At 64.4% G+C, this 230,686-nt stretch carries 203 protein-coding genes, 1 tRNA gene, 2 pseudogenes and 1 riboswitch (2 of these 207 cut by a window edge); of the genes and pseudogenes, 113 read left to right on the forward strand and 93 right to left on the reverse strand.

Annotated elements, in window-relative coordinates; translation table 11 throughout:
- The 3 genes in view from IVB41_RS03095 to IVB41_RS03105 are tightly spaced (at most 16 nt apart) and all read right to left on the reverse strand, a layout consistent with a single transcriptional unit that may run on beyond the window.
- Positions 1-1,326, reverse strand: the 5' portion of a protein-coding gene (locus IVB41_RS03095) for an MDR family MFS transporter (protein ID WP_027566034.1). Its footprint begins 231 nt before the window's first position; 1,326 of the gene's 1,557 nt are visible here — the first part of the coding sequence; the start codon lies at positions 1,324-1,326; its stop codon lies beyond the left edge, outside the window.
- Positions 1,327-1,342: 16 nt separating this feature from the next.
- The gene (locus IVB41_RS03100; RefSeq protein ID WP_247357511.1) at positions 1,343-2,518 is read right to left on the reverse strand and encodes an HlyD family secretion protein; all 1,176 of its coding nucleotides are present in this window, start codon (positions 2,516-2,518) and stop codon (positions 1,343-1,345) included.
- Entirely contained in the window at positions 2,511-2,993 is a 483-nt protein-coding gene (locus tag IVB41_RS03105) for a MarR family winged helix-turn-helix transcriptional regulator (RefSeq protein ID WP_007598134.1), read from the reverse strand. Before IVB41_RS03105 ends, IVB41_RS03100 begins: the two co-directional genes overlap by 8 nt.
- A gap of 157 nt (positions 2,994-3,150) precedes the next feature.
- On the opposite strand from IVB41_RS03105, the gene IVB41_RS03110 reads away from it, so the two are divergent.
- From IVB41_RS03110 to IVB41_RS03140, 7 genes are all read left to right on the forward strand, one after another.
- Positions 3,151-3,645, forward strand: a complete 495-nt coding sequence (locus IVB41_RS03110) for a Fur family transcriptional regulator (protein ID WP_247426550.1) — start codon at positions 3,151-3,153, stop codon at positions 3,643-3,645.
- A gap of 36 nt (positions 3,646-3,681) precedes the next feature.
- Positions 3,682-4,635 carry a DMT family transporter gene (locus IVB41_RS03115; protein ID WP_247426553.1) on the forward strand — a complete coding sequence of 318 codons (954 nt, stop codon included), beginning with the start codon at positions 3,682-3,684 and terminating at the stop codon, positions 4,633-4,635.
- Between the two features lie 12 nt (positions 4,636-4,647).
- Entirely contained in the window at positions 4,648-5,931 is a 1,284-nt protein-coding gene (gene ispG, locus IVB41_RS03120; protein ID WP_247331812.1) for a flavodoxin-dependent (E)-4-hydroxy-3-methylbut-2-enyl-diphosphate synthase, read from the forward strand.
- A gap of 156 nt (positions 5,932-6,087) precedes the next feature.
- The gene (locus tag IVB41_RS03125; protein ID WP_247426559.1) at positions 6,088-6,984 is read left to right on the forward strand and encodes a TauD/TfdA family dioxygenase; all 897 of its coding nucleotides are present in this window, start codon (positions 6,088-6,090) and stop codon (positions 6,982-6,984) included.
- 11 nt (positions 6,985-6,995) lie between these two features.
- On the forward strand, positions 6,996-7,289 hold the full coding sequence (locus tag IVB41_RS03130) for an NTF2 fold immunity protein (protein WP_247285204.1): 294 nt from the start codon (positions 6,996-6,998) through the stop codon (positions 7,287-7,289).
- A gap of 63 nt (positions 7,290-7,352) precedes the next feature.
- Positions 7,353-8,690: a Rieske 2Fe-2S domain-containing protein gene (locus tag IVB41_RS03135; RefSeq protein ID WP_247426562.1), complete on the forward strand. Its 1,338-nt coding sequence runs from the start codon at positions 7,353-7,355 to the stop codon at positions 8,688-8,690.
- Between the two features lie 3 nt (positions 8,691-8,693).
- A complete protein-coding gene (locus IVB41_RS03140; RefSeq protein WP_247426565.1) occupies positions 8,694-9,515 on the forward strand; it encodes an N-acetylmuramoyl-L-alanine amidase in 822 nt (273 codons plus the stop codon).
- A 107-nt stretch (positions 9,516-9,622) separates the two neighbouring features.
- On the opposite strand, the gene IVB41_RS03145 is transcribed toward IVB41_RS03140, so the two are convergent.
- The 3 genes from IVB41_RS03145 to IVB41_RS03155 all read right to left on the reverse strand — a co-directional run bounded on the left by IVB41_RS03145 (position 9,623) and on the right by IVB41_RS03155 (position 12,662).
- Positions 9,623-11,230, reverse strand: a complete 1,608-nt coding sequence (locus IVB41_RS03145; protein WP_247426568.1) for a Na+/H+ antiporter — start codon at positions 11,228-11,230, stop codon at positions 9,623-9,625.
- Positions 11,231-11,278: 48 nt separating this feature from the next.
- Positions 11,279-12,148, reverse strand: coding sequence for a class A beta-lactamase (gene bla, locus IVB41_RS03150; protein ID WP_247426571.1), 870 nt, complete (start codon positions 12,146-12,148; stop codon positions 11,279-11,281).
- A 139-nt stretch (positions 12,149-12,287) separates the two neighbouring features.
- The gene (locus tag IVB41_RS03155) at positions 12,288-12,662 is read right to left on the reverse strand and encodes a nuclear transport factor 2 family protein (protein ID WP_106941496.1); all 375 of its coding nucleotides are present in this window, start codon (positions 12,660-12,662) and stop codon (positions 12,288-12,290) included.
- 92 nt (positions 12,663-12,754) lie between these two features.
- Between IVB41_RS03155 and IVB41_RS03160 the strand changes: the two genes are divergently transcribed.
- Together IVB41_RS03160 and IVB41_RS03165 are read left to right on the forward strand one after the other, a co-directional pair.
- The gene (locus IVB41_RS03160) at positions 12,755-13,183 is read left to right on the forward strand and encodes a GFA family protein (protein ID WP_247285209.1); all 429 of its coding nucleotides are present in this window, start codon (positions 12,755-12,757) and stop codon (positions 13,181-13,183) included.
- Between the two features lie 180 nt (positions 13,184-13,363).
- Positions 13,364-15,190, forward strand: a complete 1,827-nt coding sequence (locus IVB41_RS03165; RefSeq protein ID WP_247426574.1) for a caspase family protein — start codon at positions 13,364-13,366, stop codon at positions 15,188-15,190.
- 16 nt (positions 15,191-15,206) lie between these two features.
- Here the strand turns inward: IVB41_RS03165 and IVB41_RS03170 are convergent, their stop codons facing one another.
- Positions 15,207-15,899, reverse strand: a complete 693-nt coding sequence (locus tag IVB41_RS03170; protein ID WP_027566020.1) for a DUF1345 domain-containing protein — start codon at positions 15,897-15,899, stop codon at positions 15,207-15,209.
- A 7-nt stretch (positions 15,900-15,906) separates the two neighbouring features.
- Positions 15,907-16,830, reverse strand: a complete 924-nt coding sequence (locus IVB41_RS03175) for a polyprenyl synthetase family protein (protein WP_027566019.1) — start codon at positions 16,828-16,830, stop codon at positions 15,907-15,909.
- Between the two features lie 160 nt (positions 16,831-16,990).
- Here IVB41_RS03175 and mtgA point away from each other — a divergent pair, with 160 nt between their 5' ends.
- The 3 genes from mtgA to IVB41_RS03190 all read left to right on the forward strand — a co-directional run bounded on the left by mtgA (position 16,991) and on the right by IVB41_RS03190 (position 18,792).
- Positions 16,991-17,665 (forward strand): monofunctional biosynthetic peptidoglycan transglycosylase, encoded by a 675-nt coding sequence (gene mtgA, locus IVB41_RS03180; RefSeq protein WP_027566018.1) that lies wholly within the window; start codon positions 16,991-16,993, stop codon positions 17,663-17,665.
- Positions 17,666-17,834: 169 nt separating this feature from the next.
- Positions 17,835-18,017, forward strand: a complete 183-nt coding sequence (gene rpmF, locus IVB41_RS03185) for a 50S ribosomal protein L32 (RefSeq protein WP_007598106.1) — start codon at positions 17,835-17,837, stop codon at positions 18,015-18,017.
- A 142-nt stretch (positions 18,018-18,159) separates the two neighbouring features.
- A complete protein-coding gene (locus IVB41_RS03190) occupies positions 18,160-18,792 on the forward strand; it encodes a hypothetical protein (RefSeq protein ID WP_247285213.1) in 633 nt (210 codons plus the stop codon).
- A 1-nt stretch (position 18,793) separates the two neighbouring features.
- On the opposite strand, the gene IVB41_RS03195 is transcribed toward IVB41_RS03190, so the two are convergent.
- A complete protein-coding gene (locus IVB41_RS03195; protein WP_247285467.1) occupies positions 18,794-19,054 on the reverse strand; it encodes a hypothetical protein in 261 nt (86 codons plus the stop codon).
- A 221-nt stretch (positions 19,055-19,275) separates the two neighbouring features.
- Between IVB41_RS03195 and IVB41_RS03200 the strand changes: the two genes are divergently transcribed.
- A complete protein-coding gene (locus IVB41_RS03200) occupies positions 19,276-20,970 on the forward strand; it encodes a bifunctional diguanylate cyclase/phosphodiesterase (protein ID WP_247426578.1) in 1,695 nt (564 codons plus the stop codon).
- A 17-nt stretch (positions 20,971-20,987) separates the two neighbouring features.
- Here IVB41_RS03200 and IVB41_RS03205 read toward each other — a convergent pair whose 3' ends face one another.
- The 7 genes from IVB41_RS03205 to IVB41_RS03235 all read right to left on the reverse strand — a co-directional run bounded on the left by IVB41_RS03205 (position 20,988) and on the right by IVB41_RS03235 (position 30,513).
- Positions 20,988-22,496 (reverse strand): tripartite tricarboxylate transporter permease, encoded by a 1,509-nt coding sequence (locus IVB41_RS03205; RefSeq protein ID WP_247285215.1) that lies wholly within the window; start codon positions 22,494-22,496, stop codon positions 20,988-20,990.
- Between the two features lie 4 nt (positions 22,497-22,500).
- Positions 22,501-22,986, reverse strand: coding sequence for a tripartite tricarboxylate transporter TctB family protein (locus tag IVB41_RS03210; RefSeq protein WP_247426581.1), 486 nt, complete (start codon positions 22,984-22,986; stop codon positions 22,501-22,503).
- 82 nt (positions 22,987-23,068) lie between these two features.
- A complete protein-coding gene (locus IVB41_RS03215; RefSeq protein WP_247426584.1) occupies positions 23,069-24,046 on the reverse strand; it encodes a tripartite tricarboxylate transporter substrate binding protein in 978 nt (325 codons plus the stop codon).
- Positions 24,047-24,239: 193 nt separating this feature from the next.
- The gene (locus IVB41_RS03220) at positions 24,240-27,107 is read right to left on the reverse strand and encodes a PAS-domain containing protein (protein ID WP_247426588.1); all 2,868 of its coding nucleotides are present in this window, start codon (positions 27,105-27,107) and stop codon (positions 24,240-24,242) included.
- A 221-nt stretch (positions 27,108-27,328) separates the two neighbouring features.
- The gene (locus IVB41_RS03225) at positions 27,329-28,204 is read right to left on the reverse strand and encodes an acyl-CoA acyltransferase (RefSeq protein WP_247426591.1); all 876 of its coding nucleotides are present in this window, start codon (positions 28,202-28,204) and stop codon (positions 27,329-27,331) included.
- Positions 28,205-28,240: 36 nt separating this feature from the next.
- Entirely contained in the window at positions 28,241-29,221 is a 981-nt protein-coding gene (locus IVB41_RS03230; protein WP_027566009.1) for an amino acid--[acyl-carrier-protein] ligase, read from the reverse strand.
- Between the two features lie 74 nt (positions 29,222-29,295).
- The gene (locus tag IVB41_RS03235) at positions 29,296-30,513 is read right to left on the reverse strand and encodes an acyl-CoA dehydrogenase family protein (protein ID WP_027566008.1); all 1,218 of its coding nucleotides are present in this window, start codon (positions 30,511-30,513) and stop codon (positions 29,296-29,298) included.
- A gap of 357 nt (positions 30,514-30,870) precedes the next feature.
- On the opposite strand from IVB41_RS03235, the gene IVB41_RS03240 reads away from it, so the two are divergent.
- The 3 genes from IVB41_RS03240 to mtnA all read left to right on the forward strand — a co-directional run bounded on the left by IVB41_RS03240 (position 30,871) and on the right by mtnA (position 33,271).
- Positions 30,871-31,143 (forward strand): phosphopantetheine-binding protein, encoded by a 273-nt coding sequence (locus IVB41_RS03240; RefSeq protein ID WP_027566007.1) that lies wholly within the window; start codon positions 30,871-30,873, stop codon positions 31,141-31,143.
- A gap of 124 nt (positions 31,144-31,267) precedes the next feature.
- Entirely contained in the window at positions 31,268-32,143 is an 876-nt protein-coding gene (locus IVB41_RS03245) for an S-methyl-5'-thioadenosine phosphorylase (protein ID WP_027566006.1), read from the forward strand.
- A gap of 18 nt (positions 32,144-32,161) precedes the next feature.
- Positions 32,162-33,271 (forward strand): S-methyl-5-thioribose-1-phosphate isomerase, encoded by a 1,110-nt coding sequence (gene mtnA, locus IVB41_RS03250; protein WP_027566005.1) that lies wholly within the window; start codon positions 32,162-32,164, stop codon positions 33,269-33,271.
- 41 nt (positions 33,272-33,312) lie between these two features.
- Here the strand turns inward: mtnA and IVB41_RS03255 are convergent, their stop codons facing one another.
- Positions 33,313-33,948 carry an HAD-IA family hydrolase gene (locus IVB41_RS03255; protein WP_247426595.1) on the reverse strand — a complete coding sequence of 212 codons (636 nt, stop codon included), beginning with the start codon at positions 33,946-33,948 and terminating at the stop codon, positions 33,313-33,315.
- A 105-nt stretch (positions 33,949-34,053) separates the two neighbouring features.
- On the opposite strand from IVB41_RS03255, the gene IVB41_RS03260 reads away from it, so the two are divergent.
- Together IVB41_RS03260 and IVB41_RS03265 are read left to right on the forward strand one after the other, a co-directional pair.
- A complete protein-coding gene (locus IVB41_RS03260; protein WP_247426598.1) occupies positions 34,054-34,812 on the forward strand; it encodes a trypsin-like serine protease in 759 nt (252 codons plus the stop codon).
- Positions 34,813-34,937: 125 nt separating this feature from the next.
- Entirely contained in the window at positions 34,938-36,440 is a 1,503-nt protein-coding gene (locus IVB41_RS03265; protein WP_247426603.1) for an NAD(P)/FAD-dependent oxidoreductase, read from the forward strand.
- 119 nt (positions 36,441-36,559) lie between these two features.
- Here IVB41_RS03265 and IVB41_RS03270 read toward each other — a convergent pair whose 3' ends face one another.
- Both IVB41_RS03270 and IVB41_RS03275 read right to left on the reverse strand, forming a co-directional pair.
- Positions 36,560-37,489: a response regulator transcription factor gene (locus IVB41_RS03270; protein ID WP_247426606.1), complete on the reverse strand. Its 930-nt coding sequence runs from the start codon at positions 37,487-37,489 to the stop codon at positions 36,560-36,562.
- Complete coding sequence (locus IVB41_RS03275; RefSeq protein WP_247426609.1) at positions 37,473-40,844, reverse strand: ATP-binding protein; 3,372 nt, start codon at positions 40,842-40,844, stop codon at positions 37,473-37,475. The genes IVB41_RS03270 and IVB41_RS03275 overlap by 17 nt, the downstream gene beginning before the upstream one ends.
- Positions 40,845-41,017: 173 nt before the next feature.
- Here IVB41_RS03275 and urtA point away from each other — a divergent pair, with 173 nt between their 5' ends.
- From urtA to IVB41_RS03320, 9 genes are all read left to right on the forward strand, one after another.
- On the forward strand, positions 41,018-42,277 hold the full coding sequence (gene urtA / locus IVB41_RS03280) for an urea ABC transporter substrate-binding protein (RefSeq protein ID WP_018455941.1): 1,260 nt from the start codon (positions 41,018-41,020) through the stop codon (positions 42,275-42,277).
- A gap of 147 nt (positions 42,278-42,424) precedes the next feature.
- On the forward strand, positions 42,425-43,351 hold the full coding sequence (gene urtB / locus IVB41_RS03285) for an urea ABC transporter permease subunit UrtB (protein ID WP_018455942.1): 927 nt from the start codon (positions 42,425-42,427) through the stop codon (positions 43,349-43,351).
- 17 nt (positions 43,352-43,368) lie between these two features.
- A complete protein-coding gene (gene urtC / locus IVB41_RS03290; RefSeq protein ID WP_027565999.1) occupies positions 43,369-44,508 on the forward strand; it encodes an urea ABC transporter permease subunit UrtC in 1,140 nt (379 codons plus the stop codon).
- A gap of 172 nt (positions 44,509-44,680) precedes the next feature.
- On the forward strand, positions 44,681-45,436 hold the full coding sequence (gene urtD / locus IVB41_RS03295; RefSeq protein WP_247426626.1) for an urea ABC transporter ATP-binding protein UrtD: 756 nt from the start codon (positions 44,681-44,683) through the stop codon (positions 45,434-45,436).
- An 11-nt stretch (positions 45,437-45,447) separates the two neighbouring features.
- On the forward strand, positions 45,448-46,137 hold the full coding sequence (gene urtE, locus IVB41_RS03300; RefSeq protein ID WP_247426629.1) for an urea ABC transporter ATP-binding subunit UrtE: 690 nt from the start codon (positions 45,448-45,450) through the stop codon (positions 46,135-46,137).
- A gap of 27 nt (positions 46,138-46,164) precedes the next feature.
- Positions 46,165-47,394: a formamidase gene (gene fmdA, locus IVB41_RS03305; protein WP_007598072.1), complete on the forward strand. Its 1,230-nt coding sequence runs from the start codon at positions 46,165-46,167 to the stop codon at positions 47,392-47,394.
- 90 nt (positions 47,395-47,484) lie between these two features.
- Positions 47,485-47,862 (forward strand): zinc ribbon domain-containing protein, encoded by a 378-nt coding sequence (locus tag IVB41_RS03310; protein WP_247426632.1) that lies wholly within the window; start codon positions 47,485-47,487, stop codon positions 47,860-47,862.
- A 39-nt stretch (positions 47,863-47,901) separates the two neighbouring features.
- Positions 47,902-48,942, forward strand: coding sequence for an aliphatic amidase (locus IVB41_RS03315; protein WP_247426635.1), 1,041 nt, complete (start codon positions 47,902-47,904; stop codon positions 48,940-48,942).
- Between the two features lie 301 nt (positions 48,943-49,243).
- Positions 49,244-52,375 (forward strand): autotransporter domain-containing protein, encoded by a 3,132-nt coding sequence (locus IVB41_RS03320; protein ID WP_247426639.1) that lies wholly within the window; start codon positions 49,244-49,246, stop codon positions 52,373-52,375.
- A gap of 3 nt (positions 52,376-52,378) precedes the next feature.
- On the opposite strand, the gene IVB41_RS03325 is transcribed toward IVB41_RS03320, so the two are convergent.
- The 5 genes from IVB41_RS03325 to IVB41_RS03345 form a co-directional block, all read right to left on the reverse strand.
- Positions 52,379-53,209: an MlaD family protein gene (locus IVB41_RS03325; RefSeq protein ID WP_027565993.1), complete on the reverse strand. Its 831-nt coding sequence runs from the start codon at positions 53,207-53,209 to the stop codon at positions 52,379-52,381.
- A 151-nt stretch (positions 53,210-53,360) separates the two neighbouring features.
- Complete coding sequence (locus IVB41_RS03330) at positions 53,361-55,580, reverse strand: acetate--CoA ligase family protein (protein WP_247426642.1); 2,220 nt, start codon at positions 55,578-55,580, stop codon at positions 53,361-53,363.
- Between the two features lie 159 nt (positions 55,581-55,739).
- Entirely contained in the window at positions 55,740-56,720 is a 981-nt protein-coding gene (locus tag IVB41_RS03335; RefSeq protein ID WP_027565991.1) for a glycosyltransferase family 2 protein, read from the reverse strand.
- 124 nt (positions 56,721-56,844) lie between these two features.
- The gene (locus tag IVB41_RS03340; RefSeq protein WP_247426645.1) at positions 56,845-57,414 is read right to left on the reverse strand and encodes a class GN sortase; all 570 of its coding nucleotides are present in this window, start codon (positions 57,412-57,414) and stop codon (positions 56,845-56,847) included.
- A 198-nt stretch (positions 57,415-57,612) separates the two neighbouring features.
- A complete protein-coding gene (locus IVB41_RS03345; protein WP_247426648.1) occupies positions 57,613-59,874 on the reverse strand; it encodes a marine proteobacterial sortase target protein in 2,262 nt (753 codons plus the stop codon).
- 182 nt (positions 59,875-60,056) lie between these two features.
- On the opposite strand from IVB41_RS03345, the gene IVB41_RS03350 reads away from it, so the two are divergent.
- Both IVB41_RS03350 and IVB41_RS03355 read left to right on the forward strand, forming a co-directional pair.
- A complete protein-coding gene (locus IVB41_RS03350; RefSeq protein WP_247426651.1) occupies positions 60,057-60,827 on the forward strand; it encodes a helix-turn-helix transcriptional regulator in 771 nt (256 codons plus the stop codon).
- A gap of 48 nt (positions 60,828-60,875) precedes the next feature.
- Positions 60,876-62,381 (forward strand): glycosyltransferase family 2 protein, encoded by a 1,506-nt coding sequence (locus tag IVB41_RS03355; RefSeq protein WP_247426654.1) that lies wholly within the window; start codon positions 60,876-60,878, stop codon positions 62,379-62,381.
- A gap of 45 nt (positions 62,382-62,426) precedes the next feature.
- On the opposite strand, the gene IVB41_RS03360 is transcribed toward IVB41_RS03355, so the two are convergent.
- Both IVB41_RS03360 and IVB41_RS03365 read right to left on the reverse strand, forming a co-directional pair.
- Positions 62,427-63,647, reverse strand: coding sequence for an ABC transporter substrate-binding protein (locus tag IVB41_RS03360; protein ID WP_247426658.1), 1,221 nt, complete (start codon positions 63,645-63,647; stop codon positions 62,427-62,429).
- A gap of 83 nt (positions 63,648-63,730) precedes the next feature.
- Positions 63,731-65,281, reverse strand: coding sequence for a long-chain fatty acid--CoA ligase (locus IVB41_RS03365; RefSeq protein ID WP_247426661.1), 1,551 nt, complete (start codon positions 65,279-65,281; stop codon positions 63,731-63,733).
- A 264-nt stretch (positions 65,282-65,545) separates the two neighbouring features.
- On the opposite strand from IVB41_RS03365, the gene IVB41_RS03370 reads away from it, so the two are divergent.
- From IVB41_RS03370 to IVB41_RS03400, 7 genes are all read left to right on the forward strand, one after another.
- Positions 65,546-66,682, forward strand: a complete 1,137-nt coding sequence (locus IVB41_RS03370; protein ID WP_247426664.1) for an acyl-CoA dehydrogenase family protein — start codon at positions 65,546-65,548, stop codon at positions 66,680-66,682.
- A gap of 15 nt (positions 66,683-66,697) precedes the next feature.
- A complete protein-coding gene (locus tag IVB41_RS03375; RefSeq protein WP_247426667.1) occupies positions 66,698-67,861 on the forward strand; it encodes an acyl-CoA dehydrogenase family protein in 1,164 nt (387 codons plus the stop codon).
- Positions 67,861-68,517, forward strand: a complete 657-nt coding sequence (locus IVB41_RS03380; RefSeq protein ID WP_247426670.1) for a glutathione S-transferase family protein — start codon at positions 67,861-67,863, stop codon at positions 68,515-68,517. The genes IVB41_RS03375 and IVB41_RS03380 overlap by 1 nt, the downstream gene beginning before the upstream one ends.
- Before the next feature lie 182 nt (positions 68,518-68,699).
- Complete coding sequence (locus IVB41_RS03385; RefSeq protein ID WP_247426673.1) at positions 68,700-69,500, forward strand: AraC family transcriptional regulator; 801 nt, start codon at positions 68,700-68,702, stop codon at positions 69,498-69,500.
- Positions 69,501-69,693: 193 nt separating this feature from the next.
- Positions 69,694-70,560 (forward strand): 3-keto-5-aminohexanoate cleavage protein, encoded by an 867-nt coding sequence (locus IVB41_RS03390; protein WP_247426676.1) that lies wholly within the window; start codon positions 69,694-69,696, stop codon positions 70,558-70,560.
- A 113-nt stretch (positions 70,561-70,673) separates the two neighbouring features.
- Positions 70,674-72,290, forward strand: a complete 1,617-nt coding sequence (locus IVB41_RS03395) for an acyl-CoA carboxylase subunit beta (protein WP_247426679.1) — start codon at positions 70,674-70,676, stop codon at positions 72,288-72,290.
- Positions 72,287-74,263, forward strand: coding sequence for an acetyl-CoA carboxylase biotin carboxylase subunit (locus tag IVB41_RS03400; protein ID WP_247426682.1), 1,977 nt, complete (start codon positions 72,287-72,289; stop codon positions 74,261-74,263). Before IVB41_RS03395 ends, IVB41_RS03400 begins: the two co-directional genes overlap by 4 nt.
- A gap of 144 nt (positions 74,264-74,407) precedes the next feature.
- On the opposite strand, the gene IVB41_RS03405 is transcribed toward IVB41_RS03400, so the two are convergent.
- From IVB41_RS03405 to IVB41_RS03435, 7 genes are all read right to left on the reverse strand, one after another.
- Positions 74,408-75,394, reverse strand: a complete 987-nt coding sequence (locus IVB41_RS03405) for an ABC transporter ATP-binding protein (protein ID WP_247426685.1) — start codon at positions 75,392-75,394, stop codon at positions 74,408-74,410.
- A complete protein-coding gene (locus IVB41_RS03410) occupies positions 75,391-76,398 on the reverse strand; it encodes an ABC transporter ATP-binding protein (RefSeq protein WP_247426688.1) in 1,008 nt (335 codons plus the stop codon). Before IVB41_RS03410 ends, IVB41_RS03405 begins: the two co-directional genes overlap by 4 nt.
- Positions 76,398-77,291: an ABC transporter permease gene (locus IVB41_RS03415; RefSeq protein WP_018455966.1), complete on the reverse strand. Its 894-nt coding sequence runs from the start codon at positions 77,289-77,291 to the stop codon at positions 76,398-76,400. Before IVB41_RS03415 ends, IVB41_RS03410 begins: the two co-directional genes overlap by 1 nt.
- A gap of 9 nt (positions 77,292-77,300) precedes the next feature.
- A complete protein-coding gene (locus IVB41_RS03420) occupies positions 77,301-78,248 on the reverse strand; it encodes an ABC transporter permease (protein WP_027565975.1) in 948 nt (315 codons plus the stop codon).
- A gap of 35 nt (positions 78,249-78,283) precedes the next feature.
- Entirely contained in the window at positions 78,284-79,882 is a 1,599-nt protein-coding gene (locus IVB41_RS03425) for an ABC transporter substrate-binding protein (protein ID WP_247426691.1), read from the reverse strand.
- A gap of 261 nt (positions 79,883-80,143) precedes the next feature.
- Entirely contained in the window at positions 80,144-81,694 is a 1,551-nt protein-coding gene (locus tag IVB41_RS03430; RefSeq protein WP_247426695.1) for an AMP-binding protein, read from the reverse strand.
- Positions 81,695-81,712: 18 nt separating this feature from the next.
- Entirely contained in the window at positions 81,713-82,867 is a 1,155-nt protein-coding gene (locus tag IVB41_RS03435; protein WP_247426698.1) for an iron-containing alcohol dehydrogenase, read from the reverse strand.
- A gap of 444 nt (positions 82,868-83,311) precedes the next feature.
- On the opposite strand from IVB41_RS03435, the gene IVB41_RS03440 reads away from it, so the two are divergent.
- From IVB41_RS03440 to IVB41_RS03450, 3 genes are all read left to right on the forward strand, one after another.
- Positions 83,312-84,529, forward strand: coding sequence for an efflux RND transporter periplasmic adaptor subunit (locus IVB41_RS03440; protein ID WP_247426702.1), 1,218 nt, complete (start codon positions 83,312-83,314; stop codon positions 84,527-84,529).
- Entirely contained in the window at positions 84,526-87,693 is a 3,168-nt protein-coding gene (locus IVB41_RS03445) for an efflux RND transporter permease subunit (protein ID WP_247426706.1), read from the forward strand. Before IVB41_RS03440 ends, IVB41_RS03445 begins: the two co-directional genes overlap by 4 nt.
- 285 nt (positions 87,694-87,978) lie before the next feature.
- A complete protein-coding gene (locus IVB41_RS03450; protein ID WP_247426709.1) occupies positions 87,979-89,172 on the forward strand; it encodes an ABC transporter substrate-binding protein in 1,194 nt (397 codons plus the stop codon).
- 176 nt (positions 89,173-89,348) lie between these two features.
- On the opposite strand, the gene IVB41_RS03455 is transcribed toward IVB41_RS03450, so the two are convergent.
- The 4 genes from IVB41_RS03455 to IVB41_RS03470 form a co-directional block, all read right to left on the reverse strand.
- Positions 89,349-89,735: an MAPEG family protein gene (locus IVB41_RS03455; protein ID WP_247426712.1), complete on the reverse strand. Its 387-nt coding sequence runs from the start codon at positions 89,733-89,735 to the stop codon at positions 89,349-89,351.
- 95 nt (positions 89,736-89,830) lie between these two features.
- Entirely contained in the window at positions 89,831-90,913 is a 1,083-nt protein-coding gene (locus tag IVB41_RS03460; RefSeq protein ID WP_247426716.1) for a lipocalin-like domain-containing protein, read from the reverse strand.
- Entirely contained in the window at positions 90,903-93,365 is a 2,463-nt protein-coding gene (locus IVB41_RS03465) for an FtsX-like permease family protein (RefSeq protein WP_247426718.1), read from the reverse strand. The genes IVB41_RS03460 and IVB41_RS03465 overlap by 11 nt, the downstream gene beginning before the upstream one ends.
- A complete protein-coding gene (locus IVB41_RS03470; protein WP_247426723.1) occupies positions 93,362-94,015 on the reverse strand; it encodes an ABC transporter ATP-binding protein in 654 nt (217 codons plus the stop codon). Before IVB41_RS03470 ends, IVB41_RS03465 begins: the two co-directional genes overlap by 4 nt.
- Positions 94,016-94,160: 145 nt before the next feature.
- Between IVB41_RS03470 and IVB41_RS03475 the strand changes: the two genes are divergently transcribed.
- Positions 94,161-95,507, forward strand: coding sequence for an MFS transporter (locus tag IVB41_RS03475; RefSeq protein ID WP_247426726.1), 1,347 nt, complete (start codon positions 94,161-94,163; stop codon positions 95,505-95,507).
- Positions 95,508-95,583: 76 nt separating this feature from the next.
- Here the strand turns inward: IVB41_RS03475 and IVB41_RS03480 are convergent, their stop codons facing one another.
- The 10 genes from IVB41_RS03480 to soxX form a co-directional block, all read right to left on the reverse strand.
- Positions 95,584-96,792, reverse strand: coding sequence for an MFS transporter (locus tag IVB41_RS03480; protein WP_247285261.1), 1,209 nt, complete (start codon positions 96,790-96,792; stop codon positions 95,584-95,586).
- Between the two features lie 298 nt (positions 96,793-97,090).
- Entirely contained in the window at positions 97,091-97,264 is a 174-nt protein-coding gene (locus IVB41_RS03485; RefSeq protein WP_197031101.1) for a hypothetical protein, read from the reverse strand.
- 86 nt (positions 97,265-97,350) lie between these two features.
- A complete protein-coding gene (locus tag IVB41_RS03490; RefSeq protein ID WP_027565962.1) occupies positions 97,351-98,388 on the reverse strand; it encodes an MBL fold metallo-hydrolase in 1,038 nt (345 codons plus the stop codon).
- 272 nt (positions 98,389-98,660) lie between these two features.
- The gene (locus IVB41_RS03495; RefSeq protein ID WP_247426729.1) at positions 98,661-99,116 is read right to left on the reverse strand and encodes a hypothetical protein; all 456 of its coding nucleotides are present in this window, start codon (positions 99,114-99,116) and stop codon (positions 98,661-98,663) included.
- Positions 99,113-100,864 carry a thiosulfohydrolase SoxB gene (gene soxB / locus IVB41_RS03500; RefSeq protein ID WP_247426732.1) on the reverse strand — a complete coding sequence of 584 codons (1,752 nt, stop codon included), beginning with the start codon at positions 100,862-100,864 and terminating at the stop codon, positions 99,113-99,115. Before soxB ends, IVB41_RS03495 begins: the two co-directional genes overlap by 4 nt.
- Positions 100,865-100,919: 55 nt before the next feature.
- On the reverse strand, positions 100,920-101,225 hold the full coding sequence (locus IVB41_RS03505) for a hypothetical protein (protein WP_247426736.1): 306 nt from the start codon (positions 101,223-101,225) through the stop codon (positions 100,920-100,922).
- Positions 101,222-102,085, reverse strand: a complete 864-nt coding sequence (soxA, locus tag IVB41_RS03510; RefSeq protein ID WP_247426739.1) for a sulfur oxidation c-type cytochrome SoxA — start codon at positions 102,083-102,085, stop codon at positions 101,222-101,224. Before soxA ends, IVB41_RS03505 begins: the two co-directional genes overlap by 4 nt.
- Entirely contained in the window at positions 102,085-102,396 is a 312-nt protein-coding gene (soxZ, locus tag IVB41_RS03515; protein ID WP_204513134.1) for a thiosulfate oxidation carrier complex protein SoxZ, read from the reverse strand. Before soxZ ends, soxA begins: the two co-directional genes overlap by 1 nt.
- A gap of 15 nt (positions 102,397-102,411) precedes the next feature.
- Positions 102,412-102,903, reverse strand: coding sequence for a thiosulfate oxidation carrier protein SoxY (gene soxY, locus IVB41_RS03520; RefSeq protein ID WP_247426742.1), 492 nt, complete (start codon positions 102,901-102,903; stop codon positions 102,412-102,414).
- 37 nt (positions 102,904-102,940) lie between these two features.
- Complete coding sequence (soxX, locus tag IVB41_RS03525) at positions 102,941-103,294, reverse strand: sulfur oxidation c-type cytochrome SoxX (protein ID WP_247426746.1); 354 nt, start codon at positions 103,292-103,294, stop codon at positions 102,941-102,943.
- Positions 103,295-103,553: 259 nt separating this feature from the next.
- Here soxX and IVB41_RS03530 point away from each other — a divergent pair, with 259 nt between their 5' ends.
- Positions 103,554-104,225, forward strand: coding sequence for a DUF938 domain-containing protein (locus IVB41_RS03530; RefSeq protein ID WP_247426764.1), 672 nt, complete (start codon positions 103,554-103,556; stop codon positions 104,223-104,225).
- A gap of 114 nt (positions 104,226-104,339) precedes the next feature.
- On the opposite strand, the gene IVB41_RS03535 is transcribed toward IVB41_RS03530, so the two are convergent.
- On the reverse strand, positions 104,340-106,409 hold the full coding sequence (locus tag IVB41_RS03535) for a prolyl oligopeptidase family protein (protein ID WP_247426767.1): 2,070 nt from the start codon (positions 106,407-106,409) through the stop codon (positions 104,340-104,342).
- 218 nt (positions 106,410-106,627) lie between these two features.
- On the opposite strand from IVB41_RS03535, the gene IVB41_RS03540 reads away from it, so the two are divergent.
- Both IVB41_RS03540 and IVB41_RS03545 read left to right on the forward strand, forming a co-directional pair.
- Positions 106,628-107,875, forward strand: coding sequence for an MFS transporter (locus IVB41_RS03540; protein WP_247426769.1), 1,248 nt, complete (start codon positions 106,628-106,630; stop codon positions 107,873-107,875).
- A gap of 141 nt (positions 107,876-108,016) precedes the next feature.
- Complete coding sequence (locus IVB41_RS03545) at positions 108,017-109,249, forward strand: MFS transporter (RefSeq protein WP_247426773.1); 1,233 nt, start codon at positions 108,017-108,019, stop codon at positions 109,247-109,249.
- Positions 109,250-109,375: 126 nt separating this feature from the next.
- On the opposite strand, the gene IVB41_RS03550 is transcribed toward IVB41_RS03545, so the two are convergent.
- Positions 109,376-109,870 carry a VOC family protein gene (locus IVB41_RS03550; RefSeq protein ID WP_027565950.1) on the reverse strand — a complete coding sequence of 165 codons (495 nt, stop codon included), beginning with the start codon at positions 109,868-109,870 and terminating at the stop codon, positions 109,376-109,378.
- Between the two features lie 91 nt (positions 109,871-109,961).
- The gene (locus IVB41_RS03555) at positions 109,962-110,507 is read right to left on the reverse strand and encodes a carboxymuconolactone decarboxylase family protein (RefSeq protein ID WP_027565949.1); all 546 of its coding nucleotides are present in this window, start codon (positions 110,505-110,507) and stop codon (positions 109,962-109,964) included.
- Positions 110,508-110,644: 137 nt separating this feature from the next.
- Here IVB41_RS03555 and IVB41_RS03560 point away from each other — a divergent pair, with 137 nt between their 5' ends.
- Together IVB41_RS03560 and IVB41_RS03565 are read left to right on the forward strand one after the other, a co-directional pair.
- Positions 110,645-111,859: an acyl-CoA dehydrogenase family protein gene (locus IVB41_RS03560; RefSeq protein ID WP_247426776.1), complete on the forward strand. Its 1,215-nt coding sequence runs from the start codon at positions 110,645-110,647 to the stop codon at positions 111,857-111,859.
- Between the two features lie 143 nt (positions 111,860-112,002).
- Positions 112,003-113,142 carry an acyl-CoA dehydrogenase family protein gene (locus IVB41_RS03565; protein WP_247426778.1) on the forward strand — a complete coding sequence of 380 codons (1,140 nt, stop codon included), beginning with the start codon at positions 112,003-112,005 and terminating at the stop codon, positions 113,140-113,142.
- Between the two features lie 258 nt (positions 113,143-113,400).
- On the opposite strand, the gene IVB41_RS03570 is transcribed toward IVB41_RS03565, so the two are convergent.
- From IVB41_RS03570 to IVB41_RS03615, 10 genes are all read right to left on the reverse strand, one after another.
- Positions 113,401-114,438 (reverse strand): amino acid ABC transporter substrate-binding protein, encoded by a 1,038-nt coding sequence (locus IVB41_RS03570; RefSeq protein ID WP_247428979.1) that lies wholly within the window; start codon positions 114,436-114,438, stop codon positions 113,401-113,403.
- A 54-nt stretch (positions 114,439-114,492) separates the two neighbouring features.
- Entirely contained in the window at positions 114,493-115,086 is a 594-nt protein-coding gene (locus tag IVB41_RS03575; RefSeq protein ID WP_247426781.1) for a L,D-transpeptidase, read from the reverse strand.
- Positions 115,087-115,408: 322 nt separating this feature from the next.
- Positions 115,409-116,383 carry a hypothetical protein gene (locus tag IVB41_RS03580; protein WP_247426784.1) on the reverse strand — a complete coding sequence of 325 codons (975 nt, stop codon included), beginning with the start codon at positions 116,381-116,383 and terminating at the stop codon, positions 115,409-115,411.
- An 86-nt stretch (positions 116,384-116,469) separates the two neighbouring features.
- Entirely contained in the window at positions 116,470-117,033 is a 564-nt protein-coding gene (locus IVB41_RS03585; protein ID WP_247426786.1) for a thioredoxin family protein, read from the reverse strand.
- A gap of 31 nt (positions 117,034-117,064) precedes the next feature.
- Positions 117,065-117,763, reverse strand: a complete 699-nt coding sequence (locus tag IVB41_RS03590; protein ID WP_247426790.1) for a cytochrome c biogenesis CcdA family protein — start codon at positions 117,761-117,763, stop codon at positions 117,065-117,067.
- A 337-nt stretch (positions 117,764-118,100) separates the two neighbouring features.
- A complete protein-coding gene (locus IVB41_RS03595; protein WP_018456005.1) occupies positions 118,101-118,712 on the reverse strand; it encodes a sigma-70 family RNA polymerase sigma factor in 612 nt (203 codons plus the stop codon).
- Between the two features lie 409 nt (positions 118,713-119,121).
- Positions 119,122-119,856, reverse strand: coding sequence for a response regulator (locus IVB41_RS03600; protein WP_007597984.1), 735 nt, complete (start codon positions 119,854-119,856; stop codon positions 119,122-119,124).
- A gap of 10 nt (positions 119,857-119,866) precedes the next feature.
- Positions 119,867-121,612: a DUF3369 domain-containing protein gene (locus tag IVB41_RS03605; protein ID WP_247426793.1), complete on the reverse strand. Its 1,746-nt coding sequence runs from the start codon at positions 121,610-121,612 to the stop codon at positions 119,867-119,869.
- Positions 121,582-123,612: an ATP-binding protein gene (locus IVB41_RS03610; protein ID WP_027514477.1), complete on the reverse strand. Its 2,031-nt coding sequence runs from the start codon at positions 123,610-123,612 to the stop codon at positions 121,582-121,584. Before IVB41_RS03610 ends, IVB41_RS03605 begins: the two co-directional genes overlap by 31 nt.
- Before the next feature lie 54 nt (positions 123,613-123,666).
- Positions 123,667-124,662 (reverse strand): TRAP transporter substrate-binding protein, encoded by a 996-nt coding sequence (locus IVB41_RS03615; protein WP_247426796.1) that lies wholly within the window; start codon positions 124,660-124,662, stop codon positions 123,667-123,669.
- Between the two features lie 143 nt (positions 124,663-124,805).
- Here IVB41_RS03615 and ugpB point away from each other — a divergent pair, with 143 nt between their 5' ends.
- The 10 genes from ugpB (at position 124,806) to IVB41_RS03665 (ending at position 136,030) form a co-directional block, all read left to right on the forward strand.
- Positions 124,806-126,188: a sn-glycerol-3-phosphate ABC transporter substrate-binding protein UgpB gene (gene ugpB, locus IVB41_RS03620; protein WP_051462636.1), complete on the forward strand. Its 1,383-nt coding sequence runs from the start codon at positions 124,806-124,808 to the stop codon at positions 126,186-126,188.
- A gap of 222 nt (positions 126,189-126,410) precedes the next feature.
- Complete coding sequence (locus tag IVB41_RS03625; RefSeq protein ID WP_247426801.1) at positions 126,411-127,370, forward strand: phosphotransferase; 960 nt, start codon at positions 126,411-126,413, stop codon at positions 127,368-127,370.
- A 259-nt stretch (positions 127,371-127,629) separates the two neighbouring features.
- A complete protein-coding gene (locus IVB41_RS03630) occupies positions 127,630-129,252 on the forward strand; it encodes an ABC transporter substrate-binding protein (RefSeq protein ID WP_247426803.1) in 1,623 nt (540 codons plus the stop codon).
- 297 nt (positions 129,253-129,549) lie between these two features.
- Positions 129,550-130,563, forward strand: coding sequence for an ABC transporter permease (locus tag IVB41_RS03635; RefSeq protein ID WP_018456013.1), 1,014 nt, complete (start codon positions 129,550-129,552; stop codon positions 130,561-130,563).
- A gap of 8 nt (positions 130,564-130,571) precedes the next feature.
- The gene (locus IVB41_RS03640; RefSeq protein ID WP_247357577.1) at positions 130,572-131,471 is read left to right on the forward strand and encodes an ABC transporter permease; all 900 of its coding nucleotides are present in this window, start codon (positions 130,572-130,574) and stop codon (positions 131,469-131,471) included.
- Between the two features lie 103 nt (positions 131,472-131,574).
- Positions 131,575-133,314, forward strand: coding sequence for an ABC transporter ATP-binding protein (locus tag IVB41_RS03645; RefSeq protein ID WP_247426805.1), 1,740 nt, complete (start codon positions 131,575-131,577; stop codon positions 133,312-133,314).
- Positions 133,315-133,333: 19 nt separating this feature from the next.
- On the forward strand, positions 133,334-133,513 hold the full coding sequence (locus IVB41_RS03650; RefSeq protein ID WP_007615797.1) for a DUF4089 domain-containing protein: 180 nt from the start codon (positions 133,334-133,336) through the stop codon (positions 133,511-133,513).
- Between the two features lie 7 nt (positions 133,514-133,520).
- Positions 133,521-134,918 (forward strand): AtzE family amidohydrolase, encoded by a 1,398-nt coding sequence (locus IVB41_RS03655; RefSeq protein WP_247357579.1) that lies wholly within the window; start codon positions 133,521-133,523, stop codon positions 134,916-134,918.
- Between the two features lies 1 nt (position 134,919).
- Complete coding sequence (gene hpxZ, locus IVB41_RS03660) at positions 134,920-135,312, forward strand: oxalurate catabolism protein HpxZ (RefSeq protein ID WP_007615793.1); 393 nt, start codon at positions 134,920-134,922, stop codon at positions 135,310-135,312.
- A 4-nt stretch (positions 135,313-135,316) separates the two neighbouring features.
- Entirely contained in the window at positions 135,317-136,030 is a 714-nt protein-coding gene (locus IVB41_RS03665) for a GntR family transcriptional regulator (RefSeq protein WP_247426808.1), read from the forward strand.
- 111 nt (positions 136,031-136,141) lie between these two features.
- Here the strand turns inward: IVB41_RS03665 and atzF are convergent, their stop codons facing one another.
- Positions 136,142-137,959, reverse strand: coding sequence for an allophanate hydrolase (gene atzF / locus IVB41_RS03670; protein ID WP_247426826.1), 1,818 nt, complete (start codon positions 137,957-137,959; stop codon positions 136,142-136,144).
- A gap of 296 nt (positions 137,960-138,255) precedes the next feature.
- Between atzF and IVB41_RS03675 the strand changes: the two genes are divergently transcribed.
- Positions 138,256-140,106: a feruloyl-CoA synthase gene (locus tag IVB41_RS03675; protein ID WP_247426828.1), complete on the forward strand. Its 1,851-nt coding sequence runs from the start codon at positions 138,256-138,258 to the stop codon at positions 140,104-140,106.
- A 289-nt stretch (positions 140,107-140,395) separates the two neighbouring features.
- On the opposite strand, the gene IVB41_RS03680 is transcribed toward IVB41_RS03675, so the two are convergent.
- A complete protein-coding gene (locus IVB41_RS03680) occupies positions 140,396-140,902 on the reverse strand; it encodes a MarR family winged helix-turn-helix transcriptional regulator (RefSeq protein WP_247426831.1) in 507 nt (168 codons plus the stop codon).
- 83 nt (positions 140,903-140,985) lie between these two features.
- Between IVB41_RS03680 and IVB41_RS03685 the strand changes: the two genes are divergently transcribed.
- Together IVB41_RS03685 and IVB41_RS03690 are read left to right on the forward strand one after the other, a co-directional pair.
- The gene (locus tag IVB41_RS03685; protein WP_247426834.1) at positions 140,986-142,206 is read left to right on the forward strand and encodes a cytochrome P450; all 1,221 of its coding nucleotides are present in this window, start codon (positions 140,986-140,988) and stop codon (positions 142,204-142,206) included.
- Positions 142,207-142,249: 43 nt separating this feature from the next.
- On the forward strand, positions 142,250-143,461 hold the full coding sequence (locus IVB41_RS03690; protein ID WP_247426837.1) for an ABC transporter substrate-binding protein: 1,212 nt from the start codon (positions 142,250-142,252) through the stop codon (positions 143,459-143,461).
- A gap of 61 nt (positions 143,462-143,522) precedes the next feature.
- Here the strand turns inward: IVB41_RS03690 and IVB41_RS03695 are convergent, their stop codons facing one another.
- Entirely contained in the window at positions 143,523-144,785 is a 1,263-nt protein-coding gene (locus IVB41_RS03695) for an NAD(P)/FAD-dependent oxidoreductase (protein ID WP_247426840.1), read from the reverse strand.
- 297 nt (positions 144,786-145,082) lie between these two features.
- Here IVB41_RS03695 and IVB41_RS03700 point away from each other — a divergent pair, with 297 nt between their 5' ends.
- Positions 145,083-146,255, forward strand: coding sequence for an ABC transporter substrate-binding protein (locus tag IVB41_RS03700; RefSeq protein WP_027514457.1), 1,173 nt, complete (start codon positions 145,083-145,085; stop codon positions 146,253-146,255).
- A 207-nt stretch (positions 146,256-146,462) separates the two neighbouring features.
- Here the strand turns inward: IVB41_RS03700 and IVB41_RS03705 are convergent, their stop codons facing one another.
- From IVB41_RS03705 to IVB41_RS03745, 9 genes are all read right to left on the reverse strand, one after another.
- Complete coding sequence (locus IVB41_RS03705; RefSeq protein ID WP_247426843.1) at positions 146,463-148,334, reverse strand: bifunctional sugar phosphate isomerase/epimerase/4-hydroxyphenylpyruvate dioxygenase family protein; 1,872 nt, start codon at positions 148,332-148,334, stop codon at positions 146,463-146,465.
- Positions 148,331-149,068 carry an ABC transporter ATP-binding protein gene (locus tag IVB41_RS03710; RefSeq protein WP_247426848.1) on the reverse strand — a complete coding sequence of 246 codons (738 nt, stop codon included), beginning with the start codon at positions 149,066-149,068 and terminating at the stop codon, positions 148,331-148,333. The genes IVB41_RS03705 and IVB41_RS03710 overlap by 4 nt, the downstream gene beginning before the upstream one ends.
- Before the next feature lie 10 nt (positions 149,069-149,078).
- Positions 149,079-149,822 carry an ABC transporter ATP-binding protein gene (locus tag IVB41_RS03715; protein ID WP_247426851.1) on the reverse strand — a complete coding sequence of 248 codons (744 nt, stop codon included), beginning with the start codon at positions 149,820-149,822 and terminating at the stop codon, positions 149,079-149,081.
- The gene (locus IVB41_RS03720) at positions 149,819-150,817 is read right to left on the reverse strand and encodes a branched-chain amino acid ABC transporter permease (protein ID WP_247426854.1); all 999 of its coding nucleotides are present in this window, start codon (positions 150,815-150,817) and stop codon (positions 149,819-149,821) included. The genes IVB41_RS03715 and IVB41_RS03720 overlap by 4 nt, the downstream gene beginning before the upstream one ends.
- The gene (locus tag IVB41_RS03725; RefSeq protein ID WP_027565921.1) at positions 150,814-151,689 is read right to left on the reverse strand and encodes a branched-chain amino acid ABC transporter permease; all 876 of its coding nucleotides are present in this window, start codon (positions 151,687-151,689) and stop codon (positions 150,814-150,816) included. The genes IVB41_RS03720 and IVB41_RS03725 overlap by 4 nt, the downstream gene beginning before the upstream one ends.
- 124 nt (positions 151,690-151,813) lie before the next feature.
- The gene (locus IVB41_RS03730) at positions 151,814-152,944 is read right to left on the reverse strand and encodes an ABC transporter substrate-binding protein (protein WP_247426857.1); all 1,131 of its coding nucleotides are present in this window, start codon (positions 152,942-152,944) and stop codon (positions 151,814-151,816) included.
- A 57-nt stretch (positions 152,945-153,001) separates the two neighbouring features.
- Complete coding sequence (locus IVB41_RS03735) at positions 153,002-153,880, reverse strand: shikimate dehydrogenase (RefSeq protein WP_247426861.1); 879 nt, start codon at positions 153,878-153,880, stop codon at positions 153,002-153,004.
- Positions 153,881-154,023: 143 nt separating this feature from the next.
- Positions 154,024-154,959 carry a LysR family transcriptional regulator gene (locus IVB41_RS03740; RefSeq protein ID WP_247426864.1) on the reverse strand — a complete coding sequence of 312 codons (936 nt, stop codon included), beginning with the start codon at positions 154,957-154,959 and terminating at the stop codon, positions 154,024-154,026.
- A gap of 333 nt (positions 154,960-155,292) precedes the next feature.
- Positions 155,293-155,469 carry a hypothetical protein gene (locus tag IVB41_RS03745; RefSeq protein ID WP_007597932.1) on the reverse strand — a complete coding sequence of 59 codons (177 nt, stop codon included), beginning with the start codon at positions 155,467-155,469 and terminating at the stop codon, positions 155,293-155,295.
- 165 nt (positions 155,470-155,634) lie between these two features.
- Here IVB41_RS03745 and IVB41_RS03750 point away from each other — a divergent pair, with 165 nt between their 5' ends.
- From IVB41_RS03750 to IVB41_RS03780, 7 genes are all read left to right on the forward strand, one after another.
- On the forward strand, positions 155,635-156,363 hold the full coding sequence (locus tag IVB41_RS03750; RefSeq protein ID WP_247404527.1) for a LuxR family transcriptional regulator: 729 nt from the start codon (positions 155,635-155,637) through the stop codon (positions 156,361-156,363).
- 86 nt (positions 156,364-156,449) lie between these two features.
- A complete protein-coding gene (locus IVB41_RS03755) occupies positions 156,450-157,109 on the forward strand; it encodes an acyl-homoserine-lactone synthase (RefSeq protein ID WP_247426869.1) in 660 nt (219 codons plus the stop codon).
- A gap of 1 nt (position 157,110) precedes the next feature.
- On the forward strand, positions 157,111-157,329 hold the full coding sequence (locus IVB41_RS03760; protein WP_027514447.1) for a hypothetical protein: 219 nt from the start codon (positions 157,111-157,113) through the stop codon (positions 157,327-157,329).
- 310 nt (positions 157,330-157,639) lie between these two features.
- Complete coding sequence (locus IVB41_RS03765) at positions 157,640-158,557, forward strand: branched-chain amino acid ABC transporter permease (protein WP_007615745.1); 918 nt, start codon at positions 157,640-157,642, stop codon at positions 158,555-158,557.
- Positions 158,554-159,498 carry a branched-chain amino acid ABC transporter permease gene (locus IVB41_RS03770; protein ID WP_247426872.1) on the forward strand — a complete coding sequence of 315 codons (945 nt, stop codon included), beginning with the start codon at positions 158,554-158,556 and terminating at the stop codon, positions 159,496-159,498. The genes IVB41_RS03765 and IVB41_RS03770 overlap by 4 nt, the downstream gene beginning before the upstream one ends.
- Complete coding sequence (locus tag IVB41_RS03775; protein WP_247357595.1) at positions 159,491-160,258, forward strand: ABC transporter ATP-binding protein; 768 nt, start codon at positions 159,491-159,493, stop codon at positions 160,256-160,258. The genes IVB41_RS03770 and IVB41_RS03775 overlap by 8 nt, the downstream gene beginning before the upstream one ends.
- Entirely contained in the window at positions 160,251-160,979 is a 729-nt protein-coding gene (locus IVB41_RS03780) for an ABC transporter ATP-binding protein (protein WP_035961051.1), read from the forward strand. The genes IVB41_RS03775 and IVB41_RS03780 overlap by 8 nt, the downstream gene beginning before the upstream one ends.
- A 116-nt stretch (positions 160,980-161,095) precedes the next feature.
- On the opposite strand, the gene IVB41_RS03785 is transcribed toward IVB41_RS03780, so the two are convergent.
- Both IVB41_RS03785 and IVB41_RS03790 read right to left on the reverse strand, forming a co-directional pair.
- Positions 161,096-162,532: a glutamine synthetase family protein gene (locus tag IVB41_RS03785; protein ID WP_247426875.1), complete on the reverse strand. Its 1,437-nt coding sequence runs from the start codon at positions 162,530-162,532 to the stop codon at positions 161,096-161,098.
- Between the two features lie 149 nt (positions 162,533-162,681).
- A complete protein-coding gene (locus IVB41_RS03790; RefSeq protein ID WP_247426877.1) occupies positions 162,682-164,040 on the reverse strand; it encodes an aromatic ring-hydroxylating dioxygenase subunit alpha in 1,359 nt (452 codons plus the stop codon).
- Between the two features lie 112 nt (positions 164,041-164,152).
- On the opposite strand from IVB41_RS03790, the gene IVB41_RS03795 reads away from it, so the two are divergent.
- Positions 164,153-164,938: an IclR family transcriptional regulator C-terminal domain-containing protein gene (locus tag IVB41_RS03795; protein WP_247426881.1), complete on the forward strand. Its 786-nt coding sequence runs from the start codon at positions 164,153-164,155 to the stop codon at positions 164,936-164,938.
- Positions 164,939-164,943: 5 nt separating this feature from the next.
- Here the strand turns inward: IVB41_RS03795 and IVB41_RS03800 are convergent, their stop codons facing one another.
- Positions 164,944-165,336, reverse strand: coding sequence for a group II truncated hemoglobin (locus IVB41_RS03800; RefSeq protein ID WP_247426884.1), 393 nt, complete (start codon positions 165,334-165,336; stop codon positions 164,944-164,946).
- A 12-nt stretch (positions 165,337-165,348) separates the two neighbouring features.
- Positions 165,349-166,269: pseudogene (locus IVB41_RS03805) on the reverse strand (helix-turn-helix transcriptional regulator); the annotation flags it as partial.
- A gap of 140 nt (positions 166,270-166,409) precedes the next feature.
- Between IVB41_RS03805 and IVB41_RS03810 the strand changes: the two are divergent.
- The 4 genes from IVB41_RS03810 to boxB all read left to right on the forward strand — a co-directional run bounded on the left by IVB41_RS03810 (position 166,410) and on the right by boxB (position 172,222).
- Positions 166,410-167,951, forward strand: coding sequence for a benzoate-CoA ligase family protein (locus IVB41_RS03810; protein ID WP_247426891.1), 1,542 nt, complete (start codon positions 166,410-166,412; stop codon positions 167,949-167,951).
- A gap of 143 nt (positions 167,952-168,094) precedes the next feature.
- A complete protein-coding gene (locus IVB41_RS03815) occupies positions 168,095-168,913 on the forward strand; it encodes an alpha/beta fold hydrolase (protein ID WP_247426896.1) in 819 nt (272 codons plus the stop codon).
- Between the two features lie 73 nt (positions 168,914-168,986).
- A complete protein-coding gene (gene boxC, locus IVB41_RS03820; RefSeq protein WP_247426899.1) occupies positions 168,987-170,675 on the forward strand; it encodes a 2,3-epoxybenzoyl-CoA dihydrolase in 1,689 nt (562 codons plus the stop codon).
- 110 nt (positions 170,676-170,785) lie between these two features.
- The gene (gene boxB, locus IVB41_RS03825) at positions 170,786-172,222 is read left to right on the forward strand and encodes a benzoyl-CoA 2,3-epoxidase subunit BoxB (RefSeq protein WP_247428982.1); all 1,437 of its coding nucleotides are present in this window, start codon (positions 170,786-170,788) and stop codon (positions 172,220-172,222) included.
- A gap of 54 nt (positions 172,223-172,276) precedes the next feature.
- Here the strand turns inward: boxB and IVB41_RS03830 are convergent, their stop codons facing one another.
- Together IVB41_RS03830 and IVB41_RS03835 are read right to left on the reverse strand one after the other, a co-directional pair.
- A complete protein-coding gene (locus IVB41_RS03830; RefSeq protein WP_247404466.1) occupies positions 172,277-173,077 on the reverse strand; it encodes an SDR family oxidoreductase in 801 nt (266 codons plus the stop codon).
- A gap of 237 nt (positions 173,078-173,314) precedes the next feature.
- Complete coding sequence (locus IVB41_RS03835) at positions 173,315-174,373, reverse strand: polysaccharide deacetylase family protein (protein WP_027565903.1); 1,059 nt, start codon at positions 174,371-174,373, stop codon at positions 173,315-173,317.
- 164 nt (positions 174,374-174,537) lie between these two features.
- Here IVB41_RS03835 and IVB41_RS03840 point away from each other — a divergent pair, with 164 nt between their 5' ends.
- From IVB41_RS03840 to phoB, 11 genes and pseudogenes are all read left to right on the forward strand, one after another.
- Positions 174,538-175,932 carry an OmpA family protein gene (locus IVB41_RS03840; protein WP_247426902.1) on the forward strand — a complete coding sequence of 465 codons (1,395 nt, stop codon included), beginning with the start codon at positions 174,538-174,540 and terminating at the stop codon, positions 175,930-175,932.
- A 2-nt stretch (positions 175,933-175,934) separates the two neighbouring features.
- Positions 175,935-176,231, forward strand: coding sequence for a hypothetical protein (locus tag IVB41_RS03845; protein WP_247357607.1), 297 nt, complete (start codon positions 175,935-175,937; stop codon positions 176,229-176,231).
- 80 nt (positions 176,232-176,311) lie between these two features.
- Positions 176,312-176,596 (forward strand): annotated as a pseudogene (locus tag IVB41_RS03850) (haloalkane dehalogenase); the annotation flags it as partial.
- A 508-nt stretch (positions 176,597-177,104) separates the two neighbouring features.
- Positions 177,105-178,160 carry a lysylphosphatidylglycerol synthase domain-containing protein gene (locus IVB41_RS03855; RefSeq protein WP_247426907.1) on the forward strand — a complete coding sequence of 352 codons (1,056 nt, stop codon included), beginning with the start codon at positions 177,105-177,107 and terminating at the stop codon, positions 178,158-178,160.
- 33 nt (positions 178,161-178,193) lie between these two features.
- The gene (locus IVB41_RS03860; RefSeq protein ID WP_247357609.1) at positions 178,194-179,492 is read left to right on the forward strand and encodes an ATP-binding protein; all 1,299 of its coding nucleotides are present in this window, start codon (positions 178,194-178,196) and stop codon (positions 179,490-179,492) included.
- Between the two features lie 143 nt (positions 179,493-179,635).
- Entirely contained in the window at positions 179,636-180,649 is a 1,014-nt protein-coding gene (pstS, locus tag IVB41_RS03865; protein WP_106941486.1) for a phosphate ABC transporter substrate-binding protein PstS, read from the forward strand.
- A gap of 98 nt (positions 180,650-180,747) precedes the next feature.
- Complete coding sequence (pstC, locus tag IVB41_RS03870) at positions 180,748-181,737, forward strand: phosphate ABC transporter permease subunit PstC (protein ID WP_007615692.1); 990 nt, start codon at positions 180,748-180,750, stop codon at positions 181,735-181,737.
- A gap of 4 nt (positions 181,738-181,741) precedes the next feature.
- Positions 181,742-182,587: a phosphate ABC transporter permease PstA gene (pstA, locus tag IVB41_RS03875; RefSeq protein WP_018456065.1), complete on the forward strand. Its 846-nt coding sequence runs from the start codon at positions 181,742-181,744 to the stop codon at positions 182,585-182,587.
- Positions 182,584-183,405 (forward strand): phosphate ABC transporter ATP-binding protein PstB, encoded by an 822-nt coding sequence (pstB, locus tag IVB41_RS03880; RefSeq protein WP_027565896.1) that lies wholly within the window; start codon positions 182,584-182,586, stop codon positions 183,403-183,405. The genes pstA and pstB overlap by 4 nt, the downstream gene beginning before the upstream one ends.
- Before the next feature lie 10 nt (positions 183,406-183,415).
- Positions 183,416-184,132: a phosphate signaling complex protein PhoU gene (phoU, locus tag IVB41_RS03885; protein ID WP_018456067.1), complete on the forward strand. Its 717-nt coding sequence runs from the start codon at positions 183,416-183,418 to the stop codon at positions 184,130-184,132.
- Positions 184,133-184,155: 23 nt separating this feature from the next.
- A complete protein-coding gene (gene phoB / locus IVB41_RS03890; RefSeq protein ID WP_007597871.1) occupies positions 184,156-184,863 on the forward strand; it encodes a phosphate regulon transcriptional regulator PhoB in 708 nt (235 codons plus the stop codon).
- Positions 184,864-185,101: 238 nt separating this feature from the next.
- Here the strand turns inward: phoB and IVB41_RS03895 are convergent, their stop codons facing one another.
- On the reverse strand, positions 185,102-185,614 hold the full coding sequence (locus tag IVB41_RS03895; RefSeq protein ID WP_007597869.1) for a GcrA family cell cycle regulator: 513 nt from the start codon (positions 185,612-185,614) through the stop codon (positions 185,102-185,104).
- Between the two features lie 455 nt (positions 185,615-186,069).
- On the opposite strand from IVB41_RS03895, the gene IVB41_RS03900 reads away from it, so the two are divergent.
- From IVB41_RS03900 to IVB41_RS03910, 3 genes are all read left to right on the forward strand, one after another.
- A complete protein-coding gene (locus tag IVB41_RS03900) occupies positions 186,070-187,272 on the forward strand; it encodes an aspartate aminotransferase family protein (RefSeq protein WP_247404445.1) in 1,203 nt (400 codons plus the stop codon).
- Complete coding sequence (argF, locus tag IVB41_RS03905; RefSeq protein ID WP_247426910.1) at positions 187,272-188,219, forward strand: ornithine carbamoyltransferase; 948 nt, start codon at positions 187,272-187,274, stop codon at positions 188,217-188,219. Before IVB41_RS03900 ends, argF begins: the two co-directional genes overlap by 1 nt.
- Before the next feature lie 237 nt (positions 188,220-188,456).
- Positions 188,457-189,464, forward strand: coding sequence for an Hsp33 family molecular chaperone (locus tag IVB41_RS03910; protein WP_027514423.1), 1,008 nt, complete (start codon positions 188,457-188,459; stop codon positions 189,462-189,464).
- A 57-nt stretch (positions 189,465-189,521) separates the two neighbouring features.
- Here IVB41_RS03910 and apaG read toward each other — a convergent pair whose 3' ends face one another.
- On the reverse strand, positions 189,522-189,914 hold the full coding sequence (gene apaG, locus IVB41_RS03915) for a Co2+/Mg2+ efflux protein ApaG (protein ID WP_027565893.1): 393 nt from the start codon (positions 189,912-189,914) through the stop codon (positions 189,522-189,524).
- Between the two features lie 192 nt (positions 189,915-190,106).
- Between apaG and IVB41_RS03920 the strand changes: the two genes are divergently transcribed.
- Genes IVB41_RS03920 through IVB41_RS03930 form a run of 3 tightly spaced genes read left to right on the forward strand, consistent with a single transcriptional unit; the run spans position 190,107 to position 193,192 of the window.
- Positions 190,107-191,372 carry an OpgC domain-containing protein gene (locus IVB41_RS03920; protein WP_247285326.1) on the forward strand — a complete coding sequence of 422 codons (1,266 nt, stop codon included), beginning with the start codon at positions 190,107-190,109 and terminating at the stop codon, positions 191,370-191,372.
- Entirely contained in the window at positions 191,372-192,187 is an 816-nt protein-coding gene (locus IVB41_RS03925; protein ID WP_247404441.1) for an SGNH/GDSL hydrolase family protein, read from the forward strand. Before IVB41_RS03920 ends, IVB41_RS03925 begins: the two co-directional genes overlap by 1 nt.
- Positions 192,188-192,199: 12 nt before the next feature.
- Entirely contained in the window at positions 192,200-193,192 is a 993-nt protein-coding gene (locus tag IVB41_RS03930) for an SGNH/GDSL hydrolase family protein (protein ID WP_247404438.1), read from the forward strand.
- Positions 193,193-193,314: 122 nt separating this feature from the next.
- Here IVB41_RS03930 and IVB41_RS03935 read toward each other — a convergent pair whose 3' ends face one another.
- A complete protein-coding gene (locus IVB41_RS03935; protein WP_247357614.1) occupies positions 193,315-194,511 on the reverse strand; it encodes an O-succinylhomoserine sulfhydrylase in 1,197 nt (398 codons plus the stop codon).
- A 70-nt stretch (positions 194,512-194,581) separates the two neighbouring features.
- Positions 194,582-194,661, reverse strand: a riboswitch (SAM riboswitch).
- Positions 194,662-194,741: 80 nt separating this feature from the next.
- Between IVB41_RS03935 and IVB41_RS03940 the strand changes: the two genes are divergently transcribed.
- From IVB41_RS03940 to IVB41_RS03955, 4 genes are all read left to right on the forward strand, one after another.
- Positions 194,742-195,878 carry a 2'-deoxycytidine 5'-triphosphate deaminase gene (locus IVB41_RS03940; protein WP_155809444.1) on the forward strand — a complete coding sequence of 379 codons (1,137 nt, stop codon included), beginning with the start codon at positions 194,742-194,744 and terminating at the stop codon, positions 195,876-195,878.
- A gap of 105 nt (positions 195,879-195,983) precedes the next feature.
- Complete coding sequence (locus tag IVB41_RS03945) at positions 195,984-196,394, forward strand: PAS domain S-box protein (protein ID WP_247426915.1); 411 nt, start codon at positions 195,984-195,986, stop codon at positions 196,392-196,394.
- A 123-nt stretch (positions 196,395-196,517) separates the two neighbouring features.
- Positions 196,518-197,570, forward strand: coding sequence for a hypothetical protein (locus tag IVB41_RS03950; RefSeq protein WP_247404434.1), 1,053 nt, complete (start codon positions 196,518-196,520; stop codon positions 197,568-197,570).
- A gap of 167 nt (positions 197,571-197,737) precedes the next feature.
- A complete protein-coding gene (locus IVB41_RS03955) occupies positions 197,738-199,183 on the forward strand; it encodes an MATE family efflux transporter (RefSeq protein WP_247426918.1) in 1,446 nt (481 codons plus the stop codon).
- Here the strand turns inward: IVB41_RS03955 and IVB41_RS03960 are convergent.
- From IVB41_RS03960 to IVB41_RS03980, 5 genes are all read right to left on the reverse strand, one after another.
- Positions 199,180-199,689: a hypothetical protein gene (locus tag IVB41_RS03960; RefSeq protein WP_247426921.1), complete on the reverse strand. Its 510-nt coding sequence runs from the start codon at positions 199,687-199,689 to the stop codon at positions 199,180-199,182. The genes IVB41_RS03955 and IVB41_RS03960 overlap by 4 nt on opposite strands.
- Before the next feature lie 100 nt (positions 199,690-199,789).
- Positions 199,790-200,191 (reverse strand): SRPBCC family protein, encoded by a 402-nt coding sequence (locus IVB41_RS03965; RefSeq protein ID WP_247426925.1) that lies wholly within the window; start codon positions 200,189-200,191, stop codon positions 199,790-199,792.
- 136 nt (positions 200,192-200,327) lie between these two features.
- Positions 200,328-200,687 (reverse strand): VOC family protein, encoded by a 360-nt coding sequence (locus IVB41_RS03970; RefSeq protein ID WP_247426928.1) that lies wholly within the window; start codon positions 200,685-200,687, stop codon positions 200,328-200,330.
- A gap of 56 nt (positions 200,688-200,743) precedes the next feature.
- Positions 200,744-201,583 carry a helix-turn-helix transcriptional regulator gene (locus tag IVB41_RS03975; protein ID WP_247357620.1) on the reverse strand — a complete coding sequence of 280 codons (840 nt, stop codon included), beginning with the start codon at positions 201,581-201,583 and terminating at the stop codon, positions 200,744-200,746.
- Between the two features lie 9 nt (positions 201,584-201,592).
- Positions 201,593-202,171: a methylated-DNA--[protein]-cysteine S-methyltransferase gene (locus IVB41_RS03980; protein WP_247404420.1), complete on the reverse strand. Its 579-nt coding sequence runs from the start codon at positions 202,169-202,171 to the stop codon at positions 201,593-201,595.
- A gap of 171 nt (positions 202,172-202,342) precedes the next feature.
- Between IVB41_RS03980 and IVB41_RS03985 the strand changes: the two genes are divergently transcribed.
- From IVB41_RS03985 to IVB41_RS03995, 3 genes are all read left to right on the forward strand, one after another.
- Positions 202,343-202,416: transfer RNA gene (locus tag IVB41_RS03985), tRNA-Gly, on the forward strand.
- A gap of 238 nt (positions 202,417-202,654) precedes the next feature.
- A complete protein-coding gene (locus IVB41_RS03990) occupies positions 202,655-203,236 on the forward strand; it encodes a helix-turn-helix domain-containing protein (RefSeq protein ID WP_247426932.1) in 582 nt (193 codons plus the stop codon).
- 9 nt (positions 203,237-203,245) lie between these two features.
- Positions 203,246-203,713, forward strand: a complete 468-nt coding sequence (locus IVB41_RS03995; protein ID WP_247285352.1) for a GNAT family N-acetyltransferase — start codon at positions 203,246-203,248, stop codon at positions 203,711-203,713.
- Position 203,714: 1 nt separating this feature from the next.
- Here IVB41_RS03995 and IVB41_RS04000 read toward each other — a convergent pair whose 3' ends face one another.
- Positions 203,715-204,242: a DUF1003 domain-containing protein gene (locus IVB41_RS04000; RefSeq protein WP_027565878.1), complete on the reverse strand. Its 528-nt coding sequence runs from the start codon at positions 204,240-204,242 to the stop codon at positions 203,715-203,717.
- A gap of 112 nt (positions 204,243-204,354) precedes the next feature.
- Between IVB41_RS04000 and IVB41_RS04005 the strand changes: the two genes are divergently transcribed.
- The 8 genes from IVB41_RS04005 (at position 204,355) to IVB41_RS04040 (ending at position 213,086) form a co-directional block, all read left to right on the forward strand.
- Positions 204,355-205,413 carry a LacI family DNA-binding transcriptional regulator gene (locus IVB41_RS04005; RefSeq protein ID WP_247426935.1) on the forward strand — a complete coding sequence of 353 codons (1,059 nt, stop codon included), beginning with the start codon at positions 204,355-204,357 and terminating at the stop codon, positions 205,411-205,413.
- 82 nt (positions 205,414-205,495) lie between these two features.
- Positions 205,496-206,950 (forward strand): xylulokinase, encoded by a 1,455-nt coding sequence (xylB, locus tag IVB41_RS04010; protein ID WP_247426939.1) that lies wholly within the window; start codon positions 205,496-205,498, stop codon positions 206,948-206,950.
- Positions 206,951-208,273 (forward strand): xylose isomerase, encoded by a 1,323-nt coding sequence (xylA, locus tag IVB41_RS04015; protein WP_027565875.1) that lies wholly within the window; start codon positions 206,951-206,953, stop codon positions 208,271-208,273.
- A 12-nt stretch (positions 208,274-208,285) separates the two neighbouring features.
- Positions 208,286-209,044, forward strand: a complete 759-nt coding sequence (locus tag IVB41_RS04020) for an ATP-binding cassette domain-containing protein (protein ID WP_007597833.1) — start codon at positions 208,286-208,288, stop codon at positions 209,042-209,044.
- The gene (locus tag IVB41_RS04025) at positions 209,044-210,126 is read left to right on the forward strand and encodes an ABC transporter permease (RefSeq protein ID WP_027565874.1); all 1,083 of its coding nucleotides are present in this window, start codon (positions 209,044-209,046) and stop codon (positions 210,124-210,126) included. Before IVB41_RS04020 ends, IVB41_RS04025 begins: the two co-directional genes overlap by 1 nt.
- A 94-nt stretch (positions 210,127-210,220) precedes the next feature.
- The gene (locus IVB41_RS04030) at positions 210,221-211,153 is read left to right on the forward strand and encodes a sugar-binding protein (protein WP_247426944.1); all 933 of its coding nucleotides are present in this window, start codon (positions 210,221-210,223) and stop codon (positions 211,151-211,153) included.
- Between the two features lie 103 nt (positions 211,154-211,256).
- Positions 211,257-212,234 (forward strand): aldo/keto reductase, encoded by a 978-nt coding sequence (locus IVB41_RS04035; protein WP_247426948.1) that lies wholly within the window; start codon positions 211,257-211,259, stop codon positions 212,232-212,234.
- 3 nt (positions 212,235-212,237) lie between these two features.
- A complete protein-coding gene (locus IVB41_RS04040; RefSeq protein ID WP_247426951.1) occupies positions 212,238-213,086 on the forward strand; it encodes an amidohydrolase in 849 nt (282 codons plus the stop codon).
- Between the two features lie 21 nt (positions 213,087-213,107).
- Here the strand turns inward: IVB41_RS04040 and IVB41_RS04045 are convergent, their stop codons facing one another.
- Entirely contained in the window at positions 213,108-213,908 is an 801-nt protein-coding gene (locus IVB41_RS04045) for a RimK family alpha-L-glutamate ligase (protein WP_247426954.1), read from the reverse strand.
- Positions 213,909-214,307: 399 nt separating this feature from the next.
- Between IVB41_RS04045 and IVB41_RS04050 the strand changes: the two genes are divergently transcribed.
- From IVB41_RS04050 to IVB41_RS04060, 3 genes are all read left to right on the forward strand, one after another.
- The gene (locus IVB41_RS04050) at positions 214,308-215,081 is read left to right on the forward strand and encodes a ferredoxin--NADP reductase (RefSeq protein WP_007597827.1); all 774 of its coding nucleotides are present in this window, start codon (positions 214,308-214,310) and stop codon (positions 215,079-215,081) included.
- Between the two features lie 217 nt (positions 215,082-215,298).
- Positions 215,299-217,008, forward strand: a complete 1,710-nt coding sequence (locus IVB41_RS04055) for an FMN-binding glutamate synthase family protein (RefSeq protein WP_247426958.1) — start codon at positions 215,299-215,301, stop codon at positions 217,006-217,008.
- Between the two features lie 85 nt (positions 217,009-217,093).
- Positions 217,094-217,336, forward strand: a complete 243-nt coding sequence (locus IVB41_RS04060; protein WP_247357630.1) for a PilZ domain-containing protein — start codon at positions 217,094-217,096, stop codon at positions 217,334-217,336.
- 51 nt (positions 217,337-217,387) lie between these two features.
- On the opposite strand, the gene IVB41_RS04065 is transcribed toward IVB41_RS04060, so the two are convergent.
- Complete coding sequence (locus tag IVB41_RS04065; protein WP_027565867.1) at positions 217,388-218,683, reverse strand: hemolysin family protein; 1,296 nt, start codon at positions 218,681-218,683, stop codon at positions 217,388-217,390.
- 241 nt (positions 218,684-218,924) lie between these two features.
- Between IVB41_RS04065 and IVB41_RS04070 the strand changes: the two genes are divergently transcribed.
- Together IVB41_RS04070 and IVB41_RS04075 are read left to right on the forward strand one after the other, a co-directional pair.
- Entirely contained in the window at positions 218,925-221,000 is a 2,076-nt protein-coding gene (locus tag IVB41_RS04070; protein ID WP_247426963.1) for a methyl-accepting chemotaxis protein, read from the forward strand.
- Between the two features lie 118 nt (positions 221,001-221,118).
- Positions 221,119-221,850 (forward strand): sulfite exporter TauE/SafE family protein, encoded by a 732-nt coding sequence (locus IVB41_RS04075; protein WP_247426966.1) that lies wholly within the window; start codon positions 221,119-221,121, stop codon positions 221,848-221,850.
- A 7-nt stretch (positions 221,851-221,857) separates the two neighbouring features.
- Here the strand turns inward: IVB41_RS04075 and IVB41_RS04080 are convergent, their stop codons facing one another.
- The 3 genes from IVB41_RS04080 to IVB41_RS04090 form a co-directional block, all read right to left on the reverse strand.
- Positions 221,858-223,822: a carbohydrate porin gene (locus IVB41_RS04080; protein ID WP_247428985.1), complete on the reverse strand. Its 1,965-nt coding sequence runs from the start codon at positions 223,820-223,822 to the stop codon at positions 221,858-221,860.
- Between the two features lie 397 nt (positions 223,823-224,219).
- Positions 224,220-224,483 (reverse strand): hypothetical protein, encoded by a 264-nt coding sequence (locus tag IVB41_RS04085; protein ID WP_247426971.1) that lies wholly within the window; start codon positions 224,481-224,483, stop codon positions 224,220-224,222.
- Between the two features lie 139 nt (positions 224,484-224,622).
- Positions 224,623-225,429 carry a creatininase family protein gene (locus IVB41_RS04090; RefSeq protein WP_247426976.1) on the reverse strand — a complete coding sequence of 269 codons (807 nt, stop codon included), beginning with the start codon at positions 225,427-225,429 and terminating at the stop codon, positions 224,623-224,625.
- A gap of 138 nt (positions 225,430-225,567) precedes the next feature.
- On the opposite strand from IVB41_RS04090, the gene IVB41_RS04095 reads away from it, so the two are divergent.
- From IVB41_RS04095 to IVB41_RS04115, 5 genes are read left to right on the forward strand one after another with little or no spacing between them, the layout of a single operon-like run.
- Positions 225,568-226,590, forward strand: coding sequence for an ABC transporter substrate-binding protein (locus tag IVB41_RS04095; RefSeq protein ID WP_247426980.1), 1,023 nt, complete (start codon positions 225,568-225,570; stop codon positions 226,588-226,590).
- A 10-nt stretch (positions 226,591-226,600) separates the two neighbouring features.
- Positions 226,601-227,446, forward strand: a complete 846-nt coding sequence (locus IVB41_RS04100) for an ABC transporter ATP-binding protein (RefSeq protein ID WP_247400035.1) — start codon at positions 226,601-226,603, stop codon at positions 227,444-227,446.
- Positions 227,443-228,261, forward strand: a complete 819-nt coding sequence (locus IVB41_RS04105) for an ABC transporter permease (RefSeq protein ID WP_247285378.1) — start codon at positions 227,443-227,445, stop codon at positions 228,259-228,261. The genes IVB41_RS04100 and IVB41_RS04105 overlap by 4 nt, the downstream gene beginning before the upstream one ends.
- Positions 228,261-229,250, forward strand: coding sequence for a 2-hydroxyacid dehydrogenase (locus IVB41_RS04110; RefSeq protein WP_247426983.1), 990 nt, complete (start codon positions 228,261-228,263; stop codon positions 229,248-229,250). Before IVB41_RS04105 ends, IVB41_RS04110 begins: the two co-directional genes overlap by 1 nt.
- Positions 229,250-229,942 carry an AprI/Inh family metalloprotease inhibitor gene (locus tag IVB41_RS04115; protein ID WP_247426986.1) on the forward strand — a complete coding sequence of 231 codons (693 nt, stop codon included), beginning with the start codon at positions 229,250-229,252 and terminating at the stop codon, positions 229,940-229,942. Before IVB41_RS04110 ends, IVB41_RS04115 begins: the two co-directional genes overlap by 1 nt.
- A gap of 68 nt (positions 229,943-230,010) precedes the next feature.
- On the opposite strand, the gene IVB41_RS04120 is transcribed toward IVB41_RS04115, so the two are convergent.
- Positions 230,011-230,686 carry the 3' portion of a peptidoglycan-binding protein gene (locus IVB41_RS04120; RefSeq protein WP_247426989.1) on the reverse strand. It continues 713 nt past the right edge of the window, so only the last 676 of its 1,389 coding nucleotides appear in the window; the start codon falls outside the window, past its right edge; the stop codon is at positions 230,011-230,013.

Consider the following 230,686-nt stretch of genomic DNA (forward strand, 5'->3'; position numbering starts at 1 on the left):
GTGGTTGAACGGGTTGATGTGCTCGGACAGGATCGCGTAGGTCCGCCGCGTGCCCTGCGTCAGCTGGGCGATGACGACGGAAATGCCCACCGAGCTCGCGACGTTGCGCATCAGGGTCAGCATCGCGGTGCCGTCGGTGCGCAGTTCGTTCGACAAGGTCAGGAACGCCACCGTCGATAGCGGCACGAAGACGAGGCCGAAGCCGAAGCCCTGGATGACGCTGACGGTCACGATCTCCGGCACCTGGGTCAAATCGGTCCAGCCGGTCATCTGGAACAGCGATCCCGCGGTCAGCGTCAGGCCGGTGATGATCAGCGTGCGGGCCTCGATGTAACGCATCATGCGGCCGACCAGCATCATGGCGAAGAAGGTGCCAAAGCCGCGGCTCGCCAGCAGCAGGCCCGCGGTGATGATGGGATAGCCGATCACGTTCTGCATGTAGGGCGAGGCCAGCGCCATGGTCGAGAACAGCACGAGACCCATCACGACCATGAACATGCAGCCGGTGACGAAGTTGCGATCCCTGAAGAGCGCGAAGCGGATGAACGGCGTCGAGGTCGTGAAGGAGTGCGCGATGAAGAAGTAGAAAGCGACGGCCGAGACGATGAACTCGGCAAGGATCTCACCCGATTCGAGCCAGCCCAATTGCTCGCCGCGGTCGAGCGCGAGCTGAAGCGAGCCGATCGCGACCGCCAGCGCCGCGAAGCCGAACCAGTCGAACCTGAGACTGAGATCCTTCCGGGTCTCGTCCATGAAGATAATCAGCCCGATCACGGTGATGGCGCCGAACGGCAAATTGACGAAGAACACCCAGTGCCAGGAATAAGTCTCGGTCAGCCAGGCGCCGAGCGAGGGACCCATGATCGGCCCCATCATCACGCCCATGCCCCAGATCGACATCGCCTTGGCGCGTTCCTGGAGCGTGTAATAGTCGAGCATCACCGATTGCGACAATGGTACCAGGGCCGCGCCGAACACGCCCTGCAGCAGGCGGAACAGCACCATCTGGTTGATGTCCTGCGCAAGCCCGCACAGCACCGATGCCATGGTGAAGCCGGCCGAGCAGATGATGAAGATGCGCTTGCGGCCGAAGCGGTTGGCGATCCAGCCCACCGGTGCCGTCATGATCGCGGCGGCGACGATGTAGGAGGTCAGCACCCAGTTGATCTGGTCCTGCGAAGCCGACAGCGTGCCCTGCATATAGGGCAGGGCGACGTTGGCGATGGTGGTATCCAGCGCCTGCATGATGGTTGCCGTCATGGCGCAGATCGTCACCATGTTCCGGCGCAGGCCGGGAACCATCAAATGGGCATTGGGGCCGGACATCGGATCAGTCCCTGTCTCAGTCTTTGTCCGAATCTTTGTCTTGGCTCGCGGTCGCCGACAGGCCGAGCAGGCCGGCGAGCGAGCGCCGGTGGCCGGTGTCGATGGTGGCGTAGACGCTCATGCCGGCCTTCAGCTTGCGCACGTATTTGTCGGTCTCGTCGAAATAGATGCGAATCGGCACGCGCTGCACCACCTTGACGAAATTGCCGCTGGCGTTCTGCGGCGGCAGAATCGCGAATTGCGCGCCGGTGCCGGGCGAGAGCGAGCCGATCTTGCCCTTGAAGAGATGGCTCGGAAAGGCATCAACCTCGAGCGTGACCGGCTGTCCTTCGGTGACGTAGGTGAGGTCGCTCTCCTTCGGATTGGCGTCGACCCAGGGATGGGCGACGTCGATGATGGAGAACACCGGCGTGCCGGCGGCGACGTAGCGGCCGAGCTGAATCTGCTCGACTTGTGTAGCCACGCCATCCATCGGCGCGCGCAGCACGGTGTGGTCGAGGTTGCGCTGGGCATCGTCCAGCTTGGCTTTCGCTTGCGCGTAGGCGGGGAATTGCTCAAGCGGCAACTCGGGATTGCCCAGCAACTGGGTCTTGGCATTGGAGAGTTGCTGCTTGATGTATTGCGCCTGCGCGCCGGCGGTCACCAATGCATTCGACGCGTTGTCCAAATCGAGCTGCGAGCCGTAATTGTTCTTCACCAGCGACTGCTTGCGTTCGACGTCGCGCTGCTTCAGGTCCATGCCCTGCTGGGCGAGATTGAGCATGTCGCCGTAGATCTTGATGTTGGCAACGAGATTGTCATAGGTGATGCGGGCTTGGGCGAGTTGCGCTTTGGCTTCTTCCAATGCGTGACGGAACGGAGCGGGGTCGATCTCGAACAGCTCGTCGCCGTGCTTGACGATCTGGCCCTCCTTGACGACGACCTTCTGGATTTTGCCGGAGATATCGGGGGTCACCAGCACTTTCTGCGCGCCGACATAGGCATCGTCGGTGCCGACATAGCGGCCGCCATTGAGATAGAAGGTGAAGCCGGCCACCGCGACGACGATCGGCAGCACGACCAGAAGCAGCACGCGGCGGTAGCGGCGCAGGCCCGCCAGCAGGCGGCGGCGCGGATTGGTGCCGGCTTTCTTGGTGGGCTTGCCGCCGTCGATTTTCTGCTCGGGCTGGAACTTGAGAACCTGATCAGCCATAGCGCTGCTCCTTACGCGCTTGTTCCGCTCCGCTGGTCTGGATCGCGGACCGCACGTTTTCCTTGATTGTTTCGAGTTGGGTGAGGAGGCGGTGGGCGTCCGCCGGAGTGATGCCGTCGAGTGCGTTGGCCGTGAGCTCGGATTTCAGCCCGCTCATCCGCCCGAGCAATTGCCGCCCGGCCTTCTTCAGGTACAGCCGCTTGACGCGGCGATCCGAAGGATCGTTGCGTCGCTCGATCCAGTCGCTGTCGCAGAGCTTGTCGATCAGGCGCGTTAGCGTGATCGGCTGCACCTCGAGAAGCTCGGCGAGTTCCGACTGCTTCATGCCTTCGCTGCGCTCGACCTTGGCCAGCACCGCCCATTGCGCGCGGGTGATGCCGAAGCGCGAGGCTTCCTTGTCGGCATAGACCCGGAGCAGGCGATAGAGCTCGGCGAGCGTAAACAGGAAGTTCTGGTCCACGGGCCCTGGGCTCATGAGCTTGGTCTCCAATAAGCTTGGAATATAATAAGCAAGCTTATGATTATTTAATGGCGGGTTTGCGGGACACTGTCCCGCAGGCCGAGCATGGCTGATGGCCGCATCGCCGGTGCCGCTTTGGGTTCCCCTTTCGAAATGCTAGAACGCCGGTCGCATGACCCTCGCAAAACCGGCATTTCCCGCGCCCGACCACGATCACGGCCGCTGCACCGCGGATGCGCTGGCGCATGCCGAGGCCGTCTGCGGAGAGCGCGCGCAGAAATTCACGCCGATACGCCGCCATGTGCTGGGGGCGCTGCTCTCGAGCCACCGGCCGCTCGGCGCCTATGAGGTGATCGACGAGCTGGCAAAGTCGATGCCGCGGCCGGCGCCGATCACGGTCTATCGTGCTCTCGATTTCTTGATAGCAAACGGCCTCGTGCACCGGATCGAAAGCCGCAACGCCTATCTCGCCTGCGCCGCTCACGACCATGACGCGACCTCGGCGGTGACGTTCCTGATCTGCGAGCGCTGTGGCCTGGTCGGTGAGATTCCGTCGGCTTCCTTCGCCAGGGATCTCAACGCCGCCGCGCGCAGTTCAGGCTTCGCTCCCAAATTGTCCGTGGTGGAAATCACGGGCGTCTGTGCGCATTGTCAGAAAGCTGCATAGAGCAACAACGGCGCAAAGCCGGTTTTTCAGGAAGAAATGTCCTCACCTCAAATCATACCGTCCGCCGGTCGTCCCCTCAGTGCCGGCGCCATCGCCCTGATGCTCATGCTGTGCCTGACCTGGGGATTCAACCAGATCGCGGTGAAACTGGTGCTGCCGGACATCCCGCCGATGCTTCAGGCCACGTTCCGCTCCATGGGCGCGCTGCCGGTGCTGTTCATCATCGGCACCTTGCGCGGCGTTAAATTCTTCGAACGCGACGGCACCTGGAAGCCGGGCGTCATCGCCGGACTGATGTTCGGCATCGAGTTCGTGCTGATCTTTCAGGGCCTGCGTTTCACACCGGCATCGCGGGCGGTCGTGTTCCTCTACACCGCGCCGTTCTTCGTCGCGCTCGGCTCCTACCAGGTGCTCGGCGAGCGACTGGGCGGTACGCAATGGCTGGGGCTGGCCATCAGCTTTGCCGGTGTCGCACTCGCGATCGGTGTGCCGCAGCCCAACGTCGATTCGCATGTTCTGCTCGGCGACCTCATGATCGTCGGCGGCGCCGCGCTGTGGGCGGCGACCACGCTGGTTGCCAAGGGCACCCGGCTGCGCTTCGCGGCGCCCGAGAAGGCACTCGGCTATCAGGTCGCGACCTCGATCCCGATCCTCGGCACGGCCGCCTGGCTGTTCGGGGAGACCATCCCCCACACCCCGTCGATGCTGTCGCTGGGCCTGATGGCCTTCCAGGCGATCTGGGTGGTGGGAACCACGTTCACGCTTTGGTTCGCGCTGGTGAAGACCTATTCGGCCAGCAAATTGTCGGCTTTTACCTTCATCACCCCTTTGTTTGGCGTGGTGGGTAGCTATTTCATCATGCACGACACGCTGAACCTGACATTCGGGGCTGCCGCCGTCCTTGTCATTGCTGGGCTTTTTCTGGTTAACCGTCCCAGTCAATCCGCTGCGGCGCCGCGCGATGCATTGCTGAACGTCACCAAAACCTGATATTTGGACGCCATGAACAAGCTCGAAAACACCATCGATTCCGACATCGCGGGGCCTGCGCCGCGTCATCACACCACCCAGGTCAAGGTCGGCGACGTTGCCGTCGGCGGCGGTGCGCCGATCGTCGTGCAGTCGATGACCAACACCGACACAGCCGATATCGACGGCACCATTGCCCAGGTCGCAGCGCTCGCCCGCGCCGGTTCCGAGCTGGTCCGCATCACCGTCGACCGCGAGGAGGCGGCAGCTGCCGTTCCGCATATCCGCGACGGCCTGCTCAAGCTCGGTCTCACCACGCCCCTGATCGGCGACTTCCACTATATCGGCCACAAGCTGCTCGCGGCCTATCCGGCCTGCGCCGAGGCGCTCGCCAAATATCGCATCAATCCTGGCAATGTCGGCTTCAAGGACAAGCGCGACACCCAGTTCGCCGACATCATCGAGATCGCCAACAAGAACAGCAAGCCGGTCCGCATCGGCGCCAATTGGGGCTCGCTCGACCAGGAGCTGCTGACCAGGCTGATGGATGAGAACACCGCCTCGGCCAATCCGCGCGATGCGCGCGCGGTGATGCGCGAAGCCATGGTGCAGTCGGCGCTGCTCTCGGCGGCACGCGCCGAAGAGCTCGGCATGCCCAAGGACCGCATCATCCTGTCGGCCAAGGTCTCGGCGGTGCAGGATCTGATCGCGGTCTACGAGGTTCTCGCCAGCCGTTCCGATTACGCCATCCATCTCGGCCTCACCGAAGCCGGCATGGGCACCAAGGGCATCGTGGCGTCCTCGGCGGCGCTCGGCATCCTGTTGCAGCAGGGCATCGGCGACACCATCCGGATATCGCTGACGCCGGAGCCCGGCGGCGACCGCACCCGCGAGGTGCAGGTCGGTCAGGAACTCTTGCAGACCATGGGCTTCCGCACCTTCGTGCCCCTCGTTGCGGCGTGCCCCGGCTGCGGCCGCACCACCTCGACCACTTTCCAGGAGCTGGCCCAATCGATCCAGGGTTTCATCCGCGACGAGATGCCGACCTGGAAGACGAAATATCCCGGCGTGGAAGAGCTCAACGTCGCGGTGATGGGCTGCATCGTCAACGGCCCCGGCGAATCCAAGCACGCCAATATCGGCATCTCGCTGCCGGGCACGGGCGAAGCGCCGGCTGCCCCGGTGTTCGTCGACGGCAAGAAGTTCCGCACCCTGCGCGGCCCGACCATCTCCGCCGACTTCAAGGCGCTCGTGATCGACTACATCGAGCAGCGCTACGGCCAAGGCGCCAAGGTGCCGGTGACCGCGGCGGAGTGATTTAGCTCCGCTCGCCGCGCTTTGCGCTGCAATGTAGCCCGGATGGAGCGAAGCGAAATCCGGGGCCCGTCAGATGCTGACAAGCCGTTCCCGGATTGCGCTTCGCTCCATCCGGGCTACCATGCCTCCAATCAATAATGATTGGGAGCAGCGCCCATGAGCTCACTCGCCGGCAAGCAGGGTCCGCGCTATCGCCACGCGGCCGAGGATGGTGCGCCGTATGAAACCATCGCGGTCGAAAAGCTGACCCCCATCATCGGCGCGGAAATCTCCGGCGTCGACATCGGCAAGCTGGTCTCGGACGATACGCGCTCCAACCGCCAGATGGACGAGGTCCATCGCGCGCTCGCCGAAAACCTCGTCATCTTCTTCCGCGACCAGCACATCACGCCACAGCAGCACCTCGCCTTCGGCCGCAAGTTCGGCGAGCTGCATTTCCATCCTGCCGCGCCGCATGAGGATGAAGACCCGGCGCTGATGAAGATCTATGCGGATGCGAATTCGCCGCGCGCCAACGGCGAGGGCTGGCATTCCGATGTCTCCTGCGATCTCGAGCCGCCGATGGGCTCGATCCTCTACATCAAGCAGTGCCCGCCGCGCGGCGGCGACACGCTGTTCGCCAACATGTATGCCGCCTACGAGGCACTATCGGATCGGATGAAGGCCTATCTCGACGGGTTGACCGCGCTACATGACGGCGAGCCGATCTATCGCGGGCTCTACGCCAATTACGGCGTCGCCGACCGTCCGTCCTATCCGAGCGCCGAGCATCCCGTGGTGCGCACGCATCCCGTCACCGGCAAGAAGGCGCTCTACGTCAACCGCGGCTTCACCCGCCACATCAACGGCATCCCGCGCGACGAGAGCGACGCGATGCTCGCCTATCTCTATCAACATGCGGAAAACCCGCTGTTCCAGTGCCGCTTCCGATGGACCGAGAACGCCATCGCGTTCTGGGACAACCGCTGCGCCCAGCACCGCGCGATGTGGGATTACTGGCCGCACACACGCTCGGGGACGCGCGTGACGGTGAAGGGAGAGAGGCCGGTGTGAGAGGCATTTTTGTGGTCGCACTCGTCTTTGTCACGAGCTGCGCGATTGCCGGGGACAAGGTGGCGACCGGCGCTGAAGGCACGGTGGCGACTGCTGATGCGGCCGTCGAGATCGCACGTGCGGCGGCCGTTAACCGCTACGGTGAGGTCGTTATTCGAAGCGAGGAGCCTCTAACCGCTGAGCTCAACCAACGTAACAATTGGATTGTGACAGGCATGTTGCCGCACGGCGCAGTTGGCGGAGTAGTTGAAGTTGAAGTCGCCCGCCGTGACGGCAAAGTTCTTCGGATGGTTCACGGTCAATAACTCAACGTTGACGTCCTCCCGCGCCCGCGCCAATCTCTGCGAAAATAGTCGGGAGAGCCTGCCATGCTCCGCGCCGAGGACAACAAATTCCTGACCGAGGCTGATGCAGGCACCGGCATGGGCGAGCTGCTGCGCCGCTTCTGGATTCCGGTGCTCCTGTCCGAAGAACTCCCTGAGCCCGACGGCGAGCCGAAGAAGATCACTGTGCTCGGCGAGGAGCTGCTCGCCTTCCGCGACACGCGCGGCGTTGTCGGAGTCATCGACCAATACTGCCCGCATCGCGGCGTGAATCTCTGGCTTGGGCGCGTTGAGGAATGCGGTATCCGCTGTGTCTATCACGGTTGGAAGTTCAATACCGACGGCCGGTGCGTCGACATGCCGACCTCCTATCCCGATCTCAACGCCAAGGATCTCATCCGCATCAAATCCTATCCGGCGCGCGAATGGGGCGAGATGATCTGGGCCTATATGGGTCCCGCGGATGCGATGCCCGAGCTGCCCGATCTCGAAATGGCGCTGCTGCCGGCCTCGCACCGCTACGTCAGCAAGAAATGGCAGGACTGCAACTGGGTGCAGGCGCTGGAAGGCTCGATCGACACCGCGCATTTCACCTTCGCCCATCTCTCCTTCGACAAGGAGGAGAACGAGATCCTGGACATCAAGAAGCATTTTGTGAATCCGATCGCGCGGATGTCGAGCGATCACATGCGCTGGATCGCCGAAGACCCGCGTCCCGTGATCAAGATCGCCGCGCACGATGCGGGCCTCACGATCGCTGGCGGGCGGCTCACGGGCCGTGATGACATCTACTGGCGCATCGCGCAGTTCCTGATGCCGTTCCACGCCTATGCCCCGAGCGCGATGCCCGGCGAGAACATCTTTGGCCAGACCTTCGTGCCCGTCACCGACACCGATTGCTGGATCTACACCTATGCCTGGAATCCGGAGCGGCCGCTGACGCAAGCCGAGCGTGACGCCTTTGACCGCGGCAATGGCGTGATCGCGGAGGTCGGCGACAATTACGTGCCGCTGCGCCACAAGGGCAACGACTATCTGATCGACCGCAAGCTGCAGAAGACCAGGAGCTACACCGGCATCAAGGGCGTCTCCGAACAGGACGCGGCCGTGCAGGACAGCCAGGGCCCGATCGCCGACCGCAGCCGCGAGCATCTCGGTCCGACCGATCTCGGTATCATGCATTTCCGGAAAGTCGTGATGGAGCTGGCGCGGGCGCTTCAGCAGGGCGAGCCGCCGCCGCACGCCGTGCATCAGGATCGCTACGCCGTGCGCTCGGGCGCCTGCGTCACCAGCAAGGCCAAGGACCTTTCCGCGGTGATGCTGGAGCGTTTCGGTGACGTCACGGGTTTTGTCGGCCGGCCGCGGACGGCGGCAGCGGAGTAGCGCTTGGGGCAGCCGCGCAGCATCATCGCAAGTCTCGTCTCGACGCTGGTCGCGTCGATCTTGCTATGGTCGCTGGCGCTTGCAGGCACCGGTCATGCTGCTATCGCGCGAAAAATCGTGAAGCCCAAGCAGCCGCATGCGCCGGTCAAATGTGAGATGTCGAAATTCCGGATCGTCGTGGATGTCGGGCACACCCCGGACTCCTACGGCGCGTTGAGCGCACGCAACGACACGGAGTTCGGCTTCAACTTCCGGCTTGCAAGTCTGATCACGGCGAAGCTCAAAGCCGAAGGCTTTGCCGCGGCCCGCCTGCTCGTCACGGCCGGCAAGGCGCGGCCGAGCCTGCTCAAACGCGTCAGCACCGCGAATGACGCCCGGGCCGATCTCTTCCTGTCGATCCATCACGATTCGGTGCCGGACAAGCTGATCGAGACCTGGGAGTTCGACGGCGCGAACAGCTATTTCAGCGACCGCTTTTCGGGCCACTCTCTGTTCGTCTCGCAGCGGAATCCGCACTACGCTGCGAGCCTGATGTTGGCCCGGATGATCGGCCGGCAGCTAAAGGATCAGGACCTGCATTATGCCGGCCAATATGCCCTGCCGGTGATGGGCCGCTACCGGCGCCAATTGCTCGACAAGGATGTCGGCGTCTACCGCTATGACGGGCTCGTCGTGCTGTCGCAGACGCGGAGCGCGGCCGTGTTGCTCGAGGCGGGCTCGATCATCAACCGCGACGAGGAAATGGCGATGAACTCGCCGGAGCGGCAGGGGATCATTGCGGGGGCCGTGGCGGCGGCGATGAGGGAATTTTGCGATAGGCGGTAGTTTGCGCCGCCGCTTCAACAGCCGTCATTGCGAGCGTAGCGAAGCAATCCAGGCTACCGCAGCGGAAAGATTCTGGATTGCTTCGCTACGCTCGCAATGACGAGGAGCTACAGCGGCCCGCCCCGATACTCCCGGTTCGCCAAACTCGCCTCCTCCAGGTCCAGATCCCGCTCGATCCTCCGGCGCGTCTCGTCGGTGATCTGGCCGTCGCGCAGCAGCTCGTGGATGAATTTGCGCTCGGCGGCGATCAGGTCGCGGGTCAAGGCGGTGCCGGCGGCTGAGACGTCGTGGTGGGTGGGATCGAGCGAATCGGGCAGCTGGTTGACCCGGATCTCGTGACGCGCGCGCAGGAGCCGCATCACCTCGTCCGACACGTCCTTCTCCTCGGTCAGCACGTCGAGCGACTTCAGGGCAGCATCGAGGGCTTGGCGCCGTGCCGCGATCTCGGCCTCGTGCTCGGCGACATGCTCGTTGCGACCGGCTTCCGCGACGCCGAGCCAACGCACCACCGGGGGCAGCGTGAGGCCGACGCCGATCAGTGTGATGAAGATGACACCGAAGGCGACGAACAGGATCAGGTCGCGAAACGGAAAGGCCGCGCCGCCCGGAAGCGTGAACGGCAGCGCCAGCGCCGCCGCCAGCGACACCGCGCCGCGCACGCCGGTGAACGCAAGCACGAACGGCCATTGCCATGGTGGTGACGGATCGCGCGCGCGCAGCGACTTGCTGAGCATCCGCGGCAGATAGGTCGCGGGATAGAGCCAGGCGAAGCGTGCGATCACGACGACCGCCAGCACCACGGCCGTCGCGATCATGATGTCGTCGAGCGGGAACGCCTTCGACTTCTCGTAGAGCGCGCGCATCTGGAACCCCGTGAGCAGGAACAGCAAGCCCTCGATCAGATAGATCACGAGGTCCCAGAAGAAGATTCCTTGCAGGCGCGTTGATGCCGAGATCAGCAGCGGGCCGTTCCAGCTGACATAGAGGCCGCAGGCGACGGTGGCGATCACGCCGGAGCCGCCGAGATGCTCGGGCAGCCAGTAGGAGACGTAGGGCGTGATCAGCGAGAGTGTCAGCTCGACCTGCGGGTCCCCCGACCATTTGCGGAACCGCAGGGAGAGCCAGCCGACACCGATGCCGAAGGCGATCTCGCCGGCGACGATGAGCAAGAACTCGCCGCCTGCCAGAGGCAGCGAGAAAAACCCGACCATGATTGCGGCGAGCGCGAAGCGGTAGAGAATCAGCGCGGTGGCGTCATTCGCGAGCCCTTCGCCTTCGAGGATGACCATGAGTCTGCGCGGCAAATGCAGCCGGCGCGCGATCGCGAGCGGCGCTACCACGTCGGGCGGCGCCACGATGGCGCCGAGCAGGAAGCCGATAGTCCAGGGCAGGCCGATCAAATAGTGGGTGGCGGTTGCGACCAGTGCTGTGGTGAAGATCACCGCGCCGACCGCGAGCATCACAATGGGGCGAAGATTCTTTTTGAACTCGCGCCAGCTCATCGCGACGCTTGCCGAGTAGATCAGCGGCGGCAGCACCATCAGCAGCACCAGCTCCGGCGGCAGTTCGACCGGCGGCATGCCCGGCACGAAGGCGAGGCCGACGCCAGAGAGCATCAGCAGAATGGCAGGCGCGATGTTGAAGCGGCGGGCGACAAGCGCGGTGCCCGCCAGCACGGCGAGCAGGATGAGAAAGGTCTGAAATTTCGCTTCCATGATGATCTGTCTTCACCCGGAAGCGGCCGCAACGTCAATGCGTGCGGCTTACGCAAGCCGCTCGGCCACCATGCGGCCGATGCGTGCGAACACGGCTTCGATCTGCGCCGCGCTCGGCGTGCCGCCCTGGGTATAGGCCGCGATCAGGATCGGCGCATCCGGCTTCGTGTCGATTTTGGGCCAGGCCACCGCGATGTCGCCGGAGGCGTCCTTGCCGTTGTTGCCGGTCTTGTCGCCGATCTTCCAGCTTGCGGGGAGCCCGCCACGCAGCCGGTTCGCGCCGGTCTTGCAACCCACCAGCCACTCCGTGAGCTGTGCGCGCGAGGTGGCCGACAGCGCCTCGCCCGTGAGCAGCCGGCGCAGATTGCCTGCCATCGCCGCCGGCGTCGTGGTGTCGTGGGGATCACCGGGCGGTGAGCGGTTGAGCTCGGGCTCATTGTGGTCGAGCCGCGAGGTGGTGTCGCCGAGTGAGCGCCAGAATGCCGTGAGCGCGGCGGGGCCGCCGATCCGTGCCAACAGCAAATTGGCGCAGGTGTTGTCGCTGAGCTCGACGATCGCCTTGCACATCTCGGTGACCGACATTGCGCCGGCGGCAATGTTCTGCCTGGCGACCGGTGCGTACTCCAGCAGGTCGGCCTTGCCGTACGGGATCATGGCCGCAAGCTGATCCTCGCCACCATCGACCCGCGCCAGGACGCAAGCCGCCAGCGAAGCCTTGAATGTCGAGCACATGACGAACCGTTCGTCAGCGCGCCAGGCGAGCTTTGCGCCGGTCGCGAGGTTTTCGGCATAGACCCCGATCCGGCCGCCACTCTCGCGCTCATAGGTTTCGAGCTCAGGCTGCGCGTCCGCGGCGAGCGCAGGGGAGGCGGCCATCCAGCACAGCGAGGCGAGCAGCGAACGGCGGTCGAGAAGCATGGGGAACTCTTGGGCGAGACGGGGCGGGGTGGAGATGCGGCATGCACTCCATCCGCATCGTCATTGCTTCGCTGTGCTCGCAACGACGGAGGATGTGGGACGAGTGCGCCCGATTTCGGGCAGCGGAAGGTCGCGCCCCTCACTCCCGCAGGTCATACCGATAAGACTTCGACACGATCTGCCAGCCGTCGGCGAGCTTCATCGCCACCAGATAGTCGGTGAAAAAACGCGGCGGCAATTGGCACCGGACCTTGATGAAGGCGGTCTTGTCGTCCGAACGGTCGATGGTGACGATGAAATCCTCGCGCGCCTTGCCTTCGGCCTTGCCGGAGGGACGCTTGCGCACGCGGTCGAGCCAGTCCGGCACGGTCAGCACCTGCAGCTCGCCCTTCTCGACCCAGCGCAAATCGGCGGAGGGGTGGAAGATGGCGCCGAGTTTTTCGGCATCGCCCTCGTAAAGTCCGTCGAAGTAAGATTGCACGACGGCTTCGACGCTCGAACGGTTCTGGCTCATGGTCATCCCTTTGAATGATGGCTCAGGGCGAACTTAGTCGTACACGTCAAAATGCGCTATGGTGTCCGTACCATTGGCGCAAGGACGCTGTGATGACCGGATCAGAGAATTCGAACGCTTCCTTCCTGATCGGCGAATGCTACTGCCGCACCGTGCGCTACGAGGTGGCGGACGCGTTCTCCTATGCGATGAACTGCCACTGCTCGGATTGCCGCCGCACCACGGGCGCCGCCTTCAAGCCGTTCGCCGGCATCGAGCAGAGCAAGCTCCGCATCATCAGAGGGGAGGACCAGCGCACCATTTACGGTGACGACACCACCCACGACGCCCACTGCGCCCGCTGCGGCTCGCTGCTTTATTCCCGGGTGCGCGAGGGAAAATGGGTCCATGTCGCCATGGGAACCCTGGTCGATGTCCCCTCCATCCGACCGAGCGCCCACATCTTTGTGGGCTCGAAGGCGCCCTGGCACGAGATTACGGACAATCTGCCTCAATATCGGGGCCACATCGGGGATGCCTGAGGGAACCTGCTGCGCACCTGTTTCGCGGCGAACCGCGGCCGGACTGGCGCGACAAACAAAAGGGGTCTTTCGGCCCGCCGCCGGCGCCACCTTCGTGACCTCCGTCACAAGCGTCCGCGACGGACCCTGCTAAAGCCGTCCCAAAGGGGCTCGAACTGCCCTGAACTCGGAAGCCGTGCCATGCGCCAATTGCTCAGACTTTGCCCACTTCTCCTCGTCGTCGCGCTGCTATTCGGCACCGGGCCCGCTTTCGCCGGGAAGCGCGTCGCGCTGGTGATCGCCAACTCCGCCTATCAGCATGCGCCGTCGCTTACGAACCCCGTCAATGACGGTTCGGTGATGGCCAGGACGCTGAAGGAGGCCGGGTTCGACATCGTCGATTCCCGGCGCGATCTGACGGCGCAGGAAACCCGGCGTGTGCTGCGCGAATTCGCCGACGGGACCCGCGATGCCGATATCGCCGTAGTCTATTATGCCGGCCACGGCATCGAAGTCGAAGGCTCGAACTATCTGATCCCTGTCGACGCCAAGCTGGAGCGTGACACCGACGTCTTTGACGAGGCGCTCTCCCTCGACCGCGTCCTGGTTGCGGTCGAACCGGCCAAGCAGCTTCGCCTGGTGATCCTGGATGCCTGTCGTGACAATCCGTTCGGCAAGACCATGAAGCGCACGGTCGCCTCGCGCGGCATCGGCCGCGGCCTCGCCCAGGTCGAGCCGACCAGCTCCAACACGCTGATCGCCTACTCGGCCAAGGCCGGCTTCACAGCGCAGGATGGCGACGGTGCGAACAGCCCCTTCACCGTGGCGCTGTCGAAGCATCTGACGACGCCCGGCCTCGACGTCCGCCGCGCCTTCGGCTTCGTGCGCGACGACGTGCTCAAGTCGACAGGTAACAAGCAGGAGCCGTTCGTCTATGGCTCGCTCGGCGGCGAAGACGTGCCGCTGGTGCCGGTCAAGGCGACCGCTGCGGCTGCCGCTGCGCCCGCGCCGAACCCTCAGGCCGACATCCGCCGCGATTACGAGCTCGCGCTCCAGGTCGGCAACAGGCCGGCATGGGAGGCGTTCCTTGCCCAGCATTCCGACGGCTTCTATGCGAGCCTTGCCAAGCTTCAGCTCGAAAAAATCGGCGCCGAGCAGGCTCATGCGGCGGCCACCGAGAAGGCGAAACAGGCCGAGGCCGAGCGCGATCGTCTTGCCGCGGTTGGCGCGCAGAAGGATACGCAGGCCAAGGCAGCCGCCGATGCGAAGGCCGCCGAGCAGGTTCAGCTTGCCGCGCAAAAGGCCAAGGAGCAGGCGCAGCAGCAGGCGGCCGCCGCCGAGCAGCAGCGCGTCAATCTCGCCGCCGCGGCGCCAAGTGCAGCACCCGCCAGCGCGGCGAGCCCCGTCGGCACCAACGTCGCGTCGCTGACGCCGGCCATCGCGCCGGCCGATCTCAGCCGCTCGGTGCAGACCGAGCTCGGCCGCGTCGGCTGCTTCTCCGGCGCCGCCGACGGCAACTGGACCCCGTCCGCACAGCGCTCGTTGTCGCAGTTCAACCGTTATGCCGGCACCAAGCTCGACGTGAAGGTGGCGAGCACCGATGCACTCGACACGGTCAAGTCGAAACAGTCGCGCGTCTGTCCGCTGGTTTGCGAGCACGGCTTCAAGGCCGACGGCGACAAGTGCACCAGGATCGTTTGCCGTGATGGCTATGCGCTCAACGACGACAACGAGTGCGAGAAGCAGCGTGCCGCCAGGCCCGCCAAGCCTGCGACTGCAAAGCGTGACGACGGCGACGAGCGTCCCGCACGGCAGCGTCGTCAAGCCGGCGGTGAAGCTGCCGGAGCAGCTGGCGGCTTTGGCGGCGCTGCCGGCATTGCTGCTGCCGCTGGCGCCAGCCGCCCCTCGAGTGGCGGACAGCTATTCTGCAATAGCGGCGGCTGCCGTCCGGTCAACCGCGGCTGCCATCTCGAATATCGCGGCGGCGGCGGCCCCGGCAATGATGCCAATGCCGAGGTCTGTAATTAGGATTGCGGAAGTGAGTTCAAGTTGAGATCGCGCTGGCCGCGATGTTGACGGTCAGCGCCAGCAAGGCCGTGTTGTAGATGAATGAGACGATGCCGTGTGCGGTGGCGGTGCGGCGGATGGTCTTGTCGGAGATGCCGACATCGGAGACCTGCGCGGTCATGCCGATCACGAACGAGAAGTAGACGAAGTCCCAATAATCCGCGTGGTCTTCCTTGTCGCCGCTGGGAAACTGAAGGCCGCCCGGCGTGGCGTGCCGGTAATAATCATGCGCGTAATGCAGGGCGAAGATCGTGTGCACGGCGGCCCATGACAATACGATGGTGGTGATTGCGATGCTCAGCTCTAGGACGCCGCGATGCGGCGTTCCAAGCTCCGAGACGATCGCGGCGATGCTGGCGAAGGCGCCGATCGCCGTCACCAGCAGGATAACGAAGCGACCGTCGTCCTGCATCGCTGCGGCGCGGCGGATGTGCTGGTGGTCGTTGCACAGCATCATCGCGTAGACCAGCACCAGATAAACGGCGATCAACGCATCCCAGCCGAACAGAAGCCGCGTGACCAGCCGGTGCGAACCCGGGATGAGCAGGCAGACGAGAATACCAACGGCAAGCGACATGAACGTCCGCGGACGCGCATAAATCAGCCGCATTGGCCGCGACATCTTGCGAAAGCGGGCGAGGGCGGGGTCTTCCTTGTTGCCGCCCGCCATCGCGCTATCAGCTCTTCCGTTCGGCCACGAACCGCGCAGCCGCTTGCAGCACGGCGGCGCGATCGCCGAAAATCGAGACCGCGCTGTCGGCGCGCGCGAGCAGGTCGCGCACGCGCTGCTTGGCGCCTTCGATGCCGAGCTGGGTGACAAAGGTGGTCTTGCCGAGAGCTGCATCGGCGCCGGCAGGCTTGCCGAGCGCGGCGGCATCGCCTTCGACGTCGAGCAGATCGTCGGCGATCTGGAAGGCTTCACCGAGCGCGCGGCCGTAATCGTCGAGCGCCTGATATTCCTTTTGCGAGGCCTGGCCGAGGATCGCGCCGGCGATGCAGCCGTAGCGCAGCAGCGCGCCGGTCTTCATCTGCTGAATGCGGGCGACGTCGATCGGCTCGTTGCCGCCAAAGCGGCCTTCGCCGGCAAGGTCGAGAATCTGGCCGCCGACCATGCCGCCGATGCCGGCGCAGCGCGCCAGTGCGCGGGTCAGCAAAAGCCTGACATTGGCGTCGCGATGGATCTCGTCGCGGGTGATGATGTCGAAGGCGAGCGTCAGGAGGCCGTCACCGGCGAGGATCGCGGTCGCGTCGTCGGTCTTCTTGTGCAAGGTCGGACGGCCGCGGCGCAGGTCCGAATTGTCCATCGCCGGCAGATCGTCGTGGATCAGCGAGTAGCAGTGGATGCATTCGAGCGCCGCACCGACGAGCAGCGCGGCTTCGCGCGGCACGCCGAACACGGCCGCGCTCTCGACCACCAGGAAGGGCCGCAGGCGCTTGCCGCCGTTGAGGCTCGAATAGCGCATTGCGTCCATCAGTCGCTTGGGCCGGGCGATCTCATCGGGCAGGATGTCGTCCGACAGCAGGCGCCCGAGCAGCGCCTCGGTGTCATCAGCGGTCTTGTCCAGACGTTTGGCGAAATCGGACGGGGACGTGCCGGTCATCAAGAAGGGCTCCAGAACCAAAATTCGGCGGGACAATCCTTTATGCGCCCGCCTCAGTCAATCGTTTGGAAGGCCTAAAAAGTGCTGGAAAAGGCCCGAATTATCACAGACTTAATGCCGGGCCCGTGGCCGCGTTTCGTTCTGCGCCGGAAAGGTTGATTTGCGCGTCGTCAAAATCCTTCTCCTGGTGCTCGCGGTCGCGGTTCTCGCGCCCTATGTCGTCGCGCCGTTCTACCGCGCCGGCCATCCCGTTTCGACGCTGATGATCTGGCGCTCGCTTCGGGGTGCGCCGATGCAGCGGGAATGGATCGATCTGGCGGCGATGTCGCCCTCGCTGCCACGCTCGGTGGTGGCGGCCGAGGACGCCCATTTCTGCAAGCATCACGGTATCGACTGGGGGGCGCTGCGTGAGGCGGTCGACGATGCCCGGGAGGACGGCACCCCGTTCCGGGGCGCGTCCACCATCACCCAGCAGGTGGCGAAAAACCTGTTCCTCTGGCAGGGGCGGGACTTCGTCCGCAAGGCGCTGGAATTCCCGCTGGCGCTGTGGATCGATCTCGTGCTGCCCAAGGCACGGATCCTGGAGATTTACCTCAACATCGCTGAGCTGGGACCACAGGGCCAGTTTGGGGCCGAGGCGGGCAGCGCCTATGCCTTCGGCAAATCGGCGGCGAACCTCTCCCCCCGGGAGGCGGCGCTTCTGGCCTCGATCCTGCCGAATCCGGTCAAACGCAGCGCCAGGACGCCGGGACCGGGTGTCCGGCGGCTGGCCGGGACCTATGTGGCGAGGGCGCAGGCCAGCTCGCTTTCGACCTGCTGGCGGGAGAATCGCTGATTTCCGGTCCTTTTCGGGCGCATTTTCCGGCCCAGAGCCCTAGATTTAAGGCAGGCCTTCCTCTATAAGCCCGGCCTTGACCGGCATTCAGCTCGCCTCGGTTTGCGGGTGCTGAGCCGTCCCCTCGCGGACGATGCCCTGATGACACCAATCCCTAGAGGATACTGAAATGGCCGTTCCGAGAAGAAAAACCTCGCCGTCGCGCCGCGGCATGCGCCGCTCGGCTGACGCCATCAAGAAGCCGACCTATGTGGAAGACAAGGACTCCGGCGAGCTCCGTCGTCCGCATCATCTCGACCTCAAGACCGGCATGTACAAGGGCCGTCAGGTCCTGAAGAAGAAAGAGTCCTGAATTCAGGACCTTTCCCAGGCAGGATGATTTCGCCTGCCTGATTTCGGCCAATCCATGAGATATGACAGTGACGGCGGCGGAGCGAATGCTTCGCCGCCGCATTGTCCTGTCTGGATTTCTTGATCGAGAAGGCATTTCGCCGATGGTCGGTTTCCCGCTGCTCCTGATCCCGCTTGCGGTCTACAACATCATCGCCTTCCTGATGCCCAGCGTGTCCTTTACGGACGTGCTGTTCAGGGTGCCGATGATCACGGGCGAGGCCTGGCCGGTCACGCTTGCCGACGTGATGCTCGCGCTAGGTGTCGTGCTGCTGCTGCTCGAGGTAGTCAAGGGCGCGCGGCCCGGGTCGAAATTCCTGATGGATCATTTGCTGTCGCTGATTGTGTTCGGCGCGGCTGCGGCCGAATTCGTGATGTGGCCCAAATTCGGCAACTCCACCTATTTCCTTCTGGTGCTGCTGGCGATGGCCGATTTCCTCGGCGGCATCGCCCAGCGCACCCGCCGCCGCGTCGCCTATGTCGCCGAAACGACAGTGCCGGCGCCTCGCAAGGCCAGGCGCCAGGCCGAGACGCCGGCGGATGACGGGACGTTCGAGCCCAAGTTCGAGCCGGTCGTTGCGCCGCCCGCATCCGCGCCTTCCGCGCAATCGGTCGCCGAATCCGTACTGATGGATCATCCCGCGCCAAAGCCTGTGAGTACGCCCTCGCCGGAAATTCCCTCGCCGCATTTGCAGCCGGGCAACGGCACCCAGCCGTCTCCCGACGCGCCGCGCTGATTCAAGCCACCTGGCGCGTGCGCGCGGTCACGCTCGGAAGCGGGCGCTTGCTGCCATAGGCGACCTGCGCATCCTCGGAAGAAACGCGGCGAAGTCGGCTCGCCTGGGGCAGGTGCTCGGCATTGGCGATGAGCTGGGCGACGAAGCTCGGATCGGGGCGCGGCAGCGGTGCCTTGTGGACCCACTGCAAAACCGGCATCAGCGGCACCACAGCCGAGCCTGTGCCGTTGTCCGCCACGTCCACTTGATCAGTACTCAACATCGCGATCACCGTTGACCCGGCTTGGATTGTCGCGTTTCGAGACGCTGGCGCCGGTGCGTGTGATGTACTCGCAAGGCCTATGCCGGACGGGCCGGTTTGGTTCCTGCACGAGAACAAACGTGGTTTCCAAATTGTTTATCAACTTTGCCTAGGGTCAATGGCGAATCTGGCTTTATCCTGTGCCGACTCAGGACTCCCCGCTGTCCCGAAACGAGGCGATTTTGACCCCCGCATTGCCGCAAGCCTCCGACATCCTGGCTGCCCTTGGCCAGGCCGTGTTCGCCTGGGACATCGCCAGCGATGCCATCGTCTGGGGTGAGCAGGTCGGCGCCATCTTCCCCGGGATTCCCACCGAACGGCTGGCCACCGGCGCCGAATTCGCAAAGCTGATCGAGCCCGCGCAATCGCTGCGGACCGCCGCGCTGGCGCAGACCTCAGCCGTGCATGGCGCCGACGGCACGCCCTACCGGGTCGAGTACGGCGTGCGCATGAGCGCCGCCGATCCCATGGTCTGGATCGAGGAGACCGGCCGGTGGTTCGCCGGCCCCGACGGCCGCCCCGTGCGTGCGATCGGCTCCGTCCGCATCAACAATGAACGCCATGCCCGCGACGAGGAACTGACGAAGCTCGCCCGGCTTGATCCGCTGACCGGCGAGCTCAATCGCTCGCATCTGATCGCCGCGCTGGCCGAGGCCATCGAGGAGACGACCCGTTTCCGCTCGACCGCGGCCTTCATGCTGGTCGGCATCGATCATCTCGCGCGTGTCAACGAAGCCTTCGGCTTCGACGTTGCCGACGCCGTGATCCTCGACGTCGCCACGCGCATTCGCGCGCGCTTGCGCGGGGGCGACGTGCTCGGCCGCTTCTCCGGCAACAAGTTCGGCCTGATCCTGAAGAACTGCACCGTCGACGACATGAACGTCGCCGCCGAGCGCTTCCTCGCCGGCATCCGCGACGAGGTGGTGCCGACCAAATCCGGCCCGGTGTCGGTCACCGCCTCGATCGGCGCGGTCAGCGTGCCGCGCTATGCCCGCAACACCGATGAAGCCGTCAATCGCGCCCACGAGACCCTGGACACCGCGAAACAACGCCGAGTCGGCTCGTTCGCAGCCTGGCGCCCGGATGCCGCGCGCGACGCCCAGCGCCGCGTCAACATCCGCGTCACCGACGAGATCGTCACCGCATTGAATGAGCGCCGCATCAAGCTCGCCTATGAGCCGGTGGTTGCCGCCCTCTCGCGCGAGTGCGCTTTTCACGAATGCCTGGTGCGGATGGACCAGGGCGACGGCCAGGTGCTGCTCGCGCCCGACATCGTGCCGGTCGCGGAACGGCTCGGCCTGATCCGCCTGGTCGATCACCGCGTGCTCGAGCTCGTGGTCGCCGAGCTCGCCGCCGCGCCCGACATCTGCCTCAGCCTCAACATCTCGCCGGACACGACCATGGATCCGGATTGGTGGGCCGGAATCGAATCGCTCATGCGCGCCCATCCCGGCGTCGCCGAGCGGCTGATCGTCGAGATCACCGAAACCGTCGCGATCCAGGACATCGACGATGTGCGCGGCTTCGTCACCCGGCTGAAGAATTTCGGCAGTCGCATCGCCATCGACGATTTCGGTGCCGGCTACACCTCGTTCCGCAATCTGCGCAAGCTCGGCGTGGACATCGTGAAGATCGACGGCGCGTTCGTACAGAACATCACTCGCTCCGCCGACGACCGCGCCTTCGTGCAGACCTTGATCGACCTCGCCCGCCGCCTCGACATCAAGACGGTGGCCGAATGGGTGCAGGACGAAGAAGCTGCGAACATGCTGCGCGACTGGGGCTGCGACTACATCCAGGGCCGCCTGATCGGGCTCGCCTCAGCCGACCGCCCTTGGGGCGCGCCGCCGGATAGCGTGCTGCCCGCGGCAAGCTGAGACACCCTGCCAAACCCTCACGCGCCCTCATCCAGCGCCACGAGCTCGCGCTTCTTGCGCAACGCGGGCAATAACGGCGCTATCAGCAGCACCAGCGCGAGCGCCAGACACGCTGCCGAGATCGGGCGCTGCACGAAGGTCCAGAGGTCGCCCTGCGACAGGATCAGCGACTTGCGCAGATTGTTCTCCATCATCGGTCCCAGCACGAACGCCAGCACCAGCGGCGCGGGCTCGAAGCCGAGCTTGCGCATGAAATAGCCGATGATCCCGAACGCGATCATCACGTAGACGTCGAACACGTTGTTGCTCGAGCAATAGACGCCCAGGATCGTGAACAGGATGATCAGCGGGAACAGGATGTTGTAGGGCAGCTTGAGCAGCTGCACCCACATGCCGATCAGCGGCAAATTGAGGATCAGCAGCATGACGTTGCCGATATACATGCTGGCGACGATGCCCCAGAACAGGCCGGGGTTTTGCGTGATCAGCAGCGGCCCCGGTTGCAGGCCATGGATGACGAAAGCGCCGAGCAGTAGCGCCATTACCACGTTCGGGGGGATGCCCAAGGTCATCAGCGGAATGAAAGCGCCTCCGGCCGCCGCGTTGTTGGCGGATTCGGGACCCGCTACGCCCTCGATCGCGCCATGGCCGAAACGCTCCGGCGTTTTCGACAGCCGCTTCTCCAGGGCATAGGACGCGAACGAGGCGACCACGGCGCCGCCGCCCGGGAGAATGCCGAGCAGGAAGCCGAGGAACGTGCCGCGAGCCACCGGGCCGGCGCTCGCCTGCCAATCGGCCTTGCTGGGCAGCAACTGCGTGATCCTGGCGTTGACGATATCGCGTTTGATCGCCTGCTCGGTATTGAGCAGCACCTCGGCGACGCCGAACAGGCCCATCACGACGGGCACGAGTCCGATGCCGTCGATCAGCTCCATGCGGCCGAACGTCAGCCGCGGCTGCGCCGTGATGCTGTCGAGGCCGATCAGTCCGAGCACGACGCCGATACATGCCATCAGGAGCGCCTTCGGCATTGATCCCTGAGTGAGGAACGTGAGCACGATGAGGCCGAGCACCATCAGGCTAAAATATTCGGCAGGGCCAAACGCGATGGCGATGTTGGCGAGCCGAGGTGCCACCAGCATCAGCGCAACGAGCGAAAATGTGCCGGCGATGAAGGAGCCGAAGGCGGAGATGCCCAGCGCAGGGCCGGCACGGCCCTGCTTCGCCATCTGGTGGCCGTCAATACAGGTCACGACTGAAGCCGCCTCGCCCGGGATATTGACCAGGATCGAAGTGGTCGAGCCACCATACATCGAGCCGTAATAGATCCCCGCCATCATGATGATGCCGGATTCCGGCGTTCCTGACAGTGTCACCGGAAGCAACAGAGACATCGCCGAGATCGGCCCGATGCCTGGCAGTACACCGACCAGCGTACCGATGAAGACGCCGATGAAACAGTAGAGCAGGTTGATCGGCAGGAGCGCGACGCCAAACCCGTGCGCGACGTTGACGAGCGTATCCATGCGATCAACCGATCCCGAACAGGCCCGAGGGTAGCTGGATCAGCAGCAGCCGCTTGAGTACCCACCACATTCCGAGCGGCACCAGCGCGGCGATCGGGATCGCCAGCGTCCAACGCACGGGATCGATCAAGCGCAGCAAAAGCAACATGAGCGGAATCGATGACAGCAGGAATCCCAGCGGCTCGAGGGCAAAGGAGAACGCAGTGAGGCAGGCGATGACGAGAAGCGGCTTGCTCCAGCTCACATTGTCCCAGCGCGAAGCCAGCGTCGGCCCGCCCTCGGTGATGGCCGAGATGATAATGCTGGCCGCGAACACGCACATCAGAATGCCCGTGTAGAACAGTACGTAGCCGGAGCCGGGATCGTTGATGGTGCCGAGCTTGAGCCTAACGCCCTGCCAGATCACGAAGCCGCCCAGCGCGAGCCCGATCAAGCCGCCCCAGAGTTCGGAGTTGTTGAAACGGAGTTTGACGGTGGTTTGGTCGGTCATCGATACCCTCTCGGTCGTGCCCCGGACGCTACGCAGCGCGACGCGGTGTGCTGCAGATCCGGGACACGAAAGTGGCTCAATCCTACTTCTTCGCAAGCCCGAGCGTGTCGATCACCTTGCGCTCTGACTCCGTGACCTCGACGACGAACTTTTTGTAGTCCTCGGTATTCTTGTAGCTCGGCACCATGTCGTATTTGGCGAGCGTGGCGATCACCGCGGGGTCCTCGACCGCCTTCTTGAAGGCGTCGTGCAGCTTGGCGACGATCTTGGGATCCATGCCTTTGGGGCCTGCGATGCCGAACGGGGAATCATAGACCATGGGATAGCCGAGTTCCTTCAGCGTTGGCACGTCAGGATAATTCGGCGATCGCGCGCCGGTCCACACCATGAGAAGCTTCAGCTTGCCGGCGTCAACCAAGGGCCGCCAACCGGTGGAGTCGGCTTGCAGCATGGTGTGTTGGCCGAGTACCGCGGCGTTGGTCTCTGCCCCGCCCTTGAACGGCACCTGCGTGAGCTTGATGCTGGACATCGCGGCGATTTGCTCCATGCCGATGTGAAGCGAGGTGCCTGTGCCCGGCGTCGCGTAGGTCACCTTGCCCGGATTTGCCTTCGCGAACTCGACCACGTCTTTCCAGGACTTGAACTGCGACTCGGCGCTGGTCGTTACGCCGAAGGTGTAGCCGGTGAGGTGAACGATATAGGTGAAGTCCTTCGCCGGATCCCAGGACACCTCCTGCATCAGGGGCAGGCGGAAGACGGTGATCGGAAGCTGTGAGATGGTGTAGCCGTCCGGCTTCGCAGCCGCGGCCATGGTGGCAGGTCCAACAGTGCCGCCGCCGCCGGCCTTGTTGTCGATCACGATCGGCTGCCCCAGGACCTTAGACGCACTGTCGGCGATCGCGCGCATCGAGATGTCGGTCGATCCGCCGGCGGGCCATGGCACGATCAGCGTCACCGGTTTGGTGGGATAATCCTGCGCACCGGCGGCGGTTGCGAGCAGCGCGCTCACAACGGCATGCATGGCGGCAAAGGCGATTGTCTTCAGCCCGTATCGCGACATCGAAACTCCTCCCTCGCGGTGGCCTGGTTCGGGCCGCCGTTTCTCATTGTTATGACGGGATTGTCCCCGAATTCTTGGGAGAAGAAAAGCGCATTGCGCGGGCGCGATACGGTGATCCCGCCGAAAAGCGCACGTGCGACAATTGGTCGTTTGAAGGCGTGCCGAGATACGGAATTTGCCTTCGGTGGGGCCCTTACGCCACGCGGCGTACTGCGCTCAGCGTCTCGATCACGCGTCCGACCTCCGCGGCCGGGGAGGGCTTGCCGAAATAATATCCCTGCACGGCGGTGCAGCCGCATTCGCGGACGAAGTCGAGTTGTTCAATCGTCTCCACACCCTCCGCCGTGGTCTCGACGCCGAGCACCGAGCCGAGGCTGGCGATGGTGCGGACGATCGCCACACTCTCCGGGCTTTCACTGATCGTGCCGACGAAGGAGCGGTCGATCTTGATACGATCGAACGGAAATCTGCGCAAATAGCTCAGCGAAGAATAGCCGACGCCGAAATCGTCGAGGCTGACGCGCACCCCCAACGCGCGGAGCTGGTGCAGGATCTCGATCGTCGCCTCGCTGTCGTCGAGCAGCGCCGTCTCGGTGAGCTCGAGCTCGAGCCGATGCGGTGGCAGGCCGGCCTCCGCAAGCGTGCTCGTCACCATCGTCACCAGCCCGCGCGAGCGGAATTGCACCGGCGACAGGTTCACGGCGACGGTGAGATCGGGCCATGTCGCGGCGGTCGCGCAGGCCGTGCGCAGCACCCACTCGCCGATCGGAACGATCAGGCCGTTCTCTTCCGCAATCGGAATGAATTCCGCCGGTGAGACGAGGCCGCGCGAGGGATGTTTCCAGCGCAGCAGCGCCTCGAAGCCGGTAAGTTCGGTGGTGTCGAGCCGCACCTGCGGCTGGAATGCCAGGTGGAATTCACGGGCCTCCAGCGCGCCGCGCAGATCGTGCTCGAGCGCGTGCCGGCTGCGAGCCTCTTTCTCCATTTCGGGCTCGAACAGCTGATAGGCGCCGCGCCCCTTGGCCTTGGCCTGGTACAGCGCGAGGTCGGCGCATTTCATCAGCTGGTCGGCGTCGAGCCCATGATCGGGCGCGATTGCGATGCCGACGGAGACGCCAACATGCATCGACTGGTGCTCCAGCGGCGGCGGGTGACCGATGAGCTCGACCAGGCGGCGCGCGAGCCTTTCCGCCGATTGCGGCTGCGGCCCGCGCTGGAGAACCGCGAACTCGTCGCCACCGAGCCGCGCGACGGTGTCGTGCTCGCCGACATTCTCCTTCAGCTGCGCCGCGACCCAGCGCAACAGGCGGTCGCCGGCCGCGTGGCCGAGGCGATCGTTGACGGTCTTGAAATTGTCGAGGTCGAAGCACAGCACGGCCATCGCGCCGCCGGCGATCGCGACCTGGTTCAGTCCCTCGCCCATCTTCTCGCGGAACAGAGTGCGATTGGGCAGGTCGGTGAGTGAATCGTGCCGCGCCATGTGCGCCACGCGGGCCTGGGCCTTGTGGCGTTCGGTGACATCCTCATAGGTGACGACCCAGCCGCCATGCTCCATTCGCTTGTGATTGAGCTTGATGATGCGGCCGTCGCCCAAATAGCGGTGCAGCGTGTGCTCGCCCTCGCGCAGCCTCTCGACATAGTCGGCATAGAGCCGCGCGGCGGTGGTGTTTGGATGGATGCCGAGCTCGCAGCTGTGCTCCATGATCTCGCGCATCGACACACCCGGCTTCACCAATTCGGGTGACAGTCCGTACATCTCGATGTAGCGCCGATTGCAGACGATGACGCGCAAGCTCGAATCGAGCATACACAGGCCCTGGCTCATGTTGTTCAGGGCCGCGTCGAAGCGCCGATACTGCTCGCTCAGCTCCTCGACTGCGTGCTCGCGCTCGGTGATGTCCTCGTAGGTGGCCACAAATCCACCCTCGGCCAAGGCGCAATAGCGCACCGAGATCGTAGTGTCGTTCGACATCCGCCGGCGTATCGGCGAGGAGTTGCGGTCGGCAATCCTTGCGCTGGCGACTTCCAGGAGTTGTTGCGGGCTATACTCGGAAGAGAACGCGCCGTTTGCCATCGAGCGTTCGATCAGTTCGCCGAGATGCGTGCCTGGCTTGGCTTCCTCCGGCGACAGCCGATAGATCTTCCGGTAGGTGATGTTGCAGATGCGCAGGCGCATGTCGCTGTCGTAGAAGGCGAGCCCGTGCGCCATGTTCTCCAGCGCCGCATCGAGCATGAAATTCTGCTGCCTCAGCATTTCCTCGTATTGCAGCCGCTCGGTGACGTCTTCGTGCACCGTCACCCAGCCGCCGTCGGGCAGGAAACGGGAGATCGCCTGCACCATCCGTCCGTCATAGCGCATCACCAGCAGGGTTTTCGCCTTCCTGATGCGGACGTCCTCCAGCCTGGTGTCGTGGAATTCCTCGCCCGGCATCCCCGGCAGGTTGCCGCGCGAAAGCCAGTGATCGATGACCGTGTCGTGCGAGACGCCCGGCTTCACGATGTCCGGGTCGAGATTGTAGAGGCTCAGGAAGCGATCGTTGCAGACGACGACGCGACTGTTGGCATCGTACATGATCAACCCGTGCGACATGTTGGCGAGCGCGTGCTGGCTGCGCTCGGTCTGCACGCGCAGTTCCGCTTCGACCCGGGCGAGGCGGCTGACGTCGTCGCAGATCGTCATCCAGCCGCCGCCGGGAAGCGGTTTTAGCTCGAGCGCCATGACCAGGCCGCTCGCGAGCGTCTGCTGAGTCCGGAACGGCTGGCCGGCTGCGATCCGCGCCATGCGGGCGGCATAGAGTGCGTCGACTTCCCCTGCAGGGATGTTGCCGAGGGCCACGCTGTGGGCGAGCACGTCACGGTAGCTCGTGCCGACCCGCACGATTTCGGCCGACATGTTGAACAGGCTGAGGTAGCGCTGATTGACCAGCACGATCCGGTTGCCGGCATCGTAGACGCAGACGCCTTGCTCCATGTGGTCGAGCGCAAGCTGGCTCAGCCCGACCAGGGCCTTCGGGCCCTGCTCGCGGCGTGCATCAAGCTCGTTGTCGCGGATCGACGTCATGGGCGGCGGGTCTCGGCGGGCAATAGACTTAACGCGATGTAATTCAGCCGCCGAGGCTAGCGAAGAGGCGGGAAAATTCCCTTAAGCGCCGTAGTTTACGGAGGGTGACCGACGATGCAGGATCCTGCCAATGTGAAGGGGGGCAATGTACCGTCGGCCGGTCGACCTGCGCAATTGCGCGTTGGGCCCGGATGACATCGAATGTCCGGCCCAAACGGGGCCTACGGCCCGTACAGCACGAGTTCCGTATCCGTGAGATCGGCGAGCTGCGGCCGGTGTGGGCCCTTGAAATATTTGCGGCCGCGACGCTCGGTGTAGATGCCGACGAGGCCGGGAACCGGGCCGTTGGAATCGACGGCGACCGCGATCTTGCCGAGCCGCAGCAGCAGCCGGCCGATGCGGCCTGCGCATTCGGTGTATTCGGCTGCGTTGCGGCAGTAGATCAGCTTCATCGCGGGCGGCGCAATGATGCCACGGCGGATGCGCACCGGTTGCAGGATGAAGGGGAACGTTCCCTTCGGCGTGCGGCAGACCAGGCTGAGGCAATTGTAGCGCGCATGCCGCGTCAAGAGATCGGTCTCGGCATCGGAAAGCCCGTCGATCGTCTTGGCGTGCTGCGAGATGACCTCGATCTTGCTCCAGCGTGGGACGCGCGCCAGCGCTGGCACCGAGAAGAAGATGCCACGGCAATAGGCGCGAAAGCCCTGCGTCTCGATGATCGGCCAGGTCCACGGCGCCGGGCTGATGTTGAGATAGGTGACGTCCTTGTGGCGCTGCGCGATCTTGGTCAGGAGCGGGGCGTAGTTGCGGTAGGCCGGGTCGACATACCAGCTCGACAAATTGCACTGGATGGCGGTCTCATCGCCGTCCCTCCGCGCCGTGTAGATCAGCAGCAGCACGCCGACCGGCGTGCCGTCATTGTCGAGCATATAGCCGAAGCGCGGATAGCCTTCCGGTACCGGTCGGAAGGCCTGCCGGCGCAGGCCCTGGATCCAGTAGCCGCGCGAGCGGCCGACGAAGCCGCGCGTCAGCAAGTCCGCGACCGTATCGACGTCGGACTCGGTGATCTCGCGGCATCGGACCTTGGTATGGATCACGCTCGTCTTTCCCGTGGAAATGGCCGGCCTCGTCCGTTAGCGCCAGCCTTCGCCGTGGGCATCGGCCGCGATCTGCGGCTGCAGGCCCATGATCTCCCGCACCTTGGCGGGCCAGGCGGAAGGATCGGTGCCGTGGGTGTGGAACATGGCGACAGCCAGGCGGTCCATGCCGAAGGCGACGCAGCCGGTGTGGGCCGGCTCGCCATTGGCGTCCTTGATGTCCCAGGTCGTGCCGAAATGCTCGCGGTGATAATTGAAGCTCATGCAGGCCGTCGGCTGCTCTTCCGAGCGCAGCGGGATCAGCAGTTCGAACTTGAGCTGCTGCTGCTTTTGGCTCACCGCCTTCATCTGACCGACGCGGCCGAAGAACGGATCGCTGGCATAATCGACGCGGAAGGTGAGACCGAGATCGGTCGCAATCGCCTGCGCGCGCACCATCCAGCGCTCGCGGAAATCGGCGACGTCGTCGGGGCTGCCGATGCAGACATATTCCCGCATCCGGAACGATTGCAGCCGGTCGAGATGTTTTGACGGCTCGCGGCGGAAGCAGTCGGCGGCGACGTCGAAGCGCAGGCCGCCCTTCGGCAACTGGCCGCGGCTCGCCGCGATCGGATAGACGGGATAGCAGGCCGCCGGCGACAGCACGAGGTCTGCCGGCGAGAGCGAGCTGGTCCAGTCACCGCCGGCATCGAAGCGGCTGACCGCGGCGTTGATCTCGCGCTCGGTGCCGTGCAGGCCGCAGACGCAACCGAGCAGGTTCGGAAAGCTCTTGAGATAACCGGACTTCTCGAGCTGTGAACGGCTCATCACCGGCGGGAAGCGCATCACCTCGGTGCCGGCCTCACGATGGCTCGTGATCAGCGCGGCGAGCTTTTCGACGATGCCTTCATAAAGCGCGGTGCGGGCGTAGACGCCGTCCGAGCCCATGGGGTGGAACAGCTTGTCGGCGAGATGATCGAGCGGATCCGCGATTTGCGGGGCGGTCTCGGGCGAATTGGGAAGGACGGCAATGTTCATGGTTCGATGTCCTGCTATCTCAAAATTGTTCTTGTTGGTTTGGTCGCCAAGGCGCGTCAGTTAGGAAAAGGACGTCAGTCGTGAAGGCTCAATGGCACGCCGCTCATCAGGGTCGATGTTGCGGCATTGGCCAGAATGCGGTCGTTGTTGATCATGATCGGCGACGACAGCACGTCGCGCAGGTGGCGGCCCATGGTGAACTCACCGTCGTTGCGGTAGCCGGAAAGGCCTGCGGTGCGCATCGCATGCATCACGGTCTCGACCGCGAGCTCCGAGGCCTGCACCTTCAGAAGCGTGATCGAAGACTGGAAGTCGAGCGAGCCGAGCGCGCGTTCGTCGTGTTCGGCGCGAGCAAAGGCGTCGATATTGGCTGATATCAGTGCCCGCAGCTTGGCCAGCGACATCTTGGCGGCGGTGAAATGCGCGGCCGCCGGCGGCATCTGGCCGCCTGAGGTGCGGGCCGCCTTGCGAACGAAGGCCTGCGCACGGGTGACGGCGGCTGCAGCGATACCAGCCCAGGCCGAGGACCAGCACAGATGCGCGAACGGCGTCATGGTCTGGGCGTGGATCTTGTCGTAGGATTCCGGGAAGACGCGGTCGGTCGGGCAGTCGACCTTCAACTCGAAACCGGTCGAGCAGGTGCCGCGCATGCCGAGCGTTTCCCAGCCCAGCGTCCGCTTCAGCGAATAATCGTCCCTGGCGAGCGCCAGAAGAACCTGGTCGGACGCAGAAGCGTCGGTGGCGCGGCGGGCGATGGTCACGAGGCCGTCGGCCTCGGCGCCGTAGGAGATCACGGTGGCATCGCGCAGCAGCGAGACGGTGTCGCCGGCGACGTCGACGGCGGCGGCGCTAGCGCGGATGTTTCCGCCGTTCTGGCCTTCGGTGGTGGAGGAGGCGAGCAGCCACTGGTCGCGCGCGACCCGGCGCATCATGGTTTCCATCCAGGGGATGCCGTGGCCGTGCCTGACGACGCAGGCGACCTTTGTCGTGTGCATGGCGTAGATCATCGCCGTGGAGGCGCAGGCGCGTCCGAGCGTGTAGCAGACGTCGGTGACGTCGTGGATCGAGGCACCGAAGCCGCCGAACTCGGCCGGGATCATGACGCCGAGCAGCTTCTGCTCACGCGCAACCTCGAAAGCCTTGTGAGGGAAGCGGGCATCGCGATCGACCCCGTCGGCGTCGGCTGCCGCCACGGTGGCGGTCCGGGCGGCGCGTTCGACGAGGGAGGGACCATGCTCAAGAAAGCTCGTCTGCGTCTCGTCGACAGTGAGGACTGCTTCACGCACGTTCATACTCGTCCGCCTCCGGTTTGCCGTTCAGGATCGCCGGCATCATTCGCGATGCCGCTTGAGCGATCCTTCGACCATCTTTGCTTATGAGATGAGGCTACGGATTTAATTCAAATTCGTCGATGAAATAGAGGGTAAACAAAGCCCAATTCCGAACGAACAGTTAAGTTCGGGTTGTTTGCATCGTCCGGATTCCCGCGATCGCGTTAGGGATCTGTAAGAAGCCGGAAATCCAGACAATCTGAGTCGTCGTTTACTAAGAAACGCGAAGTAATGGTGGTGTCCATTGCGGGATCGGCCCGCCGTGCCCATCGTAGCCGGCAACCAGTCCGACCTTTGTCGACAGATGGGAATTTACCGATGCAGGCTTTCGATACCGAGTTGCGCAATCGCATCATCAAGCTGGTGAAGGGCATCCTCGCCCAGAATTCGCTCTCCGCCGAGGTCACGCCGCAGGCCAAGCTCGTCGACGTCGGCCTGACCTCGATGGACATGGTCAATCTGATGCTCGGCGTCGAAGCCGAGTTCGACTTCACGATTCCCCAGTCCGAGATCACACCGGAGAACTTCCAGTCGGTCGAGACGCTGGAGCGTATGGTCGCGACCCAGCTGCAGTCGGCGGCCGCGGCATAATCAGGCGCGCTGGCGCGCATCCTCCTGACGGCACTTCCTGACCCCATCACCCGTTCCAAAACCGACGTAAAACTGGCATAGCTTCCCCACGGGATTGCGAAGGCGCGAACGGGGTGGAGCAGGTATGACGCAGGCGGTATTGGGCATCATCGGCGGCTCCGGCATCTACGATCTGCCGGGGCTGGAGGACGCTCGCGAAGAGGTGATCAAAAGCCCCTGGGGTGAGCCGTCGGCGCCCCTGCGGCGCGGCTCAATTGCCGGCTTGCCGATCGTGTTCCTGCCGCGCCACGACAAGGGCCACCGGCTGTCGCCCTCCGACATCAATTATCGCGCCAATATCGACGTCCTCAAGCGCGCCGGGGTCACCGACCTGATCTCGCTGTCGGCCTGTGGCTCGTTCAGGGAGGAACTGCCGCCGGGAACCTTCGTTCTCGTCGATCAGTTCGTCGATCGTACCCACAAACGCGAGAGCTCGTTCTTCGGGAGGGGATGCGTCGCGCATGTGTCGATGGCGCACCCGGTCTCGCCGCGGCTGCGCATCCATCTTGCCATGGCGGCCGAAGCCGAGGGCATCGCGTTTGCGCGCGGCGGCACCTATGTCTGCATGGAGGGACCGCAATTCTCGACCTATGCGGAAAGCACGACCTACAAGACGCTTGGTTATTCCGTGATCGGCATGACCAACATGCCCGAGGCGAAACTCGCGCGTGAGGCCGAGCTTTGCTACGCCACCGTCGCGATGGTGACGGATTTCGATTGCTGGCATCCCGATCACGACGCCGTCACCGTGCAGGACATCATCCGCGTTCTGAACTCGAACGCCGACAAGGCAAAAGCGCTGGTGGCCCGGCTGGCGAAAGACTTCCCGCGCGAGCATGAGCCGTGCCCGATCGGCTCGGACCGCGCGCTCGATACCGCACTGATCACCGCGCCCGAGGCGCGCGATCCCGAGCTCTTGAAGAAGCTCGATGCGGTGGCCGGGCGCATCCTGCAAACTTGATACGAAAGGCAGAATGCCATGAAGGTCGACGGCAAGCATTTCCGTAGCATCTGGCGCGAGCGCGACGGCTGGTCGGTCGGAGCGATCGACCAGCGCCGGCTGCCGCACGAGTTCATCGTTGCGAAGCTGATCTCATGCGAGGACGCGGCCCTCGCCATCCGCGACATGCTGGTGCGCGGTGCGCCGCTGATCGGCGCAACCGCAGCCTACGGCATGGCGCTGGCGATGCGCGAGGACGCCTCCGACGCCGGCCTGAAGCGTGCCTACGACACGCTCGTGGTGGCGCGGCCGACCGCGATCAATCTGAAATGGGCCCTGGACGAGATGCGCGCGAGCCTCGCGCCGATCGATCCGCTAGAGCGGGCCGAAGCTGCCTATGCGCGCGCCGACGAGATCGTCGAGCAGGACGTCGAGATCAACCGCGGCATCGCCGGCAACGGCCTGAAACTCATCGAGGCGATCGTCGCAAGGAAGAAGCCGGGCGAGACGGTCAATTTGCTGACCCATTGCAATGCCGGCTGGCTTGCGACCGTCGATTGGGGCACGGCGACGGCGCCGATCTATCTCGCGCACGAGCGCGGCATCAAGGTCCATGTGTGGGTCGACGAGACGCGTCCGCGCAACCAGGGCGCCTCGCTCACGGCCTGGGAGCTCGGCCATCACGGCGTGGCGCATACGGTCATACCGGACAACACCGGCGGGCATCTGATGCAGCACGGCATGGTCGATCTCGCCATCGTCGGCACCGATCGCGTTGCCGCCAATGGCGACGTCTGCAACAAGATCGGCACATATTTGAAGGCGCTCGCCGCTCACGACAATAACGTGCCGTTCTATGTCGCGCTGCCGTCGCCGACGATCGATTTTGCCGTTGATGACGGCGTCCGCGACATCCCGATCGAGCAGCGCAGCGGCAAGGAGGTCACCGACATGACCGGCCGCACCGCAGACGGAAGGCTTGAGACGATACGCATCGTGCCGGAGGGCTCGCCGGTCGCGAATTATGCCTTCGACGTGACCCCAGCGCGGCTCGTCACCGGCCTCATCACCGAGCGAGGCGTGTTGAAAGCCGATCGCGCGTCACTTGCCGCGGCGTTTCCGGAGCGGATCGCAGCCGCGGCGGAGTAGGTCTGGTTCGGCGATAGCTCGCAATTACGGAGAATGACGCTCTAGCTCAGCTTCAATCCCGTCGCGGCCTCGAGCTCGGCGATCGCCTGGGCGCCGCTGGTCACCTTGACCGTCGTCATGCCCATCTCGCGCGCGGGCTTCAGATTGACGCCGAGATCGTCGAGATAGACGCAATTCTTCGGATCAACCTTCAGTGTCTCGACCATCAGCTGATAAATGCGCGGGTCCGGCTTGCGCAGGCCGATCTTGGCGGACTCGATCACATGGTCGAACAGCACCATCACCTCGGCGACATAGAGTGAGCGGCCGGTCATGCTGCCGATCGCATTGGCCGGCAGATTGTTGGTAATGCAGCCGGTCTTGAATTGGGCCTTGATACGCTTCAGCGCTTCCGCCATCTCGGGGCGCAGATCGCCCTGAAGCAGCGGGAGCACATCGCGGCCGCGCACCTCCGCGCCGAGCGCCAGCGACTCCGTTGCGAACAAATGATCGAACGTGTCGATATCGACCTCGGCGCGCTCGAACTTGGCCCAGGCATTTTCCAGATGATTGGCGGCGTTGGTGCGCCGGATGATGTCGATGGGCAGGCCACGCTCTGTCTCGAACCGCGTGAACGCCTCAAACGGCGAACTCGTCAGCACGCCGCCAAAATCAAAGATCACAGCCTCGATCGTCAAGATCCCGCCCTCGTCAATTCCTTTCCAAGAGCGCTAGCATGCGCTATCGGCAAGAGCCAGTCCGAAGCCATCCCGCCGCCGTCACCGATGCCGAAGCGTGTTCCCATGAAAAAGCTTGCAACGATCATTACAGCGGCGCTGCTGCTGGCCACGCCCGCTTATGCCATCGTTGGCGGCGGCACGCCGCAGGCCGATGGCGTCGCGCGCGCCGTCGTCACCATCGTCGGCTCGCGCGGCAATTTCTGTACCGGCACCCTGGTTGCGCCAAAGCTGGTGCTCACCGTTGCCCACTGCGTGCAGCCCGGCGCGGACTACAAGATCGTCGACCGCGGCACCGACGGGCAGCCGCAACTGCTGAATGTCCGCACCGTCGCGATCCATCCGAGTTTCAACATGCAGGCGATGCAAGGGCATCGCGCTACCGCCGACCTGGCGCTGCTGCAGCTGGAAATTCCATTGAAGGGAAAATCGACGGTACCGGTCGGTGCGCCGAATATTCCGATCCAGGTCGGCAGCCGCTTCGTCATCGCCGGTATCGGCGTCACCGTGCGTGGCGACGGCAAGAGTGGCGGCGCGACGCGTGTTGCCGGCCTCGTTGCGACGGGGCGGCCCGGCACGCTCCAGATCCGGTTGGTCGACCCCGTAACCAACGGTGTTCGCGACGGAATTGGCGCCTGCACCGGTGATTCCGGCGGTCCCGTGTTCGAGGACAAGCCGGCCGGAGCCGTGCTCGTCGGCGTGATCAGCTGGTCCACGGGGCCGAACGGAGCGGCCGGCTGCGGCGGGCTGACCGGAGTCACGCCGCTCACGCTCTATCGCGACTGGATCTTGCAGACCGCGCGGAGCTGGGGTGCGACGCTGTGATTTGACCGCGTCCTGATCTATGTCATCTTGAAGCGGAAGCGCGCTGGGCGACCACGTCCGTCGCGGAGGAAACGCGCCGCCCAATCAAGGGCGGCCACAAAAACAAGCAAGGCATAGAAGCAACAATGAATGTCGCTGTTCGCAGTCACGCCACGGCCAAACAGGCTTCTGAACATTTCGACGTGCTGATCGTCGGCGCCGGTATCTCGGGCATCGGCAGCGCCTATCACATGACCAAGCAGCTTCCCGGTGCGAGCTTCGTCATCCTGGAAACGCAGGCGACGTTCGGCGGCACGTGGACCACGCATCGCTATCCCGGCATCCGCTCCGACAGCGATCTCCACACCTTCGGTTATAGCTTCAAGCCCTGGGTCGGGCCGCCGATCGCGACCGCCGACGAAATCCTCGCCTACATGAACGAGGTGATCGACGAAAACGATATCGCGCGGCATATCCGCTACAAGCACAGGATCAATTCGGCGAGCTGGTCGAGCGAGCAGAACCTCTGGACCATCGAGGCGGTGACGACCGACACCGGCGAGCCAAAAACTTTCACGGCGAACTTCCTCTGGATGTGCCAGGGCTATTACCGCCATTCGGAAGGCTATACGCCGGAATGGAAAGGTACCGATCGCTTCAAGGGCCGCATCGTTCATCCGCAGACCTGGCCTGATGATATCGACCTCGCGAACAAGAAGGTCGTCGTGATCGGCTCCGGCGCGACGGCGGCGACGCTGGTGCCGAACATTGCCGACAAATGCGCGCATGTCACGATGCTGCAGCGTTCGCCGACCTATTTCCGTCTCGGCCGCAACGCCATCGAGATCGCGGAGGAGCTGCGCCGGCTGCAGGTCGACGAGGCCTGGATCCACGAGATTGTCCGGCGAAAGATCCTGTTCGAGCAGGATGCGTTCACCAAGCTTTGCTTGTCAAAACCCGAGCAGGTGAAAAAGGAGCTGATCGGCCAGATCAGCGCGGTGCTCGGTCCGGAGTACGATGTCGACACCCATTTCACGCCGAGCTACCGGCCATGGCGGCAGCGCATCGCCTTCGTGCCGGATGCCGATCTGTTCAAGGGGATCGCCAGCGGCAAGGCGTCCGTCGTCACCGACGACATCGAATGTTTCGTCGAGAACGGTATCCAGCTCAAATCCGGCAAGCTGCTCGAAGCCGACATCATCGTCACCGCAACCGGCTTCAATCTCGCGGCGCTCGGCGACATCGCCTTCGAGGTCGACGGCAAGCCGCTCGCCTTCGGCGACACCGTCACCTATCGCGGCATGATGTTCACGGGCGTGCCGAACATGGTCTGGGTGTTCGGCTATTTCCGCGCCAGCTGGACGCTGCGCGTCGACCTCGTCGCCGACTTCGTCTGCCGTCTGCTCGGTCACATGAAGGCCAAAGGGAAGAAGAAGGTCGAGGTGAGCTTGCGCGCCGAAGACCACAACATGCCGATCCTGCCCTGGATCGATCCGGAAAACTTCAATCCTGGCTACATGATGCGCAACATGGACCTGCTGCCCAAGCGCGGCGACAAGCCGGAATGGCAGCACAGCCAGGACTACTGGACCGAAAAGGACGAGATCCCGAAGACGTATCTGGATGGCGGGGAGTTTGTGTACGGGTGAGGGCCGCTAGGCGCTAACCAAGCATTGCAATGTCGTCCCGGCCCAGTGCGCAATTGCGCACTGGGCCGGGACGACATCTTTTGTTGGGCAAGGAGTGTTTCAACTCACTCGCAGCAAGACTACGAATTCCTTCTTGTCGCATTCGTCGCAATCGCCGCAGCCGCAGTCCGGTTCTCGACGCCGAGCTTGGAGTAGATCTGCTCGAGATGCTTGTCGACCGTGCGCGGGCTCAAGCCCAAAATCTGCGCGATGTCGCGGTTGGTCTTGCCCTTGCTGAGCCAGGCCAGCACCTCGCCTTCGCGGGTGGTGAGGCCAAGCTCACTGGTGAATTCGGGTGGCGGCGCGGTGCCGGATTCCCTGGAGAGTCGCAGCAGGAACTCGTTCGGCGCGGTCTCGCCCATGTAGTACAGGCGGAGCTGAGGATTGTCGGGCAAGGAAGCCGCCTGAGACTTCGAGCTGCCCTTGCCCTTCGCCTGCTCCAGCCATTGCAGCAATGATACCGGCAGGACGAAGTCGTCCTCGGCCTGCGCGCCGTGGTGGTCCGCCAGCAGCTTCTGCGCCTGCGGGGTCGCCCACAACAATTTGCCCTGGCGGTTGACCGCGAACAAGAATCGGCCGGAGACGTCGAGCGCGGCGCGCGCGCTCTGCGTCAGCCGCGCGTTGCCGAGATGAACGCGGATGCGCGCCAGCATCTCCTCGATCACGATCGGCTTGGTCACGTAGTCGACGCCGCCAGCCTCCAGCCCGCGCACGATGTGCTCGGTCTCGGCGAGCCCTGTCATGAAGATCACCGGGACATTGGCAAGGCCCGCATCACGCTTGAGGCGGCGGCAGGTCTCGAACCCGTCCATGCCCGGCATCACCGCGTCGAGCAGCACGATGTCAGGCGTGATCTGGTCGACGATGCGCATCGCGGCCGCGCCGTCGAGCGCCACCATCACCGTCATTCCGGCGCTGTCGAGCGCGTCGGTAAGCAGCCGCAGCGTCTCCGGGGAGTCGTCGACAACGAGCGCGACGTCTCGCTTTTTCGACTCAGTGCTCATACGCATGCAACGTCTTCAATGTGGCCATGTACTGGTCGAGATCGAAGCGGTCGATCAGCGACCGCATTTCCGCGACGAAGTCGGCATGTTCAGGGTGCTCGCTGCCGATCTCGTCCAGCTTCAACTGGATAGCCTTGACGTAGCCGATCTGACCGAGCCCGATCAGCGCCTCGATGTGTTGTACCGGCGGTCGCGAGCCGCTCTCCGGCCGCCACAGCGGCACGGCGATCTCCTCCGAGCCGTATTGCCATTCGACCTTGAGAAGCTGGCGGATGCTTTCCAAAAGCCTGGGAATGTCGATCGGCTTCATCAGATAGCCATCGTGGAAAGGCTGTGCCAGCGGTGTGCCGTGGGCCTCGAGCGCGCTGGCAGACACCATCAGGATGCGCGCCTGATGGTGGCCGTTGGCGCGTAGCGTCTCCGCGACCGTCCAGCCGTCCATGCCCGGCATGGAGATGTCGAGCAGGAACAGATCGGGCCGGCAGTGCTGGGCCAGCGCCAGGCAGCCGGGGCCGTCGGGCGCGCTGAGCAGGATGAAGCCGAGTGGTGTCAACACCTCGCGCAGGAGGTCGCGATGCACGGGATCGTCGTCGGTGATGAGGATGGTCTTGCGCGCGCCGTGATAGCCTGAGATCGGGGCCTCCACCGGCGCAATGCGCTGCGGATTGGTGACTTCCGAGAGCAGCATCTTGACCTTGAACGTGCTGCCGCTGCCGACCGTGCTCGAGACCTTGATGTCGCCGCCCATGACGCCGGCGAGCAGCCGGCTGATGGTCAGGCCCAGCCCGGTGCCGGTCTGCGGCTGCGAGACACCGAGCGCACCGCGTTCAAAGGGTGCGAAGATGCGTTCGAGATCGTCGCCCTGGATGCCGGGGCCGGTGTCGATCACCTCGAATTCCGCGACCGGGCTGCGATAGTGCACCACGAAATGGACGCTGCCGGCCTGGGTGAATTTGATCGCGTTGGACAGCAGATTGATCAGCACCTGGCGCAGCCGCTTCTCGTCGGCATAGACCACGACCGGCAAATGCGCCGGCCGCCTGAACACGAAGTCGATGCTCTTGGCGGCGGCTTGAAGGCGGAACATGCCGACGAGCTGGTCGAGGAACTCGGTCAGGCGCACCTCGTCGCGCGACAGGTACAGCCGCCCCGCCTCGATCTTGGAGATGTCCAGAATGCCGTCGATCAGGCCGGAGAGGTGGTCGGCGCTGCGTCGGACGACGCGGACCTGGTCGCGCGGCTTGGTGTTGAGCGTGGTGTCCTGCTCCAGGAGTTGGGCATAGCCGCTGATCGCATTGAGCGGCGAGCGCAGCTCGTGGCTCAGGCCCACCACGTAGCGGCTCTTGGCGAGGTTGGCGGATTCGGCGATTTCCTTGGCGCGCTGGAGCTCGGCGTCGGTGCGCTTGTGCGCGTCGATCTCCTGGATCAGCAGCGTGGTCTGGCGCCGGGTCTCGGCCTCGGCGGCCCGTCGGCTCTGCTGCGCCAGCACGAACAGCCAGGCGACCACGCCGATGATGATGCTGAGCGAGAAGAACACCTTCCAGAGCACGTTGGAGACGAGCATGTTCTCGCCGGGCACGCTGACCGAGGTCTGGAGGTAGATCAGCCCCAGTACCAGCGCGACGAGGCCCGCGGAGACCACGAACACACCGATGTAATGGCCGAACTGCGAGTTGATCCGCTGATAGATCGCCTGCGGCAAGATCCTGGCGAGCGCGTCGGCGAACTGCACCTGCGCGCGCGCATGCGGTTTGCACAAATCGTGGCAGCGCGCGTCGAGCGAGCAGCATAGCGAGCAGATCGGGCCGGCATAGGCAGGACAGGAGGTCATGTCCTCCGGCTCGAAATGGTGCTCGCAGATACAGCACTGGATCGATTCGATATTGGCCCAGCTCCTCTTCGGCTTGCGCGCGATGTAGTATTTTCCGTCGGTGAGCCAGGCGATGACGGGCGCGGTGACGAAGGCGACCGTCAGTGCGACGAAGGCCGCGAGCGCTTTCATGGTCGAGCCGAACAGGCCGTAGAATGCCGCGATCGAGACGATGGTCGCGATCGTCATCGCGCCGACGCCGACCGGGTTGATATCGTAGAGATGGGCGCGCTTGAACTCCATCTGCGGTGGGCGCAGGCCGAGCGGCTTGTTGACCACGAGATCGGACACCAGCGCGCCAACCCAGGCGATCGCGACATTGGAGTAGAGCGCGAGCGTCTGCTCCAGCGCCTTGTAGACGCCGATCTCCATCAGCAGCAGCGCCACCATCACGTTGAACACCAGCCAGACGACCCGGCCGGGATGGCTATGCGTCAGACGCGAGAAGAAGTTCGACCAGGCGATCGAGCCGGCATACGCGTTGGTGACGTTGATCTTGAGCTGCGACAGGATCACGAACGCGCCGGTGAGTGCCAAGGCCATGTCCGGCTGCGACAGCACGTAGCGAAACGCTTCGAGATACATGTGCGCAGGCTCGGCCGCCAGCTCGCTGGAGAGGCCGTGGCTCAGCGCGAAGAAGGCGAGAAACGAGCCCAGCAGCAGTTTCAGCGCGCCGAAGATGATCCAGCCGGGGCCGGCGATCAGCAGGGCGGCCCACCACGACGTTCGCGACGTGCGGCGGTCGCGCGGCAGGAACCTGAGGAAGTCGACCTGCTCGCCGATCTGGGCCACCAGCGAAAACACCACGGAGGATGCGACACCGAACAGCAGAAGATCGAAATGTCCGCTGGCGTCGCCGTGCTCGCCGGCGAATTTGCGCCACTCCGTGAATGAGTAAGGGTTGGCCCAGGCGATCGCCGCAAAGGGCAGGATGTGCAGGATGATCCAGATCGGCTGCGTCCAGAGCTGGAAGCGGCTGATCAGCGTGATGCCGTAGGTGACAAGCGGGATGATCGCGACCGCGCTGATGAGGTACCCGATCGGGCGCGGAATGCCGAAGCACATCTCGAGCGCGGTCGCCAGGATTACCGCTTCGATGGCGAAGAAGATGAAGGTGAAGGAGGCGTAGATCAGCGAGGTGACGGTCGAGCCGATATAGCCAAAGCCGGCGCCGCGGGTAAGCAGGTCAATGTCGATGCCGCATTTGGCGGCATAATAGGCAATCGGGACGCCGCAGCAGAAGATGATGGTGGAGACGACGAGGATCGCGGCGGTGGCGTTGGTAACGCCGTAGTTCAGGGTGATGGTGCCGCCGATCGCCTCCAGCGCGAGAAAGGAGATGGCGCCCAGTGCAGTGTTGGCGACGCGGGCGGCGGACCACCGGCGCGCGCTCTTGGCGGTGAAGCGCAGCGCGTAGTCTTCCAGCGTCTGGTTGGCGACCCATTGGTTGTACTGGCGCCTGACGCGATCTATTCGCTGCCGCCCTGCCACTTCAGCCCCACTCCTACTCCCGAACGCGCCGGACCCCTCGCAAAACCCGTACCAAAAGCCTACGTCGTCATTTTGCGGTGCAGTATACGCGATCTTGCGTATGCTTGCAGTGCACAAATTCGAGCCATCCTCACGGCACCAATCGCGTGTCCTCGAACAACAGTGGGGTGCTCATGTCAGACGAAGCGAACAAGGGCCTGTTATCGCCGCTCCGGCGCAAATTATTGATGGGAATGGCGGCCGTGCCGGCCATCACCATGCTGCCGCGAGCATCTTTTGCGCAGGCCCCGGCGACCTCGGCGGTCAATACCACGGGCCTCGCGGTTACCGACACCGAGGTGACGGTCGGCATCCTGCATTCGGCGACCGGCACCATGGCGATCTCCGAGACCGGCTCGATCGAGGCCGAAAAGCTCGCCATCGAGCAGATCAATGCCATGGGCGGCGTGCTGGGGCGCAAGATCAAGTTCATCCAGGAAGACGGCGCCAGCGACTGGCCGACCTTTGCCGAAAAGGCCAAGAAATTGCTGGTCAACGACAAGGTCGCGGCGATCATGGGCTGCTGGACCTCGGCGTCCCGCAAGGCCGTGCTGCCCGTCATGGAGCAGTACAACGGCATGCTCTACTACCCGACCTTCTACGAAGGTCTCGAGCAGTCCAAGAACGTGATCTATACCGGCCAGGAAGCCACTCAGCAGATCCTCGCCGGCCTGAACTGGATCGCCAAGGAGAAGGGTGCGAAGTCGTTCTTCTTCATCGGCTCTGACTACATCTGGCCGCGCACCTCGAACAAGATCGCGCGCAAGCACGTCGAGAACGTGCTGAAGGGCAAGGTCGTCGGCGAAGAGTATTATCCGCTCGGCAACACCCAGTTCAATTCGGTCATCAACAAGATCAAGCTGACCAAGCCCGACGTGATCTTCACCGACGTGGTCGGCGGTTCGAACGTCGCGTTCTACAAGCAGCTCAAGGCCGCCGGTATTGATCTCTCCAAGCAGGCGCTGCTGACGATCTCGGTGACGGAAGACGAGATCGACGGCATCGGCGGCGAGAACATCGCGGGTGCCTATGCCTGCATGAAGTACTTCCAGTCGCTCGACAATCCGAACAACAAGACCTTCGTCCCGGCGTTCAAGAAGATGTGGGGCGAGAAGACCGTGATCGGAGACGTCACCCAGGCTGCCTATCTCGGCCCGTGGCTTTGGAAGTTGACGGTGGAGAAGGCGGGCTCCTTCGACATCGACAAGATCGCGGCGGCATCGCCAGGCATCGAGTTCAAGGGCGCTCCGGAAGGCTATGTGCGCATCCACGAAAATCATCACCTCTGGTCGAAGACCAGGGTGGGACGCGCCAAGCTCGATGGCCAGTTCGAACTGATCTACGAGACCGCTGATCTGGTCGAGCCGGATCCGTTCCCCAAGGGCTACCAGTAAGACGAGAGCTATCAGTAAGTCACGGCGTTCGTCGCCGCTTCCCTTTCAGACAAAACCTCTCCTGGCGTGGACCGCAAATCCACGCCCAAGACCCCCGCGTCGCGAACCTGCTCGCGACGCGGGACCCTTTCCCGACGGAGGACATCGATGTTCGGCGACTACTCGCTTGGTGACCTTGGCTCCATCTTCGTCATGCAGGGCTTTGCAGGACTGATCCTGTTCTCCGTCTACGTCTTGATGGCGCTGGGACTTGCGATCATCTTCGGCCAGATGGGCGTCATCAACATGGCCCATGGCGAGTTCATGATCCTCGGGGCCTACGTCACCTGGATGACCTCGAGCTTCTTCCAGTCCTATTTGCCGAGCCTGTTCAGCGGCTACTTCTTCCTCGCGATGATCCTGGCCTTTGTCGCATCCGGTGCGTTGGGGATGCTGGTGGAATGGGTGCTGATACGGCACCTCTACAAGCGCCCGCTCGACACGCTGCTTGCGACCTGGGGCCTCAGCCTGATCCTGCAACAGGCCTATCGCTCCGTGTTCGGCGCGCGCGAGGTCGGCGTCGAGCTGCCGCAATGGATGCTTGGCTCGCTGCACGTGACCGACAGCATCGAAGTGCCGATCAACGGCGTCTTCGTGATGTGCCTCACCGTCCTGATCACCGTGGGCGTCGCCTACGTAATGTACAAATCGCGCTGGGGCCGGCAGGTGCGCGCCGTCGTGCAGAACCGCATCATGGCCGGAGCCGTCGGCATCAACACCGAAAAGGTGGATCGCTACACTTTTGGCCTCGGCTGCGGCATTGCCGGTGTCGCCGGGAGCGCCTTCACGATGATCGGCTCGACCGGGCCGACCTCCGGACAGCTCTACATCGTCGATACGTTCCTCGTGGTCGTGTTCGGCGGCGCGGCAAGCCTGCTCGGCACCATCGCATCGGCCTTCTCGATCTCGCAGACCCAATCCACCCTCGAGTTCTTCCTGTCGGGCTCGATGGCCAAGGTGCTGACGCTGCTTGCCGTTGTCGGAATCCTGATGCTGCGGCCGCAGGGTCTCTTCGCCCTCAAGGTCCGCAAATAACAAGAAGCAGGCAAGTCATGGTCATCAACTCACGCTTCTTCAATCGATCCGAGCTCATGGGCTTCCTCGTGCTCGCCGCTGTGCTGTTCGTGATCCTGCCGCTCTCGCTGGATGTGTTCCGTCTCAACCTCGTCGCGAAATATCTGACCTACGCCTTCGTCGCGCTCGGTCTGGTGCTGTGCTGGGGTTACGGCGGCATTCTCAGTCTGGGGCAGGGCGTGTTCTTCGGCCTCGGCGGCTATTGCATGGCGATGTTCCTCAAGCTGGAGGCCTCCAGCGTCGAGAATACCAAGATCCAGTCGACGCCAGGCATCCCGGACTTCATGGACTGGAATCAGATCACGTCACTGCCGCTGTTCTGGCAGCCGTTTCACAGTCTCGCCTTCACCATCCTCGCCATCATCCTGGTCCCCGGCATCTTCGCGCTGATCATCGGCACTGCGATGTTCAAGCGCCGCGTCGGCGGCACCTACTTTGCCATCATCACCCAGGCGGTGGCGGCCATCCTCACCATCCTGATCGTGGGCCAGCAGGGTTACACCGGCGGGATCAACGGCATGACCGACCTGCGCACCCTCAAGGGATGGGACATCCGGCCCGACCACGCCAAGGTCATCCTGTACTTCGTCGAAGTGGTGCTGCTGTTCGCCTGCATCGGCATCGCGCAGTTCATCCGCCTGACCAAGCTCGGCCGCATCCTGGTGGCTATGCGCGAACAGGAAGACCGCGTCCGCTTCTCCGGCTACAGCGTCGCCAACTTCAAGATCTTTGCGTTCTGTATGGCCGCGGTTTTCGCCGCGATCGGCGGGGCCATGTTCGCGCTCAATGTCGGTTTCATGTCGCCGTCCTTTGTCGGCATCGTGCCGTCGATCGAGATGGTGATCTACACCGCGGTCGGCGGACGGATGTCGATCTTTGGCGCGATATGGGGGGCCATTCTGGTGAACTTCGCCAAGACCAGCCTGTCGGAATCCTTTCCGCAACTCTGGCTGTTTGGTCTCGGCGCGCTGTTCATCGCGGTCGTGCTCGCTTTCCCGAACGGTCTGTCGGGGCTCTGGGCCGACTATGTGCAGCCGCGCATCGACCGCCTGTTCGCCTCGCGCAAGAAGCCGGGCTGGACCGACAATTCGGTTGCCGACGGCGCACCCGCAGAGTGAGGAGACCATCATGCTCGTCGGTCATCACGATGCCAATGCCAAGCTGGCAGTGAGGAGATAGATCATGCTCGTCGGTCATCACGATGCCGATGCCACGCTGGCAGTGAGGAGATAGATCATGCTCGTCGGTCATCACGATGCCGATGCCACGCTGGCAGTGAGGAGCTAGATCATGCTCGTCGGTCATCAGCCGAAGGAATTCCTGCTCGCGGTCTCCGGACTGACGGTTTCCTTCGACGGCTTCAAGGCGGTCAACGATCTCTCGTTTTATATCGAGGAGAACGAGATCCGCGTCATCATCGGCCCCAATGGGGCCGGCAAGACCACGGTGCTCGACCTGATCTGCGGCAAGACCAAGGCGACCGAAGGCTCGATCCAGTTTCGCGGTACCGAGCTGACCAAGCTGAAGGAGAACGAGATCGTCAAGGCCGGCGTCGGCCGCAAGTTCCAGACGCCGTCGGTGTTCGAAGACCTCACCGTGTTCGAGAATCTCGAGATCTCGTTTCCGCGCGGCCGCACCGTCTTCGGCTCACTCACTTTCCAGCGTGACCAGCCGGTGAGGTCACGCGTCGGAGAGGTCGCCGAGATGATTTTCCTCAATGACAAGCTCAACACCTATGCCTCCGAGCTCAGTCATGGCCAGAAGCAATGGCTCGAGATCGGCATGCTGCTGATCCAGGACCCGGACCTGCTGATGCTCGACGAGCCCGTCGCCGGGATGAGCGTGTCCGAACGCGCCAAGACTGCCGAGCTGCTCAACCGCATCATCAAAAACCGCTCGGTGCTCGTCATCGAGCACGACATGAAGTTCGTCGAGGACATCGCGCACAAGGTCACCGTGCTTCACCAGGGCCAGATCCTCTCGGAAGGGACCATGGAGAAGGTGAAGAACGACCCCAAGGTCGTCGAAGTTTATCTCGGTCACTAAGGAGCGCGACGATGCTGGCTATCTCTGATCTTCACGTCGCCTACGGCCAGAGCGAGGTGCTGCACGGTCTCAACGTCAAGGTCGCGCCCAACGAGATCGTGGCGATCATGGGCCGCAACGGCATGGGCAAGACCACGCTGATGAAATCGCTGATGGGCATTTTGCCTACGAAGAGCGGCTCGGTGACCATGGAGGGCGCCGAGCTCGGTGCCTTGCCGAGCTACGCGCGCGTCGCCAAGGGCCTCGCCTACGTGCCGCAGGGCCGCATGATCTTCTCCACCATGACGGTGAAGGAGAACATCGAGACCGGCCTCGTGGTCTCCGGCGGAGCCGAGGTGCCCGGCGACATCTACGAACTTTTTCCGGTGCTGCTAGAAATGAAGGATCGTCGTGGCGGCAATCTCTCCGGCGGCCAGCAGCAACAGCTCGCGATCGCACGCGCGCTGGCGACCAAGCCAAAAGTGCTGCTGCTGGACGAGCCAACCGAAGGCATCCAGCCGTCGATCATCAAGGAGATGGCGCGCACGCTCAAGCGCATCCGCGACGAGAAGGGGCTTTCGATTGTCGTGTCCGAGCAGGTCCTGAGCTTCGCGCTCGATATCGCCGACCGTGTGCTGGTGATCGAGAACGGCGAGATCGTCCGCGACGATCCGCGCGACGCCGTCGATGCTGCGCAGGTTTCGAAATATCTGTCCGTCTAGCCAACCGTGTAAAAGGGGAGCATCTCGATGCCAGAGACACTGATCAAGGTCGATCTCACTAAGTCGGCCTATGAAAATGACATGGTGCATAACCGCTGGCACCCCGACATTCCGATCGTAGCCTGGGTCAATCCCGGCGACGACTTCATCATCGAGACCTACGACTGGACCGGCGGTTTCATCAAGAACAACGATTCCGCCGACGACGTGCGCGACATCGATCTGTCGATTGTGCACTTCCTCTCTGGCCCGATCGGCGTCAAGGGCGCCGAGCCCGGCGACCTGCTCGTCGTCGACCTGCTCGATGTCGGTCCGATGAAGGAGAGCATGTGGGGCTTCAACGGCTTCTTCTCCAAGCAGAATGGCGGCGGCTTCCTCACCGACCATTTCCCGCTGGCGCAGAAGTCGATCTGGGACATCAAGGGCCTCTACACCTCGTCGCGGCATATTCCGGGCGTCAACTTCGCCGGCCTGATCCATCCCGGCCTGATCGGCTGTCTGCCCGATCCGAAGATGCTGGACACCTGGAACAAGCGCGAGGCCGAGCTGATCGCGACCAACCCGACCCGTGTGCCGGGCCTTGCCAATCCGCCGTTCGCGCCGACGGCCCATGGCGGCCGCGCCAAGGGCGAGGTCAAGGACAAGATCGGCGCGGAAGGCGCGCGCACCGTGCCGCCGCGTGAGCATGGCGGCAATTGTGACATCAAGGACCTCTCGCGCGGCTCGAAGATCTACTTCCCGGTCTACGTGCCGGGTGCCGGTCTCTCAATGGGCGATCTGCACTTCAGCCAGGGCGACGGCGAGATCACGTTCTGCGGCGCGATCGAGATGGCCGGCTGGCTGCATCTGAAGGTCGAGGTGATCAAGGACGGCATGGCGAAGTACGGCGTCAAGAATCCGATCTTCAAGCCGTCGCCGATCACACCGAACTACAAGGACTATCTGATCTTCGAGGGCATCTCGGTCGACGAGGCCGGCAAGCAGCACTATCTCGACGTCACCATCGCCTATCGCCAGGCCTGCCTGAATGCGATCGAATATCTGAAGAAGTTCGGCTACTCCGGTGCCCAGGCCTATTCGATCCTTGGCACCGCACCGGTTCAGGGCCACATCTCCGGCGTGGTCGACGTGCCGAATGCCTGCGCCACACTATGGCTGCCGACGGAAATCTTCGACTTCGACGTGATGCCGTCCTCGGCGGGCCCGATCAAGCACATCAAGGGCGATATCCAGATGCCGATCTCGCCGGACAAGTAATCCCTGCGCGACGGCATGCGGGACGGCGTAGCTGCTGCCCCGCATCCGCCGCGGCAGTTCTCTCACAGACAACAGCGTAGGGATGATGCGATGCCGGTCTATGAATATCTCTGTGACGATTGCGGTTCGTTCAAGGATATGCGGCCGATGGCCGAATGCGACGATCCGCAGGTCTGTCCGCAATGTGAAATCATGGCGCCGCGCGTCATTCTGACCGCCCCGAACTTCTTCTGCATGCCGTCGGAAAAACGAAAAGCTCACGCCGTCAACGAGCGCAGCACCCACGCGCCGCAGACGCTGGCGCAATACAAGGCCTCGCACGGTCCCGGTTGCGGCTGCTGCTCCACGGGAAAGAACTCGTCGGGCAGGAGCTCATCGGACAAGAAAAAGCCGGCGCGGCTGGTGACCAAGACCAGGAGCGGTGCGAAGGGCTTTCCGACCGCGCGGCCCTGGATGATCAGTCACTGATTCACGCAACAATCTCAAACACAGTAGAGGAGCAATTCAATGCTTCACGGTGACATCTCCAGCAGCAACGACACCGTCGGCGTCGCGGTGGTCAACTACAAGATGCCCCGCCTGCACACCAAGGCCGAGGTGCTCGATAACGCCCGCAAGATCGCCGACATGGTGGTGGGCATGAAGACCGGCCTTCCCGGCATGGATCTGGTGATTTTCCCGGAATACTCCACCCAGGGCATCATGTACGACTCCAAGGAGATGTACGAGACCGCTTGCGCGGTGCCCGGTGAAGAGACCGCGATTTTTGCGGAGGCCTTCCGCAAGGCCAAGGTGTGGGGCGTGTTCTCGCTGACAGGCGAGCGCCACGAGGAGCATCCGAACAAGGCGCCCTACAACACCCTGATCCTGATGAACGACAAGGGTGAGATCGTACAGAAGTACCGCAAGATCATGCCGTGGGTGCCGATCGAGGGCTGGTATCCCGGCAATTGCACCTATGTCTCCGACGGCCCGAAGGGGATGAAGGTCAGCCTGATCATCTGCGACGACGGCAATTTCCCGGAGATCTGGCGCGACTGCGCCATGAAAGGGGCCGAGTTGATCGTACGCTGCCAGGGCTACATGTATCCGGCCAAGGAGCAGCAGATCCTGATTTCAAAGGCGATGGCGTGGGCCAACAACGTCTACGTCGCGGTCGCCAACGCCGCCGGCTTCGACGGGGTCTATTCCTATTTCGGTCACTCCGCGATCATCGGCTTCGATGGCCGCACCCTTGGGGAGTGCGGCGAGGAGGACTACGGCATCCAATATGCCCAGCTGTCGAAGCATCTGATCCGAGATGCGCGCCGCAACGGCCAGTCGCAGAACCATCTCTACAAGCTGGTCCATCGCGGGTACACCGGCATGATCAATTCCGGCGAGAGCCCGCGCGGCGTCGCCGCCTGCCCCTATGATTTCTACAAGAACTGGATCGCCGATCCCGAAGGCACAAGGGACATGGTCGAGGCGATGACGCGCGCGACGCCCGGGACCGCCGAATGCCCGATCGACGGCATCCCGAATGAAGCGGCGCCCACCAATTACTGAGCCGTTGCCCAAACCAGTGTGTGAAGGCGTGCCGCTCGCTCCCGTTGGGACGCGACGCCGCCCCAGATGATCAGTCATTGATGTGAACGACGGTCAATACTGCGACCGAACCGCACACACACACGTCGTGGATCGACCAGGCTGCGCCGGAAAAGCGTGCCTCTGGTGCAACATGGTCAGCTGAATCAGTCCGGTTTTGCTGCCCCCCAGCGATTCCACCGATTCCGTAGTTCCACGGAGGGGCCCGGCGGCCTAGTTTGCCGGCGGCGCCGCCGGGGAGCGCTGGACTGAGGGCATCAAAGTGGAATTTAGGCCGCCGACGGCTGGTCGGATTGGGCTGCGCCTTGCCGCCGTCGCTTCGTCTGTCGTGGTGGTCGTTCTCAGCCTCGGCCTATCGGCGATACCTGCGCAGGCGGACTGCGCGCCCGACCCTGCGGCAAGCGGGCAAACCGTCACCTGTAACGGCACCGATGCCGACGGCTTTGCGGCAGGCGGCGGCGTCACCAATCTGACCGTAAATGTGCTGACTGGCGCTAGCGTCAACGATAACGGCACGGCGGCGATCAACGTCAATGACACCAACGTCATTACCAACAACGGCACGGTGTCGGCGGGCTCGGGCCTCACCGGCATCAATGGCGGCAACTCGAACACCGTGACCAACAACGGCGCCATCACGGTGCTTGACAACGGCCTAGGTATCTCCGCGTTCGATCACAACATCATTGTCAATGCCGGGACCGTCACCACCGGCGACGGCGGCAGCGCGATCTCGGTAGGAAACAACAATAGCGTTAGCAACAGCGGTGCGCTGTCCATCGGCGCGTCGGGCGCGGGCATCTTCGCGGTCCAGAGCAACACGATCACCAACGCCGCGACGGGCACGATCACCGGCCTTGACGATTCAATCGGGATTTACGCTTCGTTCGGTGGCACGACCGTGACCAATGCAGGCGCGATCAAGGTCGGCGATTCCTCCGGCTTCTCCGGCGGCATCGTTGCGATCATGGATAACAACACCGTCATCAACGCGGCCAGCGGCAGGATCTCGGTCGGGCAGAGTGCCGCTGGCATCTTTATGCAAGGTAATTTTCAAACCGTCAGCAATTTCGGCGCCATCACGGCGAGCGACTTTGGCGTCGGCATCGCCTTGTTCGGTGATGACGCAAAGGTGACCAATAGTGGTTCCATCAAATCGGGCGACGGCACGTCCGCCGGCATTGCGGTGCAGGGCAATCGGGCCGCGATCAACCAAAACGGGACGATCGGCGTGGGTCTGGGCGCTGCGGGCATCGCGTTTACGGGCCTGTCCTCCACGATCAGCAACAATGGACGGATCACAGGGGCCGATTTCGCCGAGGGCATCGTAGCTCTCGGTGATTCCAACACCATCATCAACAGCGGTACGATCACCGTCGGCGATTCCGGCTTAGGCATCGACGTGAGCTCGTTCACAACGACAAACCAGATCGTCAATACCGGCACCATTACCGTCGGTGCTGGCGGTGTCGGCATCAGCGCGAACGGCGGGGCCAACGTCTTCAACTCGGGGACCATCAACGCTGGGGCCGGAATTGCTGCAATCGAGTTTTGTGTCTGCGGCCCCAACACACTGACGCTCGGACCCGGCAGCATCATCAATGGCCTGGTCCTCGGCACTGGCGCCGACACCTTCCAGCTCGGCGGCATCGGCAAGGATACGTTCAACCTCGACCTGATCGGCCCCCTTCTCCAGTATGACGGCTTCTCGACCTTCAACAAGGTCGACAATTCGAACTGGACCGTGACCGGCACGGGCAATCAGGACTGGAATGTGCTGGGCGGCACGCTCACGCTGGTCGGCACCATCAATGGCAATATAAGCGTCGCGACCGGTGGTACATTCGGCGGAGTCGGCAGCGTCAACACCATCAACGTCAATGGGGGCACGCTGTCGCCGGGCAACCCGACCGGAACGCTCAACGTGAACGGCGATCTCACCTTCACGACGGCGTCGACGTACATGGTGCAGGTCTCAGGTACGAGCAACGGCATCGCGGTCGCCACGGGGACCTCCACGCTCAATGGGGCCACGGTCACAGTCGTCCCGACCGGCTCGATCGCGAAGCACTACACGATCCTGACTTCGACGACGCTTCCCGACAAATTCAATCCGGTCGTCGCGGGTCTGTCTTCGAACCTGAAGGCCAGCCTCAGCTACGATCCCAACAACGTCTTTCTGGATCTCTCGCTAAACTACGGTACAGGTCTCAACGTCAATCAGCAGAATGTCGCCAACGCCCTGACGAGCGTCTTCAATCGGACCGGCAGCCTCCCCGTGGCTCTCGCGAATCTCTCGCCGACGGGGCTGACACAGGCCTCCGGCGAGTCGGCGACGGGCACGCAGCAGACGACTTTCAACGCGATGAACCTGTTCCTCGGCCTGCTCACCGACGTGTTTGGCGCGGGGCGCAACGGGACGCCGGGTGCGACGCCCTTCGCCGACGAGACGAGCGCGAATGCGTATGCGGCGACCGGCAAGGGCACACGCGACAGGAACGCGCGCGACGCTCTTGCCTCGATCCATAGCAAGACGCCGCCGACGAGTTTCGAACAACGCTGGGACGTGTGGGCGGCCGGCTATGGTGGCTCGCAGACCACCGACGGCAATGCCGGCCTCGGCTCAAACAACACCAGCAGCAGCGTCTACGGCACCGCCGTCGGCCTCGACTACCGCTTCTCGCCGTCCACGATCGCCGGCTTCGCGCTTGCGGGCGGGGCGACCGGCTTCAACGTCAACGGACTCGGCTGGGGTCGCTCCGACCTGTTCCAGGCCGGCGCCTTCGTGCGTCACAACGCAGGACCGGCCTACATAACGGCCGCGCTGGCCTATGGCTGGCAGGACGTCACGACCAACCGCATCGTCACCGCCGCCGGCGTCGATCAGTTGCGTGCGCAGTTCAGCGCCAACGCGCTCTCGGGCCGTATCGAGGGCGGCTATCGCTATGCCTCGCAGTGGATCGGCCTCACGCCCTATGCGGCGCTCCAGGCCACCGTGTTCAGTCTTCCGAGCTATTCGGAGTTCGCTGTGGTCGGCAGCAACGTCTTCGCGCTGAATTATGCCGCCAAGGACGCGACCAGCACCCGCACCGAGCTCGGCCTGCGCGCGGACAGGTCATTCGCCGCAGCCGGCGGCCTGATGACCCTGCGCGGCCGCGTCGCCTGGGCACATGACTACAATCCGGATCGCACCGTCGGTGCGGTCTTCCAGACGTTGCCGGGATCCGCGTTCGTGGTGAACGGCGCCGCCCAGGCGCACGATTCCGCGCTGACCACAGCGGCAGTGCAGATGAGCTGGATGAACGGCTGGTCTGCGTCGGCGACTTTCGAGGGGGAGTTCTCGAATGTCACCCGCTCTTACGCCGGCAAGGGCGTCGTCCGCTACGCCTGGTAGGCGCTACCGTTTCTGCTGCGCCGGCTTGCGCGGCGGGCGGGGAGCGGCGGCCGGTGTGGGTGTCCCGCTCATCTTGTTGGCGGCCTCGCTGACGTCGAGCAGCGAGCGACGGATGTCTTCGAGGAAGTTCGCCGATTTCTTCCTCATGGTATCGGCGAGCTCGTGCAATCCCTGGATCTTTTCGAACAGTTCATCCGCCTTGCCGTCGGCAAAGCCGGGCACTACGCCTTCGATCTTTGTGACCGCCTTGTCGAAGCCCGCGAAGGCGCTGTCGACCTTGGCCATGACGGAATCGATTTCGCCGCCCTTGCTCCGGAGATCAGCGGTGTAGTTCTCGAACGTGCGCAGGCCCTCCTTGATCGCCGGGGCGTTGCTGACGATGGTGCGGTCGACACTATGTAGGGTGTCGACGATCGATTCGGCGTCGCTGAGATCGGCGGTCAGCACGGGGACGCCGTCCGAGTCCAGCGGCACTGGCGGCGCCGAGGGCGCGCCGCCGATCAGCGAGACCGCGGCGACGCCGGTGAGACCCTGAAACTCGATGCCCGCGACCGTGTCCTTGCGGATCGGCGCGGTATTGTCGAGCATCACCAGCGCCACGACCTTGCGCGGATTGTCCAGCTTGATCGACAGGATCTGGCCTGCGGGGACGCCGTCGAAATTGACCGGCCCGCCGCGACGCAATCCGCTGGCGGAGCCGCCCTCGAATACCACGCGCAACTGGCTGCGGCTTTGGAGGGTGCGCCATTTCTGCACGCCGAGCACGCCGCCGAACGCCACGGCGATCACCGCCAGCGTCGCCGTTCCGATCACCAGATTGCTCGCGCGTGCCATGCCGGGGTGATTTTACGGCCAAAACGGGGAAGTTGGAAGCAGCCCGGAAGAGGCTGTCGGCGGCAATGTTAGGCTTGGCGGGTTAACGACTTATCCGGTGTTGCTCGAAGAGCGAAGGCGGAAGCGCAACGACGATCCGCCCTCAGCGACATCAATGCCCAGCGGCGCGCTTGGCCGCAGCATTGTTCAGCACGATCAGGGCGTCGACGGCGAGGCCTGTTTTGGCATTGATCAGGAAGGGATTGACGTCGATCGAGGCGATCCGGTCACCAGCATCCGCGATCAGGTTGGAGAGGCCGACTAGGGCCTTCACCGCGGAGGCCTCATGCAAGGCCGGCTTGCCCCGATAGCCGCGCATCTTGATACCGGCCTTGGTGCGGCCGATCAGGAGCCGGGCCTCAGTCTCGTCCAGCGGCGCACCGGCGAGCGCGACATCCTTCATCAGCTCGATGTCGATGCCGCCGGTGCCGAACAGCACGACCGGGCCCATCTCGGCATCGAGGGAGGCGCCGACCACGAGTTCCAGATCGGCCTTGACCTGTTGCGCGATCAGGATGCCGTCGAGCTTCGGCTTGCCCTTCAACTTGTTCACCCGCGCGGTGATGTCGGCGAACGCCTTCTTCACCTCGGCCGGGTTGTTGAGATTCAGTACCACGCCACCGATGTCTGATTTGTGCAGGATCTCGGCGCTGACGACCTTGGCCACGACCGGGAAGCCGATCTGCTTGGCGATCTTCACGGCCTCGGCTGCCGTCTCTGCGATCGCCTCCTTCGAGATCGGGATGCCATAGGCCTTCAGCAGCTTCTTGGAGGCGACCTCGTCGAGCGCGGCGCCGGTTGCCGATTTCAGCGCCTTCTCCAGCACGGCACGCGCGGCAGGCTTCGAGCTGGAGACGATGTCTGGCACTTCCTTGCGCAGCTTGGCGTAGTCGAGCAGCGACTTGATCGCAGTCACCGCGCGATCCATGCCCTGCATGACCGCAAGATGCGGCAGCGATTTGCGTAAGCTCTTGGTGAACTCGGTAAAGCCGATCGACATCGCGCTGATATAGATCACCGGCTTGCCGGCCCGGCTCGCCATCTCGTCGACGATGCGCAGATTGCGCTCGCGCAGCTCGTGCGGCGCTTTCGGCAGCTCGGCATCGATGATGACGATGTCGATATCGGGGTCGTCGATCATGAGTCCGATCGTTTTCATGTAGACGGAGGGATCGACCACCGCGGCAAAGCCAGCGTCGAGCGGGTTGCCGACGATCGAGCCCGGCCCGAGCATCTTTGCCAGCTCCGAACCGACGTGCGAGCTGAGTGGTGCAAAATTCAGGCCTTCTGCATCGAAGGCGTCGATCAGCATGCCGCGCTTGCCGCCGGATAGCGTCACTGCGGCGAGCCGGTCGCCCCTGGGCACAGCGGCGTGGACGAAGCATTCGGTGGTCTCGATCAGTTCGTCGAGCCCGCCGACCCTGATGACTCCTTCGCGCGTTGCAACGGCGTCGAATGTCTCGATCGAGCCCGCGAGCGCGCCGGTGTGTGCCATCGCCGCCGCGCGCCCCCCCTCGGACGCTCCGAGCTTGAGCGCGATCACCGGTTTGCTCGCGGCGCGGGCCGCCTTGCAGGCGTCCCGGAATGCCTTGGTGTTGCGCACGCCTTCGAGGTACACCACGATCACCTTGATGCTCGGATCCTCGGCGAAATAGCGCATCAGGTCCGGCGTCTCGAGCCCGGCCTCGTTGCCGGTCGTCACCATGTAGCCGACCCCGACGCCGCGATCTTCCAGGGCCTGGCGGATCGCCATGACAATGGCACCGGATTGTCCGGCAATCGCCACCGCGCCCTGTTCCATGGTGACGATACGGTCGTCGATATTGGTGAAGAGCTTTTCGCCGGCGCTCAAATTGCCGAGGCAGTTCGGGCCGGTGACCGCCAATCCCGTCTCGCGCACGGCCGCTTGCAGTTCGGCGGCGAGCTTCTGGCTTTCCTCGTCCTGCAACTCGCTGAAGCCCGAGGTGACGATGGTGGCCGAGCGCGCGCCGGCCGCGGCGGCATCGCGGATCACCTCCACGGCAAAGCGCGCCGGGACCAGCACCAGCACGTGGTCGGGCTTTTCCGGGAGGCTTGCAAAGTCCTTGTAGCAGGGGACACCCCAGACGGTGTCGCGTTTGGCGTTGACCGGATAGAGCCCGCCTTCGTAGCCGTATTTGACCAGATTGTTCCAAATGCGCTCGGCATAGTTGCCGGGCTTGTCGGTCGCGCCCACCAGCACGATGTTGCGCGGATGCAGCATGGCGTGGATGCCCTTGACGATGTCGCTGGCATCGGGCGGCGGAGACCATGGGCGCGATGAAGCGGAGGCGGCAGATACGCGAGCTTCCATGGTGTGACCTCACCTGTTGTTCTTGTTGGCGGTGCGTCGCTCTGTTCTATGGCGAGTTCTTCGGACTGGCAACCGCGTGGGCGGGTATGCCGTGCGGTGGAATGAGCGCGCGTCAAGCCCTGGAGATCGACATCCTCGGATCACTGCTTGCGCGGTCGTTCAATATCTCAGCATGCCGAGCTTGTAGGCGTAGTGATAGGCCAACTGCTTCGCCAGATAAGGAGCGATGGCGCGCCGGATCTGCATCTGTGTCGGTTCGAAGCCGAGAATGCGTCGCCGCAGGATGCCCATCTCCCTGACGCCGACCGCATAGGTGGATGCCGTCTTTTGTGCGTCATGGATTCGGAAGCAGGCGAGAAATCGCGGCAAGCGTGCGAATTTGAATCCTGCGGCCTGCGCTCGCAGGATGAAGTCCCAGTCCATCGCGTAGTGCAAGCTCTCGTCGATCGGCCCGATCCTGTCCCACACGCGCTTGCGCCAGAACATTGTCTCTTGCGGAATGTAGTCGGCATATCGCAACGCCTTGCCGTCATGGGGCGGCAACACGGCGCGGCCGACCTCGAGTCCCTCGCGATCGATGAAGACGCGATGGCCGTAGACGACGTCGACATGCGGATGTGCGATGAAGTAATTTGCGACATAGGCAAGTGTCCCGGGCAGCAGCACGTCATCGCTGTTAAGATAGGCCATGATCTCGCTCTCGACGCCGGCGAAGCCGAGATTGATCGCGCTGGATTGCCCCTTGTCCGGTTCGCTGCTCCAGCTCAGGCTATCGCCTCGGCTCTTCAGGAGATCGAGCGTGCCGTCGATCGAGGCGCCGTCCTGCACGTGATAATACAGGTCCGGATAGTTCTGGCTGACGATGCTGTCGATCGTGGCGCCGAGATATTGCACATGGTTGTAGCTCGGCGTGACCATCGCGATTCGTGGCGCACCCGAATGGATCGCAGGTGCTGGCAGGAAAGCCGTCAGGTTGAGCAGGCGCGGCGGATATTGCTCGAAGGTCCACATCGGCGGGCGGCGCCAGAGGCTCCGAAGCGAGGAACGTCTTTGCCCGGCGGCAATGAGATCCTGATTCCTCTCCAGGAGCGCGACGCGATTTTCGAGCTGTTCGAGACGATGCCTGAACTCCTCGTCCATCCCCGGTCTTCTCGCAATGCAGCGCAAAATATTCAATCCGCTATTCTTATAGGTCTCTGGCCAACGACGCCAGTTCAGCGGTTCCATCAAGCGTGTGCTCTTGGACAGAACCGATTGCGAACCGCTATTCATCGGCTCTGATCAAGGTGGCATGCAGGATGTAGCGCTCGGGGCCGGACGTGATGGCGTCGAACGGCCAGCAGGTCGCGAGCACGAGTTCGACATCCCGTACCGCAGCATCGATGCCCGACGCATCGAAGCGAACCACAGCGGAGGAATCCGCGCGATAGCGAAAGTGTTTACCGTCACTGCGTGTGACATCGATCACATCACCAATGGCAACATTCCGTAGGAAACGGAAATGAGTGTCGCGATGCGCTGCATATGCGGCAATTCCGCGCTCGCCCGCATCAGCCGTTTGAAGGATATGGCCGGGTCCAAAAGCAAGCGCCTGGCCGCTGGTACCTTCCAGCACGATCGCGCTGGCACCGATCCGCTTCACCTCGATTCGCGCGACCGGCCAGGTATCGGCCCATGACCATGGCCTGACCACTTCGCCGGTTGCAACGCTCCGGTCGAACGCGCGCTCCAGCAGCACCTGCGCGAGCCACGCTTTGGCATGGATGTAGGCGCCGTCGCCGAACAGGATGACGCCGATCAGAGCGAGAACCAGGGGAGAGATGACGCGGGGCATGGCACATCTTCCCGTCATTGCGAGGAGCGAAGCGACGAAGCAATCCAGACTGCCTCCCTGGAGGGATTTCTGGATTGCTTCGCTTCGCTCGCAATGACGAATTCGGTTGAGGCGGCGTGTTCAAAAAAGGCGCGCGCGGCCGTTGGTGTGGGACGGGCAGCCGCGCGCGCTAACAGAGGAGTTCGGGGGACTCCTCTCTCAAGCGGCGCCAGTGAGCAAGGTCTGACGCCGGTTGAACACGAACAGGATCAGGGCGAGCACGATCAGGATCAGGCCTGCGGTCATTTTCAGCTCTGCTGAGGTCGCGGTCTTGGGCAGGCGAATCGCATCCGGTGCAGCGGGCGTCGGCCGCCTCGTGGCCGGCTGGTTGCGTGCATCGGCGTGACGCTCGCGGAGCTGCGCCGGGACTTGCTGTCGTTCGCCAAAGACCTTCGCGAAATCCCAACCGGCCGGCAGGTTGATCGGCAACTCGCTGAGCTTGAGCGGCTCGCCTTCGGGACGGCTCGGCGTCTTGTCGACCGCGACGAGGCTGGTGAGCCGGGTGACGATCTGATGGTCGAGTGCCAGTGCCAGGATCGCCTTGTCGGAGTCTTCGGGCGTCATCTCGCGCAGGGTGCGCGCCACTTCGGCATCATCGATCTTGCGCTTGGCCCAAAGCTTCGACAGGCCTTTGCCTTCGGCCGCATTTTGCAGCGGCAGCGTCACGGACCATGGGCGGTCGCCGACGCGGCCCTTGATCTCGACCGAGCCCGCCAGCGTGTCGAGCTTTGCCGCCAGCACCAGCGGCTCGTCGCGATAGACGTCGGGAATGATCGTCGGTGTGACGTCGGCCTTGGCTTCGGAGAACTTGGCGCTCAGCCCGGTCACGGCCGGGTTCTCAAGCTTGGCAAACAGGCCGCGCATGCGCTCCTCGACTTGCTCGACGGAGCCGATATGGGTGAAGGCACCCCGGCCGAGCTCAGCGGCGCGCGTCATCAGATAGGTGTTGGGCGCCGAGCCGATGCCGACCATGAACACGCGCGAGCGGCCGCGCATCGCCGTGATCGTTTCGAACAATTGCTGCTCGTTGCCGATCGCACCATCGGTCAGGAATACGACCTGGCGAACCATGCTGGCGTCGCCGAGCTTGTCGGTCAGCGCGGCCCGCATCGCCGGCACCATCTCGGTGCCGCCACGCGCCTGCAACGCGCTGACGAACGAGGTGGCTTCACCGACACGCTCGGCATCCGCCGTCACGGAAGCCGGAAACAGCACGTCCATGGTGTCGTCGAAACGGATGACGTTGAAACGGTCGGACGGCTGGAGACGGGAGAGCGCGTAGGTGAGGCTCGCCTTGGCCTGAACGATCGACGTGCCGCCCATCGAGCCGGAATTGTCGATCACGAACACCACCTCGCGCGGCCGTGGCTTCTGCGTCGCCTGCTCGGCGGGGGGCGGGGTGACGAAGGCGAGCAGATAATCGGCGTCGCCGACGCGCTCGCGGAACAAGCCGACCGACGGCGCCTTCACGGCAGCCGGCTTCCAGGTCAGTTCAAAATCGCGGTCGGCAGGCACGGCACCGTCGGCAAGCGTGACAATTCGCGTCGTATTGTCCGGGCTCTCGACCTTGAAATTATGGTGGAGGCTCTTGACCTCGCCGAGCGCAAAGCCGGCGTTCAGGCGCACCGTGATGCTGGTCGGATTGACCGGCGCATTCCGGGCGGGATCCAGCACGGGCGACGAGATGCGGTCGCGGTCCGGCACCGGGTCCGAATTCGTCGCGCCCCAGCCGGAACCGTCGTTGCGGAAATCGACGTTCTGGACGATCGGCGCCGGATTGTAGCGCGGCCCCACTACCAGCGGCAGGCGCAGCGAATATTCGTTGCCGGATTGGTGCACCGGTTCCTGATATTCGATCTGCACCAACACGGTTTCTCCGGGACCGATATTGGCGACCGAGTTGGTGAAGATGTTCGGCCGTTCCTGTTCGGTGAGCGCGGCCTTCTGGCCGGCCCGGCGCGCCTCTTCGTAGATCACGCGCGCCTGCTGCCGCTCCTTGATGTCGCCCACGATGACGCGGTTGCCGACCACCATCTTCAGCGAATCGACGGCACCGCCGGCGGGGAGCGGATAGACATAGGTCGCCTCGACCCAATCCTTGGTCGGATTGCGGAAGATCTGGGTGACGCGGGCGCGCAGCGTCGGGCCTGATACCGTGATGTCGACGTCGATGCCGAGGCGGATTGCTTCCGTGTAGGCGCCGTCCTCCTTGAGGAGAAGAGACCCGGATTTGGCATCGCCGGGCTGGAGCAGGCTGGCCTGCTCCGTCGTAGCCGACCAGCCCGGCTCCAAGCTCACCAGCAGCGCCACGAAGGCGACCAGCATCACCGCGATGCCCTGCGCTAGAAGGAAAAGTCCGACCACGATCAGTCTGCCCAGCCAAGGGTGTTCGTTGCTGTCCATCGTGTCGTAGGTATCCATTTTGCCTGCTCCGAGGATGTTTGCTGGCTATGAGCATCCGCCGGGACGGCCCGATTGCGCGAGCAGAATGATCGGCAATGATCCGTCGCGGCCGGCCCGCACGGGCCGCCGCCGGGGGGCGAAGTGCGGTTTTGTGCTGGTTTGTCCGCCCTGCTAGGATGTCATCCTGGAGCAGGGCCACGATGCAGACGCAGGACAAATTCACCGACAAGCAGCTTTCGGACGAGCAGAGTCGCGAGATTGCGGAGACCATTCGCGAGGAGCTCGCCAGACGCCGGATCTCCCGGCAGGCGCTGGCCGAGCAGGCCAAGCTCAGCCTGTCGACTCTCGAGAAGGTGCTCGGCGGCCGACGGCCGTTCACCTTGGCGACCACGGTGCGGCTGGAGCAGGCGCTGGGCGTCTCCCTGCGCAGAAGCGCCGCCGTGGTGACGCCTCCGGCCGCAAGCGATGTCGCGCCCGACAGCCTCGGCTCCTATGCACATCGCGCGGTGACCTGGCTCGAGGACGTCTACATCACGTTGCGACCGTCGTTCGGCGACAAGGACGCGATCTTCGCCTACCGCACCGAAATCGTCTGGGAGCCGAAAGTCTCTGCACTGGTGTTCCGCGAGGGGGAACGGACCGATGCCGCCTATGAACACACCGGCGAGGTCGCCGTGCCGCATCAGTCCGGCTTCATCTATCTCGTCATCATCAAGCACGGCCAGCATCGCGTGATCACGGTGTCGCGGCCGACGGTCGCCGGCGAAATGTACGGGATCATCTCGACACTCCGCGCCGGCCCCGGCTCGCAGCTGACGCCGATCGCAGCGCCGATCGCCTATGTGCCGCTCCGAAACTTCGCGAAGCCCTCGCTGGGTCGGGTCGCGCCCGGCGATGCCAACCACGAACTGTACCAAAAGCATCTGCGCCGAACGGTGGAAGAATCGTTCGCGCTGTTTCTGTCGGTATAGTCCGCAAGAAATTAGCCGGAATGACGCAGCATGCGTCTATAAGGGGACATGCAGGACGCGCCCGCACTCGACGACGGCGAATCTCCGCTGTTCTCAATCATTATCCCGCTCGAATCTCACCGCGGGCAGTGGGAGCTGTCCTGGCTCGGCTGGACGTCGCAGACTGCCGACAAATCGCTCTACGAGATCATCTTGGTCGTGCCGCCGGATTTCACGGCACGCGAACAGTTGAAGGCGTTGGCCGGCAACAGGGCTCGCCGCGAATTCGCCGATTCCGAACACGACATCGGGCTCTGCGCATTCGGCGCGACGAAGGCGCGCGGCAGCTATCTGTTCTTCACGGAATCGCACTGCCGGCCCGAACCCGACGTGATCGAACTCTGCATTCGCGCGATCGATGCTCATCCCGACTGGGCCGGCTTTTCCTGCCGTTCGATCCCGATCTGCCATAACCGGCTATCCGTGGCAGAGGCAACCATGTACCAGGCCGACATCGAGTTCGGTATGAAGCAGCATCCCTGGCGCAAGATCCTGGATCAGTGTTTCGTGACGCGGCGCGACGTCTACCGGGAATGCGGCGGCCTGCGCGAGGAGTTCGGTCATTTCGCCGAATGGGTGCTTGCCGCCGCCTATCACGCGAGAGGCTATTCCCTCGGCTATCTCGAGGAGGCGCGCTTCCATCACTACTATGTCGGCGAGCTCACCGAGCTGAAGCAATTCACGCTCGACTTCGTGCAAGGCGAGATTCGCTATCTGAGCGAGGCCCGCAACGATCCCGGCAGCGAGCTGCTCGACATTCCGATCGAGTGGAACTCGCGGAGCGAGGCCGGCACGTCGCTCGCCCGCAATGCATTGAACGCGCTCCTGCGCTACAGCCTCGCTGGCGGCGGCTGGAGACGGCCTGGCGAGAAATTGCTCGCGTTGTGGCGTTGGTCCGTGCCGGCGCTGCTCGGCGATCTCGGCGCGCGCGGCTTCGCGCGGCTGGGGGCCTGGCACGCGCGGGCCGTGCTGGTCGTTCTGACGGCCGCCGGATCGAGCGAGGCGATCGCGCGATGGATGCGGCGATACATCGCCGCGCTGATCCGGCATCAGAGACTCGATTGCATTCATCGTCTCGGGCGAGATGCGCGGTCTGCCGGCGGGCTTCTTGGGGAGCAGATTATCGCGCAGACCGGATTCCATGCCGAGGAGTTCTCCGCCGGTCACACGTTCCGCTGGAGCGAACCGGAGGCTGCCGTGCGGATCAAGGGGATGACCGGCCGCACCATCGTCCGCGTTCGAAGCCCGGCGCTTCGCGCGCCGCTGCATACGATCGACGCGCGATTCTATCTCGACGGCAAGCCCGTCGCGCCCGAGGCGGTCGTGACCGGTTATGATGGCTACACGCTGAGCCTCGATCTGCCGCCGTCAGGCATCGTCACCCTCGCCTGGGCATGCCCCGCGTTCAGGGGCGTCGGCGATTCGCGTCGTCTCGGTCTGTCCGTCGCAGGCATCGACGTCGGCCACGACATGATCGAGGTCGAAAGCGCGGGAATAGCGTCGTCGCTCGCTTGAAAAGAATAGCGGCCCTTCGGCCGCTATTCGGTAATTTTCAGTCGACTAGCCGCCGGTTTCGGCGCTGATGATGTCGCCGAACAGCTCCCACTGGCCCTTCTTGAATCGCCACATCTTGAGCTGCTCGATCGGCGCGAAGTCCGTGGCCGAGGTGTTGATCTTGATGCCCGGGATCAGGGTGTCGGGGACGAAGTCCTTGAGGCTCGCTGCCTGCTTCATCACATTCTCGCGGGTCAGATTGTCGCCCGCCTGCTTCAGCACCTGCACCATGGTCTGGGCTGCGGCATAGGCGTAAACCAGATTGGCGTCCGAAATATTTGCGCCGGGTATGTATTTGTCGACGAAGACCATGAACTTCTTCATGCCCTCATCATCCTTCCACTGCGGGTCCGACGCGTCCTTCAGATAACCGGCCGACAGCACGCCTTCGGATGCCTCGAGGCCGGCCGGCTTCATCACCGCGCCGATCGAGACCGAGACATCGGTCATGAGATGCATCGGCTTCCACTCCAGCTCGGCAATCTTCTTGATCGCCTGCGCCGCAAACTTCGGGGTCGCGATGTTGACGAAGACGTCGGCGCCGGTCCCCTTGAGCTTGACGATATGGGCATCGATCGAAGGCTCCGACGTCTCGTAGCTCTCTTCCGCCACGATCATTTTCGATGCCCTGTCGCCGAACACGTCCTTGATACCGGCGAGGTAGTCCTTGCCGAAATCGTCGTTGGCATAGAAAATCGCGACCTTCCCGTCCGGCTTCTCCTTCAAAATATACTTGGCGAAGATCTGTGCCTCGACGCGGTAGCTGGGCTGGAAGCCCATGGTCCAGGGAAAATTCTTCGGGTCGTTCCACTTGCTGGCGCCTGTGGCGAGGAACAGCTGCGGCACCTTCTTGGAATTGTGATACTTCTGCACGGCGGTCTGGGTCGGCGTGCCCAGCGCGTTGAACACCAGGAAGACCTCGTCGCTCTCGATCAGCTTGCGGATCTGCTCAACCGTCTTCGGCGGCGAGTAGCCGTCATCGTAGGAGATCCAGTTGATCTTGCGGCCGTTGATGCCGCCCTGGTCGTTGATCATCTTGAAATAGGCTTCCTCGGTTTTGCCGATGACGCCGTAGGCGGAAGCCGGGCCGGAATAGGCCTCGACATTGCCGATCTTGATCTCGGTGTCGGTGACGCCGGTGTCGTACGCTTTTTGGGCAGACGCGGAGTGGGTCGCAAACAGCGTCATCGCCGTTGCCGCGGCAAACAGGGAGAGTTTCTTGTTCATGTAAATTCCTTGGGGCTTCTTTGGGGTTTCTTCTGACTTTGGCACTTCAAAAAAGAAAAGCGCCCGCGAGAGGGGCGCTTTGATCAGGCGTTGGCGGCTTTCTTGTCGACTTCGGAAGTGATCGAGAATTCCTTGCGCAAGGTCGGCTTGTGGATCTTGCCGGTGGCGTTGCGTGGTAACGCATCGACGAAGCGGACCTGGCGCGGACATTTGAAGCGCGCGAGATTCGCCGCGCAGTGCGAGAAGACATCGGCCTCGGTCAACCGCTGGCCCGGCTTCGCCGCGACGATGGCGAGGCCAACCTCGCCCCATTGCGGATCGGGAATGCCGATCACGGCGGCTTCCGCGATGGCGTTGAGTTGGTGCAGGACGTTCTCGACCTCAGCCGGATAGACGTTCTCGCCGCCGGAGATGTACATGTCCTTCCAGCGGTCGACGATGTAGTAAAAGCCTTCCTCGTCGACGCGTGTCGCGTCGCCAGTGTGCAGCCATCCGTCGGTGAACGACGTCTTGTTCGCCTCCGGCCTGTTCCAGTAGCCGGGCGTGATGTTCGGTCCCTTGACCCAGAGCTCACCCAGCTCGCCGATATCGGCGTCACTGCCATCGGGTCGCACGATCCGCACTTCGGTGTGCAGCACCGGCTTGCCGGCCGAGCCGGCCTTGCGCGCCGCATCCTCGCGGTCGAGCACCAGCACCGCCGGCGAGGTCTCGGTCATGCCGTAGCCCTGCTGGAGCGCGACGCCACGCGCCTCCCACACCTTGAGCAGCGGCACCGGCATTGGTGCGCCGCCGACACCGCCGACGATCAGCCGGCCGAGGTCGGTGGTCGCGAAGGACGGATGCTGGGCCATGAACTGGTAGATCGCGGGCACGCCGAAGAACACGTTGATGCCCTGCGCGGGATCGTTGATCAGGCCAAGCGCCGTGCCGGGATCGAAGGCGCGCATGATCATCACGGTGCCACCGGCGTGCAGCACCGGGTTGGTGTAGCAGTTCAGTCCGCCGGTGTGGAACAGCGGCAGCACGGTGAGCAGCACCGAGGATGGCCCGATGCAGGCGGGGCCGCCGAGATTGACGCAATTCCAGAAGGTCATGCCATGGGTGATGGTGGCGCCCTTGGGATGACCCGTCGTGCCGGAGGTGTACATGATGGTCGAGACATCATCGAGGGTGACCTCCTCGATTTTCCCCAGTGGCTTTGCGGCGGCGATGCCGGCCTCGTAAGTCCCGCCGGGACCAAGCAGCAGGCTCGTCTCAATGCCGCAGAGCTTCGCCACGGCAAGTGCCGTTTCGGCGAGATCGGTGTCGTGGATCATCACCTTCGGGGCGCAATCGCCGGTGATGAACTGGAGTTCGGGAACGGTGAGCCGGGTGTTCAGCGGCACGAAGATCGCACCTAATCGCCCGCAGGCGAATTGCACCTCCAGCGTATCGGTCGTGTTCAGCGCCAGTACCGCGACCCGCTCGCCGCGCGAGACCTTCAGCGTATGACGCAGAAACGAGGCGAGACGAGAGATGCGCGCATCGAGTTGCGCATAGCTGAAGCGGCGCTCGCTCGCGAGGTCGATCACCGCGACCTTGTGCGGCGTGCGGCGGCCATGGTGGGCGATCCAGTCGTAGTAACGAACGGCCAAAAATTCCTCCCTCGGCGGTCTGGTGCCGCCCGCGTCCCTATTGCCATGCACCATGCCCGGCATGGCCCTGGGGCCAGCCGGAGTTTGTGCACCACGCCTTTTTTTGATCCGGAGTTGGCGCGCGAGCGATGAAAATCGTCTTGCGTTGAGTTGCTAGAGCGAGCCTGCTTGGAGGGGAGCCTTGGCCAGCCACTCCGCGCAAGTGAGCTGTCAAAGTTCCGGCCATGGTGCACGAGACGAATCCGCCAGCAGGGCGAGAGTGCGATGATGAGCCCATTCTATACCGCCGAACATGACGCCTTTCGTGACGTGATGCGCCGCTTTGTCGACAAAGAGATTGCGCCCTTCGCCCACGAGTGGGACGAGGGCGGCGAATTCCCCCGCGCCCTCTATCGCAAGGCGGCCGAGATCGGGCTCTTGGGGCTCGGTTTCCCCGAGGAATATGGCGGGATCGCCGCCGACCAGTTCATGAAGATCGTCGCCAGCCAGGAGCTGGCGCGGGCCGGCGCCGGCGGCGTCAGCGCCAGCTTGATGAGCCATACGATCGGTTCGCCGCCGGTCGCGCGGGCCGCGCGCCCCGAGGTCAAGGCGCGCGTGCTGCCTCAGGTGCTCGCGGGTGAGAAAATCTCCGCGCTCGCGATCACCGAGCCGGGCGGCGGTTCTGATGTTGCGAGCCTCCGGACCAAGGCGCGGCGCGATGGCGATCACTACGTCGTGAGCGGCGAGAAGACCTTCATCACCTCGGGTATGCGCGCCGACTATCTGACCGTTGCGGTGCGCACCGGGGGTGAGGGCGCCGGCGGCGTCAGCCTGCTCCTGATCGAGGGGGATACGCCGGGCCTGTCCCGGACAAAGCTGAAGAAGATGGGCTGGTGGGCTTCTGACACCGCGACCCTGCATTTCGACGAGTGCCGCGTACCGGCGGAAAACCTGATCGGCGAGGAAGGCCAGGGCTTCAAGATCATCATGCGGAATTTCAACAGCGAGCGCATGGGCATGGCGGCGGGCTGCACCGCGTTCGCGCGCGTCTGCCTCGACGAAGCCATTGCCTACGCCAAGGAGCGCAAGACCTTCGGCAAGCCGCTCGCGCAGCACCAGGTGATCCGCCACAAGATCGTCGACATGGCGCAGAAGGTCGCCGCGTCGCAAGCGATGCTGGAGATGCTGGCCTGGCGGCTGGAGCAGGGTGAAAGCCCGGTCGCCGAAATCTGCATGATGAAGAACCAGGCGACCCAGACCATGGCATTCTGCGCCTCTGAAGCCGTGCAGATTTTTGGCGGCGCCGGCTTCATGCGCGGCATCAAGGCCGAGCGCATCTACCGCGAGGTCAAGGTCAACGCCATCGGCGGCGGCACCGAGGAGATCATGAAGGATCTGGCGTCGCGGCAGATGGGATTGTGACGACGAGAGGAAGCAATGCTGTTTACCGCCGACCACGACGAGATCCGTCGTTCCTTACAGAAATTCATTGCCAACGAGATCAATCCGCACGTCGATGAATGGGAGCAGGCCGACATCTTCCCGGCGCACGAGCTGTTCAGGAAGATGGGCAGCCTCGGCTTTCTCGGACTGAACAAGCCGGTCGAATTCGGCGGATCCGGCCTCGACTATTCCTACGCGCTGATGATGGCGGAGGAACTCGGCGCCATCAATTGCGGCGGGGTGCCGATGGCGATCGGGGTGCAGACCGACATGGCGACGCCGGCGCTGGCGCGGTTCGGCTCCGACGAGGTGCGGCGCGAATTCCTGGCGCCCTCGATCTCTGGCGACTATGTGGCCTGCATCGGCGTCTCCGAGCCCGGCGCGGGCTCCGACGTCGCCTCGATCAAGACCAATGCGCGCGCGGACGGCGACGACTACGTCATTGATGGCGGCAAGATGTGGATCACCAACGGCACTCAGGCCGACTGGATCTGCCTGCTCGCCAATACCGGCGACGGACCCGTTCACCGCAACAAGTCGCTGATCTGCGTGCCCATGAAGACCAAGGGCGTCACTGTCGCGCGCAAGCTCGACAAGATGGGCATGCGCTCGTCGGATACCGCACAAATCTTCTTCGACAATGTCCGCGTGCCCAAGCGCAGCCGGATCGGCGAGGAGGGCAAGGGCTTTACCTATCAGATGATCCAGTTCCAAGAGGAGCGCCTCTGGGGCGCGGCCGCCTGCCTGAAGGCGCATGAATACATCATCAACGAGACCATCGAATACACCCGCAACCGCGAGGCCTTCGGGAAGTCGATCCTCGACAACCAGGTCGTCCATTTCAAGCTTGCCGAGATGCAGACCGAGGTCGAGCTGTTGCGCGCGCTGATCTACCGTGCCGGCGAGGCGCTGGTGGCGGGCGAGGATGTCACGAAACTGGCGACCATGGCCAAGCTGAAGGCCGGGCGGCTCGGCCGCGAGCTTACCGACGCCTGCTTGCAATATTGGGGCGGAATGGGCTTTACCAACGAGACGCCGGTCAGCCGAGCCTATCGCGACAGCCGCCTGACATCGATTGGCGGCGGCGCCGACGAGGTCATGCTGATGGTCCTGTGCAAGATGATGGGCACGCTGCCCGGCAGCAAAGGAATTTCCTGATGATCACGCTCTATCACTGCTACGGCGCGCGCTCGTTCCGTCCGCTCTGGATGCTGGAGGAAATGGGACTTCCCTACGAATTGAAGATGCTGCCGTTCCCGCCGCGGGTCTTCGCCAAGGAATACCTCGCGCTCAATCCGCTGGGCACCATTCCCTTCATGGTTGATGGCGAGACCAGGATGACGGAATCGTCCGGCATCTGCCACTATCTCGGCGTCAGACATGGACCGACGCCACTGATGGTCGGGCCGGAGGATCCCGCCTATGGCGCGTTCCTGAACTGGATGTATTTCAGCGACGCCACGTTAACCTTCCCGCAGACGCTGGTGCTTCGATACACCCAGCTCGAGCCGGAAGAGCGCCGCAATCCGCAGGTCGCCGGCGACTATGCCAAATGGTTCTTGGGCCGGCTGCGCGCCGTCGAGGCAGCCACCGCAACTACCGAGGCTTTGTGCGCCGGCCGCTTCACGGCCGCCGACATCGTGATCGGCTACGCGCTCCGCCTCGCCGATACTATCGGGCTCGCCAAGGATTTTGGGCCAAATGTCGCAGCCTATTGGGCGCGCTTGCAGCAGCGGGATGGTTTCAAGCGCGCGGTTGCTGCGGAGCAACAGGCCGGCGTCGAGCAGAACGTCGCGCCAAGGGTGAGGGCTTAGCTGTCGTCCTGGCGAAAGCCGGGACGACGATATCGCCAGGAGTTCCAGGTCGTCCGCCATCCGTCCCGGATTGCCGCCGTTTTGCGCTTCATGATAGCGCTATCCCGCCGTGACAGCGCCCAGATTTCCGCTAAGGTGACCTCCGTCCGCAGCGGCCAAAGAGCCGCGCGAGGAGGATCCCAATGGAAGATAACGGTCGCGAATCCGACCATTTGATGCTGATCACGCCGGAGCGGGTATTCTATGCCGGCCTGCTCGGCCGCCCCCGCAAGCGGACCCCCGGCTGCTGTCACGTCTATGTCGCGGTCAAGGGCAGCCTGCATCTGACGATCGATGATGCCTTCGCCACTGGCGAGCTGTTCGTCACCCTGCCGAACCAGCGGCATTCCATTGCCAGCGACTATCGCACCGCGATCAGCGTCACGCTGGAGCCGGAGAGCATGCCTGATGGCGTGATCGAGGTCTTGGCCGAGCGGCTCACCGGACCCGACAAGGCCGTCTATGCCCGCAAGATCCTCGCCGCCTACACGCTGCTGCGCCAGCGTCGCTACGGCGACATCACCACCGCCGAATTCGACGAGATGTGTTTTGGCGAAGCGCTGCCGCGCCGGGTGCTCGACCCCCGCGTGACGCGTGCAGTCGCCCGTATCGGCCGCTTCACGGGTGAGCCCGTGACGGCGGACACATGCGCGGCGGACGCCGGACTTTCCGCTTCGCGTTTCCTGCATCTGTTCAAGGAAGAGACCGGCATCTCGTTCCGCTCCTTCCGCGCCTGGAAGCGCGCGCGGCATCTGCTGCACTTCGCCAACCAGGACCTCAATCTGGCCCATCTCGCGCAGGACATCGGCTATCCCGATTCCACCCATTTCAGCCACTCGATCCGCCGCTTCTACGGCCTGAAGCCGCGCGCGATCTTCGTCGGCTCGCGGGATCTTGCGATCTATCGCAGCACCGAGACGGTGAGGCTTGCGGAGGCGAGTTGATTGCTCTTGTAGGGTGGGCAAAGCGAAGCGTGCCCACCATCTTCGATCCACGCTGAGACATGGTGGGCATGGCGCAAGAGCGCCTTTGCCCACCCTACGACTTCCGTTTTCCAGCTTCTCCGCGCAAGAAGCCGCATGCCGCCCATCACATGATCGCAAGCGTTGAATTATCAACGTGCGAGACATTCAAGGCATGAGCGACAAGGCCGTCATCACGTGCGCGCTGAACGGCGTGCTCACCGACCCGAAGCAGCACAACGTGCCTGTGACGCCCGAGCAGATGGCGCGCGAGGCCAAGACTGCGTTCGATGCCGGCGCGTCCATCATGCACATCCATCTGCGTCAGCAGGCGCCGGACAAGGGGCATCTGCCGTCCTGGGAGGTCAGCGTCAGCAAGGAGATCCAGCAGGCGATCCGCGAAGCCTGCCCCGGCGTGATCATCAACCACACCTCCGGCGTCTCCGGGCCGAACTACAGCGGTGCGCTGGATTGCATCCGTGAGACCAGGCCGGAGATCGCCGCCTGCAATGCCGGCTCGCTGAACTATCTGAAGGTGAAGGCCGACAACAGCTGGGCCTGGCCGCCGATGATGTTCGACAATGCGGTCGAGAAGGTGAAGGACTATCTCGACGTCATGAACGCGGTCGGTACCATCCCCGAATTCGAATGTTTTGACGTCGGCATCGTCCGCTGCGTCGGCATGTACCGCCAGGTCGGCATGTACAAGGGCCCGCTCGAGTATAACTTTGTGATGGGCGTCGCCTCCGGCATGCCGTCGGATCCCGATCTGCTGCCGATCCTGATCAAGCTGAAGCGTCCCGAGGCGCAATTTCAGGTCACCGCGATCGGCCGCGAAGAGATCTGGCCGCTGCACCAGCGCTGTGCGGAGCTCGGCGGTCATCTGCGCACCGGTCTCGAAGATGCCTTCTATCTCGCCGACGGCAAGAAGGTGACGTCGAACGGCCAGCTGATCGAGGCCATCGCCGCCTGCGCCCGCCGTGCGGGCCGCGAGATAGCGAGCCCGGCGGAAGCGCGAAAGATTTTTGGGACGAATAGGTAAATTATCGCCTCAACCGTCATCGCGAGCAAGCGAAGCAATCCAGAATCTCTCGGTGGATGCAGCCTGGATTGCTTCGTCGCTTCGCTCCTCGCAATGACGAGCAGGATTGAGTTATGTCCATTCTCGAAAACGCCATCTCCCCCGGCAGCGCCGCCTACCGCGCCAATCGCGACGGCATGCTTGGCCTGATTGACCGCATGCGCGCGCTGGAAGAGCGCACGCGTGCGGCATCAGCCGCGGCGAAAGGCCGCTTCCACAAGCGCGGCCAGCTGTTGCCGCGTGAACGCGTCGCGCTGGTGCTCGATCCCGGCGCGCCCTTCATCGAGCTGTCCACGCTCGCCGGCTTCATGTTCGACGTATCGGATCCGGACAAAAGCGTGCCCGGCGGCGGCGTCATCGCCGGCATCGGCTTCGTCTCGGGCATCCGTTGCATGGTCAGCGCCAACGATTCCGGCATCGATGCCGGCGCGCTCCAGCCCTACGGCCTCGACAAGACGCTGCGGGTGCAGGAGCTCGCGTTAGAAAACAAGCTGCCCTATGTCCAGCTGGTCGAAAGCGCCGGTGCCAATCTGTTGCGCTATCGCGTCGAGGATTTTGTTCGCGGCGGCAACATCTTCCGCAACCTCGCGCGGCTCTCGGCGGCGGGGCTGCCCGTCGTCACCGTGACGCATGGCTCCTCGACCGCCGGCGGCGCCTATCAGACCGGCCTGTCCGACTACATCGTCATGGTCCGTGGCCGCACCCGCGCCTTCCTCGCCGGCCCGCCGCTGCTGAAGGCCGCCACCGGCGAGATCGCAACCGAGGAGGAGCTTGGCGGGGCCGAGATGCACACGCAGGTGTCGGGACTTGGCGACTACCTCGCCGAGGATGACCGCGACGCCCTGCGCATCGCGCGCGAGATCATGGCGGCGCTGGAATGGGAGCGGCCGGGCAGGGCGAGCGCGGAATATAAGCCGCCGCGCTACGACCAGGACGAGCTGCTCGGCATCATGCCGATGGACCACAAGCGCGCCGTCGACATGAAGCAGGTGATCGCACGTATCGTCGATGATTCCGACTTCACCGAGATGGCGCCGAACTACGGCCCGGCCACCGTCTGCGGCCATGCCCGCATCGAGGGCCAAGCCATCGGCATCATCACCAACAACGGTCCGCTCGATCCGGCCGGTGCCAACAAGGCGACGCATTTCATCCAGGCGTGCTGCCAGACCCGCACGCCGCTGCTCTATCTGAACAACACCACCGGCTACATGGTCGGCAAAGCTTACGAAGAAGCCGGCATGATCAAGCACGGCTCCAAGATGATCCAGGCGGTGACGTCGGCGACGGTACCGCAGATCACCATCTATTGCGGCGCCTCGTTCGGCGCCGGCAATTACGGCATGTGCGGGCGCGGCTTCCATCCGCGCTTCTGCTTCTCCTGGCCCAACGCCAAGACCGCCGTGATGGGCGGTGAGCAGGCCGCCGAGACCATGGCGATCGTCACCGAAGCCGCCGCCGCGCGCCGCGGCAAGCCGGTCGAAAAGGAAAAGCTCGATGCCATGAAGGCGCAGATCGTCGGCGTGTTCGACGGCCAGATGGACGTGTTCTCGACCAGCGCGCGCGTGCTCGACGACGGCGTGATCGATCCGCGCGACACCCGCGCGGTGCTGTCGGAAGTGCTCGCGATTTGCCGCGAGGGCGACGCGCGGACACCGCAGCGGATGCAATTCTCGGTGGCCCGCCCATGAGGAACGGTTCAACGCAGCACCGACCGTTCTTCAGGGTCTTGATTGCCAATCGCGGCGAGATCGCGTTACGGGTGATGCGCAGTGCGTGGAAGCTCGGGCTCGGTGTCGTCGCGGTCTATTCGGATGCGGATCGCGACGCGCTCCATGTGCAACAGGCCGACCAGGCCGTGCGCATCGGCGAGCCGCTGCCGGCGCAGTCCTACCTCAACATTCCCGCGATCGTTGCGGCTGCAAAGGCCAGTGGCGCGGATGCCGTTCATCCCGGCTATGGCTTCCTCGCCGAAAACGAGGAGTTTGCGCAGGCCTGCAAGGATGCCGGCCTCGTCTTCATCGGCCCGTCGCCGCAGGCGATCGAAACAATGGGCAACAAGGCCGGTGCCAAGGAGATCATGAAAAAGGCCGGCGTTCCCGTCGTGCCCGGCTATCAGGGCGCCGATCAGGGCGATGAGGTCATGCTCGCGGAGGCGAGAGAGATCGGCTTTCCCGTGATGATCAAGGCGGTCGCCGGCGGCGGTGGACGCGGCATGCGGCTCGTGACGGACGCGTCGTCGTTTCCTGATGCGCTGCGTAGCGCGCGGTCCGAGGCGAAGGCGGCGTTTGGCGATCCGACCGTGATCCTCGAACGCGCCATCCAGAATCCCCGTCACATCGAAATTCAGGTGTTCGGCGACAGCCATGGCAACGCCATCCATCTCGGCGAACGCGATTGCTCGGTGCAGCGGCGCCACCAGAAGCTGATCGAGGAGGCACCGTCGCCCGCTGTGACGCCGGAACTGCGCGCGAAGATGGGCGACGTCGCGGTCGCCGCGGTGAAGGCGCTGCGCTACGAGGGCGCCGGCACGCTCGAATTTCTGCTCGATGCGAGCGGCGAATTCTACTTCATGGAAATGAACACGCGCCTCCAGGTCGAGCATCCCGTGACCGAGGCGATAACCGGGCTTGATCTCGTCGAATTGCAGCTGCGCGTCGCGCGCGGCGAGCCATTGCCGGTGAAGCAGCAGGACATCCGCTTCGAAGGCCATGCCATCGAGGTGCGGCTGTGCTCCGAGGATGCGGCGCATGATTTCATGCCGCAGTCCGGACGCATGGCGTGCTGGCAGGTGCCGGATGGCATCCGCGTCGAGCATGCGCTGCAATCGGGCTCGGAGATTCCGCCGTTCTACGATTCCATGATCGCCAAGGTGATCGGCCATGGCGCGACTCGCGAGGAGGCAAGGGGGCGGCTGATCGTCGGCCTTGAACAATTGACCGCATTCGGCGTGACCACCAATCAGGCGTTCCTGCTGTCATGCCTGCGTCATCCCGGCTTCGCCAAGGGCGAGGCGACCACGGCCTTCATTGGCGCGCATCGCGACGAGTTGCTGGCGCCGGGCACGGACGCCGCATTCGATGTCGCTTTGGCCGGCCTGCTGCTCTACGTCACGAACCCGCAGGCACCGTCGTGGCGCCGCGGACGGAGCCTCGCGGCAACGTTCCCGCTACCGGCGAAGATCGAGATCGCAGGCCAGGCGTATGAGCTTGAAGTCTGGCGCGAACGCGATGGCAGCTACATTGTCGCCAGCGACGGCCGGCAAGACAAGTTCGAGATCGATCAGCTCGATCTCGACGTGATCCGCTTCCGTCATGACGGCGTGATGGACAGGGCCAAATTCCTACGCGATGGCGACCGGCTCCACCTCCAGCGCCGCGGCATCCCGCTCGCGGCGTCCGATCTCACGCTCGCCGCGCCGAAGGCCGCCGCAAGCAATGGCGGCGACGGCAAGGTTCGTGCCGCCATGAACGGCCGCGTCGTTGCCGTCCTGGTCAAGCCGGGCGACCGCGTCAGTGCCGGTCAGCCGGTGATGACGCTGGAAGCGATGAAGATGGAGCACGTCCACAAGGCCGGCATCGACGGCGTGGTCGCCGCGATCGACGTCGCCGAGGGCGAGCAGGTGACGACGGGCCGGATCGTGGCCGAGATCGGGGCGGGGTAGGGCACCCCGAACTCAACTCGTCGTCCCGGCGAAGGCCGGGACCATACTCCCAGGCAGCGGTTATTGGGCGAGCAGGTAACTCCGAGTCTTCGCCAAACCCGATCCTGTGGTTATGGGTCTCGGCCTTCGCCGGGACGACATGGGCTACTGGCCCCGCCCCGTCCCGTCGTTGAGCAAACACGCGACCTGGTGCTCGTCGCCCGCATCCACCAGCGCCGGCCGCTCCGTCCTGCATCGCTCCATCGCAAACCGGCAGCGGGTGTGAAACGCGCATCCCGGCGGCGGATTGACCGGGCTTGGCACGTCGCCGTCGACCAGTGGCACGAGCTTTTTGGCAAGCGGATTGGCGACCGGTACCGAGGCGAGCAGCGCCTGCGTGTAGGGATGGCGCGGATTTGCAAACAGCTCGTCCTTGTCGGCAATCTCGACGATGCGGCCGAGATACATCACGGCGACGCGGTGACTGATATGAGCGACCACCGCGAGGTCATGCGCGATGAAGAGGTAGGAGAAACCGTGCTCGCGCTGCAGGTCAATCAGGAGATTGATCACCTGCGCCTGGATCGAGACGTCGAGCGCGGAGACCGGCTCGTCGCAGACGATCAGCCGCGGCCCCAGCGCCAGCGCGCGGGCGATGCAGATGCGCTGGCGCTGGCCGCCAGAGAATTGATGCGGGAAATTGTGCATCTGGTCGGGCCGCAAGCCGACCTGCTCGAACAGGTTTGCGGTACGCGCCTCCAGCGCTTTGCCGGTCGCGAGCCCGTGCACGAACAGCGGCTCGCCCACGATGTCTCCGGCAGTCATCCGCGGATTTAGAGAGGCGAAAGGATCCTGGAACACGATCTGCATCGAACGACGATGTGGCCGCAACGCGGACTTGGACAGATGCGTGATGTCTTCGCCTTCGAGGCGGATCTGGCCCGAGGTCGGTTCGACCAGCCGCAGCACGCTGCGCGCCACCGTCGACTTGCCGCAGCCGGATTCGCCGACGAGACCCAGCGTCTCGCCCACCCCAACCGAAAATGAGACGCCGTCGACTGCATGCACTGTGCCGATTTGTCGACGCAACACGCCGGCGCGCACCGGATAGTGCTTCTTGAGATCGGTGACTTCGAGCAGCGCCTCGGTCATGCCACCTCCGCCACTTCGGCCGCCCGCCAGCATGCCGCGAGATGGCCACCGCCCCAGTCGGTGAGCGGCGGATATTCGGCCTCACAGCGCTTGATCGCGAGCTTGCAGCGAGGCGCAAACGCGCAGCCCTTGGGCAGCCGCACCAGCGACGGCACCGTGCCGGGAATTTCGTTCAGCCGTGCTGGCGCGGCGACGCCCGGCGCCGGCACCGCCGGGATCGAGGCCATCAATCCGCGCGTGTAGGGATGTTTCGGCGCGGCGAACAGTGCCTCGACGCTCGCTTCCTCGACCTTCCGTCCCGCATACATCACGATGACCCGCTGCGCGGTCTGCGCGACGACGCCGAGATCATGGGTGATCAGCACGAGCCCAGTGCCGAGCTCTTTCTGAAGGTCCAGGATCAGCGCCAGGATCTGCGCCTGGATGGTGACGTCGAGCGCGGTCGTGGGCTCGTCCGCGATCAGCAGCGCCGGCCGGCACGCCAGCGCCATCGCGATCATGGCGCGCTGGCGCATGCCGCCGGACAGTTGATGCGGATATTCCCGCGCGCGCCGAGCCGGTTCAGGGATGCGCACCAGGCGCAGCATCTCGATCGCGATGTCCCGGGCCTCCTTGCTCGACATGTTCCGGTGCAGCCGCACGGCCTCGACGATCTGGTCGCCGATCCGCATCACCGGATTGAGCGAGGTCATCGGCTCCTGGAAGATCATCGAGATGCGGTTGCCCCTGACGGCGCGCATCTCTGCTTCGTCCAGCGTCAGAAGATCGGTGCCTTCAAGCGTGACGGAGCCGCCGACGATGCGGCCGGGCGGATCCGGCACCAGCCGCATCAGGGATAGTGCAGTGACGCTCTTGCCACAGCCGGATTCGCCGACGATCGCCAGCGTCTCGCCGCGCTTCACCGTGAAGGACACATCATCGACGGCCTTGAACAGACCGGAGTTGGTGAAGAACACCGTCTTCAGGTTCTTCACCTCGAGCACGAGATCGGATTTGTCAGCCATCAGCCGCGCTGCCGTGGATCGAGGATGTCGCGCAAGGCGTCGCCGAACAGATTGGCGCCGAACACCGCGAGGCTGATGGCGATGCCCGGGAAGATCACCAGCCAAGGCGCGGTGCGGACATATTCGGCGGCGGATTCAGAGAGCATGCGGCCCCACGACGGGTACGGCTCGGGTATGCCGAGGCCGAGGAAGGAGAGCGAGGCTTCGGTGAGGATGGTCGAGCCGAGCTGGGCGGTCGCAAGCACGATCAGCGGCGCCAGCGTGTTCGGCAGCACGTGACGGAGCGCGATGCGTACCTCGCTCATGCCGATCGACTTGGCGGCCTCGATGAATGGCAGCTCGCGCAGCGCCAGCGTGTTGGCGCGGATGACGCGCGAGACGGTCGGGATCAGCGGAATGGCGATCGCAATGATGACGTTCGGCAAGGACGGCCCAAGCGCCGCGGTCATGATCAGGGCCAGCACCAGCAGCGGCAGCGCCTGCAGGACATCGGAGACACGCTGAAACACGAGATCGACCCAGCCCGAGAGATAGCCGGAGGTGAGGCCGACGATGACGCCGATCGAGCCACCGAGTGCGGTCGAGCCGATGCCGACCGCGAGCGAGATCCGCGCGCCATGAATGATGCGGCTGAAGACATCGCGGCCGAAGGAATCCGTCCCCATCCAGTGTGCCAGGCTTGGACGCGCCAGTGCCCGGGCGGCATCGATCGTCAGCGGATCGTAACGCGCGATGAAGTCGGCGAAGATCGCGGTGAACACGAACAGGGTCATGATGACGAGCCCGGCCGCACCCAACACATGCCGCTGCGCCAAAAACAGCACGCGCCGCCAGCCGACGGTCGCGTGCGCCCCGGCGCGCCTCAGTTCAACGTCATAGTCGATTGCGGCCAACAGGTTCTCCTAATCCGTGTACCTGATGCGCGGGTCGAACACGGCGTACAGCATGTCGACGATGAAGTTCGCGCTTACCACGACGATGGCAATCAGCATCACCAGGTTCTGCACGATCGGATAATCGCGCCAGCGAATCGCCTCGACCAGGAAACGCGCGACGCCGGGGATGTTGAACACCGTCTCTGTCACGATGAGGCCGCCGATCAGGAACGCCGCCTCGATGCCGATCACGGTGATGACGGGCAGAATCGCATTCTTCAGCGCATGCTGGTAGTTCACGGCGGCATCCGATGCGCCCTTGGCACGCGCGGTGCGGATATAGTCCTGCCGCAGGACCTCCAGCATCGAGGACCGCGTGATGCGCATGGTCAGCGCCGCGCTGCGGAAGCCGACGGCGGCGGCGGGCACGGCATAGGTCGCGAAGGCTTCCAGCCAGGTCGCCGGATTCGGGTTGAAGATCGGCATCTGGTTGAACATCGCGACCGAGGCGGTGAGGATAAGCAGGCCCAGCCAGAACGATGGCAGCGACAATCCGCTGAGGCTCACCACACGTAACGCGTAGTCGAGCCTCGTTCCCTGCTTCACTGCGCTGATCACGCCCAGGGGAATGCCGATGGACGCCGAGAACAGCAGCGCCAGCCCGGCGAGCCGTGCGGTGATCGGAATCCGTGGCAGGATCTCCTGGAGCGCCGGCTTCTCGGAGACGTAGGAGTAGCCGAAATCGCCGCGCAGGAAGCCGCTGATCCAGTGCCAATATTGCACCACCAGCGGCTGGTCGATGCCGAGCTCTTTTTCCAAATTGGCCTTGTCGGCGGGATCGACATAGCCGGCCGCGGCAAACAGGATGTCGACGATGTTGCCGGGGACGATGCGCAGCAGGAAGAAGATGACGATCGAGATCCCGAACAGGGTCACGAGCATCAGCAACAGGCGCCGCACCAGATAGGCAAACATGCATCGCCTCCCGTCGAACCCGTCAGTCGCCCGCGCTACTTGTCCATCCAGACATCCTCGTAACGATAGCCATTGTAGGAGCTGTTGGACATCACCGTCACGCCCTTGACGTAAGGTTGCCAGCAACTGCCGGTCCGTGCGTGGAAGATGATCGGGCGGGCGACGTCCTCCTGCAACTTCTTGTCGATGTCCCACACCAGCTTCTTGCGCTTGTTGATGTCGGTCTCCTGGGACTGCACATCGAACAGCTTTTCGATCTCCTTGTTGCAGTAATTAGTGTAGTTGCGCTCGGAGCCGCAGGAATAATTCTCGTAGAAGGACTGGTCGGGATCGTCGACGGCATTGCCGGTCAAATTGAGCCCGAGCATGTAGTCCTTGCGCGCGATCTTCGGGAACCAGTTTGCGGTCTCGACCACGTCGAGCTCCCCGTCGATATAGATGCTCTTGAGCTGGTCGATCAGGATCACGGCGGGATCGCGATAGACCGGGATGTTGCGGGTCGAGACCTTGACCGCGAGATGCTTATCCGGTCCGTAACCGGCCTTCTGCATCAGCTTCTTGGCCTCTTCGCGGTTGGCGTTGATGTCGGGGCCGTAGCCCGGAATGGTCTCGAGCATCTCCTTCGGCATGCCCCACAGCCCATTCGGCGGCGGCAGCATGGTCCCGCCGACGTCGCCCTGGCCCTCGAACATGATCGAGATGAAGGCCTTGCGGTCGAGCGACAGCGCCATGGCGCGGCGGATGTCGATATTGTCGAACGGCGGCGCAGACGAATTGACGATGATGTTGGTGGCGACATTGTTGGGTTCGACCACGCAGACCGCGTTCGGCGCCTGCGATTTGACGTCCTTGAGAAGCGGGATGCTCACTTCGGTCGGGAAGGCCATGTCGAACTTGCCGGCGACGAAGGCGAGAATGGCGGTCGAGCGGTTCGGGATGATGGTGAACTCGATGCCGTCGAGATAGGGCCGCCCCTTGCGCCAATAATCGGGATTGCGAGTCAGCTTGATCGATTCATTGGCCTTGAACTCGACGAACTTGAACGGGCCAGTGCCGATCGGGTGCGTGCGCATGTCGCCGGGTGAGACGTGGCAGGGATAGACCGGCGTGTAGCCCGAGGCGAGCAGTGCAATTAGCGAAGGCTGCGGCCGCTTCAGGTTGAAGGAGACCTCGAGATCGCCGTTGGTGGAGACATCGTTGACCTGTTCGTACCAGCTCTTGCGCGGGTTCTGCCGGAACTTCTGCTGCGACTTGCCCATCAGCATGTCGAAGGTGCATTTGACGTCCGCCGAGGTGAACGGCTTGCCGTCGTGCCACTTCACGCCCTGGCGCAGCTTGAAGGTCAGTGTCTTGTTGTCGTTGACCCAGGCCCAGCTCTCGGCGAGCTCGGGCACGATGGTGTCCATGCTGTTCTGCGCCACGTCCTGCTTGTAGATGACGAGGTTGTTGAAGACCGGCATGAAGGGAACGTTGAGCGAGTAGGTCGCGCCTTCGTGGATCGAGGCGTTGCCGGGACTGTCGCGGTGGTACATCCGCAAAATGCCGCCCTGCTTGGGCTCGCCGGCGAATGCAATGGTCGAAAACGCCAGCAAAGATAGCGCCGCCGTCGCGGCGAGCGCTCGTACGCTCCGCATCCTCGTCCTCCCTGGACATCTTGTCCTTAGGCCTTTTGCGGCCTGTTTGAGGGGACGATAGCGACGCGCGCGCGGTGAGGCAACCGGCAAGGTCTGCCACTCTCTTGGCAATTCGGATGACGGAAGGCCGCAGGGGTTTTCTCTCACAAAGTGAGGGAGCCCAATCTCTGGCCACTAGCTCCACCGTCGTCCCGGCCTAGTGCGCAATTGCGCACTAGGCCGGGACGACACCAAGTGTGTGGCGCGCGTCGGCCAAGCCCCTCACACGATCCTGGACGCCTTGTTCCCCCAATAGCGGTCCCGCAGCAGCCGCTTGTACAGCTTCCCCGTCGGCAGCCGCGGCAACTCCTTTTCGAAATCGACCGAGCGCGGCACCTTCTGCCGCGACAGCGACGCCCCGCAGAAGGCGATCAGCTCTGCGGCGAGCGCCTCGCCCGGCACGATGCCGGGCATCGGCTGCACCACCGCCTTCACCTCTTCGCCGAGGTCGGGATTGGGCACGCCGAACACCGCGGCGTCCGCAACCTTTGGATGGGTGATCAATAAATTCTCGCACTCCTGCGGATAGATGTTCACTCCGCCGGAGATGATCATGAAGGTCGCGCGGTCTGTTAGATGAAGGAAGCGGTCCTCGTCGACATAGCCGACGTCGCCGACCGTGCTCATGCTGCCGTCCGCCGATCGCGCCTCCTTGGTCTTCTCCGGATCGTTGAAATATTCAAAAGGCGAGGCCGTCTTGAACCAGACCTGTCCTGGCGTGCCGGTGGGGCATGGTTTCATGGTCTCGTCGAGAATATGGAGCTCGCCGAGCAGCACCTTGCCGACGGTGCCGCGATGGGCGAGCCATTCCGCGCTGTCGCAGGCGGTGAAGCCAAGGCCTTCGGTCGCGCCGTAATATTCGTGGATGATCGGTCCCCACCATTTGATCATGTCGTCCTTCACCAGGGCCGGGCAGGGGGCGGCGGCATGGATCGCGATCTCGAGCGACGACAGGTCATAGCGCGTGCGCACCTCCTCCGGCAGCTTGAGCATGCGCGAGAACATCGTCGGCACCAACTGGGTATGAGTAATGCCCCATTGCTGCACGAGCTGGAGGTAACGCTCGGGATCGAACGTTTCCATGATGATGACGGTGCCGCCCATCCGGATCGTGAGGTTCACGGCGGCCTGCGGCGCGGAGTGATAGAGCGGCGCCGGCGACAGGTAGATCATGCCCTCGCGGTATCGCCAAAGCTTGGTCAGGAAATCGAACAACGGCAGATTGTGCTTTGGCGGCTCCTCCGGAAGGGGTCGCAGAATCCCTTTTGGCCGTCCCGTCGTGCCCGATGAATACAGCATGGCGGTGCCGAGCCATTCGTCCGGGATCGGCGTCTTCGGCAGATTGGCGGTCACCTCGGTGAGGTCGACGATGCGCTCGCTCTCGCCCGGGCCGTCGGCGACGATGCACAGTTTGATGTCGGGGCAGACCTTGATCGCCTCGCGCGCGATCTCAAGCTTCGCAACCGACGTGATCAGGATTTTCGACTGGCTGTTGACCAGGAGATAAGCGAGCTCGCCCGGCGTCAGGAACGAGTTGATGCAAGTGTAGTAGAGGCCGGAGCGCTCGCCCGCGCCGCAGGCTTCGAGGTAGCGCGAATTGTTCTCCATGAAGATCGAATAATGGTCGAGCCGCTTCAAGCCGTGCTTGCGGAACAAATGCGCCAGCCGATTGCTGCGCGCATCGAGCTCGCGATAGGTGACGGCCTCGCCAGTCGCCGCCATGATGAAGGCGGGCTGGAGCGGGCGCAGGCGGGCATGCTGACCTGGGTACATCGGTCCTCCGGCTTTAGATCATGCGGCAAGAAGCAGGATTTCGCGCACCTGAGCGGGGCCGTCGATCTTGCGCGGGTTGCGCGGAATCCAGTTCGTGCGCATCGCAGCGTCCGCGATGGCGTCGAAATGCTCCGGCGAGACGCGTACATCGGCGAGGCTGCGCGGCATGCCGAGCGAGCGGATGAAGGCATCCAGCACATCGGCCGCCTTGTGACCCGGAAAGCCCATTGCGGCCGCGACGATCATCTGGCGCTCGGCATTGTCGGGCGCATTCCAGCGCATCACGGCCGGCAGCATGATGCAGGAGGTGTAGCCATGCGGCACGTCGAAGGCTGCACCCAGCACGTAGCCGATGCCGTGGCTCGCCCCCATCGGCACGCCGGCGGCGAGCGCGCCCATCGACAGCCAGGTGCCGATCTGCGCATCCATGCGCGCGTCGAGATCGCCAGGGTCGGCCTTCACCCGCGGCAGCGCGTCGGCGAGCATGGCGAGGCCCTTCACCGACTGCGCGTCGGCATAGGGATGCGTCTCGCGCGAGCAGATCGCCTCGACGCAATGATCGATGGCGCGGATGCCGGTCGAGAGGAACAGCCATTCCGGCGTGTGCACGGTGATGGCCGGATCGAGGATCGTCGCGCGCGGAACGCTGAGCGGATGCCGCAGCATCTGTTTCACATGGGCGGTGCGGTCGGTGACACCAGCAACCGAGCTGAACTCACCGCCGGCGATCGTGGTCGGGACGCTGATCTGACGCACGGTCGGCGCATTCATCTCGGGCGCGACGCCCTTGTGCACGCGGATACGCTCGATGCCGTCGACATCGTCGATGCCGTTGGCGAGGCAGAGCTGCACCGCCTTGGCCCCGTCGGTGATCGAGCCGCCGCCCACGGTGACGATCAGGTCGGCGCCCGCGCCGCGCGCCGCATTGGTGGCGGCGATCACCGCCTCCCGCGGGGTGTGCGCCGGCATGGCATCGAAGACGCCCGCGCAATTTGTGCCCAGGGCCTGTTTGATCTTCGTGATTTCGTCGGTCTGGCGGTTGAGCGTCCCCGAGACCATCAGGAAGGCGCGGCGCGTCCCCAGCCGGTCCATCTGCGCGACCACGGCTTCGGCCGCGGGATGGCCGAACACGACTTCCTCGATCGCGCCGTAAACGACACGTCCCTGGTGCACGCCTGTCCTCCCCGGACGATTCGACTTATTTTTGTGGGGGGTAGTCTAACCGCGCTGGCGGCATTCGTCATGCGCGAAGACGCTGGCCGAGAGGTCGTCATGCCCGGCTTGTCCCGCCTGCGCGGCCGAAGCCGCTTCTGCGAGGCGAAGGCCCGGGCGTCCACGTTCTTTGCGCCACGGGGCAAGACGTGGATGGCCGGGTCAAGCCCGGCCATGACGCTGTGGAAGCGTCAATGCCCCAAGTTTTTCTGTCAGATGCAATAGCTCTCGCCGCAGGCGGGGAGAGGCGAAGAAGAACCTGTCAACCCATCATCCGGCTAGGGCATCTCGCCGAGCCTTGCGCGCGCTTTGGTCTTGAAGAGTTCACCATTGCGACCCATCTTGTGGCGCCCGCGGGTACAGGCGTACCCTGCTATTTCCGCGGTTTTTATGCGAGGACCTGGGATGACTGGACCGGACGGCAGCGAGCAGTTTGTCAAAAGGCACGATTTCGTTTCGCCTCGACCTCGCGTGATCGCGGGGCTTCTCGCCGCGGCATTCGGTCTTGCGGGCTGTGGACAGCCGACCCCGCAAGCGGCCGCCCCGCCGCCCGCGCCGGTGACCGTCGCCCAGCCGGTCAAGCGCACCGTCACCGATTGGGACGAGTTCACCGGCCGCTTCGAGGCCATGGAGGAGGTGCAGGTCCGCCCGCGCGTCGGTGGGTTTGTCAACTCTGTCGAATTCCAGGATGGCGCCATCGTTCGTCAGGGCGATCTGCTCTATGTCATCGACCCACGTCCGTTCGAGGCGGTGGCCACGCAGGCGGAGGGGCAGCTTTCCGATGCGCGTGCCAAGGTGGAGCTTGCAAAGCGGGAGCTCGATCGCGGTTTGAGCCTGGTGCAGACCAGCGCCGTCTCCGAGCAGGTTGTCGATCAGCGCCGGCAGGCCTTGCAGGCCGCGCATGCTGCCGAAACACAGGCCGAGGGTGCGCTCAAAGTCGCCAAGCTCAATATCGAATTCACGCATGTGACGGCGCCGCTGACCGGCCGCGTCAGCCGCCATCTCGTCAGCCCTGGCAATCTCGTGCAGGGCAGCGATACCGGAACGTCGACGCTGCTCACCTCGATCGTGACGCTCGACCCGATCTATATCTATTTCGACATGGATGAGGCGACCTTCATCAAATACAGCAAGCTGTGGTTCGAAGGCCGCCGCCCGAGCTCGCGCGATACGGCGAACCCGGTGCTGGTGACGCTCGCCGGCGAGACGAAACCATCCCGTGAAGGCAGCATCAATTTCCTCGACAACCGTCTCGATGTCTCCACCGGCACGCTGCGCAGCCGCGCCGTGATCAAGAACACCGATCTGTCAATCCTGCCGGGTCAGTTCGGTCGCGTCCGCCTGATCGGCAGCGCGCCATATGAGGCGCTGCTGATTCCCGACGTCGCGGTTGCGACCGACCAGTCGCGCAAGATCGTGTTCGTGGTGAAGCCGGACGACACTGTCGAGGCGCGTCCCGTGACGCTAGGGCCGCTCGATGATGGCTTGCGCGTGATCCGCGAAGGGCTGAAGGCTGACGATCGCGTCATCGTCAACGGCATCCAGCGCGCCCGTGTCGGCGCCAAAGTCGCTCCGCAGACGGCGCCAGCGCCGGCCGGTGGCAAGCCCGGTGACAAGTCATGAATCTTGGCCGTCTCTCCATCAACCAGCCCATCCTGGCGATGGTGCTGTCGATCGTGCTGCTGATCGTCGGCGCGCTCGCGTACACCACGCTGCCGGTCTCCGAATATCCGCAAGTGGTGCCGCCGACCGTCGTCGTCACCACGCAATATCCCGGCGCCTCCGCGCAGACCGTGTCCGACACGGTTGCAGCTCCCATCGAGCAGGAGATCAACGGCGTCGAGGACATGCTGTATCTCTACAGCCAGGCGACCTCGAACGGCCAGCTCACCATCACCGTCACCTTCAAGCTTGGCACCGATCTCGACAAGGCCCAGGTGCTGGTGCAGAACCGCGTCGCAATCGCGCAGCCGCGTTTGCCTGAAGAGGTTCAGCGCAACGGCGTCACCACACGCAAGAACTCGCCCGACATTCTGATGGTCGTGTTCATGCTGTCGCCCGACGACACTTTCGACCAGCTCTACATCTCCAACTACGCGCTGCTCCAGGTCCGCGACCAGCTGCTGCGGATCGACGGCGTCGGCGACATCCAGATCTTCGGCGCACGCGATTATTCGATGCGGCTATGGCTCGATCCGGATAGAATCGCCAATCTCGGCCTGACGTCGGCCGAAGTGCTCGCCGCGATCCGTGCGCAGAACGTGCAGATCGCGGGCGGCCAGATCGCCGAGCCGCCGATCGCGGATCGCGCTTTCCAGCCGAACCTCACCTTTACCGGGCGATTGAAAGACCAGAAGCAGTTCGAGGACATCCTGATCAAGGCCGGCTCCGACGGCCGCACGGTGCGCCTGCGCGACGTCGCCCGCATCGAGCTCGGTGCTCTCGCCTACTCCACCAACAGCTTCCTGCTGCGCAAGTCGGCGGTCGCCATGCTGGTGACGCAGCGGCCGGGATCGAACGCGCTCGCGACCGCGAAGAACATTTCGGACACGATGACGAAGCTGAAGGAGACCTTTCCGAAGGGCCTCGACTTCAATATCGGCTACAACCCGACCGAGTTCATCGCGCAGTCCGTCCATGAGCTGATCAAGACCATCTACGAGGCCATGTTGCTCGTGGTCATCGTGGTTCTGGTGTTCCTGCAAGGGTGGCGACCCGCGATCATTCCGATCATCGCGATCCCGGTTTCGCTGGTCGGCACCTTCGCGGTGATGGCGGCGCTCGGCTTCTCCATCAACAATCTCACGCTGTTCGGGCTCGTTCTCGCCGTCGGCATCGTGGTCGACGACGCCATCGTGGTGGTCGAGAATGTCGAGCGGCATCTCGAGCATGGCATGAGCCGGCGCGACGCCGCGCTGAAGACCATGGAGGAGGTCGGCGGCGCACTGGTGTCGATCGCGCTGGTGCTCTGCGCGGTGTTCGTTCCGACTGCGTTTCTGGGCGGCATATCCGGGCAATTCTTCCAGCAATTCGCCGTCACCATTGCGGTCGCGACCGCAATCTCCTGCTTCTGCTCGTTGACGCTATCGCCGGCGCTGGCCTCGCTTCTCCTCGTCCCGCACGAGGAGAAGCGGCCGCCGGCGCGCTGGAATATCCTTGCACGCGGCTGGAACGCTTTTACGGTCGTCTTTAACCGCGTGTTCGACCGTCTGGCGCATGGCTATGCGGGCCTCGCCAATTTCGTGATTCGGCATTCGGCGGTGATGATCCTGATCTACGTCGTGCTGATCGGCAGCGCCGGCTGGCTGATCGGGACCACGTCGCAAGGCTTCATTCCGGCGCAGGACCGCGGCTACGTCATCATCTCCGTGCAATTGCCGGGCGCCGCTTCGCTGGCACGCACCACCGAGGTCGTGCGCGAGATCGAGCGGATCGCGCTGGATACGCCAGGTATCATCCGCGTCGCCGCTTTCGCCGGCTTCTCCGGCGCGACGCGGACGCAGGCCGGCAACGCGGCGGCGCTCTTCCCGGTGTTCGACGAGCCCGAGGCGCGGATCAAGAAGGGATTGTCTGCGAACGCCATCACGGTCGAGCTGCGCAAACGCCTGGCCGCGATTCAGGGTGCCTTCATCATCGTGATTCCGCCGCCGGCCGTGCCCGGCATCGGCACCGGTGGCGGCTTCACCATCCGCATCCAGGACCGCCAGGGCCGTGGGCCGGAGATGCTCGCCGCAGCTACTGACGAGCTTGTCGCCGCGGCGCGCAAATCGCCCTCGCTGCTCGCTCCCTCCGTGTTCTCTCCGTTCTCGGCCAATACGCCGCAGCTCTTCGTCGACATCGACCGCACCAAGGCGCAGAAGCTCGGCGTTCCCATCGCCGGCATCAACGACACGATCCAGACCTATTTCGGATCGACCTATGTCAACGACTTCAACCTGTTCGGTCGCACCTATCACGTCACCGCACAGGCGGACTTCCCGTTCCGGAAAGAGCCGAGCGACCTGTCGCGCCTGCGCACGCGGAACGCCTCCGGCGACATGGTGATGCTGGGCAGCGTGGTCGAGTTCAGGGACGTCTCGGGCCCCGACCGCGTCGCGCGCTACAATCTCTATGCGGCGTCCGAACTGCAGGGCGAGCCGGCGCCGGGCACCAGCTCGACCACCGCGCTCAACACCATCAAGAAGCTCGCCGACGATACCCTGCCGAGCGGCTTCACCTTCGAATGGACCGACCTGTCGTACCAGCAGATCACGGGCGGCAATGCGGGTCTCTACGTGTTCCCGATCTGCGTGCTGTTCGTCTATCTGGTGCTCGCTGCGCAATATGGCAGCTGGACCCTGCCGTTCGCGGTGATCCTGATCGTGCCGATGTGCCTGTTAGCCGCCACCATCGGCGTGCGCATCATGGGGCAGGACGTCAACATCCTCACCCAGATCGGTTTCGTCGTGCTGGTGGGATTGGCGGCGAAGAACGCGATCCTGATCGTCGAGTTCGCCCGCGACATCGAGAAGGAAGGCAAGCCGCGGCTGGAGGCCGTGATCGACGCCTGCCGCCTGCGCCTGCGGCCGATCCTGATGACGTCCTTCGCCTTCATCCTCGGCGTGCTGCCGCTGGTGATCTCGTCCGGCTCCGGTTCGGAGATGCGGCAAGCCGTCGGTGTCGCCGTGTTCTTCGGCATGATCGGCGTCACTTTGTTCGGGCTGTTGTTCACGCCGATCTTCTACGTGGTGGTGAGGAACCTGGCCGAGGGGAAGAACGAGGGGAAGCCGAAGGCGGTGGCTCCATAAGTATCAGTGGCAGCAACCGACGCTCCGATATTCACGCTGTCGTCCCGGCGAAGGCCGGGACCGATAACCACCGAACGTGGTTTGGCGAAGACACGTCGTTCGGTGCTCCTGCCGAATGCAACCGATGGATTCCGCGGTATGGGTCCCGGCCTTCGCCGGGACGACAGCATTGGGTTGGACGCCGATCTTTCCTACTAACGGCCTAGGCCGAAATGGATGGGCACCGCCGGGGTTCTTCACTAGTATCCGCGCGATTTCAAAACAGAAAACTGCTGGGAGCAACCTATGAAATCAGCACTTTTGGCCGCTGTCGCAATTTCGGCCTTGCTGGCGGCCGCGCCGGCCTATGCGCAAGGCGTCAAGATCGGTATCCTCAACGACCAGTCCGGCGTCTACGCCGATTACGGCGGCAAATGGTCGGTCGAGGCCGCCAGGATGGCGATCGAGGATTTCGGCGGCGAGGTGCTGGGTCAGAAGGTGGAGCTCGTCACCGCCGACCACCAGAACAAGCCGGATCTCGCGACCTCGATCGCGCGCCGCTGGTACGATGTCGAGAACGTCGACATGATCACGGAGCTGACGACCTCATCGGTCGCGCTCGCGATCCACGAGCTCTCCAAGGAAAAGAAGAAGATCGACATCGTGGTTGGCGCTGCGACCTCGCGCCTCACCGGCGATGCCTGCCAGCCCTATGGTTTCCACTGGGCCTATGACACCCGCGCGCTCGGCGTCGGCACCGGCGGCTCGCTGACCAAGGCCGGCGGCGACAGCTGGTTCTTCCTCACTGCGGACTATGCCTTCGGCTACGCGCTGGAGAAGGACACCAGCGAGATCGTCACCGCCAATGGCGGCAAGGTGCTCGGTTCGGTGCGCGTGCCGCTCAACTCCTCGGACTTCTCCTCCTTCCTGCTCCAGGCGCAGAGCTCGAAGGCGAAGATCGTCGGCCTTGCCAATGCCGGCCTCGACACCACCAACTCGATCAAGCAGGCGTCCGAGTTCGGCATCGTCACCGGTGGCCAGAAGCTCGCGGGCCTCTTGATGACGCTCGCCGAAGTGAACGGCCTCGGCTTGCAGGCCGCGCAAGGCCTGGTGCTGACCGAAGGCTATTACTGGGACATCAACGACCGCACCCGCAATCTCGGTGAACGCTTTCTCAAGCGCACCGGCCGGATGCCGAACATGATCCAAGCCGGCACCTATTCGGCGACGCTGAGCTATCTCAAGGCGGTCAAGGCCGCTGGCACCAAGGATCCGGATGCGGTCGCCAACAAGCTGAAGGAGTTGCCGGTCGACGACGACTTCGCGCAAGGCGGCAAGGTGCTCGAGAACGGCCGCATGGTCCACGACATGTATCTGTTCGAGGTCAAGAAGCCCTCCGAATCGAAGAAGCCCTGGGACTATTACAAGCAGCTCGCGGTCGTTCCCGGCGAGAAGGCGTTCTTCACGGCCAAGGAGAGCGGCTGTCCGCTGACGAAGTAGGGCCAGGACCGCGCCAATAACTCCTATGTCGTCCCGGCGAAAGCCGGGACCCATAACCCCAGGGAGAAGTTGTGGGCGCGAACTGGTAACTCCGAGTCATCGTCAAACCACATCCCGTGGTTATGGGTCCCGGCCTTCGCCGGGACGACTCTGAGTGTGTGGCGGTTGCCCGCCCCTCACACCAGCCGCAGCACCACCGCGCCCAACGCCCCCGCCCACAGCGCAATCGCCGCGACGCCCTGGATCATGAAGCCCGGGCCGCGTTTAGCGGCAGCCTTCGAATAGCCGATGAAATAGACAATGCGGCCGATGATCCACACCGCGCCGATGCCGGCCGCGATGGCGTCGCCGATATAGATCGCGAACAGCCACAGCGCCGGCAGGACGATCGGCATCCATTCCAGCGTGTTCATCTGAATGCGAAACGCGCGCTCGAATTCCGGATGGCCTGACGTGGCCGGCACCTTAACACCGGTCTTGGTCCGCGCCCGCGAGACATTGATGCAGGTGAAGAAATAAAATGCGATCGCCAGCAGCGTGACGAGGGCGGTGAGACGATACATCGTTGGTTTCCTTAAAGCGTTTTCGAGCGAAGTCGACACCCGGCCCGCGTAAAGAAAAACGCGTCAAAACGAGGATCTAGACAGGTCGCGCTTCTTCAATACCCGGTCAGCTCGAGATAGCCAACGCCGTCATGCGTGCCGGCAAAGCTGATCGGCCCTTCCCAATAGGAAAAGCCTGTCCCCATCCACGCCTTTGGATTGAGCGGCTTGCACTGGATCGAGAACGACCGCGAGGGGATCGCGATCTGCCATTCCACCGGCAGCTTGTGTCCCGCGACCTCGGCGGTCGCCTTCGGAGTCATCTGGATGTCGTCGCCCGCAATCATGTGCGTATCGCCGGCGGCGGAGATCCAGTTGCCGAACGGATGATTCCGGCCGTCCTTCTGGCGCAGCCGGTACAGCATCAGCTTGTCGCCGGACGCGAGATGCAGCGACAGCCAGTCCCAGCCGGTCTGGTCGGTGTCGAGCGGCTGGCTGCTCCATTCGCGGTCCATCCAGGCCTGGCCGGAAACATCGACCGTCCTGTCGTCGATGGTGAGCGTGCCGCGGGCGCGATAGAACGGCTGGCTGTAATAGTAGGAGGCCTGTCCGCGCTCCGACTTGCGGCTGTAGCCGCGATCGCCTTGCAGCACCACCGGACGATCGGCCTCCAGCGTTAGCGCATAACTGAAGTCGGCGCCCGCGGCCGTCAGCGTCAGCGGCGCCAAAGTGCGATCTTCGGTGCGCTCGGATCCGTTCATCGCCCAATCGTCGATCCAGGCCGAGAACGGTTTCGCGGTGACGCCGGCCTGCCCCACACCGCCGCGGGAAAACAGCTCATTGAAGCGGTGGGTGTCGGCGCGCGTCACCGCGGCATGCGCCATCCACACCTGTTGATTGGCCCAGCCTTCTCCCTGCGGCCCCGGTTGCGTCGCCTGCCGGAACAGCGTCCATTGCAGGCCGCAAGCAGCGCCGCTGCTATCGACGAGATTCGCCGTGAGATACCACCACTCGATGCGAAACTCAGGATGCGGCCCGTGATCGCCCGGAAAGGCGAATGTCTTTCCCGGCGTGACCTTGGCAAAGCCATCGGCCGTCTCGCCGAGCCCGGCATAGCCTTGCGCGCCCGCGCGGCGGACTGCCGCGAGCGCGGCGATGCCGCCGGCGAAGGTGCGCCGCGATATCCCGTTAGCGCTCATTGGCAAACACCTTGACGAGGCTCGCCGGCTGCATCCGGGCCAGTCGGATCATCGGCAGCAGGGCGGCAAGCAACGAGGCGAACAGCGCGACTGCGACCAGCTCGACCAGTTGCAGCGGAAACACATGGAACGGCAGCCGCCAGCCAAAGGCCTTCACGTTGACGATCGCGATCAGGCACCACGCCACCAGCAGGCCGAGCGGCACGGCCAGGAGCGACGTGAACAGCGCGACCGACAGCGTCTTGGTCAGCTCGATCGCGGCGAGGCGTGGCCGCGTGATGCCGATCGCCCAGAGCGGTGCGAGTTGCGGCAGGCGCGAGTTCGCCAGTGTGAGAAGGCTGGTCAGAAGCGCGATCCCGGCGACGCCGAGCGTGAACGCGTTCAGCGCCGACGTCACCGCAAAGGTGCGGTTGAAGATCCGGATCGATTCCGCCTTGACCGTCGCCTGGTCGGCGACGCTGCGGTCGTCGAGCGCAAACTGCTTCTGCAGCGCCGTGATCAGGCCGGGGATATTCTCCTTCGCGACGATGAGACCGATGCGCGTCTGCGGCGTCTGCGGAAATTGCCGGATCAGCGCCGCGACGTTCACGGCAAGCTGGCCCTTGGGATTGCCGTAGTCGGCATAGATGCCGACGATGTCGAGCTCCCAGGTCCCGCCCGGCGCCGGCACCTCGATGACATCGCCGACGCGGACGTTGAGACGGCGGCTCAGCTGCTCGCTGATGAAGGCGGCATTGCCGGGCACGAGCCGGGTCCAGGCACGGGGCGCGGCTTCCAGCAGCGGCCAGCGCTCGCGATAGAGCGCATGATCAGGCAGGCCGAGCAGCTCGACCGGCTGGCCCTGCACCTGCGCCTCGGCGCGTCCGCCCGACAGGATCGCCTGGACATCGCTGCGCTCCTTCAGCCAGTTGCGGATCGCGACGCCTTTGGCGTTGTCGGAGGCGCTGATGTAGACGTCGGCTGCGAGCCGCCCGTTGAGCCAGCCGACGAAGGTGCGGCTGAACGTTTCCACCATGGTGGACACCCCGACATTGACGGCGAGCGCGAGCAGCAGCGCCATCAGCGCCAGCGACAAACCCGAGAGCTGCTGCCGGCTGTCCGCCCAGAACCACAGCGCGAGCGGTTTTCGCGCGGAACGCTGCCCGGTCCGCAGGATGATGTCGAGGAAGGCCGGCAGGATCAGCGCCGCGCCCAGCATCAGCGCTGCCAGCACGCCAAAGCCTGCGATCAGCGATTGCCCGTACTGGAGCAGCAACAGCGCGACCGCGAACACGGCGCAGGCAGCTCCGCTTTGCAGGATCAGCCAACGGCGCTGTCTCTGTTGCCAGGCGCGCGGTTGCGCGGTCGCCAGCACCGGCATCCTGACAGCCTTGATCAGGCTGGTCGCCGCGGCCACCAGCGCACCGGCAATGCTGATGCCGATCCCGGCGAGCCACCATTCAGGTCGCAAGCTGAGCTGCCCCGGGATCTGCGCGCCATAGAGTCCACGCAGGGATGCTGCGACGTCGGGCAAGAGCGCGGCCGCAATGAAATAGCCGCAGGCAAGCCCGATCAGGCCTGCGATCAACGACAGCGCCACGAGCTCGACAACCAGCACGGTGTTGACCAGTCGCGCCGAGGCACCGCAGGCCCGCAGCGTACGCAGCATCGGCAGCCGCTGCTCGAAGGCGAGGCCGACGGCTGAATTGACGATGAAAAGACCGACGAAGAACGACAGCAGGCCGAACGCAGTGAGGTTGAGATGAAAGCTGTCGGTGAGGCGCTCCAGCTCAGTCTCCGCATCCGGCTCAACCCGCTGCAAGCGGTCGCCGACGACGCTCGCTAAGGGCGCGGGCTTGCCCTTCGGCTTGCCGATCAAAAGCCGCGAGATCTGGTCCGGCTTGTTCAGCAGCCGCTGCGCCACGCCGATATCGACCACGAGCACGTCGGGCACGAGCTGCGGCAGCACCCGCAGCGGCGGCAGTTTTGCGCCGTTGCTGATCGCTGGTGCCGCGCCCTCCTGCTCCTGCAAATCGCTCAGCGTTTCCTTCGCCACCAGCGTCTGGCCCGGCGGCGCGACGAAGCTGCTGAGATCGGCGGCGCCGAGCCGAGGTGCATTGCCGACATCGAACGGCAGCGTCACCGGCTCGATGCCGAGCAGCCGGACCGAACGCCCGTTGACCTGGACCCGTCCTTCCAGCATCGGCGAGACCGGCCAGCCGGCGCGGCGGAGCTTGACGAACAATTCCTGCGGAAAGGTCGCGGCATCAGGCGCGACCAGCATCGGCGTGCGCGCGCCGCCGAAGGTTGCCGCGGCGCGGTCATAGGCGTTGCGGGCCTGCTGGTTGATCGCCTGCACGCCGCTCCACAGCGCAGTCGCCGCGATCAGCCCGATCAGGAGCGTCGCGAACTGCATCTTGTGGCGCCGCCAATGACTGAGCAGCACGGCGAGGACCCAGAGCGCGCGCCTCATGCGATCCGCCCGGCATGCAGGTTGACGTGGCGATCGAGTGTCGCGGCCAGATGCAGGCTGTGCGTCACCATCAGAAAGCCGCAGCCGGTGCGCGTGACGAGGTCGCGCGTCAGGGCCAGCACGTCCTCGGCGGTGGCCTCGTCGAGATTGCCGGTCGGCTCGTCCGCCAACAGCAAGGACGGCTTTGTCGCCAGCGCCCGGCCAATCGCGACCCGTTGCTGCTGTCCGCCCGATAATTGTTCTGGATAACGCTTGAGCAGGCCGCCAAGCCCGAGACGTTCGATCAGCTCTTTGTACCAAGCTGCGTCGTACCGGCCGGCGATCCGCGCCTGAAACACCAGATTGTCTCCGACCGACAGACTCGGGATCAAATTGTACTGTTGAAACACCAGGCCGATCCGGTCGCGCCGCAGGCCGGCGCGTCCCGCATCGGACAATTTGGTGACCTCGGTATCTTCCAGTCGGATCGTGCCGCCATCGGCGGCATCGAGCCCTGCAATCAGGTGCAACAGCGTGCTCTTGCCGCTGCCGGACTCGCCGGTCAGCGCGACGCGTTCGCCGGCCTTGAGGTCGAGATCGACGCCACGCAGCACATGGACCGGCTCACCGGCCGAAGAGAACGTCTTGGAGAGGTTTCGGATGCTCAGCACGATGAATGGCGCCGGACGGAATTAGCGGAATTGCTGCGTAGCACACTTGCTGCGGAAATGCCGGGTTGCGTTGGTCTTGAAGCCGTTGTTAGCTCCTAAGAGGACCAAATCAAAAAAGTGCCAAAAAGGGACGACGGGGAGAACGATGAGCGCTCAGGCAATGCAGCCCGCGGCGGGCAAGATGACGGGGATGTCCAAGGAAACGTCCAAGGAAACGCCAAAGGGTGCCTGGACCGTTACATTTCTCCTGTTTCTTTTCATGCTGGTGAACTTCGCCGACAAAATCGTCGTCGGTCTCGCGGGCGTTCCGATCATGACCGAGCTGAAGCTCGAGCCCGAGCAGTTCGGTCTGCTCGGCTCGTCGTTCTTCTTCCTGTTCTCGATCTCGGCGATCGTGGTCGGCTTCATCGTCAACAAGGTACCGACCCGCTGGGTGCTGTTGACGCTCGCGGTGATCTGGGCGCTGACGCAGTTTCCGATGGTCGGCACCGTCTCTTTCACCACGCTCGTGATCTGCCGCATCGTGCTCGGCGCCGGCGAAGGCCCGGCGGCCTCGGTGGCGATGCACGCAGTCTACAAATGGTTCCCCGACGAGAAGCGCACGATGCCGACCGCAATCCTGTCGCAGGGTTCGGCCTTTGGCGTGATCCTGGCGGTCCCGGCGCTGAACTGGATCATCGTCAATCATTCCTGGCACTATGCGTTCGGTGCGCTTGGAATCGTCGGTCTGATCTGGGTCGCCGCCTGGCTCGCACTCGGCAAGGAAGGCCCGCTGGACACCCACGCATCGGCCGTGATCGAACCGAAAATACCCTATCTCCAGCTCCTGACATCGCGCACCTTCATCGGCTGCGTGACCGCAACCTTCGGCGCCTATTGGGCGCTGTCGCTCGGGCTCACCTGGTTCACGCCCTTCATCGTCAAGGGCCTCGGCTTCTCGCAGTCTCAGGCGGGCTTCGTCTCGATCCTGCCTTGGGTGTTCGGTGCGACCATCGTCATTCTCACGGGCTGGATCTCGCAGGTGATGCTGGCACGCGGTTACACGTCGCGGATCTCCCGCGGCGTGCTCGGCTCGGTGCCGCTGATCGTCGGCGGCCTGATCCTCGCGATGATGCCGCACGTCCAAGGCGCCGGCCTTCAGATCGCCCTGCTCGTGGTCGGCTCGGGCCTGTGCGGCGCGATCTACGTCGTCTGCCCGCCCATGCTCGGCGAGTTCACGCCGACGTCGCAGCGCGGCGCGGTTCTCGCGATCTATGGCGCGCTCTATACGCTTTCGGGCATCATCGCGCCGCTGGTGATGGGTAGCGTGATCCAGCGTGCCGGCAGCATGCTCGACGGCTACATGACCGGCTTCACCATCAACGCCGCGATCATGGTCGGCTCCGGCCTGCTCGGGCTGCTCCTGCTCTGGCCCAACACGGAAAAGGCCAGGCTGACCGGTGGAGCTACGCCGCAGGCCGCGCCGCTGAAGAGCGCGGTGTCGCCGACGTAAGGGGCGGGCTCCGCCAAACCCAATTACAATCGTCGTTCTGGCCTGGCGCGCAATTGCGCTCCAGGCCGGGACACGATTAGGTTTGCGGCCGCCGCTTCCGCTCCGTGAACGGCGACAGCACCACCGTCGCGAGCATGAAGATCACGGACGCCCCGAACACCCAATGCGGCGCGCTCTGGTCCATGATCCAGCCGAACAGCAGCGGGCTGACGATGCCGCCGAGATTGAAGCCGGTGGAGACGATGCCGAAGGCGCGGCCGGCCGCGCCGGGAGGTGCTGCATTGCGCACCAGCATGTCGCGCGAGGGCGCGATCACGCCGGAGAGGAATCCCGCGGTCGCCATCGTGGCGATCAGCGCCCAGCCCGGCAGCGTGACCAGCGCGATCAGCAGCACGATCGCCGCGTTCGCAGCAAAGCAGGCGGCGGCGACATAGCCGTGGCGCTCGGTGTGGTCGGCAAGGAAGCCGCCCGCGAGCACGCCGGCGGCGCTTGCACCAAGGAAGGCGGTGAGCGCAACATTGGCCGCGGAATAGGTGACGCCATAGCCACTCATCAGCGCTACCACGCCGAAATTGTTGATGCCGGCGACCGACAGGCTGAGCAGCATGAACAGCGCCGTCAGCGTGATCAGCGCCGGCGTGATCACGGCTTGTTTAGGTGCGTTCTCGGTGCCCGGCTTGGTCTTGTGCGCGCCGGCATCGGGAATGTTCATCGTCACCAGCAACAGCGCGACCAGAACGCCGATCGCGCCCGATGCGATCAGCGCACCGGCGCCGCCGGACACGATGACCATCGCGGCGACGATCGCGGGCGCCACCGCGCCGCCGAAATAGCCGGCAAAAGTATGGATCGAGAAGGCGCGGCCCATCCGCGCTTCATCCATGTGCTCTGCAAGGATGGCGTAATCGGCGGGATGGTAGACGCTGTTGGCGAGCCCGAGCAGCACGGCGCAGGCGATCAGCGAGGTGTAGCTGAGATGCAGGCCGAGCAGGATCAGCGCGAAGCCGCCGAGGGTGAGACCGCCCAGCAGGATCCGTCGCGCGCCAAAGTGGTCGACGAGATAACCGGTCGGCGCCTGCGTCAGCCCCGACACCACGGCCGACACGGTGAGCGCAAAGCCGAGCTCGACATAGCCGACGCCGAGTTGATTCTTGAGGAACGGAAACAGCATCGGCAGGACCAGCAGATGGAAATGGCTGACCCAATGCGCGATCGAGATTCCCGTCAGCGTGCGTAGCGCGCTGTCCGCCTTGCCTTGCTGCGGTGCGGCGAGAACGTCGACCATTGCAGTTCCGTTTTATGTACTTTGGAGACGCGCAAACTATCGGGCAGAGCGGTTATTTGTCCATGAACGCAGGCGCATGGCTGGTAGTGGGGGCGGGGCGAGAGGGGGGTCATGAGAATGGCGAGGACGGTGGCTCCACATTGTCGTCCTGGCGAAAGCCAGGACCCATTACCCCAAGGGGCAGTTTGGCGGAGGATCATCGTCCGGGACTGCGATCCGTCATAATCGAGAGATCACGCGGTATGGGTCCTGGCTTTCGCCAGGATGATAGTTGAGAGCGTGGCAAGAGCCGAGCCCCTCAAAACGGCTCGTCATCCGGCCCGTAGCGGTCGCGCTTCGGGGTCGCCATGTCGCCGTCCTCGTAATCATCGTCGTCGGTGTCGAGCGGAGGCGGAGGCTTCTTCGCCTTGTCTTTTGCTGGCGTGTCGTCCGCAATTTTCGGCGGCGCGCTCGGCTTGCCGATCTTGGCCATGGCTGGTCCCGGATGGTGATGCTGCATCCGTCTAGCCTGAATATATGGGCAGCTGCTGATTTATCTCAAGAACGGCGGCAAGACGGTCAGTGCACCACCGGCCCGCCGGCCTTCTTCCAGGCATCGATGCCGCCGGCGATGTGGGCGGTGTTAGTGAGCCCGGCCTCCTTGGCGGCGGCGACCGCCATCGCAGAGCGTTCGCCGAAGGCGCAGAAGAACACGACGCGGCGGCCGGTGGCGGCCGCGACCTCGCGCAGCATGCCGCCGGGCTTGAGGCTGTCCTCAACGGACGGATAGGGCGTATGCAGCGCGCCTTCAAGCATGCCGTGCTTCATCCGCTCGTTGGTCTCGCGCAAATCGACCAGCAGGATATCGGGACGGCCGAGGCTGCGGATCGCCTCGACGGCGCGGAGCGCGCGGCCCTCTTTCTCCAGCTCCTCCTGATGCAGGCCGACATGCATGTTGGCGGGCACCGCGACGTCCATCATCTTCGGATTGGGCAGCTTCAGATTGGCCATCAGCTCGATATAGTCGTCGACCGAGCGGACCTGGAGCCGCGGATTGTAGCGCTTCTCCTCGCCGATGGTGGAGACGGTGTCGCCCTTGTAGTCATGCGCCGGGAACACCATCGTCTCGTCCGGCAGCTTGAGCAGGCGGTTGAAGATCGAATCGTATTGCGCGCGCGACGAGCCGTTCTGGAAATCGGTGCGGCCGGTGCCGCGGATCAGCAGCGTGTCGCCGGTGAAGACGCGGTCGCCCATCAAATAGGAATAGGAATCGTCAGTGTGGCCGGGCGTGTACATCACGTCGAGCGCCAGGCCTTCGATCGTCACCTTGTCGCCGTCGGCAACCCGCATCGCCACCACGTCGGCCTTGGTCTGGTCGCCCATCACGGTCATGCAATGGGTGCGGTCGCGCAGCTCGCCGAGGCCGGTGACGTGGTCGGCGTGCAGATGGGTGTCGACGGCCTTAACCAGCTTGAGGTCGAGCTCGCGCAGCAGCTGGCAGTAGCGGTCGACCTTCTCCAGTACGGGATCGAGGATCAGCGCCTCGCCGCCGGGGCGGCTCGCCAGGAGATAGCTGTAGGTACCCGAAACACTGTCGAAGAGCTGGCGGAAGATCATGGCGAGGCCCGGCGTGAATTACCCGGAGATTCTACTACATTTCGGGCTCACAAGAGAAGCAATTCACTGTGTAAGCAACAAAATTTGGAAGATTTTTATTCCTGTGACGAGCGAGTGGGCGTCACCTGGCCACCGCTGTCATTCCCCGCGAAGGCGGGGAATCCAGTACGCCGCGCCCTTTCCGTACCCCTCGCCGTCTCGGAGTACTGGATCGCCCGCCTTCGCGGGCGATGACACCGGCTGTGCCGCGACGCCTTGCCCCGACAAAAGGCTCAGGGCCTCACCAGCGTGTACCCGTTCTCGCTGAGAAACAGGATCTGCCCGACCCCGACCTGCACCGGCGTGGCGGCGGGGATGAACTCCGGCCGCTTGCCGGTCTCCCGCTCGATCGTGTCGATGGTGTTGAGGCAGATGTCGAAGCGTACGCCTTGCGCGATCAGGCTTTCGACCTGCTTGCGGCGTTCGCTGCCTGACAACAGGAGATCGATGCCGGGACCGAACGCCACCACCTCGATCGCGACTTTGTCGGGGTCGTAGGCTTTCAGCAAATTGTTGGCGACGCTGAGCACCAGAGCCTGCTTCCTGGCATCGCCATCGGAGAGCTGCAGCACGATCTTGTGCTCGGCGAACGGCTTGTCCTGGAGCGGCACCTGCTGCGCGAAAGCCGGCGGCGCCGCCCAGGCGAACAGCGCCAGCAGCATCGCGGATAGGGTTTGCGACCGCATCATCCCTGTCCTGCAATGCCCGGATTACCCTCGACGCCCTTTAGCGTGACGCCGGAGCCGAGCCGCTCCTGAAACATCCGGCCCGAGCGCAGATATTTTGCCACCACATCCCACACCGGCGCGCCTTGCTGGCTGTTGACCGAGGCCCAGCCCGCGACCTTGTATCGGTGGCTGGCACTGAGCGCCTTGCCGCCATTGAGCTTCAGCTCCGAGATGCGGCTGCCGATCGGCGCTGTCGGCATGCAGGTGTAGCTGAGCCCGCCGGCGCGCACCATGTCGCCGCCCTGCTGGTAATAGGGATCGGTGTTGAAGAGGTTGTCGCAGACGTCTTCCAGCACGTCCTTGATCTGGGCTCCGGTCATCTCCTGCACATAGGTCTCGGGATAGCTGATCGCGGTTTCCGCGAGCAAATCCTCCATCGTCAGCGCCTGGCCGGAGAGCCCGGTGACGCCCCAGCGGAAGCCCGGCGACAGCGCGATCTCGGCGTTGAGCTCGGTGCGCAGCGCGCTGCAGATCAGCTCGTCGACTGGGCCGGCGAAATTGTCGCGGCGATACAGCAGGCGATCGGGCGTCGCGATCTTCTCCAACCAGTCGGTGACGAAGGGCGCCCGCAACCGGCCGATCAGTTCCGCCATTGCGGGATCGGGCTTCAACAGCTCGGAATAGACCGGCAGCAGATGATATTTGACGTCGCCGACCTTGCCCTTGTCGAGCGCGAGATCGAGCACGGCAAGGAATTTTCCGTTGGAGCCGGCATTGGTGACGAGCGTCGTCCCGCTCGCATTTTTCACTGCGATTGGCTGCGGGATCGCATCATGGGTATGGCCGCCGAGGATGACGTCGATGCCGGTGACGCGGCTTGCGAGCTTGAGGTCGACGTCCATGCCGTTGTGCGACAGCAGGATGACCGCATCGACCTTGTCGGCGCCGCGCAAGCCGTCGACATGCTTCTGGAGTTCCTCCTCGCGGATGCCGAAGGTCCAGTCCGGCGTGAACCGTTTGGGATGCGCGATCGGCACGTAAGGGAAGGCCTGGCCGACGATCGCGACGCGATGGCCGCCGAGCTCCTTGATCACGGAGGGCTTGAACACCCGCCCCGTCGCCTTGTCGAAGGCGGCGGCGTCGTTGAATGCCGCTTCCTCGGTCAGGAAAACGTTCTGCGCCAGAAACTCGCCCTTGAAGCGCGCGAGATTGTCGCGCAGCGCCTGCTCGCCGTAGGTGAATTCCCAATGCCCGGTCATCGCCTCGATACCGAGCAGGTTTGCGGCCTCGACCATGTCGCGGCCCTGCATGATGTTGGCCAGTCCCGAGCCCTGCCAGAGGTCGCCGCCGTCGACGAGCACGGAGTGCTTTTCGCCGACATCGCCGCGCAAGCGGTCGATCAGCGTCTTCAGATGGGCGAAGCCGCCGAGCTTGCCGAAGCGGCCTGCGGACTTCTCGAACTCGAAGCAGCTGAAGGCATAGGCGTCCGCGCTGTCGGGCCTGATGGCGAAACGGTCGAGGAAGGCGCGCCCGACCAGATGCGGCGGCCGTCCGGCCATCTCGCCGATCCCAATATTGACGCTGGGCTCGCGAAAATAGACCGGATTGAGTTGCGCATGCGTGTCGGTGAGGTGAAGGATCCGCGCATTGCCGAACCGTTCGAGGTCGTAAATGCTCGCGGCCTCAGCACCGCGCGCAAGCCGTGGCAGGCTGAACGATGCGGCAGCAAGGCCTGCATTCTTCAGGAAATCGCGGCGGCGGATCGCCATCCAGAAATTCTCCGCGCCCTCTCATGGCCGCAAGGCTGTTGCACAAGCGAACAGTCTAGCGGATTTCCATCGCCTTCCAGGCTTCTTTTTCGGAAATCGCCTGGAAGACCGACGCCTTCGCCAGCGCCTCGGCCTCCCTGGCTGCGGCCACGGCGCGGTCGAAATCGCCGCCATCGGCCGCCTTCTTCGCGGCGGCCAGCGTCGAGACGGTCACGGTCCACTGGTTGCGCATGCCGGCCGCCTCCTTGGAGGAGGCCTCGGCGGCGGCATAGGCCGCCTTGTAGTCTGCCTCATTCGCCGCGTGCGCCGCCGGCGCGAAGCGCAGGGCAAGCAGCATGGCGAGAGCAAGTGACCGCTTCATGGCCGCGCTCCCGGTCCCGATATCGGCAGGCCGTTGGCGACGTAGGACAGGAAATATTCGACGTCGCGATATTCATCCACCTGCGGCTCCAGCGGAACCGCGCGGGTCTGGCTGTTGCAGGTAACGAAGCGGCGGCTGGTCGTTCCCATGCCGCTCCATTCGGAACGGTAGATCGGCATCGCGTTCAGAATGCCGAGCGCCGGCGCCAGGATCTCGGCGCGGATGCGCTCGCCCGGGCTCTGCACATGGCAGCTCGCGCAGGAGAAATTCAATTGGCCGCGGCGCGTGTAGAAATAGCGCTTGCCGTTCTCGAATGCCGCGAGCGCGCGAGGATCGTCGGGGATCGTGATGTCCATCGGCTTGCCGCGCGAGGTGAAGGCCATGTAGGCGGTGAGCGAGGCCATCTCGTCCTTGACGTAGGAATAGGGCGCCTCGCCATTGGCCTCGCGGCAGCGGTTGAGCGCCAGCTCCAGCGTGACGACCTTGCCTTCCTTCTCGTCGAAATAAGGATAGTTCTGGCGGATGCCGATGCCGCCGTTCGGGAAACAGTCGGCATAGGTCTTGCCGTTCTTGAACGGGGTGGCGAACATCTCCTTGCCGGCGTCGAGCGCGAACTCGTAGGGCGGGAATTCCTCCTTCTCCTGCCACTGCCGCTTCATGTCCTCGTTCATGGAATAAGGACCGTTGACGAAGTCCTCGTGCTTCACGGTCGGGAACTTCTGGAAGAAGAAGTTCTGGAACGCCTTGGCATCGGCGACGGGATCGACCTTGTCGGCCGCCACCACGCGCGGAGAGGTGAGGGCCAAGGCGACGAGCGCGGCGCTCAACGAACCAAGCAGGATGGAGGTGCGGGCGTTCATCACGAGATCTTCGCGGTGGTGGTGTCCGACGCACCCTTGTTATCGGTCCAGGAGACCTTGAGATCGTCGCCCTTCTTAGCGCCCTTGAAGCTGAACTTGACGTAGGGGTCCTTCGATACCGCGGTGCCCCAATCGGCAACGAAGACGTCCTTGCCGTTACATTCGAATTTCAGCTGCTGGATGTAATGCGCCGGGATCAGCTCGCCCTTGGCGTCCTTGACGAAGCCGGTATCCATCGGGTGCTGGATCAGCGCCTGCACCTCGGTGATATCGCCGTTGGCGGTGGCGCGAACGCGAATGCTGGATGCCATATCGATCTTCCTCGCTTAGCCGCCGCAGCCGCCGACGGTGACCTTGACCTCTTTGGTCGCGCTGTAGAGCTTGCCGTCGGCCTCCACGATCGCGACCACGTTGGTGGTCTTGGCCATCTTCAGCCGGTTGGCGACAGCAGCGATCGTGCCTTCGGGAATCCTGTAGGACGCGGCCAGCGCGCTGGGATTCTCGGCCACGAAGAACGAGATCGATGTGACCTTGTCGAGCGTCGTCGTCACCGAGATCGGCACCACGCCGCCGTTCTCGGCGATCTCGGGGGCGTCCAGCTTGACCTTGTCGGACGGCTCGGCGGTTTTGCCGTAGAGCGCCTTGATGGCGTCCGCCTCGCTCTTCTGCTTGAAGGCCTCTTCCGGATATTTGTCGTTGGCCGCGGCGCGCGCGGGCGCGGCGCCGAACGGCAGATTGCCGAGGCCGAGCAGCGCGACCGAGGCTGCGCCTTGAAGAATCAGCCGGCGCGTCGCGCTTGGGCCGGTGAGTGTGGTCATCTCGGGTCTCCCAACCAATCTCTTGGCGTGCCTGAAGTCACAGGGTCTGCAGGAAATCAACGATCGCGCTGATCTCCTGTTCGGTCAAAATCCGGTTCCGGCCGAACGGCGGCATCATGGTCTGCGGATTGCGCTTGGCCTCGTCGAAGATGATCGCGGCCAGCTCGTTGCGATCAGGGTACTTGGCCTTGAGGTCCTTCAGTTCCGGCCCGATCGTTCCCGGCAGGTCGCCACCCTTGATCACGTGGCAGGTCAGGCAATTGCCCTTGCCGCGGTCGAAAGCGAGTTTCTGGCCGTCGGCCACAACGGACTGCGCCCACGCCGGGCGGGCGAGGCCGGCGGCAATGACCAGCAAGATGAACAGAACGGGCGTCCGGGAAAAGGCGGTCAAGGCGTCATTCCGAAGCGTTATATCGATGGTCTCGATCGCGAAATAGAAGCGTTCCAAAGCACAAAGGGCACCGCCTGACAATCAAGACTATGCACGCGACAAAATGAAGTTAATATCTTCCCCATTGCAACTAATGAGATTATTTGTTCAGCCGATTTGGCCCGAGAGTTAAGGGTCGTGGCGCGGGCCGGCTGTTTCCTGAGCGTTTGGGCGCTCATCCTGTTTTCAACGCGTTCTCGTTTTTTCAAGGGGACCTCACTTGGCTGAATATGTCGTCGAATTCGGCAGGGATGGCGGTCGGGTCGAGTCCGACGGGCGGCTCGACGCGCCGGCATTTCATCGCAATCACGAGCCGCTCTGGGCGGCACTGGAAAAACATCTCGCCGGCTGCACCGGCAACGTGGTCGAGCTCGGCAGCGGAACCGGCCAGCACGTGGTTCACTTCGCCCGTCACACGCCCGGCCTGATCTGGTGGCCCAGCGATCTCAACCAGCGCCACCTCAAGAGCATCGAGGCCTGGCGCGTTCATTCAGGCCTGAAAAACATCCGCTCGCCGCTGCGGATCGATCTCACCGATCCGGACTGGTGCCCGGAGATGAAAAACGGGCAGGCGCCGTCAAGTCTTGCCGCATTGTTCTGCGCCAATGTCATCCACATCGCGCCATGGAGCGTCGCCGAGGGCCTGTTCGCCGGCGCCGGCCGCTATTTGCGGGCCGACGGCAAGCTGTTCCTCTACGGCCCCTTCAAGCGCGGCGGCAAGCACATCGCGCTCAGCAATGCCGTGTTCGACACGTCGTTGCGTGAAGGCAATCCCGACTGGGGCGTGCGTGATATCGCCGACGTCGAGGCGCTCGCCCGCGGCGCAGGTCTTCGCCTCGTCGATACGATCGACATGCCCGCGAACAATCTGACCTTGGTATTCGCGCGATAGAAGCTCGTCATGCCGGGCTTGTCCCGGGCATCCACGTTCTTCGTGCACCAGCCAAGGCGTGGATGGCCGGGTCAAGCTCGGCCATGACGATCCGAAGACGTCAGCGCCGCAACGCTAGCCCTCGCCATCCCTCCAGCCGATCTTGTCCTTCAAGAACCGAAAGCCAATCACCTCGAACCCGGCGCGCTCCTTGTTGTCCTTGCCGTAGCCGTGGCCGCCCGCTTCAGGCTCGTAGAACCAGGCCTCGTAACCCATGGCCTGGAGCTTTGCGGCCATCTTGCGCGCATGCCCGGGATGGACACGGTCGTCGCGCCGCGTGGTGGCGATCAGGATCGGCGGATAGGGCTGGCCGGCTTTGACGTTGTGATAGGCGGAGTAGGTCTTCAGCCAGTCCCACTCCTCCGGCTTGTCGGGATCGCCATATTCCGCGATCCAGCTCGCGCCGGCGAGCAGCTTCGTGTAGCGGCGCATGTCGATCAGCGGGATGGTGCAGAACAGCGCGCCGAAACGTTCGGGGTAGCGCACCAGCATGTTGGTGATGAGGATGCCGCCGTTCGATCCACCCTGCGCGGCGATGCGCTTTGCTTTGGTCACGCCGCGGCGGACGAGATCGGCGGCAACGGCTGCGAAATCGTCGTGCGACAGTTTCTTGCCGGCGAGCCGGCCGGCATCGTGCCAGCGCGTGCCGAATTCGCCGCCGCCGCGCAAATTCGCCTGCACCGTCGTGCCGCCGCGCTCCAGCCACAGCTTGCCGAGCGATGCGTTGTAATACGGCTTCACCGAATGGGCGAAGCCGCCATAGGCGCTCATATAGACCGGTGCATCGCCGGTCTCGCCGCTGGGGCCGGTCTGCACATAAGGGATACGCTCGCCGTCGATCGAGATCGCCTCGTGCTGGGTCACCACGAGGCCGTCGGCGTTGAATGTTTTCGGCGCCTGCTTCAGCACGGTCGGGCTCGCGACGCCGCGCTCCATCAGCAGCAGCGACGGCGGCGTCAGCGGATCCTGCACATTGGCAAGCAGGTCCCCATTGCTCTCGGAGGGATGGCGATCCAGCGGCCAGATGTCGACCACGCCGATCTGCGGCAGGCCGCCGAGTGACTCGCGGCTCCAGCTCGTGGCGGATGGCGTGCAGATCTCGAATTGCGGCTGGAGCTCGTCGAGGATCGACAGCACCAGCCTGCCTCCGGTCCAGAACAGACCTTGCAGGGCTCGGCGAGATTCCGGCTCGAACAGCACCGCGAAATCGCGGCTGCCGGCGAGGAACGCCGAGAGCGACATGCCGAGCACGGTGTCGGCGGCATAGGTTTTCCCCTCGATCGACCAGGCTTCGCGCAGCTTCATCGCGAACCAGTCGCCATGCGCCTGCAACCAGATGCCGGTCGGCAGATCGAGCTTTGTCGTCGTGCCGTCCGCGCCGCGCAGCCAGAGCGCATGATTGAAGAAATCGATCTGGTCGACGATCCAGCTGCGCGGGGCCGCAGCGGTGTCGTCGACGATGCCGGAGATCGCCATATGATCGGCCGTGGTCTCGATGATTATTTGCGCCTGATCGACAGGCTGGCCGCGCCGCCACAGCCGAACCGTCCGCGAATATCCCGAGCTCGTCGCCATGCCTTCGCCATAGGCGCTCGACAGCAGCAGCGTGTCGCCATCGAGCCAATCGGCGCCGCCCTTGGCTTCCGACAGCGCAAATCCGTCCGCGACGAAACTCTTGGTGTCGAGGTCGAATTCCCGCAAGGTCACGGCGTCGCTGCCACCGCGCGACAGGCCCAAAATGGCGCGCGCGCTTCCCTTCTGTGTGGTGATTCCGCTCAGCAGCCAGTCCTCGCCTTCGCTTGCCGCGAGCTGGTCGACATCCAGCATGATCTCCCACGTGGGATGCGGTTTGCGAAACTCCGCGAGCGAAGTCTTCCGCCACAGGCCGCGCGGGTTGGTGGCGTCCTTCCAGAGGTTGTGCAGTTCGTCGCCGCGCCGGCTGACATAGGGAATGTTGTCGGGACGATCGTAGATCGCCGCGAGGATGTCACGGTCGCGCGCGAAGGCCGCTCCGCCGAACGCCTCGAGCGTCAGGCTGTTCTGCCGCGTGACGAAATCGAGCGCCTGCTTGCCTTCGATCTCCTCCAGCCAGAGCCAGGGATCGTCGTCGGGAGTGCTGAGCGTAGGCCTGTCGTCGACGGACATGAACGAAACTCCGGAAGGTCGCGGCGGATAGGATTTGATCGAGCGCAAACCGTCAAGTGCGCGGCCCATTATCATCGGCCCGATTGCGTCAGAGACATGGCCTGCGCCCGTTTGCGCCGGTTGCCCGGCCTCCCGCGCCCCGCCATAGTGCCGGGAATCAAGCGAGCCCTTGAAAGCCTTTAAAAGCCCCTCGAAAGCCCGTTGGGGCGGAAATGCCGATGCTGGATGTGACTGCAGCCAATGAGATCGCCGCCGACACCCGCGTGCGCGCCAATGTGGTGCGCCTGGCCGCCGCGCAGGCGCTGACTGGCGCCAACTCGGCGGTGATCTTCGCCACCGGCGCGATCGTCGGCGCGACGCTCGCGCCCGACGTCTCGTTCGCGACCGTGCCGATCTCGATGTACGTGCTCGGCCTCGCCGCCGGCACGCTGCCGACCGGCGCGATCTCGCGCCGCTTCGGCCGCCGAATGGCTTTCATCGTCGGCACAGGTCTGGGCGCGCTGACCGGTCTGCTCGGCTCGTTCGCGATCCTGCACGCTTCGTTTCCGTTGTTCTGTCTGGCGACTTTTCTCGGCGGCCTCTACGGCGCGGTGGCGCAGTCCTATCGCTTCGCTGCCGCCGACGGCGCCAGCGCTGCCTATCGGCCCAAGGCGGTGTCCTGGGTGATGGCGGGCGGCGTGTTCGCCGGCGTGCTCGGTCCGCAGCTCGTGCAATGGACCATGGATGTCTGGCAGCCTTATCTGTTTGCCTTCAGCTTCCTGGTCCAGGCTGCCGTCGCGCTCATCGCGATGGGCATCGTCGCCGGGGTCGACATGCCGAAGCCGGCACCGGCCGATCTTCACGGCGGGCGGCCGCTGCTCGAGATCGTGACCCAGCCGCGCTTCATCGCGGCGGCGCTGTGCGGCGTCATCTCCTACCCCATGATGAATCTGGTGATGACCTCGGCGCCGCTCGCCATGAAACTGTGCGGCTTGAGCGTTTCCGATTCAAATTTCGGCATTCAATGGCACATCGTCGCCATGTACGGGCCGAGCTTCTTCACGGGCGCGCTGATTGCCCGCTTCGGCGCGCGCAAGGTCGTTGCCGCCGGCCTGCTGCTGGAGGCTGGCGCAGCCTGCATCGGCCTGTCCGGCATCACCGCGATGCATTTCTGGGCCACGCTGGTCGTGCTCGGTGTGGGGTGGAATTTTTCCTTCATCGGCGCCTCCGCGCTGGTGCTGGAGACGCATCGGCCGCAGGAGCGCAACAAGGTGCAGGCCTTCAACGATTTCCTGGTGTTCGGGATGATGGCGATCGGCTCGTTCTCGTCCGGCCAATTGCTCGCCAGTTACGGCTGGTCCGCGGTGAACATGGTGGTGTTCCCGCCGGTGCTGCTCGGCCTCGCCGTGCTCTCGCTGGCGTCCTTTGCCCGCCGTCGCAAAGCGCGGCTGGACGCGGCGATGGGCGAGTTCCCGGATGCGATCTGAATTGGCGGGAGGCTGTCAGCAGCGTTGATAGTTCGATCCAGGTCGAAGTGATTTCCGGGGCTTGGGTTGTTACATGATGCTCGTCATGAACAGGCGAGCGTGAAGCACGGCGCTCGCGGGGGAAACGAAGGACAAGCGCAAATGCTCGACAATCCCCGGCACAACGCATCCATCGACGAATCCTCTCTCCGCTACGAAGGCTGGCGCATCGTTGCGGTCTGCTTCCTGCTCGCGACCTTCGGCTGGGGGCTCGGCTTCTACGGCCAGAGCGTCTATGTCGCCGAGCTCCAGCGTGCGCACGGCTGGTCGGCCTCGCTGATCTCGTCCGGCACGACGTTCTTCTATCTGTTCGGCGCGCTGCTCGTCGTCTTCGTCGGCGAAGCCGTCAACAAATACGGCCCGCGCCTTGGCCTGATCGCGGGCACGCTGGCGATGTCGGCTGCCGCGGTCGCGATCGGCGCGGTGCGCGAGCCGTGGCAGCTTTATCTCGCGAATGCCGTGCTCGCCTTCGGCTGGGCCGGCACCAGCCTCGCCATGATCACCAACACGATCAGCTTGTGGTTCGACCAAAAGCGCGGCATGGCGATCAGCCTCGCGCTGAACGGCGCAAGCTTCGGCGGCATCGTCGGGGTGCCGCTGCTGGTGACCCTGATCGGCCATGTCGGCTTCGCAAGCGCGATGTTTACCGTCGCCGGTGCCATGCTGGCGCTGCTCGTGCCGGTGATCCTGATTGTCGTCGGCCGCCCGCCCGATCTCCATGGCCGGCGCGCAGCGACGAGAGCGAAGCCGCAATCGTCGGCGCAGATCCGCAGCCAGGCCTTGCGCGACGTCGGCTTCCTCACCGTAACCATTGCCTTTGCCTTGGTGCTGTTCGCGCAGGTCGGCTTCATCGTCCACCTGATCTCGTTCCTCGATCCCGTGATCGGGCGCGAGCGCGCGGCCGTCGCGGTTGCGGTGCTGACCGCGATGGCGGTGATCGGCCGGGTGCTGTTCTCGCTGGTGATCGACCGCCTCAACCAGCGGCTTGCCTCGGCCCTGTCGTTCCTGAGCCAGGCCGTGGCGCTTCTCGTCGTCATCAATTTGCACAATGATTACGTGCTGATCGCGGCCTGCGCATTGTTCGGCTTCTCGGTCGGCAATCTCATCACGCTGCCGTCGCTGATCGTGCAGCAGGAATTCGATTCCGCCTCGTTCGGCGTGCTGATCAGCCTCAACACCGCGATCAACCAGGTGACGTATGCGTTCGGCCCCGGCGTGGTCGGCGTTCTGCGCGATTTTTCCGGTGGCTATGAGCTGCCGTTCTATCTGTGTATTGCGCTGGAGCTGGCGGCGGCGGCGTTGATCATGGTGCGGGGGCGAAAATCCCAGTCGTGAGCGACGGCGCTTCAACAAACTCCGTCATTGCGAGGAGCTCTTGCGACGAAGCAATCCAGGCTGCCTCCGCAGAGACAGTCTGGATTGCTTCGCTGCGCTCGCAATGACGAGGGGCGGCAGCGGAGCTCACGCCTCGCGCTGCTTCAGCAGCTCCTCCACATCCAGCCGCTTCGTAAACATCGCGAGCTTCCCGTCCGGCCCGAACGGCCATTGCTCCCGCGGCTTGTCCCAATACAGCTCCACGCCGTTCTGGTCCGGGTCGCGCAAATACAGCGCCTCGCTGACGCCATGGTCGCTCGCGCCGTCGAGCGCAATGCCGGCCGAGAGCACGCGGTGCAGCGCATCCGCCAGCGCCGGCCGCGTCGGATAGAGGATCGCGGTGTGATAGAGCCCGGTCGTGCCCGCCGGCGGCGGCGAGCCGCCCTTGCTCTCCCAGGTGTTGAGCCCGATGTGGTGATGATAGCCGCCGGCCGAGATGAAGGCCGCGCCGGAGCCCATGCGCTGCATCAGCTCGAAACCGAGCACGCCGCAATAGAAGCCGAGTGCGCGATCGAGATCGGCGACCTTGAGGTGAACGTGGCCGATCCTGGTGCCGGCGGCGACGGCTTGGTTCTGCGACATGCGGCTGCTCCGTTGATGAACTCCACATAAGTGCGGGCTTGGGACAGTGCTACCGGCCTATCCAGAAATCCAGCGTTTCCGGATAGGCAACTTACGACAGCTCCCGCACCTCGCCCTCCGGCAGCTCGAACTCAAACGTGTTCAGCGTCATCGACACCAGCGTGTAATAGCCGCAGAGACCAATCACCTCGACCACGCCGCGCTCGCCGAGCAGCTTCACCGCCTCGTCATAGAGGCCCTTCTCGACGCCGTGGCCCTCATGCAGCGACTTTGCGACGTCGTAGATCATCTTGCCCTTGGGATCGTCGAAGACGGGCGTGCGGCGGTCGCGGATGGCATCGATGATGTCAGGGGCCATGCCGCCGGCAAGCGCGAGGCGCTTGTGCGCGTACCATTCGTAATGCGCGGTCCAGTGCCGCGCCGTCACCAGGATCGCGATCTCCGAGAGCTTCGCGGGGAAGATCGTATCGTAGCGCAGGACCTCGCCGAGCCGCGTGGCGTGGCGGGCCATGTCGGGGCTGTTGAGCCAGGCCATCATCGGCGCCGGCGGCTTGCCGCGCTTGCCGGCAATCGACTCGTCATAGGTCTGCCGCTGGCTCTCGTTCATTTCGCCAGGCGAAAGAAGTTTCAGGCGCATTGTTGTTTCCTCTTTGTTTTCAAGCTTCGCCGTCGCGGCGACTATAGCGGATGCGTGACACGGAAGTGGTTGAATTCCGCGGGAGCTTGGCCCAGAGTCGCGGCCAACAAGCCGATTTAGATTGATGGAAACGACCAATGACCGACGCCAGGGCCAGCGAGACTGAGACCGCCGATCTCGAAACATTCCGCAGCGAAACGCGCGCCTGGCTCGAGGCCAATTGTCCGCCGGAGATGCGCAAGCCTGCAACGTCCGATGCCGACGTGTTCTGGGGCGGACGTAATGCAAAATTCTCGTCGGAGCCGCAGCGCATCTGGTTCGAGCGCATGCGCGACAAGGGCTGGACCGTACCCGATTGGCCGAAGGAGTACGGCGGCGGCGGCTTGAGCGCGGCCGAGCACAAGGTGCTGCGCGCGGAGATGGGACGAATCGGCGCGCGTCCGCCGCTGTCGAGCTTCGGGATCTGGATGCTCGGGCCGGCGCTGCTGAAATACGGCAACGATGCCCAGAAGAAGGAGCATCTGCCGAAGATCGCCGCGGGCCTGATCCGCTGGTGCCAGGGCTATTCCGAGCCGAACGCCGGCTCCGATCTCGCCTCGCTGCAGACCCGTGCCGAGAGCGACGGCGATGATTTCGTCATCACGGGGTCGAAGATCTGGACGTCCTACGCCAACTACGCCGACTGGATCTTCTGCCTCGTCCGCACCGATCCCGCCGCGAAGAAGCATGACGGCATCAGCTTCATCCTGTTCGACATGACATCGAAGGGCGTGACGACCAAGCCGATCCTGCTGATCTCCGGCTACTCGCCGTTCTGCGAAACCTTCTTCGACAATGTCCGCGTGCCGAAACCGCACGTGGTCGGCACCGTCAATCGCGGCTGGGACGTCGCAAAATATCTGCTCCAGCATGAGCGCGCGATGATATCGGGCATGGGCGAGCGCGGCGTCGGCCGTCCGCTCGGCCAGATCGCGGCCGATTCCGTCGGCACCGATGCGCTGGGACGGCTCGACGATTCCATGCTGCGCGGCCGGATCGCCAGCTTCGACGTCGATGAAGCCGCCCTTGCAGCCTGCGCCGAGCGCGCGGTCGATCTCGCCAAGGCGGGGCAGGCGCATCCGGCGTTCTCGTCGGCGATGAAATATTACGGCACCGAGCTCAACAAGCGCCGTTACGAGATCCTGATGTCGGCCGGCGGCGTCGATGCACTGGAATGGGAGAGCGAGCGTTCGAAGCAAGGCGCCCGTCCACGCGCCTGGCTGCGGACCAAGGCCAACTCGATCGAGGGCGGCACGACCGAGGTCATGCTCGGCATCGTCGCCAAGCGCATCCTCGATCTGCCGGGGGCGTAGACTTCCCGTCATTCCGGGGCGCGCGAAGCGCGAGCCCGGAATCCATTTCACCGCGTATATGCCCCCTGATGGATTCCGGGCCTGGCCCTTCGGGCCATCCCGGAATGACCAAGACAAAACAGATTTCGAATCGGAACGCACCCATGGCCCTCGTCCTCACCGAAGAACAATCGATGCTCCGCGACAGCGCGCGCGGGTTGATCAGCGACAAGGCGCCGGTGTCGCATTTGCGGCATCTGCGCGACAGCAAAGACCCCGCCGGCTTTTCCAAGGAGTTTTGGCATTCCTTCGCCGAGATGGGCTTTGCCGGCTTGCTGGTGCCGGAAGAGTTCGGCGGCAGCGGCCTCGGCTATGTCGAGGCCGGCGTGGTGATGGAGGAGATCGGCCGCACGCTGATGCCGTCGCCCTTCCTCGCCACCAGCGTTGTCGCGGCCTCGGCGCTGAACCGTGGCGGCAATGCCGCGCAGAAGTCGGAATATCTGCCGAAGATCTCCAACGGCTCCCTGCTGGCGACGCTCGCGATCGACGAGGGCGCAAAACATCGCCCGCTTCAGACCAGCCTCCAGGCCGTGCGCGCCGGCAACGGTTTCAGGCTCTCCGGCGCCAAGGCGCTGGTGGTCGACGGTCACGTCGCCGATCTTCTCATTGTCGCTGCGCGCACCGCCGGCTCGGCCGGCGAACGCGAGGGGCTGACGCTGTTCCTGGTCAACCCAAAGGCCAAGGGCGTTGCGATCGAGCGCACCATCATGGTCGACGCACACAATGCGGCGCGGCTCGAGCTTGCCAATGTCCAGGTCGATGCCGACAGCGTGCTCGGCGAAGTCGACCAGGGTGGTGCGCTGCTCGACGGCGTGCTCGATATCGGGCGCGGCGCGGTGGCCTCAGAAATGGTGGGCCTGAGCGAAGAGGTGTTCAATCGCACCGTCGAGTACCTGAAGAGCCGCAAGCAGTTCGGCAAGCTGATCGGCGAATTCCAGGCGCTGCAGCACCGCGCCGCCGAGCTCTACGTCGACATCGAGATCACCCGCGCCGCCGTGATGAAGGCGCTGCAGGCGCTCGATACGGACGTCGCCAAGGCCGCATCAACCGTCGCAGTGGCAAAGGCCCGCGCCGGCACCACCGCCACGCGCGCGGTGCAGGAAGGCGTGCAGATGCATGGCGGCATGGGCATGACCGACCAGTTCGACATCGGCTTCTTCATGAAGCGCGCGCGCGTGTGCGAGGAACTGTTCGGCGATGCCAATTACCACACCGAGCAGCTGGCGCGTGCGCGGGGGTATTGAGGCGTACCGTCGCGTCGCATTCGGTGTCATCGCCCGCGAAGGCGGGCGATCCAGTATTCCAGAGACGGCAGAGATCTACCGAGAGGCTGCGGCGTACTGGATCGCCCGGTCAAGCCGGGCGATGACAGTTGAGAGTGTGGACAGCGCTTGCCCCAAGCTCGTCATTGCGAGGAGCACTTGCGACGAAGCAATCCAGACTGCCTCTGCGGAAGATCCTGGATTGCTTCGCTTCGCTCGCAATGACGGCGGAAAGACCTCCTACCGCACCGGCGGTGCATACTGCACGCCGCCTGCATTCCACAGCTGGTTCATGCCGCGCGGGATCTTCAGCTTCGACTTCTCGCCGATGTTGCGCTCATACATCTCGCCGTAATTGCCGACGTGGCGGATGATGCGGACCACCCAATCCTTGGTGAGGCCGAGCTGCTCGCCGTAATTGCCCTCGGTGCCGACCAGCCGCATCACTTCCGGCTTCTTCGACTTCAGGGCCTCGTCGATGTTCTCAGAGGAGACGCCGAGCTCCTCGGCGTTGATCATCGCGTAGAGCGTCCACTTCACGATCATCATCCAGTCGTCGTCGCGCTGGCGCACGACGGGGGCGAGCGGCTCCTTGGAGATCATGTCCGGCAGGATCATGTGGTCGCCGGGCTTCGACAGGTTGATCCGCAGTGCGTAGAGTTGGGAGACGTCGGCGGAGAGCGTATCGCATTTGCCGGTGTCGTAGGCTTTCACGACGTCGTCCAGCTTGTCGAACTTCACCTCTTCATACTTCATGTTGTTGGCACGGAAGTAATCCGCGACGTTGAGCGCGGTGGTGGTCCCGGTCTGGACGCAGACTTTGCTCTCGGTCAGGTCCAGCGCGGTTTCCTTGTTGCGCGCGCGCGGCAGCATGAAGCCTGCGCCGTCGTAATAGGCGACCGCGGGGAAATAGAGGTCGTAGTCGAGCTCGCGCGCCATGCTCCAGGTCGAGTTGCGCGAGAGGATGTCCACCTTTCGGCTCTGCAATTCCTTGAAGCGCTCGTTGGCATCCAGCGCGACGAACTTCGCCTTGCTCGGGTCGTTGAAGATCGCGGAGGCCACCGCACGGCAGAAATCGACGTCGAAGCCGGTCCAGTTGCCCTTGTCGTCGGGGATCGAGAAGCCCGGCAGGCCCTTGTTGACGCCGCACAGCACTTCGCCGCGGCGGACGGTGCGCTTCAGCGTGCGGGTGTCGTAGAATTCATAGATGATGGCCAGGACGGCGACCAGCACGGCGACTGCGAGCCCGATCAGCAGGCCGCCACGAAAAGTGCGCATCATGTTGCTCTCTCGAAATAATCGGGAAAAGGAATATTCGCTAAGGCGAGGAGATCAGAGCTCGGGCTTCTGCCGGATGACAACCTTGGTGCCGACCGGGACGCGATCGTAGAGATCGGCGACGTCGCGGTTGACCAGCCGGAAGCAGCCCGAGGAGACCTTGGTGCCGATCGTGTCGGGCCGATTGGTGCCGTGGATGCGGTAGACCGTGGTGCCCAAATACATGGCGCGCGCGCCGAGCGGATTGCCGGGGCCGCCGGCCATGAAGCGCGGCAGATAGGGCTGGCGCTGGATCATCTCCGGCGGCGGCGTCCAGTCCGGCCACTCCTTCTTGTTGGTGATGTTCACCAGCCCCTGCCACTGAAAACCGTCGCGGCCGACGCCGATGCCGTAGCGGATCGCGCGACCGCCAGGCTGCACCAGATAGAGATGCCGTTCGGCGGTCGAGATGATGAGGGTGCCGGGCGCTTCGGTGGTACGGAAGTAGACGACCTGCTTCTGCCACTCCGGATCGAGTTCGAAGGCATCGTCGGCGACCAGGCCCGGCTCGTCGCCGCGGTCGGGCTGCTGGGCGTAGGCATGGGGCGCGGACAGGATCAGGCCGATCGCAGCCACAAACATCCCGGTCAGACGACGAAAATCCGTCATTTCAAGCTCTCCCCCACGGCCAAGGCCAAAACCATCTGGAACCATCAAATCTGAGGGCCCTCTTCATGGCAAGTTCAAGGCACACTTAGCCGATATGTCACGAGAATGCTTTGGTTTTTTGACGAGGCCGGGCAATGCCACAAACAGGGGATGGCGCGAAAAGCAGTAGCCACGGCCTCGCTTGGGGTGGGGCGACCAAATTTGCATTCACAAACGCCGTCATGCCCGGGCTTGTCCCGGGCCTCCACGTTCTTGGCACTATGGGTAAAGACGTGGATGGCCGGGACAAGCCCGGCCATGACGATGTGGAAGCGACGCGATATCAGATCTGGTTATTCTCAGCCGCGATCCCGAGCCGCCGGACGATTTCGGCACCTACGGCCCGGGCCTCAGGCCTCGACCCGATGCGAGGGCTGCGAAACCGCCGTCCCGACTGCAATCGGATCACCACGATACAGTGCTCGTCCTCGGACCGGCCGCGGCGCTCGACCGTGATCGTCTTGACGTCGCGCCCTTCGATGTGGTCGGCGCGCAACGTGCCGTCGCCCCACAGGCGTTCGACGCGGATATCACCTTGCCGGATGATCCAGAAGGCGCCGGTCACAAGATTGGCATAACGGGACACCCCGAAAGCGGCGATCGCGCCGACCGGCAGCAGCATGATGTCGACCGGCCCGGGCGACAGGCCACGCCAGAGCCTGTAGGCGTAGGGAACGGCGCACAATGCGACGACGATCAGTGCGACGATCCTGATGTCTCTCTTCGAGAACGGCTCGAGCGGGTCGCCGAGACGCATCTCGGGATTGCTGGCATCGAGCGGATTGACGGGAGACTCGACGTCGGGAACGTCGAATTGCGCGGCGATCCGCGCCACCGTGGCGTGCACGTGGGTGATATCGGCGATCGGCGGCGATGTCAGGCGCTCACCGGAGGCCAACGTGAAGGCGAGCTGGAAGCGGGCTTTCGCCCTCTTGCTGCCGGGAACCTGCAATCCCCTGATGTCGTCCTTGGCAACGACCCGCGTCCGAAGTTTTCCGAACGGACGCTGCTCCCCGATCAGGATCTCATCCGGCGTGATGATCCACACCACCGCCGGCGCCAGCATGATGATAGCGACGAACGCCGCTCCCACCAGCAGCGCGACCACGGAGATGATGACCTCCAGAGTGTCGTGCGTGAACAGGCCCGGCGTGAAGCATAGCGCAACGGCGGCCGCAAAGCCGGACATGACCAGCCGCTGCGCGATCGAGGCGCCTTCACGAAGGCGAATGTCGGTGCTGCTGGTGACGTCGTCCATCGCGGGCGGCTGATTACGTGGCCCGCGAAACTCCACGGACCGGTCCGTGGAGTCAAGCAACAAGGGCGTGGCGCGCCAATCCGGCGTCAGCTATTGGCGTTCAGCAGCTTTGCCACGGTGCGGTCGATCTCGTCATAGCGGCCTTCGCCCTCGTGCTGGAACACGATCTTTCCGTTCTGGTCGATGATGTATTGCGCCGGCCAATATCGGTTGCGGTACGCGTTCCAGGTCTTGGAATCATTGTCCTGTGCCACCGGATAGGTGATGCCGTGGCGCTTGAGCGCCGCCTGGACGTTGGACGCCGAGCGCTCGAACGGGAATTCCGGTGTGTGCACGCCGACCACGACGAGGCCCTTGTCCTTGTACTTGGCATAGAGGTCGGTGACGTGCGGCAGCGTGTTGACGCAGTTGACGCAGCCATAGGTCCAGAAATCAACCAGCACGACCTTGCCGCGCAGATCGGCAATGTTCAGCGGTTTCGAGTTGAACCAGTTGTTGATGCCGGCGAAGTCGGGCGCGGTGTCCTGGCTGGCGGCCGCTGTCACGACAGGGACGGCGCGCGCGGCCTCGTCGCAGATGCCGGGGATGACGGCGCCGGTTACGGCGATGCCGATCAGTGCGGCGGAGACGGCGAGCAGCTTGAAAGTCATGGACAAGTCCTCCGGTGAAGATGAGGGATGATCACAGGCCGATCTGGCCGGCGGGATAGAAGCCGGTGAGCCACGCCACGATCAGCGTGTCGTATTGGAAATAGGCGGCGACGGCGAAACCGATCACGACGACGCCAAAGCCCTGCTGTAGCCGCGGCGAGATGCGCGCGAGACTGCGCACCCGCGTGGTGGCGGCCTGCCCGCCATAGGCGATCGCCAGCATGGGAATGGCCGCACCGATGGCGTAGGCGATCAGCAGCATGCCGGCCCAGGTCGCGTTCTCAGTGGTCGCGACCAGCGTCAGGATCGAGCCGAGCACCGGGCCGGCGCAGGGCGTCCAGACCAGGCCAAGCGTGGTGCCGAGCACGAGCCCGCCGAGCGCGCCCTCGCGCTGCGTGGCGCCGGAGTTGCCGAGATCGAGCCAGCCGTTGAGCCGGATCGACAGCCATTCGAACGGCGCCGGCCACAGCATCAACAGGCCGAAGCCGAGCAGCAGGATCGATGCCGCCTCGCGCAGCACGTTCGGATCGAAATTAAACAGCCGCGTGATGGCGCCGAGCAACAGCGCGGTCGCGGAGAACGAGATGACGAAGCCGAACGCGATCATCGCGGGGCGCAGCTGCGAGCTGCGGCCGATCGAGGCCCCGAGCAGGATCGGCAGCATCGGCAGCGTGCACGGCGCGGCGATGGTGAGGATGCCGGCGAGGACGGCGAAGGTGAGTTCGAGCATCGGGGCACTCGTGAATGGGGGTCACGAGGGCTGTTCGGGATGAGAGAGGCAGTCGTTACCCCGCGTCACGCCTTCGTGACGGGAGTGCTGCAGCGGGCGTCTCGAACCATAAGTCCGGCACCTGAACCAACCCAAATACAAAACGACCCGGAGGGGGGCATCCCGTCCGGGTCGTTGGAGGTCTTGGGAGGTTTAACGAAACCGTATATGAGCTTTATAGGAGGGAAGTTTTTCCGCCTGATGTTGTGCTTTGTTTCAATTGTTTCGTCGGCGGTAACACTTCCGTGTCCAGGACAGGGTCAAAGCCAACGCCCTATCCCCTTGAAATATCTGAGCTTCAGGCGGCAAAGCGCTCGACGCCGCAGCCCTTAAGCAATTCGGCGAGTTGCTTGCGGGCGTAGAACATCCGGGTCTTCACCGTGCTCTGCGGGATGCCGATGATCTGTCCGACCTCCTCCACCGACTTCTCATGGTAGTAGACGAGCGTGATGATTTCGCGGTGCGCGGGTGACAGCTTCTGAACGCAGGCGCGAAGGATCGCGCTGGTGTCGCTGCGGTCGAGCGAGGTCTCCGGCGTGTCGCAACCGTCGGCGATCTGGCGCACGTCTTCCTGATCGATGTCCTCGAAGCGGCGCTGGCGCATCGCGGTCAGCGCCTTGAAGCGGGCGATCGAGAGCAGCCAGGTCGAAACCTGCGAGCGGCCCTGGAATTGGCCGGCGGTCCGCCACACGTCCAGAAACACCTGGCTGACGAGGTCTTCCGCCGTGGTGGCGTCGCGCACGATCCGCAGGATGAAGCGGTAGACGCGCACATTGTGCCGGCAATAAAGGATGTGCATGGACGTCCGGTTGCCGTCGGCAATGCTTTCGAGAAGCATGTCGTCCGAGGTCGCCTGAGCGGCAATGATGCTCTGGCTGGCTTGGGCGTTGATGGCGATGACGTTCGGCATTGACTTGGCTCCCCGTAGCGCCGCAACCGAGCGGCGTTTCCTTCGACCAAAGTGTTAATGAGCCAACGTTTCGGGACGTCTGCACGAAAAGGGGAAAATGGTTTCGTGCGCCATCAAATTGTTTCGTCGGATTAGCCGCGACGAAACATTCGGGGCAAAAAAGCGTGGAATTTCAATGTACGGAAAATACGGGGGTGGTGAATGGAGGCGGACGGAGGCGCCGGGAACGTATTTCGGGCCTTTGCGTTCGATGTCGCCTCAATCCCAGCTGTCGTCCCGGCGAAGGCCGGGACCCATAACCACGGAGTGGGTTTGGCGAAGACACGAGGGACCAGCCTCGCGCCACAACTTCTCCCTGGCGTAATGGGTTCCGGCCTTCGCCGGGACGACACCGTGGGTGGTGCGTGATCTACGCCTTCTCGCCCGCCGGCGAGAACAGATAGCCGCCGCCGCGGATGGTGCGGATCACGGCGGGTTTTGCCGGATCGGGCTCGATCTTGCGGCGGATGCGCATGATGCGCAGATCGACGGCGCGGTCGAAGGCTTCGGCGTCGCGCGCGTTGGCCAATTCCAGCAGGCGCTCGCGCGACAGCACGCGCTTTGGATTGGCCGCGAACACCTTCAAGAGCCCAAACTCGGATGCGGTCAGCGGGTGCTCGTTGCCCTCGTCGTCGCGCAAGGCCTGGGCTTCGAGATCGAGCCACTTCGTCCCGAACCGTACCAATTGCTCCTTGTCCGATTTCGCAGCCGCCGTTTCCGCCACGGCTTTCGCCGGCGCGCTCCGGCGCAGCACCGAGCGGATGCGCGCCATCAGCTCACGCAGCTCGCACGGCTTGGCCACGTAATCGTCGGCGCCGAGCTCGAGGCCGACGACGCGGTCGATCGGGCTCGCCGTCGCCGTCAGCATGATCACCGGCACGTTGATGCGGCTCTTGAGGTCGCGGATGATCGAGAGCCCGTCTTCCTCCGGCATGTTGAGGTCGAGCACGACGAGGTCGGGCATGCTGCCGTCGATCGCCGTGCGCAACGACTTGCCGCCGTCGCACAGCGTCACGGTGAAGCCGTGCATCTTGAGGTAATCGCCGACCATCTCCCGGGCCGGGGCCTCGTCGTCGACGATCATGATGTGCTGGCTTTGGGTCATGGTGCTGAGATCACGGGATTTCGGTCGCGGGGAGAGTGATGGTGAAGGTCGAGCCCTTGCCGGGGCCCTCGCTCTCGGCGGTCACCTCGCCGCCGTGCATGTCGATAATACGCTTGACGATGGACAACCCAAGCCCGGTCGAGCTCTCGCCGGCGGTCGGCTTTGCCGACAGCCGCTGGAACCGGCCGAACAGGCGGCCGAGATCCTCCGGCGACAGGCCGGCGCCCTCGTCGCTGACGCGGACGATGGTGTCGCCGCCTTCATGGCTCACGATGACGCCGATCTTGCCGCCGATCGGCGAGTATTTGATGGCGTTGCTGATGAGGTTGTCGATCGCCTCGCGGATGCGGTCGGTGTCGCACATGGTGACGATGTTGACGGGTGCGGTGACGCTGATCGTCTGCTGCTTGTTGACGGCGAGCGGCTGGTTGGCCTCGGCGACTTCCTTGACCAGGGCCGCGACGTCAACCGGCTCGCGGCGGATGGTGATGTCGAAGGCATCGGCCATCGCGTCCGAGATCAGATGATCGACCATCGAGGTCAGGCGCTTCGTCGCATCGCGGATGTGATCGACCTGGGCGACCACGCCGCCTGACGACGCGCCGGTCGAGATCAGCTCCTTCAGCATCTCGGTGCGGCCGAGGATGACGCCGAGCGGATTCTTCAGATCGTGGGCAACGGTGCCGAGGATCTCGTTCTTGAAGCCGTTGGCGCGCTGCAGCCGCAGCCATTGCGCTGAGAGGCGGCGGTTGGCCTGCATCAGCGCGCGGGTGCGCTGGGCGACGCGGTCTTCCAGCTGGGTGTTGGCGGCCTGGAGCTGCTGGTAGAGGATGACGTTGTCGAAGGCGATCGAGAGCCGGCTGGAAAAGATCTCGACCAGCGAGCGGTCGGTCTCGGACAGCTCGCGCTCGGCCTGCAGCAGCACCACGACCTCGCGCCCGCTTCCGGTGCGCAAATAGATGACGCTGCGGTGGTCCGCGAATTCGTTCTTGCGGCCCTGGAACGCGGCTTCCACCATCGCGCGCAGATCGGGGTCGAGCGCCTTCGACGAGGTCGTGCCGATGAAGCGGCTGTAGCAGCCGCTGCCGGCGAGCACCGAGAGCTCGGGGTCGAGGCCGCCATTGTCGCGCAAGACCAGTATGCCGGCGCAATCGACGTTGAGCAGCGAGGCGAGCTGGGTCAGCACGCCCTCGGCGAGCCGCTGCATCGACTTGAAGTCGTACAGCGTCGAGGCGGCGTCGATGATGATCTCGAGCCCGCGCCTTGTCTGCAGCATGCGCTCGAGCTGCTGGTAGGAGCGCAGCGCCGCGGTCAGCGAGGTGAACAGCTTGTCGGCGGTGAGCTCGGTCTTGGCCTTGTAGTCGTTGATATCGTACTGGACGATTACGCGCCGCTCGGGCGCCTGGCCGGGCTGTCCGGTGCGCAGGATGATGCGCACGGTCTCGTTCTTGAGCTCGTTGCGGATGTACTCGACCAGCTCGAGGCCGGCGACGTCTGTCTCCATGATGACGTCGAGCAGCACGGCGGCGATGTCGTTGTGCGCCGCCATCAGCTTGCGACCTTCCGCCGCGGAATGGGCGGAGAGGATCTCCAGGCCCTGGCCGTTGAGGGAATAGTCCGAGAGCGCAAAACGCGTGCCGTCATGCACGGCCGGATCGTCGTCGATGACGGCGATCTTCCATTTCCGGGCGTCAACATCCTCCGATGCGGTACCGGTGTCGTCGATCAGGTGGAGGACATCGTCCTGTTCGGCCATTGAGAAGTCCCGTCAGTCTCTGTGCTTTGCCCGCCGCCCCTGGCGACCCGGGGCATGATAATGCGAAATGTAGTGCCTTGTCCCAGCTTGGATTCCAGCATCATGCGACCGCCGAGCTGCTGGGTGACGAGGTTATAGACGATATGGAGGCCGAGTCCCGTGCCACCTTCATTGCGCCTGGTGGTAAAGAATGGGTCAAAGGCTTGGCGCTGCACGTCGGAGGTCATGCCGGCCCCGTCATCGGTGAAGATGATCTCGACGTCGTCGGCCCCGCGGGGCCGCGCCGAGATCGTGATCGTGCCGGCGCGGCCGTCGGCAAAGGCGTGGTTGGCGGCATTCAGGAACAAATTGGTCAGGATCTGGCCGTAGGAGCCGGGATAGCCGTCGAGCAGCAGCCCCTCGGGCATGTCGACATGGAGCGTGATCGGCGACCGCTTCAGCACCGGGCGCAGGCTCGCGATAATCTGGTCGGTGGCTTCGCTCAGTGAGAACTGCCGCCGCTCGGCATGGGAGCGGTCGACCGCGACCTGCTTGAAAGACTGGATCAGTTCGCCGGCGCGCTGGAGATTGGCGACGAGCTGCTGCGAGGCGTCGCGCGAGGACTGCACGAATTCTTCCAACTGCGAGCGGCGTAGGCCGCCGTCGCCCTTGAGCTGGGCCTCGAAGATCTCGGTGCGCCGGGCAAAGCTCGACGCAACGGTGAGGCTGATCCCGATCGGATTGTTGACCTCGTGCGCGACACCGGCGACGAGGCCGCCGAGGGCTGCGAGCCTCTCGGCATCGATCAGATTCTGCTGCGCGGCGTTGAGCTCGAGCAGCGCGCTCTCGGCCTTCTCCTTGGACGCGCGCAGCTCGTCCTCGGTCTGGCGCTTCGCGATTGCGTTTTCGCGGAACACTTCCACCGCGCGCGCCATGGCGCCGACCTCGTCACGTGCACGCGTGCCCTGCACCTCGCGGCCGAGGTCGCCGAGCGTGATCGCGCGCATCGCCGCCATGATCTGCTGCAGCGGCAGCCGGATCGACAGGGCGATCAGCACGCCGGCGGTGAGGATGATGCCGAGGAAGATCACGGCGATGGAAAGAACGCGACGGGAAATGTCCGCCAGCGTGCGGTCGAACGTCTCCTGCGCCTTCTGCTCGCGCTGGCGCATCTTGGTGGAGAGATCGTCGATGGCGCCGATGGCCTCGGCCTGGTTGGCGTCGATGGTATTGCGCAGCAGCTCGGTACGGTTCGTGAGCTGCTCGGAGAGCTTTGCGAAGCCCTCGCGCAGCGCGGCGGTCCGGGCCGCCAGCCGCCGCAGCGCCATGCGCTGGAGGTCGTTGTCGGCGAGATCGATCATCACGGGGATGGTCTTCTCGATGGTTTCGGTATTGCGGCGGGCGTCGTCGGCCGCACCCGATGACAGCGAGAGATAGTAGGAATTGGCCGCGACCAGCATCGCGGTGAAGGCTTCGCGCGACTTGCCCAGCGAAGGCCAGATCAGCGCGTCGCGGTGGCCGGTGGCGCCTTCGATGATGGAGTAAAGCCCGGCCATGTCCCTGGCCGGTCCCTGCACCTGATCCTCATAGGTCTTCGCGATGGTGGCCTGCACGCCGCGCAGCTCGCCGAAGCCGTTGAGGAAGCGGTCGGTGGTGCGCTCCAGCTCCTCGACCGAGCCCGACAGCATCGGGTCCTTGGCGGCGCGATTGGTCAGCGTCCCCAGCACCGCCTCGCGCAGCAGCAGGATCTCGGCGAACAGGTCGGGGCTCGGCTGGTTGATGTAGCGGTGGATCAGATTGTGCAGCCGCCCGGTCTCGCTTTCGAGCAGCGCCAGAATCCGGTCGGATTCGCGCACCTGGCGCACGTCCTCCCAGGCCGAGCCGAGCACCTGCGAGCCGTTCCAGATCAGCCCGACCAGCACGATGACCACGGCAGAGTTCAGCGCCGCGATCGACAGGATGCGCCAGCGGATCGGCACCGCCCGGAGCACGCCGACCAGCCGCGCGCGCAGCCGCCCCATCGGGCCGGGCGACCTGTCTGCATGCTCGCTGTGTCCAAGCCCGGGCAAGAGGCCTCACTCCACCTTGCGAATGCGTTCGATCAGCGCGGCCGCGGCCGGATCTTGCCCGGCCTTGGTGTAGATCGCGACCATCGCGTCCTCGAACGGCTTGCGGTCGATATCCCTGACGATGGTGACGCCCGCTTCTTCCGCCTTGCGCTGCGACTGCTCCTCGAGGTCGCGCCATTTCTCGCGCATGAATCGGCTGGAGCGCTGCGCGGCTTCCCGGAAGATGGTCTGGTCGTCGGCCGACAGGCTTTTCCACGCCTTCAGCGAGATCACCAGCACTTCGGGGCTCATCGTGTGCTCGGTGAGCGCGAGATAGCCGGCATGCTTGTAATGGTCCGTCGTCACGTAGGAGGGCCAGTTGTTCTCGGCGCCGTCGATCAGATGGTTGGCAAGCCCGGCAAGCACCTGTCCATAGGGCATCTCGACCGGCTCCGCGCCGAGCGCGCGGATCATCTGGCTCATCAACTCCGACTGCTGCACCCGGATCCGCAATCCCTTGAGGTCCGCGACGTTTCTGACCGGGCGGGCGCCGTTGTAGATCGACCGCGCGCCGGAATCGTAGAAGGCGAGTCCAACGAAGCCATAGGGCTCGAAGCTGCCGAGGATCTCGCCGCCGATCGGCCCGTCCAGCACCTTCTGCATGTGCTCGATGGACCGGAACAGGAACGGCATCGCCAGCACGTTCATCGCCGGGACGAAGTTGCCGATCAGCGCCACATTGGTCCGGTTGAGATCGATCGCGCCGACCCGGGTCTGCTCGATGGTCTCCTTCTCCTCGCCGAGCTGGCGGGAGTGGAACACCTTGACCTCGTGCCGGCCGCCGCTGCGCTCGGCGATCAGGGCGCCCATGTAGCGCAGCGCCTGCACGGTCGGATAATCCTCGGTCTGGGTGTCGGCGGCGCGGAATTCCCGCGCAGCGGCCCCCGTCGCGCAGATGGCGATCAGAAGCGCGACGAAAACCACCCCGGTCCGCGAGCGTTCGGCACGGTTCAACACTGGCACACTCAACCCCTCAGTGGTGGAGTCTATGGCGGGAGCAAAAGGTTCAATGCAATCTAGCAGATGGTCGGGGGAAGGCCATCCCGCCCGGGGCTTCGGCGTGATTGTGCGGCGCGGCCGACGCTCATTCCCGGTTGAAACCGCAAATGCCGCGCCTTAAGCAGGGACGGTCGCCGTCTTCGCGCGATACGGAAAGAGCCATCGTGATTTCAGCATTGCGCTTCTTGCAGGTCATCGCCGCCCTTGCGGCCCTCTCCTTGGCCGCGCCGGTGCGGGCTGCGACCGACATCGCGTGGTGGCACGCCATGTCCGGCGAACTCGGCCGCCAGCTCGAGAAGCTTGCTTCCGACTTCAACGCCTCGCAGCCGGACTATCGCGTCGTGCCGACTTACAAGGGCAGTTACACCGAGACGGTGACGGCCGCGATCTTCGCCTTCCGCTCGCGCAGCCAGCCCGCGATCGTCCAGGTCAACGAGGTCGCCACCGCCACCATGACCGCGGCCAAGGGCGCGATCTATCCCGTGTTCAGCCTGATGCGGGACATGAACGAGCCGTTCTCGCTCAATGACTATCTTCCCGCGGTCTCCGGCTACTACACCGATGCGGCCGGCAATCTCTTGTCCTTCCCGTTCAATTCGTCGACGCCGATTCTCTATTACAACAAGACCATGTTCCGCGACGCAGGGCTCGATCCGGAGGCGCCGCCGAAGACCTGGCCGGAGCTCGGTGCTGCCGCTAAACGCCTGCGCGATCGCGGCGCGGCGTGCGGCTTCACCACGTCCTGGCCGTCCTGGATCCATGTCGAGAATTTTTCAGCGTTTCACAATCTGCCGCTGGCGACGCGGACCAACGGCTTTGCCGCGCTCGATGCCGAGTTGACCATCAACAATCCGTCTCTCGTGCGTCACGTCGCCGAGCTCAGCGAGTGGCAGAAGACGAAGGTGTTCGACTATAGCGGCCGCGGCCAGTCGGCCGAGCCGCGCTTCCAGAACGGCGAATGCGGCATCTTCATCGGCTCCTCGGCGACGCGCGCCGACATCAAGGCGAACTCGAAGTTCGAGATCGGCTACGGCATGATGCCGTATTGGCCCGACGTGAAGGGCGCGCCGCAGAATTCGATCATCGGCGGCGCCACGCTGTGGGTGCTGCGCGACCGCCCACGCGAGGAATACAAGGGCGTGGCGCGATTCTTCGCCTATCTGTCGCAGCCCGGCGTGCAGGCCGCCTGGCACCAGAACACCGGCTATCTGCCTGTCACCCGCGCCGCGTTCGAGCTGACGCGCGCGCAAGGGTTTTACGAGCGCAATCCGGGCTCGGCGATGTCGTTCGAGGAGATCACGCTGCATCCGCCGACGGAGAATTCGAAGGGCATCCGGCTCGGCTCCTTCGTGCTGATCCGCGGCGCGATCGAGGACGAGCTGGAGCAGGCCTTTGCCGGCCGCAAGAGCGCGCAAGCCGCGCTCGATGCCGCCGTCGAGCGCGGCAACAAGATCCTGCGCCAGTTCGAGCGCGCCAGCCCGGATCGGTAGAGTTCTCAGATTGGACCTCTCTTTAATCGCGAAGGAAGTGCGCTCCCTCTCCCGCTTGCGGGAGAGGGTTGGGGAGAGGGTCTTTCCGCAAAGGGACAATCCCCTAGAGGAGAGAATCCCCACCCGGCGCTTCGCGCCGACCTCCCCCGCAAGCGGGAAAGGTGCACCGTCTGCTTGGCGCGCATCAAATCAACCAAAACCTGCTTGCCCGATCGGGCGCGCATGACCAGCGTTCCATCGCAAATCTTGCCGACTTTCACCGACGCTGCTGCCTTTCGCGCCTTTCGCGCCGATCCTCCGCGATGGCTGCCGATCGCCATCGACATCGCCCGCAGCCACGGTCTCGATATCAGCGCGCCGCGCGTGTTTGCCACCGGCACCAATCTCGTCGTCGGCTTCGGCGATCACCTGATCCTGAAAATCTTCCCGCCGCTGCTCCGCGCGCAATTCGTCTCCGAGCACGGCTCGCTGACCCAGCTTGCCGGCCGCCTCCATTTGCCGATCCCCGAGATCGTCGCAGAAGGCGAGCGCGACGGCTGGCCTTATCTCGCAATCACACGCCTTGCCGGCGCGCTCGGGTCGGAGGTCTGGCCGCACTTGGCGGAAGCGCAGAGGGAGCGCGTGCTGCGCCAGATCGGCGAGACCATCGCCACCGTGCAGCGCGCGCCGCTCGGTCCGCTCGAGCAGATCGAGCCGCGCTGGGCCGACTTCATGCAGGCCCAGATGCAGGGCTGCAAGGCGCGGCACACGCGTCTCGGCCTGGCGCCAAAATTCCTCGCCGGCCTCGACGATCTCCTGCGTGACGCGGCCGCGCTCATTCCCATCGATGCGCCGCCGGTGATCTTGATCGGCGAATACATTCCGGAGAACTTCCTGCTCGCCTGCCATAATGATCAATGGTCGCTCGCCGGCCTGTTCGACTTCGGCGACGTGCTGGCGGGATGGCGCGACTACGATCTGCTCGGCCCCAGCGCCTTCATGGCAGCGGGCCGGCCGGGGAGGGTACGCAGCCTGCTCGAAGGTTTCGGCTATGCGAAGCTCGATTATTCACTCAAGCGCCGCCTGATGGCGCTGATGCTGCTGCATCGCGCCAGCGACCTCAACAACCACATCTGCATCGAGGGTTGGCAGGACGAGGCCGACGATCTGGTCGAGCTCCAGGAGCTGATCTGGCCGGGGTGATTGCCGCGGATCAGTAGCCGAGTGACTTGGGACGAGATGCGCCCACGCAATGAGCGAGCGTTCCAGAAAGCCCATTTTATATGCAAATATGCTTCTTTGTATGCAACGCGCTGGAGATCGGCTTCTGATCGACAGTCGAAGAAGTGGCCATTTTTCGTAGTTGTATCAGTTGCTTATGTTGTTTTAAGCTCTCATAAAGCCTTGGCACGAACCTTGCGAATCCAGTTCCAACCAGAAAACTTTGTGTTGGAGCCATTTCATGAAGCGCCGCGATTTCCTCAAGTCCGTTTCCGGATTGGCCGCTGGCGCGGCGCTTCCGGCCATGCCGTCCGTGATCTCGTCGGCGATGGCCGATGCGCGCTCGGAGACGCTGCTGATCGTCTCGGAAGGCGGCCCCAACAATCTCGACATCCACGGCGTCGGCACCAACGTGCCCGGCTATGAGGTGTCCTGGAATTGCTACGACCGCCTGCTCAGCCACGAGATGAAGACCGGCCCCGGCGGGGTGCCCTATTACGACCGCGACAAATTCAAGGGCGAGCTCGCCGAGGAGTTCAAGATCGACGACATGTCGGTCACCTTCAAGCTGAAGAAGAACGCCAAATTCCACGACGGCGCGCCTGTCACCGCCAAGGACGTGAAGTGGTCGCTCGACCGCGCCGTCAGCGTCGGCGGCTTCCCCACCTTCCAGATGAGCGCCGGCTCGCTCACGAAACCCGAGCAGTTCGTCGTGATCGACGACTACACCGTGCGTGTCGACTTCCTGAAGAAGGACAAACTGACGATCCCCGATCTCGCGGTGATCGTGCCCTGCATCGTCAATTCCGAACTGGTGAAGAAGAATGCCAGCGAGAAGGATCCCTGGGGTCTCGAATTCACCAAGCAGCAGACCGCGGGCTCCGGCGCCTACAAGGTGACGAAGTGGACCGCCGGCACCGAAGTGGTGATGGAGCGCAACGACGATTGGGTCGGCGGCCCGCTGCCGAAGATCAAGCGCGTGATCTGGCGCATGGTGCCGCAGGCCGGCAATCGCCGCGCGCTGCTGGAGCGTGGCGACGCCGACATCTCCTACGAGCTGCCGTTCAAGGATTTCCAGGAGATGAAGGCGAGCGGCAAGCTCAACGTGGTGTCGCTGCCGTTCTCCAACGGCATCCAGTACATCGGCATGAACGTGACCAAGCCGCCGTTCGACAATCCCAAAGTGCGTCAGGCGGTCGCCTACGCGATTCCCTATCAGAAGATCATGGACGCCGTGATGTTCGGGCTGGCGAACCCGATGTTCGGCGCGGCAAAGGACAAGCCGACCGAAGTCGCCTGGCCGCAGCCGCACAAGTTCAACACCGACATGGACAAGGCGAAGGCGCTGCTGGCTGAAGCCGGTTATCCCAACGGCTTCGAGACCACGATCTCGTTCGACCTCAACTTCGCCGGCGTCAACGAGCCGCTCTGCGTGCTGGTGCAGGAGAGCCTGGCCCAGATCGGCATCAAGACCACCATCAACAAGGTGCCCGGCGCCAACTGGCGCACCGAGTTGAACAAGAAGGAGATGCCGCTCTTCACCAACGTGTTCTCGGGCTGGCTCGATTACCCCGAATACTTCTTCTACTGGTGCTATCACGGCAATAATTCCGTCTTCAACACCATGAGCTACAAGTCGGCGGAGATGGACAAGCTGATCGACGGGGCGCGGAATGCTGCCGCGACCGGTGACACCGCGACCTACGACGCCGACGTGAAGGGCTTCGTCGACCTCGCCTACAGCGACATCCCGCGCATCCCGCTGTACCAGCCCTTCGTCAACGTCGCGATGCAGAAGAACATCAGCGGCTACCAATACTGGTTCCACCGCCGCCTGGATTATCGCGCGATGGCGAAGGGGTGAGGGGATGGCGGGCGAGATGGTCGCGTCGTCGACTCTCTTTCTGAGTGAGGCGGCCACCGCTCTCTCATTCCCTCTCCCCTTGTGGGAGAGGGGCAGGGTGAGGGGTAGCCACGAACTCCGACCTCGCTTGGGGCTACCCGTCACCCCAACCCTCTCCCATCGCAAGTCGGGCCTGCCCGACTTGCGCCAATCACCAATGCGCAACCGGGGTAGACCCCGGTTGCGTGGGAGAGGGGGCGCGGCGGAGCAGGTGGCGCGAACCCGCCCACAAACGCAGAGCAGCAGGAGCGCAACCCCATGCTGACCATGATCGGCAAGCGCCTGATGTTCGCGATTCCCTCGCTGATCGGGGTCGTCATCGTCACCTTCCTGCTGACCCGCGCACTACCGGGCGATCCCGCCGCCTATTTCGCAGGGCCCGCCGCAACGAAGGAAGCCGTCGAGCAGATCCGGAAAAAACTCGGCCTCGACAAGCCGCTGATCGAGCAGTTCTTCCGCTACACCAACGATCTCGCCCATGGCGATTTCGGCAATTCGCTCACGACGGGCCAGCCGGTCGCAGCCGAGATCCGCAACCGCCTGCCGGCCTCCGCCGAGTTGACGCTGCTCGGCCTCATCGTCTCGGTCGTCATCGCCATCCCTCTCGGCGTGCTGGCGGCGACGCGGCCGGGATCGTGGGTCGACCATCTCTGTCGCGTGACGACGACGGCCGGCGTCTCGCTGCCAGTGTTCTTCACAGGTCTGGTGCTGGTCTATGTCTTCTATTTCCGGCTCGGCTGGTCGCCTGCGCCGCTCGGTCGACTCGATGTGTTCTACAGCGCGCCGCCGACGGTCACAGGCTTCTATCTGATCGACACCCTCATCGCGCGAGACTTCGAGGCGTTCCGCTCGGCATGCAGCCAGCTGATCCTGCCGGCGACGACGCTTGCGATCTTCTCGCTGGCGCCAATCGCGCGCATGACGCGCGCCTCGATGCTGGCGGTGCTGTCGTCCGAGTTCGTGCGCACCGCGCGCGCCAGCGGCCTGTCCCCGGCAACCGTCATCGTCACCTATGCCTTCCGCAACGCGATGCTTCCGGTCATCACCACGCTGAGCATGGTGTTCTCGTTCCTGCTCGGCGCCAACGTGCTGGTGGAGAAAGTGTTCGCCTGGCCAGGCATCGGCTCCTATGCGGTCGAGGCGCTGATCTCGTCGGACTTCGCGCCGGTGCAGGGTTTCGTGCTGACCATGGCGGTGATGTACGTGCTGCTCAATCTGGTGATCGACATTCTCTATGGCGTGATCGATCCGCGCGTGCGGCTGGAAGGGTAGGGGACACAATGAGCTCCGTTGCGCCTGCTGTTGAACCTGTCGGTCCCGCGCGAACGTCAGGGTTCGTCGCGTTGCTCGACCAGACCCGCTACGTGCTCGGCGAAAACAAGGTCACGGGCTTCGCCTTCGCGCTGCTGATCGTGATCCTCCTTGCCGCGATCTTCGGCCCCTATGTGGTGCCGTATGATCCGCTGGCGTCCGACACCGCGGCGTCGCTGAAGCCGCCCTCGGCCGCGCACTGGTTCGGCACCGACCAATTAGGCCGCGACATCTTCAGCCGGGTCGTGGTGGCGACGCGGCTCGATACGTTCATCGCGGTCGCCTCCGTCGCGCTGGTGTTCCTGATGGGCGGGCTCGCCGGCATCGCGGCCGGCTATTTCGGCGGCTGGACCGATCGCATCGTCGGCCGCATCGCCGACACCATCATGGCATTCCCGCTGTTCGTGCTCGCCATGGGCATCGTCGCCGCGCTCGGCAACACCGTGCAGAACATCATCCTGGCCACCGCCATCGTGAACTTTCCGCTCTATGCCCGCGTCGCGCGCGCCGAAGCCAATGTCCGCCGCAACGCCGGCTTCGTGCAGGCCGCGCGTCTGTCCGGCAACGGCGAATTCCGCATTCTCCTCGTGCATATCCTGCCGAACATCATGCCGATCATGATCGTGCAGATGTCGCTTACCATGGGCTACGCCATCCTCAATGCCGCCGGCCTCTCGTTTATCGGCCTCGGCGTCCGTCCGCCGACGGCGGAATGGGGCATCATGGTCGCCGAAGGCGCCGGCTTCATGGTGTCAGGCGAATGGTGGATCGCGCTATTCCCGGGCCTCGCTCTGATGATCGCCGTGTTCTGCTTCAACCTCCTCGGGGACGGCCTGCGCGACATCGTCGACCCCCAGCGGAGGACGTGATGGCTGGATTCCGTTCAAATTTTCGCTCAAAATTATCCAATGAAATCAATCCCGTTCTACTGTGCATGGGGTTGTTTTCGACGTTTTTGTTTGGGAGGTGCCCATGACCGCCCAGCCGCTGCTCAACGTCCAGGACCTCACCGTCGAATTCACCACCCGCCGCGGCATCGTCAAAGCGGTGCAGCACGTCAACATCTCCGTTGCGAAGGGCGAGACGCTCGCCATCGTCGGCGAGTCCGGATCCGGCAAGTCGGTGACGTCGTACGCGGTGATGCGCATCCTCGACCGTGCCGGGCGGATTGCCGAGGGCTCGGTGATGTTCTCCGGCATCGACGTCAAGGCCGCGACCGAAGACCAGATGCGCGATTTGCGCGGTCGCGAAGTCTCGATGATCTTCCAGAACCCGCGCGCCGCGCTCAACCCGATCCGGAAGGTCGGCGACCAGATCGAGGACGTGCTGCGCACCCATGTCCAGCAGGCCATGGTTTCGGACCGCGGCGAAAAGGCGATCGAGGCGCTGGAGCAGGTCAAGATCGCCCGGCCGCGCGAGCGCTATCACGCCTATCCGTTCGAATTGTCCGGCGGCATGTGCCAGCGCGTCGTCATCGCGCTCGCGCTCGCCTGCAATCCGCAACTGCTGATCGCGGACGAGCCGACGACCGGATTGGACGTCACCACGCAGAAGGCGGTGATGGATCTGATCGTCGAGCTGACCAAGCGCAAGGCAATGTCCACCATCCTGATCACGCATGACCTCGGCCTCGCCGCCGCCTATTGCGACCGCGTGGTGGTGATGGAGAAGGGCCGGGTGGTCGAGACTGCAAAGGCGGCCGACATCTTCGCCAACCCGCAGCACCCCTACACGAAGAAGCTGATGCGCGCGACGCCGCGCCTCGGCGTGAGCCTGCGGGATCTGTTGCCGGAGGAGGAAGGCTCAGCACTCGCCGCCACGAGCGCAGCATCCGCGGAATTGGCTCCGATCGTCCCGGCCGGCAAGACGCCCCTTCTCCTCATCGACAAGCTGGTCAAGGAATATCCCCGTCAGGGCGCCACCGCCACGCTCGGCAAACTGTTCGGCCGCAAGCCGCCGGTGGAGCCGGATATGTTCCGCGCGGTCGACGGCATCAGCTTCTCGGTCGGTCACGGCGAGAGCGTCGGCCTGGTCGGCGAGTCCGGCTGCGGCAAATCGACCACGTCGATGATGGTGATGCGGCTGCTGGACCAGACCTCGGGCCTGATCCAGTTCGACGGCGAGGACATCGGCGCCATCGCGCCCGCCGGCTTCGCCCGTCTGCCGCAGCGCAGCCGCATCCAGATGGTGTTCCAGGATCCGACCGACAGCCTCAATCCGCGCTTCACTGCCGTCCGCGCCATCGCCGATCCCATCATGCAGCTCGGTGACATCAGGGGGCGCGACGCGCTCCGCGCTCGCTGCGAGGAGCTCGCCACCATGGTGGGCCTGCCGCACAATCTGCTGGATCGCTTTCCGCACCAATTGTCGGGCGGCCAGAAGGCCCGCGTCGGCATCGCCCGCGCCATCGCCCTGCACCCGAAACTCGTCATCCTGGACGAGCCGACCGCCGCGCTCGACGTTTCGGTCCAGGCCGTGGTCCTCAATCTGCTCCAGGACCTCAAGGCGCGGCTAGGTATGAGTTATCTGTTCGTCTCGCATGATTTGAACGTAGTGCGCTTGCTGTGCGATCGTGTCATTGTCATGCGGTCGGGTCGAATCGTCGAGGAAGGGTCTTCCGAGAGGGTCTTGAGCGATCCGCAGGACGATTACACCAAGGAGCTGCTGACGGCGATCCCGCATCCGCCGCTGCAGATACAGGGCGCACACTGAGAGCTTGTTTGGGAGCGTGATGGCCGAACCGCTGGACGATTATATCGACGCTGTCACCAAAGCGTTGGCGTTGCCCGTCGAGGAAGCATGGAGGTCGTCCATACGCGCCAATCTTGAGGTCTCGCTGCGGCTCGGCCGCCTCGTCGACGAATTCGCGCTGCCGGACGAGACCGAGCCAGCGCCCGTGTTCACGGTCTGACGCCGCCATGACGACCAAGCCAGAGATGACGGCCTCCGAGATCGCAAGCGCGGTTGCGGGCCGCAAGATGTCCGCGCTCGATGCGACCGAAGCCGCGCTTGCGCGCATCAAGCAGCACGACACCATCCTCAACGCCTTTACCGACATCACCGCCGATCGCGCCCGTGCCAAAGCGCGCGCGATCGATGCCGATATCGCCGCCGGCAAGGCCGTCGGCCCATTGGCCGGCGTGCCCTTCGCGGTCAAGAATTTGTTCGACGTCGCAGGCCTCGCCACGCGCGCAGGCTCGAAGATCAACCGAGACCGCGTGCCCGCCACGCGCGATGCCACGCTGATCGAGCGGATGGAAGCGGCCGGCGCCGTGCTGGTCGGCGCGCTCAACATGGGCGAATACGCCTATGACTTCACCGGGGAGAACGTTCATGACGGTCCCTCGCGCAATCCGCATGACACCACGCGGATGAGCGGCGGCTCCTCCGGCGGCTCGGGCAGCGCCGTGGGCGGCGCGCTGGTGCCGATCGCGCTCGGCTCCGACACCAACGGTTCGATCCGCGTGCCGTCCTCGTTCTGCGGCATCTTCGGCCTGAAGCCGACTTATGGCCGGCTCTCGCGTGCGCGTTCGTTCCCGTTCGTCGCGAGCCTCGATCATCTCGGCCCGTTCGCGCGCTCCGTCACCGATCTCGCGCTGGCCTATGACGCCATGCAGGGGCCGGATGCGGACGACGCCGCCTGCACCACCACACGTGGTCTGGAGCCGACGCTGCCGCTGCTCGCCAATCCGGTTTCGGACCTGCGCATCGCGATCGCCGGCGGCTACTTCCAAACCAATTTGTTTCCGGAAGCCGTCGAAGCCGTCAGCCGCGTCGCCAAGGCGCTGGGCGCCACGCGCGTGGTGGACGTGCCGGAAGCCGCGCGTGCCCGCGCGGCGGCCTATGTCATCACCACCACAGAAGGCGCCTCGCTGCATCTCGATCGGCTGCGCAAGCGACCGAACGATTTCGATCCCGCCGTGCGCGACCGGCTGATCGCGGGCGCCATGGTGCCGGCGCCGCTGGTCGACCGCGCGCAAAAATTCCGCCGCTGGTATCGCACGCAATTCGCGGAGATTTTCAAATCCGTCGATGTGCTGATTGCACCGGCGACGCCATGCACCGCGCCGAAGCTCGGCCAGGTCAATTTCCATCTCGGTGGCGTCGAGCTGCCGGTGCGTGCCAATATCGGCCTCCACACCCAGCCGATCTCATTCATCGGCCTCCCGGTCGTCGCCGTGCCGGTGCCGCTCGAACCGTTGCCGATCGGCGTGCAGATCATCGCCGCGCCCTGGCGCGAGGACATCGCGTTGCGCGTCGCGTACGCGTTGGAGAAGATGGGCGTCGCCGCCGCGCCCAGCCCAAAAGGATTTTGAGATGGAGATCGATCTCCCTGACGTGATCGCGGACGTCAAAGCCGCGTTCGAGCGTTATGAGCAGGCCCTGATCACCAACGACGTCGCGGTGCTCGGCGAGCTCTTCCGCAACGATCCCCGCACGCTGCGCTATGGCATCGGCGAGAACCTCTACGGCTATGAAGCGATCTCCGGCTTTCGCGCCGGGCGCTCGCCGGTCGGCCTCAATCGCCGCACCGCGAAAACCGTGATCACCAGCTATGGCCGCGACACCGCGGTCGCCTCCACCCTGTTCTATCGCGACACGATGCCGGGTAAGGTCGGCCGGCAGATGCAGACCTGGGTAAAATTCCCGGAGGGCTGGCGCGTCGTCGCCGCCCATGTCAGCATCATCGACGAGTCGAAAGAGACCTGACCGTATGACGCTTGACGATCTTCCGCCCGGAGCGCTGCCGGCGGTGCCGCGTGTCGACCGGGCGTCGCCATCAGCGCACAAGGTCACGCGCGCCGAGGAGCTGCGCCTGCAGCTCGCCGACGAGATCGTGCGCGGAGCTTTGCCGCCTGGCGCGCCGCTTGACGAGACCGACATCGCGCGCCGCTTCAGCGTTTCGCGCACGCCGGTGCGGGAAGCACTGCGCCAGCTCGTGGCAAGCGGCCTGGTCGAAGCGCGCGCCCATCGCGGCGCGGTGGTGGCGCAGCCCTCGTTCGAACGGCTGACGGGCATGTTCGAGGCGATGGCGGAGCTGGAAGCGCTGTGCGCGGGCCTTGCCGCCGAACGCATGTCAGCCGCCGAGCGTCACGGTCTGGAAGCCATCCACGAAGAGCTGCGGGTGTTGAGCTACGCCGGCAACCCCGACCGCTTCCACGAAGTCAACGAGCGCTTCCACAATGCGATCTATGCGGGATCGCAGAACGGCTACATCGCCGAGATCACGCTGGCGACGCGCGTGCGCGTGCAGCCGTTCCGCCGCGCCCAGTTCCGCAATCTCGGACGTCTCGCCAAGTCGCAAGCGGAACACGATCGCGTCGTCGTCGCCATCATGCGCGGCGACAAGCAGGGCGCCGCCGCCGCGATGCGTGCGCATATCGAGCTGGTGCGCGGGGAGTACGAGATCTACGCGGTGTCGGTTTAGGGCCGCGCGCACGGTGCCGTAGGGTGGGCAAAGGCGCAAAGCGCCGTGCCCACCATCCACCCAAGCTGACGGTGATGGTGGGCACGCTTCGCTTTGCCCGCCCTACGAGACCTACGCTGTCGCAGCTTCCGCCATATACTTCCGCCAGCCGCCATACGCGGTGATGTCGCGAGCCTCGCCCAGCACCTCGGGCTCGACGAGAAATCCCTTCACGCTGCGGCCATCCGCCAGCCGCACGGTGCCGATCGCCATCGGCGCGGGAATCGCGTTGACGAACTTGCCGAAGGCGGACGACGACAGCGACCAGATCTCCAGCTCGATCGACGCGCCCTTGCCGGCCTCGACGCGCAGCATGCCCGGCTTCGGCGGCGTGGTCTTCAATGCGTAGAGCTTGTAGTCCGCCGCGGTCCTGGTCGCCTCGATCAGCTGGCCGTTCAGCGCTTTCAACTCGCTGTTCAGCACCATGCCGGACAGATGCGCGCCGACTACGGCGATGGGAATCTCGTCGCTGCTATCAGCGGCAAGCGGCGCCAGCGCGGGTTGCGCCACGCCCTTTGCGCCAAGCGTCAGTTTGGTATCGGCATGGAACACGCGCCCGATGCTGGCGAGCAGCGCATCGTGTCCGGTGGGAGCAAGGAGCGTGATGCCGAACGGGATGCCGTCGGCACGCATCGCCGCCGGCAGCGCGAGACCGCAGAGGTCGAGCAGATTGACAAAATTGGTATAGGTGCCGAGCCGGCTGTTGAGCTCGACCGGATTGGCCAGCACCTGCGCGGTCGTATAGGCCGTCGGCGCCGTCGGCAGCACCAGCGCGTCGATATTGGTGAAGGTGCGCTCGGCGATCTTGCGCAGGCCCTGCAGACGATAGAGCGCGGAGAAGGTGTCCGCCGCCGTCAACCGCGCACCGGCCGCGGTGATCTCGCGCGTCACGGGATGGATGGCATCCGGCGCGGACGCCAGCAGGTCGCGGATCACGAGATAGCGCTCCGTGACCCACGGTCCCTCGTAGAGCAGTCGGGCCGTCTCATAGAACGGCTCGAGGTCGAACTCGACGAGCGTTGCCCCAAGCGCGGTCCAGCGCTTCAGCGCCTCGGCGTAAGCCGCTTCCGCCTTCTTGTCGCCGAAGAAGATCAACTGTCCGCTGCGCGGCACGCCCAGGCGCAGGTTTGCCGGAAGCGGGGTGATCGCGCCAAGCGGCCGGTCGCGCGAGAACGGATCGGCCTGATCGGGACCTGCCATCACGGAGAGCGCCAGCGCGGCGTCGTCGACCGTCAAAGCGAACACCGAGATACAGTCCAGCGTCCGGCAGGCCGGCACCAGGCCAGCGGTCGAAATCATGCCGAGGCTCGGCTTGAGACCGACGATGTTGTTGAGCATCGCCGGCACGCGGCCGCTGCCGGCGGTGTCGGTACCTAACGACAGTGGCACCAGCCCGGCGCCGACGGCGGCGGCCGATCCCGAGCTTGATCCGCCGGGAATGAGGTCATCGCGGATCGCGTTCCTGGGGATGCCGTAGGGCGAGCGCACGCCGACAAGGCCGGTCGCGAACTGGTCGAGATTGGTCTTGCCGATGATGATCGCGCCGGCGGCGCGCAGCCGCGCAACCGCGGTCGAATCGTGTGTCGGGATGTACGAGAAGGCCGGGCACGCCGCGGTGGTCGGAAACCCCAGCGCGTCGATATTGTCCTTCACCACCACCGGCACGCCATAGAGCCGCAGGCTGGCGGTCTCCTTGGTGGCGAGCTTCTCGGCCTCGGCGACCGCGTCCTTTTCGTCGCGCAGGCTGATGAATACGGCGGGATCATTGTGGTCGCGGATGCGCTGATAGGTGCGTGCGACCGTCTGCGCCGGCGTGAGCGTGCCCGCGCGATGCGCGGCCACGATCGCGGCGATCGTTTCAGGCTGCTCAGCCCCCATTTCAGCCTTCATGGCGACAAATCTCCGGCTACGTCTCTTCACCCCGATCGAAGCAAGCGATGTGCCATTGTGTACAGAATCCGGGCAGGACAAGTGCTGCGGATATTACCGAGAGATCAGAGGCTTGTGAGATATTTCGAGCGCTGGCGGAGCTTCGTGTCAGCGCCCTGTTACGAGCATTTGCGCAAATAATGGGCAGCTCAACGGGCCTGAGCTTGCGCCCCAACAATTGTCATGGCCAACATGCAGGCCAACGTGGTCCGCGACGAGGCTGCGGCCGATCCCGGCTTCCGGGCCAGGAGGAAACCATGACAACCGCCCCTCGCGGTGATGCTGCGAGCCTGTTCGCGACACCCAGAACCGTTGCCGAGCATCGCGCCGACGGCAGCATCGTGCTGCGCTCGCCCGAGCCGCTGCGCGATGGCGCGCGCTGCATCGGCGACTGGCTGGAGCAATGGGCGCGGCAGAGGCCCGATGCGACTTTCCTCGCCGAGCGCAGCAGTGCCGAATTGCCATGGACCACCGTTACCTACGCGCAGGCGCTGCGCCAGGTGCGCGCGGCAGCGTCGTGGATTCTGGCGCAAGGTCTCAGTCCGGAGCGCCCGCTCGCGATCCTCTCCGACAACAGCATCGATCATGCGCTGCTGGCACTGGCGGTCCAGCATGTCGGCGTGCCCTCGGCGGCGATCTCGCCGGCCTATTCCCTGATGTCGAAGGATTTCGACAAGCTCAAGAGCATGATCACGCTGCTTGAGCCCGCCGCAATCTATGTCTCTGCGACCAAGCCGTTTGCGGCGGCGCTGGCCGCGATCAAGCCTCTGCATAGCGCGCAGATCATCAGCGGCAATGCAGACGATGCCGATGCGCTGGCTTTCCGCACCATCGCGGCAACGCCCGAGAGCGCCGACGTCGCAAAGGCCTTCGCCGCGGTGACGCCCGCGACGATCGCAAAGCTCCTGTTCACTTCGGGCTCGACCGGCACGCCGAAGGCGGTCATCAACACCCAGCGCATGCTGACGTCCAGCCAGCAGGCCAAGGCCCAGACGTGGACCTTTCTCGAACAGGCGCGCGAGGATCTCGTCATTCTCGACTGGCTGCCCTGGAGCCACACGTTCGGCGCCAACCACAATTTCAATCTCGTGCTGCGCAATGGCGGCTCGCTCTATATCGACGGCGGCAAGCCGGCGCCCGGCCTGTTTGCGACGTCCCTTGCCAATCTCAAAAGCGTGATGCCGACGGTCTATTTCAACGTGCCGCGCGGCTTCGACATGTTGATCACGGCGCTGCGTGCAGACGAGGAGCTATGTCGCCGCTTCTTCAGCGAGGTGAAATTCGCGTTCTACGCAGGGGCTGCGCTGCCGCAGAATCTCTGGGACGCGCTGGAAGAACTTTCCGTCAAGACCGTTGGCCGCGCGATGCCGATGGTCTCGGCGTGGGGCTCGACCGAGACGTCGCCGCTGGCGACCGACTGCCATTTCCTCGCGGAGCGCTCGGGCAATATCGGCGTGCCCATCCCCGGCACCGAATTGAAGCTCGTCACCTCCGGCGACAAGCTGGAGGTGCGCGTGCGCGGCCCCAACGTCACGCCGGGCTATTGGAAGGCGCCGGAGCTGACCAGGCAGGCATTTGACGACGAGGGCTTTTATCTCATTGGTGATGCCGTGAAATTCGCCGATGCGAACCGGCCTGAGCGCGGCCTGTTCTTCGATGGCCGCGTTGCCGAGGACTTCAAGCTCAATTCCGGCACTTGGGTCAGCGTCGGCACGCTGCGCCTCGCCGGCATCGCCGCGCTGGCGCCGCTCGCGCAGGACATCGTCGTCACCGGCCATGGCGGCGACGAGGTGCGTTTCCTGGTGTTCCCGAACATCGCCGCGTGCCGCGCGCGTGCCGGCCTGCCCGAGGCCGCAGCCGTGAACGAATTGCTCGCGCATGACAAGGTCAGAGCCGCGATCGCGCAGGGTCTGGCGAAACTCAAGCAACACAGCGCCAACTCCTCCGGCCACGCCACGCGCGCCCTGCTGCTCGTCGAGCCGCCATCGGTGGACGGCGGTGAGATCACCGACAAGGGCTACATCAATCAGCGCGCCGTGCTGACGCGGCGCGCCGATGCGCTGGCGCGGTTGGATGACGATGTCTCGGGTGAGTGGATCGGTCTGTAGCAGTTGAAACGGCAGCTCTTCGCATTAGGTGGGCGGCCGTAGGCCTCCTCTCGCAATAACGGGCTGAAAACAGCTCGCCGTTAGGCCAGCTGCCCTGCCGCATTATCCTGCATGATTCTTTTGTTGCCTAAGCAACTAATTTGTGCGAACCAGTTCCAGGCTGGGATGACGGCGGGAGGAACCGCCGCGTCGGATTCTGGAGGAAGCAATGCTCGGCAGAGAGAGTGCCGCCGGCGAATGCCGGCGCATGCCTGGACATGAGAGAGGTCCGCGTACCGCGCGTGCTCCGTCAGGTCTCAGTGCTGCCGGTCACCGCGCCGAGATTTTCGTGCAGGCGGCGCAACAGCTCGATCAGCACCTCGCGCTCGTCCTTGTCCAGGCAGGACAACAGGCGCCGTTCGCGCTCGAATGCCGCGACGATCACCTTGTCATGGGTGGTGCGGCCCTTCGCCGTCAGCGCGATCGAATGGGTGCGCCCGTCCTTGGGATCGGTGCGGATCGACACCAGCCCGCGCTTTTCCAGGCCGGCCAGCGTCCGGCTCACCGGGCCCTTGTCGAAACCGATGACGTGGCAGATGCGCGAGGCGGGAATGCCGGGCTCGATCGCCAGCAGCGACATGATCCGCCATTCCGTGACGTTGACGCCGAACTCCCGCTGATAGAACGCGGTGGCGCTGTTCGAGAGCTTGTTGGCGATGAAGGTGATGAACGCGGGGACGTAGCGGTCGAGATCGAGCGTCGGTCCCGTCTCGGTGGACGCAGGTTTTTGGCGGGCTCTGGTCGAAGACGGCGGCATGTCGGGATTCTGTCTCGCGGCGTGTCTGGAGACCTAAAGGTAAGCGCGGCCCTTTCACAAGATCAAAATGAGGGAGGACTTCCATGAGCACTTCCAGCTCCCCGGAAATCAACGGTTCGTCGGCCGTCCCGCATCTCGACGTCGATCCCTTCGACATGGATTTTTTCGCCGACCCCTATCCCACGCATGAGCTGCTGCGAGAGGCGGGACCGGTCGTCTATCTCGACAAGTGGAACGTCTATGGCGTGGCGCGCTATGCCGAAGTCCATGCCGTGCTGAACGATCCCGCGACCTTCTGCTCGAGCCGCGGCGTCGGCCTGTCCGACTTCAAGAAGGAGACGCCGTGGCGCCCGCCGAGCCTGATCCTCGAAGCCGATCCACCCGCGCACGCCCGCACCCGCGCCGTGCTCTCGAAGGTGCTGTCGCCGACGGTGATGAAGGGGCTCCGCGACCGCTTTGCCGCGGCAGCGGAAGAGCGTGTGGACGCTTTGCTGGAGAAGCGCAGCTTCGATGCTATCACGGACCTCGCCGAAGCCTATCCGCTGTCGATCTTCCCGGATGCGCTCGGGCTGAAGCCTGAAGGACGCGAGAATCTCATTCCCTATGCGAGCGTGGTGTTCAACGCCTTCGGCCCGCCGAACCAGTTGCGCAACGAGGCGATCGCGCGCTCGGCGCCGCACCAGGCCTATGTTACCGAGCAGTGCCAGCGGGACAACCTCACGCCCGGCGGCATCGGCGCCTGCATCCACGCTCATGTCGACGAGGGTGCCATCACCGCGACCGAAGCGCCGCTGCTGGTGCGTTCGCTGCTGTCGGCGGGCCTCGACACCACCGTCAACGGCATCGGTGCAGCGGTCTACTGTCTCGCGCGCTTCCCGGAGCAGTGGCAGCGCTTGCGCGGCGATTTCACGCTGGCGCGCAACGCTTTCGAGGAGGCCGTCCGTTTTGAAAGTCCGGTGCAGACCTTCTTTCGCACGACAACGCGCGAGGTCGATCTGTCAGGCGCGACCATCGGTGAGGGCGAGAAGGTGTTGATGTTCCTGGCGGCTGCCAATCGCGATCCGCGGCGCTGGGACAAGCCGGACAGCTACGACGTCACCCGCCGCACGTCGGGCCATGTCGGCTATGGCTCAGGTATTCACATGTGCGTCGGTCAGCTGGTCGCGCGGCTCGAAGGCGAGACAATGCTCGCGGCTCTGGCCCGCCGGATCGCGAAGATCGAGATCACGGGCGAGCCACAGCGCCGTTTCAACAACACGCTGCGCGGGCTCGACAGCCTGCCTGTAACCATCACGCCGGGCTGACGCTGCCGGCATCGGAATAATCAATACGACAGGGGAGGGACCAATGAAGAACTTGAAGTGGACGCTTGCGCTGGCCGCGAGCCTGATTGGCGGCGCGGCAAATGCCGAGATCTCCGAAAATGTCGTGCGCGTCGGCGTGCTCAACGACATCTCCGGCATCTTCCAGGATACCAACGGCATGGGCTCGGTCGAGGCCGCGCGGATGGCCGCTGAGGACTTCAACGGCGGCGGCAAAGGCATCAAGGTCGACATCGTCTACGCCGATCACCAGAACAAGGCCGATGTCGGCAACGCCATCGCGCGCAAATGGCTCGATGTCGAGGGCGTCGACGCCATTGTCGACGTGCCGAATTCGGCGGTCGGCCTCTCTATCAACACGCTGCTGCGCGGCAGCCGCATGACGTTTCTCGCATCATCTACCGCGAGCTCCGATCTCACCGGCAAGGCCTGCTCGCCCAACACCATCCAGTGGGTCAACGACGCCTGGGCGACCGGCAACACCACGGCGGCCGCGATGATGTCGCGCGGCGGCAAGGACTGGTATTTCCTCACGGTCGATTACGCGCTCGGCAAGGGCATCGAGGCGGAAGCCCAGAAATACATCGAGGCGCATGGCGGCAAGGTGTTGGGCTCCAGCAAGCATCCGCTCGGCACGTCCGACTTCGCGTCGTTCCTGTTGCAGGCGCAGGGCTCCAAGGCCCAGGTGATCGGGCTCGCCAATGCCGGCGGCGACACCATCAACGCGGTGAAGCAGGCGGCCGAGTTCGGGATCCAGCAGGGCGGACAAAAGCTCGTCGCCTTCCTGCTCTTCATCAACGACGTCCACGGCATGGGCATCAAGGTCGCGCAAGGGCTTCAGCTCATGGAGGCCTTCTACTGGGACATGAACGACGATACCCGCGCCTTCGCCAAGCGGTTCGCGGCGCGGCCCGGCATGAACGGCAAGATGCCGAGCGGCAACCAGGCCGGGGTCTATGCCTCCACGCTCGCTTATCTCAACGCGGTCGCCGCCACCGGCAGCGACAATGCCAAGGATGCCGTGCCTGAGATGAAGAAGTTCAAGGGCAAGGACAAGCTGTTCGGCGACACCACGATTCGCCAGGACGGTCGCGTCGTGCATCCGATGTATTTGTTCGAGGTGAAGAAACCGGAGGAGTCGAAATATCCGTACGATTATTACAATCTGGTTTCGACGATCTCTGCGGAGCAGGCGTTCCGCCCGCTGGCGGAAGGCGGCTGTGAGCTGGTGAAATAGGGGCGGCGAGCGCGCCTCACTTAACCTCTCCCCGTAAGAACGGGGAGAGGGAGAAGAAGCCCTACACCACCTTGCTGCTTCCCTGCGTGATCAGCCGGGCGGCGCGCTGGTCGCGGGCGTAGATCCAGAGCCAGCTCAGGGCGACGCTGAGGCGGTGGCGCAAGCCGATCAGGAAGTAGATGTGGGCAATGCCCCAGATCCACCACGCGATGGTGCCGCGCAGCTTGATGCGGCCGAAGTCGATCACCGCGAGCCGCTTGCCGATCTGCGCGAGGCTGCCGGAGTGCTTGTAGCGGAACGGGCCGGTCGGCTCTTTGCGCAGCCGGGCCTTGATGGTCTCGGCCACGTGACGGCCCTGCTGCTTGGCGGCGGGCGCGATGCCGGGCACGGGCTTGCCGTCCCAGGCGTTGATCAAAACGGTATCGCCGATCGCAAAGATTTCGGGATGACCGGGGATCGTAAGATCGTCTTCGACCTGCACGCGCCCGGCACGATCGGCCGGTGCGCCCAGCCACTCGGCCGCGGGCGAGGCGCGCACGCCGGCGGCCCAGATTCGTGTCTTGGCTTCGAGCAGCTTGCCGCCGAACACCACGCCCTCGCGATTGATCTCGGTGACGGCCTGTCCGAGCACGACCTCGACACCGATTTTCTCCAGCGAGGCCTGCGCGTAGGCCGAAAGGTCATCGGGGAAGCCTGCGAGCACGCGCGGACCCGCCTCGATCAGCACCACGCGGGCCTTATGCGTGTCGATGTTGCGGAAGTCGGCTGGCAAGGTGTGGTGCGCCATCTCGGCGATGGTGCCGGCGAGCTCCACGCCGGTGGGGCCGGCGCCGACGATGACGAAAGTCAGCCGCGCCGCGCGCTTTTCCGGATCGGTCTCGCGCTCGGCGCGCTCGAACGCCACCAGGATGTGACGGCGCAGCGTCGTCGCGTCCTCCAGCGTCTTCAGGCCCGGCGCGAACTGCTCCCATTCGTCGTGGCCGAAATAGGCGTGCCGCGCACCGGTGGCGAGCACCAGCGTGTCGTAAGGCACCTCGCTGCCGTCGTCGATCAGCACGCAGCGCCTGTCGGCATCGACGCCGCTGACGGTCGCAAACAGCGTCGTCACATCACGCCGGTCGCGCATCAGGTGCCGGACCGGCCATGCGATCTCGCTGGTGGCGAGCGAGGCGGTCGCGACCTGGTAGAGCAGCGGTTGAAACAAATGATGGTTGCGGCGGTCGATCAGCGTGATCTCGACCGGGCTGCCGGCGAGCCGGTAGGTCGTCTCCAGCCCGCCGAAGCCGGCTCCGACGATGACGACGCGATGCGGTGTCGTGGTCATGATGCGCCCCTCCGAATCTCGCGGCTCTATCCTCATCTAAACGCTGATCGGGCGCCGCGGTCCAATAGCCGTCATCAATCGCTGGATAGGCCTGACGTATCGATATCCCGCGAAAAAGCGCCGCAGCCCTCGCCGAAGTGAGTAGAACTATATTTCTTGCCATTAACGATCGGGGCGAAATATGGTGCAGGGCGGGCGCTGAGCCATTGGCGGCGCGACAGATTTTGCGTTCAATAGAGATGACCCGGGGCGGCAATCACCCCGCTTCCGGGCATAATAATATGGAGGGGAGTGGTTATGAGGACGGCATTCTGGCTGGCGGGCGCAGCGGCGCTGGTGCTGGCAGGCCCGGCATCCGCCGGCGACACCATCAAGATCGGATTCGTTTCGACCTTCAGCGGCCCGACCGCCGTGATCGGCAACGACATGCGCAACTCGTTCGAGCTCGCGCTGGATCACATCGGCCGCAAGATGGACGGCAAGCCGGTCGAGGTGATTTACGAGGACGACGGACAGAAGCCCGACGTCGGCAAGCAGAAGACCGAGAAACTGGTGCAGTCCGACAAGGTCGACTTCATCGTCGGCTACATCTGGTCGAACGTGCTGCTGGCCTCGCTCAAGACCGCCGTGGATTCGCAGACCATCCTGATCTCGGCCAATGCCGGTCCGTCGCAGCTCGCCGGCGAGCTCTGCTCGCCTTATGTGTTCTCGACCTCCTGGCAGAACGACCAGACGCCGGCCGCCATGGGCCTCTACATGAACCAGAAGGGCGTCAAGAGCGTCTTCTTGATCGGCCCGAACTACGCCGCCGGCAAGGACATGCTCGCGGGCGTGAAGAGCACGTTCAAGGGCGAGGTCAAGGGCGAGGAATACACGGTCTGGCCGAGCCAGCTCGACTTCTCCGCCGAGCTCTCCAAGGCGCGCGCCTCGGGCGCCGAGTCGATCTTCGTGTTCTATCCGGGTGCAGCCGGCGTGCAGTTCCTCAACCAATATGCGCAGGCCGGGCTGAAGAGCACGATGCCGCTCTACACGGCGTTCACCGTCGACGAGCTGTCGCTGCCGCTGCAAAAGGAGAACGCGCTCGGCGTTCCCGGCGCGCAGGAATGGGTGAATGATCTGCCCAACGAGCAGAACAAGCGCTTCGTCGCCGACTATCGCAAGAAGTACCCCGGCCTGCGCCCGACCTATTATGGCGCGCAAGCCTATGACGCGGCCCAGCTCATCAACAGCGCGGTGGTCGCGGTGAAGGGCGACACCAGCAAGAAGGACGCGATGAAAGCCGAGATGGAGAAGGCCAACTTCAAGTCGCTACGCGGCCCCTTCAAGTACGGCAAGAACCACATCCCGGTGCAGAACTTCTATCTCCAGGACGTGGTCAAGGACGGCGAAGGCCAGCTCTCGCTGAAGACGGTCGCGACCATCGTTGAAAACGACCAGGATCGCTTCCACGACAAATGCGCGATGAAGTGAGTCCGGGCGAGCTCTCTCTCCTCCCTCGCCCCGTTCTTACGGGGAGAGGGTTGGGGTGAGGGCTGCCTCTGCGGGCAGCCCTGTCGCCGCACTCTCATGCTCCCTCCACGTCATTGCGAGCGCAGCGAAGCAATCCAGAATCTTTCCGTGGAAAGACTCTGGATTGCTTCGTCGCTTCGCTCCTCGCAATGACGGCCTCGGTAGAGACTACACCCGCGGCATACTCACAGGCCGCACCTCGCGCGCTTGCGCCGCGAGCCTGATCCCGGCATTGGCCGCGCCGAAGCCGTGGTAGTCCCGTCGCTCCACGATCTCGAAGAAGAAACGCTCGTCGAAGATGTGGGTGTAGACCTGAAAGAACTCCCCGTCGCCTTCGCGGTCGTAGAGAATGTGGTTGGCGCGCAGCTGCGCCATCAGCTCGGGCGCGAGGTCGTATTTGGCTTCGATGTCGTCGTAGTAATTATCCGGGATATCCAAAAAATCCGCGCCGCGCTTGCGCATCTCCGCGACCGCCGCGAAAATGTCCCGGCACGTGAACGCGACGTGCTGCACGCCCGAGCCGAAAAACTCCGAGATGAAGCGGGCCGGCAGCGTGCGGTTGGCGGATGAGCCGTTGAGCACGAAGCGCAGGCTCTGGTCGCCGTTGACGACGGCCTGGCTTTGCACGAGGCCCCTGGGATCGGCGATCTCCATCTGCGGCAGCCGCTTGAGGTCGAGGATGCCGGTGTAGAACAGCAGCCATGACAGCATCTCGTCATAGGGCATCGACTGCGCGATGTGATCGACGGCCAGCAGGGCGTCCGCGCGAGCGTCGCTCGGGACTTGTTCGAAATCCGTGTCCCAGTTCTTGCCGGCTTGGTCGAGGAAATACAGCAGGCTGCCGCCGACGCCGTGGATTGCGGGAATCTCGAGCTCGCCCGGTCCGACAGGCTGGTAGAAGGTGCGCGCTTTCAGTGTTTCGGCGCGCTGCATGACGAGGCCGGCATTGTCGACGTCGAGCGCGATGGCGCAGACGCCGGGGCCGTGCGTCACGTAGTGCGAATGCGCAAAGCCGTCGGTCTCGGAGTTGACGACGAGCTCGACCTTGCCTTGCGACCAGCGCTCCACCGCCTTGCTGCGATGCTTGCCGGTTTTGCGGAAACCGAGCTGCGCGAGCAGGCGGGCGAGTTCGCCGGCCTTGGTCTCGTTGACGGCAAACTCGATGAAGCCCGTGCCGCGACTTCTGGGCTTCGGCGCCAAGGGCTCACTGATGAACTTTGGCCAATCCGGCGCAAGCTGGTCTTCCAGCAGGATCAGCGAACGCAGGCCGTCGACCGCGGTCTGCACGGCCGAGCCGGCGCGGAATTGGTCGTTGAAGATCTCCAGCGACAGCGGTCCGGCATAGCCGGTTGCCGCGATCGCCGCCATGAACTCGCCGACCGGCAGGTCGCCCTGGCCGGGAAAGGAGCGGAAGTGCCGGCTCCACGACAAGATGTCGAGCTCGAGCTTCGGCGCGTCCGCAAGCTGGACCAGGAAGATCTTGTCGCCGGGGATCGAGGCCATCGCGCGGACCGGAAAGCCGGGGGCCAGTGCGTGAAAGCTGTCGAGGATGACACCGATCGCGGGGTGATCGGCGCGCCGCACGATTTCCCATGCATCGCGGTAATCGTTGACGTGGCGTCCCCAAGCCAATGCCTCGTAGCCGACCCGCAAAGACCGTTTGGCCGCGCGCTCGCCAAGCTCGCGAAAATCATCCGCGGCGCGGTCGATGCCGCCGAGCGAGGCCGGCGACACGTTGGAGCAGATCAGCAGCAGGTCAGTGCCGAGCTCCTGCATCAGGTCGAACTTCCGCTCGGCGCGGGCAAAGTTGCGCGAACGCTGCGGCTCCGGCATGCCCTCGAAATCGCGGAACGGCTGAAACGCGCAGATCTCGAGATTGAGGTCCTTGCAGAGTTTTGCGATGTCGCGCGGGCCGGCGCCGAACGACAGCAGATCGTTCTCGAAAATCTCGACCGCGTCGAAGCCTGCAGACGCGATGGCGCGGAGCTTCTCGTCAAGGGCGCCGGAGAGAGAGATCGTTGCGATCGAGCGTTTACTCATGCTGCGTTGTCCTCCATCGCGCCGCCCAGGAACAATTGTCCGATGCGGGGATCATTCAATATGCGCTTCGCGCCGTCGATCATCCGGGTCTGGCCGAGCTCGAGCACGATGCCGATGTCGGATATCTCCAGCGCCGAGCGTGCGTTCTGCTCGATCATCAGAATGGTGACACCGCGGTCGCGCAGGCTCTTCAGGATGTCGAAAGTCTGCTGCACCATCAGCGGCGACAGGCCGATCGAGGGCTCGTCGATCAGCACGAGCTTCGGTTCGAGCAGCAGCGAGCGGGCGATTTCGAGCTGTTTCTGCTCGCCGCCGGACAGCGTGGAGGCCTGCTGCGTCGATTTCCGCCGCAGCGCCGGGAACAGGTCGAGCGCGGCCTCGATCCTGCTCCGCAGGTCGATGCCCTTGCCGGCGGAAACGCCGCCAAGCTCGATATTGTGGCGCACCGACAGTTCGGGAAAGATGTTGCGGCCCTGCGGCACGTAGCAGATGCCGGCCTTGAGCAGCGCGCGCTGGCCCAAATGGGTGACGTCGCGGCCGGCGAAGTTGATCTTGCCCTCGCGCAGCTTGAGCAGGCCGAAGATCGCCTTGAACACGGTGGACTTGCCGGCGCCGTTCGGGCCGATGATGGTGGTGATGGTGGCCTGCGGCACCGCGAAGGTGGTGCCGTTCAGGATCGTCATCTTGCCGTAGCCGCCGACGAGATTGTGAACCGAGAGGATCGGATCGCTCATGGCTGGTTCCTCAATGTCCTAGATAGGCTTCGATCACGGCGGGGTTCTTTCGGACCTCGTCGGGCCGTCCCATCGCCAGCACCTTGCCTTCCGCCATCACCATCACGCGCGAGCACAGCGACATCACGAATTCCATGTTGTGCTCGATCACGACGAAGGTGGCATTCTTCTCGCGGTTGATCGCGACCAGGCGGTCCTTCAGGTCAGCGAGCATCGACGGGTTGACGCCGCCGGCGGGCTCATCGAGCAGCACCAGCCGCGGTCCGCCCATGAAGGCCATGGCGGCGTCGAGCAGTTTTTGCTGGCCATAGGAGAGCCCGCCGGCCGGCTCGTCGGCGAGATGATCGAGCTTGAAAAATCCGATCATCTGGTTGGCGGCCTCCGTCAGTCCGGCATCGGAGCGGCCGACCAGGCGCGAGGCCATGCTGCCCTGGTGCTCCTGTCCCGCGAGGATCAGGTTCTCGCGCACCGAGAGTTTTGGGAACACCTGCAGGAGCTGGAAGGTGCGGCTGACCCCGAGCTTGTTGAGCTCGGCGGGGCGCAAGCCCGTGACGACCTTGCCGTCGAGCTTGACCTCGCCGGCGCTCGGCGTGAGCTGGCCGAGGATGCAGTTGAACAGGGTCGACTTGCCGCAGCCGTTCGGCCCGATCAGGCCGAGGATCTCGCCTTCGCGGACGTCGAAAGAGACGCCGCTGACGGCGCTGATGCCGCCAAAGTTCTTCTTGATGTCGGTGACTTCGAGGACCGCGCTCATTGCACCGTCTCCAGCCGGGACTTTGCGGCGGCGCGCTGGGCGGAGGCCACCTTGGTACGGCGTTCGGCGAGATAGCGGGCGAGGATTCCCAAGATTCCGGTCGGCGACCAGATCAGCAGCCCCATCACCGCGATCGCGTAGAGCATCAGATAATAGCCCTCGGTGAAGCGCAGCCATTCCGGCAACAGCACGGCGATCATCGCGCCGAGGAACGGACCGAGGAAGAAGCCGGCACCGCCGACGATCACCATCATCAGCAGGTCGAGCGAGAGCGACAGGTTGAACGGCACGGGATCGATATATTGCGTCAGCGGCGCATAGAGCGCGCCGGCGACGCCGCCGAGCGCGGAGCCGATCGCGAACGCCATCAGCGTATAGCGTCGCGTGTCGACGCCCAGCGACTGCGCCCGCAGCGGGTTTTCGCGCAGCGCCATGAAGGCGCGGCCCCAGGGCGAGCGGATCAGCCACCACACCGCGAGCGACACGATCGCGAGCGAGCCGAGGCAGACATAATAGAACGGCAGCGGCTTGTTGGTCGCGATGCCGAAGATGTGCGGCCGCGGAATGTTGGAGATGCCGTAGATGCCGCCGGTGAGCCAGCTCTCGTTGCGAAACACCAGGAAGGCCAGCGTGGAGAAGGCGAGCGTGACGAAGGCCAGGTAATGGTGCTGCACCCGCAGCGCGGGATAGCCGAGCATCCAGCCGACCGCGAAGCTCAAGGCGATCGCAACGACGATCGCCGCCGGCAGCGGCCAGCCATGGGTGGTCATGATTGCCGCGGCGTAGGCGCCGATGCCGACGAAGGCGCCCTGTGCCAGCGAGACCTGGCCGGCATAACCGAGCGTGAGGTTGAGGCCCATTGCGGCGATGGCCATCACCGCCCATTGGCTCAGGATGAACAGGCCATAGCGGTTGAAGTTCATGGGGACGACGATCAGCGCAGCGATGACGATGAGGCCGAACGCGATCTTGAGAGGTTTGGCGAAGCCACTCATACGGTGCGCTCCTCGGCGCGACCGAGCAGGCCCTGCGGCCGGAACAGGATGACGGCGATCAGGAAGATCATCGGCACGGCGGCGCGGTACTGCGTCGAGACATAAGCAGCCGCGAGATTGTCGAGCACGCCGATCAGGAGACCGCCTGCGATCGCGCCGCGTACCTGGTTAAACCCGCCGACGATCGCGGCGATGAAGGCAGCCTGGCCCAGCACCTCGCCGGACGTGAATTTCGCGAGATAGATCGGCGTGATCAACAGCGAGGCGAGAGCGACCAGGAACGCGTTGATCAGGAAGGTCAGGAGAATCATGCGTTCGACCGGAACGCCGATGATGCGCGCCACGGTCGGATTCTGCGCCGCCGCCTGCATCTGGTGGCCGAGCGAGGTGCGGTTGAGAAGCGCGGTCAAGCCGAAGACGGCAACGATAGCGAGGACGAGGACGCCGATGCTTTGCAGCGAGACGGCATGGCCGAGGATGGAGACGTCCCCGGTCGGCACGATCGAAGGGAAGGGTGAGGCTTCGGCGCTGAAGAACTGTTTTACGGCCTCCTTGAGGCCGATCGCGAGCGCCATGGTCGCGATCGCGAGCGGCAGCACGCCGTGACGCATCATCGGATCCACCAGCAGCATCTTGAAGGCGAGGCCGAGCAGGAGCATCGAGAGCAGGATGCCCAGGATGATCGCGAGCCAGAACGGCGCGCCGGCATGCATCGCCGCCAGCATCAGGAACGCCGGCAGCATCACGAACTCGCCTTGCGCGAAATTGATGGTCTGCGAGGTCTGCCACAGCAGCGTGAAGCCGACCGCGACCAGCGCATAGATCGCGCCGGTGGCAAGTCCCGCGACCAGAAGATCGAACAGATTGGACATTTTCCCCTCTCGGCGCGCTGTCTTCTCCCTCTCCCCACTCTCTTTCTTCTCCCTCTCCCCATTCTTACGGAGAGAGGGAGACGAAAGATCTCGCTCCGCAAGAGGCGGGCGAAGGGCAAAGACCTCACTTCACCTTCGGCAGCACCTGTTTCACGACCTGCTTGCCTTCGACCACTTCGACCAGAAAGCTCTGGCGATCGATGTCACCGGTGTCGCTGAAGGTGGCGTCCATCAAGATGCCCGGCTCGTCCGCGGCCTTGATGGTCAGGCCGTGCAGCGTGTCGGCGAATGCCTTGGAATCGACCTTGCCCATCTTGTCGGTGGCGGCCTTCACCATGTAGACCGCGAGATAGCCTTTCAGGCCGTTATGGTCGGGCACGTAATTGTACTTCTTCGCGAACTTGTCGCGAAACGCCTTGATCAGGTCGACCGGCGCATCGGTGGTGAGGCCGACATGGCCGCGCGCGCCGTTGGCGGCATCGCCCGCAAGTTCGATCACCTTCTGGCCGATCAGCGTGGTCTCGCCCATCAGCGGCGCGGTGACGCCCTGGCGCTTCAGCTCCTTGAGGATGCGCGCGCTCTCTTCCTCGTTCAAATAGACGAACACGGCGTCGGGATTGGCGGCCTTGATCTTGCCGACGTCGGCGGCGAAATCGGCCTGGCCCGCCTCGGTGGAGAGATCGGCGACGACCTTGGAGCCGAGCCGGTCGAGCTCCTTGACGACGACATCGCGACCGCCACGGCCAAAGTCATTGTTGACCCAGACGACGGCGACCGACTTCGCCTTCATGTCGTCGTGAATGTATTTGGCCACTTTCGGCATCGACGATTGCTGGCCGAACGAGGTGCGGAACAGGAATTTGTTTCCGCCTTGCGTCAGCTCGGCGGCTTCGCCGCCCATGATCTGCGCGATGCCGGCCTCGGCCGCCAGCGGTGCCGTCACCTTCACGGAGCCGGAATAGCCGGGTCCGAGCAGCACATAGGGCTCGGCGTCGAGCGCCTTTTGTACCTGCGCGCGCGCGACGCCCGGGTTGGATTGCGAGTCCGCATGAGTGACTTCGAGCTTGCGGCCGAGCACGCCGCCCTTGGCGTTGATCTCCTCGATCGCGAGGTCGATGCCGTTCTTCCAGTTGGTGCCGACGGTGGCGCCGCCGCCGGACAGCTCGGCGACGTCGGCGAGCTTGATCGCCTGGGCGTGGACACCGGTTGCGGTCGCGAATGCAAGCAGGGCGCCTGCCAGAATGGTCGATTTCATGGTCTATCCTCCGATTTCTTTTGATGTTACGCGCGGCCTTGTGTCCGGCCGCTTCGGTTACGCTGCGTGATAGGCCGGGCTTCGTGCCGCCATCACCTCGTCGAATGCCTCTCCCATGATCTCGGTGGATGGGGCAAGGCCAGTGAACAGTTCGAAAGCGTCGGCGGCCTGGTAGATCGCAAGCTCCCGGCCGGTCATGATCCGCGCCCCCTTGGCTTGGGCAGCCGCTAGCAGCGGCGTGATCAGCGGCGAATAGACGGCGTCGGCGACCCACAGGTTTTGACGCAACAGCGTCGGCGCGACCGGCGTTTCCCGGTTCGGCAGCATGCCGACCGGCGTGCCGTTGACGAGGCCCGTTGCGCCATCGAGCGCGTCCTCGACGCTCGCGGCGACCCTGGCGCCACCCTGCTTGACGAGCAGTGCGGCGAGTTTTTCGGCGCGTGCCGGCTCGCTGTCGAAGATGCGGATGTCGGCCACGTCAAGGCTCGCCAGCGCAAAGGCGATCGCCTTGCCGACGCCGCCGGTGCCGATCACAGCGACCGCGTTTCCAGAGGCCGCCAGCAGCGGCGCGACGGCGCGCGCAAAGCCCGTCGTGTCGGTGTTGTGGCCGATCAGCCGGCCGTTGCTGGCGACGACGGTGTTGACCGCCCCCATCGCGGCCGCAGCCGGTGCCAGTTCATCGAGCAGCGGGACCACTGCCTCCTTGTAGGGAAAGGTGACGTTGACGCCGGCAAAGCCGAGCCGCCGCACGCCTTCCAGCATCAGCCGGAGCCCGGCCGCATCGGCGCCGGCCACTTCGATGAGCTGATAATGTCCGCGCAGGCCAAGCCCCTCCGCGGCGCGCTCATGCATGGCAGGGGAGGCGGAATGCGCGATGGGTGCGCCGATCAGGCCGGTCAGGAGTTTTTTGGATGCGGCAGGTCCGCGCTTTGACATGGTTCGCTATCGTCTCGTTGGGAGCGTTTGGTCCCGGCCATTAGCGGGGAAATCCGCCCAATTCCAAGGGGCTTCCAACAGGGACGATAGCCTTTCCTCGGCCTAACACAATTACCCTTTTGTGCTGTAAACCTAACGTAATGTTATCTCTTCCGCCGTGGCGGCGCGGCCCTGCCTTTGCCCCGCGACGGCTCGACCGCGCGCATCTCCGCGCGCAGGGCCTCGATGAAATACTCGACATGAAGCGACAGCGGCGCGCCGCGCTTCACCGCGATATAGGTATCGAATCGCGTCGGCTCGGTGATCTTGATCAGCTCGATGCCGGGATAGCCCCCATGGGCCACCGTGAACTGGTCGATGATGGCGATGCCGAGCCCCGCCTTCACCAGCGCGCAGACCGTGGTGCCGAAGCGGGCGCGGATGGTGATGTTGTACTCGAGGCGGTGGCGCGCGAAGATCTCGGCCATGATCCGCCCGTAGGGATCGTTGGGATCGATGCCAATCAGCGGATAGCGGGTGATCTCGGCGGCGGAGACCTGCTTGCGGCCGGCGAGCTCGTGGCCCGGCGGCACGATGCAATAGAGCTCGCCGGAGGCGAGCGGCATGAAGTCGAGTCCGGAATGCTCCAGGCGGTAGCTCATCGCCACGCACTCGCCGCGGCCGAGCATGAGATAGTCGATGGCTTCCTCGAGCTTGAGGATGTTGATGTCGATGCCCAAATCCGGATAGCGCCGCCGGACCCGCTCGATTGCGCGCGGCACCATGACTTGCGAAATGCTCGGCACCGAGCCGATGCGCAATTCCGACAATCCGCCGCGTCCGATCTTGGAGATGATCTCGGAGAGGTCGTCGACCTTCTTGTAGACGCCGTTGATCTGCTCGAAGATGTTCTCGGCTTCCGGCGTCGGGAAATAGCGGCCGTTCTGGCGCTGAAAGAAGCGGATGCCGAGCGAGCGCTCGGTGTATTTAACGAGGCGGCTGATGCCCGGCGCCGAAACGTTCAGCAGCTTCGCCGCGCCGCCGATCGTGCCCGTCACCATCACGGCACGGATCACTTCAACCTGGCGCAGCGTCATCATGTCTTGGGCATCCAAAAGATAATCGTGGTCGGCGCTGCCTTTCCCTCTCCCCTTGTGGAGGCGGGTGGACCGCCGCGATAGGGCGAGACGGGTGAAGGGTTCTCTCCCCGCGCGAGCCTCGCGCATTTGAACGCGTGGAAACAACCCCTCATCCGGCGCCATAGCCGATCCGAAGCATCGGCGTTTTGTTTTAAGAACGGCGGCCGAAGGCCGCCCATGCCACTTCTCCCACAAGGGAAGAAGGAAGGAAACATTCGCGTTCGGTTGTTCAGTTCAGATCAGAGCAAGCCATGGCACCGAACGGACCGTTCGTGCGCTCACGGCAATTGCGTGCTAGCTCGCCGGTCCGTCCGGCGAGGCGCTCTCGGCCGGCTTGCTGCGCTCGCTTTGCAGCACCCCGCGCGCGAACTCGATGATCTTCTGCTTGTTTGCCGTTTCGCGGACGGCGAAAAATACGCGGTTGAGTTCCAGGCCGAGCACGCTGTTGAGGGCGATGTCCTCGTCTTCCATCGTGGTTTCCCCGCTTCAGACATTGTAGGTGTAACTTGACGTCACTTCTTCCACAAGTAGATTAAGCCTTCGGGGTCAATGGGATACCGGGAAACTACGGAAGCGCTGAATTGAGGCAGTCGCCAGGACGTGCTATAGCGATAACGAGGGTCAGGAAACGCACCGATGTCCGCCGTGGATTATGGCCGGGAAGCGCTCGACTTCATTGAGGGGCTTGGAGCCTATACCAAGGTTCCGGACGCCATGGATGCGCTTGCGACCGCGTTCGGGCGCTACGGCTTCGAGCACATCATCGTAACCGGCTTGCCGAATCCCGATCAGCGTTTTTCCCAGATGGTGCTCGCCAAGAAGTGGCCGGCGGAGTGGTTCAGCCTCTATACCCAAAAAGGCTACGACCGCGTCGATCCCGTGATCCGCAAATGCCGGCAGACGGTGAACCCTTTCGAGTGGTCCGAGGCGCCGTACGATCCGGAGCTGGAGCCGGGCGCAGTGGAGGTGATGCGGCGCGCTGCCGATTTCCGTATGTCGCGCGGCTTCGTCGTGCCGATCCACGGATTGACCGGCTACGAGGCCGGCGTCTCGCTCGGTGGCGTTCACCTCGATCTCAATGCGCGCAGCAAGCCGGCGCTGCACCTGATCGGCATGTACGGCTTCGATCACATTCGCCGCTTGCTCGATCCGGCGCCGCATCGATCGATGCGCCTTACCCCGCGCGAGCGCGAGGTGCTCGCCTGGGCCTCGCAGGGCAAGTCGGCTTGGGAAATCGGCGAGATCCTGCACATCACGCAGCGCACCGCCGAAGAGCATCTCGCAACTGCCGCGCGCAAACTTGGTGCCGTCAACCGGACGCATGCGGTTGCGATCGCAATCCGCCACAGAATCATCACCCCCTGAAATCCGCGCCTACTGGGAAATTTCCCAATAGTCGCTTTGGCCGTTTTCCGTGAGTGTTCCCCTTATTTCGAACAATGGGGGAATAAATGATTCATGTGATTTCTGCCGCCAACCGGCACCTCTACGAGGACGTTCTCGAGCAACATTTCAGGGTGCGTCACGAGATTTTTGTCGAGGAGCGGAAATGGGAGGCGCTGCGCAAGCCCGATGGCCGCGAGGTCGATACCTACGACAATGAGGACGCGGTCTACCTGCTAGCGCTCGAAAATCGCCGGGTGCTCGGCGGCTCCCGCCTCTATCCTACCACCAAGCCGACGATGATGAGCGAGGTCTTCCCGCATCTCGCCGCGGTGCGCGGTTGCCCCTCCAACCCGCTGGTATGGGAGTGGTCACGTTTCTTCGTTTCGCGCGAGCGCCGCGACGGCGCGTTCAATTGGCAATTGATGGCAGCGGCGCAGGAGTTCTGTCTCGATCAGGGCATCGAGCGTCTCTCTCTTGTGATGGAGACCTGGTGGCTGCCGCGCTTCCACGAGATCGGATTCATCGTCGCGCCGCTGGGATTGCCGGCGCTGGTCGAAGATTCCTGGACGATGGCGGCCACGATCGAGATCCGTCAGGTGTCGCTGGACGCCGTGTGTGACCGTATCGGGACGACAAACGTCGTCCAACAGGACGGTCCGCGTATCGATTGCATCGCCCTTGCCAACCTCTGCGGCCTCGCTGCCGCGCAACGAAAGAGCGCCTGAGATGTCGAACATGATGCGGGACAGCCAGATCATGGCGCAGATCAAAGACGAAAATCTCGGCTACATGTCCGACATGGCGCTCGAGCTCGCGCAGATGGCGGAAGACACCGGATTGGCGACGCTCGCCTATCTGTTCCGGATGGCGGCGCTGGAGGCCTCGACAGCCAATAGCGTGCTTGCCGAGCCGGATGACCTTCCCCGGCAGATGACGTCGCACTAGGCGTCTCCATCCATACGTTGCGACGAATTTCACACCCTCTCTCCGGGAACGGAGGGAGGGTGATCCGTTTGGGTGCGGCAGGTTGACCCATCCTGCGCGGCAGTCTTCTTGCAGGGCAAATTACAGGGCCAGGATCGATCGGATGCATCGGCATGCAACAAAGTGCATGTTGGGTGTCGAATCGCTCTTGCCTCGGAACGATACTGCCATTACCCATTTTTCCGCCTTGTACAGGCAGGGGGAGCTCTTTCACTGATGGCGACCGTGTTCGAACATCGGCGCGAACCTGCGTGCGCCTGAAAGAGTTTTGATGCTGCTCGTCGTCGAACAGTTCTTGAACGGTTTGCAGTTCGGCCTGCTGCTGTTCCTGCTCGCCGCCGGCCTGACGCTGGTGTTCGGGATCATGGATCTCGTCAACCTCGCGCACGGCTCGCTCTACATGATGGGCGCCTATTTCGCCGCGACCTTCGCAGCCTGGACCGGCAGCTTCCTGCTCGGCGCGCTTTTGGCGCTCGGCGCGACGCTCGTGCTCGGCATCGTGCTCGAGATGACCGCGCTGCGGCACCTCTACGGACGCGACCATCTCGACCACGTGCTCGCGACCTTCGGCCTGATCCTGTTCTTCAATGAAGCCGTGCGGCTGATCTGGGGCCCGGCCGGGCTTGCATTGCCGCTGCCGGCTTGGCTCACCGTGCCGGTGCCGATCCTGCCCGGCATTCACTATCCCGCCTATCGCCTCGCCATCATCGTCGTGGCGCTGCTGGTTGCGCTGTTGCTCTATCTCGGCGTGATGCGTACCCGCATCGGCATGCTGATCCGCGCCGGCGCCTCCAATCGCGAGATGATCGGCGCGCTCGGCATCAACATCAAGCTGCTCTACACCCTGGTGTTCGGCCTCGGTGCCGCGCTCGCTGGTCTTGCCGGGTTGATGCAGGCGCCGATCCTCACCGTGCAGATCGGCATGGGCGAGAACATCCTGATCCTTGCCTTCGTCATCATCGTGATCGGCGGTATCGGTTCGATCCGGGGCGCGTTCCTGGCCGCGATCTTCGTCGGCATGATCGACACGCTCGGCCGCGCCTTCTTGCCGAATTTGTTGCGGCAGGTGCTGAGCGGCGCTGCTGCTTCCACTGCCGCGCCCGCGCTGTCGTCCATGCTGATCTATCTGCTGATGGCGATCGTGCTGGTGGTGCGGCCGGAGGGGCTGTTTCCGGCCAACCGCCGATGAAGTCATTCACTGTGAGCAAGGCCGTCACGGCCCTGATGCTGGCGGGCCTCGTGCTGCTGCCGCTCTATTCGCAACTCTCCGGCAACATCTTCATCCTGACGCTGTTCACGCGCTTCGTCATCCTGGCGCTGGCGGCCGCGAGCCTCAACCTCATCATGGGTTTTGGCGGCATGATGAGTTTTGGCCATGCCGCCTATCTCGGCATCGGCGGTTACGCGGTCGGCATGCTGGCGCAGGAAGGCGTGGGAAGCGGTTTCATCCAGTTTCCGGTCGCGCTCGCGGCCTCCGCGACTTACGCCGTCGTGATCGGCGCGCTCTCGCTTCGCACGCGTGGCGTTTACTTCATCATGATCACGCTCGCTTTCGCGCAGATGGCCTATTACGTCGCCTCGGGGCTGGCGCGTTACGGCGGCGATGACGGCCTCACCGTCTACAAGCGCAGCGACTTCTCCGGGCTGATCAACCTGTCGAACCGCACGCAGTTCTACTATCTCTGCCTCGCCTGCCTGTTCGGCGTGGTCTTCCTGATCTGGCGCATTGTCAATTCGCGCTTTGGCCTCGTCCTGCAGGGCCTGCGCTCCAACGAGCAGCGCATGCAGGCGATCGGCTTTCCCTCAAAACGCTACCAGTTGGTCTGCTTCGTCATCTCCGGCATGATGTGCGGCCTTGCCGGCGCGCTGCTCGCCAACAACACCGATTTCGTCAGCCCGGCCGCGATGTACTGGACCCGTTCCGGCGATCTTATGGTGATGGTGATCCTCGGGGGCATGGGCACGCTGTTCGGTCCGGTCATCGGCGCGGTGGTATATTTGCTGCTGGAAGAGTTCTTGTCGCAGCTCACCGAATATTGGGCGCTGATCATGGGCCCGCTGCTGCTGCTGATCGTGCTGTTCGGCCGCGGCGGCATCATGGGCCTGCTCGGGAGGCTCAACCGTGGCTGAGCCGCTGCTCCGTGTCGACAAGCTGGTGCGCCGCTTCGGCGGCATCGTTGCGACGGACAACGTCTCGCTCGACGTTGCGGCAGGCGAGCTGCATGCCATCATCGGCCCGAACGGCGCCGGCAAGACCACGCTGATCAGCCAGCTCACCGGGCATCTGGAGCCGCATTCCGGCAGCGTCTCGCTGGCGGGGCGCGACATCACCTATCTGCCAGCCTATCGCCGCTGCGCGCTGGGCCTGGCACGTTCGTTCCAGATCACCTCGCTGCTGCTCGATTTCACCGCCGCCGACAATGTCGCGCTCGCGGCGCAGGCGCATGCCGGCACCTCATTCCGATTCTTCGCCGATGCACGCAAGGAGAAGGGCCTGCGCGATGCCGCGCATGCCGCGCTCGACCGTGTCGGTCTCGCCCATCGTGCCGACGTCCTGGTGTCCAGGCTCAGCCATGGCGAGCGTCGCCAGATCGAGCTGGCGGTTGCGCTGGCAAGCAAGCCGAAACTTTTGCTGCTCGACGAGCCGATGGCGGGCCTCGGCGTCACCGAGTCCCAGCGCATGGTGCAGCTGCTCCAGGAGCTGCGCAAGGAGGTCTCGATCGTGCTGGTCGAGCACGACATGCCGGCGGTATTTGCGCTCGCCGACCGCATCTCCGTGCTGGTCTATGGCCGCGTCATCGCCTCCGGCGATCCGGCCGCGATCCGGGCGAACGAGGACGTCAAGCGCGCCTATCTCGGCGAGGCGCATGTGGTGGCGCACCATGTCTGAAAAAGGGATGGGTGACACGCTGCTCGAGGTCGACGGCATCGAGACCTGCTACGGCCTGTCCCAGGTGCTGTTCGGCTTGTCGCTGTCTGTCAAATCAGGCGAGATGGTCTCGCTGATGGGCCGCAACGGCATGGGCAAGACCACGACCATCCGCTCCATCATGGGCCTGACGCCGGCGCGCGCAGGCAGCATCCGCTTCGCAGGCTCGGAGGTGCGGACGCAACCGTCCTACCGGATCGCGCAACTCGGCGTCGGCCTCGTCCCCGAGGGGCGGCAGATCTTCCCGAATCTTACCGTGCGCGAAAACCTGGTCGCGGCCGCCGCCGATCGTTTCGACAGCAGCAATCCCTGGACGCTGGCGGCGATCTACGTGATGTTTCCGCGCCTGGCCGAGCGCGCCTCCAACATGGGCAACCAGCTCTCCGGCGGCGAGCAGCAGATGCTCGCGATCGGCCGCGCGTTGATGACCAATCCGAAGCTCCTCATCCTGGATGAAGCGACCGAAGGCCTGGCACCCCTGATCCGCGAAGAGATCTGGAGCTGCCTGTCGCTGCTCAAGAGCCGGGGACAATCGATCCTGGTCGTCGACAAGAACGTCGACCACCTTGCCCGCATCTGCGACCGCCACACCATCATCGAGCGCGGCAAGACGGTGTGGAGCGGCACCTCGGACGAGCTATTGGCAGAGCCGGATCTGCAGCACAAATATCTGGGGATTTGAGGCTCCGCTCTCTCCCGTCATTGCGAGCGTAGCGAAGCAATCCAGACTGTTTCTGATGTGACAGTCTGGATTGCTTCGTCGCAAGAGCTCCTCGCAATGACGGGAGAGAGCCGAGGTCAAAACACCTCGAAATATTCGCGGTGCTCCCAGTCGGTCACCTCGGACAGGAAGCGGTCGATCTCGGCGTTCTTGATGTGGGTGTAGTAGTCGACGAACTCAGCCCCGAGCTTTTCCCGGAAGAACGGATCGTCCTTCAGTGCGCTGACCGCATCGCGAAGCGACTTCGGCAAGAGCGGCGCCTTGGTTTCGTAGGGCGTGTCGGCCGACGGGCCGGGATCAAGCTTGCGGTCGACGCCGTCGAGGCCGGAGAGAATCTGCGAGGCCATGTAGAGATAGGGATTGGCGGCGGGCTCGCCGATGCGGTTTTCCAGGCGCGTGGCGGCGTCGCCGGCAGCGCCGAGCACGCGGATCATCACGCCGCGATTGTCGCGGCCCCAGATCGCGCGGTCCGGCGCCAACGAATAGGAGCGGTAGCGCTTGTAGCCATTGATGGTCGGGGTGGTGAACACGGTCGACGCGCGGGCGTGGTCGAGCAGGCCGGCAAGCCAGGCGCGGCCGAACGCGCTGAGCGGCTCGCCGCCGTCTTTGGCCATGAACTGGTTCTCGCCGCTCGCGCGTGAGACCACCGATTGGTGCAGATGCCAGCCGCTCGCGAACAGGTTCGGCAGCTTCGGCCGGCACATGAAGGTGGCGTGATAACCGTGGCGGTGCGCGATCTGCTTCACGGCGGAGCGAAACAGCACCATGTTGTCGGCGGGCTCCAGCCCCTTCGTCGGCGCGAAGGTGAATTCGCACTGGCTCGGCCCGAACTCGACCTCGACCGAGCGCAAAGGCAATCCGAGCGCGACGATGTCACGGCGCAGGATCTCCAGCACCGGCTCCATCTGGTCGAAGCGCTGCTCGGTGAGATATTGATAGCCGTGGCTGAGCAGGCTCACCGAAGGCGGCGTGCCGGGCTGGCCGGCATCTTCCGGGCGCATATGCGGATCGTCGAGCTTGAAAATGTGGAATTCGACCTCGAGCCCCGCCACGAAATCATGGCCGCGGCTTGCGAGCTCGCCGAGCACCTTGCGATAGAGCCCGCGTGTCGCGAACGGGACGGGACGGCCGTCGTTGAAATAGAGGTCGCAGAGAACCCAGCCGGTGGTCGGCGCCCAGGGCAAAACGCGAAACGTCGTGGGATCCGCGACCATCAGCACGTCGGCCGCGCCCTCCATTTCCTTCATGCCGAAGCCGCCGCCCGACGTGAACACCGGAAACACCGTGCGGTGCGAGGTGTCCTTGGCGAGCATGGTGGTGGTGATGGAGCAGCCGCTTTCGAGCGACGCAAGCGCCTCCGATGCAATGATGGTCTTGCCGCGCAGAATGCCGTGCTGGTCCGGGAAGGCGAGGCGGATGACATCGAGGTTCTTCTCTTCGACGATGCGGCGCATGCGCGTCGCCGCGTCCCTCTGCTCATCCGACCACAGCGCATGACGCGCGACGAAAGTCACTTTTTCACTCCTCTATCCGTGAGAGGCGAAGCATGCGCTACATTCTCCGTCATTGCGAGCGAAGCGAAGCAATCCAGGATCCCTCCGCAGAGACAGTCTGGATTGCTTCGCTTCGCTCGCAATGACGAAGGAGGGACCTGCATTCTGCGCTACTCCGCCGCCGTCAGCCGATGCACGTTGTCCGCGATCTCCTTCGGCACCGGCGCCGTCCACGGCGCGCTGCGGCGGCGCTTGACGTCGACTTCCATCCAGTAAATCTCCCAGCCTCGTGTCGGCCCGATGCCGTCCATGGTCGCCGGGCCCTGGATCGAACGTGCGGTGGCCTCGTCGAGATGCAGCATCGGCTTCTCGCCGCCCGCGACCTTCTCGATCTCCTGCCGCAGCAGGCGGCGGTATTGCACGATGGCCTTGTCGCTCGTGCCGAGGTGCTCCCTGGTGCGGTCCTGGATCGCGCCCATCGATTCGACCGCCCACTGGTCGTGGACGTTGATGTCGGTGCCCATGCCGGTATAGGTCGCCGTCTGCTGCTCGTGCGGATCGAAACCGTAATCGTTGGTCCTGTTCTTGCGCGATTTGTAGTCCGGCAGCTCATAGAGCTCGAGCCGCTGGTCGCGCATCTTCTTCCTGTCCACGGCATTCGTGTAGCTGGTGAAGATCGCGTACCAGTAGCAGTTCTCGTCGTCGACCGGCACGTGCCACTGCGTGATCGTCATCTCCGTGCTCATGGGGATGACGAAGCCGTGCGGGAAGAGCTGGTTGGTGACGCGCACATGGGTGCGCTCCTCGTCGATCTCGCGCAGCGCGATCAACCGGAGGCCGTATTCGGTGTGCTCGACATTGATGATCGGACGATCGTATTCGCGCAAAATCTTCGTCATCGGCAGGTCGCTTCCCGCAGATGCGCCGCGGAACTGCTTGCCGTAAGCCGTCGAGGTGTCCTCGTCCTCGAAGAAGCGATGCAGGTAGGAGGCGTGCGCGGGATCGATGCCGACTTCGAGCGCCTGCAACCAGTTGCAGGCCATGTGCCCCTTGAATGCGAAGGTGTGCGTGCCGGGCGCGACGAAACAATCGAGCTCGGGAAATGCCGGCGGCTCGCCCTCGCCGAGATAAGCCCAGAGGATGCCGCTCTTCTCCACCACGGGATAAGAGCGCTGGCGGATGTTTTGGCAGAGCTTTGAGTCCTTCGGCTCCGCCGGCGTCTCGATGCATTGCCCAGTGGCGTCGAACAGCCAGCCATGGAAGGCGCAGCGCAGGCCGCCATGCTCGAGCCGTCCGAAGGCGAGATCGGCGCCGCGATGCGCGCAGTGCCGATCGATCAGGCCGTAACGCCCGGTCTCGTCGCGGAACAGCACCAGATTTTCGCCGAGCAATCTGACGGGACGGATCGGTCTATCGCCGTCGAGCTCATCCACCAGCGCCGCCGGCTGCCAGTAGCTCCGCATCAGCTTCCCGCACGGGTCCTTCGCACCGGTGCGGGTGATCAGGTCGTTCTGCTCCTGGCTCATCATGGCGAGTGCATCCTTTGTGGAGTGGCGTTTGTTCGCCTATTGAACGAATGGGCGAATTATGACATGCCTTGATCCGGCAGCAAGCACTATTTTGCAGGAATGACCCGACACCATGCCCAAGCTGAAGCGAAGCGAGAGCGACGATCGCGCGACGGATTTCGTCGAGAGCCTCGATCGCGGGCTGCGCCTGCTGCAATGCTTCGGCACCACAGCAGGGCCGATGACGCTGAGCGATCTCGCCCGTGCCGCAGAGCTTCCACGCGCCACCGCGCGGCGCATGCTGTTCACGCTCCAGCGCGGCGGCTTCGTCAGCGGCGATGGCAAGCTGTTCTCGCTGACGCCACATGTGCTGACACTGGCCGCGTCCTATCTGCGGTCCAGCCAGCTCGTCACCGTCCTGCAACCGGTGCTCGACCGCGCCGCGACAGCGGCCAACGAAATCGCCTCGCTCGCGGTGCTCGACGGCGATGAGGTCGTGTTCATCGCGCGTAGCAGTCCGGCGCGGATGTTTTCAGGTGGGCTGGACATCGGTTACCGCCTGCCGGCCTTCTGCACCTCGGTGGGCCGCGTCATGCTCGGTCAGCTCGACGATGCCGAGCTTGCCGCGCGCCTGACGGCGACGAAGCGCGAAGCGCTGACACCGCAGACGGTAACCGATCCCAAGGCATTGCTCGCGCGCGTCGTTGCCGACCGCGCGCAAGGTTACGCGCTGGTCGATCGCGAGGCCGAGCCGCATTTCCGCTCGATCTCGGTCCCCGTCCGCCGCTACGACGACGTGATCGTCGCTGCGATCAACATGGGCGCCCATGTCGACCGCGTGCCGGCGCAGGAATTGATCGGTCGCTTCCTGCCATTGTTGCGTGAGGGCGCGGAGGCGGTGCGGTCGCAACTGTTGTAGCCTGGCTACCGGTTGCGCATCCAGTCGGCGAGGCCGGACAACGCCTTGTCGAGGTCCTGCCGCGCCGCGGCGTCCACAACGGTCTCCTCGAGCGCGCCGCGCATGCAGAGCATCCACGCGTCGCGCTCGGCATCGCCGATGGCAAAGCCGATGTGGCGCTGGCGCAGCCGTGGATGGCCCTTCTCGACCGAGTAGAGTTTCGGACCGCCAGTCCACTCAATGAGATAGCGCTTCAGCACATCCCTGATGAGGCCGAGGTCGTCCGCATGCATCGCGCGGATGATCCTCGCCTCCGGCAGCGTATCCATCCGCTCATAGAAGCGATCGACCAGTCGATCGATGGTGGCGCTGCCGCCGATCCGCTCGAACATGGAGATTGCAACGTCGCCGTCGGTCATGGGAGTTCGGACCTACAGCGCCACGCTGCGCAGCCCAAAGCTGCGCGCCTCGTTTTGCAGCACCGGCCGCACCGCATCGATCAGCCTTGCCGCGGCGGCATCGACGGACAGTCCCGCCGTGTCCACCACGGCCGTCGCGCGCGCATACAGCGGCTCGCGGCTCAAGAGGATGTTGCGCAACTCTGCCATAGCTGAGCGGTCGTCGGCCATCGGGCGCAAATCGCCCTGGCCGCGGACGCGGGCCATGTGCTCCTCGGGCTCGGCCTTCAGCCAGATCGTGTAGAACGACGACAGGATCTGGTCGAAGGTGAGGGGCTCCGAGACGATGCCGCCGCCGGTCGCCAGCACCATCAGCTCGTTGCGCGCGAGCAGCTGTTGCAGCGCCGCCTGCTCCATGCGGCGAAAACCTTCCTGGCCGTAGAGCGCGATGATTTCGGCGACCGAGAGGCCGTTCTGCTGCTCGACCTCCTTGTTGAGCTCGACAAAACTCCAGCCGACCTTCTTCGCCAGCATCCGCCCAAGCGTCGATTTGCCCGCGCCGCGCAGGCCGATCAGTGCGATGCCGCAGAACGGCGCGCGCCGCGGCGCGGAGGCACTGCCGCCCGCGAGCAGATCCTTGGCTTGCGCGATCTGCGCCGGTGTCGCCTTGCGCAAGAGATCGCGAAACATCTGCCAGTCCGGGGTCGGATCGGCCGAGGGAAGCAGGTCTTCGAGATGCGCGCCCATCGCGTCAGAGACGCGGCGCAGCAGCACGATGGACACATTGCCCTTGCCGCTTTCGAGCTGCGCGATGTAGCGCTCCGATATTCCTGATACCTTGGCGAGCACCTTGCGCGACATGCCGCGTAGCGCGCGCATGGTGCGCACGCGCTGGCCGAGCTGTTCGAGAAATCGGGATTCGGCGTCGGGACTGTCGGTCATGGACTGCGGATCATGGGCCTGCTTGAGCGGATGTCTTCTTTTAAAGAGGTCCTGCGGCGCGTATTAATGAAACATAGTGCCTGCTGGCATTGACAGCAAGCCGATGCGGTGTCTTTCTATGAATTATAATTCTAAATTCAGGGGAGAAGTCCGTGAGCGAGGGATCCTATAACGCGGTGACCTGGCTGCTCGACCGGAACGTCGAGGAGGGACGCGGCAACAAGCTCGCCTTCGACGACACCGTCTCACGGCTCACTTATGGCGAGCTCCAGCGCGAAACGCGGCGCGCCGCCAACATGCTGCGCCGGCTCGGCGTCCGCCGCGAAGAGCGCGTGGCGATGATCATGCTGGATACGGTCGACTTCCCGATCGTGTTCTTGGGCGCGATCCGCGCCGGCATCGTGCCGGTGCCGCTCAACACGCTGCTGACACCGGATCAATACGCCTACATCCTCGCAGACTGCCGCGCGCGCGTGCTGTTCGTCTCGGAAGCGCTCTATCCCGTGATCAAGGACGTCGTCGGCCGCATGCCGGATCTCGAGCATGTCGTGGTCTCCGGCGCCAAGCAGAATGGCCACAAGCAGCTTGCCGAGGAGATTGCGGACGAGAGCGACCGGTTCACCACGGCTGCGACGCATCCGGATGAACCGGCGTTCTGGCTCTACTCGTCAGGCTCGACCGGCATGCCCAAGGGCGTACGCCACATCCATTCGAACATGCAGGCGACCGCGGAAACTTATGCGAAGCAGGTGCTCGGCATCCGCGAGAACGACGTTTGTCTTTCCGCGGCAAAGCTGTTCTTCGCCTATGGTCTCGGCAATGCGTTGACCTTTCCGATGTCGGTCGGCGCCACCGTGGTACTCAACGGCGAACGGCCGACGCCGGCGCGCATGTTCGATCTGATGAACCGCTACAATCCCTCGATCTTCTACGGCGTGCCGACCCTGTTCGCGGCGATGCTCAATGACGAGGCGATGAAGAGCGAGCGCGGCGGCCGCGCCTTGCGCATCTGCACCTCGGCCGGCGAGGCGCTGCCGGAATCCGTCGGCAACAGCTGGAAAGCGCGCTTCAACGTCGACATCCTCGATGGCGTCGGCTCGACCGAGCTGTTGCACATCTTCCTGTCGAACGCGCCCGGCGACATCAAGTACGGCTGCTCCGGCAAGCCAGTGCCGGGCTACGCGGTGCGGCTCGTCAACGAGGCGGGACAGGATGTCGCCGACGGCGAGGTCGGCGAACTGCTGGTCGATGCGCCTTCCGCCGGCGAGGGCTACTGGAACCAGCGCCACAAGAGCCGCCGCACGTTCGAGGGACCATGGACCCGCACCGGCGACAAATATGTCAGGGATGCCGAGGGCCGCTACACCTTCTGCGGCCGCGCCGACGACATGTTCAAGGTCTCCGGCATCTGGGTCTCGCCCTTCGAGGTCGAGAGCGCGCTGATTACGCATCCAGCCGTGCTGGAAGCCGCGGTCGTGCCCGAAGCCGATCCGGAAGGTCTGCTGAAGCCGAAGGCCTTCGTCGTGCTGCGCCCCGGCGCGACGACGACGGGCCTGCAGGAGATGCTCAAGGACCACGTCAAGCAGAAGATCGGCCCATGGAAATATCCGCGCTGGATCGACGTGGTGGACTCGCTGCCGAAGACGGCGACGGGCAAGATCCAGCGGTTCAAGCTGCGGGACGGGACGAATTGACAACAGGTCGTCATGGCCGGGCAAAAGTGCGAAGCGCGTCTTGAGCAAAGCGTCCCGGCCATCCACGCGCGACCGCGATTGAGGAGCGACGTGGATGCCCGGGTCAAGCCCGGGCATGACGACGGAGAAGGACGGACGAAGAAATGACTCTCACTCCCACCGGCTTCCTCAGCATCGGCAACGCCAGCCTCGAATACAAATGGCTGGCGCCGCAATCCGCGGATGCACCCACCATCGTCATGCTGCACGAAGGCCTCGGCTCCGTCGGGCTCTGGGGTGACTTCCCGGAAAAGCTGCAGCAAGCCACCTCCGCCGGCATCTTCGCCTATTCGCGTGCAGGCTATGGCCAGTCGAGCAAGGTCGCGCTGCCGCGGCCGCTCGACTACATGCAGCGCGAGGCCCTGGACGTGCTGCCGAAGGTGCTCGATGGGATCGGCTTCAGGCGCGGCCTGCTGCTCGGCCATTCCGACGGCGCCTCGATCGCGACGATCTATGCCGGCGCGCATCAGGATCATCGCCTGAACGGCCTCGTGCTGATCGCGCCGCATTTCATCGTCGAGGACATCTCGGTGAAGTCGATTGCGGACATCAAGACTACCTTCGAGACCACCGACCTGAAGTCAAAGCTCGCGCGCTGGCACAGCGACGTCGATAACGCCTTCTACGGCTGGAACGCCGCCTGGCTCGATCCGAAATTCCGCGACTGGGATATCTCGGAATGTCTCGCCTATATCCGCGTTCCTGTCCTGATCCTTCAAGGCGTGGACGACCAATACGGCACGCTGCGTCAGGCCGAGATCGCGCAGCAAGAATGCTATTGCCCGGTCGATTTGAAAGTCATTTCAGGCGCGGCGCATTCTCCCCACCGCGAAGCTCCGGGACAGACGCTTGATGCGATTGAGCAATTTGCAGCAGCGGCCTTACGAGGTGACATGCAACAAAATGCATGTATGGGCCGTTAAGGACTAGACGTGCGCAATAATATGCATTATTGTGCATCTAACGGTAAAACCAAGACGAACTCAAGGGTGGCCCATGGCCGGGGAAGATCGGCGCCTCGCAGGCGGCGCGACATTCATCGATTTCCAGACCGAGCCGTCCCGCTACCGGCACTGGAAGCTCGCGGTCGACGGTGACGTCGCCACCCTGACCATGGACGTCGACGAGAATGGCGGCCTGTTCGAGGGCTATCTGCTCAAGCTCAATTCCTACGATCTCGGCGTCGACATCGAGCTTGCCGACGCGGTCCAGCGCCTGCGCTTCGAGCATCCCGAGGTGAAGGTCGTGGTGATGCGCTCGGCCAAGAACCGCGTGTTCTGCGCCGGCGCCAACATCCGCATGCTCGCGGGCTCGACGCATGCCCACAAGGTCAATTTCTGCAAGTTCACCAACGAGACCCGCAACGGCATGGAAGACTCGTCGGAGAATTCCGGCCAGCGCTTCATCACCGTCGTGAACGGCTCGGCCGCCGGCGGCGGCTATGAGCTCGCGCTCGCCACCGACTACATCATGCTCGCCGATGACGGCGCGTCCGCCGTCGCCTTGCCCGAAGTGCCGCTGCTCGCCGTGCTGCCGGGCACCGGCGGCCTCACGCGTGTGGTCGACAAGCGCAAGGTGCGCCGCGATCACGCCGATTTCTTCTGCACCATCGAAGAAGGCGTGAAGGGCAAGCGCGCCGTGCAATGGCGCCTGGTCGACGAGATCGCGCCGAACAGCAAGCTCGAAGGCAAGGTTGCCGAGCGCGCGAGGGAATTCGCCGACAGCTCGAAGCGCAAGGGCAGCGGCAAGGGCATCGCGCTGACGCCGCTCAAGCGCATCATCGATGAGACCAGCATCCGCTATGGCTTTGTCAGCGTCGACATCGACCGCGCGGCACGCATCGCCACGATCTCGATCAAGGCGCCTGAAGCCGCGCCGCCCGCTGACATCGACGGCATGATGGCGCAGGGTGTCGCGTTCTGGCCGCTCCAGGTCGCGCGCGAACTCGATGACGCCATCCTGCATCTGCGCATCAACGAGCTCGAGATCGCCATGCTGGTGTTCAAGAGCCATGGCGACCGCGCCCATGTGCTCGCTTGCGACGCCTTCCTCGAAGCCAACAAGGCGCACTGGCTGGTCAACGAAATCAGGCATTACTGGAAGCGCGTCTTGAAGCGCATCGACGTCACCTCGCGCACGCTGGTGACGCTGGTCGAGCCCGGCTCCTGCTTCGCCGGCACGCTCGCCGAACTCGTCTTCGCCGCCGACCGCTCCTACATGCTGATCGGCACGCGCCAGGGCGACAACCGCCCGCCGCCGTCGATCGAACTGTCAGCGCTGAATTTTGGCTCTTATCCGATGAGCCATGGCCTGACGCGGCTTCAGTCGCGCTTCCAGGCCGATCCAGCCGATGTGGAACGCGCGGAAGCCACGATGGGCACCGCGTTGGACGCCGAGCAGGCCGAAGAGCTCGGTCTCGTCACCTTCGCGCTCGACGACATCGACTGGGACGACGAGGTCCGCGTATTCCTGGAGGAGCGCGCCAGCTTCTCGCCCGACAGCCTCACCGGCATGGAAGCGAACCTGCGCTTCGTCGGCCCCGAGACGATGGAATCGAAAATCTTCTCGCGCCTCACCGCGTGGCAGAACTGGATCTTCCAGCGCCCCAATGCGGTCGGCGAGGAAGGCGCGCTGCGCCGCTACGGCAGCGGCCAGAAGCCGAAATTCGATATGACGCGAGTCTAGCGAGTGGGGAGTGGCGAAGGGCGAATAGGGATTTCCATTCGCTACTCGCCACTCGCCATTCGCACCCTTTAAACGAGTAAGTCCCCCACGAGAGGTCCTCCATGAACATCATGAACGTCGACTACTCGACCAAGATTCCGAACAACGTCAATCTGGCCGAAGACCGTCAGGTGCTCAAAGCGCTGGAAGGCTGGCATCCCGGCTACATGGACTGGTGGAAAGACATGGGGCCGGAAGGCTTCCAGGAATCGCTGGTGTACTTGCGCACCGCTTATTCGGTCGATCCGCGCGGCTGGGCCAAGTTCGACTACGTGCGGATGCCCGAGTATCGCTGGGGCATTCTCCTTGCTCCCCAGGAAGAGAACCGCGTCGTGCCGTTCGGCGAGCATTTTGGCGAACCGGCCTGGCAGGAAGTCCCGGGTGAATATCGCGCCATGCTGCGCCGTCTGATCGTGATCCAGGGCGACACCGAGCCTGCCTCCGTGGAGCAGCAGCGCCACCTCGGCAAGACCGCGCCCTCGCTATACGACATGCGCAACCTGTTCCAGGTCAATGTCGAGGAAGGCCGTCACCTCTGGGCGATGGTGTACCTGCTGCAAAAGTACTTTGGCCGCGACGGACGTGAAGAGGCTGACGATTTGTTGCGCCGCCGCTCGGGTGACGCTGATTCGCCACGCATGCTGGGCGCCTTCAACGAGGCGACGCCGGACTGGCTGTCCTTCTTCATGTTCACCTATTTCACCGACCGCGACGGCAAGATGCAGCTGCACTCGCTGGCGCAGTCCGGCTTCGATCCGTTGTCGCGCACCTGCCGCTTCATGCTGACGGAAGAAGCGCACCACATGTTCGTCGGCGAGACCGGCATCACCCGTGTCGTGCAGCGCACCTGCGACGCGATGCGGGAAGCCGGCATCACCGATCCCACCGACATCGCGAAGGTCCGCGCGCTTGGTGTGATCGACCTGCCGACCATCCAGAAGAAGCTGAACCTGCACTATACGCTGTCGCTCGATCTGTTTGGCTCGGAAGTCTCGACCAACGCGGCGAACGCCTTCAACACCGGCATCAAGGGCCGCTATCACGAGACCCAGATCGACGACGATCATCAGCTCAAGAACGCGACCTATCCGGTGCTAAAGTTCATCGATGGCGAGATCAAGCTGGTGGACGAGCCGGCGCTGACCGCGCTCAACATGCGCCTGCGCGACGATTACAGCCAGGATTGCGTCAAGGGCATGCTGCGCTGGAACAAGGTGATCTCGACCGCGGGCTACCAATTCCAGCTCAAGCTGCCCAACGTCGCCTTCCATCGCCATATCGGCGAGTTCAAGAGCATCCACGCGACGCCGGATGGTCTCCTGATCGACGACGCCACCTGGACGAAGCGCAAGGATGAATGGCTGCCCTCGACCGCCGACGGCGACTTCATCACCTCGCTGATGCAGCCCGTCACCGAGACCGGCCAGTTCGCCTCCTGGATCTCGCCGCCGAAAGTCGGCATCGACAACAAGCCCGGCGATTTCGAGTATGTGAGGATCGAGTCGTAGGCCGGGACGACCCCTGGCCCGTGAGGTGAGGGCGTCGTGCTGACGCGCCCCCGCCTACCCCGCGATCTCCAGGCCCGCGTTCGCGTACACCACGCCGCCATCCACCGCGATGGTGTTGCCGACCACGTAGTCACCCGCGCGCGAGGCGAGATAGATCGCCACGCCGGCCATGTCCTCGTCGGTTCCGATCCGCCGCGCCGGAATGCGCTTGGCGACCTCGTCCGAATGGTCGCGCGCAGCCCGGTTCATGTCGGACTTGAACGCGCCGGGCGCGATCGCGGTGACGTTGATGTTGTCCTTGATCAGTTTCGTCGCCATGCGCCGCGTCAAATGGATCACCGCGGCCTTGCTCGCGGCATAGGAGTAGGTCTCGCCGGGATTGACGAAGATGCCGTCGACCGAGGCAATGTTGATGACCTTGGCGGGCCGCTCATGCGAAGCCGCCGCGCGCAGCGGCTTGGCCAGCGCCTTGGTCAGGAAGAACAGCGACTTGACGTTGAGGTCCATCACCTTGTCCCAGCCGCTTTCGGGGAATTCATCGAACTCCGCGCCCCAGGCAGCCCCGGCATTGTTGACGAGGATGTCGAGCTTCGGCTCCAGCTTGATGATTTCGCCAGCGAGCCTGTCGCAGCCGTCGACGGTCGAGATGTCGATCGGCAGTGCGATGCATTCTCCGTCATACTGTGCGGAGAGCTCGTTCGCGGTCGCCTCGCAAGGCCCGGCCTTGCGCGCGGTGATGTAGACCTTCGCGGCCCCTGCGCTGAGAAATCCCGCCGCGATCATCTTGCCGATGCCGCGCGAACCGCCAGTCACCAGCGCGACGCGGCCTTTGAGCGAGAACAGATCGTTGAACATGGTGCCTCCCTTGGTTTGCGCCGGTTGTGAGCGGGGTGGGGAGGGGAGTCAAGGAAGGCGAGCGTGTGGTTGGTGCAGCCATTCGACCGACTCAGTGTCGTCCCGGCGAAGGCCGGGACCCATAACCACAGAGAGACGTTTGGCGGAAGCCGGTCGGTCGGGATTGATACCGATCGCAATCGAAAAATCACGCGGTATGGGTCCCGGCCTTCGCCGGGACGACAGGGGAGAGCGCGGCTACGCCGCCGCGATCCTGCGGAAGCCGTTCCACATCGCGGTGGCGGCGCCCGAGGTCAGCACCGGCAGAATCCGCGTGTCCTGGTAATTGCCGTTGAGCGAGACCCGTGGCAGCGCGGTCATGTGGCCGGCGTTTTCGGCGAACAGCATGCCGGGTCGCGTCGTCACCGCGGTCTTGAAACCGGCGGATGCAGCGAGCACGAATTCACGCTCGCCCGCCGCCTCGCGATCGCCATAGGGATAGGCAAGATGCTGGACATTGCGGCCGAGCGCCTGCTCGATCCGGGCGCGGCTCACGGCCATCTCCTGCGTGGCGATCGCTTCGCTTTGCTTGGCGAGATTGCAATGGCTGACAGAATGCGCGCCGATCGTGACCAGGGGATCGGCGGCAAATGTCTTCACCTCGTCCCAGGACAGGCAGAGGCTGCGGCACAGCGCGGCCATGTCGACACCGTACTTCGTGCAGAGCGCCTCGATCTCGCGCTTGAGATCGTGCTCGCCGGGCAATGCGCGCAACCAGTCGTGCAGACGGTCGAACGCCGCCTGCTTGGCGGCTGGCGTCGTCGCATCGAGCCGCAGCGCGGCATTGCCGATCGTCACCTCGATCTGCTCGGCCTTGGCGATCACGGCCTCCAGCGCCTCCCACCACAGCCGACCCGTGCCCTCCGCGAAGTCGCTGGCGACATAGACCGCCAGAGGCGCGTCAAATTCGCGCAGAACCGGCAGCGCAAAATCGAGATTGTCGCGATAGCCATCGTCGAGCGTGAAGGCGGCGAAGCGGCGGTCGAACCGGCGCCGCACCAGCCGCTCATGCAGCTCGTCCATGCTGACGATGTCGATCTCACGCGAGCGCAGATGGCACAGTGTCGCGCGCAGGAATTCGGGGGTGACTTCGAGATGCCGGTTCGGCTGAAACGCCGCGGCGCGGGCCGGCCGCACGTGATGCAGCATGAAAATGGCGCCGACGCCCGACAAAAGCGGGCGCAACAGGTGGTGGGCGCCGCTGAAATAGAGTGCTTCCAGCCCGGCGCGGATGACGTTGTTACGAAGTTGTTTCATGACCCGCTGGCGGACTTTGGCATTCCGCCTTCAACTTACGGAAGAACCCTTGAAGAAAAAGTTATTCCAATTGTCCACGCCCGGCCTTCGGAAGGGCGTCATTTCCGGTTTGACAGCCTGCCAAGGGTTTGTTTTGTCTCCGGTTCCAGAGTTCGGGTCGTCGAATGCAGAAGCTTTTCAGGTGGGCCAGCAAATGGTGGCCGGGGCTCATCCCCCTGGCCGTCATGTGGGGATTTGCGGCCTGGAATAACACTTTGCCGGTCGAGGCGGACCTTTCCGCCCGCAGTTCGGCGGCGCTAAAGGATACCGTTCTGGACAAGACCCGGATCGCGGTGGACGGCCGCGACGTCAGCCTGGCTGCGGAGGCCTTTTCCGAGGAAGGTCGCCGCGACGCTGTTGTGGCGGTCGAGACCGTGCCCGGCGTGCGCCTGGTCGACGACCGGACCCGCCTCGTTCCCGAGGCAAAGCCCTTCGTCTGGAACGCCGAACGCGATGTGGTGCGGGTGACGCTGTCAGGCTCCGCGCCCCTGCCGTCGATGAAGGGCCGCCTGACCGAGGCGGCCCGCAAGGAGGTCGCCGGTACCGAGGTGGCCGATCAGATGGGTTTGGCCCGCGGCGCACCGCCGCGGTTCGAGGCGGCTGCGATGCTGCTGCTCGACCAGATAGGCAAGCTCAAGGACGGCAAGATCACAATCACAGACACCAAAGTCACGCTGTCGGGCATGGCGCGCGATCTCGGCGGCCGCGAAGCCGTCGCAGCGGCGCTGAAAAACCTGCCCGAGGGCTTTTCGATCGCCGCCAACGACGTCAAGGCGCCGCCTTACGTCTTCCAGGCCTACAAGGATCCGGTGGCCGCGACGGTGACGCTGACCGGCTATGTTCCCGACAACAATGTCCACGCCGCCATCGCCACCAGCGCGTCGCGGAAATTCTTCAACGAAAAGGTCGTCGACAATCTCAAGGCCAGCGTCGGCGCGCCCGGCTCGTTCAGCCCCGCCGTGGTCGCAGCGCTCGGCGCGCTGTCGCGACTGTCGACCGGCACGCTCGTCGTGTCCGACCGCGAGGTGAAGCTGTCGGGCGATGCGCTCTATGAAGGTGCCGCCAATGACATCCGCGCAGGCCTTGGCAAGGACTTTCCGAAAAACTGGCAATACAAGCCGGAAATCACGGTGAAACCCGCAGCCGGTCCGGTCGACGGCACCGTGTGCCAGCAATTGTTCTCGGAGCTTTTGGCCAAGGCCAAGATTCGCTTCGGGGCGAAGCGCGCCGACATTGATCCGGATTCCGCCGGCATTCTCGATCACCTGATCGAGACGGCATTGCGATGCCCCACCACCAATATCGAGGTCGCCGGGCATACCGATGCCGACGGCGAGGATTCGTTCAACCAGGCACTCTCGGAGAAGCGCGCGCAGGCGGTGATCGACTATCTGGTCAAGGCCGGCCTGCCTGCCAGCCGCTTCACCGCGGTCGGCTACGGCAGCACGCAGCCCGTCGCCGGCAACGACAGCGAAGACGCCAAGGCGCAGAACCGCCGCATCGAATTTCTGGTGAGGTGACGATGCCCTATCTCGTCTCGTTCCATCTGGGCTGGCTGATCGGCTCGCTGCTGCTCGGCTTCTGCATGGGCTGGATCTCGGTGGTCCAACGCGGCAACGGCACCTCGAAGGTGACCGCGCGCTGGCTCGCCGTGCTTGTTGCCGGCCTGGTCGCGGCCTCGCTCGCGCATGTGGTCCCCGGCCGCTTCGGCTACTGGCTCGACCTCGGCCTGACCATGTTCGCCTGCTACCTCGTCGGCGCCGCCATCGGCGCCTGGCTGCGCGACCGGGTGGTCGCGCGCAGCATGCCGCCGGCCTGAGTTCGAATCCGCTGGGCCTCAAACTCCGATAACTCATCGCTCGGCAGGTGAAACGCGAAGAGGCGTCGTGGGCGCTTGACATGCCGATCGCAGGCGAGCCCGCTGACGTTTATCAGGTGCTCCAGTCCGCGCATGCAGTGCTGGCCTCGTCGTCCTATCCAAAGCTCCTGTTCACCGGTGAGCCCGGAGCTCTGGTCGCACCGGAATTTGCCGAACGGTTTGCAGCCTCCCTGAAGCACCGCGCGCTGGTTCGTCTCGGCGCCGGCCTGCATTTCCTCCAGGAGGATCACCCCGAGGCGATCGGGCGCTCCGTCGTCGGCTGGATCGCGGGCATCGAGGCGGTGCGCCCGCAGCTTGCGGCCTGAGCAGAACGCTACCTCCGAACGACGTGCTCATCGCGGCCGCTGGCGGGCGGCCGCAATGACGTCTGTGATGTCGCAGTGCAACCGGATGATCGAGTGCGAGCCGTCGGCCACGTAATCGTGCGCGCCGCGGCGGCCGCGCGCGGCGCGACCCTCTTTCAACAGCGGAATCCCGCCCATAGATTGATTTCGACTTAAGCCGTGACGGAACATTGTACGGCCGAAATCATCAAAACTTCATGGCGTCTGCGCAGGATTGCCATGGAGATTCGCGTCAGGCTTGCCGCCGAAAGCGCCAAACCGTGCATCAGGAGCCCGCAACCTGCCTAAAACCTTGAAGCCACGACTTTTTGTTCGAATTGTCGAATTCCACTCCGCCCCAAAACGCGCTAGTGGAGGGGCAGGGGGCATGCGCGATGCCGGAGCCGCCGGCGAGGATTCGTCGGGTGCCTGCGTGTCGTCCGCCTGTTCGCCGGCCACCCTGGCCGCTGAAGCGTTGTTCGAGGTTTAGATGCTGGAAGCCATACGCAGGGCGATGTCGTTTCTGCGCCAGAAGCAAATCCTGCATAAGCTTGGAGTTGTGATCAGCGTCGCGGTCATCGGCATCGCTTGCTATGTGCTCTACCACATGCTGCGCGGCATCGATGTCAACGAAGTCCTCGAAGCGATCAAGAGCACCGAGCCGAGCCAGATTGGGATGGCGGCGCTGTTCGTCGCCGCGGGCTATTTCACGCTGACCTTCTACGACCTGTTCGCCGTGCGCGCGATCGGCCACCCCCACGTGCCCTATCGGATCAACGCGCTCGCCGCCTTCACCAGCTATTCGATCGGCCACAATGTCGGCGCCAGCGTCTTCACCGGCGGCGCGGTGCGCTACCGTATCTATTCCGCCTACGGCCTGAACGCGATCGACGTCGCAAAAATCTGTTTCCTCGCCGGCCTGACCTTCTGGCTCGGTAATGCCGCGGTGCTGGGCCTCGGCATCTCCTATCATCCGGAGGCCGCGGCCTCGATCGACATGCTTCCGCCCTGGCTCAACCGGATGCTGGCGATGATGATCATCGTCGGACTGGTGGCTTACGTGGTCTGGGTCTGGACCCAGCCGCGGATGGTCGGCCGCGGGCCCTGGACCGTGATGCTGCCGGGCGGCCCGCTGACCCTGCTCCAGATCGCGATCGGCATCATCGATCTCGGCTTCTGCGCGCTCGCGATGTACGTGCTGGTCCCGGACGAGCCCAATCTCGGCTTCGTGGTGGTCGCGGTGATCTTCGTCTCGGCCACGCTGCTCGGCTTTGCCAGCCATTCGCCCGGAGGCCTTGGTGTGTTCGACGCGGCGATGCTGGTCGGGCTCTGGCAGATGGACCGGGAGGAGCTGCTGGGTGGGATGCTGCTGTTCCGCGTCCTCTATTATCTGTCCCCTTTCGTCATTTCTGTAATCTTGCTGACGTTTCGCGAAGTTATCATCGGCGCGCGATCGAAACGCCTGCAGCAGGCGGCGCTCAAGCTCGACCCCGGCCCCGCACCTGAAGCCGCTTACGTGAGAAAGCGCAGCGACAGCGGCGCCTGACCGGCGCAAAGTCCTTTGGAGAAGCCCGCCCCGATGGCGATCGACGCCCCATCTTCTCCCTCCTCCCAGCCCTGGTCCGACCGGCTGCGGCACTCGACCGTCATCCTGATCGCCGCGGCGCTGGCACTGTCGGTGGTGGTCTCGCTGGGCGAATTGTCGGCACTGCATGCGATTGCGGTGTTCGTCTGCATCGCGGCCGCCGCGCTGATCCCGTGGCGCCTGCACGATACCGCCGCCTCGCGCGAAGAGACCCGCCGCGTCAACCCGGTTGAGAGCGCGGCAGTCGCCGCGGTGGTCGCCGGCATGCCAGATCCCGCGGTGCTGCTCGATCGCGCCGGCCGCGTCATCCATCTCAACGCTGCGGCCGCCCAGCTCGCGCCGGCGCTGCGCCGGAATGAGCTCGCCCAGTTCGCGCTGCGCTCGCCCGAGATCATCACGGCCCTGCGCGAGTCGATCGCGACCACCGAGCCGCGGCGCGCGACCTATCTCGACCATGTCCCGGTCGATCGCTGGATGGAGCTGACCATCACGCCGGTGCCGGTGCCGACCACCTTCGGCGGCGCCGACAAATGCATGCTGATGACCTTCCACGACCAGACGCCGCTGCGCCGGGTCGAGGAGATGCGGGCCGATTTCGTCGCCAATGCCAGTCACGAGTTGCGTACCCCGCTGGCCGCGCTGTCCGGCTTCATCGACACGCTCCAGGGCCAGGCCAAGGACGATCCCAAGGCGCGCGAGCGCTTCCTCGGCATCATGCACAACCAGGCCACCCGGATGGCGCGTCTGATCGACGATCTGCTGTCGCTGTCGCGGGTGGAGCTGTCGGCCCATGTGCGGCCCGACACCCTGGTCGACCTGCTGCCGATCATCTTGCAGGTCGCCGACGGGCTCGAGCCGCTGGCCCGGGAACGCCAGGTCGAGGTCGAGACCCAGCTGCCTGAGACCCCGGTGCTGATCGCGGGCGACCGTGAGGAGCTGCTCCGCCTGTTCGAGAATTTGATCGAGAACGCGCTCAAATACGGCGCCTCGGGCGGTCGTGTCATCGTGTCGCTGACGTCCAGTTCCGCCCCCGATGGAACTCAGGAAATCCGGGTCTTGGTCCGGGATTTCGGCCCCGGCATCGCGCCGGAACATTTGCCGCGGCTGACGGAGCGGTTCTACCGGGTCGATGTCGGCGACAGCCGCTCGCAGGGCGGCACCGGCCTCGGATTATCGCTGGTGAAACATATTCTTAACCGCCATCGCGGCCGGCTTTTGATCGAAAGCGTGCCCAAGCAGGGCGCCACTTTCGCTGCCTGTTTCCCCCAGGGCAAGCCTGCGGCTCTGAGCTAAATTCCAGCGATTTCAGCTGCTTAACACTGTCATCCGACTGTCACCAAACCTTCGTAAAAGCTCAGCTGTCCGCTCCTAAAGGGGCGGCACGGGGAGCGCGATCGGGCGCGGATGGCGCTTCGCTCCCCTGTATGGAGACCAGCATGAATTTCCTCAAAACACTCGTCGCTGCTGGCATGGTCGCCGCATCGACGACAGCGGCCTTTGCTGCCGACATCACGGGAGCCGGTGCGACGTTCCCGTTCCCGATCTATTCCAAATGGGCCGACGCCTACAAGAAAGAGACCGGCAACGGCCTGAACTACCAGTCGATCGGCTCCGGGGGCGGCATCAAGCAGATCCAGGCCAAGACCGTGACGTTCGGCGCCAGCGACGCGCCGCTCAAGGCCGAGCAGCTCGAGAAGGACGGCCTCGTCCAGTGGCCGATGGTGATGGGTGCCATTGTTCCCGTCGTCAACATCGAGGGCGTGAAGCCCGGTGAGATGGTGTTCGACGGCGAGACGCTGGCCAGCATCTATCTCGGCAAGATCACCAAATGGGACGACGCCGCGATCAAGAAGCTGAACCCGAACGTGAAGCTGCCCTCGGAAGCCATCACCGTGGTCCGCCGTTCGGACGGTTCGGGCACCACCTTCAACTTCACCAACTACCTCGCCAAGGCCAGCGCGGACTGGAAGAGCAAGGTCGGTGAAGGTACCGCCGTCGAGTGGCCGGTCGGCGTCGGCGCCAAGGGCAACGAAGGCGTGTCGGGCAACATCAGCCAGACCAAGAACTCGATCGGTTACGTCGAGTACGCCTATGCCAAGCAGAACAAGCTGACCTACACCGGTCTCGTCAACAAGGCCGGCAAGCCGGTGCAGCCCACCGTCGAAGCGTTCCAGGCGGCCGCCGCCAACGCCGACTGGGCCAAGGCTCCCGGCTACTACGTCATCCTGACCGACCAGCCCGGCGAGAAGTCGTGGCCGATCACGGCGGCGACCTTCATCCTCATGCACAAGGACGCCACCGACAAGGCGGCCTCGCAGGAAGCCATCAAGTTCTTCCGCTGGGCCTTCAAGAGCGGCGGCAAGGCGGCTGAAGAGCTCGACTACATCCCGATGCCGGACCCGGTCGTTCAGCTGATCGAGAAGACCTGGGCTGCCGACATCAAGAGCTAGGCTCGCGACGCTCGTGCCCCGGATGCGCTGCGCCGCATCCGGGGCACGGACCAACAAAAAACGTATACTATTTGGTACAGGGGATCGGCGTGGCAGAGATGGCCGTTCAGAGCGATGTAATCGACGACGCCGGACCGTATGATCGCGCCAAGGCCTTGAGCGCGTTCAAGCTCGGCGACGTCACCTTCTACTGGATCACGCGGCTCTCCGCGATCTCGGTGCTTCTGATCCTCGGCGGCATCATCATTTCGCTGATCGTCGGCGCCTTCCCGGCGATGAAGGAATTCGGGGTCTCGTTCCTGTGGACGCAGCGCTGGGCGCCGTCCGCCGATCCGCCCGTGCTCGGCGCGCTCGGGCCGATGTACGGCACGCTCGTCACCTCCTTCATCGCGATGCTGATCGCCATTCCCGTGGGTCTCGGCATTGCGATCTTCCTTACCGAGCTCTGCCCGCAATGGCTGCGCCGCCCGATCGGCATGGCGATCGAGCTGCTCGCCGGCATCCCCTCGATCATCTACGGCATGTGGGGCTTCTTCGTGCTCGGCCCGTTCCTCGCCAACACGTTCCAGCCCTTCATGATCAAGATCTTCGATGGCGTGCCCGTGCTGGGCGCGATCTTCGCAGGTCCCCCGTCCTATCTCAGCCTGTTCAATGCCGCGCTGATCCTCGCCATCATGGTGCTGCCCTTCATCACCTCGATTTCGGTCGACGTGTTCAAGACAGTGCCTCCGGTGCTGAAGGAAGCCGCCTACGGCGTCGGCTGCACCACCTGGGAAGTCGTCCGCAGCGTGGTGATCCCCTACACCCGCGTCGGCGTCATCGGCGGCGTCATGCTGGCGCTGGGCCGCGCGCTCGGCGAGACCATGGCGGTGACCTTCATCATCGGCAACTCGTTCCGGATCTCGTCGTCGATCTTCGCCCCCGGCACCACGATCTCGGCGGCGATCGCATCCGAGTTCGCCGAGAGCGACGGCCTGCACCAGTCCGGCCTGATCCTGCTCGGCCTCCTGCTGTTCGTGCTGACCTTCTTCGTGCTCGCGGCGGCGCGGCTGATGCTGATGCGGCTGGAAAAGAAGGCGGGGAACTGACGCCATGAATCCGATCTATTCACGCCGCCGCCGCAAGGACATCGTCGTCCGCGGGCTCTGCATCGCCGCAACCGCCTTCGGTGTCACCTGGCTCGCGCTGATCCTGATTACGCTGCTCTACAACGGACTGGCCGGACTCAATGTCCAGCTGTTCACCGAGAACACGCCGCCACCGGGATCGAACGAAGGCGGCCTGCTCAACGCCATCGTCGGCTCGCTGATCATGACCGTGATCGGCGTCGGCATCGGCGCGCCGCTCGGCATGTTCGCCGGCACCTATCTCGCCGAATACGGCCGCAACGACCGGCTGACCTCGGTGATCCGCTTCATCAACGACATCCTGCTCTCGGCACCCTCGATCATCATCGGCCTGTTCATCTACGGCGCGGTGGTGGTGCCGATGCGCGGCTTCTCCGCGATCGCAGGCTCGCTCGCGCTCGCGGTCATCGTGATCCCGGTGGTGCTGCGCACGACCGAGGACATGCTGCTGCTGGTGCCGAACGCGTTGCGCGAGGCGGCCTCGGCGCTCGGCCTGCCGCGTTCGCTGGTGATCAAGCGGATCGCTTATCGCGCTGCCCGTTCGGGTCTCATCACGGGCGTGCTGCTCGCGACCGCCCGCGTCGCCGGTGAAACCGCGCCGCTGCTGTTCACCGCGCTGTCGAACCAGTTCTTCAGCCTCGGCCTAAACAAAACGATGGCGAACCTGCCGGTGACCATCAACAACTTCGTGCAGAGCCCCTATGCCTATTGGAAGCAGCTGGCCTGGAGCGGCGCGCTGCTCATCACCCTGACCGTTCTTGCCCTTAATATTTTCGCGCGCATCCTTGGCGCCGAGAGGACCGCAAAATGAGTGATCTTTCCGTATCGATGAGCGCGTCAGGTGGACTGCCGCACGCGGCAGTGCTGCCGGAGGCGCCCCCCAAGGTGACCGTGCGCAACCTGAACTTCTATTACGGCGAGCACCATGCGCTGAAGAACATCAACCTGACGCTCGGCGCCAACCGTGTCACGGCGTTCATCGGTCCGTCAGGCTGCGGCAAGTCGACCCTGCTGCGCATCTTCAACCGGATGTACGACCTCTATCCCGGTCAGCGCGCCACCGGTCAGCTCATGCTCGACCAGACCAACATCCTCGACGGCAAGCTGGACCTCAATCTGCTGCGCGCCCGCGTCGGCATGGTATTCCAGAAGCCCACGCCGTTCCCGATGACGATCTACGAGAACATCGCGTTCGGCATCCGTCTCTATGAGAAGATCTCGAAGTCCGAGATGGACGGCCGCGTCGAGAAGGCGCTGCGCGGCGGCGCGCTGTGGAACGAGGTCAAGGACAAGCTCAACGCCTCCGGCCTGTCGCTCTCCGGCGGCCAGCAGCAGCGTCTCTGCATCGCCCGCACCGTCGCGGTGCGGCCCGAGGTGATCCTGTTCGACGAACCCTGTTCGGCGCTCGACCCGATCTCGACCGCCAAGGTCGAGGAGCTGATCCAGGAGCTGTCCGAGGATTACACGATCGCGATCGTCACCCACAACATGCAGCAGGCGGCGCGCGTCTCCGACAAGACCGCCTTCATGTATCTCGGCGAGTTGATCGAGTTCGACGACACCAGCAAGATCTTCACGTCGCCGTCCGACCGGCGCACGCAGGATTACATCACCGGCCGGTTCGGCTAGGAGACGCGACATGGGTTCTGAACATACCGCAAAGGCCTTCGACACCGACCTCCAGGAACTCACACGCCTGGTCGCAGAGATGGGCGGCATCGCCGAGCGCATGATCGTCGAGTCCGTCGACGCATTGATCCGCCGCGACGTCCCGCTCGGCCAGCGCGTCGTCGCCATCGACACTGAACTCGACGCGCTGCAGAAGCGCATCGAGGAACGCGCGGTGCTCACCATCGCCCGGCGCCAGCCAATGGCGGTCGATCTGCGCGAGATCGTCGGCGCCATGCGCGTCGCGACCGATCTCGAGCGCATCGGCGACCTCGCCAAGAACATGGGCAAGCGCGTTGCGGCGCTGGAGACGGACTTCCATCCGCTCAAGCTGTTCCGCGGCCTCGAGCACATGACCGACCTCGTGCAGCAGCAAGTCAAGTCGGTGCTGGACGCTTATGCCGCGCATGATTTGCCGGCGGCGATGGCGGTGTGGAAGGGTGACGAGGAAGTCGACGCCATCTGCACCTCGCTGTTCCGCGAGCTCCTCACCTACATGATGGAGGATCCGCGCAACATCTCGTTCTGTATTCACCTGATGTTCTGCGCCAAGAATATCGAGCGGATCGGCGACCACGCCACCAACATCGCCGAGACCGTGTTCTACATGATTGAGGGCCAGGCGATCACCGACAAGCGGCCGAAGGGCGACATGACGACCTTCGCCAACACGGTACCGAACACCTGAAGACTTAAGGGAGCGACGACCCGATGGGCGCACGCATTATGGTGGTTGAGGACGAGGAAGCCCTGACCGAGCTTCTCCGCTACAACCTCGAAGGCGACGGCTATGACGTCGAGACGGTGATGCGCGGCGACGACGCCGACACCCGCCTCAAGGAGCACATCCCCGATCTGATCGTGCTCGACTGGATGCTGCCGGGCCTGTCAGGCATCGAGTTGTGCCGGCGGCTTCGCACCCGTCCCGAGACCAAGCAGCTCCCGATCATCATGCTCACCGCGCGCGGCGAGGAGAGCGAGCGGGTGCGGGGTCTTGCGACCGGCGCCGACGATTACATCGTCAAGCCATTCTCGGTGCCGGAGCTGCTGGCGCGCGTGAAAGGCCTGCTGCGGCGCGCAAGCCCGGAGCGGCTCGCCACCGTCCTTGCTTTTGGCGACATCGAGCTCGACCGCGACAAGCGCCGCGTGGCGCGCTCGGGCCGGCCGATCGATCTCGGTCCGACCGAATATCGCCTGCTGGAGTTCTTCCTGGAGCATCCGGGACGGGTGTTCTCGCGCGAGCAACTGCTCGACAGCGTCTGGGGCCGCGACATCTATATCGACGAGCGTACCGTCGACGTGCATATCGGCCGCCTGCGCAAGCTGCTCAATCTCGGCCGCGAGCAGGACCCGATCCGCACCGTCCGCGGCGCCGGTTACGCGCTGGATGATCGGTTTGCCAAGGCGGAGCAGGTATAGGGTTGCAGCCTTGTTTGTTGGCAAGCTGTCCCGAATTCTTCGACGTCGTCCCGGACAAGCGAGCGCTGATCCGGGACCCATAACCACCGAACGTGGTTTGGCGAAGACTCGGAGCGACCCCTTTCGCACGGCAACTGCGCGCTCGGAGTATGGGTCCCGGCCCCCCGCGCGCAATTGCGCACTAGGCCGGGACGAGACTGAAATCGTTGAGCCGTCTTCGCGCGACGACTTGCCGTAATTACCGCGGCCCCGGCTTCACCGGTGCACGCCGCCGATCCGACGCCGGCTGGTACGCGACGCGCGAGTGCTGGGCGCAATAGGGCAGGCCGGACAGCGCCCGTCCACCGCAGAAGAAGAAGTCCGGGCTTGAGGGATCGCCGACCGGCCAGTGGCAGGTCGCCTCGTTCAATTCCAGCAGCGACAGCCGCTGGCTCATCGGCACCACGTTGTCGTAGGTGACCGGATCCGGCTCAGCCTCGACCTCGAAGGCCTGCGCCAGCGCGGTGTTGCCGCGCGAGATCGGGCGGCTCACCCGCATCATGTGCTGCGCGGGGCGCGCCTTGCGCGGCCGGGGCGCTGCCGACGAAGGGCTCTTGGCGCGGCCCGAGAGGCCGAGCCTGTGCACTTTGCCGATCACGGCATTGCGGGTCACATTGCCGAGCTCCGCCGCGATCTGGCTGGCCGAAAGTCCGGCCTCCCAGAGCTTTTTCAGCTGCTCGACGCGATCATCGGACCAGGTCAAAACCGTCATTGCACCCTTTCCCTCGCTGCGCGCCAGCCATCCTGGGGCCTCGCAGCGAATGCCTAAGCCTTCAAAAACCCGTGCCGCCAGAATCCCTTAAGGCTCGCCGGGCGCGTCTTGAACGCCCGAACGTTTACGCCGGTACATAAGGACTTAAAGATCAGAACCACTGCACGAGATGTCGTATCTGACAATCCAAACGCTACAATATGGCGTGACTCCCGCGCAAGAGTCCGCCGACTCGCTTCCACATGTTCCGTGACTAAATCCCGCAAAATCGGCACCGCAAGACTACGGATTCAGCGTTTCGCGAGGCTTTCCGGGCGGCATTGACACCCGTTTCACCAGGCCTAAGATAGTCGCGCGTGCCGCCCTCAAGAGGCGGCACGTTTCGTTTTCCGGGCCGGTCGATGGTGCGTTGCGCAATGCACGCTCACACCGTCCGCAACATTCAAGTGACCGTCATGACTAACAGCGCAGCGCCGCATTTGCTCCCCGTTTTCGCCAGGTCCGACCTCGGTTTCGAGCGTGGCGAAGGCTGCTGGCTGATCGCGACCAATGGCGAGCGCTATCTGGACTTCACCTCCGGCGTTGCGGTGAATGCGCTCGGCCATGCCCATCCGGCGCTGGTCGCGGCGTTGCAGGAGCAGGCCACGAAGCTCTGGCACATGTCGAACCTGTTCCAGAGCCCGGACGGCGAAAAGCTCGCCGCGCGCCTGTGCAATGAAAGTTTCGCGGAGTTCGTGTTCTTCTGCAATTCCGGCGCCGAAGCGCTGGAATGCGTGATCAAGGTCGTGCGCCGTTATCACGCCGCGAAGGGCCATCCCGACCGCTATCGCATGATCACCTTCGAAGGCGCCTTCCATGGCCGCACGCTGGCGACACTTGCCGCGACGGGTTCGGCAAAATATCTCGAAGGTTTCGGCCCCCCGATGGAGGGCTTCGACCAAGTTGCGCATGGCGATCTCGACGCGGTGAAAAAGGCGATCGGTCCGCAGACCGCCGGAATCCTGATCGAGCCGATCCAGGGCGAGGGCGGTGTGCGTTCGGCAACGCCCGCCTTCCTGAGGGCGTTGCGCCAGCTCTGCGACGAGAAGGGTCTGTTGCTCGCCTTCGACGAGGTGCAAACCGGCATGGGCCGCACCGGCGATCTGTTCGCGTACCGCCGCCTTGGCGTCGAACCCGACGTGATGTCGCTGGCCAAGGCGCTCGGCGGCGGCTTCCCGATCGGCGCCTGCCTTGCGACCGCGGAAGCGGCATCCGGCATGACGCCGGGCTCGCACGGCTCGACCTTCGGCGGCAATCCGCTCGCGATCTCGGCTGCGAATGCCGTGCTCGACGTCATGCTCAAGCCCGGCTTCTTCGATCACGTGCAGAGGATGTCGCTGCTGCTCAAGCAGAAGCTCGCCTCCGTGATCGACCGTCATGGCGATGTCGTCAGCGAAGTGCGCGGCGAGGGCCTCCTGATCGGCATCAAGGCCGTGGTGCCTTCCGGCGATCTCGTTGCCGCCTTGCGCGCAGAAAAGCTGCTCACCGTCGGTGCCGGCGACAATGTCGTGCGTTTCCTGCCGCCTTTGATCGTCACCGAAGCCGAGATCGAGGACAGCGTCGGGCGGCTCGAGCGCGCCTGCACCGCGTTATCCGGCAACAAGCGGGCGGCAAGCTGATGAGCAAGTCGCCCGATAATACACACGAGAAAACACCGAAGCACTTCCTCGATATCAACGAGCTGCCGCTGTCGGAGCTCAAGCGCATGCTCGCCGCGTCCACCGCGATGAAGGCGAAGCAGAAGGCGCATCAGCCGGTCAGGCCGCTCGAAGGCAAGACGCTGGCGATGATCTTCGAGCGCCCCTCGACGCGGACGCGGGTGTCTTTCGATGTTGCCATGCGCCAGCTCGGCGGCGAGCCCATCATGCTCACCGGTGCCGAGATGCAGCTCGGCCGCGGCGAGACCATCGCCGACACCGCGCGGGTGCTGTCGCGCTATGTCGACGCGATCATGATCCGCATCCTCAATCACGACGCCCTTCTGGAGCTTGCGGCGAACGCCACCGTGCCCGTCATCAACGGCCTGACGCGGCGCTCGCATCCCTGCCAGGTGATGGCCGACCTCATGACCTACGAGGAACATCGCGGCCCGATCGAGGGCAAGACGGTGGCCTGGACCGGAGACGACAACAACGTGCTGGCGTCCTGGGCGCACGCCGCCGAGCGCTTCAAATTCCAGCTCAATGTCGCGACTCCTCCGGAGCTCGCGCCGAAAAAAGCGATGCGCGACTTCATCAAGGCGACCGGCGCGCCGATCATGCTCGGCACGGATGCCGAAGCCGCCGTGCGCGGCGCCGATTGTGTCGTGACCGACACCTGGGTGTCGATGGGCGACAAAGAAGGCGAGCACCGGCACAACGTGCTCAAGCCCTATCAGGTCAATGCCCAGCTGATGTCGCTGGCCAAGCCGGATGCGCTGTTCATGCACTGCCTGCCCGCCCATCGCGGCGAGGAGGTCACCGATGAGGTGATCGACGGTCCGCAATCCGTCGTCTTCGACGAGGCCGAAAACCGCCTGCACGCGCAGAAGGGCATTCTGGCCTGGTGTTTCGACGCGGTGAAGTAGATCGACGCGGCGAGCTAACTTTCCGTCGTCCCGGCGAAGGCCGGGACCCATACCGCGGAATCTCTCTTGTGGCAGATCGGCGGAGGCAACGAGTTTTCGCCAAACCAATATTCGTGGTTATGGGTCCCGGCCTTCGCCGGGGCGACACCGAAGTTGCCGTATCATGATCAAACCAGTGTCCAGATGAGCTGCTCCGAACCCCTTCCAATTCCGCCTTCCGACCCCAGATAAAGCGCCATGGTTTCCCAATCCCCTGACATGAAAACCGGGCCCGAAGGCCCGGTTCGCGCGCCATCCGCGGTTCCGATTGATGACGCCGTGCTGCCCTACGAGGTCGACGCGCTCGATGTGCGCGGTCGGCTGGTGCGGCTTGGTCCGGCGCTCGACGAGATCCTGACCAAGCACGATTACCCGGCGCCGGTCGGCAAGCTGCTCGGCGAGGCCATCGTGCTGACCACGCTGCTCGGCTCGGCGCTGAAGTTCGAGGGCCGCTTCATCCTCCAGGCCCAGACCGACGGTCCGGTGTCGTTTCTGGTCGTGGACTATCAGGCGCCGGATCGTCTGCGCGCCTATGCGCGCTACGACGCCGCGCGCCTCGGCGATGCAAAGGATTCCGGCGCGCTGCTGGGGCACGGTCATCTAGCCATGACCATCGACCAGGGCCCCGACATGAGCCGCTACCAGGGCCTGGTCGCGCTCGACGGCGGCAGCCTGGAAGACGCCGCTCACGAATATTTCCTGCGCTCCGAGCAGATCCCGACCCGCGTGCGCCTCGCCGTCGGCGAGGAATGGCGCTCGAACGACGGCGGCAAGCATCGCTGGCGCGCCGGCGGCATGCTGATGCAGTTCCTGCCGAAGGCGCCCGAGCGCGCGCGGCAGGCCGATCTGCATCCCGGCGATGCGCCCGAAGGCGTCGAGGTGCATGCCGTCGCTGAAGACGATGCTTGGGTCGAGGCGCGCTCGCTGATCGAGACCGTCGAAGATGTCGAGCTGATCGATCCGGAGCTGTCCGGCGAGCGGCTGCTCTACCGTCTGTTCCACGAACGCGGCGTGCGCGTGTTCAATCCGCTGCCCTTGAAGGCGCAATGCTCCTGCTCGCGCGACGCGGTGGCATCGATGCTGAAGAGCTTTTCGTCCGACGATCGTGCCGCGATGGTCAAGGACGACAAGGTCGTCGTGACCTGCGAGTTCTGCAGCTCGGTGTACGAGTTCACACCGGACGAGGCGGGCGTCGAGGACGCGTAGCGCGGTGCTGTAGTGCCGGAGGGCGGGTAAAGCGAAGCGTGCCCACCATCTCAGACCCTAATTCAACACCCGCTTGTTGTCCGGGCTGTCCAGCGAGAACGTCGGCACGTCGATCTCGAAGCGCTCGCCGGTTGCGCTGACCATCTGGTAGCGGCCGGTCATGAAGCCCGAGGCGGTCGTGAGCGGCACGCCGGAGGTGTATTCGAAGCGTTCGCCGGGGGCGAGCGTCGGCTGCTCGCCGACGACGCCCTCGCCCTTCACCTCCTGCTGCCGGCCGGTGGCGTCGGTGATGATCCAGTGCCGCGTCTTGAGCTGCACGGTCTCGTCGCCGGAATTGGTGATGACGATGGTGTAGGACCAGAAATAGCGGGAGCGGTCGGCCGACGACTGCTCCGGAACAAAGTTCGGCTCGACGGTCACTTCGATCTGGCGGGTCACGGCGCGGTACATGATTGCCATCATACCGAAATCTGCTCGGGAACCAAACGCCGGAGGCGGTTCTGGCGACATCGTCCCGCCAGAATTCGCAGGGAAGTACACGTCCAAGTGTCTTTGCATGTGATCCGGGCGCTTTGCGAGATGACGGCCGGACCGGTACACTCCTTGCCACGTCGCGATTTGCGGAAGGGTTTTTAGCCCCCGATGACCATTGCCGACCAAGTGACGGGATCGACGATCGCGGGAACCGCCAAACCTGTGGAGGTCAAATCCGCGGGTGCAAAGCCGCGCGCGGCATCGCCGGCCATTTCGCTGCCCGCCATCGGCGAGCGCGAGCTCCGGCTCGACCTGTTCCGCGGCCTGGCACTGTGGCTGATCTTCATCGACCATTTGCCGCCGAGCCTTCTGACCTGGTTCACGATCCGCAATTACGGCTTCAGCGACGCCACCGAGATCTTCATCTTCATCTCCGGCTATACCGCCGCCTTCGTCTACGGTCGGGCGATGCTGGAGTCCGGCATCGTCGTCGCCACCGCGCGCATCCTGCGGCGCGTCTGGCAGATCTATGTCGCCCACGTCTTCCTGTTCACGATCTTCCTTGCCGAAATCTCCTACGTCGCGACCAGGTTCGAGAACCCGCTCTACACCGAAGAGATGGGCATCATGGATTTCCTCAAGCAGCCCGACGTCACGATCGTGCAGGCGCTGCTGCTGCGCTTCCGTCCCGTCAACATGGACGTGCTGCCGCTCTACATCGTGCTGATGCTGGCGCTGCCCTTGATCCTGTGGCTGATGAAATGGCGCCCCGACGTGACGCTCGGCCTCTCCGTCGCGCTCTACGCGGTGACCTGGGAATACGATCTCTATCTGTCGGCCTATCCAAACGGCTTCTGGGCCTTCAATCCCTTCGCCTGGCAATTGCTGTTCGTGTTCGGGGCATGGTGCGCGCTCGGGGGTGCGCGACGGATGTCGCACATTCTCGCTTCGCGGGTGACGATGTGGATCGCGATCGCCTATCTGGTCGCGGCATTCTACGTGACGCTGACCTGGTATGTGCCGCAGCTCTCCCACTTCATGCCGAAGCGGCTCGAGCAGTGGATGTATCCGATCGACAAGGCCGACCTCGACGTGCTGCGCTTCACGCATTTCCTGGCGCTGGCCGCGCTCACCGTGCGCGTCCTGCCCCGGGACTGGCCGGGCCTGAAATCGCCCTGGCTGCGGCCGCTGATCCTGTGCGGCTCGCATTCCCTGGAGATATTCTGTCTTGGCGTCTTCCTAGCCTTTGCCGGCCATTTCATCCTGGCCGAAGTCTCGGGCGGCCCGGTGATGCATGCGCTAATTAGTCTCTCCGGAATCCTGATCATGTGGGCCATGGCCTGGCTGATTTCGTGGTACAAGCGGGTGGCTGACAAGAGCGGTTCGAAAACCAAAAGCGCCGTCGGCAGCGCCGATATGGCGGGAGGGGGCTGATGAAGGCGAAGGTTTTCCTGAGCCTGATCCTGCTGTGCGGTGGTCTCGCCGCGCCTCCGGCGCGTGCGGACGATGCTGCGCCTGCTTCTTCGGCCGCGCCTGCTGCTTCGGCGGCACCTGCTGCTTCAGCCGCGCCCGCAGCCTGCGAATTGCCGTCCTATCTGCTCACCAGCGAAAGCCAGCTTCCCAAGGTCGCCGATGCCATCAAGGCCGGCAAGCCGCTCGAAATCCTGGTCATCGGCAGCCGCTCGACCACGATTCCGGCCTCCGAGGACGCTTCTTATCCGGCGCGGATGCAGGCCATCCTGAAGGAGAAGCTGCCGCCGACCGAGACTGTGCACGTCTCCGTAGAAATACAGAGCAAGAAAACGGCCGAGGAGGCGGCCGCCAGCTTCGTTAAGCTGATGGAAGCAAAAGCGCCTACTTTGGTCATCTGGCAGACCGGGACCGTGGATGCTATTCGAGCCATTGATCCCGACGATTTTCGTGGCGCGGTGACCGAAGGGGTTGTTGCGTTGCAAAAGGCAGGGGCTGACGTCGTCTTGATGAATCTGCAGTACAGTCCGCGTACCGAAACCATGATCTCGGTGCCGCCATACCTCGACAATATGCGGGTGGTGGCGCAGGAGCACGACATTCCGCTGTTCGATCGTTTTGCGATCATGCGGCAGTGGAATGATCAGGGGCAGTTCGACCTGTTCAGCCCGTCGCGCGGGCCCGAGCTGGCGAAACAGGTCCATGATTGCCTTGGCCGGGCGTTGGCACAGTTCGTGATCGACGCTGCCCATCTGGAGCCGGCCCAGCAGCAAAATTGAGGTCTAGCGTTAATGAGTTCTCTCCGCCCTTTTTGCCTGACGGCATGGCTGGCTGTGCCCGCAGCAGCGCTGCTGCTGTTGCTGAGTCCGGCCTCGCAGTCGCACGCGCAGACGCAGGCCGCGCAGGCAACGCCGGCCCCGCAGCAGTCGGCTGATCCGGCTCCCGCTTCGCCGCCCCAGACCGCCGTCGCAGCGACATCCCCCGAGCAGCGCGGCATCACCGCGCGCGCCATCGACAAGGTGAAGCAGGTCGCGAAATCCGCCGGCGACGTCTTCAGCCGCGTGCCCTGCCTGTCGCCGAAGGGCGGCGCGAAGGCAATGGGCTCGCTGCCGCATGTCGCGGGCAAGCTCGTCGCCGGCCAGCCCGTCGTCATCGTCGCATTCGGCTCGTCGTCGACCGCGGGATTCGGCGCGAGCTCGCCGGAGTTCAACTATCCCAATCGCCTTGCCGCGCAGCTGCACCGGCACTATCCGACTGCCGACATCACCGTCGTCAATGCCGGCGTCGGCGGCGAGGACGCACCCGAGATGATGAAGCGCCTCCAGAAAGAGGTGATCGACGTGCATCCGGATCTGGTGATCTGGCAGGTCGGCACCAATGCCGTGCTACGCAATCTCGATCCCGGCGATACCGCCAAACTGGTCGAGGACGGCATCAGCCGCATCCAGGCTGCCGGCGGCACCGACGTCGTGCTGGTCGATCCGCAATATTCGCCCGCCGTCAACCAGCGCGCGGACAGCGCCGGCAAGATGGTGAAGTTGCTCGGCAAGGTCGCCGAGCTTCGTCATGTCGGCATCTTCCCGCGCTTCGAGGTGATGCGCGACTGGCACGAGAAGCAGTCGATTCCGGTCGAGAGCTTCGTGATCGCCGACGGCCTGCACATGAACGATTGGGGCTACGCCTGCTTCGCCCAGCTCCTCGGCGACGACATCATCCGCTCTGTCGGCCAGATCAAGCTCGGCGTCAACGTGCCCGCGGACGTGCGGACCTATCGGCCGATGTAAGCATCGGTGCTTAGGGTGGGCGAAGGCGCGCTCTTCGCGCGCCGTGCCCACCATCCATCGGCGCTGCCATCGTGAATGCTGGGCACGCTTCGCTTTGACCACCCCACGATGTCGATGCGTGGCTACGCCTTCTCCAGCGCCGCGGTCAGATCCTCGATCAGATCGTCCGCATGCTCAAGCCCCGCCGAGAAGCGGATGAAGCCCTCGCTGATGCCGAGCGCGGCGCGGTCCTCCGGCTTGAGGCGCTGATGCGTCGTCGTTGCCGGATGCGTGACGAGGCTCTTGGCGTCGCCGAGGTTGTTCGAGATCTTGGCGAGCTTGAGCTCGTTGAGCACGCGGAATGCCGCCTGCTTGCCGCCCTTGACCTCGAGGCCGACCAGCGTCGAGCCGCCGCGCATCTGCTTCTTCACCAATGCGGCCTGCGGATGATCGGCGCGGCCGGGAAACACCAGCCGTGAAATCTTCGGATGGCTCGCCAGCACGTCTGCGATGCGCGCCGCCGTCTCGGTCTGCGCGCGCACGCGCACGGCGAGCGTCTCCAGGCCCTTGAGCAGGACCCAGGCGTTGAACGGCGAGATCGACGGGCCGGTCTGGCGCATGAAATTGTGGATGTGCTCGGCGATGAACGCTTCCGAGGACAGGATGATGCCGCCGAGACAGCGGCCCTGGCCATCGATGTGCTTGGTCGCGGAATAGACCACCACGTCGGCGCCGAGCGCGAGCGGGCTCTGCCAGATCGGAGTGGCGAACACGTTGTCGACGACGAGCCGCGCGCCGCCGCTGTGCGCGATCTCTGCGATGCCGGGAATGTCGAGTACATCCAGCGTCGGGTTGGTCGGGCTCTCCAGGAAGAACGTCTTGGTGTTCGGCTTCATGGCGCGCTGCCACTGGTCGAGATCGAGGCCGTCGACCAGCGTGGTCTCGATGCCGTAGCGCGGCAGCAAATCCTGCACGACGTAGAGACACGAGCCGAACAGCGCGCGCGAGGCCACGACGTGATCGCCGGCCTTGAGCGGCGCCAGGATCGCGGTCGTCACCGCGGCCATGCCGGTCGCCGCCGAACGTGCCGCTTCGGCGCCTTCGAGCTCGATCATGCGCCGCTCGAACATCGAGATCGTCGGATTGGAGTAGCGTGAATAGATGAAGCCGGGGTCCTCGCCCTTGAACCGCGCCTCGCACTCCTCGGCGCTGTTGTAGACGTAGCCCTGGGTCAGGAACAGCGACTCCGACGTCTCGCCATATTGCGAGCGCAGGGTGCCGGAATGGACCAGGCGGGTTTCGGGACGGTAGGACGCGGTGGACGCCGGGGACTTCGACATAGGACCTCCTGAAGTGACCATCGAAAATGGTCACAAAAAAACCGGCCTGGAATATCTCCACGGGCCGGGATCACAGAGGTCCCCGGCCTGTTTAGCGACTTATTTAACGTGGCTGCAAGCCGGCCGGCTCAAATCACCACGGGATAAGTCATGCTCATATTCCGCAATGCCCTTTCCGTCAAGACGTCCATCGGATAGCCGTAAAACGCTCATATTTCCCGCATGTCGGGATGTGTTTGATCCCTGATGAGGACCCCGGGTTGACGTTCACGGTCGCCGCCGACGCCAATGGTATCCTGCCCGACCGCATGATCGCGGCGATGGCGGAGGGCGGTCTCATCCTGCCCGCTTACGACTTCGTCGAAAGCCAGATCCAGCCGGCGAGCCTCGATTTGCGCCTCGGCGACATCGCCTATCGCGTTCGCGCCAGCTTCCTGCCCGGTCCCGGCGCCACTGTCGCCGAGCGCATCGACGAGTTGAAGCTGCACGAGTTCAGCCTCGCCGACGGCGCCGTGCTGGAGACCAACTGCGTCTACATCGTGCCGCTGCTCGAAAGCCTCGCGCTGCCGCCGGAGATCGTCGCGGCCGCCAACCCGAAAAGCTCGACCGGCCGGCTCGACGTCTTCACCCGCGTGATCGCCGACGGCACCCGCCGCTTCGACATGATTGGTGCCGGCTATCACGGTCCGCTCTATGCCGAGATCAGTCCGAAGACGTTCCCGGTGCTGGTCAGCGAGGGCTCGCGCCTGAGCCAGGTGCGCTTCCGCACCGGCGATGCCATCCTCAACATCGACGACCTTGAGGCGCTGCATGCGACCGAGCGTCTCGTCGATATCGACGATGCCGATCTCACCGGCGGCGTCGCCGTCTCGGTTGATCTTTCCGGCGAAAAGAGCGGTGGCTTCGTCGGCTACCGCGCCAAGCGCCACACCGGCGTTATCGACGTCGATCGCCGCGCTGGCTATTCCGTCGAGGAGTTCTGGGAGCCGATCTCGGCCCGCCCCGACGGCAGCCTGATCCTCGATCCCGGCGAGTTCTATATCCTCGCGTCGAAAGAGGCCGTGCAGGTGCCGCCCGATTACGCCGCGGAGATGGTGCCGTTCGATCCGTTGGTCGGTGAGTTCCGCGTGCATTATGCCGGATTCTTCGATCCCGGCTTCGGTTATGCCGGCGCCGGCGGGTTGGGGTCGCGCGCCGTGCTCGAAGTGCGCTCGCGCGAGGTGCCGTTCATCCTCGAGCACGGCCAGATCGTCGGCCGCCTCGTCTACGAGAAGATGCTGGCCCGTCCCGACGCGATGTACGGCCAGCGCATCGGCTCCAACTACCAGGCGCAGGGCCTGAAGCTGAGCAAGCATTTCCGGGTGTAGCGATCACCCGTCGCCCGGATGGAGCGCAAGCGTCATCCGGGAAAGTCTCACTTGTGGCACGATCCCGGCTTACGCTGTGCTCCATCCGGGCCACCAGGTGCTGACATGACCAATCCATCCCAACTCGACGCATACATCCTCGACGACGTCGCCGATGCGCTGATCTATTCGGATCGCTCCGGCACCATCATGCGCTGGAATCGCGCATCGTCCGCACTGTTCGGCCTCTCCGCGGACGAAGCGCTGGGCCAGAATCTCGACCTGATCATTCCCGAACATCTGCGCGCCGCGCACTGGAAGGGTTTCGAGGCCGCACTAGCCAGCGGCGCGATGAAGCTTGCGGGCAAACCGACACTGACCCGCGCGCTGCACAAGGACGGACGCAAGCTCTACATCGAGATGACCTTTGCGCTTGTGCGGGACGCCGCTGGAGTGGTGCAGGGATCGGTGGCGATGGCACGCGACGTCACCGACCGCGTCGAGCGCGAGCGTGCCGCCAGAGTTGCGCAAAATTAAGCCTGCGCAAAATTCGTGATGCGGAATTGGCGAGCCCGCGTGCAGGGCGCCCTGCATGCGGCTCAGCTTGTCCGTCGCCGGCTGCGGTGACACACTCGATCAAAACAACGATCGGGAGCGAACATGGCCGCTGCATCTGACCCCGCGCAGGAAGCTCAATGGAAACGCTGGCGCGCGGTTGCCGATCTCTATCACGCCTATTTCACCGGCTTGATCCTCACCGTGGTCACACGTCGCGGCACGGCAGATGCCGCGGAGTTCGTCTTTCGCGTGTTCCGCCGCCAGCAGCAGGAGCGCTTCCTGCCGGGGCTGGAGAAGCTCGGGCTGAGCCATCTGCCGCCAGCAGTCGCCGCCGCGCAATATCACTACCTCTCGAACTGGATCGGCGGCGTGCACGTCGAATACATGTATGAGAGCGACCGCAAAGCCTGGGTCCGCTATCCGCCACCGCGCTGGATCTGGAAAGGCACTGCCATCTGCGGCGTGCCGGGCGAAGTCTCGCGCGCGATGCTGCGCGGCTGGCACGCCAACAACGGCGTGGCGCTCGGCGATACCAGATTGGGGTTCGTCTGCACCAAGCAGAGCGTCGACGGCCAGGATGGGCTCGAAGGCTACTATTATCAATATGACCACCCGCTCGAGCTCGACCAGCGCCTCGTGTTCGCGCGGCATCTCGAAGCGCCACTGTTCGATGCAGCCGCGGCTCCGGCCTTGCCGGTCGCAAGCTGGCCAAGACCGCGACTGGAAAAAGCCTACCGCAACTACGCGATGGAATATGTGCGCACCGCCGCGCCCGTGATGGTGCAGCTGTTCGGCCCCGAGGATGCCGGCTATCTCCTGCACCTCACGGGCAAGCTGATCGGGATGCAATATTTTGACGAGATCGCTGCGGCGCTGTCGATGGGCCGCGGCGGTGCGGGCGAGTTCGCGACGTTCCTCAACGCGCTGTTTGTCGCGCAGGACGATGTGGCTGAGACAACGCAATCCGAAGGCACGTTCGAAATCCGTCAGCAGAGCTGGAAGTTGATGGACGGCGTCGCCGATTGCCACCCCGCTTGCGCCAAGGTGCTGGCGGGGCTGTTCGAAGGGCTCGCGGCCGGATGCGGGCGGCACATCGGCGTGCACATGCGCCCGGCCGCGGGGGGCCGGCCGCCGCTGATCTGGACGGTCGGCTGATGTCACCGACCGAAATGCGCTGCCGCAGGGCACGCCTGCATCAGGCGCAGAAGGAATCGGCAATTGCCGTGCTAACAAGCTGAACCCCGCGCCTTTTGCGCGAACAAATTCATTGGCACACCCAGTCATTGCCGCGCCGCAACTGGCGCTCGCGCCCGGGAGAGGACATGTCCGACATCGCCGAGATTCCGGTCGATGAACAAGAGCGACCGCTACCTCCGCCGCCACCCCCGGTGAAGAATGCACTGACCGACGGGCCGATCCTGCGCACGCTGCTCGGGCTGGCCTGGCCCAACGTCGTCGCGCTCTCCGCCGGCACTTGCACGGTGATTGCGGAGACCTCCTATATCGGACGCCTTGGCGTGGAAGCGCTGGCCGCGATGGCGCTGGTGTTTCCGACAGTGATCCTGACCATGACCATGTCGGGCGGTGCGATGGGCGGCGCGGTGGCCTCAGCCATCGCGCGGGCACTCGGCGCCGGCGATCGTGAGCGTGCCGGGACGCTCGCCGCGCACGCGCTGCTGATCGGCATCAGCTTCGGGCTCGTCTTCATGCTGGGCATGCTGATCTTCGGGCCGCGCGTTCTGGAAATGCTCGGCGGCCGCGGCGCCGTGCTGACACATGCGATCGCCTACACCCAGGTGTTTTTCGGCGGCGCCGTGCTGCCCTGGCTGCTCAACACCATGGCCGGGGTCCTGCGCGGCACCGGCAACATGAAGCTGCCGTCGCTGTTGATTCTCAATTCTGCGGCCTGGCAGATCGTGCTCGGCGGCACGCTCGGTCTCGGCCTCGGTCCGGTGCCGCAATTCGGCATGCGCGGCGTCGCCGCCGGCGCGCTGATTGCCTATTGCATGAACATCGGCGTGATGGGCTGGTACCTGTTCTCCGGCCGCGCCCGCGTGACGCCGAAGCTGCGCGGGCTGCGCATCCAATGGGCGATGTTTTTCGACATCCTCAAAGTCGGCGCCATCGCCTGCTTCTCGCCGCTGCAATCCGTGCTGACGATCTCGATCTTCACCCACATGCTTGCGAAATTCGGCACCGCGATCCTCGCAGGCTACGGCATCGGTGCGCGGCTGGAATTCCTGCTGACCTCGATCGCGTTCTCGTTCGGCATCGCCTCGGTGCCGATGATCGGCATGGCGGTCGGCGCCGGCCGCATCGCCCGCGCCCGGCGCATCGCCTGGATCGCGGCCGCGAGCGCCTTCGTCGCCGTCGGTGCACCGGCGTGCCTGGTTGCGATCTTCCCCGATCTCTGGGTCAACATCTTCACCGACAGCGCGATCGTGCGCGCCACCAGCCATCAATATTTGTCCACGGTAGCGCCGTTCTACGCCTTCATTGGCCTTGCCTCGACGATGTATTTCTCGTCGCAGGGCGCAGCCAAGGTGATCGGACCGGTGCTGGCGCAGACCGCGCGGCTGATCTACATCTCGGCGGTCGGCTGGTGGCTGTCGACGCATGATGCCACCGCGCAAAGCTTCTTCTGGCTGGCGGCGAGCTCGATGGTCGTGCTCGGCCTGCTCTCGTGCTCCAGCGTGGTGCTGACGCGCTGGGGACCGCGCCAAACCAAACCTGCGATCAGGCCGGCTCTGTCGGCCGCTACGGACTAGCGATGCCTGTGGCGGCGATGGCCGCCACTGCCGCCGACATTGGCGAGCCGCATCAGTTGCGGAATCATCGCCATCATGTCGCCGCCGCCGGCGCCGCCGAGCATGCCCATGATATCGCCGCCGCCCATGCCGCCCATGCCCGTCGGCATGGTGCCGCCTCCGGCCATCGGCGCGTAGCCGCCGTAATTGGGCGCACCGAAACCGCCGCCGAGATTGCCGCCGCCGAGGCCGCCAATTCCGCCGCCGCCCATCATGCCACCAAGACCACCACCGCCATTCTCCATCATGCGGCTCATCATCGGGCCCATGGTCTGCATCATCATGCCGAAGCGGCGCTTGCCCATCTTGGCCTTCATCATCTCCAGCATCGGCGCCATCTGGGTCATCATGTCCTCGCCGCCGGCACCTCCGCCGCCGAGGAACTGGGCCTTTGCCGGCGCGCTCGAAATCGAAAACATCAGCAGCACGGCGGCCGCCTGGCAGATCACCTTGTCCGCACCTCTCATGGCCTGCTCCTCGCGTGCGGGGCGCCGCCGGGAGAGCGGAGCCAACCGGACGCACGCCGCCATGGTTATTGCGGACGAGGGCTGGGCTCTGTGAGAAAGATCACGCAGCTGCGGCTGGAAACGCTCGGTGTATGGCGGCGACGGCGTCCTTGGTCTGTCCCTGCACATAGGGCGCGAGCTCGTTCGGCAGCATGTCGATGATCCAGACCATGCGGCATCTTCCCTCGCTCTCGGCGATCACCTGCACCGAGGCGCTGTAATGCTTCAGACGCTCGTTGTTGATCGCGTAGACCAGCCGCCGCCCGGCATCGTCGCAATCGACCAGCACCTCGCGCGCCACCGATCCGTTGGCGAAGGTGACGATGCGCGCGTCGCCGTCGAGCGTGCAGGCCGTGACAAAGCCCGGCGCCAGCCGCTGATGCAGCGCGCCGAAATCGCGAACCGCATCCCAGACGTCGTGAGCCGGGGCGGGGAGGGGAATGTCGTTGTGGATGGAGGCCATGAAGGTGTCCTTGGTTGCGTTAGATTTTGGTCGAGGACTCCGTCATTGCGAGCGCAGCGAAGCAATCCAGAGATGTTTCCGCGGTTGAAGTCTGGATTGCTCCGTCGCAAGTGCTCATCGCAATGACGGAGCGAGCTCACGTGCAGACCGCCTCGACATTGTTACCATCGGGATCGATCAAGAACGCCGCGTAGTAAGTCGGGCTGTAATCCTTGCGCGGGCCGGCACCGCCATTGTCGCGACCGCCGCTCTTCAGGCCCTCGCTATGGAATGCCTTGACCGAATCATGATCCCCAGCGCGAAAAGCGATATGCGCGCCATCCGCCTTGCGCCCCTTGTTCAGGTGCAGCCACAGCGCCGGCTCGCCCTTCGGCCCGAAGCCGGCATAACCATCGCCGCTCGAGCACAAGACATAGCCGAGCGGCGCCAGCACCGCGGTGTAGAAGCGCGTAGCGGTGTCGAGGTCGGCAACGCGCAATCCGATATGATCGTACATGGTCGTCTCCATTTCCAAAGCGCGCCGCAATCGGCGCGCGCCGGAGACGAACCTAGTCAGTTGAGCGCAAGCTGCTCTTGGAGAATCTTGCGCTCCCCCTTCGAGGCCTGACGGAACTTGGTTGGCGAGACGCCAGCGGCGCGGTGGAAGGTGCGGACGAAGTTGGAGAGATCGCCGAAGCCGACGTCATAGGCGATGTCGGTGACTGCGATGTCGTCGTCGGTCAGCAGCCGCGCCGCATGCCGCAGCCGCGAGCGCACCAGATATTGATGCGGGGTGACGCCGAGCACGGCGGAGAACAGCCGCAGGAAGTGGAAGGGGCTGAGGCCTGCCTGCCGCGCCGCCTGTTCGAGATCGACCTCGGCATGCGAGTTCGCGTCGATCCACAGCGCGGCTTCCACGGCGCGGCGGCGATCACGCGCCGTCGGTGTCGTCGGCTTGCGCGTCTTGCCCGACACGACATCGACGAAACGACCGGCGAGGATCTGCCCGAGCTCGTCGAGACCGAGGTCGCTGTTGCCATCTGCCGCCGTCTGGGCGAGTTCGCCCAGCACCATCAGCTCGGGCAGCGGCGGCGTCGCGCCGACTTGCCAGACGTCGCGCCGTCCGCCGAGCGCGTCGACCAGATCGTCGCTGAGGAAAAAGGACAGGCAGACGTCGCCGGCGACATGCTCATGCGTGCAGGTGTATTCCTCGCCCGGCGCGCCGACCAGCATCGAGCCGGCCACCAGCTCGAAGAAGCCGGCGCGGCAATGACAGCCAAAGCTGCCCGCGCGGACATAGGCGATGGAATGGCCGGTGCGGCACTCCGCAAACGGGCTGTCGTCCGGTCCCGCGTCGCAGCGAAACTCGGAGACCGTCATCGAGGGGGTGGTCAGCAGCGTCGTTGCATCCATGCCACCTATCTAGGTGGAGGGTCTCGGCGGGGCAACGGGCAGCAGAACGTCGAACAGCGTCTTGCTGGCGATCGGATGGGCGCCCTCGAGCGACAGCAGCCGCCGCTTGGAGATCACGCCGCCATAGGGCGAGAGCCGGTCGGTGTAATTGCCGGCCTCCAGCACCCGGTGGCAGGGCACGATCAGCATGTAGGGATTTCTCGCGATCGCCTGTGCCACCGAATGCGCGGCGCCGGAGGCGCCCAGCGTCTTGGCGATCTCGTGATAAGTGCGCGTCTCCCCGCGCGGGATGGCGCAGGCGGCTTCGTAGACCCGCCGGTTGAAGCCGGGCACCCCGCTCGCGTCCAGGCTAACCTCGGAAAAATCAGCATCGCTGCCTTGCAGCAAACCCACGATGCCCTCGATCGCGAACGCGGCGTTCGCGGAAGGCCGCTGCTCGCGCGCCTCGGGATGGACCTGGAAAATCCGGCGGCGGGTATCGATCTCCCGCGCCTCCGGCAATTGCACGGCAACGATACCGGTGCTGCTCCAGATGATGCCGCAGCGCCCTATGGTCGTGTCGAATATCGCGTAGCCACGCCCCACCATGCACACGCCCCACTCAGTGCACGTCTCCCCAGACAGGCGATCATAACACCGCCACAATCCGGCGCATCCAAAATCTTGACGGAAACTTAAGAAGGGTCAGGCGGGCTGCGCCAAAGCGCTTGGCGAGATGCGCCGTCTCGGCTAATCAGAGCGGGCGCAGGCTGCGCATCCGCGGGCGTAGTTCAATGGTAGAACGGCAGCTTCCCAAGCTGCATACGAGGGTTCGATTCCCTTCGCCCGCTCCATCCTGCTTCGCGTCAAGGCGCTTCGCAGGACTTTGATATCTCGGCAACGCGAAGCAGGATGCCCTTCGAAGCCTTGGCGAAGAAGGGCCGATGTTCTCTCGCGTGCGCCAGACCAAGTTTCCAATATATTAGCTCGTCGTGACCGGCACCCGGCGCGCTCTCGGTTAAGCTCTCTCGCCTGGTGGCTTGCGGTCACCGCGCCGGGCCATGTTCGGATGAAAGTCAGGACCTACAAGCAATGGACCAGCAAAAGCTCGATCGCGCGATCGGTCGTCGCTTGAAGACGCTTCGGACGCAGGCCGGCATGACGCTGAATGAGCTCGCAGGCCGCTCCGGCGTCAGCCGTACGATGATCGGACGGGTAGAGCGGGCGCAGAGCAGTGCGACGGCTGCGCTGCTGGGTAAACTTTGCGCCGCGCTCGACGTGTCGCTCAGCGACGTGGTCGCGCTGGCCGAGAAGCCGCCGGAGCGGCTGGTGCGGCTCGCCGACCAGCCGCACTGGCGCGATCCCGACAGCGGCTATCGCCGCCGCCACGCTTCGCCGACGGACGCGGCGAGCGGCATCGAGATCATCGTCGTCGATTTGCCGGCGGGTGCGCGGGTGCCGTACAGCCCCTGGGGGCGCAATGCCTTCACCCAGCAACTGCTGATGCTGGAGGGTGCGATCGCGGTGCACATCGACGCCAAGGCGGTTCGCCTGCGCGAAGGCGACTGTCTCGATTTCGACGTGATGCGCGCGGTGATCTTCGAGAACGAGACCAGACAGGATGCGCGCTACGTCATCATCACGCGCCGCGGCGCGTCCTACGGCAAGATGTGAGCCTTGACGATGCAGATCCGCACCGGCGACACCTTTGATCCACGCGTCATCGCGCTGCTCGACCATCACGTTGCGGCGGCGCGAGCACAGACCGCGCCGGGCAGTGCGCATGCGCTTGATCTCGCCGGGCTTCGTGCCCCGGAAGTCGCGTTCTGGACCGGCTGGGACGGCGACACGCTGGTCGCCACCGGTGCGCTGAAGTCGCTGTCGGGAGCGCATGGCGAGGTGAAGTCGATGCACACGCTCCAGACCACGCGCCGGCGCGGCTTTGGCGGTGAGATGCTCCGCCACATCATCACGGAAGCCCGCGCGCGCGGCATGGCGCGGCTCAGCCTCGAAACCGGCTCGTGGGACTATTTCAAGCCGGCGCACGCGCTCTACCGGGCGCATGGCTTTGTCCTCTGCGGCCCGTTCCAAGGCTATGTCGACGATCCCAACAGCCTGTTCCTGACCTTGGATCTGTCGGCGAGCCGATAGCTCAGGAACGCGTCTGCTCGATCCTATCGAGCACGCGCTCGGGGGCGATGTCGCGGCTTGCCTCCTCCAGATCCCGCTTCGAGTCGGGCTGGACGTCGAGCCGCTCGGCGATCTGCGTGAGGAGGCGGGCAACCTTGGTCAATTCATGCTCGGCGAGCAGGCTGATCTGGAGATCGAGATCGGCGCGCTTGTCCGCTGCTGCGCTCATGCGGTTCTGCGAGATCAGCACGAATGTCGACAGGAAGATCGCCTCGACCGAAGCAATCATCGCCAGCACCACGAAGCTCTCGTCCCAGGCCGGAATTCCCGGCAGCCAGTGCAGATTGGCGATGATCCAGAAGCCGAACACCGCGACATGGAGGTAGACGAACGCCATGCTGCCGGTGAACGCCGTGATCGCATCGGCGACCTTTTCCTGACCCTTGGCCGCGCGCTGCTCGCGGCGGCGGCGCTCGACCAACGCCTGGATGTTGCGCTCGAGGGTCGGGCTCAATCCCTCGCCGGGATCATGGGTGATATCGTTACGCACGGGGCAGCAACGGCGGACAGGAAAGGCTGTTCCTAGGCCCAGCTGCCGGAAAATGCCTGCCGCCCCTCAAAATGAGTTGCGTACCTCAAAACACCTCTGCTAGCCTTCAGCCATGGCCGAGACGCTCACCACGACCGCGCTGACGCTGAAGGACATCGCCCGCCAGGCCGGCGTCAGCCTCGCGACGGTGGACCGCGTCCTGCACAATCGTCCGGGCGTGCGGCCGGATACGGTCCGGCGCGTCAAAGAGGCGATCGAGCGCAATTCGTTCCAGCCGCACGTGGCCGCCGCCGAGCTCGCCCGCGGCCGCGCCCGCCGTTTTGCCTTCGTGATGCCGTCGGGACCGAACCCGTTCATGCAGCAGATCCAGGATTATCTCGGCGAGATGTCGGGCTGGTTGTCGTCACGCCGCCTCGGTGTCGAGACCGTCGCGACCGACGTGTTCGATCCGTTCGTGCTCGCGGCTTCCCTGGAAGGGCTCTCGGACGATTACGACGGCATCGCCGTGGTGGCGCTGGACCATCCCGGCGTCCGCGCCGCGATCGACGATCTCGTCGATGCCGGCGCCAAGGTCGTGACGCTGGTCTCCGACGTGCCGTCGTCGCGCCGGCACCATTATGTCGGCATCGACAACATTGCCGCGGGACGCACCGCCGGCGCGCTGGTCGGGCGGCTGGTCGGACAAAAGTCCGGCAAGGTCGCGATCGTCGCGGGCTCGCAGGGCCTGCGCGATCATGCCGAGCGCATCTTTGGCTTCAACCAGGTGATGGCGTCGGAATTCCCCGGCCTCAGCGTGCTGCCGGTGCTCGAAGGACGCGACGAGGACGCGCGTTCGGAACAATTGTTGGCGCGGCTGTTGAGCAGGCATGCCGACATCGTGGGTCTTTATAATGTCGGCGCCGGTACGCAAGGCGTCGCCAACGCGTTGAATGAAAAGGCCTTGGGCGATGCCAGCCGCGACAAGCAGGTGGTGTTTGTCGGACACGACGTCACTGCGCTGACGCGCCGGCTGCTGCTGCAGGGCGTGATGCATGCCGCGATCTCGCAGAACCCCGGACATGAAGCGCGCGCCGCCGTGCGTGTGCTGCTCGCGCTCGCCCGTGGCGAGCCGATCTTGCGCGAACAGGAGAAGATCAGGATCGACATCGTGATGCGGGACAATCTGCCTTAGCGGCAGGTGGAATTCAAAATGACCCGTTGCGGATAAGGCGACTTTGAGTTCGCGCACCGCAACAGGCGAAAGGGAGGACGGCGTGTATCTCGGAATCGACATCGGCACATCAGGTGTGAAAGCGGTGCTCGTCAGCGAAGCCGGCGCGGTTGTCGCGACGGCGGCGCGCGAGCTTGCGCTATCGCATCCCGCGCCGCTGTGGTCCGAGCAGGATCCCGATGGCTGGGTCGATGCGGCGGTCGGCGCGGTCGACGATCTTGCCGCCCGCCATCCGCGCGAGGTCGCGCGGGTGCGCGGCATCGGGCTGTCGGGCCAGATGCACGGCGCGACGCTGCTGGACGAGGACGGACGGCCGCTGCGTCCCGCGATCCTATGGAACGACGGCCGCTCGCACGCCGAATGCGTCGCGCTGGAGCGGCGCTGCCCGTCGCTGCACACGATCGCCGGCAATCTGGCCATGCCCGGCTTCACCGCGCCGAAGCTGCTCTGGGTCGCCAGGCACGAGCCAAAAATCTTCGCGCGTGTCGCAAAGGTGCTGCTGCCGAAGGCCTACGTCCGCTATCGCCTGACCGGCGAGATGGTCGAGGATATGTCGGACGCGGCCGGCACCCTGTGGCTCGACGTCGGTCTGCGCCGCTGGTCGCCCCTGCTGCTGCATGCCACCGGGCTCGATCTCCATCACATGCCACGCCTCGTCGAGGGCAGTGAGGTCAGCGCGACGCTCGCGCCGGACTACGCGCAACGCTGGGGCATGGCTAGGAATGTCGTGGTCGCCGGCGGCGCCGGCGATAATGCCGCGAGCGCGATCGGGCTCGGCGCCATCGCGCCGGGCGATGCTTTCCTGTCGCTTGGCACATCCGGTGTAGTGTTCCGCGTCACTGATCGGTTTGCACCGGCGCCGGCCTCGGCCGTCCATGCGTTCTGTCACGCACTGCCCGGCCGCTGGCATCAGATGGGCGTGATGCTGTCGGCGGCGGCGTCGCTGGCCTGGCTCGCGGGCGTGATGGAGGTTCCGGCCGCAGCGCTGCTGGCGCCGCTCGGCGAGCGCGTCGATGGACCGAGCCCGGTCAAATTCCTGCCCTATCTCGACGGCGAGCGCACGCCGCACAACGATGCCGCGGCCAGCGGCGCCTTCGTCGGCCTGCGCGGTGCGACCGGCCGCTCCCAGATCGTTCAGGCCGTGCTCGAAGGCGTCGCCTTCGCCGCGCGCGACAATCTGGCGGTGCTGAGCGCGGCCGGCGGACCGCTTCCCGAGGTCGATCTCGTCGGCGGCGGCTCGCGCTCGCCGCTGTGGGCGCAGATCTGCGCCGATGTGCTCGGCATTCCCGTCCACCGCGTCGAGGAGGGCGAGGTCGGGGCGGCGCTCGGCGCCTCCAAGCTCGGACGGCTCGCCGCCACCGGCGAAGACGCGGCTGCGGTTTGCACTCGTCCGCGCCGGCTCGCGAGTTTTACGCCCCGCGCATCCGTGGCTGCGGCCTATGACGAGGCCTATCGCCGCTGGCGCGAGCTTTATCCTGCGTTGAAGGAGTGTGCCTGAGTGAACGCGTCTGTGAAATTCTTTGATATAACCGCACCTGTCGCCTTCGCCGGCAAGGATGCGGGAAACTCGCCCGCCTTCCGCTGGTACGACAAGGACCGCCTCGTCCATGGCCGCAGGATGGAGGACCATCTGCGTTTTGCGGTCTGCTATTGGCACTCGTTGTGCTGGCCCGGCGGCGATCCTTTTGGCGGCGAGACGTTCCTGCGGCCCTGGCACCACGGCGCCGATGCGATGGCGCAGGCGCGCGCCAAGGCCGACGTTGCCTTCGAGCTGTTTCGCCTGCTCGACGTGCCCTTCTTCACCTTCCACGACGTCGATGCGGCGCCGGAAGGGAACTCACTCGCGGAATCCGTCGCCAACCTCAATGCCATCGCCGATCTGTTCGAAGCGAAGATGGCCTCGAGCAAGGTACGCCTGCTCTGGGGCACCGCCAATCTGTTCACGCATCGGCGCTACATGGCGGGCGCGGCCACCAATCCAGATCCCGAGATATTCACCTATGCCGCCGGCCAGGTCCGCGCCGCGCTGGAAGTGACGCACCGTCTCGGCGGCCAGAACTATGTGCTGTGGGGCGGGCGCGAGGGCTATGAGACGCTGCTCAACACCGATCTCAAGCGCGAGCTCGACCAGCTCGGCCGCTTCGTCTCGCTCGTCGTCGAGCACAAGCACAAGATCGGCTTCAAGGGGCCGATCCTGATCGAGCCGAAGCCGAAGGAGCCGACCAAGCACCAATATGATTTCGACGTCGCTACCTGCTACGGCTTCCTCGCGCGTTACGACCTGCTGAAGGACGTCAAGCTCAACATCGAGCAGAACCACGCCATCCTCGCCGGCCACTCCTTCCATCACGAGGTCGCGCTCGCGGAGGCGCTGGGTGTGTTCGGCTCGCTCGACATCAACCGCGGCGACGATCTGCTCGGCTGGGACACCGACCAATTCGCGATGAACGTGCCCGAGCTTGCCCTGGTGTTCCACGAGCTCCTGAGCCGCGGCGGCTTCAGCTCCGGCGGGCTCAATTTCGACGCCAAGATCCGCCGCCAGTCGATTGATCCCGACGATCTGATCCATGCCCATGTCGGCTCGATGGATGCCTGCGCGCGGGCGTTGCTCGCCGCCGCGGACATGCTCGACGCCGGCGTGCTCACTGCGCCGCTTGCGAAACGTTACGAGGGATGGGCCGGGCCCGAGGGCCGCGCCATTCTCGGCGGGCAGCGCTCGCTTACCGAACTTGCCGACCGCGCGCACGGCCCGGGCTTTGACCCGCAGCCGCGCTCGGGCCGGCAGGAATATCTGGAATCGCTCGTCAACCGCTACGTCTGAGGAAGGCCCCTGATGACAAATGCACAAGCGACACCGGTCCTCGAGTTGACCGGCATCGGCAAGGAGTTCGGCGCGATCCGCGCGCTGCATGACGTCGACATGCAGGTCCTCCCCGGCGAGGTCGTCGGCCTGATGGGCGACAACGGCGCGGGCAAGTCGACGTTGGTCAAGATCATCGCCGGCAATTTCCGCCCCAGCCACGGCGAAATCCGCTTCGCCGGCAGCGCGGTTCATTTCAACCGGCCCGTCGATGCCCGCGGCGTCGGCATCGAGGTGGTCTATCAGGACCTTGCGCTCGCCGACAATCTCACCGCAGCGGCCAACGTCTTTCTCGGCCGCGAGCTGAAGCGCAGGATCGGGCCGTTCGCGTTGCTCGACCACAAGGCGATGGCGGCGCGTGCGCTGGAGCTGTTCGGCGAGCTGCGCTCGGAGACGCGCCCCGACGATCTCGTCAAGCAGATGTCGGGCGGGCAGCGCCAGGCGGTTGCGATCGCGCGGACGCGGCTCTCCAACGCGAAGCTGGTCATGATGGACGAGCCCACGGCCGCGATCTCGGTCCGCCAAGTCGAGCAGGTACTCGGCCTGATCCACCGGCTGAAGGAGCAGGGCGTTGCCGTGATGCTGATCTCGCACCGCATGCCTGACGTGTTCGCGGTGTGCGATCGCGTCATCGTCATGCGCCGCGGCGAAAAGCGGGCCGACAAGCCCATCCACCAGACCTCCCCCGAGGAAGTCACCGCCCTGATCACCGGCGCGAAGGAGGCGGCGTGATGGCCATGCCCATGGAATCCCCGATCACCTTCTCGAATGTCGGCAAAATCAGATGGTGGCAGCGCGGCATCTTCGCGTCCCAGACCGGCTATGTCCTGCTCGCGCTGGCAGTGCTGCTGGTGGTCATGCATTTCGCCAGCCCGTACTTCTTCACCGAAGGCAACATGCAGAACGTGGCGAAGAATTTCTCCTTCATCGCCATTGCGACGCTCGGCGTCACCTTCGTGATCATCACCGGCGGCATCGATCTGTCGGTCGGCTCGATGATGTGCTTCTCCGCCATGGTCACCTCGATGGTGATGACCGAGCTGTCGGCGCCCGGCTCGCCGGCGGGCTCCCTGTTCGTGCACATGGCGGCCGACGGCAAGACCGTGCTTGCCAATGTCCCCGGCCTGATCCTGGTGGTCTCGCTTCTCGCCGGCCTCGGCGTCGCGCTGCTCGCCGGCCTCGTCAACGGCTTCTGTATCGCGGTGCTCGGCCTGTCGCCGTTCGTCACCACGCTCGGCATGCTCTCGATCGTACGCGGGCTCGGCTATGTCGTCTCGAACGGACGCGGCAGCTTCCCAGGTGGGCCGGATGCCGATTATTTCTACGCGCTCACCTCGGGCGACGTGCTCGGCGTGCCCGTGCCGTTCATTTATCTGATCGTCCTCGCGCTGGCAATGGCCGTGGTGCTGCACCACAGCTCGTTCGGCCGTCACGTGTTCGCGCTCGGCGGTAACGAGAAGGCGGCCGAACTCACCGGCATCCCGGTCGTGCGGGTGAAGATCGAGGTCTATGTGATCTGCGCGCTCGCCGCAGGCCTCCAGGGCATCATCATCTCGGGCTGGCTTGGGTCGGCGCCGGCCAACATGGCGACGTCCTACGAGCTCAACGTGATCGCTGCGGCCGTCATCGGCGGAGCCAATCTCGCCGGCGGCATCGGCGGTCCGCTCGGCGCCATCGTCGGCTGCGTGCTGCTCGAAGTGATCCGCAACGGCCTCGTGCTCGCCCAGGTCAGCTCCTACTGGCAGCAGACGCTGGTGGGCGTGATCATCATCCTGGCCGTATTGGTCGACCGCATCCGCTCGCGGATGATCTGAAACGACGTCGTTCCGGGACGGCAACGAAAATGCCGCCTGTCCGCTTCCCGGACGATCTTGAGAGGACAGGCGCCAAAGAAGGGTGGAGGAGACGATGAGGAAATTTCTACTTGCCGGCATCGCGGTCGCGATGATGGCTACGCCGGCGTTTGCCGCAAACTACCGGTTTGTGATCGTGCCCAAGGCGATGAACAATCCGTTCTTCGACTTCGCGCGCGACGGCTGCCTGAAGCGTGCCAAGGAGCTCGGCAATATCGAGTGCATCTACAAGGGGCCGGTCGAGCACGAGCCGGCGACGCAGGCCCAGATCATCCAGGACTTCGTCACCCAGAAGGTCGACGGCCTCGCCATTTCGGTTGCCGACGTCGCGGCGATGACCAAGTCGATCGACGCGGCGACCGCGGCCGGCATCCCCGTCATCACCTTCGACGCCGATGCGCCCGGCGCCAAGCGCATCGCCTATATCGGCACCAACAACAAGGAGTTCGGCGTCGCCCTCGGCAAGCAGCTCCTGAAGCTGCGGCCCGACGGTGGCAAATACGCCATGGTCTCGGGTGGTCCCGGCGCCAAGAACCTCGCCGAACGCGTCGACGGCGTCCGCGAGGCGTTGAAGGGCTCGAAATGGACCGAGGTCGCGGGCTCGCCGACGTTCTGCAACGACGATCCCGCGCTGGCGGTTCAGCAGATGACTGACATGCGTACCGCGACGCCCGACCTCGCCGCGATCGTTCCCATCGGCGGCTGGCCGATGTTCGCCCCCGAAGGCTTCAAGGCCTTCGCCTCCAGGTACAAGAAGGATATCGATTCCGGCAAGTTCACGCTTGTCGTGGCCGATACGCTGAAGATGCAGCTCGAGCTGTTGCGCGATGGCTATGCCAATGCGCTGGTCGGCCAGCGTCCGTTCGAGATGGGCGAGAAGGCGATGGACACGCTGCTCGCCATCAAGAAAGGCGAGAAGGTGCCGGAGATCGTTTATACCGGCCTCGATCTCGTGACCAAGGACAACGTTGCGCAGATGTTGAAGTAGGAGCGTCGCCAGCCCCGCGCTCCTGCGTGCCTCTCCCGCTTGCGCTTGTCGCAAGCGGGAGAGATGATCTTGGTTGTTGGGGAAGACGGTTGAGGCAATGGGAATGAAAAGGTCGCGGCTCGGCTCTCTCGATGTCACCTCACTCGGCCTCGGTTCCGCCCCGCTCGGCGGATTGTTCACCCCCGTCAGCGATGCCGATGCGGAAGCGACGATCGCCCGCGCCTGGTCGCTCGGAATTCGCTTCTTCGACACCGCGCCGCTCTACGGCTTTGGCCTTGCGGAGCGACGCCTGGGCGCATTCCTGCGGCAACAGCCCCGTGACTCCTACGCCATCTCGACCAAGGTTGGCCGCCTGCTGCGCGTGCCCGATGGCGCGGCTGCCGAGGACGAGCATTACAAGGGCACGTCGCGCGAGCGGCCGGTGTTCGATTTTAGTTATGACGGCGCGATGCGATCGGTGGAGGAAAGCCTGGCGCGGCTTGGGCTCGACCGCGTCGACGTCCTGCTCGTGCATGATCCCGACGATCATTACGACGACGCCGTCGCCGGCGCCTTCCGCGCGCTGCAGCGCCTGCGCGCGGACGGCACCGTCAAGGCGATCGGTGCCGGCATGAACCAGTCGGACATGCTGATCCGGTTCGCAGAGGCCGTTCCGGTCGACTGCTTCCTGCTCGCCGGCCGCTACACGCTGCTCGATCAGGGCGCGCTGGATGCGCTGTTCCCGGTCTGCGCCGCGAAGAATATCGGCATCCTGCTCGGCGGCATCTACAACAGCGGCATCCTGGCCAATCCGCACACCGGCGCGAAGTTCAATTATCAGGATGCCGATGCGGCACTCGTCGCCCGTGCGCTGGCGCTCGACGAGCTCTGCCGCAAGCACGGCACCGAGCTGAAAGCCGCCGCGCTGCAGTTCTGCATGGCCCATCCGGCAGTCACGGTCGCCGTGATGGGCGCGCGCAACGCCGCGGAAGTTGCCGACAACATCGCGATGTCGGAGCTGGCGGTACCGATGGCGTTCTGGCAGGAGCTGCGTGCGCGAAAACTCGTCGACGCCCGCGCGCCATTGCCGGACGGAGCGTAAGGCATGATCATCGACGCTCACCAGCATTTCTGGGATCCCGCGCGCGCCGACTATCCCTGGCTGGATGCGCCCGAGCTCAAGCCGATCCGGCGTGCCTTCGGTCCGGCCGATCTCGCGCCCCTTTTGAGCGCGAACGGCATCGACGCGAGCATCCTGGTGCAGTGCCGCTCCGCGCTGGCGGAGACCGAGGAATTCCTGCGGATCGCGCATGCGACGCCCTCGGTGATCGGCGTCGTCGGCTGGGCCGATCTGACTGACGCTGCACTTGGTGAGACGCTGGACCGGCTGCGCGCTTCGCCCGGCGGTGACAAGCTGGTCGGCATCCGCCACCAGGTCCATGACGAGGCCGATCCGGATTGGTTGTTGCGCGAGGACGTCCAGCGCGGCCTCACGGCCGTGTTCGCGCACGATCTCGCCTACGATTTCCTGGTCCGCACCCGCGAGCTGCCGGCCGCGATCGCAACCGCACAAGCGTTCCCGCAGGCGCGCTTCGTGCTCGACCACGCGGCCAAGCCGCCGATTGCCGACGGTGGAAGCACTGAATGGTCCAATGGCATCGCGGCACTCGCGGCCTGCGGCAATGTCTGGTGCAAGGTCTCGGGGCTGGCGACAGAAGCGGTTTGGAGCGACTGGAATGCGGAGCGGCTGTTTCCGTTCGTCGCGCACGCCGCGACATGCTTTGGCGAAGATCGCCTGATCTTCGGCTCGGACTGGCCGGTATGCTTGCTCGCGGGGAGCTATGGTGAGATCAAGGGCGCGCTGGAGGCCTGCCTGATGAAGCTCGGTCCGCAGGTGCGGGAGAAGGCGTTCGGCGTGAACGCGAAGGCTGCGTATCGGTTGGCGGTCGGTTGAAGCCGACAGCGCGCGTGTTGCTCAGCGTTCCCCAAACACCCGATCCAGCGCTGCATCGTACGTCGTCTGCACCAGCGCCGGATGCAGCTTTGCCAGCGCCTCCATCATCACGCCGGAATTGATCTCGAGCACGCGCCAGACGCCGTCGACGCGGACGAGGTCGATCGAGGCGAAGGTGATGCCGATGGCATTGGCGGCGTCGATAGCGAGCTTTGCGCAGGCTGCGCGAAGATCGCCGTCCTCCATCAGCACGGGCTTTGCGCCCGCATCGAGATTGTGCCGCCAATCCGAGCCGCGCTGCTTGCTGTAGACGACGAGTGGCACATCATCGAGCAGCACCACGCGAACTTCATCCTCGATCACGACATAGGGCGAAATAACGAGTCCGGCGCTCATCGAAAAGGCTTCGCCAACCGCATGATCGAGCTCAGTTTCCGTCGTGACCCTGAAGACGGATCGTCCCGACGTCCCCTCGTTCGGCTTCACCACCACGCCTTGCGGATTGTCGTGAAGCAGCGCCAGCATTGCCTCTCGCCAGGCGACGCCGACAACCTTCTCGCCCAACTTCGGATTGAGGAACAGGCGATGGGGAATGCAAGGCACGCCCTCGAGCGCCAGCACCTCGGCGGTGGCCGATTTGTCGTTGGCCAGGCGGTGCGCGATGGCGCTGTTGAGGCCGATGTCGTAGCCGAACGCGAAGCGGCGCTGCTCGCCCCGGCGCATCTCGAGCAGCCAGCCATCGGCGCGGACTTCGAGCGCGATGCCATGGGTCGCGCAATAGCGCCTGATCGCCTGGACGAAGATCCGCTCGCCGTTCACCATGTGTCTTGTCGCCACTCGCAGCCGTCAGTTCCAGTCGAGCTTGGCGCCAAAAGCCGCAAAAAAGCAGGAAACGGCGCCAAACGAGAGTGAAATCAGAGCTATTCTTAATGAAATTCTCGCGAGCGCCACGGAAATTAAGTGCTGTATTCGGGCCCCGGAGGGAAAAGAAATTGCCCTCCGCGCGCGCCGGACAGCACATCCATTAATGATGCGACCATTTCCGCCGCAAATGCCGGTTTGACCGGCATCAATTGCATCCGGAACGAGGTTGATTATTGGTCTCAATGGCGTAGATCACACACGCAAAATGCTCCGCCATGGCAATGGTGTCCGCTCCGCTTTCAGGGGCCGGGCAATGCTTTTGCCCTAAAACCGCAATTATTCGGAATATCGAAAATCATGAGCGCGTTTTACCGAGAGAAGGTTCTTTCCGTCCAGCACTGGACCGACACCCTGTTCAGCTTTCGCGCAACCCGCGATTCCGGCTTCCGCTTCCAGAACGGCCAGTTCGCGATGATCGGCCTCGAGGTTGAGGGCCGCCCGCTGCTCCGCGCCTACAGCATGGCCAGCGCCAACCACGAGGAAGAGCTCGAGTTCTTCTCGATCAAGGTTCAGGACGGCCCGCTGACGTCGCGGCTCCAGAAGATCAAGGAAGGCGACACCATCCTGGTCGGCCGCAAGGCGACCGGCACGTTGATCACCGACAATCTCATTCCCGGCAAGCGGCTGATGCTGCTCTCGACCGGCACGGGCCTGGCGCCCTTCGCCAGCCTGATCAAGGACCCCGAGGTCTACGACCAATTCGACAGCATCGTGCTGGTGCATGGCTGCCGTCAGGTCTCCGAGCTCGCCTATGGCGAGAAGCTCGTCGCCGGTCTTCGCGAGGACGAACTGTTCGGCGAGTTGCTCGCGGACAAGCTCATCTACTACCCGACCGTGACCCGCGAGCCGTTCAAGAACCGCGGTCGCATCACCGATCTCATCAGCTCCGAGCAGATCTTCAACGACATCGGCCAGGGCCCGCTCGACATCGCGACCGACCGCATCATGATGTGCGGCAGCCCGGCGATGCTCGAAGAGCTGAAATTGATGTTCGAGGGCCGCGACTTCGTCGAGGGCTCCGGCAACAAGCCCGGCCATTTCGTGATCGAAAAGGCGTTCGTCGAGCGGTAGGCCCTCTCGTGTCGTCCTGGCAAAAGCCAGGACGCTTGCCTGGGTAAAGCGCCCTGACGGGTTAATGCCCGTCCCTTCCGAGCCCTGCTGCACCGCAGCAGCCCGCCTATCGGGCTGATTGATTTGTCCCCGCCGAATTCGCTAGCGTGAAACAACCGCCGCGTCATATCCGTATGACAGGCGCGGGCGTATCGTACCGCCTCATGCTGGCGAGAGGATGGGAATCGTGGCCGACGAGAACAAGACGCAGGAATCGCTCAACCCGTCGGCCAAACGGCTGCCGCTGGCGGAAGAGGGGATCATGGAAACCCTGCTGCTGCCATTCTCTCCGCGCTTCATCGTCCTGACGATCTGCGCGGTGGTCACGGCGCTGCTGACCGGCATCGGCTTCGCCGATGGCAAGATCTTCGACATCCTGCTGATCCCGATCCTGATCTTCGGCGCGCTGACGGCGCTTGGCGTCCGCGACCTCATGCAGAAGGGCCACGCCGTTCTGCGCAACTACCCGATCTCGGCCCATATCCGTTTTTTGCTCGAAGAGATACGCCCGGAGATGCGGCAGTACTTCTTCGAGAGCGAGAAGGACGGCATGCCGTTCTCGCGCGACATCCGTGCGGTGGTCTATCAGCGCGCCAAGATGCAGCTCGACAAGCGTCCGTTCGGCACCCAGGAGGACGTCTACCGCCAGGGTTATGAGTGGATGCATCACTCGGTCTCGCCGAAGACGCATGCCGAGGAGAAATTCCGCGTCACCATCGGCGGGCCGGATTGCGCCAAGCCGTATTCGGCTTCGGTGTTCAACATTTCCGCGATGAGTTTTGGCGCGCTCAGCCCGAACGCCGTGCGCGCGCTGAATGCCGGCGCCAGGAAGGGCGGCTTCGCGCACGACACCGGCGAGGGCGGCTTCAGCCCCTATCACGCGGAGATGGGCGGCGACATCATCTGGGAGATCGGTTCGGGCTATTTCGGCTGCCGCCATCTCGACGGCACCTTCGATCCCGAAGCCTTCGCGCGCGTCGCGCGCCAGGACCAGATCAAGATGGTCGAGCTCAAGATCAGCCAGGGTGCCAAGCCCGGTCACGGCGGCGTGCTGCCGGCGGCGAAAGTCTCGGAGGAGATTTCCAAGATCCGCGGCGTCGCGATGGGCGAGGATTGCATCTCGCCGGCCTCGCATCGCGCCTTCTCGACGCCTGTTGGCATGATGCAGTTCATCGGCGAGATGCGAAAGCTCTCCGGCGGCAAGCCGACCGGCTTCAAGCTGTGCATCGGCCACCCCTGGGAATTTTTGGCGATCTGCAAGGCGATGATCGAGACCGGCATCTATCCCGACTTCATCGTGGTCGACGGCAACGAGGGCGGCACCGGCGCCGCGCCGCTGGAGTTCATGGATCATCTGGGCACGCCGATGCGGGAGGGCGTCAGTTTCGTCCACAACGCGCTGATCGGCGTCAACGCGCGCGACCGCATCAAGATCGGCGCCTCCGGCAAGATCGCCACCGCCTTCGACATGGCGCGGGCCATGTCGATCGGCGCGGACTACTGTAATTCGGCGCGCGGCTTCATGTTCTCGCTCGGCTGCATCCAGTCGCTGAGCTGCCACACCGACCGCTGCCCGACCGGCGTCGCGACCCAGGATCCGACGCGGGCGCGCGCACTCTACGTGCCGCTCAAGATTGACCGCGTGCACAATTATCACCTTGCGACGCTTCACTCGCTGACCGAGCTGATCGCCGCGGCCGGTCTCGAACATCCGCAGCAGCTGCGCCCGATCCACTTCTCCCAGCGTACCTCGACGACGGACGTGAAATCCTTCGCGCAGCTCTATCCCTCGCTGCGTCCGGGCGAGCTGCTCGAAGGCACCGAAGACCCGCGCTTCCGAGACGCCTGGCGGATGGCGCGGACGGAGACGTTCCAGCCGGCGCTGTAGGGCGCTGGCCGCGGGTCCTGCGCAAAGGCATCACGACATGGGCTGCGTTTAACGTTTTGTTCAACTTTGGGTATAGATTGTCCCCATGGACGAGCGGCGCGACAAGGCAAGGCATCGCGTGCTGAAGGCCGGAACGATCGAGTTCGGCGGCGGCGGCGCGATCGACTGCACTATCCGCAACCTGTCAGATACCGGCGCCGCGCTCGACGTCAGCAGTCCCGTCGGCATCCCCGACCATTTCAGCCTGTTCGTCCAGGTCGATGGAAAACATCTCGCCTGCACCGTGATCTGGCGCAAGGAGAAGCGGATCGGAGTGAGGTTCGGGTGAGGGCCGGGACGACACGTGGTGAGTTCAGCACCACCTCACGTCGCCGCTCGCTCACCCCGTCTCTACTTCGCTCCGCCGGCTCGCGAGAATCTTGTCGATCCTCCGTCCGTCGAGATCGACCACCTCGATGTGCCAGTCGCCGAAGTCGAAGGCGTCGCCGACATCAGGCAGCACGTTGAACTGTTGCAGCACGAGGCCGGCGACGGTGTTGTAGCGGTGCGGCGGCAGTTCGACGCCGATCAGCTCGCCGAATTCGTCGACTGGCATCCAGCCTGAGACCAGCAGCGAATCATCCGCGCGCTTGACGTAGGCCGGTTCCGGCGGGCCTTCCTCGGAATGGAAGGCGCCGACGATCGATTCCAGAATGTCAGCCGTCGTCACGATCCCTTCGAACGCGCCGTATTCGTCGTAGACGAGGCCGACATGCACCGGCGCCGCCTTGAGGATCGCCAGCACGTCGCGGGCATCGGCCGACGCGGGAATGCCGGGCGCCTCGCGGACCAGCACGCGCAAATCCGGCGTACGCTCGTTCATGAAGGCGACCAGCAGGTCCTTGGCCTGGAGCACGCCGATCGGCTTGTCGCGGTCGCCATCGGACACGGGAAAGCGTGAATGCGGACTCTTGGCGATGGTCGCTTGAATGCTCTCCGGCGTATCGTTGAGGTCGATCTCGTTGACCTCCGTGCGCGGCGTCATGATCGCGCCGACCGGCCGATCGCCGAGCCGCATCACGCCCGCGATCATCTCCTTTTCACCTGACTCGAGCACGCCCGCGCTTTCGGCCTCGCTGACGAGATGATGGATCTCGTCTTCCGACACCTTCTCTTCGGACTTGCCGCCGTGGCCGAGCAGCGTGAGGATCAGCTTGCCGGAGAGATCGAGCAGGAAGACCAGCGGCAGCGAGACCTTCGCAAGCACGTGCATCGCGGGTGCAACCCTGACCGCGATGCTCTCGGGGTCGCGCAGCGCCACCTGCTTCGGCACCAGCTCGCCGACGATCAGGGTGGCGTAGGTGATGAGCGTGACGACCAGGCCCACTCCGACGATGTCGGCAATTCCTGCGGACAGGCCGAGCTCGAGCAGCCATTGCGTCAGCCGCTGTCCGAGCGTCGCGCCCGAGAACGCGCCGGAGAGCACGCCGACCAGCGTGATCCCGATCTGCACCGTCGAGAGGAATTTGCCCGGGTCGGCCGCGAGCGTCAGCGCCCGCTCGGCGCCGCGGACGCCCTTTGCGGCGAGCATCGACAGCCGGGCCGGACGTGACGAGACCACGGCGAGCTCGGACATGGACAGCAAGCCGTTGATGACGATCAGGACGACGACGATGGCGAGTTCGGCGGAGAGCATTGACGTTCCGAGGTAAGGGAGTGTGGCCGAATGGCGGCCCAGGCATTGATATAGGTATTCGGGGAAGAAATGCCGATGATTCTGTCGCATCCGGCATCGCGAAGGAACTTCGGCGACACCGTCCCGGAAGGCACTCGAAGCCCAATACCCCGCGGAACTACGGGCATGCCGTTGCTTAACGGGCTCTTAGCGGCCACCGGCTAGGTTCTCGACATTTGCAGGAATGTATTCGGGGATCAGAATGCGGATCGGGAAACTCTTTGCGCTGTCGATGCTGACGGTGACGGTGTTTGCAGTCATCCTTGGCGCCGAGGTGCTCGTACCCCAGGCGCGCATCTTCACGAACCGCTCCGACGCGATCAAGACGGTCGACGCCTTTGGTGCGACCTTGATGGTCAGTCAGCACGTTGCCGGCCTTCGTGCCCCCTACATTTCGCCGATTTTCCAGGAGAACCCTGCGACGCAGGCCCAGATCGAAGCCGCCGCGAAGGCCGCGAAAGCAGCCGATGCCGCATTTGAGGGGGCAAGGCGCGCCATCCTTGTGCTGGATGATTCCGGACCGATGATCGAAAACCTGGACCGTACCGCCCGGCGGCTCAAGGATATCTACACCGCTGCAGACCGCGCGATGAGCGTTCCCTTGGCGGCGCGCGACAGCGCTGTGGTCAAGGGCTTCCTACCGGGCGTTGCAGAGGTCATCGGCAATATCGAGCCGATCATGAACCGGCTCGAAGCGAAGGTCATCGATGCCGATTCTTCGCTTGCGGCGCTGTTGAGCTTGGCGCGAACGGCGCAGGACCTGCGCGTCTCGGCCGGCAGCCGCGCCGCCACGCTGTCGCCGGCGCTGAGCGCGCGCCGCCCGCTCACGGCTCCCGAATTCTCGCTGATGGATCGTATGCAGGGGCGTGTCGAGGCCGACCGCGAGCGCATCGAGGCCGGCATCGACCAGCTCGGAAGCCCGCCCCGCATCGCCACCGCGCTGAAGGCGGCGACGGATTCCTATTTCGGAAAAGCAGCCGCTGCCGTGGACAAAGAGATGCCCGCGGCTCGTGGCGACGGCAAATACGGCATCAACGCCGAAGAGCTGGCCACCGTCATTGTCCCCGCCATCCAGATGTTCTACGGCGTGCGCGATGCCGCGCTGACGGAAGCTGCCGAGCGCGCCTCGGCCGCGCGCGATGGCGCGCTTGCGATGCTCGCGCTCGCGGGCGTGGCGGTGCTGGTGCTGCTGGGGACACTCGGTGGTGTGACCATGATGCTGCGCCGGCGCGTGGTGACGCCGCTGAGCCGGCTCGCGGACGTGATCGCAACGCTTGCCGCCGGACAGCACGAGGTCGAGATTCCCGTGACGGGCCGCAACGACGAGATCAGCCAGGTGGCGGGCTCGCTCCAGCACTTCAAGGATTCGCTCTCCGCCAAGAAGGCTGCCGACGAGGCCGCCGCGGTGGAAGCCGAGGCGAAACTCCGGCGCAGCCAGCGCATGGACCAGATCGCGCGCGATTTCGAAGCGTTGATCGGCGACGTCATCAACACCGTGTCGTCGGCATCGTCGGAGCTGGAAGTGTCGGCGGGAACGCTGACGAGCACCGCCGATCAATCGGAAAAGGTCACCGCGACGGTGGCGGCCGCCTCCGAGCAGGCCTCCAGCAACGTGCAGACCGTTGCCGCGGCCGCGGAGGAAATGGCGTCTTCGGTCGACGAGATCGGTCGACAGGTCCAGGACTCCGCGCGGGTCGCCAGCGAAGCGGTGCAGCAGGCGGCGCGGACCAACGACTATGTCGGCGAGCTCGCCAAGGCTGCCGGCCGGATCGGCGACGTGGTCGAGCTCATCAGCCAGATCGCGGGCCAGACCAATCTTCTGGCGCTCAATGCAACGATCGAGGCGGCGCGCGCCGGCGAGGCCGGCCGCGGCTTCGCCGTGGTCGCCTCCGAAGTCAAGGCGCTCGCCGAGCAGACCGCCAAGGCCACCGGCGAGATCAGCCAGCAGATCACGGGAATCCAGAGCGCGACGGAGGATTCGGTCGGCGCCATCAAGTCGATCGGCGACACCATCACCCGGATGTCCGAGATCGCATCGGCGATCGCCTCCGCAGTCGAGGAGCAGGGCGCCGCGACGCGGGAGATTTCGCGCAACGTGCAGCAGGCGGCGCGCGGCACCCAACAGGTCTCCGCCAGCATCGTCGACGTGCAGCGCGGCGCGCGCCAGACCGGATCGGCCTCCTCCACCGTGCTTGCGTCAGCGAAGTCGCTGTCCGGCGAGAGCAGCCGCCTCAAGGTCGAGGTCGGGAAGTTCCTGGACGCGATCCGGGCCGCGTAACATCGTCATTGTGGAAGGAAGCGGCTTCACCTAGGCTTGCAGCCTTGGGGGTGTCGCAGCCTCCCCATGAAGTGGGTGATCCCACGCAAGCGCTGCTCGCTGATGTTTGGAGCGAGCAATGGACGGGATCACAATCGAGCTTACCCTTTTCCTGACGGCCACCTTCGCCGGCGCGTTCGTCGCCGGCCTCTCCGGCTTTGCCTTCGGCCTGGTGGCGGCATCGCTGTGGCTTTACGTGCTGACGCCACTTCAAAGCGCCAGCCTGATCGTCGGCTTCGGCCTCCTGGTGCAGGGCTACTCGGTCTGGAAGCTGCGCAGCGCGCTCGACTGGCGCCGGCTATGGCCCTTCATGATTGGTGCCGTCGTCGGCGTGCCGGTCGGCGTGTTACTTCTGACCTCGGCCGATCCCAAGAGCGTCCGCATCGCGGTGGGGGCGATCCTGGTCGTCTACAGCCTCTATGCGTTCTTCAGGCCAAAACTCAAGGTCGCGACCATCGTGCCGCCGGCCGCAGACATGACCATCGGGTTCGTCAACGGCCTGCTGGGTGGATTGACCGGCCTTGCCGGCATCATCGTCACCATCTGGTGCAATCTGCGCGGTCTGCCCAAGGACGTCCAGCGCGCCACGTTCCAGCCCGTCGCAGTCGTGGTGTTCGCCACGGCGGCGCTCTTTCTGGGCGCCAAGGGAGCGCTGACGTTCGAGACCGCAAAGCTGTTCGCGCTCGGCCTGCCGTTTCTCTTTGCGGGAACGTGGCTCGGGCTAAAACTGTTCGGCCGGATCGACGAGGCGATGTTCCGTAAGATCGTGCTCGCGTTGCTGTTCGTCTCCGGCGTCGCGCTGCTGTTCTGAGCCGCGGTCAGAACTCCCCGTGCAGCCGACCCGAGAATACCGACACCGGGCCGCGATCAGCGTTGTAGGCGGGGTTGACGATGAGCTGGTAGTCCGCGGTGAAGGTCAGCGCCTTGTTGAGCGCGTAGGCGTAATAGGTCTCCAGCACGCGTTCCCTGCGGTAGTTGAGCTGGCCGTCACCGATCAGCGGACCGAGACCGCCGGCGGCGATGAAGTCGCGATGGTCCTGCGACAGGCCGTTGATCGCGCCGGCAATGGCGACGACGTCGTCGGATCGGCCCCATTTCGCTCCCTTGACCGAGACACCGCCGGACAGGCTACGGTCGATGTCGGTGAAGGCCATGATCTCGTTGCGGCCATCGTTCCAGCTCCAGCGGCCGAACACGCCGATATCGTCGGTGATCGCCTGTTCGACATTCAAAGCGTAGCCGTATTTGAGCCGGCCGCGGCGGGTCTGGCTGATGTCGAGGTTGAGCAGCGGATTATCCAGCGTCTCGCGATAGCTGCCGGAATAGGCGCTGTTGACGAAGCCGAGAGTACGCAGCTTGCCGGGCTGGCCGAACAGCGAGTAGCGCATCTCGAGCTCCGCGACATATTCGCCGCGGCGGCCGATATTCATGTCGAAATTGTTCGAGTTGGACTGGGCGTCCATCAGGAAGTAGCCGGCGCGCAGCGCCCATTGCTTCTGATTCAATTCGGCCGTTGCACCATAGCCGAGGCCGAGCTTGTCAGCGGCGTAGTCGAAGGCGCCGGATGCCCAGATCGACCAGTTCATGAAATCCTTGCGCGGATCGTGCGCGTAGGAATTGCCGTCGAAGACGTCGACCACGGAGAGCTTTCCGACCTGCAAAGTCAAACGCGACACGTCGGCCTTGCCAGCAAGCTGAAACTGGCCGCTGGCAAGCTCCTCCTGCTCGCCGCCGAAGCCGAAGGTGTGGCGCACGAACAGCCGCGAGGCGTTGAAGTGTGGATAGGGAAAGCCGGACTTCTGCGCTTCGCCGTTGGGGAAGCCCCCCGCGCCGGTCGTGTTGTTGAAGCCAAAGCCCTGCAGCAGCTCGGGATTGAAATAGACCTCGCCGCCGTCCCACAGCCGCGCATTCAGATAGAGCGAATTGCTCCAGGTCTGCTGCAGATCCGGCGAGGGGGTGAAGCTGTTCGGCCCGGTATAGGGCGCTCTGAACGAGGGATGTCCCTGGGCCAGCGCTGTCGACTGGCCGTGGATCTCCCAGCGGCTGGACTCGGTATCGGTGATGTCAGACTTCGGATTGTAGGTCGGCAGGCCCGGCCAGTCGATCTTGCGATTGAGGCCGATCCGCAGGCTCTGGAAATCCATCGAGGACGAATATTGCGCGCCCGAGGGGAAGGTGACGCGGGCGTTCTCGAACTTGCTGTAGAGATATTCGAGCCGCGCGCTCCAGTGCGGCGCGAAGGCATATTCGACGCCGCCGCCGGCGGTCCAGCCGAACCGCGTGTTCAACACCTTCTCCTCATTGCCGCCTGCCGGTGTCGAGAGAAAGCGCTCGCCGGCAAAAGCGGCGCCGCCAGTCGCGTAGAACAGGAATGCGCCCGTGGTGTAGCCGAGCCGCGCGCGCAGGCTCGCGACGTAATCCCAGCGCTCCTCCGCGCTCGATAGCGCGGTGGTCGTCGACGACACCACGTGGTTGGAGGGCAGATAGTTCGGAAAGGAGATGTCGCCTTCGACGCCGAGCAGAAGCCCTGAGTTGAGGCGCCAATTGTAGCCGGCCTGCACGCCGCCGGTCGCGCCGGTGAAGACATGATTATCGGTCGCGACCGCGGGATCGGTCAGCATGGCCGAGGACGTGCCGCGGGTGAAACCGGCGTGTGCACCGATAAAGAGGCCCGTCCAGTCGTAGATGGCCCTGAGCGCAGGTGCCTTCAGCGGCAGATCAGCCGCGCGGCTGCTGGCGGGCAAAGCCAAGACGCCCGAAGCAATTGCCGCGGCCGTCCGCAAATACCTGTAACGGTGACCCCTCAACGTCAAAACGCACGCCCCCAAAAGCGAGTGTGTCCACTCGCCGCACTATCCCTGCCGATTCGCGGCGACCCTGTCATCAGGCTTAGGTGCTCCGCGATCGGACCTGATGATCTCAGTCCGGCGCGACTTCTTCCCAAGCCCCTGAGCTTGTTGCAAACCTTATTGCGATTAATTCGCAATAGCAACTAGTGCAGATTGCCGCAGGGGATGGTTCGCACCGCTGTGTGACGGGGCTGCAACAAAATCCCGAGGCCCCAAAACAGTTGACCCCGCCCGGGGGGACATCCGGGCGGGGTCGGGGGCACGACACGGGGTGGATGAGGCGCCCGTGTCGGACGCAGGATCCACGTGAGATCGGCCTCAGGGACTCAAATCAGAAGCAGGTACGAACGCGGCCAACGTACTGGCCAAAGGCGTTGTACTGGGCGGCCCAGCCGCAGCGGTGATAGCCGTTGTAATAGGGGTCGTTGCTGGCGGCGATCGCGGAGCCGACGACGGCGGCGGTGGCGATGCCCAAGCCGACGCCGACGCCCCAGCCGAGCGGCTTGGCTTGCGCCTGCGAGGTGGTGGCGACGACGCTGCCGGTCAGGGTGAGCGCGGTGAGGGCAACTGCGAAAATCTTGGTCTTGGTCGACATGGGAAACTCCATCCGGGTTGAGGCGGTCCGTTGTGGCCCGCGTACCGAGTTGGACGGAGGCTCCGCGCGTCCGGTTCGAAACCGGTAAAAGCGGAGCTCAAGTTTGACTCTTTCTCGAATGATTCCAGGATGATAAGCGCTAGCCGAGCGGGCCCTTGGCGAGCCTGTTCACGTCGAAGTTATCAACCTCGGCAAGCAGCTCGCAAAAGGCGCGGGCGCCCTGGTCGATCAACTGCTCGCCTTTCGCGGCCACGGCCAGCGTCGCATTGCCGACGGCGCCGCTGGGGTTGAGATCCTGTGCCTGCCAGGCGAACGGTGCGGGTCGCTGCGTCGACAGCCAGCGATATTGCTGCTCCATCGCGATGCTGCTCGCGGGAAAATCCGCGATCGCATCACCGTGCACCTGATGGGGATAGCGCGCCAGCATGATTGAGGTCTCGACTGCACCGCCGTGGATGCCGTGGCGTACTTCGTCGGCCGGGAACAGCTGGTCCGCGCCCGACAGCCGCGACCACGACGTGGTCACCACGAACAGTTTCTGATACGCGCGAAGATCCTGCGCGATCAGCATCATTGCCGCGCTGTTGCCGCCATGGCTGGTGATGATGACGAGCTTCTTCAATCCGCGGTGCGCGATGTCTTCGCCGATCACGGTCCATTTTTTCAACGCGACTTCAGTCGCTAGCGTCTGCGTGCCCGCATAGTCGATATGCTCGGTGGAAATCCCGATCGGTTCAACGGGCAGGAAAGTGGCCGGAACGCTTTCGGGCAGGAGCTCGCGCACCCGCGCGAGATAGGCGTCCGCGATCAGCACGTCGGTCTCGAGCGGCAGATGCGGGCCGTGCTGCTCGGTCGCCGCCAGCGGCAGCACTGCGATCCAGCGCGACACCTCGGCTGGGCCGGCATCGGCCCAGCGGATCTCGGTCCAGTCGCGGGAAGGCGTCATCAAGGTTTCTTTGCCCGAATTTGTCGCGTAATTTGGGGTATCAGGGGACGCGGGCCAGGCCGGCTCGCGTCCCTGAATGTCTTGCGGTTTTATCGCGTTGCTTGGACATCGGCTAGAAGCGATCGACGGAGTCCCATCATGAGCCCCTCTCATCTGCGGCGAGCCTTAACGGCGGGCCTGATGGCCGCTTTCGTCTCGGTCGTTCCGGCGCGCGCCGAAACCCTGGACAAGGTCATGTTCGGCACCAATTGGGTCGCCGAGGCCGAGCATGGTGGCTTCTTCCAGGCGGTCGCCGACGGCACCTACAAGAAATATGGGCTCGACGTCACTATCGTCCCCGGCGGGCCCAACGAGAACAACCGGATGCTGCTGATCGCCGGCAAGATCGATTTCTTCATGGCCGCGAACACGCTGATGTCGTTCGACGCGGTCGCCAACAACGTCCCGGTCGTCACGATCGCCGCGGTGTTCCAGAAGGATCCGCAGGTGATGCTGACGCAGCCCGATGCCAAGGTCGCCAAGATCGAGGACCTCAAGCCGCTGACGCTGTTCGTCTCCAAGGAGGGCATGACCAGCTATTTCCAGTGGCTGAAATCCGAATACGGTTTCAGCGAGAGGAACGTTCGCCCCTACAATTTCAATCCGCAGCCCTTCATCGCCAATCCCAAGAGCGCGATGCAGGGTTACGTCACCTCCGAGCCCTTCGCGGTCGAGAAGGCCGCTGGCTTCAAGCCCAACGTGTTGCTGCTCGCCGATTACGGCTTCAACACCTATTCGACCCTGATCGAGAGCCGCCGCGACGTGGTCGAGAAGAAGCCCGACCTGGTGCAGCGCTTTGTCGATGCCTCCATGGTCGGCTGGTACAATTACATCTACCGCGACAATTCCGCGGGCAACGCCATGATCAAGAAGCTCAATCCGGAGATGACCGACGAGCTGCTCGCCTATTCCGTCGCCAAGATGAAGGAATACGGCATCGTCGATTCCGGCGATTCGCTGAAGAACGGCATCGGCGCGATGAGCGACGAGCGCTACACCTCCTTCTTCAACAAGATGGTGAAGGCAGGCGTCGTGAAGGCAGACCTCGATTTTCGCAAATCCTATACGCTGCGTTTCGTCAACAAGGGCGTCGGCGCCGAGCTGCGCCCGAGCAAGCCGTAGCGCAAGGCCGATGTCATCAGTCCAAACGTTGGCGGGGGTCGAGACCGGCCTGACGGCCCTGGCTGTCAGCCTGCGCGGCGTGACGAAGACCTATGACAACGGCGTGCTGGCGCTCGGCCCGCTCGACCTTGCGGTGCGCAAGGGCGAGTTCATTTCGTTGCTGGGACCGTCAGGTTGCGGCAAATCCACCGCGCTGCGGCTGATTGCCGAGCTCAGCGCGCCATCGTCCGGAATCGTGCGGCTGGCGCGTCGCGAGGGTGGTGCGCAGTCAGGTCATGTTCAGCCAGGTCATATTCAACCAGGTCATGGCATCGGCTTCGTGTTTCAGGAGCCGACCCTGATGCCCTGGACCAGCGCGCGCGAGAACGTGCGGTTGCCGCTGAAGCTCGCAGGCGTTCCGAAGGCGGAAGCGCGCGCGCGTGCCGATCAGGCGTTGGCAAGCGTGGGGCTTGGCGATTTCGCCGACGCCTTTCCCCGCGAGCTCTCCGGCGGCATGAAGATGCGGGTGTCGCTGGCGCGCGCGCTCGTCACCGATCCTGATGTCCTCCTGATGGATGAGCCGTTCGCGGCGCTCGACGAAATCACGCGCTTCCGCCTCAACGACGATTTGCTCGCGCTGTGGCGCAGGCTCGGCAAGACCGTCATCTTCGTCACGCATTCGGTGTTCGAATCCGTCTATCTGTCGCAGCGCGTGGTGGTGATGACGGCGCGGCCGGGCCGCATCCAGGCCGACTTCCGCATCGAGACGGTCGAGCCGCGTGGCGAGGAGTTTCGCACTTCAGTCGCCTATTCCGATTATTGCCGGAAAGTGTCGGCGGCGCTGGCGCCGTCCTATGCAGGGCAGTCGACGCTATGAACGCGCAAGCTTCCGTCACTGCGAAGCCGTCCGGCGCGCAACGCGCGGTGCGCTTCGCGCTGCCCGTCATCGTGTTCGCGGCGGGACTGCTCGCCTGGGAGCTCGTGGTTCGGATCAAGGACATCCCGCCTTACGTACTGCCGGCGCCCTCCGTCATATTCGTGACACTGATCAAGGATTGGTCGGTGCTGTCACAGTCGCTCGCCGCGACGCTGCTGACCACGCTCGAAGGTTTTGTCGCGGCCAGCATCGGCGGCATCGCGCTGGCGCTGCTGTTCAACCAGTCCAAATGGGTGGAAGCATCGCTGTTCCCCTATGCCGTGGTGCTTCAGGTCACGCCTGTCATCGCGATCGCGCCGCTGCTGCTGATCTATCTGGAGCAGCAGACCGCGGTCGTGGTCTGCGCCTTCATCGTCGCCTTTTTCCCGGTGCTGTCGAACACCACGCTCGGGCTCAATTCGGTCGATCGCAACCTCGCCGGCCTGTTCCAGCTCTATGGCGCCTCGCCGCAGCAAACCCTGCGCTTTCTCAAGCTGCCGGCGGCGCTGCCTTACATTCTCGGCGGCCTGCGCATTGCCGGCGGCCTGTCGCTGATCGGCGCGGTCGTGGCCGAGATCGCGGCGGGAACGGCCGGGGCCGGCTCCGGGCTCGCCTACAGGATCGCGGAATCCGGCTACCGCTTGAACATACCCCGCATGTTCGCAGCGCTGCTGCTGTTGTCGCTGGCCGGGATTGTCATCTATGGGGTGCTGGCGCTAGTTTCCCACCTCGTTTTACGGCGCTGGCACGAAAGCGCGCTTGGAAAGGACAACTGATGACCACCGGTTCGATTTCGTCCGAAAAGATCGACCTTCTGATTTATGGGCCGGTCCGGCCGATCCTCGAGAACGGGTTTTCCGATCATTTCGTCGTGCACAAGGCGGAGACGCGGGGCGATCTCGCGCGGCTGACGCCGGCAATCCGCGAAAAGATCCGCGGCGTGGCGGTGACCTATCACACCGTGCGCGCCGACCGGGATTCGCTGTCGCAATTGCCCAAGATCGAGATGGTGGCGAGCTTCGGCGTCGGCTACGACCACGTCGACGCCAAATACGCCGCCGAGCACAACATCATCGTCACCAACACGCCCGATGTGCTGACCGAGGAGGTCGCCGACGTCGCGATGGGCCTTCTGATCTCCACGGTGCGTGAATTCATCAAGGCCGATCGTTATGTGCGCTCCGGTCTCTGGCAGACCCAGAACTATCCGCTCAGCGTCGGCTCGCTGCGCGATCGCAAGGTCGGCATCGTCGGCATGGGCCGGATCGGACAGGCGATCGCGCGCCGGCTGGATGCCTCGCTGGTGCCGGTGGTCTATCACACCCGCAATCCGTCCAAGGACGTCTCCTACAAGCACTACCCCGACCTGATCGAGATGGCGAAGGCGGTGGACACGCTGATGGTGATCGTGCCCGGTGGCGCCAGCACGAACAAGATGATCAACGCTGAAGTGCTGAAGGCGCTCGGCCCGCGCGGTGTGCTGGTCAACGTCGCGCGCGGCTCGGTGATCGACGAACCGGCGCTGGTCCAGGCGCTCAAGTCCGGCACCATCCTTGCGGCCGGTCTAGACGTGTTCGCGGCCGAGCCAAGCGTGCCGGACGAACTCAAGACCATGCAGAACGTGGTGCTGCTGCCGCATATCGGCTCGGCCTCGGTGGTGACGCGCAACGCGATGGATCAGCTCGTGGTCGACAATCTCAAGTCCTGGTTCTCAGGCAAGGCGCCGTTGACGCCGGTTGCGGAAACGCCTTTCAAGGGGCGCTGATGAGAGTTCTTCGGGTCGTTGCATTCACCGTCGCGGCCTACTGGGCCGCGATCGGCCTTGCGTTGGCGCAGGATACGACGACCCTGAAGAAGGAAATGCCCGGGCAGTGGGAGCTCTCGACCACCGAGCGCAGCAAGACCTGCGTCGTCACGCTCAAGGCCGACACTGCGGCTCAAGGCTTCAAGCTCGAGCTGGAGCCGGCCTGCAAGGCCGCGCTGCCCTTCACCAAGGACATCGTCGCCTGGAGCGTCAGGGGTCTCGACATCGTTCGCTTGCAGGATTCGAGCGGTGAAGCCGTGATCGACTTCACCGAGGTCGAGGCCGGCATCTTCGAGGGCCTGCGGCAGGGCGAGGGCGTCTACATCCTGCAAGATCTCGCCGCCGCCCGCTCGATGGCGAAGTCGATGGACCAGATGATCGGCGACTGGTCGATCGTGCGCGGCAACGGCCAGCCGGTCTGCGGGCTGACGCTGACCAACACGGAAGCCGGGCCGGACAATTTCCAGGTCTTCCTCAAGCCGAAATGCGATGCGGCCATTGCGCAGTTCAACCCGACGCAATGGCGGCTCGAGCGCGGCCAGATCATCCTGCTGTCGAAGGCCGGTGAGGCCTGGCAGTTCGAGGCCGACGACAACGCGCAATGGCGGCGCGTCCCCGATACCGCCGATCCCCTGATCATGCTGCGCCAGTAGGCGCCGCGAAACGCGAGCTTATCCTGAGCGCCCGCCATAGGCGGGCGTCTCGAAGGGACGGCCGCAGGCTACGTCGTCGGCTTGGGCGGCGGCGCGGTGCCCTGGGCCCACTTCTCCATCTTGCCGAGCACGCCCCAGGCCGTGAGCGCCAGGGAGATCGGCATCGCGAATTGGCCGAGGCCCGGCACCGCCGACACCAGCGTCCCGAGCAACCCGGCAAGACCGCCAGCGTTGGGGCTCGCCGTCACCGAAGAGAGCAGCGCTGTGATCAGCGAGCCGCCGATGCCGAGCGCAGTCTTCTTGCCGTCGAGCATCTTGCCGATGGTATCGCCGAGCGCGCCATTGACCTGGCCGAGGACAGGCTTGCCATCCCGGTTGAGCAAGGTGCCGAGCAGGTCGACGACCTGCTTCAACTGATCGACGGGGGCGGGGCTGGTCGGGGTGAGGGGTCCTGGCATGGGGGCCGTCTTGTTGACGAGGGAAAATAGCCGTTCGAACAGGCTGATCGGATCATTGGTGGCGGGCAGCGTGTTGCCCGATGCCGTCGTTGCCGGGATCACGGCGCCGACCGGCGGCCGCAGCAATTGCGCGAGGTCCTCCAGCCGCTTCATGATCCTGGACACATCGCCGCTCGATCCGGTGGGGCCCGACTGCGCCGCGCGGGTGAGGGCGGCGACCGTGGCGCCGTCGAGAAGTCCGGTATCCCTCAAGCCGTTCTGCTGCTGAAACTGCGAGACCGCGGCC

Origin of the sequence: Bradyrhizobium sp. 44 (assembly GCF_023073095.1) — a bacterium.
Taxonomy (GTDB): Bacteria; Pseudomonadota; Alphaproteobacteria; order Rhizobiales; family Xanthobacteraceae; genus Bradyrhizobium.

Coding starts and splice junctions, on each gene's coding strand:
- IVB41_RS03100 (WP_247357511.1), bottom strand. CDS start 2,518: ATGGCTGATCAGGTTCTCAAGTTCCAGCCCGAGCAGAAAATCGACGGC.
- IVB41_RS03105 (WP_007598134.1), bottom strand. CDS start 2,993: ATGAGCCCAGGGCCCGTGGACCAGAACTTCCTGTTTACGCTCGCCGAG.
- IVB41_RS03110 (WP_247426550.1), top strand. CDS start 3,151: ATGACCCTCGCAAAACCGGCATTTCCCGCGCCCGACCACGATCACGGC.
- IVB41_RS03115 (WP_247426553.1), top strand. CDS start 3,682: ATGTCCTCACCTCAAATCATACCGTCCGCCGGTCGTCCCCTCAGTGCC.
- ispG (WP_247331812.1), top strand. CDS start 4,648: ATGAACAAGCTCGAAAACACCATCGATTCCGACATCGCGGGGCCTGCG.
- IVB41_RS03125 (WP_247426559.1), top strand. CDS start 6,088: ATGAGCTCACTCGCCGGCAAGCAGGGTCCGCGCTATCGCCACGCGGCC.
- IVB41_RS03135 (WP_247426562.1), top strand. CDS start 7,353: ATGCTCCGCGCCGAGGACAACAAATTCCTGACCGAGGCTGATGCAGGC.
- IVB41_RS03145 (WP_247426568.1), bottom strand. CDS start 11,230: ATGGAAGCGAAATTTCAGACCTTTCTCATCCTGCTCGCCGTGCTGGCG.
- bla (WP_247426571.1), bottom strand. CDS start 12,148: ATGCTTCTCGACCGCCGTTCGCTGCTCGCCTCGCTGTGCTGGATGGCC.
- IVB41_RS03155 (WP_106941496.1), bottom strand. CDS start 12,662: ATGAGCCAGAACCGTTCGAGCGTCGAAGCCGTCGTGCAATCTTACTTC.
- IVB41_RS03160 (WP_247285209.1), top strand. CDS start 12,755: ATGACCGGATCAGAGAATTCGAACGCTTCCTTCCTGATCGGCGAATGC.
- IVB41_RS03165 (WP_247426574.1), top strand. CDS start 13,364: ATGCGCCAATTGCTCAGACTTTGCCCACTTCTCCTCGTCGTCGCGCTG.
- IVB41_RS03170 (WP_027566020.1), bottom strand. CDS start 15,899: ATGGCGGGCGGCAACAAGGAAGACCCCGCCCTCGCCCGCTTTCGCAAG.
- IVB41_RS03175 (WP_027566019.1), bottom strand. CDS start 16,830: ATGACCGGCACGTCCCCGTCCGATTTCGCCAAACGTCTGGACAAGACC.
- rpmF (WP_007598106.1), top strand. CDS start 17,835: ATGGCCGTTCCGAGAAGAAAAACCTCGCCGTCGCGCCGCGGCATGCGC.
- IVB41_RS03190 (WP_247285213.1), top strand. CDS start 18,160: ATGGTCGGTTTCCCGCTGCTCCTGATCCCGCTTGCGGTCTACAACATC.
- IVB41_RS03195 (WP_247285467.1), bottom strand. CDS start 19,054: ATGTTGAGTACTGATCAAGTGGACGTGGCGGACAACGGCACAGGCTCG.
- IVB41_RS03205 (WP_247285215.1), bottom strand. CDS start 22,496: ATGGATACGCTCGTCAACGTCGCGCACGGGTTTGGCGTCGCGCTCCTG.
- IVB41_RS03210 (WP_247426581.1), bottom strand. CDS start 22,986: ATGACCGACCAAACCACCGTCAAACTCCGTTTCAACAACTCCGAACTC.
- IVB41_RS03215 (WP_247426584.1), bottom strand. CDS start 24,046: ATGTCGCGATACGGGCTGAAGACAATCGCCTTTGCCGCCATGCATGCC.
- IVB41_RS03220 (WP_247426588.1), bottom strand. CDS start 27,107: ATGACGTCGATCCGCGACAACGAGCTTGATGCACGCCGCGAGCAGGGC.
- IVB41_RS03230 (WP_027566009.1), bottom strand. CDS start 29,221: ATGAACATTGCCGTCCTTCCCAATTCGCCCGAGACCGCCCCGCAAATC.
- IVB41_RS03235 (WP_027566008.1), bottom strand. CDS start 30,513: ATGAACGTGCGTGAAGCAGTCCTCACTGTCGACGAGACGCAGACGAGC.
- IVB41_RS03240 (WP_027566007.1), top strand. CDS start 30,871: ATGCAGGCTTTCGATACCGAGTTGCGCAATCGCATCATCAAGCTGGTG.
- IVB41_RS03245 (WP_027566006.1), top strand. CDS start 31,268: ATGACGCAGGCGGTATTGGGCATCATCGGCGGCTCCGGCATCTACGAT.
- mtnA (WP_027566005.1), top strand. CDS start 32,162: ATGAAGGTCGACGGCAAGCATTTCCGTAGCATCTGGCGCGAGCGCGAC.
- IVB41_RS03260 (WP_247426598.1), top strand. CDS start 34,054: ATGAAAAAGCTTGCAACGATCATTACAGCGGCGCTGCTGCTGGCCACG.
- IVB41_RS03265 (WP_247426603.1), top strand. CDS start 34,938: ATGAATGTCGCTGTTCGCAGTCACGCCACGGCCAAACAGGCTTCTGAA.
- IVB41_RS03270 (WP_247426606.1), bottom strand. CDS start 37,489: ATGCGTATGAGCACTGAGTCGAAAAAGCGAGACGTCGCGCTCGTTGTC.
- urtA (WP_018455941.1), top strand. CDS start 41,018: ATGTCAGACGAAGCGAACAAGGGCCTGTTATCGCCGCTCCGGCGCAAA.
- urtB (WP_018455942.1), top strand. CDS start 42,425: ATGTTCGGCGACTACTCGCTTGGTGACCTTGGCTCCATCTTCGTCATG.
- urtC (WP_027565999.1), top strand. CDS start 43,369: ATGGTCATCAACTCACGCTTCTTCAATCGATCCGAGCTCATGGGCTTC.
- urtD (WP_247426626.1), top strand. CDS start 44,681: ATGCTCGTCGGTCATCAGCCGAAGGAATTCCTGCTCGCGGTCTCCGGA.
- urtE (WP_247426629.1), top strand. CDS start 45,448: ATGCTGGCTATCTCTGATCTTCACGTCGCCTACGGCCAGAGCGAGGTG.
- fmdA (WP_007598072.1), top strand. CDS start 46,165: ATGCCAGAGACACTGATCAAGGTCGATCTCACTAAGTCGGCCTATGAA.
- IVB41_RS03310 (WP_247426632.1), top strand. CDS start 47,485: ATGCCGGTCTATGAATATCTCTGTGACGATTGCGGTTCGTTCAAGGAT.
- IVB41_RS03315 (WP_247426635.1), top strand. CDS start 47,902: ATGCTTCACGGTGACATCTCCAGCAGCAACGACACCGTCGGCGTCGCG.
- IVB41_RS03325 (WP_027565993.1), bottom strand. CDS start 53,209: ATGGCACGCGCGAGCAATCTGGTGATCGGAACGGCGACGCTGGCGGTG.
- IVB41_RS03330 (WP_247426642.1), bottom strand. CDS start 55,580: ATGGAAGCTCGCGTATCTGCCGCCTCCGCTTCATCGCGCCCATGGTCT.
- IVB41_RS03335 (WP_027565991.1), bottom strand. CDS start 56,720: ATGGACGAGGAGTTCAGGCATCGTCTCGAACAGCTCGAAAATCGCGTC.
- IVB41_RS03340 (WP_247426645.1), bottom strand. CDS start 57,414: ATGCCCCGCGTCATCTCTCCCCTGGTTCTCGCTCTGATCGGCGTCATC.
- IVB41_RS03345 (WP_247426648.1), bottom strand. CDS start 59,874: ATGGATACCTACGACACGATGGACAGCAACGAACACCCTTGGCTGGGC.
- IVB41_RS03350 (WP_247426651.1), top strand. CDS start 60,057: ATGCAGACGCAGGACAAATTCACCGACAAGCAGCTTTCGGACGAGCAG.
- IVB41_RS03355 (WP_247426654.1), top strand. CDS start 60,876: ATGCAGGACGCGCCCGCACTCGACGACGGCGAATCTCCGCTGTTCTCA.
- IVB41_RS03360 (WP_247426658.1), bottom strand. CDS start 63,647: ATGAACAAGAAACTCTCCCTGTTTGCCGCGGCAACGGCGATGACGCTG.
- IVB41_RS03370 (WP_247426664.1), top strand. CDS start 65,546: ATGATGAGCCCATTCTATACCGCCGAACATGACGCCTTTCGTGACGTG.
- IVB41_RS03375 (WP_247426667.1), top strand. CDS start 66,698: ATGCTGTTTACCGCCGACCACGACGAGATCCGTCGTTCCTTACAGAAA.
- IVB41_RS03380 (WP_247426670.1), top strand. CDS start 67,861: ATGATCACGCTCTATCACTGCTACGGCGCGCGCTCGTTCCGTCCGCTC.
- IVB41_RS03385 (WP_247426673.1), top strand. CDS start 68,700: ATGGAAGATAACGGTCGCGAATCCGACCATTTGATGCTGATCACGCCG.
- IVB41_RS03390 (WP_247426676.1), top strand. CDS start 69,694: ATGAGCGACAAGGCCGTCATCACGTGCGCGCTGAACGGCGTGCTCACC.
- IVB41_RS03395 (WP_247426679.1), top strand. CDS start 70,674: ATGTCCATTCTCGAAAACGCCATCTCCCCCGGCAGCGCCGCCTACCGC.
- IVB41_RS03400 (WP_247426682.1), top strand. CDS start 72,287: ATGAGGAACGGTTCAACGCAGCACCGACCGTTCTTCAGGGTCTTGATT.
- IVB41_RS03405 (WP_247426685.1), bottom strand. CDS start 75,394: ATGACCGAGGCGCTGCTCGAAGTCACCGATCTCAAGAAGCACTATCCG.
- IVB41_RS03410 (WP_247426688.1), bottom strand. CDS start 76,398: ATGGCTGACAAATCCGATCTCGTGCTCGAGGTGAAGAACCTGAAGACG.
- IVB41_RS03420 (WP_027565975.1), bottom strand. CDS start 78,248: ATGTTTGCCTATCTGGTGCGGCGCCTGTTGCTGATGCTCGTGACCCTG.
- IVB41_RS03425 (WP_247426691.1), bottom strand. CDS start 79,882: ATGCGGAGCGTACGAGCGCTCGCCGCGACGGCGGCGCTATCTTTGCTG.
- IVB41_RS03430 (WP_247426695.1), bottom strand. CDS start 81,694: ATGTACCCAGGTCAGCATGCCCGCCTGCGCCCGCTCCAGCCCGCCTTC.
- IVB41_RS03440 (WP_247426702.1), top strand. CDS start 83,312: ATGACTGGACCGGACGGCAGCGAGCAGTTTGTCAAAAGGCACGATTTC.
- IVB41_RS03445 (WP_247426706.1), top strand. CDS start 84,526: ATGAATCTTGGCCGTCTCTCCATCAACCAGCCCATCCTGGCGATGGTG.
- IVB41_RS03450 (WP_247426709.1), top strand. CDS start 87,979: ATGAAATCAGCACTTTTGGCCGCTGTCGCAATTTCGGCCTTGCTGGCG.
- IVB41_RS03455 (WP_247426712.1), bottom strand. CDS start 89,735: ATGTATCGTCTCACCGCCCTCGTCACGCTGCTGGCGATCGCATTTTAT.
- IVB41_RS03460 (WP_247426716.1), bottom strand. CDS start 90,913: ATGAGCGCTAACGGGATATCGCGGCGCACCTTCGCCGGCGGCATCGCC.
- IVB41_RS03465 (WP_247426718.1), bottom strand. CDS start 93,365: ATGAGGCGCGCGCTCTGGGTCCTCGCCGTGCTGCTCAGTCATTGGCGG.
- IVB41_RS03475 (WP_247426726.1), top strand. CDS start 94,161: ATGAGCGCTCAGGCAATGCAGCCCGCGGCGGGCAAGATGACGGGGATG.
- IVB41_RS03480 (WP_247285261.1), bottom strand. CDS start 96,792: ATGGTCGACGTTCTCGCCGCACCGCAGCAAGGCAAGGCGGACAGCGCG.
- IVB41_RS03485 (WP_197031101.1), bottom strand. CDS start 97,264: ATGGCCAAGATCGGCAAGCCGAGCGCGCCGCCGAAAATTGCGGACGAC.
- IVB41_RS03490 (WP_027565962.1), bottom strand. CDS start 98,388: ATGATCTTCCGCCAGCTCTTCGACAGTGTTTCGGGTACCTACAGCTAT.
- IVB41_RS03495 (WP_247426729.1), bottom strand. CDS start 99,116: ATGATGCGGTCGCAAACCCTATCCGCGATGCTGCTGGCGCTGTTCGCC.
- soxB (WP_247426732.1), bottom strand. CDS start 100,864: ATGGCGATCCGCCGCCGCGATTTCCTGAAGAATGCAGGCCTTGCTGCC.
- IVB41_RS03505 (WP_247426736.1), bottom strand. CDS start 101,225: ATGAAGCGGTCACTTGCTCTCGCCATGCTGCTTGCCCTGCGCTTCGCG.
- soxA (WP_247426739.1), bottom strand. CDS start 102,085: ATGAACGCCCGCACCTCCATCCTGCTTGGTTCGTTGAGCGCCGCGCTC.
- soxZ (WP_204513134.1), bottom strand. CDS start 102,396: ATGGCATCCAGCATTCGCGTTCGCGCCACCGCCAACGGCGATATCACC.
- soxY (WP_247426742.1), bottom strand. CDS start 102,903: ATGACCACACTCACCGGCCCAAGCGCGACGCGCCGGCTGATTCTTCAA.
- IVB41_RS03535 (WP_247426767.1), bottom strand. CDS start 106,409: ATGTCCGTCGACGACAGGCCTACGCTCAGCACTCCCGACGACGATCCC.
- IVB41_RS03540 (WP_247426769.1), top strand. CDS start 106,628: ATGCTGGATGTGACTGCAGCCAATGAGATCGCCGCCGACACCCGCGTG.
- IVB41_RS03545 (WP_247426773.1), top strand. CDS start 108,017: ATGCTCGACAATCCCCGGCACAACGCATCCATCGACGAATCCTCTCTC.
- IVB41_RS03550 (WP_027565950.1), bottom strand. CDS start 109,870: ATGTCGCAGAACCAAGCCGTCGCCGCCGGCACCAGGATCGGCCACGTT.
- IVB41_RS03555 (WP_027565949.1), bottom strand. CDS start 110,507: ATGCGCCTGAAACTTCTTTCGCCTGGCGAAATGAACGAGAGCCAGCGG.
- IVB41_RS03560 (WP_247426776.1), top strand. CDS start 110,645: ATGACCGACGCCAGGGCCAGCGAGACTGAGACCGCCGATCTCGAAACA.
- IVB41_RS03565 (WP_247426778.1), top strand. CDS start 112,003: ATGGCCCTCGTCCTCACCGAAGAACAATCGATGCTCCGCGACAGCGCG.
- IVB41_RS03570 (WP_247428979.1), bottom strand. CDS start 114,438: ATGCGCACTTTTCGTGGCGGCCTGCTGATCGGGCTCGCAGTCGCCGTG.
- IVB41_RS03575 (WP_247426781.1), bottom strand. CDS start 115,086: ATGACGGATTTTCGTCGTCTGACCGGGATGTTTGTGGCTGCGATCGGC.
- IVB41_RS03580 (WP_247426784.1), bottom strand. CDS start 116,383: ATGGACGACGTCACCAGCAGCACCGACATTCGCCTTCGTGAAGGCGCC.
- IVB41_RS03585 (WP_247426786.1), bottom strand. CDS start 117,033: ATGACTTTCAAGCTGCTCGCCGTCTCCGCCGCACTGATCGGCATCGCC.
- IVB41_RS03590 (WP_247426790.1), bottom strand. CDS start 117,763: ATGCTCGAACTCACCTTCGCCGTCCTCGCCGGCATCCTCACCATCGCC.
- IVB41_RS03595 (WP_018456005.1), bottom strand. CDS start 118,712: ATGCCGAACGTCATCGCCATCAACGCCCAAGCCAGCCAGAGCATCATT.
- IVB41_RS03600 (WP_007597984.1), bottom strand. CDS start 119,856: ATGACCCAAAGCCAGCACATCATGATCGTCGACGACGAGGCCCCGGCC.
- IVB41_RS03605 (WP_247426793.1), bottom strand. CDS start 121,612: ATGGCCGAACAGGACGATGTCCTCCACCTGATCGACGACACCGGTACC.
- IVB41_RS03610 (WP_027514477.1), bottom strand. CDS start 123,612: ATGGGGCGGCTGCGCGCGCGGCTGGTCGGCGTGCTCCGGGCGGTGCCG.
- ugpB (WP_051462636.1), top strand. CDS start 124,806: ATGCCGCGCCTTAAGCAGGGACGGTCGCCGTCTTCGCGCGATACGGAA.
- IVB41_RS03625 (WP_247426801.1), top strand. CDS start 126,411: ATGACCAGCGTTCCATCGCAAATCTTGCCGACTTTCACCGACGCTGCT.
- IVB41_RS03630 (WP_247426803.1), top strand. CDS start 127,630: ATGAAGCGCCGCGATTTCCTCAAGTCCGTTTCCGGATTGGCCGCTGGC.
- IVB41_RS03635 (WP_018456013.1), top strand. CDS start 129,550: ATGCTGACCATGATCGGCAAGCGCCTGATGTTCGCGATTCCCTCGCTG.
- IVB41_RS03640 (WP_247357577.1), top strand. CDS start 130,572: ATGAGCTCCGTTGCGCCTGCTGTTGAACCTGTCGGTCCCGCGCGAACG.
- IVB41_RS03645 (WP_247426805.1), top strand. CDS start 131,575: ATGACCGCCCAGCCGCTGCTCAACGTCCAGGACCTCACCGTCGAATTC.
- IVB41_RS03650 (WP_007615797.1), top strand. CDS start 133,334: ATGGCCGAACCGCTGGACGATTATATCGACGCTGTCACCAAAGCGTTG.
- IVB41_RS03655 (WP_247357579.1), top strand. CDS start 133,521: ATGACGACCAAGCCAGAGATGACGGCCTCCGAGATCGCAAGCGCGGTT.
- hpxZ (WP_007615793.1), top strand. CDS start 134,920: ATGGAGATCGATCTCCCTGACGTGATCGCGGACGTCAAAGCCGCGTTC.
- IVB41_RS03665 (WP_247426808.1), top strand. CDS start 135,317: ATGACGCTTGACGATCTTCCGCCCGGAGCGCTGCCGGCGGTGCCGCGT.
- atzF (WP_247426826.1), bottom strand. CDS start 137,959: ATGAAGGCTGAAATGGGGGCTGAGCAGCCTGAAACGATCGCCGCGATC.
- IVB41_RS03675 (WP_247426828.1), top strand. CDS start 138,256: ATGACAACCGCCCCTCGCGGTGATGCTGCGAGCCTGTTCGCGACACCC.
- IVB41_RS03680 (WP_247426831.1), bottom strand. CDS start 140,902: ATGCCGCCGTCTTCGACCAGAGCCCGCCAAAAACCTGCGTCCACCGAG.
- IVB41_RS03685 (WP_247426834.1), top strand. CDS start 140,986: ATGAGCACTTCCAGCTCCCCGGAAATCAACGGTTCGTCGGCCGTCCCG.
- IVB41_RS03690 (WP_247426837.1), top strand. CDS start 142,250: ATGAAGAACTTGAAGTGGACGCTTGCGCTGGCCGCGAGCCTGATTGGC.
- IVB41_RS03695 (WP_247426840.1), bottom strand. CDS start 144,785: ATGACCACGACACCGCATCGCGTCGTCATCGTCGGAGCCGGCTTCGGC.
- IVB41_RS03700 (WP_027514457.1), top strand. CDS start 145,083: ATGAGGACGGCATTCTGGCTGGCGGGCGCAGCGGCGCTGGTGCTGGCA.
- IVB41_RS03705 (WP_247426843.1), bottom strand. CDS start 148,334: ATGAGTAAACGCTCGATCGCAACGATCTCTCTCTCCGGCGCCCTTGAC.
- IVB41_RS03710 (WP_247426848.1), bottom strand. CDS start 149,068: ATGAGCGATCCGATCCTCTCGGTTCACAATCTCGTCGGCGGCTACGGC.
- IVB41_RS03715 (WP_247426851.1), bottom strand. CDS start 149,822: ATGAGCGCGGTCCTCGAAGTCACCGACATCAAGAAGAACTTTGGCGGC.
- IVB41_RS03720 (WP_247426854.1), bottom strand. CDS start 150,817: ATGAGTGGCTTCGCCAAACCTCTCAAGATCGCGTTCGGCCTCATCGTC.
- IVB41_RS03725 (WP_027565921.1), bottom strand. CDS start 151,689: ATGTCCAATCTGTTCGATCTTCTGGTCGCGGGACTTGCCACCGGCGCG.
- IVB41_RS03730 (WP_247426857.1), bottom strand. CDS start 152,944: ATGAAATCGACCATTCTGGCAGGCGCCCTGCTTGCATTCGCGACCGCA.
- IVB41_RS03735 (WP_247426861.1), bottom strand. CDS start 153,880: ATGTCAAAGCGCGGACCTGCCGCATCCAAAAAACTCCTGACCGGCCTG.
- IVB41_RS03740 (WP_247426864.1), bottom strand. CDS start 154,959: ATGATGACGCTGCGCCAGGTTGAAGTGATCCGTGCCGTGATGGTGACG.
- IVB41_RS03745 (WP_007597932.1), bottom strand. CDS start 155,469: ATGGAAGACGAGGACATCGCCCTCAACAGCGTGCTCGGCCTGGAACTC.
- IVB41_RS03750 (WP_247404527.1), top strand. CDS start 155,635: ATGTCCGCCGTGGATTATGGCCGGGAAGCGCTCGACTTCATTGAGGGG.
- IVB41_RS03755 (WP_247426869.1), top strand. CDS start 156,450: ATGATTCATGTGATTTCTGCCGCCAACCGGCACCTCTACGAGGACGTT.
- IVB41_RS03760 (WP_027514447.1), top strand. CDS start 157,111: ATGTCGAACATGATGCGGGACAGCCAGATCATGGCGCAGATCAAAGAC.
- IVB41_RS03765 (WP_007615745.1), top strand. CDS start 157,640: ATGCTGCTCGTCGTCGAACAGTTCTTGAACGGTTTGCAGTTCGGCCTG.
- IVB41_RS03770 (WP_247426872.1), top strand. CDS start 158,554: ATGAAGTCATTCACTGTGAGCAAGGCCGTCACGGCCCTGATGCTGGCG.
- IVB41_RS03780 (WP_035961051.1), top strand. CDS start 160,251: ATGTCTGAAAAAGGGATGGGTGACACGCTGCTCGAGGTCGACGGCATC.
- IVB41_RS03790 (WP_247426877.1), bottom strand. CDS start 164,040: ATGATGAGCCAGGAGCAGAACGACCTGATCACCCGCACCGGTGCGAAG.
- IVB41_RS03795 (WP_247426881.1), top strand. CDS start 164,153: ATGCCCAAGCTGAAGCGAAGCGAGAGCGACGATCGCGCGACGGATTTC.
- IVB41_RS03800 (WP_247426884.1), bottom strand. CDS start 165,336: ATGACCGACGGCGACGTTGCAATCTCCATGTTCGAGCGGATCGGCGGC.
- IVB41_RS03815 (WP_247426896.1), top strand. CDS start 168,095: ATGACTCTCACTCCCACCGGCTTCCTCAGCATCGGCAACGCCAGCCTC.
- boxC (WP_247426899.1), top strand. CDS start 168,987: ATGGCCGGGGAAGATCGGCGCCTCGCAGGCGGCGCGACATTCATCGAT.
- boxB (WP_247428982.1), top strand. CDS start 170,786: ATGAACGTCGACTACTCGACCAAGATTCCGAACAACGTCAATCTGGCC.
- IVB41_RS03830 (WP_247404466.1), bottom strand. CDS start 173,077: ATGTTCAACGATCTGTTCTCGCTCAAAGGCCGCGTCGCGCTGGTGACT.
- IVB41_RS03835 (WP_027565903.1), bottom strand. CDS start 174,373: ATGAAACAACTTCGTAACAACGTCATCCGCGCCGGGCTGGAAGCACTC.
- IVB41_RS03840 (WP_247426902.1), top strand. CDS start 174,538: ATGCAGAAGCTTTTCAGGTGGGCCAGCAAATGGTGGCCGGGGCTCATC.
- IVB41_RS03845 (WP_247357607.1), top strand. CDS start 175,935: ATGCCCTATCTCGTCTCGTTCCATCTGGGCTGGCTGATCGGCTCGCTG.
- IVB41_RS03855 (WP_247426907.1), top strand. CDS start 177,105: ATGCTGGAAGCCATACGCAGGGCGATGTCGTTTCTGCGCCAGAAGCAA.
- IVB41_RS03860 (WP_247357609.1), top strand. CDS start 178,194: ATGGCGATCGACGCCCCATCTTCTCCCTCCTCCCAGCCCTGGTCCGAC.
- pstS (WP_106941486.1), top strand. CDS start 179,636: ATGAATTTCCTCAAAACACTCGTCGCTGCTGGCATGGTCGCCGCATCG.
- pstC (WP_007615692.1), top strand. CDS start 180,748: ATGGCCGTTCAGAGCGATGTAATCGACGACGCCGGACCGTATGATCGC.
- pstA (WP_018456065.1), top strand. CDS start 181,742: ATGAATCCGATCTATTCACGCCGCCGCCGCAAGGACATCGTCGTCCGC.
- pstB (WP_027565896.1), top strand. CDS start 182,584: ATGAGTGATCTTTCCGTATCGATGAGCGCGTCAGGTGGACTGCCGCAC.
- phoU (WP_018456067.1), top strand. CDS start 183,416: ATGGGTTCTGAACATACCGCAAAGGCCTTCGACACCGACCTCCAGGAA.
- phoB (WP_007597871.1), top strand. CDS start 184,156: ATGGGCGCACGCATTATGGTGGTTGAGGACGAGGAAGCCCTGACCGAG.
- IVB41_RS03895 (WP_007597869.1), bottom strand. CDS start 185,614: ATGACGGTTTTGACCTGGTCCGATGATCGCGTCGAGCAGCTGAAAAAG.
- IVB41_RS03900 (WP_247404445.1), top strand. CDS start 186,070: ATGACTAACAGCGCAGCGCCGCATTTGCTCCCCGTTTTCGCCAGGTCC.
- argF (WP_247426910.1), top strand. CDS start 187,272: ATGAGCAAGTCGCCCGATAATACACACGAGAAAACACCGAAGCACTTC.
- IVB41_RS03910 (WP_027514423.1), top strand. CDS start 188,457: ATGGTTTCCCAATCCCCTGACATGAAAACCGGGCCCGAAGGCCCGGTT.
- apaG (WP_027565893.1), bottom strand. CDS start 189,914: ATGTACCGCGCCGTGACCCGCCAGATCGAAGTGACCGTCGAGCCGAAC.
- IVB41_RS03920 (WP_247285326.1), top strand. CDS start 190,107: ATGACCATTGCCGACCAAGTGACGGGATCGACGATCGCGGGAACCGCC.
- IVB41_RS03925 (WP_247404441.1), top strand. CDS start 191,372: ATGAAGGCGAAGGTTTTCCTGAGCCTGATCCTGCTGTGCGGTGGTCTC.
- IVB41_RS03930 (WP_247404438.1), top strand. CDS start 192,200: ATGAGTTCTCTCCGCCCTTTTTGCCTGACGGCATGGCTGGCTGTGCCC.
- IVB41_RS03935 (WP_247357614.1), bottom strand. CDS start 194,511: ATGTCGAAGTCCCCGGCGTCCACCGCGTCCTACCGTCCCGAAACCCGC.
- IVB41_RS03940 (WP_155809444.1), top strand. CDS start 194,742: ATGTGTTTGATCCCTGATGAGGACCCCGGGTTGACGTTCACGGTCGCC.
- IVB41_RS03945 (WP_247426915.1), top strand. CDS start 195,984: ATGACCAATCCATCCCAACTCGACGCATACATCCTCGACGACGTCGCC.
- IVB41_RS03950 (WP_247404434.1), top strand. CDS start 196,518: ATGGCCGCTGCATCTGACCCCGCGCAGGAAGCTCAATGGAAACGCTGG.
- IVB41_RS03955 (WP_247426918.1), top strand. CDS start 197,738: ATGTCCGACATCGCCGAGATTCCGGTCGATGAACAAGAGCGACCGCTA.
- IVB41_RS03960 (WP_247426921.1), bottom strand. CDS start 199,689: ATGAGAGGTGCGGACAAGGTGATCTGCCAGGCGGCCGCCGTGCTGCTG.
- IVB41_RS03965 (WP_247426925.1), bottom strand. CDS start 200,191: ATGGCCTCCATCCACAACGACATTCCCCTCCCCGCCCCGGCTCACGAC.
- IVB41_RS03970 (WP_247426928.1), bottom strand. CDS start 200,687: ATGTACGATCATATCGGATTGCGCGTTGCCGACCTCGACACCGCTACG.
- IVB41_RS03975 (WP_247357620.1), bottom strand. CDS start 201,583: ATGGATGCAACGACGCTGCTGACCACCCCCTCGATGACGGTCTCCGAG.
- IVB41_RS03980 (WP_247404420.1), bottom strand. CDS start 202,171: ATGGTGGGGCGTGGCTACGCGATATTCGACACGACCATAGGGCGCTGC.
- IVB41_RS03990 (WP_247426932.1), top strand. CDS start 202,655: ATGGACCAGCAAAAGCTCGATCGCGCGATCGGTCGTCGCTTGAAGACG.
- IVB41_RS03995 (WP_247285352.1), top strand. CDS start 203,246: ATGCAGATCCGCACCGGCGACACCTTTGATCCACGCGTCATCGCGCTG.
- IVB41_RS04005 (WP_247426935.1), top strand. CDS start 204,355: ATGGCCGAGACGCTCACCACGACCGCGCTGACGCTGAAGGACATCGCC.
- IVB41_RS04020 (WP_007597833.1), top strand. CDS start 208,286: ATGACAAATGCACAAGCGACACCGGTCCTCGAGTTGACCGGCATCGGC.
- IVB41_RS04025 (WP_027565874.1), top strand. CDS start 209,044: ATGGCCATGCCCATGGAATCCCCGATCACCTTCTCGAATGTCGGCAAA.
- IVB41_RS04030 (WP_247426944.1), top strand. CDS start 210,221: ATGAGGAAATTTCTACTTGCCGGCATCGCGGTCGCGATGATGGCTACG.
- IVB41_RS04035 (WP_247426948.1), top strand. CDS start 211,257: ATGAAAAGGTCGCGGCTCGGCTCTCTCGATGTCACCTCACTCGGCCTC.
- IVB41_RS04040 (WP_247426951.1), top strand. CDS start 212,238: ATGATCATCGACGCTCACCAGCATTTCTGGGATCCCGCGCGCGCCGAC.
- IVB41_RS04045 (WP_247426954.1), bottom strand. CDS start 213,908: ATGGTGAACGGCGAGCGGATCTTCGTCCAGGCGATCAGGCGCTATTGC.
- IVB41_RS04050 (WP_007597827.1), top strand. CDS start 214,308: ATGAGCGCGTTTTACCGAGAGAAGGTTCTTTCCGTCCAGCACTGGACC.
- IVB41_RS04055 (WP_247426958.1), top strand. CDS start 215,299: ATGGGAATCGTGGCCGACGAGAACAAGACGCAGGAATCGCTCAACCCG.
- IVB41_RS04060 (WP_247357630.1), top strand. CDS start 217,094: ATGGACGAGCGGCGCGACAAGGCAAGGCATCGCGTGCTGAAGGCCGGA.
- IVB41_RS04065 (WP_027565867.1), bottom strand. CDS start 218,683: ATGCTCTCCGCCGAACTCGCCATCGTCGTCGTCCTGATCGTCATCAAC.
- IVB41_RS04070 (WP_247426963.1), top strand. CDS start 218,925: ATGCGGATCGGGAAACTCTTTGCGCTGTCGATGCTGACGGTGACGGTG.
- IVB41_RS04075 (WP_247426966.1), top strand. CDS start 221,119: ATGGACGGGATCACAATCGAGCTTACCCTTTTCCTGACGGCCACCTTC.
- IVB41_RS04085 (WP_247426971.1), bottom strand. CDS start 224,483: ATGTCGACCAAGACCAAGATTTTCGCAGTTGCCCTCACCGCGCTCACC.
- IVB41_RS04090 (WP_247426976.1), bottom strand. CDS start 225,429: ATGACGCCTTCCCGCGACTGGACCGAGATCCGCTGGGCCGATGCCGGC.
- IVB41_RS04095 (WP_247426980.1), top strand. CDS start 225,568: ATGAGCCCCTCTCATCTGCGGCGAGCCTTAACGGCGGGCCTGATGGCC.
- IVB41_RS04100 (WP_247400035.1), top strand. CDS start 226,601: ATGTCATCAGTCCAAACGTTGGCGGGGGTCGAGACCGGCCTGACGGCC.
- IVB41_RS04105 (WP_247285378.1), top strand. CDS start 227,443: ATGAACGCGCAAGCTTCCGTCACTGCGAAGCCGTCCGGCGCGCAACGC.
- IVB41_RS04110 (WP_247426983.1), top strand. CDS start 228,261: ATGACCACCGGTTCGATTTCGTCCGAAAAGATCGACCTTCTGATTTAT.
- IVB41_RS04115 (WP_247426986.1), top strand. CDS start 229,250: ATGAGAGTTCTTCGGGTCGTTGCATTCACCGTCGCGGCCTACTGGGCC.